Annotated in this window: 166 protein-coding genes, 1 pseudogene and 1 riboswitch (1 of these 168 cut by a window edge); of the genes and pseudogenes, 58 read left to right on the top strand and 109 right to left on the bottom strand. The window is 67.9% G+C overall.

Translation table 11 applies throughout. From position 1 onward, the window contains the following. The 3 genes from LVY72_RS06105 to LVY72_RS06095 form a co-directional block, all read right to left on the bottom strand. Positions 1–1,932: penicillin-binding transpeptidase domain-containing protein (locus LVY72_RS06105; protein ID WP_237818738.1), on the bottom strand; the 1,932-nt coding region annotated here is incomplete at its 3' end. 108 nt (positions 1,933–2,040) lie between these two features. Beyond that, positions 2,041–2,508 (bottom strand): DUF4383 domain-containing protein, encoded by a 468-nt coding sequence (locus LVY72_RS06100; RefSeq protein WP_237818736.1) that lies wholly within the window; start codon positions 2,506–2,508, stop codon positions 2,041–2,043. Positions 2,509–2,653: 145 nt separating this feature from the next. Next, positions 2,654–2,878, bottom strand: coding sequence for a hypothetical protein (locus tag LVY72_RS06095; RefSeq protein WP_237818734.1), 225 nt, complete (start codon positions 2,876–2,878; stop codon positions 2,654–2,656). A 406-nt stretch (positions 2,879–3,284) separates the two neighbouring features. Between LVY72_RS06095 and LVY72_RS06090 the strand changes: the two genes are divergently transcribed. Continuing rightward, positions 3,285–4,100: an amino acid ABC transporter substrate-binding protein gene (locus LVY72_RS06090; protein ID WP_237818732.1), complete on the top strand. Its 816-nt coding sequence runs from the start codon at positions 3,285–3,287 to the stop codon at positions 4,098–4,100. Positions 4,101–4,141: 41 nt separating this feature from the next. On the opposite strand, the gene LVY72_RS06085 is transcribed toward LVY72_RS06090, so the two are convergent. The 4 genes from LVY72_RS06085 to LVY72_RS06070 all read right to left on the bottom strand — a co-directional run bounded on the left by LVY72_RS06085 (position 4,142) and on the right by LVY72_RS06070 (position 8,179). Next, positions 4,142–4,438 (bottom strand): putative quinol monooxygenase, encoded by a 297-nt coding sequence (locus LVY72_RS06085; RefSeq protein WP_237818730.1) that lies wholly within the window; start codon positions 4,436–4,438, stop codon positions 4,142–4,144. Between the two features lie 96 nt (positions 4,439–4,534). Next, the gene (locus LVY72_RS06080; protein ID WP_237818728.1) at positions 4,535–5,728 is read right to left on the bottom strand and encodes a M20 metallopeptidase family protein; all 1,194 of its coding nucleotides are present in this window, start codon (positions 5,726–5,728) and stop codon (positions 4,535–4,537) included. Further along, positions 5,728–6,882, bottom strand: a complete 1,155-nt coding sequence (locus tag LVY72_RS06075; protein WP_237818726.1) for an amidohydrolase family protein — start codon at positions 6,880–6,882, stop codon at positions 5,728–5,730. Before LVY72_RS06075 ends, LVY72_RS06080 begins: the two co-directional genes overlap by 1 nt. Further along, on the bottom strand, positions 6,872–8,179 hold the full coding sequence (locus tag LVY72_RS06070; protein WP_237818724.1) for a type I glutamate--ammonia ligase: 1,308 nt from the start codon (positions 8,177–8,179) through the stop codon (positions 6,872–6,874). The genes LVY72_RS06075 and LVY72_RS06070 overlap by 11 nt, the downstream gene beginning before the upstream one ends. 126 nt (positions 8,180–8,305) lie before the next feature. Between LVY72_RS06070 and LVY72_RS06065 the strand changes: the two genes are divergently transcribed. The 7 genes from LVY72_RS06065 (at position 8,306) to LVY72_RS06035 (ending at position 15,904) form a co-directional block, all read left to right on the top strand. Further along, positions 8,306–8,971: an amino acid ABC transporter permease gene (locus LVY72_RS06065; RefSeq protein WP_237818722.1), complete on the top strand. Its 666-nt coding sequence runs from the start codon at positions 8,306–8,308 to the stop codon at positions 8,969–8,971. Beyond that, the gene (locus LVY72_RS06060; RefSeq protein ID WP_269092200.1) at positions 8,958–9,770 is read left to right on the top strand and encodes an amino acid ABC transporter ATP-binding protein; all 813 of its coding nucleotides are present in this window, start codon (positions 8,958–8,960) and stop codon (positions 9,768–9,770) included. Before LVY72_RS06065 ends, LVY72_RS06060 begins: the two co-directional genes overlap by 14 nt. Positions 9,771–9,780: 10 nt before the next feature. Further along, complete coding sequence (locus tag LVY72_RS06055) at positions 9,781–10,485, top strand: MgtC/SapB family protein (protein ID WP_237818720.1); 705 nt, start codon at positions 9,781–9,783, stop codon at positions 10,483–10,485. A 141-nt stretch (positions 10,486–10,626) separates the two neighbouring features. Continuing rightward, a complete protein-coding gene (locus LVY72_RS06050; protein ID WP_237818718.1) occupies positions 10,627–12,018 on the top strand; it encodes a DUF2252 domain-containing protein in 1,392 nt (463 codons plus the stop codon). 13 nt (positions 12,019–12,031) lie between these two features. Further along, positions 12,032–13,426 (top strand): DUF2252 domain-containing protein, encoded by a 1,395-nt coding sequence (locus LVY72_RS06045; RefSeq protein WP_237818716.1) that lies wholly within the window; start codon positions 12,032–12,034, stop codon positions 13,424–13,426. Positions 13,427–13,574: 148 nt separating this feature from the next. Further along, positions 13,575–15,119 carry an MDR family MFS transporter gene (locus LVY72_RS06040; RefSeq protein WP_237818714.1) on the top strand — a complete coding sequence of 515 codons (1,545 nt, stop codon included), beginning with the start codon at positions 13,575–13,577 and terminating at the stop codon, positions 15,117–15,119. A 152-nt stretch (positions 15,120–15,271) separates the two neighbouring features. Beyond that, a complete protein-coding gene (locus tag LVY72_RS06035; RefSeq protein WP_237818712.1) occupies positions 15,272–15,904 on the top strand; it encodes a cyclodeaminase/cyclohydrolase family protein in 633 nt (210 codons plus the stop codon). Positions 15,905–15,946: 42 nt separating this feature from the next. Here the strand turns inward: LVY72_RS06035 and LVY72_RS06030 are convergent, their stop codons facing one another. Continuing rightward, entirely contained in the window at positions 15,947–16,762 is an 816-nt protein-coding gene (locus LVY72_RS06030) for a family 1 encapsulin nanocompartment shell protein (protein WP_237818710.1), read from the bottom strand. Then, positions 16,759–17,148, bottom strand: coding sequence for a ferritin family protein (locus LVY72_RS06025; protein WP_237818708.1), 390 nt, complete (start codon positions 17,146–17,148; stop codon positions 16,759–16,761). Before LVY72_RS06025 ends, LVY72_RS06030 begins: the two co-directional genes overlap by 4 nt. Positions 17,149–17,373: 225 nt before the next feature. On the opposite strand from LVY72_RS06025, the gene LVY72_RS06020 reads away from it, so the two are divergent. Beyond that, the gene (locus tag LVY72_RS06020; RefSeq protein ID WP_237818706.1) at positions 17,374–17,979 is read left to right on the top strand and encodes a TMEM175 family protein; all 606 of its coding nucleotides are present in this window, start codon (positions 17,374–17,376) and stop codon (positions 17,977–17,979) included. Positions 17,980–17,982: 3 nt separating this feature from the next. Here the strand turns inward: LVY72_RS06020 and LVY72_RS06015 are convergent, their stop codons facing one another. Continuing rightward, positions 17,983–18,927: an aldo/keto reductase gene (locus LVY72_RS06015; protein WP_237818703.1), complete on the bottom strand. Its 945-nt coding sequence runs from the start codon at positions 18,925–18,927 to the stop codon at positions 17,983–17,985. A 78-nt stretch (positions 18,928–19,005) separates the two neighbouring features. Between LVY72_RS06015 and LVY72_RS06010 the strand changes: the two genes are divergently transcribed. Continuing rightward, positions 19,006–20,274 (top strand): MFS transporter, encoded by a 1,269-nt coding sequence (locus LVY72_RS06010; protein ID WP_237818701.1) that lies wholly within the window; start codon positions 19,006–19,008, stop codon positions 20,272–20,274. A 9-nt stretch (positions 20,275–20,283) separates the two neighbouring features. Here LVY72_RS06010 and LVY72_RS06005 read toward each other — a convergent pair whose 3' ends face one another. Next, the gene (locus LVY72_RS06005; RefSeq protein ID WP_237818699.1) at positions 20,284–21,207 is read right to left on the bottom strand and encodes a zinc metalloprotease; all 924 of its coding nucleotides are present in this window, start codon (positions 21,205–21,207) and stop codon (positions 20,284–20,286) included. A gap of 189 nt (positions 21,208–21,396) precedes the next feature. Then, a riboswitch (SAM riboswitch) is annotated at positions 21,397–21,512 on the top strand. A 59-nt stretch (positions 21,513–21,571) separates the two neighbouring features. On the opposite strand from LVY72_RS06005, the gene LVY72_RS06000 reads away from it, so the two are divergent. From LVY72_RS06000 to LVY72_RS05985, 4 genes are all read left to right on the top strand, one after another. After that, positions 21,572–22,078, top strand: coding sequence for a flavin reductase family protein (locus tag LVY72_RS06000; protein ID WP_237818697.1), 507 nt, complete (start codon positions 21,572–21,574; stop codon positions 22,076–22,078). A 163-nt stretch (positions 22,079–22,241) separates the two neighbouring features. Then, the gene (locus LVY72_RS05995; RefSeq protein ID WP_237818695.1) at positions 22,242–23,291 is read left to right on the top strand and encodes a methionine ABC transporter ATP-binding protein; all 1,050 of its coding nucleotides are present in this window, start codon (positions 22,242–22,244) and stop codon (positions 23,289–23,291) included. Then, a complete protein-coding gene (locus tag LVY72_RS05990; protein WP_237818693.1) occupies positions 23,288–24,001 on the top strand; it encodes a methionine ABC transporter permease in 714 nt (237 codons plus the stop codon). The genes LVY72_RS05995 and LVY72_RS05990 overlap by 4 nt, the downstream gene beginning before the upstream one ends. Positions 24,002–24,032: 31 nt before the next feature. Next, the gene (locus tag LVY72_RS05985; protein ID WP_237818692.1) at positions 24,033–24,947 is read left to right on the top strand and encodes a MetQ/NlpA family ABC transporter substrate-binding protein; all 915 of its coding nucleotides are present in this window, start codon (positions 24,033–24,035) and stop codon (positions 24,945–24,947) included. 106 nt (positions 24,948–25,053) lie between these two features. On the opposite strand, the gene LVY72_RS05980 is transcribed toward LVY72_RS05985, so the two are convergent. After that, the gene (locus tag LVY72_RS05980) at positions 25,054–25,656 is read right to left on the bottom strand and encodes a TetR family transcriptional regulator (protein ID WP_237818690.1); all 603 of its coding nucleotides are present in this window, start codon (positions 25,654–25,656) and stop codon (positions 25,054–25,056) included. A gap of 55 nt (positions 25,657–25,711) precedes the next feature. Between LVY72_RS05980 and bioB the strand changes: the two genes are divergently transcribed. Genes bioB through bioD form a run of 5 tightly spaced genes read left to right on the top strand, consistent with a single transcriptional unit; the run spans position 25,712 to position 31,156 of the window. Further along, positions 25,712–26,809, top strand: a complete 1,098-nt coding sequence (gene bioB / locus LVY72_RS05975) for a biotin synthase BioB (protein ID WP_237818688.1) — start codon at positions 25,712–25,714, stop codon at positions 26,807–26,809. After that, positions 26,802–28,196 (top strand): adenosylmethionine--8-amino-7-oxononanoate transaminase, encoded by a 1,395-nt coding sequence (locus tag LVY72_RS05970; RefSeq protein ID WP_237818686.1) that lies wholly within the window; start codon positions 26,802–26,804, stop codon positions 28,194–28,196. The genes bioB and LVY72_RS05970 overlap by 8 nt, the downstream gene beginning before the upstream one ends. Next, positions 28,196–29,335 carry an 8-amino-7-oxononanoate synthase gene (locus LVY72_RS05965; protein ID WP_372463672.1) on the top strand — a complete coding sequence of 380 codons (1,140 nt, stop codon included), beginning with the start codon at positions 28,196–28,198 and terminating at the stop codon, positions 29,333–29,335. Before LVY72_RS05970 ends, LVY72_RS05965 begins: the two co-directional genes overlap by 1 nt. Further along, positions 29,332–30,402: a cytochrome P450 gene (locus LVY72_RS05960; RefSeq protein WP_237818684.1), complete on the top strand. Its 1,071-nt coding sequence runs from the start codon at positions 29,332–29,334 to the stop codon at positions 30,400–30,402. The genes LVY72_RS05965 and LVY72_RS05960 overlap by 4 nt, the downstream gene beginning before the upstream one ends. Next, positions 30,392–31,156 (top strand): dethiobiotin synthase, encoded by a 765-nt coding sequence (gene bioD, locus LVY72_RS05955; protein ID WP_237818682.1) that lies wholly within the window; start codon positions 30,392–30,394, stop codon positions 31,154–31,156. The genes LVY72_RS05960 and bioD overlap by 11 nt, the downstream gene beginning before the upstream one ends. Here bioD and xdhC read toward each other — a convergent pair. Genes xdhC through LVY72_RS05940 form a run of 3 tightly spaced genes read right to left on the bottom strand, consistent with a single transcriptional unit; the run spans position 31,104 to position 35,838 of the window. Next, entirely contained in the window at positions 31,104–31,910 is an 807-nt protein-coding gene (xdhC, locus tag LVY72_RS05950; RefSeq protein ID WP_237818680.1) for a xanthine dehydrogenase accessory protein XdhC, read from the bottom strand. The two genes, bioD and xdhC, sit on opposite strands and share 53 nt — an antisense overlap. A 1-nt stretch (position 31,911) precedes the next feature. Next, positions 31,912–34,323, bottom strand: coding sequence for a xanthine dehydrogenase molybdopterin binding subunit (gene xdhB, locus LVY72_RS05945; RefSeq protein WP_237818677.1), 2,412 nt, complete (start codon positions 34,321–34,323; stop codon positions 31,912–31,914). Beyond that, entirely contained in the window at positions 34,324–35,838 is a 1,515-nt protein-coding gene (locus LVY72_RS05940) for a xanthine dehydrogenase small subunit (protein WP_237818675.1), read from the bottom strand. Between the two features lie 254 nt (positions 35,839–36,092). On the opposite strand from LVY72_RS05940, the gene LVY72_RS05935 reads away from it, so the two are divergent. Then, a complete protein-coding gene (locus tag LVY72_RS05935) occupies positions 36,093–36,257 on the top strand; it encodes a hypothetical protein (RefSeq protein WP_237818674.1) in 165 nt (54 codons plus the stop codon). 142 nt (positions 36,258–36,399) lie between these two features. Here the strand turns inward: LVY72_RS05935 and LVY72_RS05930 are convergent, their stop codons facing one another. From LVY72_RS05930 to LVY72_RS05915, 4 genes are read right to left on the bottom strand one after another with little or no spacing between them, the layout of a single operon-like run. Next, positions 36,400–36,705 (bottom strand): EthD family reductase, encoded by a 306-nt coding sequence (locus LVY72_RS05930; protein WP_237818672.1) that lies wholly within the window; start codon positions 36,703–36,705, stop codon positions 36,400–36,402. A 10-nt stretch (positions 36,706–36,715) separates the two neighbouring features. Next, positions 36,716–38,029: an MFS transporter gene (locus LVY72_RS05925; RefSeq protein ID WP_237818671.1), complete on the bottom strand. Its 1,314-nt coding sequence runs from the start codon at positions 38,027–38,029 to the stop codon at positions 36,716–36,718. 28 nt (positions 38,030–38,057) lie between these two features. Next, positions 38,058–38,954 carry an NAD(P)-dependent oxidoreductase gene (locus LVY72_RS05920; RefSeq protein ID WP_237818668.1) on the bottom strand — a complete coding sequence of 299 codons (897 nt, stop codon included), beginning with the start codon at positions 38,952–38,954 and terminating at the stop codon, positions 38,058–38,060. Beyond that, on the bottom strand, positions 38,947–39,345 hold the full coding sequence (locus tag LVY72_RS05915) for a carboxymuconolactone decarboxylase family protein (RefSeq protein WP_237818666.1): 399 nt from the start codon (positions 39,343–39,345) through the stop codon (positions 38,947–38,949). The genes LVY72_RS05920 and LVY72_RS05915 overlap by 8 nt, the downstream gene beginning before the upstream one ends. Positions 39,346–39,618: 273 nt before the next feature. On the opposite strand from LVY72_RS05915, the gene LVY72_RS05910 reads away from it, so the two are divergent. Continuing rightward, entirely contained in the window at positions 39,619–40,581 is a 963-nt protein-coding gene (locus LVY72_RS05910) for an AraC-like ligand-binding domain-containing protein (RefSeq protein WP_237818664.1), read from the top strand. Between the two features lie 29 nt (positions 40,582–40,610). Here LVY72_RS05910 and LVY72_RS05905 read toward each other — a convergent pair whose 3' ends face one another. Then, the gene (locus tag LVY72_RS05905; protein WP_237818662.1) at positions 40,611–40,991 is read right to left on the bottom strand and encodes a winged helix-turn-helix transcriptional regulator; all 381 of its coding nucleotides are present in this window, start codon (positions 40,989–40,991) and stop codon (positions 40,611–40,613) included. Between the two features lie 91 nt (positions 40,992–41,082). On the opposite strand from LVY72_RS05905, the gene LVY72_RS05900 reads away from it, so the two are divergent. Further along, the gene (locus LVY72_RS05900) at positions 41,083–41,685 is read left to right on the top strand and encodes an NAD(P)-dependent oxidoreductase (protein ID WP_237818660.1); all 603 of its coding nucleotides are present in this window, start codon (positions 41,083–41,085) and stop codon (positions 41,683–41,685) included. Between the two features lie 67 nt (positions 41,686–41,752). On the opposite strand, the gene LVY72_RS05895 is transcribed toward LVY72_RS05900, so the two are convergent. Further along, positions 41,753–42,148, bottom strand: coding sequence for a nuclear transport factor 2 family protein (locus LVY72_RS05895; protein WP_237818658.1), 396 nt, complete (start codon positions 42,146–42,148; stop codon positions 41,753–41,755). Between the two features lie 138 nt (positions 42,149–42,286). Here LVY72_RS05895 and LVY72_RS05890 point away from each other — a divergent pair, with 138 nt between their 5' ends. Together LVY72_RS05890 and LVY72_RS05885 are read left to right on the top strand one after the other, a co-directional pair. Then, complete coding sequence (locus LVY72_RS05890) at positions 42,287–43,141, top strand: fumarylacetoacetate hydrolase family protein (protein WP_237818655.1); 855 nt, start codon at positions 42,287–42,289, stop codon at positions 43,139–43,141. A 34-nt stretch (positions 43,142–43,175) separates the two neighbouring features. Further along, positions 43,176–44,735 carry an FAD-dependent oxidoreductase gene (locus LVY72_RS05885; protein WP_237818654.1) on the top strand — a complete coding sequence of 520 codons (1,560 nt, stop codon included), beginning with the start codon at positions 43,176–43,178 and terminating at the stop codon, positions 44,733–44,735. Between the two features lie 431 nt (positions 44,736–45,166). Here LVY72_RS05885 and LVY72_RS05880 read toward each other — a convergent pair whose 3' ends face one another. The 5 genes from LVY72_RS05880 to LVY72_RS05860 form a co-directional block, all read right to left on the bottom strand. Continuing rightward, positions 45,167–46,315 carry a flavin reductase gene (locus tag LVY72_RS05880; RefSeq protein WP_237818652.1) on the bottom strand — a complete coding sequence of 383 codons (1,149 nt, stop codon included), beginning with the start codon at positions 46,313–46,315 and terminating at the stop codon, positions 45,167–45,169. A 9-nt stretch (positions 46,316–46,324) separates the two neighbouring features. Further along, on the bottom strand, positions 46,325–47,731 hold the full coding sequence (locus LVY72_RS05875; protein WP_237818650.1) for an MmgE/PrpD family protein: 1,407 nt from the start codon (positions 47,729–47,731) through the stop codon (positions 46,325–46,327). Between the two features lie 9 nt (positions 47,732–47,740). Beyond that, the gene (locus tag LVY72_RS24585) at positions 47,741–49,240 is read right to left on the bottom strand and encodes a 4-hydroxyphenylacetate 3-hydroxylase N-terminal domain-containing protein (RefSeq protein ID WP_237818648.1); all 1,500 of its coding nucleotides are present in this window, start codon (positions 49,238–49,240) and stop codon (positions 47,741–47,743) included. 260 nt (positions 49,241–49,500) lie between these two features. Continuing rightward, positions 49,501–50,997 (bottom strand): carboxylesterase family protein, encoded by a 1,497-nt coding sequence (locus tag LVY72_RS05865; protein ID WP_237818646.1) that lies wholly within the window; start codon positions 50,995–50,997, stop codon positions 49,501–49,503. Then, entirely contained in the window at positions 50,994–52,976 is a 1,983-nt protein-coding gene (locus tag LVY72_RS05860) for a flavin-containing monooxygenase (RefSeq protein WP_237818644.1), read from the bottom strand. Before LVY72_RS05860 ends, LVY72_RS05865 begins: the two co-directional genes overlap by 4 nt. Before the next feature lie 158 nt (positions 52,977–53,134). On the opposite strand from LVY72_RS05860, the gene LVY72_RS05855 reads away from it, so the two are divergent. Then, a complete protein-coding gene (locus LVY72_RS05855; RefSeq protein WP_237818642.1) occupies positions 53,135–53,845 on the top strand; it encodes a GntR family transcriptional regulator in 711 nt (236 codons plus the stop codon). 78 nt (positions 53,846–53,923) lie between these two features. On the opposite strand, the gene LVY72_RS05850 is transcribed toward LVY72_RS05855, so the two are convergent. From LVY72_RS05850 to LVY72_RS05785, 14 genes are all read right to left on the bottom strand, one after another. Further along, positions 53,924–54,637 (bottom strand): SDR family oxidoreductase, encoded by a 714-nt coding sequence (locus tag LVY72_RS05850; protein ID WP_237818640.1) that lies wholly within the window; start codon positions 54,635–54,637, stop codon positions 53,924–53,926. After that, positions 54,634–55,275, bottom strand: coding sequence for a TetR/AcrR family transcriptional regulator (locus LVY72_RS05845; RefSeq protein ID WP_237818638.1), 642 nt, complete (start codon positions 55,273–55,275; stop codon positions 54,634–54,636). Before LVY72_RS05845 ends, LVY72_RS05850 begins: the two co-directional genes overlap by 4 nt. A 103-nt stretch (positions 55,276–55,378) precedes the next feature. Next, a complete protein-coding gene (locus LVY72_RS05840; RefSeq protein WP_237818636.1) occupies positions 55,379–57,358 on the bottom strand; it encodes a flavin-containing monooxygenase in 1,980 nt (659 codons plus the stop codon). Continuing rightward, positions 57,355–58,194, bottom strand: coding sequence for an ABC transporter ATP-binding protein (locus LVY72_RS05835; protein WP_237818634.1), 840 nt, complete (start codon positions 58,192–58,194; stop codon positions 57,355–57,357). Before LVY72_RS05835 ends, LVY72_RS05840 begins: the two co-directional genes overlap by 4 nt. Then, positions 58,187–58,957, bottom strand: coding sequence for an ABC transporter permease (locus LVY72_RS05830; RefSeq protein ID WP_237818632.1), 771 nt, complete (start codon positions 58,955–58,957; stop codon positions 58,187–58,189). The genes LVY72_RS05835 and LVY72_RS05830 overlap by 8 nt, the downstream gene beginning before the upstream one ends. Then, on the bottom strand, positions 58,954–59,697 hold the full coding sequence (locus tag LVY72_RS05825) for an ABC transporter permease (RefSeq protein WP_237818630.1): 744 nt from the start codon (positions 59,695–59,697) through the stop codon (positions 58,954–58,956). The genes LVY72_RS05830 and LVY72_RS05825 overlap by 4 nt, the downstream gene beginning before the upstream one ends. Before the next feature lie 171 nt (positions 59,698–59,868). After that, positions 59,869–60,870, bottom strand: a complete 1,002-nt coding sequence (locus tag LVY72_RS05820; protein WP_237818628.1) for an ABC transporter substrate-binding protein — start codon at positions 60,868–60,870, stop codon at positions 59,869–59,871. Positions 60,871–60,990: 120 nt separating this feature from the next. Next, entirely contained in the window at positions 60,991–62,649 is a 1,659-nt protein-coding gene (locus LVY72_RS05815) for a bifunctional 3-(3-hydroxy-phenyl)propionate/3-hydroxycinnamic acid hydroxylase (RefSeq protein ID WP_237818626.1), read from the bottom strand. Further along, positions 62,646–63,392, bottom strand: a complete 747-nt coding sequence (locus LVY72_RS05810) for an HpcH/HpaI aldolase family protein (protein ID WP_237818623.1) — start codon at positions 63,390–63,392, stop codon at positions 62,646–62,648. Before LVY72_RS05810 ends, LVY72_RS05815 begins: the two co-directional genes overlap by 4 nt. Further along, on the bottom strand, positions 63,389–63,841 hold the full coding sequence (locus LVY72_RS05805) for a nuclear transport factor 2 family protein (RefSeq protein WP_237818621.1): 453 nt from the start codon (positions 63,839–63,841) through the stop codon (positions 63,389–63,391). The genes LVY72_RS05810 and LVY72_RS05805 overlap by 4 nt, the downstream gene beginning before the upstream one ends. Then, entirely contained in the window at positions 63,841–64,629 is a 789-nt protein-coding gene (locus LVY72_RS05800; protein ID WP_237818619.1) for a 2-keto-4-pentenoate hydratase, read from the bottom strand. Before LVY72_RS05800 ends, LVY72_RS05805 begins: the two co-directional genes overlap by 1 nt. Before the next feature lie 5 nt (positions 64,630–64,634). Beyond that, positions 64,635–65,501, bottom strand: a complete 867-nt coding sequence (locus LVY72_RS05795; protein ID WP_237818617.1) for an alpha/beta fold hydrolase — start codon at positions 65,499–65,501, stop codon at positions 64,635–64,637. Beyond that, entirely contained in the window at positions 65,498–66,442 is a 945-nt protein-coding gene (locus LVY72_RS05790; RefSeq protein ID WP_237818615.1) for a 3-carboxyethylcatechol 2,3-dioxygenase, read from the bottom strand. The genes LVY72_RS05795 and LVY72_RS05790 overlap by 4 nt, the downstream gene beginning before the upstream one ends. 981 nt (positions 66,443–67,423) lie before the next feature. Next, the gene (locus tag LVY72_RS05785) at positions 67,424–68,992 is read right to left on the bottom strand and encodes an FAD-binding oxidoreductase (protein ID WP_237818754.1); all 1,569 of its coding nucleotides are present in this window, start codon (positions 68,990–68,992) and stop codon (positions 67,424–67,426) included. A 143-nt stretch (positions 68,993–69,135) separates the two neighbouring features. Between LVY72_RS05785 and LVY72_RS05780 the strand changes: the two genes are divergently transcribed. After that, entirely contained in the window at positions 69,136–70,080 is a 945-nt protein-coding gene (locus tag LVY72_RS05780) for a LysR family transcriptional regulator (RefSeq protein ID WP_237818613.1), read from the top strand. 82 nt (positions 70,081–70,162) lie between these two features. On the opposite strand, the gene LVY72_RS05775 is transcribed toward LVY72_RS05780, so the two are convergent. From LVY72_RS05775 to LVY72_RS05735, 9 genes are all read right to left on the bottom strand, one after another. Continuing rightward, on the bottom strand, positions 70,163–71,500 hold the full coding sequence (locus tag LVY72_RS05775; protein ID WP_237818610.1) for an LLM class flavin-dependent oxidoreductase: 1,338 nt from the start codon (positions 71,498–71,500) through the stop codon (positions 70,163–70,165). Between the two features lie 219 nt (positions 71,501–71,719). Further along, positions 71,720–72,997, bottom strand: a complete 1,278-nt coding sequence (locus LVY72_RS05770) for an MFS transporter (protein ID WP_237818608.1) — start codon at positions 72,995–72,997, stop codon at positions 71,720–71,722. A gap of 431 nt (positions 72,998–73,428) precedes the next feature. Then, a complete protein-coding gene (locus LVY72_RS05765) occupies positions 73,429–74,322 on the bottom strand; it encodes a VOC family protein (protein WP_237818606.1) in 894 nt (297 codons plus the stop codon). A 302-nt stretch (positions 74,323–74,624) separates the two neighbouring features. Continuing rightward, complete coding sequence (locus LVY72_RS05760; RefSeq protein WP_237818604.1) at positions 74,625–75,809, bottom strand: RtcB family protein; 1,185 nt, start codon at positions 75,807–75,809, stop codon at positions 74,625–74,627. Between the two features lie 328 nt (positions 75,810–76,137). Then, positions 76,138–76,503 carry a YciI family protein gene (locus LVY72_RS05755; RefSeq protein WP_237818602.1) on the bottom strand — a complete coding sequence of 122 codons (366 nt, stop codon included), beginning with the start codon at positions 76,501–76,503 and terminating at the stop codon, positions 76,138–76,140. Between the two features lie 30 nt (positions 76,504–76,533). Beyond that, the gene (locus LVY72_RS05750; protein WP_237818600.1) at positions 76,534–76,833 is read right to left on the bottom strand and encodes a dihydrofolate reductase family protein; all 300 of its coding nucleotides are present in this window, start codon (positions 76,831–76,833) and stop codon (positions 76,534–76,536) included. 215 nt (positions 76,834–77,048) lie between these two features. Then, complete coding sequence (locus tag LVY72_RS24235; RefSeq protein ID WP_269092198.1) at positions 77,049–78,140, bottom strand: YhaZ family DNA alkylation repair protein; 1,092 nt, start codon at positions 78,138–78,140, stop codon at positions 77,049–77,051. Positions 78,141–78,288: 148 nt separating this feature from the next. Further along, positions 78,289–79,113, bottom strand: a complete 825-nt coding sequence (locus LVY72_RS05740; RefSeq protein WP_237818598.1) for a DUF4097 family beta strand repeat-containing protein — start codon at positions 79,111–79,113, stop codon at positions 78,289–78,291. Between the two features lie 219 nt (positions 79,114–79,332). Then, on the bottom strand, positions 79,333–79,824 hold the full coding sequence (locus LVY72_RS05735) for a hypothetical protein (RefSeq protein WP_237818596.1): 492 nt from the start codon (positions 79,822–79,824) through the stop codon (positions 79,333–79,335). A gap of 131 nt (positions 79,825–79,955) precedes the next feature. Between LVY72_RS05735 and LVY72_RS05730 the strand changes: the two genes are divergently transcribed. Further along, the gene (locus tag LVY72_RS05730; RefSeq protein ID WP_237818594.1) at positions 79,956–80,240 is read left to right on the top strand and encodes a cupin domain-containing protein; all 285 of its coding nucleotides are present in this window, start codon (positions 79,956–79,958) and stop codon (positions 80,238–80,240) included. 46 nt (positions 80,241–80,286) lie between these two features. Here LVY72_RS05730 and LVY72_RS05725 read toward each other — a convergent pair whose 3' ends face one another. The 4 genes from LVY72_RS05725 to LVY72_RS05710 form a co-directional block, all read right to left on the bottom strand. After that, the gene (locus tag LVY72_RS05725; protein WP_237818592.1) at positions 80,287–80,607 is read right to left on the bottom strand and encodes a DUF6804 family protein; all 321 of its coding nucleotides are present in this window, start codon (positions 80,605–80,607) and stop codon (positions 80,287–80,289) included. Continuing rightward, entirely contained in the window at positions 80,604–80,879 is a 276-nt protein-coding gene (locus tag LVY72_RS05720) for a hypothetical protein (RefSeq protein WP_237818590.1), read from the bottom strand. Before LVY72_RS05720 ends, LVY72_RS05725 begins: the two co-directional genes overlap by 4 nt. A gap of 80 nt (positions 80,880–80,959) precedes the next feature. After that, positions 80,960–81,739: a TM2 domain-containing protein gene (locus LVY72_RS05715; protein WP_237818588.1), complete on the bottom strand. Its 780-nt coding sequence runs from the start codon at positions 81,737–81,739 to the stop codon at positions 80,960–80,962. 141 nt (positions 81,740–81,880) lie between these two features. Then, a complete protein-coding gene (locus LVY72_RS05710) occupies positions 81,881–82,555 on the bottom strand; it encodes an Rv1352/Rv1906c domain-containing protein (RefSeq protein ID WP_237818586.1) in 675 nt (224 codons plus the stop codon). A gap of 259 nt (positions 82,556–82,814) precedes the next feature. Here LVY72_RS05710 and LVY72_RS05705 point away from each other — a divergent pair, with 259 nt between their 5' ends. Beyond that, positions 82,815–84,248 (top strand): Rv1352/Rv1906c domain-containing protein, encoded by a 1,434-nt coding sequence (locus tag LVY72_RS05705; protein WP_237818584.1) that lies wholly within the window; start codon positions 82,815–82,817, stop codon positions 84,246–84,248. A gap of 57 nt (positions 84,249–84,305) precedes the next feature. On the opposite strand, the gene LVY72_RS05700 is transcribed toward LVY72_RS05705, so the two are convergent. Continuing rightward, the gene (locus tag LVY72_RS05700) at positions 84,306–84,929 is read right to left on the bottom strand and encodes a CG0192-related protein (protein ID WP_237818582.1); all 624 of its coding nucleotides are present in this window, start codon (positions 84,927–84,929) and stop codon (positions 84,306–84,308) included. Positions 84,930–85,039: 110 nt separating this feature from the next. Between LVY72_RS05700 and LVY72_RS24580 the strand changes: the two are divergent. Beyond that, positions 85,040–85,506 (top strand): annotated as a pseudogene (locus LVY72_RS24580) (DUF1016 N-terminal domain-containing protein); the annotation flags it as partial. A 90-nt stretch (positions 85,507–85,596) separates the two neighbouring features. After that, complete coding sequence (locus LVY72_RS05690) at positions 85,597–86,157, top strand: PDDEXK nuclease domain-containing protein (protein WP_372463676.1); 561 nt, start codon at positions 85,597–85,599, stop codon at positions 86,155–86,157. 54 nt (positions 86,158–86,211) lie between these two features. Here LVY72_RS05690 and LVY72_RS05685 read toward each other — a convergent pair whose 3' ends face one another. The 13 genes from LVY72_RS05685 to LVY72_RS05625 form a co-directional block, all read right to left on the bottom strand. Continuing rightward, a complete protein-coding gene (locus tag LVY72_RS05685; RefSeq protein WP_237818578.1) occupies positions 86,212–87,051 on the bottom strand; it encodes a fumarylacetoacetate hydrolase family protein in 840 nt (279 codons plus the stop codon). A gap of 44 nt (positions 87,052–87,095) precedes the next feature. Next, positions 87,096–89,420: an arylsulfatase gene (locus LVY72_RS05680; protein WP_237818576.1), complete on the bottom strand. Its 2,325-nt coding sequence runs from the start codon at positions 89,418–89,420 to the stop codon at positions 87,096–87,098. A gap of 27 nt (positions 89,421–89,447) precedes the next feature. After that, positions 89,448–90,884 carry an MFS transporter gene (locus tag LVY72_RS05675; RefSeq protein WP_237818574.1) on the bottom strand — a complete coding sequence of 479 codons (1,437 nt, stop codon included), beginning with the start codon at positions 90,882–90,884 and terminating at the stop codon, positions 89,448–89,450. 385 nt (positions 90,885–91,269) lie between these two features. Continuing rightward, positions 91,270–91,833 (bottom strand): flavin reductase family protein, encoded by a 564-nt coding sequence (locus LVY72_RS05670; protein ID WP_237818572.1) that lies wholly within the window; start codon positions 91,831–91,833, stop codon positions 91,270–91,272. A gap of 36 nt (positions 91,834–91,869) precedes the next feature. Further along, positions 91,870–93,327: a purine-cytosine permease family protein gene (locus LVY72_RS05665; protein WP_237818570.1), complete on the bottom strand. Its 1,458-nt coding sequence runs from the start codon at positions 93,325–93,327 to the stop codon at positions 91,870–91,872. Between the two features lie 87 nt (positions 93,328–93,414). Next, positions 93,415–93,837 (bottom strand): RidA family protein, encoded by a 423-nt coding sequence (locus LVY72_RS05660; protein WP_237818568.1) that lies wholly within the window; start codon positions 93,835–93,837, stop codon positions 93,415–93,417. Positions 93,838–93,847: 10 nt separating this feature from the next. Then, positions 93,848–95,398: an aldehyde dehydrogenase family protein gene (locus tag LVY72_RS05655; RefSeq protein WP_237818566.1), complete on the bottom strand. Its 1,551-nt coding sequence runs from the start codon at positions 95,396–95,398 to the stop codon at positions 93,848–93,850. A 53-nt stretch (positions 95,399–95,451) separates the two neighbouring features. Beyond that, positions 95,452–95,874, bottom strand: a complete 423-nt coding sequence (locus tag LVY72_RS05650) for a cupin domain-containing protein (RefSeq protein WP_237818565.1) — start codon at positions 95,872–95,874, stop codon at positions 95,452–95,454. Continuing rightward, positions 95,874–96,632, bottom strand: a complete 759-nt coding sequence (locus tag LVY72_RS05645; protein ID WP_237818562.1) for a ribonuclease activity regulator RraA — start codon at positions 96,630–96,632, stop codon at positions 95,874–95,876. Before LVY72_RS05645 ends, LVY72_RS05650 begins: the two co-directional genes overlap by 1 nt. Continuing rightward, a complete protein-coding gene (locus LVY72_RS05640) occupies positions 96,629–97,564 on the bottom strand; it encodes a VOC family protein (RefSeq protein ID WP_237818560.1) in 936 nt (311 codons plus the stop codon). The genes LVY72_RS05645 and LVY72_RS05640 overlap by 4 nt, the downstream gene beginning before the upstream one ends. A gap of 30 nt (positions 97,565–97,594) precedes the next feature. Beyond that, on the bottom strand, positions 97,595–99,160 hold the full coding sequence (locus LVY72_RS05635) for a 4-hydroxyphenylacetate 3-hydroxylase N-terminal domain-containing protein (RefSeq protein ID WP_237818557.1): 1,566 nt from the start codon (positions 99,158–99,160) through the stop codon (positions 97,595–97,597). Between the two features lie 358 nt (positions 99,161–99,518). Further along, the gene (locus tag LVY72_RS05630) at positions 99,519–100,424 is read right to left on the bottom strand and encodes a LysR family transcriptional regulator (protein ID WP_237818555.1); all 906 of its coding nucleotides are present in this window, start codon (positions 100,422–100,424) and stop codon (positions 99,519–99,521) included. Between the two features lie 18 nt (positions 100,425–100,442). Further along, on the bottom strand, positions 100,443–100,595 hold the full coding sequence (locus tag LVY72_RS05625) for a hypothetical protein (RefSeq protein WP_237818553.1): 153 nt from the start codon (positions 100,593–100,595) through the stop codon (positions 100,443–100,445). A gap of 360 nt (positions 100,596–100,955) precedes the next feature. Here LVY72_RS05625 and solA point away from each other — a divergent pair, with 360 nt between their 5' ends. The 3 genes from solA to LVY72_RS05610 all read left to right on the top strand — a co-directional run bounded on the left by solA (position 100,956) and on the right by LVY72_RS05610 (position 105,009). Beyond that, entirely contained in the window at positions 100,956–102,128 is a 1,173-nt protein-coding gene (gene solA / locus LVY72_RS05620) for an N-methyl-L-tryptophan oxidase (protein WP_237818551.1), read from the top strand. A 112-nt stretch (positions 102,129–102,240) separates the two neighbouring features. Continuing rightward, complete coding sequence (locus LVY72_RS05615; RefSeq protein ID WP_237818549.1) at positions 102,241–103,467, top strand: M20 family metallopeptidase; 1,227 nt, start codon at positions 102,241–102,243, stop codon at positions 103,465–103,467. A gap of 12 nt (positions 103,468–103,479) precedes the next feature. Continuing rightward, entirely contained in the window at positions 103,480–105,009 is a 1,530-nt protein-coding gene (locus LVY72_RS05610) for an MFS transporter (protein WP_237818547.1), read from the top strand. Between the two features lie 17 nt (positions 105,010–105,026). Here the strand turns inward: LVY72_RS05610 and LVY72_RS24575 are convergent, their stop codons facing one another. The 6 genes from LVY72_RS24575 to LVY72_RS05580 form a co-directional block, all read right to left on the bottom strand. After that, a complete protein-coding gene (locus LVY72_RS24575; protein ID WP_237818545.1) occupies positions 105,027–106,715 on the bottom strand; it encodes a plasmid pRiA4b ORF-3 family protein in 1,689 nt (562 codons plus the stop codon). Positions 106,716–107,234: 519 nt separating this feature from the next. Then, positions 107,235–108,614 (bottom strand): NAD(P)(+) transhydrogenase (Re/Si-specific) subunit beta, encoded by a 1,380-nt coding sequence (locus LVY72_RS05600; RefSeq protein WP_237818543.1) that lies wholly within the window; start codon positions 108,612–108,614, stop codon positions 107,235–107,237. Next, on the bottom strand, positions 108,611–108,958 hold the full coding sequence (locus LVY72_RS05595) for an NAD(P) transhydrogenase subunit alpha part 2 (protein WP_237818541.1): 348 nt from the start codon (positions 108,956–108,958) through the stop codon (positions 108,611–108,613). The genes LVY72_RS05600 and LVY72_RS05595 overlap by 4 nt, the downstream gene beginning before the upstream one ends. Next, positions 108,955–110,103, bottom strand: coding sequence for an NAD(P) transhydrogenase subunit alpha (locus LVY72_RS05590; protein WP_237818539.1), 1,149 nt, complete (start codon positions 110,101–110,103; stop codon positions 108,955–108,957). Before LVY72_RS05590 ends, LVY72_RS05595 begins: the two co-directional genes overlap by 4 nt. Positions 110,104–110,239: 136 nt before the next feature. Further along, positions 110,240–110,512: a hypothetical protein gene (locus LVY72_RS05585; protein WP_237818537.1), complete on the bottom strand. Its 273-nt coding sequence runs from the start codon at positions 110,510–110,512 to the stop codon at positions 110,240–110,242. A gap of 183 nt (positions 110,513–110,695) precedes the next feature. After that, entirely contained in the window at positions 110,696–111,178 is a 483-nt protein-coding gene (locus LVY72_RS05580; protein WP_237818535.1) for a TspO/MBR family protein, read from the bottom strand. A 225-nt stretch (positions 111,179–111,403) separates the two neighbouring features. Here LVY72_RS05580 and LVY72_RS05575 point away from each other — a divergent pair, with 225 nt between their 5' ends. From LVY72_RS05575 to LVY72_RS05565, 3 genes are all read left to right on the top strand, one after another. Continuing rightward, positions 111,404–113,176 carry an MDR family MFS transporter gene (locus tag LVY72_RS05575; protein WP_443627200.1) on the top strand — a complete coding sequence of 591 codons (1,773 nt, stop codon included), beginning with the start codon at positions 111,404–111,406 and terminating at the stop codon, positions 113,174–113,176. Position 113,177: 1 nt separating this feature from the next. Further along, entirely contained in the window at positions 113,178–113,651 is a 474-nt protein-coding gene (locus LVY72_RS05570) for a MarR family winged helix-turn-helix transcriptional regulator (RefSeq protein ID WP_237818533.1), read from the top strand. Positions 113,652–113,759: 108 nt separating this feature from the next. Beyond that, on the top strand, positions 113,760–114,452 hold the full coding sequence (locus tag LVY72_RS05565) for an endonuclease/exonuclease/phosphatase family protein (RefSeq protein ID WP_237818531.1): 693 nt from the start codon (positions 113,760–113,762) through the stop codon (positions 114,450–114,452). Positions 114,453–114,523: 71 nt separating this feature from the next. Here the strand turns inward: LVY72_RS05565 and LVY72_RS05560 are convergent, their stop codons facing one another. The 6 genes from LVY72_RS05560 to LVY72_RS05535 are packed head-to-tail and all read right to left on the bottom strand — an operon-like array spanning position 114,524 to position 121,280. Next, positions 114,524–116,116: a sulfatase-like hydrolase/transferase gene (locus LVY72_RS05560; protein WP_237818529.1), complete on the bottom strand. Its 1,593-nt coding sequence runs from the start codon at positions 116,114–116,116 to the stop codon at positions 114,524–114,526. Then, positions 116,113–116,925 carry an ABC transporter ATP-binding protein gene (locus LVY72_RS05555; protein WP_237818527.1) on the bottom strand — a complete coding sequence of 271 codons (813 nt, stop codon included), beginning with the start codon at positions 116,923–116,925 and terminating at the stop codon, positions 116,113–116,115. Before LVY72_RS05555 ends, LVY72_RS05560 begins: the two co-directional genes overlap by 4 nt. A gap of 44 nt (positions 116,926–116,969) precedes the next feature. Next, positions 116,970–117,743 (bottom strand): ABC transporter permease, encoded by a 774-nt coding sequence (locus tag LVY72_RS05550; protein ID WP_237818525.1) that lies wholly within the window; start codon positions 117,741–117,743, stop codon positions 116,970–116,972. Beyond that, on the bottom strand, positions 117,740–118,513 hold the full coding sequence (locus LVY72_RS05545; RefSeq protein WP_237818523.1) for an ABC transporter permease: 774 nt from the start codon (positions 118,511–118,513) through the stop codon (positions 117,740–117,742). Before LVY72_RS05545 ends, LVY72_RS05550 begins: the two co-directional genes overlap by 4 nt. A gap of 31 nt (positions 118,514–118,544) precedes the next feature. After that, positions 118,545–119,540, bottom strand: a complete 996-nt coding sequence (locus LVY72_RS05540; RefSeq protein ID WP_237818521.1) for an ABC transporter substrate-binding protein — start codon at positions 119,538–119,540, stop codon at positions 118,545–118,547. 45 nt (positions 119,541–119,585) lie between these two features. Continuing rightward, positions 119,586–121,280 carry an amidohydrolase gene (locus tag LVY72_RS05535; protein WP_237818519.1) on the bottom strand — a complete coding sequence of 565 codons (1,695 nt, stop codon included), beginning with the start codon at positions 121,278–121,280 and terminating at the stop codon, positions 119,586–119,588. Positions 121,281–121,521: 241 nt separating this feature from the next. On the opposite strand from LVY72_RS05535, the gene LVY72_RS05530 reads away from it, so the two are divergent. Continuing rightward, on the top strand, positions 121,522–122,160 hold the full coding sequence (locus LVY72_RS05530) for a TetR/AcrR family transcriptional regulator (RefSeq protein ID WP_237818517.1): 639 nt from the start codon (positions 121,522–121,524) through the stop codon (positions 122,158–122,160). 16 nt (positions 122,161–122,176) lie between these two features. Here LVY72_RS05530 and LVY72_RS05525 read toward each other — a convergent pair whose 3' ends face one another. Beyond that, positions 122,177–123,115 (bottom strand): formylglycine-generating enzyme family protein, encoded by a 939-nt coding sequence (locus LVY72_RS05525; RefSeq protein WP_237818515.1) that lies wholly within the window; start codon positions 123,113–123,115, stop codon positions 122,177–122,179. Positions 123,116–123,235: 120 nt separating this feature from the next. On the opposite strand from LVY72_RS05525, the gene LVY72_RS05520 reads away from it, so the two are divergent. Further along, complete coding sequence (locus tag LVY72_RS05520; RefSeq protein WP_237818513.1) at positions 123,236–124,231, top strand: adenosine deaminase; 996 nt, start codon at positions 123,236–123,238, stop codon at positions 124,229–124,231. A 41-nt stretch (positions 124,232–124,272) separates the two neighbouring features. On the opposite strand, the gene LVY72_RS05515 is transcribed toward LVY72_RS05520, so the two are convergent. From LVY72_RS05515 to LVY72_RS05505, 3 genes are all read right to left on the bottom strand, one after another. Further along, positions 124,273–124,764: a DUF6010 family protein gene (locus LVY72_RS05515; protein ID WP_237818511.1), complete on the bottom strand. Its 492-nt coding sequence runs from the start codon at positions 124,762–124,764 to the stop codon at positions 124,273–124,275. A 67-nt stretch (positions 124,765–124,831) separates the two neighbouring features. Then, positions 124,832–125,947, bottom strand: coding sequence for a PLL family lectin (locus tag LVY72_RS05510; RefSeq protein ID WP_237818509.1), 1,116 nt, complete (start codon positions 125,945–125,947; stop codon positions 124,832–124,834). 124 nt (positions 125,948–126,071) lie between these two features. Then, positions 126,072–127,061, bottom strand: coding sequence for a D-2-hydroxyacid dehydrogenase (locus LVY72_RS05505; RefSeq protein WP_237818507.1), 990 nt, complete (start codon positions 127,059–127,061; stop codon positions 126,072–126,074). A 65-nt stretch (positions 127,062–127,126) separates the two neighbouring features. On the opposite strand from LVY72_RS05505, the gene LVY72_RS05500 reads away from it, so the two are divergent. Beyond that, the gene (locus LVY72_RS05500; RefSeq protein WP_237818506.1) at positions 127,127–130,090 is read left to right on the top strand and encodes an FAD-binding and (Fe-S)-binding domain-containing protein; all 2,964 of its coding nucleotides are present in this window, start codon (positions 127,127–127,129) and stop codon (positions 130,088–130,090) included. Positions 130,091–130,442: 352 nt separating this feature from the next. Continuing rightward, positions 130,443–131,363 (top strand): hypothetical protein, encoded by a 921-nt coding sequence (locus tag LVY72_RS05495; RefSeq protein ID WP_237818504.1) that lies wholly within the window; start codon positions 130,443–130,445, stop codon positions 131,361–131,363. 44 nt (positions 131,364–131,407) lie between these two features. Here LVY72_RS05495 and LVY72_RS05490 read toward each other — a convergent pair whose 3' ends face one another. Further along, the gene (locus LVY72_RS05490) at positions 131,408–132,457 is read right to left on the bottom strand and encodes an alpha/beta hydrolase (RefSeq protein WP_237818502.1); all 1,050 of its coding nucleotides are present in this window, start codon (positions 132,455–132,457) and stop codon (positions 131,408–131,410) included. Positions 132,458–132,644: 187 nt separating this feature from the next. Beyond that, positions 132,645–133,655: a type I glyceraldehyde-3-phosphate dehydrogenase gene (gap, locus tag LVY72_RS05485; protein ID WP_237818500.1), complete on the bottom strand. Its 1,011-nt coding sequence runs from the start codon at positions 133,653–133,655 to the stop codon at positions 132,645–132,647. A 123-nt stretch (positions 133,656–133,778) separates the two neighbouring features. Between gap and LVY72_RS05480 the strand changes: the two genes are divergently transcribed. Further along, complete coding sequence (locus LVY72_RS05480; RefSeq protein WP_237818498.1) at positions 133,779–134,975, top strand: ROK family transcriptional regulator; 1,197 nt, start codon at positions 133,779–133,781, stop codon at positions 134,973–134,975. 112 nt (positions 134,976–135,087) lie between these two features. On the opposite strand, the gene LVY72_RS05475 is transcribed toward LVY72_RS05480, so the two are convergent. Further along, positions 135,088–135,276, bottom strand: a complete 189-nt coding sequence (locus tag LVY72_RS05475; protein WP_237818496.1) for a DUF1918 domain-containing protein — start codon at positions 135,274–135,276, stop codon at positions 135,088–135,090. A gap of 169 nt (positions 135,277–135,445) precedes the next feature. Here LVY72_RS05475 and LVY72_RS05470 point away from each other — a divergent pair, with 169 nt between their 5' ends. After that, positions 135,446–135,973, top strand: coding sequence for a MarR family winged helix-turn-helix transcriptional regulator (locus LVY72_RS05470; protein WP_237818494.1), 528 nt, complete (start codon positions 135,446–135,448; stop codon positions 135,971–135,973). Between the two features lie 143 nt (positions 135,974–136,116). On the opposite strand, the gene LVY72_RS05465 is transcribed toward LVY72_RS05470, so the two are convergent. The 3 genes from LVY72_RS05465 to LVY72_RS05455 form a co-directional block, all read right to left on the bottom strand. After that, the gene (locus tag LVY72_RS05465; RefSeq protein WP_237818492.1) at positions 136,117–136,257 is read right to left on the bottom strand and encodes a hypothetical protein; all 141 of its coding nucleotides are present in this window, start codon (positions 136,255–136,257) and stop codon (positions 136,117–136,119) included. 363 nt (positions 136,258–136,620) lie between these two features. After that, complete coding sequence (locus LVY72_RS05460) at positions 136,621–137,913, bottom strand: MFS transporter (RefSeq protein WP_237818490.1); 1,293 nt, start codon at positions 137,911–137,913, stop codon at positions 136,621–136,623. Positions 137,914–138,014: 101 nt separating this feature from the next. Continuing rightward, a complete protein-coding gene (locus LVY72_RS05455; protein WP_237818488.1) occupies positions 138,015–138,818 on the bottom strand; it encodes a VOC family protein in 804 nt (267 codons plus the stop codon). 231 nt (positions 138,819–139,049) lie between these two features. Between LVY72_RS05455 and LVY72_RS05450 the strand changes: the two genes are divergently transcribed. Beyond that, positions 139,050–140,450, top strand: a complete 1,401-nt coding sequence (locus LVY72_RS05450) for an NAD-dependent succinate-semialdehyde dehydrogenase (RefSeq protein ID WP_237818486.1) — start codon at positions 139,050–139,052, stop codon at positions 140,448–140,450. Positions 140,451–140,550: 100 nt separating this feature from the next. Here LVY72_RS05450 and LVY72_RS05445 read toward each other — a convergent pair whose 3' ends face one another. The 5 genes from LVY72_RS05445 to LVY72_RS05425 all read right to left on the bottom strand — a co-directional run bounded on the left by LVY72_RS05445 (position 140,551) and on the right by LVY72_RS05425 (position 145,271). Beyond that, positions 140,551–141,414 carry an MIP/aquaporin family protein gene (locus LVY72_RS05445; RefSeq protein ID WP_237818484.1) on the bottom strand — a complete coding sequence of 288 codons (864 nt, stop codon included), beginning with the start codon at positions 141,412–141,414 and terminating at the stop codon, positions 140,551–140,553. 63 nt (positions 141,415–141,477) lie between these two features. Continuing rightward, positions 141,478–142,734 (bottom strand): NAD(P)/FAD-dependent oxidoreductase, encoded by a 1,257-nt coding sequence (locus LVY72_RS05440; RefSeq protein WP_237818482.1) that lies wholly within the window; start codon positions 142,732–142,734, stop codon positions 141,478–141,480. 2 nt (positions 142,735–142,736) lie between these two features. Continuing rightward, the gene (locus LVY72_RS05435) at positions 142,737–143,051 is read right to left on the bottom strand and encodes a 2Fe-2S iron-sulfur cluster-binding protein (RefSeq protein ID WP_237818480.1); all 315 of its coding nucleotides are present in this window, start codon (positions 143,049–143,051) and stop codon (positions 142,737–142,739) included. Between the two features lie 35 nt (positions 143,052–143,086). Next, the gene (locus LVY72_RS05430) at positions 143,087–144,295 is read right to left on the bottom strand and encodes a cytochrome P450 (RefSeq protein ID WP_237818478.1); all 1,209 of its coding nucleotides are present in this window, start codon (positions 144,293–144,295) and stop codon (positions 143,087–143,089) included. A 10-nt stretch (positions 144,296–144,305) separates the two neighbouring features. Then, positions 144,306–145,271 (bottom strand): ABC transporter substrate-binding protein, encoded by a 966-nt coding sequence (locus LVY72_RS05425; protein ID WP_237818476.1) that lies wholly within the window; start codon positions 145,269–145,271, stop codon positions 144,306–144,308. A 126-nt stretch (positions 145,272–145,397) separates the two neighbouring features. Between LVY72_RS05425 and LVY72_RS05420 the strand changes: the two genes are divergently transcribed. From LVY72_RS05420 to LVY72_RS05405, 4 genes are all read left to right on the top strand, one after another. Beyond that, entirely contained in the window at positions 145,398–146,303 is a 906-nt protein-coding gene (locus LVY72_RS05420; RefSeq protein WP_237818474.1) for an IclR family transcriptional regulator, read from the top strand. After that, the gene (locus tag LVY72_RS05415) at positions 146,300–146,692 is read left to right on the top strand and encodes an RNA-binding S4 domain-containing protein (RefSeq protein ID WP_237818472.1); all 393 of its coding nucleotides are present in this window, start codon (positions 146,300–146,302) and stop codon (positions 146,690–146,692) included. The genes LVY72_RS05420 and LVY72_RS05415 overlap by 4 nt, the downstream gene beginning before the upstream one ends. Positions 146,693–146,854: 162 nt before the next feature. Next, positions 146,855–147,490 (top strand): uracil-DNA glycosylase family protein, encoded by a 636-nt coding sequence (locus tag LVY72_RS05410; protein WP_237818470.1) that lies wholly within the window; start codon positions 146,855–146,857, stop codon positions 147,488–147,490. Between the two features lie 90 nt (positions 147,491–147,580). Continuing rightward, positions 147,581–147,901, top strand: a complete 321-nt coding sequence (locus LVY72_RS05405) for a hypothetical protein (protein WP_237818468.1) — start codon at positions 147,581–147,583, stop codon at positions 147,899–147,901. Here LVY72_RS05405 and LVY72_RS05400 read toward each other — a convergent pair. The 14 genes from LVY72_RS05400 to LVY72_RS05335 all read right to left on the bottom strand — a co-directional run bounded on the left by LVY72_RS05400 (position 147,884) and on the right by LVY72_RS05335 (position 162,280). Beyond that, positions 147,884–149,179 (bottom strand): MFS transporter, encoded by a 1,296-nt coding sequence (locus LVY72_RS05400; protein WP_237818466.1) that lies wholly within the window; start codon positions 149,177–149,179, stop codon positions 147,884–147,886. The two genes, LVY72_RS05405 and LVY72_RS05400, sit on opposite strands and share 18 nt — an antisense overlap. 101 nt (positions 149,180–149,280) lie before the next feature. Further along, a complete protein-coding gene (locus tag LVY72_RS05395) occupies positions 149,281–150,012 on the bottom strand; it encodes an IclR family transcriptional regulator (RefSeq protein ID WP_237818464.1) in 732 nt (243 codons plus the stop codon). Between the two features lie 240 nt (positions 150,013–150,252). After that, positions 150,253–150,918, bottom strand: a complete 666-nt coding sequence (locus tag LVY72_RS05390; protein WP_237818462.1) for an RraA family protein — start codon at positions 150,916–150,918, stop codon at positions 150,253–150,255. Continuing rightward, positions 150,915–151,577 carry an RraA family protein gene (locus LVY72_RS05385; RefSeq protein WP_237818460.1) on the bottom strand — a complete coding sequence of 221 codons (663 nt, stop codon included), beginning with the start codon at positions 151,575–151,577 and terminating at the stop codon, positions 150,915–150,917. Before LVY72_RS05385 ends, LVY72_RS05390 begins: the two co-directional genes overlap by 4 nt. A gap of 4 nt (positions 151,578–151,581) precedes the next feature. Further along, complete coding sequence (locus LVY72_RS05380; RefSeq protein ID WP_237818458.1) at positions 151,582–151,974, bottom strand: RidA family protein; 393 nt, start codon at positions 151,972–151,974, stop codon at positions 151,582–151,584. Beyond that, a complete protein-coding gene (locus LVY72_RS05375; protein WP_237818456.1) occupies positions 151,971–152,624 on the bottom strand; it encodes a 4-carboxy-4-hydroxy-2-oxoadipate aldolase/oxaloacetate decarboxylase in 654 nt (217 codons plus the stop codon). The genes LVY72_RS05380 and LVY72_RS05375 overlap by 4 nt, the downstream gene beginning before the upstream one ends. Beyond that, a complete protein-coding gene (locus LVY72_RS05370) occupies positions 152,621–153,700 on the bottom strand; it encodes an amidohydrolase family protein (RefSeq protein WP_237818446.1) in 1,080 nt (359 codons plus the stop codon). The genes LVY72_RS05375 and LVY72_RS05370 overlap by 4 nt, the downstream gene beginning before the upstream one ends. Positions 153,701–153,736: 36 nt before the next feature. Further along, positions 153,737–154,744: a DODA-type extradiol aromatic ring-opening family dioxygenase gene (locus LVY72_RS05365; protein WP_237818445.1), complete on the bottom strand. Its 1,008-nt coding sequence runs from the start codon at positions 154,742–154,744 to the stop codon at positions 153,737–153,739. A gap of 66 nt (positions 154,745–154,810) precedes the next feature. After that, positions 154,811–155,779, bottom strand: a complete 969-nt coding sequence (locus LVY72_RS05360; RefSeq protein ID WP_237818444.1) for a PDR/VanB family oxidoreductase — start codon at positions 155,777–155,779, stop codon at positions 154,811–154,813. Continuing rightward, the gene (locus LVY72_RS05355; RefSeq protein WP_237818443.1) at positions 155,772–156,953 is read right to left on the bottom strand and encodes a Gfo/Idh/MocA family protein; all 1,182 of its coding nucleotides are present in this window, start codon (positions 156,951–156,953) and stop codon (positions 155,772–155,774) included. The genes LVY72_RS05360 and LVY72_RS05355 overlap by 8 nt, the downstream gene beginning before the upstream one ends. A 10-nt stretch (positions 156,954–156,963) precedes the next feature. Then, positions 156,964–158,313, bottom strand: a complete 1,350-nt coding sequence (locus tag LVY72_RS05350; RefSeq protein ID WP_237818442.1) for a Rieske 2Fe-2S domain-containing protein — start codon at positions 158,311–158,313, stop codon at positions 156,964–156,966. Between the two features lie 39 nt (positions 158,314–158,352). Further along, complete coding sequence (locus LVY72_RS05345) at positions 158,353–159,135, bottom strand: citryl-CoA lyase (protein ID WP_237818441.1); 783 nt, start codon at positions 159,133–159,135, stop codon at positions 158,353–158,355. Next, positions 159,132–161,267: an acetate--CoA ligase family protein gene (locus tag LVY72_RS05340; RefSeq protein WP_237818440.1), complete on the bottom strand. Its 2,136-nt coding sequence runs from the start codon at positions 161,265–161,267 to the stop codon at positions 159,132–159,134. Before LVY72_RS05340 ends, LVY72_RS05345 begins: the two co-directional genes overlap by 4 nt. A gap of 215 nt (positions 161,268–161,482) precedes the next feature. Beyond that, on the bottom strand, positions 161,483–162,280 hold the full coding sequence (locus LVY72_RS05335) for an SDR family NAD(P)-dependent oxidoreductase (protein WP_237818748.1): 798 nt from the start codon (positions 162,278–162,280) through the stop codon (positions 161,483–161,485). A 342-nt stretch (positions 162,281–162,622) separates the two neighbouring features. Here LVY72_RS05335 and LVY72_RS05330 point away from each other — a divergent pair, with 342 nt between their 5' ends. From LVY72_RS05330 to LVY72_RS05280, 11 genes are all read left to right on the top strand, one after another. Next, positions 162,623–163,642, top strand: coding sequence for an MBL fold metallo-hydrolase (locus tag LVY72_RS05330; RefSeq protein WP_237818439.1), 1,020 nt, complete (start codon positions 162,623–162,625; stop codon positions 163,640–163,642). A gap of 149 nt (positions 163,643–163,791) precedes the next feature. Then, positions 163,792–165,405: a carboxyl transferase domain-containing protein gene (locus tag LVY72_RS05325; RefSeq protein WP_237818438.1), complete on the top strand. Its 1,614-nt coding sequence runs from the start codon at positions 163,792–163,794 to the stop codon at positions 165,403–165,405. A gap of 26 nt (positions 165,406–165,431) precedes the next feature. After that, entirely contained in the window at positions 165,432–167,525 is a 2,094-nt protein-coding gene (locus tag LVY72_RS05320) for an acetyl/propionyl/methylcrotonyl-CoA carboxylase subunit alpha (RefSeq protein ID WP_237818437.1), read from the top strand. After that, positions 167,525–168,673, top strand: coding sequence for an acyl-CoA dehydrogenase family protein (locus LVY72_RS05315; protein ID WP_237818436.1), 1,149 nt, complete (start codon positions 167,525–167,527; stop codon positions 168,671–168,673). Before LVY72_RS05320 ends, LVY72_RS05315 begins: the two co-directional genes overlap by 1 nt. Further along, on the top strand, positions 168,670–169,191 hold the full coding sequence (locus LVY72_RS05310) for a MaoC family dehydratase (RefSeq protein WP_237818435.1): 522 nt from the start codon (positions 168,670–168,672) through the stop codon (positions 169,189–169,191). The genes LVY72_RS05315 and LVY72_RS05310 overlap by 4 nt, the downstream gene beginning before the upstream one ends. Next, complete coding sequence (locus LVY72_RS05305; RefSeq protein WP_237818434.1) at positions 169,188–170,024, top strand: HpcH/HpaI aldolase/citrate lyase family protein; 837 nt, start codon at positions 169,188–169,190, stop codon at positions 170,022–170,024. Before LVY72_RS05310 ends, LVY72_RS05305 begins: the two co-directional genes overlap by 4 nt. Positions 170,025–170,198: 174 nt before the next feature. Next, positions 170,199–171,380 (top strand): acyl-CoA dehydrogenase family protein, encoded by a 1,182-nt coding sequence (locus LVY72_RS05300; RefSeq protein WP_237818433.1) that lies wholly within the window; start codon positions 170,199–170,201, stop codon positions 171,378–171,380. Positions 171,381–171,405: 25 nt separating this feature from the next. Beyond that, positions 171,406–171,627, top strand: a complete 222-nt coding sequence (locus tag LVY72_RS05295) for a hypothetical protein (RefSeq protein WP_237818432.1) — start codon at positions 171,406–171,408, stop codon at positions 171,625–171,627. 129 nt (positions 171,628–171,756) lie between these two features. After that, complete coding sequence (locus tag LVY72_RS05290) at positions 171,757–172,608, top strand: IclR family transcriptional regulator (RefSeq protein WP_308190684.1); 852 nt, start codon at positions 171,757–171,759, stop codon at positions 172,606–172,608. 275 nt (positions 172,609–172,883) lie between these two features. Further along, the gene (locus LVY72_RS05285; RefSeq protein WP_237818430.1) at positions 172,884–173,675 is read left to right on the top strand and encodes an SDR family NAD(P)-dependent oxidoreductase; all 792 of its coding nucleotides are present in this window, start codon (positions 172,884–172,886) and stop codon (positions 173,673–173,675) included. A gap of 165 nt (positions 173,676–173,840) precedes the next feature. Continuing rightward, positions 173,841–175,112 carry an MFS transporter gene (locus LVY72_RS05280; RefSeq protein WP_237818429.1) on the top strand — a complete coding sequence of 424 codons (1,272 nt, stop codon included), beginning with the start codon at positions 173,841–173,843 and terminating at the stop codon, positions 175,110–175,112. A gap of 219 nt (positions 175,113–175,331) precedes the next feature. Here LVY72_RS05280 and LVY72_RS05275 read toward each other — a convergent pair whose 3' ends face one another. After that, on the bottom strand, positions 175,332–175,482 hold the 3' portion of the coding sequence (locus tag LVY72_RS05275; protein ID WP_237818428.1) for a zinc-binding dehydrogenase. 938 nt of this gene lie beyond the right edge of the window; the window shows 151 of its 1,089 coding nt (coding positions 939–1,089); its start codon lies beyond the right edge, outside the window; the stop codon is at positions 175,332–175,334.

Here is a 175,482-nt window from a genome sequence, read left to right as displayed (position 1 = left end):
GCCCTGGAAGAATTTCTTGGCCATCGGGGCTCCGGTGACCGCCCCGAGATCGCCGTCCTCGACAAACACGGCGATGGCCAGGTCGCCCTGCGCGGCAATCACCCAGGAGTGCGTCTTCAGCGGCTTGTCCGAACCGTATTCAGCGGTGCCGGTCTTGCCGATCACCGGTCCGCCGGGCAGGTCGGTCAGGCTGGCCAGGTAGCCGTCCGTCACCGCCGCCCGCATCATCGTGCGCAGCTGCCCGGCCTCCGCCGCCGTCAGCTTCGGCACGTCCGGCAGCTTGGCACCGGCGTCGTGGCCCTCGACCAGCTGCGGCACCACGGCCTGCCCCTTGACCACCGATGCCATCAGCGCGGCCATCGCCAGGGGCGAAACCTGCACGGTCCCCTGGCCGATCATCGCGGCCGCATGGGCGGTACTGGTCTCGTCCGGATTGATCTTGCCGAGGAAGGCATCCAGCCCGAGGTCCGCCTTCATGCCGATGCCCAGCGCGCCGGCGGCGTCGGCGAGCTTGCGCTGCGGGAGGTTCCCGAACTCCGACACGAAGGCGGTGTTGCAGGAGTGGGCCACCGCCTCGGTCAAGGTAATGGCGCCGGTGTAGGCCGCCGGGTAGCCGTCCGCGTTCTCGAACTTCTGGCCGTCGGCGGAGAACTGCGGATCGCAGGTCACCGTGGACTTGGGCGTCATGCCTTGGCGCAGCAGCCCGAGCGACGTCGCAATCTTGAAGGTGGAGCCGGGCGCGTACTGGCCGAGGAAGGCCGTGTTGTAGCCGCCGCTGTCCGGGCCGTTGGCCGCCGCGAGGATCTCGCCGGTGGAGGGACGGATGGCCACGATGGAGCTCGGGGAGGTGATGTCCGCCAGGACCTTCTCCGCGGCAGTCTGCAGCCGGGGCACCAGTGACGTCTTCACGTCGCGGCCGTCCACCGGCTCGGTGGCGTAGAGTTCGCGCGACGGCGCCTGGGCGCCTTCCGCCGCGGGCTTGCCGACGGCGCTGATGGTCAGCCCGGGCGTGCCGGCCAGTTCGTCGTTGAAGGAGGCCTGCAGGCCTCCGGCGCCGACTGTCTCGCCCGCGACGATCTTTCCGCCGGACTTCTCGATGTCCTCGGCGGTCGCTTCGCGGACGGAGCCGAGGACGGCGGAAGCGAATCCTCGGGTGGGCGCCAGCGGCAGGGCCCCGGCCTGGGCGGCCGCTCCCTTGATCGACTCCAGTTCCGCCTGGCCCAGCTTCCTGTAGGCAGCCTGGCGCAGGGTGATGGCCTGGACGAAGGCATCGGGACCGGAGCCGGCCACCGTCGCTGCGTACTGACCCGCATCGATGCCGACGAGGCCGGCCAGTGCCCGGGCCGACGACTCGGCCTGGGCGTCGGACAGACCCTTCTTGTCGATGCCGACCACCTGCACCGGCCGGTCCTTCACGATGGCCTTGCCGGCAGCGTCGAGAATGGCGCCGCGCTTCGGCTGCGCGGTGTGGACGCTGAGCTTCTCCCCCGCCTGCAGCGACGGTTCGACGGCGGCCGGAGACCATTGGATATCCCAGGGCTTTTCGGCATCGTCGGTGCGCTGCAGCTGCGCTGCCGCCTGGTAGGTCCAGTCCTTGTCCGTGTCCGGCAGGTCCCAGGTGTAGTTGAGCGTGGCCCGGGCGGTATCCTCGCCGGTCTGGCTGACGTCTCCCACCGTAACCTTGGGCTTAAGCGGGGCCATGCCCTTGGTGATTCCGGACAGTTCGGTCTGGACATCCGCCGCCGGCGTGGTGAACGCGAGCTTCTCCACCTTGCCGTCGGACAGCGCCGCGGCCAGCGCCTGGGCGGTGGAACGACCGTCGTCCTTCGGGGCACAGGCGGTGCCCGACAGCACCAGCGCCAAAGCCAGCAACGTACCTGCAGTGCGCCGTAGCATGATCCTCCCAAGCGTGTCCAAGTTCTTCTCCACCATCTAGTCTGCACCACGCTGAAACCTGCAATCGCCCCACACACAGGCAGTGGCGGCACCGTACGGCGCCGCCACTGCCTGTGGACTGGGCTCAGGTCTCCGTCATGCGGGTCAGGTATGCGGAACCTCCCCGCGGTTTCGGGTCAGCAGCAGGCCGAGCGCGATCATGCCCGCGCCGAGGACGAAGTGGAGCCAGTTGTCTGCGGTATTGACCGGAACGAAGTTGGCCACCGAGTCATGTCCGATCAGCAGACCGTACAGCCAGAGGACCAGGTAGACGACGCCGCCCCAGATCAGGAAGTTGCGGGCACCTGTCGCGCTGCGTGCCAGGACCAGCCCGACCACCCCGAAGAGCAGATGCACGATGTTGTGCAGGATCGACACCTGGAACACACCGAGCAGCAGGGCGTCCGATTCGTGACCGGCGAAGGAAATCGCCACATAGTTCGCGGTGATCCCGGGAATGAAGCCCAGGATGCCAACCACCAGGAAGACCACGCCCGCAGCCAGCGCCGCCTTCTGGGCATTCGTGTACACATGCCCGGGAGCATGAGCATAATTCGGTGATGATGCGGTCATTGCATTCCTCCATTCGAAGGCTGCCGCCCATCAGGACGGCAGGGGTACATCTGCGGAGCCGTGCCCATGTAACTATAATAAGTGAGCTTATGGATTTCCGTTATGGAGAATTTCCGCCTATCGGCCCGGCCGGGCGGCGGGAACCCTAGCCGAAAATACCGGGGACGGGCGGGGTTTGAAGCAAATGGATCCGCCGCTCCAGCTCCGGCAGGGTCAGGTTCGCTACGGCGCCAATGCTTTCCGGCGATCCTCCGGCGGCCAGCGCTTCCGCCATCGCACAGCTCAGGGCCGCCTGTGCCTGATCCATTTCAGCCTGCAGCGACTCCACACAGGCAGAGGCTGCCCAGACTTGCCTGATTTTCTCGTTCACGTCGTTCCCTTCAGTCGAGTGGCACGGCGTGCGACCAGCCGGTAATGCCAGCCTACAGGCGAGACAGACAGTTCTGTCTACCCCTTGGCCCGGAACCGGCGGCCGGAGATGGTTTTCCAGCTGCGGCGTTGCTCGATGAGCATCCTGCAGCCCTGCCACGGGGCATCGGAGCCAGCGGAGGTGGCCGTGCGGGCCAACCCTCCCGGCGGCGCAGCAAGACAGACCTGTCTTTCCATTCGCCGGGCAGCTGCGTAAACTGGGACCAGCAACAACGCCGAGCGTCGGTCCCCCCAACGAGGCGCCGCGTTGGGCCCCCGGAATTCCCCCAAGTTCCCGGGGGCTGCTTCATGTCAGCGAGGCCATGCCGCATCTGCATCAGTTTCCAGCACCCGCGAGGAGCCCCATCATGAAGTTCCGCCTGTCCGCGCTGCTAGGCACGACTGCCGCACTCTGCCTCACCGTCGCCGCCTGCGGTTCCCCGTCCGCGGAAACCCCGTCGGCCGGAACGGCGTCGGGCACTACCCTTCAGCAGGTCAAGGACGCCGGCGTCCTGACCGTGGGCACCGAAGGAACCTACAAGCCGTTTTCCTTCCACCAGGGCGGCAACGGCCCGCTGACCGGCTATGACGTCGAAGTCGTTACCGCCGTCGCGGACAAGCTCGGCGTGAAGCCCAAGTTCGAGGAAACCCAGTGGGACGCCATCTTCGCCGGCCTTGACGCGGGCCGCTTCGATGTCATTGCCAACCAGGTGAGCATCAACGACGAGCGCAAGGCCAAGTATGATTTCTCGAAGCCCTACACGGTCAGCCGCGGGGTCATCGTCACCCAGGCGGACAACAACGACATCAGCTCATTCGAGGATCTGAAGGGCAAGACCACCGCGCAGTCGCTGACCAGCAACTGGTATCAGCTGGCCAAGGATTCCGGGGCGCAGGTCCAGGCCGTCGAGGGCTGGGCCCAGTCCGTCGCGCTGCTGGAGCAGGGCCGGGTGGATGCCACCATCAACGACAACCTGACGTACCTGGACTACCAGGCCACCAACCACAACGACAAGATCAAGATCGCCGCCAAGACGTCCGATACGTCGGAGAGCGCACTGGCCTTCCGCAAGGGCAGCACCGACCTGGTGGCCGCCGTGGACAAGGCGCTGGATGAACTGCGCCAGGACGGCACCCTGGCCAGGATCTCCGAGAAGTACTTCGGCGAGGACGTCACGAAATAGCGTCCGCCAGCCGGCGGACGGGCTGTCCGCCTGCCGGCGGCCTACTTCACGGCGATCAGCTCGATCAGCTGGATCTGGGGGTCTTTGGCCAGCAGTTCGGTTCCGTGCTCGGCGAGAGCGGCAGGAATGGCGCCGTCCAAGTGGGCCCGGCGTGCTTCCTCGGTCTCGAAGGTGTCAAAGATGCCGAAGGTGTTTTCGCTGGCCCGGAAGGCATACCAGGTCCTGGTCCCGGGCTCGGCAGCGGCGATGTCCCGGCTGGCCTGCAGGAAATCCCAAACCTCCTGTTCCTTCCCGGGCCTGGCTTCCACCAGGGCGAGCAGTCCATATTGCAGTGCCATCGCAACCTCCTCGAGCGGCGGCCCGAAGACCGGCCGGCAGACATTTCCGAGCGTAGAGACTTCCCGGATCCCCGACAAGGGATCGGCTTCCGGCGCTCATGGTTCCGTGACGGCACCAAGCTGGCAGGCCGCCCCCACGTACAGCGCCGCCATGGCCCGGGCTGCGTGCTCCACCGCGTCGTCGGAGGGCAGGAAGGAGCTAGAATGCAGCGCCGGCGGATCCTCGTCCGCGGGACCGCCCACGCCCAGGAAGGCCATCAGCCCGGACACCCGCTGGGTGTAGAAGGCGAAGTCGTCCGAGCCGCAGGTGCGCAGCGGCGGCACGAGCTGCAGCCCGGCCCGGGCCAGCCAGGCGGAGGTATGCCCGGCGAGCGCGGGGTCGTTGACCAGCACGGGCTCGCCGTGCGTTATCCTCACCTCCGCCCTGGCGCCCGCGGCCCGGGCCAGGTAGTGCGCGGACTGGCGCAGTCCGCGGTGCAGCCGCTGCTGGTCCGCGATGCTCATGGCCCGCACCGTGCCGCGCAGCCGGGCGGTGTCCGGAATGACATTCGCCGCGGATCCTGCCTCGAGCTGGCCGATGCTCAGGGTCGCCGCCTCGAGCGGGTTGACGTGGCTGCGCACCAGGTCGTAGAGGGCCAAGGCGATCCTGGCGGCCACCGGCACCGGGTCGAGGGCCGTGTGCGGGTAGGCCCCGTGGCCGCCGCGGCCGCGGACCGTGATCTCGAATTCGTCGTTGGACGCGTTGACAGCCCCGCCGGTGATGCTGACCGATCCGGCCGGCAGCCCGGGGTGGACATGCACGCCCAGGACCGCCTCGATGCCGGCGGCTTCCAGCACCCCGCCGGCGACGATCTCGGACGCCCCGGAGGCAGCGATCTCTTCCCTGGGCTGCGCAATGGGCGCCAGCGCTACCGGGATCGGCACGGCAGCTGCCGCCCGGGTGAACGCCACCAAGGCAGCCTGGTGCACGTCGTGCCCGCAGGCGTGCATCGCACCGTTCACCGCGGCCCACGGCACACCTGTGGTTTCGTGGATGGGCAGTGCATCCAGTTCGGCCCGCAATCCGACCGCCGGCCCGGCCGGCGGCCCCACCCGGGTAATGAACCCGGTCCCGGCCAGTGGCTGTACGGGCATGCCCAGCTCCGCCGCCAGCAGTGCGGCGGCCGGGCCCTCGTAGCCGGAGAGGCACGGATTGCGGTGCAGTTCGCGGCGCAGTCCGACGGCGGCGGCCAGTTCGGGTTCGAGCGCGGCGATCAGTTCGTCGAGGAGCCCGCTGGCGCTCCAGCCCATCAGGACTCCAGCCCGTAGACCCGTGCCGCATTCCGGCAGCCGATGAGGGACGCGACCCGCCGGGCGTCCTGGACGGACCAGTCGCCGCCGTCGACCCAGCGCTCCGCCGCCTGGCCGAAGCCGCGCCGGAACAGCGCGGCACCCAGGTAATGCAGCTCGGGCAGCCCGATCGCGTCGGTGGAAAACAGCGCCTTGTGGAAGGGGGTCAGTTCCAGCAGTTCGGCGATCACCGCCGGCGAACGGCTGCCGGTGTGGTTCACGGCCAGCCCGACGTCGACGTAGACGTGCGGAAAAACCTGCGCCAGGTAGCCGGCTTCCCGGTGGTAGGGATAGCAGTGCAGCAGCATCATCGGCACCCCCGCGGCACGGGTGGCCCGCAGCCAGCCGGTCAGGAGCAGCGGATTGCACCGGTGCAGGTCCAGCTCGGCGTCCCCGTAGCCGGTATGGAACTGGATGGGCTTGCCCAGTTCCAGCGCGGTCCAGAGCAGATGCCGCAGCAGGACCGGGTCCGCCAGCCGCGGCACTGCCCCGGCGGAACCCGGCCGGCCCAGCCAGCGCGCGGCGGCACGCTCCAGCTCGCGTGCCGGCGGCGGCGACGGGTCGAAGTCCAGCCCGCAGCGGTAGGCGGCGACGGATTTGAACCCCGCGGCGTCCCGGGCCGCCAGGCCGAGGGCCTGGGCGAAGTCCGCGCCGAACGACGACGGCGTGGTTTCGGCGGCGACCTGCTCGGCGACATGCTCGAGCCTGACGATTTCCCGCCCGATGCCGCCGGCCAGGGCCGCGGTCTGGGCAGGCGAGGTCAGTTCCCCCGCCCGGTAGCCGGTGTCCACCAGCAGGGTGCCGAGCCCGGCGGCGCCGAGCAGGCGCCGGTTGACGGCGTCGGGCCCCAGTTCCAGCCGGCGGGCCAGATAGTCCTCCGCGGCCGCATGCGGTTCCAGGTCCAGCAGCGGCGCGCACCACCGGCGGATGGCAAAGCCCAGCTGGCTGTCGAACATGCTGGTTCCGGCCGGTCCGGGCCAGTTGGACTCGGTGGCCAGGGCCTCGAACCCGTCCCGGTCCAGGGCGGTGCCGACCACCCCGTGGCAGTGGTGGTCGGTCAGCGGCAGCCCGTCCATGACGGTGCCGGCCGCCGGGTCGGCCGGATCAGTAGACACTGGCGTAGCTCCGGCATTTTCCGGCGTCGTCCAGCCCCTCGAGCCGGCGCAGTTCGTCCAGTTTGAGCGCCCGGTGCACCTGCAGCAATTCGGGCGCGAACCAGCCGGACACCACCGGGTCCTCCTGCAGCGCCACCAGCGCCTCCGGCAGCGAACCGGGCAACCGGGCAATGCCTGTGCGGTGCCGCTCCTCCTCCCCCACCGCCTCGATCGGGCGGTCCAGCAGCACCGGTGCCGGCAGCTGCGCCCGGATGCCTTCCAGCCCGGCACGGATCAACACGCCCAGTACCAGCCAGGGGTTGCCGGTCGCGTCCCCGGCCCGGAACTCCAGGTTCAGCTGGCCGGCCGGGCCCCGGCCGGGCAGCTCGAACGTGGGACACAGCCGGAGCATGGACTCACGGTTGCGCTCGCCCAAAAAGGCATGGGTGGCCGACCACCGGTGGGGCGCCAGCCGCAGGTAGGACACCTCGCTGGCCGCGGTGAAGGCCAGCAGCGCCCGGGCATGGCGGATGATCCCCGCCGCAAAGGAACCGGCGGCCGCCGAGAGCCCGCCCGGCCGGGCGGCGTCGTACATCGCCGGTACGCCGGCGGCGTCCCGGAGGCTGAAGTGCACGTGCACGCCGTTGCCGACGGCGTCGGGCTCGAGCAGCGGCGCAAAGCTCGCCTGCTGTCCGCGGGCATGGGCCAGGTTCCGCACGATGTCGCGCAGCAGCACCGCGCGGTCCGCGGCGGTGAGGGCGTCGGCGGCGGCGACGGTAATCTCGCACTGGTGGCGGCCGTATTCGGCCAGCCAGTTTTCCGGCTCCAGTCCGGCCTCAGCCAGGATGCCCACCAGCTCGGTGCCCAGCGGCTCGGCCCGGAGCATGGCCTGCAGCGACATCGGCGGCGGGGCCGGGGCATCTGTGACCAGCATGAACTCGTGTTCGAACGCGGCCAGGAGCTGCAGCCCGGCTTCCTGCTCCAGGTCGGCCGCGGCCCGGCGGAGGAAGGTCCGCGGGCAGCACGCCCAGGGGGTACCGTCCGTGTGCGTGATGTCGGCCAGCAGCACGGTCAGCGGCGGCCGGCCGGGAACGCCGTCGATGCGGGTCAGGGACCGCGGATCCGGCAGCAGGCGCAGGTCGCCGGTGGCATCGAAAGGGCTGCCCTCGACAATGCTCCCGAACGCGCCGACACCGAGATTGGCCGGCACCCAGCCGCAGCCGGCCTCCGGATCGAGCCGGGCCAGAGGCATGGCCCGGCCCCGGGTGATGGCGCACAGGTCATTGGTGGCGACGAACGCGAGTTCATGCTCAGTCATCCGGTCCTCCTGGGCTGGATCCCTCCATGCCTGCTGCGCCGATTCAATCATCTTGCGCAGGCTACGGGAAGGCCCGGGCGGGCCGGCACCGCTGCCCTCCGGGCGGGGATGTACTAGCGTAGCCCCATGGATGTGGACTGGGGGCTCTTCTGGAGTTCGCTCTGGCCCATCACGAGGGCGGGCCTGCTGGGAACCATCCCCCTGGCCCTGATCTCGTTCGCCCTCGGCCTGTTGATCGCGCTGGCGGTGGCGCTGATGCGGATCAGCGGCAACCGGGTCCTGGCCGGGGCGGCACGCGCGTACGTTTCGGTCATCCGCGGCACGCCGCTGCTGGTGCAGTTGTTCGTGATCTTCTACGGGCTGCCCTCCGTCGGCCTGGTCATCGACCCGTGGCCCAGTGCCATCATCGCCTTCTCGCTGAACGTCGGCGGCTACGCCGCGGAGGTGATCCGCGCGTCGATCCTCTCGGTGCCGAAGGGCCAATGGGAAGCCGGCCACACCATCGGCATGTCCCGCGGCAAGACGCTGCAGCGGATCATCCTGCCGCAGGCCGCCCGGGTGTCGGTGCCGCCGCTGTCCAACACCTTTATCTCGCTGGTCAAGGACACCTCGCTGGCGTCGCTGATCCTGGTCACCGAGCTGTTCCGGAAGGCGCAGGAGATTGCCGCGTTCAGCCAGGAATTCATGCTGCTGTACCTGGAGGCGGCACTGGTGTACTGGGTCTTCTGCCTGGTCCTCTCCAGCGGCCAGTCCCACCTGGAAAGGAGGCTGGGCCGGCATGTCGCCCACTGACCCGACCCCTCCCCGCAGCGGCGATGACGGACGCGGCGCATCCGGCGGGCGTGTGCTGACCGTCAGCGGCCTGCGCAAGTCCTTCGGCGGCAACCAGGTGCTCAAGTCCATCGACCTGGCCGTGGACCAGGGCCAGGTACTGACGCTGATCGGACCGTCCGGCTCCGGTAAAACCACCGTGCTGCGCTGCCTGAACGGGCTGGAGGTTCCCGACGCCGGCACCGTGGCCTTCCGCGGCGGCCCCACCGTGGACTTCGGCGGGCAGGTGAAGCGCCGGCAGCTGATGGCGCTGCGGGACCGCAGCGCCATGGTCTTCCAGCACTACAACCTGTTTCCGCACATGACCGTGCTGCAGAACATCATCGAAGGGCCCGTCCAGGTGCAGAAACGGCCCAAGGCCGAGGTCGTGCACGAGGCGGAGGAGCTGCTGGCCAGGATGGGCCTGGCCGGCAAGCGCAACGACTACCCGGCACAGCTGTCCGGCGGCCAGCAGCAGCGGGTAGGCATCGTCCGTGCGCTGGCGCTCCGGCCATCCCTGCTGCTGTTCGACGAACCGACCTCGGCGCTGGATCCGGAGCTGGTGGGAGAGGTACTGACCGCGATCAAGGAACTGGCCGAGGAAGGCTGGACCATGGTGATGGTCACCCACGAACTGGCGTTCGCCCGGGAAGTGGCCAGCGAGGTGGTGTTCATGGACGGCGGCGTCGTGGTGGAGCGCGGCCACCCGGACGTGGTCCTGCGCAATCCGCGCCAGGAGCGCACGCGGCAGTTCGTGCACCGGTTGCTGAACCCGTTCTAGGAGGACACCGATGCTGCAGATCGACTTCCTGCCCGCCACGGCCGCCACCCAGGTGGCCCAGCTGCTGCTGGCCTTCGTCCTCTCCGGAATTGTCGGCATCGAACGCGAACGCAACCTCAAGAGTGCCGGGCTGCGGACCCACATCCTGGTGGGGATGGGCGCGGCCCTGTTCACGCTGGTCTCCGCCTACGGCTTCACTGCCGTGACCGGAGACAATGTCGTGCTGGACCCCGCGCGCATCGCGGCGCAGGTCGTCTCCGGCATCGGCTTCCTCGGCGCCGGAGTCATCTTCGTCCGGCGGAACGCCGTCACCGGGCTGACCACCGCGGCCTCCATCTGGATGACCGCGGCTATCGGCATGGCCTGCGCCGCCGGGATGCCGCTCATCGCGGTGCTGGCCACGCTGCTCGAGGTCGTGACGGTCGGCCTGCTCAAGGTTGTCAGCCGGTTCATCTCGTCCGGCGGCCGCGAACACGGTTTCCTCGTCAGGTACCAGGACCGCGCCGGTGTGCTGAAGGAAGTGCTGGCGCGCTCTGCGGAGCTTGGTTTCGCCGCCTCCCTCACCCAGCTGCGCAAGGCGGAACCGTCCGGGGGCCTGACCGAGGCTGAACTCCATCTGGAGCGCGGAGGCCGGGCGGTCGAAGACCTCGCCGAGGGCCTCGCCGGGATCGACGGCGTCGTCTCGATCCGCCTCACCGACCCGGAGAACTCCTAGTGTTCCCTGCTGGGTTTCTGCGGGAGACGTGCCGCCTCCGCGCGGCTATGCTGTTGTTACCGTCACACGCCCCGAGGAATCAACACCCGGCAGGCCGTTCGAACGGTCTGCCGGTCCGCCCTTGGCTACGGAGGCTGACATATGGACGACCACGGCCAGAACCCCATCTCGCTGCAGCGGGCCGCCGGCAAGGCAGCGCGGCAGACGACGCCTTGGAGCGCCCAGGCGGAGTTCAGCCCGCCCGAGCGGGACTCGGTGCACATTATCGAGGAGCAAAATGCGGACCGGGTTCCCGACCTGGTGCCCGTGCGCCTCGGCAGGATGCTGCAAAGCCCCTTCGCCTTCTACCGCGGTGCGGCAGCGGTGATGGCCCGGGACCTCTCCGCCGGCCCCGTCACCGGCCACCGGGTCATGGCCTGCGGGGACGCCCATCTGGCCAATTTCGGGCTCTATGCTTCGCCGGAACGCCGGCTGGTATTCGACCTGAACGACTTCGATGAGTCCTTTCCCGCCCCGTGGGAGTGGGATGTCAAGCGCTTGGCGGCCAGCGTCTGGCTGATGGGACGGAACAACTCCCATTCCGAGGACGACTGCCGCTCCGCCACGGCGGCCGCCGTCCAGACCTACCGCGAGACCCTGCGCCAGCTCTACAAGATGACTGCGTCCGAGCGCTACTTCTACCAGGTGGAAGCGGATGAGCTTACCGTAGAGGATGCCAAGGACTCGCGCATCATCGGCGCCACGACGGCCAAGGCTCGGCGGCGCACCTCCGAACAACTGCTGTCCGAACTCACGGTGTCCACCGTCAACGGGGAACCAGCCATCGCCGACCAGCCGCCGATCGTCCGCCACCCGGAGACGAAGGATCTGGACGGCGTCAAGGATCTCTATTTCCGGGAGTACCGGGACACCCTGCGTGCCGACACCGGCCTGCTCCTGGAGCAGTACAGGCTGGTCGATTACGCTTGGCGGATCGTCGGCGTCGGCAGCGTGGGCACCCGCTGCTGGATCCTGCTGCTGCTGGGCCCGGCCGCCGAGCCGCTCTTCCTCCAGGCGAAAGAGGCCGGTCCCTCGGTCCTCGAAACCTACGGCGCGATCACCGGCACCCGCCCGGGCGTGCTTGAGGCCATCGCCTCGCGGGGACAAGGCTACCGAGTGGTCAGCGCCCAGCGGATCCTCCAGGCCCAGTCTGATCCCTTCCTTGGCTGGGTGGCCGATGCCACCGGCCTCGACGGCAGGAAACGGGACTTCTATGTGCGGCAGTTCCGGGATATGAAGGGCTCCTTCAAACTGGAGCAGTTCACCCCGCCCCAGTCGGCCAGGTATGCCCGGCTGTGCGGCCGGCTGCTGGCCCGCGGACATTCCCAAAGCCCGGGCAGCTCGTACATCGCCGGATACTTGGGAAAATCGGATGGCTTCGACCAGGCCATCTGCGACTGGGCCCGCCGGTACGCGGACCAGGCCGAACGGGACCACCAGGCCCTGGCCCTCGCTGTCCGGTCCGGCAAGCTGGCTGCGGAGGCCGGGGTCTAGGATGGATTGACCTATGCCGGCTGCCCCGAACACTATTGCGCTGGACCGCGCTGCGGGCAAGGCGGCCCGGCAGATGCTGCCCCGGACCGCGCACGCCGAGTTCAGGGTGCCGGAGCGCGACGCCGTCGGCGTTATCGAGGAACAGGACACCGCGCGGGAGGCGGAGCTGGTGCCGGTGCGCATCGGCAGGATGCTGCAAAGCCCGTTCGCTTTCTACCGCGGCTCGGCCGCAGTGATGGCCGGGGACCTCGCCGCCGCGCCGGTCACCGGGCACCGGGTGGTGACCTGCGGGGACGCGCACGTGGCCAATTTTGGATTCTACGCCTCACCCGAACGCCAACTGGTCTTCGACCTGAACGACTTCGACGAGGCCTTCCCCGCGCCGTGGGAATGGGACATAAAACGGCTGGCGGCCAGTGCCTGGCTGAACGGACGGAACAATTCGCATTCCGAGGACCAGTGCCGCACCGCCACGGCAGCGGCGGTGCAGGCCTACCGGGAAAACCTGCGGCGCCTCTACGAGATGACCGCGACCGAACGCTACTTCCACCAAGTGGAGGTGGAGCCGGCCACCATCGCCGCGCTGGACGCCCATACCGCGCGCATCGTGGCAAGGACGGTGGCCAAGGCCCGGCAGCGCACCTCGGAGCAACTGCTCGGCAAGCTCACGGTGACCACCATCGAAGGCGAAACACGCATCGTGGACCAGCCACCGGTCATCCGCCACGCCGACGCATGGGATCTTGAGCAGGTCGAAAGCCTCTACGTCCGGCGGTACCGGGACACCCTGCGTGCCGATACCGCCGTGCTGCTGGACCAGTACCGGCTGGTCGACTACGCACTGCGGATCGTCGGCGTCGGCAGCGTGGGAACCCGCTGCTGGATCCTGCTGCTGCTGGGCCCTGCGGGCGAACCGCTCTTCCTGCAGGCCAAGGAGGCCGGCCACTCGGTGCTCGAGACGCACGGGAAAGTCACCGGCACGCCCCGGCCCGTGCTCGAAGCCCTGACGACACGGGGCCAGGGCTTCCGGGTCGTCAGCGCCCAGCGCATCCTCCAGGCCCAGTCGGACCCGTTCCTGGGCTGGGTCGCGGACGTGACCGGTACGGACGGCAGGAAGAGGGACTTCTACATCCGGCAGTTCCGCGACATGAAAGGAGCCTTCCAGCTGGAGGAACTCACTGCCGGAGATACCGCCAGGTATGCCAGCCTGTGCGGCCGACTGCTGGCCCGCGCCCATGCCCAAAGCCCCGGCAGCGCCTATATTTCCGGATACCTGGGCAGCTCGGATGCCTTCGACCAGGCAGTTGCCACCTGGGCTGGCCGCTATGCGGACCAGACGGAGAAGGACTACGAGGCGCTGGGCCTCGCGGTGCGGTCCGGCCGCCTGGCGGCAGAAACCGGGGTCTAGCCTGGCGGAACGGCAGCGGGCCGCCCGGAATGCGCCGGCCGGCGGATGCGTTCCATCATGAGGCTGGAGCCGGCCGGCCTGCGCTGCCGGCCACGGCGGGCCCGAGGCAGCCGGCCGGTATTGTGCACGTCCTATGTGGAGGAGCCGCATGAAAAGGACACCAGAGGAAACGGCCGCCGCGGCCGGCACTGTCCGACCGCGGCAACACACCAACCTTGTCTTCCTCGGCCTGATGATGGCCGTCCTGCTCGCCGCGCTGGACCAGACCATCGTCTCCACCGCGCTGCCGACCATCGTCGGGGACCTGCACGGGCTGGAGCACATCTCCTGGGTGATCACCGCATACATCCTCGCCGCCACCATCGGCCTGCCCATCTACGGCAAGCTCGGCGACCTCTTTGGGCGCAAGAGCATCTTTGTCTTTGCGATCGCGGTCTTCCTGGCCGGCTCTGTGCTCTCCGGCACGGCCCAGAACATGGCCCAGCTGATCATTTTCCGGGCCATCCAGGGCGTGGGCGGCGGCGGGCTGATGATCGGCGCCCAGGCGATCATCGGCGACCTGGTCTCCCCGCGCGAACGCGGCAGGTACATGGGGCTGATCGGCGGGGCGTTCGGCCTGGCTTCGATCAGCGGACCGCTGCTCGGCGGGTTCATCACGGACTACTTCAGCTGGCGCTGGATCTTCTACATCAACGTGCCGCTGGGAGCGGCGGCGCTGGCCGTGATCATCCCGTCGCTGCAGCTGCCCAAGCCGGACGGCCCGCGGCCGAGGCTGGACTATGCCGGCGCGGTGCTGCTGACGGTGGCGAGCACCGCGGTCGTCATGCTCACCAGCTGGGCCGGCACCACCTACGCCTGGAACAGCCCGGTGATCATCGGCCTCGGCGCCACCGTGCTGCTCGCAGCGCTCCTGTTTGCCGCCGTCGAACGCCGCGCCGCCGAGCCGGTGCTGCCGCTGGGGCTGTTCCGGACCCGGAACTATGCCCTGCCCACGTTGATGGGCATCGCCGTCGGCATCGCCATGTTCTCCACGATCGCGTACATGCCCACCTTCCTGCAGATGGTCAACGGGGCCACCGCCGTCCAGTCCGGGCTGATGATGCTCCCGCTGGTGGCCGGCATGCTCACCGCCACGATCGGCAGCGGCCAGCTCATCTCGCGTACCGGCCGGTACAAGATCTACCCGGTGCTCGGCACCGTGCTGATGATCGCCGGGCTGGTGCTGCTGTCCCGGATTTCCGATGCCACGCCGTACGCCTTCACCGCCGCCGGGCTGGTGGTGCTGGGCGTGGGGCTGGGCTGCATCATGCAGAACCTGGTGCTGATCGTGCAGAACAGCGTGCCCCGGCGCACCATGGGGGCGGCGATCTCCACCACCAACTACTTCCGCCAGATCGGGGCCAGCTTCGGCATTGCGCTGTTCGGCTCCATCTTCATCAACCGGCTGGCGGAGCAGCTCGCCGGCGCCCCCGCGGGCGTACCCGACGTCGGCACGGCAGGCTTTGGCTCGCTGAGCCCGGCGGTGCTGCGCGCCCTGCCGGCCCCGGCACATGAGGCGATCGTCTATGCCTTTGGCCAGGCGCTGCCGCCGATTTTCCTGTTCGCGGTGCCGATCATCGGGGTGGCCTTCGTGCTGTCGCTGTTCATCCGCGAGACTCCGCTCTCGGAGACCGTGGGCGGCAGCGCCGAATAAGGCAGCCGGTGTTCCGCTGCACCGGCTTTAATACTAAGTTTGCTTAGTGAATGGTCCTACGTGGAAGGACAGGAGCATGGAAATGACCGATATGGTGGCGGCTGGCACGGGTTCGGGCCGGCCGGTGCACGAAGCGGACGGCAGGTAGGCCGATGATCAGCCAGGAAACGATTGAAGGATTCCTGGACCGGCTCGCGTCCGGCCAGCCCACGCCGGGCGGCGGGGCGGCGGCGGCCCTGCAGGCGGCGCAGGGCGCGGCGCTGCTGTCCAAGGCGGCCAGCTTCACCACCGGCCCGCGCTTCGCCGAGCACGAGGCGGCGGCCCGCCGCCTGGCCGCAAAGGCCCGGGACCTGATCCCCCAGGCCCTGGCCCTGGCCGACGATGACGAGCAGGCCTTCGACCGCGTAGCCACCGCCTACAGGCTGCCGAAGGATTCCGAGGCGGAACGCACGGCCCGCAGCGGCGCGGTCCAGGATGCGCTGCGGGAGGCGGTCCGGCCGCCCAAGAAGCTGATCATGCTGACCAAAACCCTGCTGGGCCTGGGCGAGGAGCTGGCCGGTTTCGCGAATCCGGATTTGCGCAGCGACCTCGCCGCGGGCTTGGAGGCGATACGCGCCGCGGCCGCCGGGGCCAGGGCCATCCTGGCCGCGGACCGGAAGGACATCACCGACAGCGGCATCGCGGACACCCTCCAGGTACCGGCCTCGAATGCGGCGGATATCGCCGAGGCCTGCGCCAGATTGTCCGAACAGCTCAGGATGCAGATCCGCGCAGCCCACCGTTGACCGGCGTTCCGTTGCTGCGCTGTTCGGCCGCCGATCCGGCGCCTACTGCTCCCCGCTGCCGCGCAGGTGGATGGCTGCCTCGGGGGTGGCCACCTGGAAGCTGAAGGACTGCTCCAGGTAGAGCTGCACGGTATCGGCGTCGTGGTGGCTGTAGCCGATCGAGAGGTCCTGGCCGGATTCGAAGAGGAAGTCCCCGCCGCGCAGGCTCATGACAATGGCGCCGCGTACTCCCGGCGCCCAGACAATCGGACCATGCAGGATCCGCTGCAGGTGCTCCGAAAGCAGGTAGCCGCCCCGCTCCGTACTCTCCATCACCGCGTTGTAGTGCCCCGGCCCCAAGGCCAGGCCGAAGGGCTCGCCGATGCCTGCCTGCAGCAGGACCGTGACCGCCTTGGCCACCCGCTTGGGGTAGTCCACGAAATCCTCCACCCGGGGCACGGGCTCGTGCGGCGAGGCCTCGGTGACGCCCCGGATGCCCGCCTCCGCCCAGCCGTGCAGCACGGCGACGTTTTCGGCGCTGGCGATCCGCAGGGCGGCCTCGTCCAGGTCATCCAGATCCGTGTAGGTGGCACCCCGGTCATAGGCCTCGAGCTCACGCCGGGAAACCGTGAACTCCGCGCGCACCTCCACCAGCGGCAGGACGCGGCGCTGGGCGACCACCAGGCCGTCGTTCAGCGGAAGCTGCTCGGTCCGGCCCAGGTTCGTGGCCGAATATTCCCAGCCGTGGGGGCCGCTGAAGTCAACGAGTTTACGTGCGCCGAGCGCCACGGACAGGCGCTGCCGGGCCTCCTGGTCCAGCAGCTGCCAGCCGGCATCGGAGATCGGCGCGAGTTCGCGCAGGAGATGGTTCGCGGTCACTGGTTCTGCTCCTTCAGGCTGCCGATGCCAAGCGACGCTCCGGGGCTGGCCGGCTGCTCGCTCTCTGTCCCGCTGGCCGCGGCGCTTTCGGCCGCCTCCCCGTTGGCCACGATGTCGCCGTCCTGGAACAGGATCCCGCGGGCGATTTCCCGCCACTGGGGCTTGGCGCGGAAGAGGTACTCCAGTTCCATACTGAAGTGCTTGTACTCCTCGGCCAGCGAATCCAGCATGATGGCCCGGGCGGCGGGATCCCGCTCCAGCGAGATGCGCTGCTCGTACCAGCCGATCGCCTCGGCTTCCTCGGTCAGGTTGGCGCACATCCGGGCGAAGGTCCGCGTCTCTGCGGAGAGTTCTCCCGCCGGCTCGTGGTATTGCTCAAAGCCCATCTGAAATCCTCCGATGGCATGGCCCGGAATTCGGAAATACCTGCAGCCAGCGTATAGCGCTGCTCCGGTGAAGGCCACCGTTCCGGACGGCTGCGCGGCAGCCGGGCCCGCCAGTCCGCGGAACCGTCCCGGTGCCGTCACCTGCGGGTGTGCAGAAAAGTGCGGATCATGCCGGCTTCCCCTTGGCGGACCAATCCGCCATGATGCCTGCATGGGAACCACACCATGAACAAGAACCGGCTCGAAGCGTTCAGCGACGGCGTGCTGGCCATCATCATCACCATCATGGTGCTGGAACTCAGGGTGCCGGAGGAGCCCACCTGGCACGGCCTGCTGGCGGTAGCCCCGACGTTCCTGAGCTACCTGCTCAGCTTCATCTATGTCGGCATCTACTGGGCCAACCACCACCATATGCTCCAGCTCGCCGGCAAGGTCAGCGGCGGGGTGCTCTGGGCCAACCTGCACCTGCTGTTCTGGCTCTCGCTGTTCCCCTTCACCACCCGCTGGATGGACGAAACCGGCTTCGTCCAGGTCCCGGTTTTGGTCTACGGATTGAACCTGCTGCTGGCCGCCATTGCCTACTACATCCTCGAAACCGCCCTGATCCGCCAGCAGGGCCGGGACGGGGCACTGGCCAGGGCGGTGGGGCGGGACTGGAAAGGCAAAGTCTCCCCCGCCATTTACCTGCTGGGCCTGGCGCTGACCTTCCTGCACCCGCTGGCGGGGCTGGCCGCCTACACGGTGGTGGCCCTGATCTGGCTGGTCCCGGACCGCCGGCTCGAACGCTTCGTGGCCCGCACGGCCTCCAGCCCGCCGGGGCAGGAAACGTAAAGGCTAGGCGAAGCTGGCGGACGCCGCGTCCAGGGCTGCGGTTTCCTCCGGCGTCAGGACCGTTTCCGCCGCGGCGATCAGGTCCGGCAACTGCTCCACCGTCCGGGCGCTGGCCAGGGCGGCGGTAATCCCGGGCCTGGCCAGCAGCCAGGCGAGCGCCGCCGTCGTGATTGAGATGCCGCGGGCAGCGGCCACGGAGTCCAGTGCGGCAATGACGCCGAAGCCCTCCTCGGTGAAGTACTTCGCGGCAGCGGCGCCGCGTACGCTCGCCCCGGCGTCGGCCGCCGAACGGTACTTGCCGGTCAGGAAGCCCGAGGCCATGGACCAGAACGGGAAGACGGCCCAGCCGTGGGCGCGGGCCAGGGGCGCCAGTGCCTGCTCGAAATCGCGCCGTGCCACCAGATTGTAGTGCGGCTGCAGCGCCACCGGCTGCGTGAACCCGTTCTCCTCGGCTACCCGGACCCATTCGGCCAGGCGTTCGGGCGAGTAGTTCGACACTCCGATGTGGCGGATCTTGCCGGCCGTTCGCAGGTCCTCGAACGCCGTCAGGGTGTCCACCAGCGGCACCGTCGGGTCGTCGAAATGGGCGTAGTACAGGTCGATGTAGTCCGTCTTCAGCCGTTGCAGCGAGGCATCGGCCGCCGCCGCGACGGTGGCCGGGGCGAGGCCCTGGTACTGCGGGTGCGTGCCGGCCTTGGTGGCGACAACCATGGAGCCGCGGTTGCCCCGGGACTGCAGCCAGCCGCCGATAATGGTCTCGGATTCCCCGCCGGCGTTGCCCGGCGCCCAGGCCGAGTAGCCGTCCGCGGTGTCGATGAAGTTGCCCCCGGCGGCGGCATAGGCATCCAGCACCATTTCCGACGCGGCCCGGTCCGAGGTCCAGCCGAAGGTGTTCCCGCCCAGGGCGATGGGGAAGGTCCTGAGGTCCGAGTTGCCGACGGCGCGCACGGAAATCCTTTCGTGGGGGCTGCGTACGGCATCCACTCTAGTTCCCCGCACCCGGAACGGGACGGGTAGGCTCGAAGCATGAGGCAGCCCGCCGGCGCTCCCGTTGCCGCGTCCAATCTGCGCGCGCCGCTCGGCCCGTGGCGCGCGATCACCGCGTTCGGCCTCGTAAGTCTGGCCGCCGACATGGTCTACGAGGGCGCACGCTCGGTCGCCGGACCGCTGCTGGCCAGCCTGGGCGCCACGGCCCTCGTCGTCGGGCTGGCCACCGGCGCCGGGGAGGGCATCGCCCTGGCCTTCCGGCTGCTGTTCGGACCGCTGGCCGACCGCACCCGCAAATACTGGACGCTGACCATCGCCGGCTATGCCATGACCGCCGTCTGCGTGCCACTGCTCGCGGTAGCGCCGTTCGCCGGGAGCGCCGGCCTGGCCCTGGCCGTGGCGCTGATCTGGGCCGAACGTGCCGGCAAGGCCGTGCGCTCGCCGGCCAAGTCCGCGCTGCTCTCCTATGCGGCAGGCGCGGTGGGCCGGGGCAAGGGCATGGCGGTGCACAAGCTGCTGGACCAGCTCGGCGCGTTCGCCGGGCCGCTGCTGGTCGCGGCGGCCGTTGGAACCACCGCGGCCATCTGGCCTGCCATGGCCCTGCTCGCCGTCCCCGGGGCGGCCTCGATCGCCCTGCTGCTCTGGCTTCGCCGCCGGGTACCGGACATGGGTGTCTACGAACCGGCGGACACGACGGCGGCAGCGGCGGACTCCGCCGCCGCACCTGCCGCCGAACGCACCCGGCTGCACCGCGCCTTCTACCTGTTCGCCGCCGCAGCTGGAGCCACCACCGCCGGGCTGGTCACGTTCGGGGTGATTGCTTTCCACCTCACCGAATCCGGCATGCTGCCGGTGGTTGCCGTGCCGCTGGTCTATGCCGGCGCGATGCTGGCCGAAGCCGCCGCAGCCCTGGCCACCGGCTGGGTGTACGACCGGCGCGGGGCCGGCGTGCTGCTGGTCCTGCCGGCCCTGGTCGCGCTGGTGCCGGGACTGGCCTTCGCCCCGGGCCTGGGGGCGGTACTGGCCGGCATCCTCATCTGGGGCATCGCCACCGGCATCCAGGATTCCACGGTCAAGGCGCTGGTGGCGGACCTGGTTCCCGCGGAACGGCGGGCCACTGCCTACGGTGTCTTCGCGGCCGTCCAAGGCGGCGCCGCGCTGGCCGGCGGCGCCCTGGCCGGCGGGCTCTACGGCCATACACCGGTGCTCGTAGCGGTGGTAGCTGCCCTCCAGCTTGCGGCGCTGGTGCTGCTGGCCGCGGCGCTGCGTGCGCGGCCGGTCCGCCGCCGGCCCGGCACGGCTGCCTAGCCCGGATCCTCAGATCCGCGGCGCGCAGGGGCCGGTCCCCAGCGCAGCCAGGCCGATCAGGTCCCCGGCCCCGAAATCGGTCTGGCCGCTGCTGGTCTCCGCCATGAGCTGCGAATTGTCCGAGGTGTGGCCCAGCCCGACAATGTGCGCCAGCTCGTGCTGGACGGTGGCCTGCACCGCGGCAGCGCCGCCGGGCTCGCGCAACCTGGCCCCCAGCGCCGTGGCGTTGAGCCTCACCTGCCCGGTCACCAGGACCTCCGGGGATTCCGCTCCGGAGACCGGCAGCGCCCGGGCGTCGCCCAGCCGGGTGGAGCCTCCCGGAGCGTCGGCCAGCCCAAACTCCGGCACTTCGGCGGTGGTCACCCAGTCGATCAGCACCGGCACCCAGCGGTCGCCATAGCGTTCGGGCTGGAACGGGTCGCGGTTGGACGAGGAACGCTCCGGCGTCGTGCCGTCGGCAATGAACCGCAGGCCGGTGGCGGCGGAAACGCGTGCCACCGCGGCGCTGACCAGCTCGGCACCGCCCGGCGGCTGGTGGCGGGTGTTCACCACGTAGTGGATGGGGCGGCACGGGCTGAAGGCGATGAACTGCTGGCCGCCCGCCCCGGCGTAGTTGAAGATGTAGGAGCCGCTCGCGGCCGCGGGGGAACTCGGCGCCCCCAGCGGCCGGTCCGCTTCCTCGTAGCCGGGCACCGGGTGGTCCCGCAGGGCCGGCGGCGTCAGCAGGTCCACCGGAACGAACCGGTTCCACAGGTCCCCGCCCACCACCAGCGTCAGCACCACGGCCACGGCCATCATGCCGCCGGTGGAATAGCTGCGCATCCGCCTCGCCCGGGCAGGGCGCAGCCGCCGGCGCGGCCGGAAGGCCGCAGTGCCGCCCGGTGCGGCGTAATTCCGGAGCTCCCCGGCTCCTGTTCCCCCGTGATTGGTCATCCCCCAATGGCCTTTCAGCAATATTCACGATGTCGGGGGCGCCCAAGGCACGAGACCGCGCTCCCCCGCTGGATTATGCCGCACGGCACGGACACGGGGAAGGGCCCGCAGGAAACCTACCGCTGCGAACTTTACGAACTGTTGCCAAAAGTTGACCGCGGAAGCACCCGCCTTCTAGCTTTGTAGGTGAATCAAGAGCGCCAACGTCAAGCCCTGGCTTGTTGGCCGGCAACCCTCCCGCAGTAGCGGGGTGCTCCAGGTGAAGATTCGGCCCGCCGGAACATCCGGTACGGCAAGTACCGCGCTTCGGCCGGCTGTGCAGAGGCACGTCCGGCCGATCGCCTAACGGCAAAGGAACACCACCATGGCCCTCAGCGATGACCTGCAGCCTGAGGCACTCCGCAACGCATTCGGCCGCTTCCCGTCCGGCGTGGCAGCGCTCTGCTCCCTGATCGACGGCGCCCCGCAGGGCATCGTCGCCTCCTCGTTCACGGTGGGCGTTTCGATGGAACCGCCGCTGGTGATGTTCGCGGTCCAGAACACCTCCCGCACCTGGCCCATCGTCCGCCAGTCCGGACGGATCGGGGTCTCCATCCTGGGCTCCGGGCACGACGGCGTCTGCCGCCAGATCGCCTCCAAGACCGGGGACCGCTTTGCCGGCCTGCGCCTGCACGCCACCGACGGCGGCGCCGTGCTGCTGGAAGAGGCGGCACTGTGGCTGGAGTGTTCGGTGGAACAGGAAATCCCGGCGGGCGACCACCATGTGGTGCTGCTGCGGGTCCATCAGCATGCCACCCATGAGGATGCGCACGAACCGCTGATCTTCCATGCTTCGGGCTTCAAGAAGCTGGAGCAGCCAGCTTTCGTGTAGCGGCATACCGCCGGTCTGATCCCCAGGCGACCGCCGCCTGGCCTCCACGCTGTCCCAGCGGCCCTTGGCCGGTCACCGGGCGCGCTTTTACCTCTTCCCTACCCCAGCTCTTTTGCCATGCCCTTTGCCATGCCCGCTGCGGGCACTAGAGAAAAGAACCATCATGATCCGTATCGATCAGCTGACCAAGGCTTACGGCCACGGCCCGGACGCCGTCACGGTCCTGGATAAGCTGGACTTCGCCGTCGACCGCGGCGAGATCTTCGCCGTCGTCGGCCCCAGTGGGGCAGGCAAGAGCACCCTGACCCAGTGCATCAACCTGCTGGAGCGGCCCACCTCCGGCTCCATCGTCGTCAACGGCCAGGAACTGAGCAGCCTGCCCGAACGGCAGCTGCGCGAGGCCCGCCGCCGCATCGGCACCGTCTTCCAGTCCGCGAGCCTGTTCAGCCGCCGCACCGCGGCGCAGAACATCGCCATGCCGCTGGAATACCTCGGCGTCGAACCGCGGGAAACCAAGGCCCGGGTCGCCGAGCTGCTCGAGCGGGTCGGACTGGGCCACCGGGCCGGCCACTACCCGCACCAGCTCTCCGGGGGCCAGCGCCAACGGGTCGGCATCGCCCGCGCCCTGGCCCTGCGCCCCTCGGTACTGCTCTCGGACGAGGCGACCTCCGGGCTGGACCCGGAGACCACCCGCTCGGTGGTAGCCCTGCTGCGCGAACTGCGGGACGATCTGGACCTGGCGGTCGTGTTCATCACCCATGAGATGGACACCGTGCTGCAGGTCGCCGATTCGGTGGCCAAGCTCGAGCACGGCCGGATTGTCGAGTCCGGCCGGCTGGTGGACCTGCTCACCGACCATGGTTCGGCACTGGGCCGGGCGCTGCAGCCGCAACTGGACCCGGCCCCGCCCGCCGACGGCGCCCGGCCCTGGCAGGTCACCTACGATTCCCGGAATGTCCCGCAGGACTGGCTCCAGCGGGTTTCGCAGGAGCTGGGCGAACCGGCCGCGCTCCTGGCAGCCACCATCCAAAACGTCAACGGCGTCAGCACCGGCAAGGCAACTGTCGGGCTGCACGCAGCCTCCCCCGACCTCGTCCGGGATACCTTCGCCCGGCTCGGCCTGCGCGCCGAACCCGGCAGCGGCCGGCCCGACGCCGGCGCGCAGGACACCGCGCGCGAGGACGCCCCCGCAACCTTGGAGCACGCACTATGAGCATTCCCGCAGTCATCGCCGTCGCCATCCCCCGCACCGGCGAAACCGCCCTGGCCGACCTGCCCTCCCTGCTGGTGCCGGCCTACGGCGAGACGCTGACCATGGTCGGCATCGTGATGTCCATCGTGGTGCTCGTCGGTACGCCGCTGGGCGTGGCGCTGCACAACATGGCCTCCGGCGGACTGTTCGAGAACCGCGCCGTCTACGGCGTGCTCAGCTGGATCGTGAATATCGGCAGGTCGCTGCCGTTCCTGATCCTGATGGCCGCAATCGTGCCGTTCACCCGGCTGATCACCGGCACCAACATCGGCATCCCCGCCGCCATCGTGCCGATGTCGCTGGCGGGCATCCCGTTCTTCGCCCGGCTGGTGGAGAACTGCCTGCGGGATGTGCCGCGCTCGGTGACCCAGGCCGCCCGGGCCTCGGGGGCCTCCCCGCTGCAGATCATCCGGACCGCCCAGCTGGGCGAGGCGGTGCCGGCCATCATCGGCGGCCTGACCATCAATACCATCGCCATGATCGAGTACTCCGCGATTGCCGGCACCATCGGCGCCGGCGGCGTGGGCTACGTGGCCGTGACCTACGGCTACCAGCGCTTCGACCACACGGTCATGCTCGCCACCATCGTCATCCTGATCCTCACCGTCACCCTGGTGCAGCTGCTCGGGGACCGGCTCGTCCGGTTCACCACCCCGGCCCTGCGCCACTGATCCCCCCACCCTGTTCGAAAGGCCATCCGTCATGACCATCACCGAAAACCAGAACTCCCCGTCACCGCAGGACCATGGCTTTACCGTGCGCAAGCGCCGCAAACTGCCCTGGGTCCTCGGCGCCGGCGCCGCCGTCGTCGCTGCCGGCTCGCTGGCAGCCGCCAGCCTGTTCGGCGGCGCCAAGTCCCCCAACGAGGTGCCCGGCGCCACGCTCACCGTGGTGACCGCCGAAGGCAACCAGGCCGAGCAGTCCCTGGTGAACTTCGTGGCCAAGGAAGTGGCTCCCAAGTACGGCATCAAGGTGGCGTTCAAGGGCCTGAGCGACAGCAACACGCTCAACCGCGCGGTCAGCACCGGCGAGGTGGCCGCGACCGTCTACCAGCACAAGCTCTGGCTCTCCCAGGTCCTCGAGGCCAACCCGGACTTCAAGGAAACCGCCGCCACGCCGGTATTCCGCTGGGGCTTCGGCGTCTGGTCCGCCAAGTACAAGTCCATCGACGAGCTGCCCGACGGCGCGGTCGTCTCGCTGTACTCGGATCCGGCCAACGAGGCCCAGGGCCTGTGGCTGCTCGAGCGTGCCGGCCTGATCAAGCTCAAGGACGGCATCAACAAGTGGCAGGCCACGCAGAAGGACATCGTCGAGAACCCGAAGAACATCCAGTTCAAGCTGCTGGACTTCGCCGCCCAGTCCCGCGCCCTGCCTGACCTGGACGCCGCCGTCGGCTACACCGAGTACTACACCGCGGCCAAGGTCCCGCTCGAGCAGCAGATCTACGCCCCGCCGGCCCCGGACGAGTTCGCCGGCCAGCTGACCATCGGCTCGGATTATGCCAACACCGAGAACATCAAGAGCCTGGTCAAGGCCTTCAAGGACCCGGAGGTCCAGGACTTCCTGCGGACCGACCCGTCGGTCAAGGGACTGCTGCTGCCGGTGGACGCCAAGTAAGTCCGCAGCCACATAAATCGCACCGAGTGTGCGTGAGGCCCACGTTCCAAGGCTGGAACGTGGGCCTCACGCACACTCGGTGGCGGTTCGTGGGTCCGGCGCACAGTCATGAAGCGGGGCGGGAGCCTCCGACGGGCCCGGGCAGCAGCCCGGCCAGCACGGTATCGACGCCGAACAGGAACGCTTCGCCGTCGTCCTTCCCGGCCGGCAGCAGGCCTGCCTGCGCCAGTTCGGCGTGGGTCTGTTCCTCCGCCACCGTGCCCAGGATGTAGTGGATCAACGTCCGGGCACCCCAGCGCGCCTGCTGTCCGGTGAGCGGCCCGGCCGCCAGCATGGCTTCGAGGTCGCGCAGCGGCAGCAGCAGTTCCGGCCTGAGCACCTGTGCCAGGGCGACGACGTCGGCCGCCCCGGGCACGGCCAGCAGCGCGGCCCGGATGTCCTGCGCGGCCTGCCGCGCGCCGGCCCGCAGGTCCGGCCCCCCGGCCACGGTGACCGGGGCAAGGATGCGCTCGGCCAGCACGGTGAGCAGTTCCTGCTTGTTCTTCACATGCCAGTACAGCGCGCCCGGCTGGACCTCCAGTTCCTTGGCCAGCCGCCGCATGGACAGGTCCGCGAGACCGTAGCTGGTCAGGATCGACAGCGCAGCGTCGACGATCTGCTCGCGCGTTAGGGCCACCGCCGCCTCCCCTTCCTCTCCGGACTCCATCATGCAACATCCGGGCAACATCATTGACAACCGGCATCGCGCCACGCACGATTGAACAGTGTTCAATTCCTTCCATAACCTGGCCGACCGGCAGCTGGCCGGCGGCATCCTGACCCGCGAGGACGCCCAGGCCATCCTCGCCTCCGCCGACGACGAACTGCTGGAGCTGGTGGCCGCGGCCGCGAAGCTGCGCCGCGCCCACTTCGCCGACACCGTCAAGGTGAACTACCTCGTCAACCTCAAGTCCGGCCTGTGCCCGGAGGACTGCACCTACTGCTCGCAGCGCCTGGGCTCGGCCGCCGAAATCCTCAAGTACACCTGGCTCAAGCCGGAAGAGGCCGCCGAGCAGGCCGCCAGCGGCATCCGCGCCGGCGCCTCCCGGGTCTGCCTGGTGGCCAGCGGCAAGGGCCCCACCGACCGGGACGTGGACCGGGTGGCCACCATGGTCCAGGGGCTCAAGGACGAGCACCCGCACGTGGAGGTCTGTGCCTGCCTGGGCATCCTCAAGGACGGTCAGGCGGACAGGCTCAAGGCCGCGGGGGTGGATGCCTACAACCACAACCTCAACACCAGCGAATCCAACTACGCCGACATCTGCACCACCCACGACTACGCGGACCGGGTGCGCACCGTGGGCAAGGCCAAGGACGCCGGCCTCTCCCCCTGCTCGGGCCTGATCGTGGGCATGGGCGAGAGCAACGAGGAGCTGATCGATGCGGTCTTCGCCCTGCGCGAGCTGGGCAGCGACTCGATCCCGGTCAACTTCCTGATGCCCTTCGACGGCACCCCGCTGGAAGGCACCTGGCTGCTGACCCCGGCGCACTGCCTGCGGATCCTGGCGCTGGTGCGCTTCGCCTGCCCGGACACCGAGCTGCGGATGGCCGGCGGGCGGGAAATGCACCTGCGTTCGCTGCAGCCGCTGGCCCTGCACGTGGCCAACTCGCTGTTCCTCGGCGACTACCTGACCAGCGAGGGCCAAGCCGCCCAGGCGGACCTGGACATGATTGCCGACGCCGGCTTCACCGTGCTGGCCCCCGCGGGCGCGGCAGTTCCCGCCGCGGCCGGCGGGACGGACGACGACAGCGCGGCGGCCGGCACCGTCGAACCTGCGATCCGGCGCCGCGGCGCCGGAACCGGGCTTGCCCCCAATGCCTGAGGCGGCAGCGCCCGGCATTTCGCTGCCTAATGCGGCGCTGCCGGCCGGCGCTTCGCTGGTCGACCGCGGCTCGTTGATCGACCGCGACCGCGGCCTGCTCTGGCACCCGTACGCCCCGCTGGACGGGCCCGCACCCTACGCCGTCACCGGTGCGGACGGGGTCCGGCTGCGGCTTCAGGCAGCGGATGGGGCCCGCTTCGAGGCGGTGGACGCGATGAGTTCCTGGTGGTCCGCCATCCACGGCTACCGGCATCCGGTGCTCGACGACGCGCTCCGGGAGCAGGCCGGGAAGTTCAGCCATGTCATGTTCGGCGGGCTCACGCACGAGCCGGCGGTCCGGCTGGCCGAGCAACTGGTGGCGCTGGCCCCGGACCCGCTGCGGCATGTGTTCTTCGCCGATTCCGGCTCGGTCTCCGTGGAGGTGGCGCTGAAGCTGGCCGTGCAGTACCAGGCGGCCGCCGGGCGGCCGGGGCGGCACGCGTTCCTGGCCCTGCGCGGCGGCTACCACGGGGATACCTTCGGCGCGATGAGCGTGTGCGACCCGGTCGATGGCATGCATTCGGCCTTCCCCTCACTGCCCGCGCAGCATTTCCTGCCCCGGCCGCCGGCCGCGCGGCTGTCCGGCGATCCGTCCGACGGCGTGCTGCGCTCCGATCCCACTGACGTGGCGGCGTGGGTGGCGGAGCTGGAAGCCGCCGTCGGGCTGCACGGGCACGAGCTGGCCGGGATCATCGTGGAGCCGGTGCTGCAGGGCGCCGGCGGCATGCACGTCTACGCGCCCGAGTGCCTGCAGGCGCTGCGCCGGGTGGCCGACGAGCACGGGCTGCTGCTGATCTTCGACGAGATCGCCACCGGCTTCGGCCGCACCGGCAGGCTCTTCGCCGGTGAGTGGGCCGGGGTGGTGCCCGATGTCATGTGCGTGGGCAAGGCCCTGACCGGCGGCTACCTGACGCTGGCCGCCGTGCTGTGCTCGGCCGGCGTCGCCGCGGTCATCACGGCGTCCGAATTCCGGGCCCTGCTGCACGGGCCCACCTTCATGGCCAACCCGCTGGCCTGCGCCGTGGCCTCCGCTTCGCTGGACCTGCTGGCGGACGCCGGCTGGCAGGACCAGGTCCTGCGGGTGCAGCAGGGGCTGCGCGCCTCGCTGGCCCCGGCGGCCGGACTGCCGGCGGTCCGGGACGTGCGCGTCGTCGGTGCGGTCGGCGTCGTCGAACTCGACCGGCCGGTGAACGTCCCGGCCGTCACCCGGGCCGCGCTGGAGCGCGGCGTCTGGGTGCGGCCGTTCCGCAACCTCGTCTACACGATGCCGCCGTACCTCTGCTCCGCCGGGGACGTGGCGGCGATCGGCGCCGCCATCACCGCCGCCATCCAGGCGGTGCACCGCTGATGGGCGCCATGCAGGAATGGCTGGCCGGCCAGGCCCGGGTCCGCGCCCGGCGCGGCATCGTCCGGCACACGACGCCGCGCACCGGCTGGGGCGCGGCCCCGCTGGACCTGGCGTCCAACGACTATCTGGGCCTGGCTGCGGACCCGCGGCTGCAGGCCGCCGGCATCGCCGCCGTCGGCAGCTACGGCACCGGCGCCCGCTCGTCCCGGGTGGTCACCGGAACCCATCCCGTGCACGCAGAGCTCGAGTCCGAACTCTGCGCGCTCACCGGCCAGCCCGCGGCGCTGGCATTCTCCAGCGGCTACACCGCGAACCTGGGCATCCTCACCGCCCTCGGCGGGCCGGGCACGCTGATCCTGCGGGACGAACACGCCCATGCGTCCCTGATCGACGGCGCGCGGCTCGCCCGCTCCCCCCTCGCGGCCTTCGGGCACCAGGACCTGGACTCGCTGCGCCGGCTGCTGGCGCAGCGGACCCAGCCGCGCGCCGTCGTCGTCGTCGAATCCATCTATTCGGTACTCGGGGACGCCGCCGACCTGCCGGCCACCGCCCGGCTCTGCGCCGAGCACGACGCGCTGCTGGTGGTGGACGAGGCACACGGGATCGGCGTCGCCGGGAACGGGCGCGGCGCCGTGCACGCAGCCGGGCTGGCCGGGGCGGAGCACGTGGTGCTGACGGCCACCCTGTCCAAGGCCCTCGGGGCCCAGGGTGGAGCCGTGCTGGGCCCGCCCGCACTGCGCGAACATCTGGTCAACACCGCGCGCAGCTTCATCTTCGACACCGGCCTGGCCCCGGCCGCCGCCGCTGCCGCCGCCGAGGCCTGCCGGGTCATCGCCGCCGAGCCGGACCGGGTGGCTGCCGTCGGGCGCAACGCCGCGCTGATCGCCGCCGGCCTGGGGATCGAGCAGGCCGCCGGTGCCGTGCAGTCCGTTCCGGCCGGGACCCCGGACCGCGCCGCCGGGCTGGCCATCCGGCTCGAGGACTCCGGCGTGCTGGTCGGCTGCTTCCGCCCGCCGAGCGTGCCCGACGGCGTGTCCCGCCTGCGCCTGACCGCCCGCGCGGACCTGGCCCCGGAGCAGCTGCGGACCGCTACCGGCCTGATTAACAGCCTGCTGGCCGCAACGGAGGTACCGGCATGAACTACCACGTCGTCCAGGATCCGGAGCAGGTCCGCGAGGTGCTGCGCCGGGTGGAGGACTTCCTGCCGACCAACGCGCTGACCTCGGTGGTGCCGCTAAGCCCGGCGGCGCTGCGGGTCCTGAGCCGTTCCCGCTTCGCCCTGCCGCCGGTGCTGGCCTCGGCCACCGGCGACCTGCACCGGAAAGTCCGCTCCGTCGTGGCCGGCTTCTTCAGCCCCGCCAAGGTGGCCGCCGTCGGCCCGCGGGTGCGCGAACTGACACGGAAACACGCCGCGGCTGCGGCCGCCGACCTGGCTGCCGGGCCGGTGGACCTGGCCGACGCCATCGCCCGGCACATCCCCCCGGTGATCATGCAGGAGCTGACCGGCTTCGCGCTGCCCGAGCCGGAGGTGCTCAAGCGCTGGAGCCGGGACTCGCTGGAGCTGTTCTGGGGCTGGCCGGAGCCGGACCGGCAGCTTGAGCTCGCCGCGACGGCCGCGGAATTTTACACCTGGCTGCGCGCGTCGGTGCTGGCCAGCCGCGGGGACGATTCGCTCTTCGGCGCCCTGCACGCGGCCGGGTTGTCCACCGCCGAGGTCTGCTCGCTGGGCTATTTCCTGCTGATCGCCGGGCAGGAGACCACTGCCCTGCTGATCGGCACCGTGCTCTACCGGGCGCTGCAGGACTCGGAGGGCTGGCGCCGGCTCGCCGCCGGCGGCTCCGGCACACCGCTGGTGCGCTCGGTCCTGGCCACCGAGCCGTCCGTGCACACCTGGCGCCGGGCCTGCCCGCAGGACACCGTCCTCGGCGGGACCAAGTTGCCCGCAGGTGCCGAAATTGTGCTGGAACTGGCCGGCCACCATCCCGAGGACGCCGGCCCCAGCGCCTATTCGCTGTCCTTCGGCTACGGCCTGCACCGCTGCCTCGGCGCCAGGCTCGCCGAACTCGAAACGGTCCTGGCGGTGGAGGAAACCGCCCGGACCCTGCCGGAGCTGCGGCTGGCCGGCTCGGAGCCTCAGTGGCTGCGGCTGCTCTCCTTCCAGGCCCCGCTGACCGTCACCGTTGCATTGGAGCCGCATGAATCCTGACCTCGCTTCGCTGCCGCCCCTGCTGTTCGTCACCGGCACGGACACCGGCGTCGGCAAGACCCTCACGACGGCGGCGCTGGCCGCCGTGCTGTCGCGGCCCGGGCCGGAGGACGGCCGGAGCCCGCGCACGGTCGCCGTCTACAAGCCCACGCAGACCGGGGTCCTCGGGCACGAACCGGGGGACATGGACGAGGTGCGGCAGCTGGCCGGGATTCCCGCAGCCTTCGAGGGCATCCGACTGAAAGCCCCGATGGCGCCGCCGCCGGCCGCAGCCCTGGAGGGCGCCGTGCTGCCCACCCTGGCGGAGCACGTGGCCCGGATCGGAGAGCTGGCCCGGGACTACGACCAGGTGCTCGTCGAGGGTGCCGGCGGGCTGCTGGTGGAACTGGATGCCGGCGGACACACCCTGGCCGACCTAGCGGTTGCCTTCCCGGGGCGGTCCGGCACCGTGCTGGTCTGCCGCAGCGGCCTCGGCACCCTCAACCACACCCAGCTGACGCTGGAGGCCCTCGGCCGCCGGGGGCTGGCGGTGGCCGGACTGGTCATCGGTTCCTGGCCGGCGGAACCGGACGAAGTGGAGCTGTCCAACCTGGAATACCTGCGCGGGCTCGGCGTGCCGTTCCTGGGCCTGCTGCCCGCCGGGGCCGCTTCACTGTCCCCGGCCGGATTCCTTGCCGGGGCCCGGGGATGGCTCGGCGCCGTTACCCGGCCCGCTGCTTTGCCAGCGTCAGGAGCAGGTTCGCCGCGACGCTGACGGCGATGACGGCCGGATCCTTGCCGGTGAGATCCGGCAGCCCGATGGGGCAGCTGATGCTGCCGATCGCGGCGTCGTCATACCCCTCGGCACGCAGGTTGCGCTGGAAACGGGACCACTTCGCCGCCGAGCCGATCAGCCCGACCGAGCCCAGGCCGCCCCGGCGCAGCACCGCGTCGCAGAGCAGGAAGTCCTCGGCGTGGTCATGGGTCATGATGAACACGTGCGAGCCCGGCGGCAGTTCGCCCACGATCGACTCCGGAACCGGGCTGTGGCGCACGACGACGTCGGCCGGCCCGTCCAGGACATCGGCGAGCCGCGCGGCGGCCAGCTGGCCGGCCCTGCTGTCCACGAGGACCAGCCGGACCGGCAGCCGGGACAGGATCCGGGCCAGCTCGTACCCGACGTGTCCCAGCCCGAAGACAGCGACCGTGGGACGGGCCGGGAACGGCTCGAGGAGGACGCTGACCACGCCCCCGCAGCACTGCCGCCCGTGCTCATTGGCTGCATGGTCGTTGAGCGGGAAGACCAGGCTTTCGGGACCCGCGGTGCCGGCCGCGAGCAGGGCCCGCGCCCGGTCGATGGCCGTTGCCTCCAGGTTGCCGCCGCCGATGCTGCCCCAGGTGGACCCGGCGCCGACCAGCATCTTCGCCCCGGCCTCCCGTGGGGCATGGCCGCGCACCTCGGTGACCGTCACCAGGACACCTGGCAAACCGTCTGAGCGCAACCGCTGGAGCGCCTGCAGCCAGTCCATCTCAATGGCCCGGGGTGGAGGCCCGCGACGGCGCCGAACCGGTCTCCGGGCGTGCTGCGGCGCCGTCGGCCGGCGAAGCCGTGGCGTTGGCCCGGACATCCTGGACCGCCCAGAAGACGGCCTCCGGAGTCGCCGGGCTCGCCAGCTGGACCTCGCGGCCGCCGGGGCCGAAGGCGGCTACCGCCTGCCGCAAGGCCTCCCGGACGCTGAAGGCGAGCATCAAGGGTGGTTCGCCTACCGCCTTGGACCCGTAGACCACGCCGCTTTCAGTGGCCTGTTCGAAGAGGTGGACATTGAACTCCTCGGGCATCTCCGAGAAGCTGGGCAGCTTATAGGTGCTGGCAGACTGGGTGGCCAGCCGCCCGCGGTGCGGACCGGCGGACACGTCCCAGCGCAGGTCCTCCAACGTCAGCCAGCCGGTGCCCTGGACGAAGCCGCCCTCGATCTGCCCCCGGTCGATGAGCGGGGAGAGGCTGTCGCCGACGTCGTGGATGATGTCGGTGCGCAGCAGGCGGTAGGCGCCGCTGAACCCATCCACCTCGACCTCGGAAACCGCTGCCCCGTAAGAGAAATACTTGAACGGTTCGCCCTGCATCCGGGCGCCGTCCCAGTGCAGCCCTTCGGTGCGGTAGTAGCCGGCGGCCCAGAGCGGGACGCGCTGGAAGTAGGCGTCGTGGACCAGGTCGGCGAAGGCGATATCGCGGTCGTGGAAGCCGATCCCGGTCACCGTGCCGTTGGCGAACCGCACGTCGTCGGGGTGGATGTTCAGCCGGCGGGCCGCGACCTCGGCCAGGCGCGCGCTGATCTGTTCGCAGGCATCCTTGACCGCCCCGCCGTTCAGGTCGGCGCCCGAACTGGCCGCCGTCGCCGAGGTATTGGGCACCTTGTCGGTGCGGGTCGGGGCGAGCCGGATGACGTCCAGCGGCACCCCGAGGGCGGTGGCGGCCACCTGGCGCATCTTGGTGTGCAGCCCCTGGCCCATCTCCGTGCCGCCGTGGTTGACCAGGACCGAGCCGTCCTTGTAGACGTGCACGAGCGCCCCGGCCTGGTTGAACGCCGTGAGGTTGAAGGAAATGCCGAACTTCACCGGGGTGGCGGCCAGGGCACGGCGGGTGTGCGGGTGCGCGGCGTTGAAGGCGGCAATCTGCTCCCGGCGGTGCTCGACGTCGGCGCGTTCGAACAACTGCCGCCAGATGGTGTGCAGCCGCTCGGCATGACGGACAGGCTGGCCGTAGGGCGTGGCCTGCCCGGGCCGGTAGAAGTTGCGCCGGCGCAGTTCAGCGGGGTCCAGGCCCAGGCGTGGAGCGCACCGGCCCAGGAGGTCCTCGATCACCAGCATGCCCTGCGGCCCGCCGAAGCCGCGGAAAGCGGTCTGGGAGGTCTTGTGCGTCCTGGCGATCCGGCCGTCGATCCGCACGTTGGGGATCCAGTAGGCGTTGTCGACGTGGCACAGGGCACGGGCCAGGACCGGTTCGGACAAATCCAGGCTCCAGCCGCCGTCGCTGGTCAGCACGGCTTTCAACGCCTGCAGGCGGCCGTCTTCGTCAAAGCCGGCCTCCCAGCGGGCGTGGAACGGATGGCGTTTTCCGGTCAGCGTGATGTCCTGGCTGCGGTTCAGCCGCAGCCGCACCGGCCGGCCGGTCAGAACGGCGCCCAGGGCGGCGATGGCGGCGAAGCCGTGCGGCTGCATCTCCTTACCGCCGAACCCGCCGCCCATCCGCAGGCACTGCACGGTCACCTCATGGCTGCGCAGGCCCAGGACCTGGGCCACAATCTCCTGCGTCTCCGAGGGGTGCTGGGTGCTGCACTGGACGAACACCTGCCCGCCCTCGTCGACGTAGGCCAGCGAAGCCTGGGTCTCCAGGTAGAAATGCTCCTGCCCGCCGAACTCGATCTCGCCGGCGAACCGGTGGGCCGCGCTGCCCAGGGCCGCGTCGGCGTCGCCCCGGCTGACGGTCGGCTGGTGGCCCTGGAAGCTCCCGGCCTCGATCGCCTCGGTGAGGGTCAGCAGCGACGGCAGCGGTTCATAGCCGACCTGAACCGCCCCGGCCCCCAGACGCGCGGACTCAAGCGTCTCCCCCAGCACCCAGCACACGGCCTGGCCGTGGAACATGACCTCGGCGGGGAACAGCGGCTCATCGCCCTTGGTGCCCGAGTCATTGAGGCCGGGCACGTCCGCCGCGGTCAGAACCCGGACCACACCCGGGACCCGAAGCGCCGGCGTGCCGTCCAGCGAAACCACGCGGGCGTGCGTATGCGGAGCCTGGACCGGCCAGGCGTGCAGCACGCTGCGGTTCCGGGCCGGCAGGTCATCGGTGTACAGCGCGGCGCCCGTGACGTGGAGGGTGGCGCTCTCGTGCGCGACTTCCAGTCCGACGACGGGACTGACGGGACGATCGGCCAGCGATTTCACTTACCCCACCTCCGGTCCGGCCTGCGTTTCCGCATAGAACCTGAGCATCGACTGTTCGAGCATGGCCGAGCGGTACCGCGCGCTGGCGCGAAGGTCGTCAATGGGGGTGCCTTCGGCTGCCATCACGGCGGCCGCGTCCACGGCAACCTCCTCACTCCAGGGCCGCCCGGCCAGGGCCTGCTCGGTGCGCAGCGCCCGGATCGGCGTGGCGGCCACTCCACCCAGGCCGATCCGCACGGCGGAGACTCTCCTGCCATCGGGGCGGTCGTCGAACTTTACGGCGAACGCAGCGGCCACGCTGGAGATGTCGTCGAAGCGCCGCTTGGCGATCTTGTAGAAGGCGCTGTGCCCGGCCAACGGCAGCGGAATGCGGATGGCGCGGAGGACTTCGCCGGGTTCCCTGACGCTCTGCCGGTAGCCGGTGAAGAACTCCGCGAGCGCCACCTCCCGCTCGCCGCCGGCGGAGGCCAGCACGACGGCGGCGTTCAGGGCCAGCAGCGCCGGAGCCGAATCGCCGATCGGCGAACCGGTGGCGAGGTTGCCGCCCAAGGTGGCGGCATTGCGGATCAGCCGCGAGGCAAACTGGGGGAAGAGCCGGTCCAGCAGCGGCACCCGCCCGGCCAGCCCGCGTTCGATCTCGGTCAGGGCCAGGGCGGCCCCGATCTCGATCCGGTCCGGGCCGACGTCGAGCACCCGCAGCGCCTCGAGCCGGTCGATGGCCAGGGTCAGCGGCGGCCGCTCATACCGGAGGTTGACCTCGACGCCGAGGTCGGTGGCACCGGCCACCAGCCTGGCCCGCGGATCATGTTCGAGCCGGTCGAAGAGTTCTTCCAGGGTCGCCGGCCTGACGAACTGCGCCCCGCCGGCCGCCACCCGGGTGGGCCGGGCAGCGGGCGCCGATTGGCCCTGCCGTCGGAATAAGGGGTCGGTTCCCTCCGGGACGCCGAGCGCGTACGCCGCGTCCCGGATCGGCCGGTAGCCGGTACACCGGCAGAGGTTGCCGCTCAGGGCATGCAGGTCGAAGCCGTTCGGGCCGGTTTCCCGGTCGGCGGCGTGCTCCTCCCCCACTACCGCAGGCCCGGTCTCCACCCGGCGCCCGGAGCCGGCGGCGTCCCGCTCGGGACGGTAGTACTCGGCGGCCATGGCGCAGACGAAGCCCGGAGTGCAGTAGCCGCATTGCGATCCGCCCCGGTCCGCCAGCTGGCGCTGGACCGGGTGCAGGTCCTCTTCGGCGCAGGGGCCCGGCGCGGTGCCCAGACCCTCTGCGGTAATGATTTCCTGGCCGTCGAAAGCCAGCGCCGCAGGCAGGCAGGCATTCACCGCGGTCCAGCGGCTGCGGCCGGGCCCGTCCGGGCGGGCCACCAGCACGGCGCAGGCACCGCACTCGCCCTCCGCGCAGCCTTCCTTGGCCCCGGTCAGCCCTTCGGCCCGCAGCCAGTCCAGCAACCGGGTATGCGGGCCCGCCCCGTCGCAGCCGCGGACCTGCCCGTTGACGGTGATCTGGACGTCATCCATGCCCCACCTCCTCAGGTCTCCCGGGACGGTCTGCCACGAAGTCACCGGCCCAAGCCACGGCATTGCTGTCGGCCCGGTACGGGTACTCGGCCACCCATACCGGAACCGGCCACTTACATCTGATCCACGTCTTATCACGGTACTGCGCGCCACGGTACCGCCGGCAGCCTGTCACGGCACTGCGGCCGTGAGGAGCCGGAGATCCCGGCCTCGGCATTAGTTGCTTCAGAACCCGACCCCAAGGTTATTCCAAGGTGGCGATCGAAGACTTGGACACCTTGGTGCTGACTCCCCCTCGGTACCGGCGGGACACGCCAGGAAAATTCTCGTTGGCCTTTGACGCAGACGGGAATCCTGTCAACGAATTCGGCCTGAACGGCCCGGGCAAAGTCACCGACGTCTGCGCGGCACTTTCCTAGCTACGACACCGTCCCAGCGCCCTGCAGCCTCGCCGCTGGCGCTGAATTCCTACCCGATTGAATTCACACTCACGAACGACGGCGGCACCCTGGCAAGCCTTTCAGCCTGCCTGGTTGCCGCCGTCGTTCGTGCGGAAGAGAGTCAGCCGATGAGCGGCTCCACCGGGTAGTCCACCACCACGGCACCCTGGGGCGCATAGTTGGGCACGTCAGCCTCGACGGCTTGGCCTTCCGGGGAGGACATGGCCGCAACCAGGTCCGCGTGGCTGTCGAACTCCGCCTCGAACACGGCGAAGTACGGGGTTTCGGCACCGGCTACGCCGAAGGAGTAGCGGGAGGCGCGCAGACCCGGCAGCTTGGCGGCCAGCGGCAGGTGCTTGTTGACGTAGTAGTCCTGGAAGGCGCCGCGGTCGGCAGGTTCGGGGTAAAGGACGAGGAGCTTGTGCATGGGTTTCCTTTCAGACGGTGCGGGTGGCGAAGGAGTTCGGGATCTTCCGCAGGGCCGCGATTGAGATGAAACTGATGACGCTGAAGGCGATCATAAAGGCGGAGACGGCGTAGACCGTGCCGGTGGCTCCGAACAGGGCGGTGGCGATCAGCGGGGAGAACCCGCCGCCGAGGCAGGCGCCCACCGCGTAGGCGAGCGAGACGCCGCTGGCGCGCACCCGGTCCGGGAACAGCTCGGCGAATAGCGCAGCCTGCGGTCCGTAGGTGGCGGCCAGGCCGAAGGTCAGCACCACCACAGCCAGCAGGATGAGCCCGACATTGGCGGTGTTGAACAGGGCGAAGAAGGGGATGGCCCAGACGGCCAGGACGCCGTAGCCCAGGAAGTACACCTTGTGCCGTCCGATCCGGTCGCTGAGGCGGGCGAAGTAGATCATCGAGGCGAACCAGGTCACGCAGCCTGCCAGCATCACGTTGAGCATGGTGTTGCGGGCCAGGCCCAGGGCGGTGGTTCCGTAGGCCGTCATGAAGGCCAGGAAGATATAGCCCACGGCGTTGTTGCCGATAAAGGACAGCACGGCCAGGACCAGGCGCCCCTTGTGACGGCGCAGCAGTTCGGCGAAGGGGACCTTTTCCAGCGTCGAATTCTGTTGCAGCGTCTGGAAGACTGGGCTTTCGTCCACCTTCGCCCGGATGACGAAGCCGACGACGACCATCACCGCACTGAGCAGGAACGGAATGCGCCAGCCCCAGGCCTGGAACTGGTCATCGGCCAGCATGAAGGTGGCACCGAGAATGACGATGTTGGCCAGGAACATACCCGCCGGAGTGCCCAGCTGAACATAGTTGCCGAAGCGGCCGCGCTGCCCCTCCGGCGCATGTTCCACGGCCATCAGGGCGGCGCTGCCCCATTCGCCGCCGGCGCTGAGGCCCTGGAGCAGGCGCAGCACCACCAGCAGCAGCGGTGCGGCAATGCCAATCTGCTCGTAGGTGGGCAGCAGACCGATCAGCATGGTGGCCGCGCCCATCAGGGTCAGGGTGATCACCATGACCTTCTTGCGGCCGATCCTGTCGCCCAGGTGGCCGGCCAGGATGCCGCCGAGCGGGCGGGCGATGAAGCCGATGGCGAAGGTGGCGAAGGCCGCCATCGTCCCGGCCAGCGGCGAGATCTCCGGGAAGAAGAGCTTGCCGATCACCAGCGCCGAGGCGATGGAGTAGACGTGGTAGTCGTACCACTCCACGCTGGTGCCCACGGCGCTGGCCAGGGCGACGCGCTTCTTCTGGTTGTCGTCGATGGTGACGACGGCAGCGGTTGACTGCGTTTGCATGTTATTTCCTCACAGATAGGCGGGTAGCTCAGGCGCGAAGGCGTTCCCAGTAGGTCATCGCGAGTGTGTGGTCCACGTTGCCCAGCTCGGCGTAGGCATCGTCGAGGGCGGCGGAAACCGCGTGGCAGACCGGCGCCGGCTCGTCCATCGCCTCGGCCAGATGCTTGGCGATGCCCACGTCCTTGGCATAGAGCCCGAGCGCGAAGCCGGAGCCGAAGCTACGGCTGACCACGTGCTGGCCCAGGACGTTGCTGGTCACCCAGCTCTGCCCGGTGGAGGCGTTGAAAATATCCACCATGGTCTGCTGGTCCAGGCCGAACCGCTCCCCCGCGATCAGTGCCTCGCAGGCGGCCGTGGTGGCCGCCGCGGCGACAAAGTTGTTCAGTGCCTTCATCGCGTGTCCGGTGCCGAGCTTGCCGGTGCGGAAGATGACCGAGCCCATCGCCTCAATCACCGGCACCGCAGCGTTGATAGCGGCCTGGTCGTCGCCACCGAGCATAATGGCCAGCGTCCCGGCCTCGGCCTTGAGCACGCCGCCGGACACCGGGGCGTCCACCAGGGCGACGCCTTCAGCCGCCAGCCGCGCCCCGAGCTCCACGGTTTCGGTGGGATCGGAGGAGCTCATGTCGATCACAACGGTGCCTGGCTCCAGATGGGCGGGGATGCCGCCGTGCCAGTCCAGCAAGGCGGAGGCGACGATGCTGCTCGTCGGCAGCATGGTGACAATTGCCGCGACGCCGGCGAAGTCCGCAGGCGACTCGGCGGCAGTGCCGCCGATCTCCTCGGCAAGCCTCGCCCGGACGGAAGGATCGGCGTCGTACACCACCACGTCGTAACCACCCTTGGCCAGGTTTCGCACCATCGGTGCGCCCATGTTCCCCAGGCCGATGAACCCAACCTGCTGCCCGCGTGCCGGCTCAGACATCGGCCAGCTCCGCTGCCTGCACCTCGGCCAGGATCTCCTCGGCGGCGCGGAAGCCCTCCATCGCCGCCGGGATGCCGCAGTAGAGGAAGGAGTGCAGCATCAGTTCACGGATCTCCTCTTCAGTCAGTCCGTTGGCCAGGCCGCCGCGCAGATGGATGCGTATTTCGTGGGCCTTTCCGGTGGCCACCAGCATCGCCAGGGTGATGAGGCTGCGGGTCCTTTTGTCCAGGCCCTCGCGCTGCCAGATGTCCCCGAAACAGTAGCGGGTGACCACCTCCTGCATCTTGTCGTTGAACGCGGTGGTGTGCTCCACCTGGCCCTCGGCCCCGGCCGGGCCAAACATCGCCCGCCGCAGCTCAAGTCCGGCGTCGTACTGGCTGTCTTTGATCATGGTGCTTCCTTTGGTTCCTGATTCCTGCGGCCGGATCGAGCGACCGCCTCGTTGACCAGTATGGTGATGCGAACCACGGCCGGGCTTGCCCCAGCGCGCAGGGACTTTGCTCCGGACTGCAAGGCCGGAACCCTTCCTGCCTGCCAGCGCACGGCGTTTGTCCGGGAGCGCAATAACGCCCGCGGCGACCGACTGTACCTGCGGAGGTGGCTAAGCTGGAGGGCGATTATGATCCACATCACAGGCGCATGCCGCGCCTGGCAAGGAGTGCCCGTGGCAACCGAAACACTGAAAGTTTCCACCCTCGGCGGGGCCAATGTCTTTGAGGCCAACACTTTCGAAGAGTGGCAGGAACGGATGTCCAACCGCTTCGTCCGGCTGCAGGTGAGCACCAGCCGGCCGGACAACTTCCACGCACTGCTGCACGGGCGCAGTTTCGACGACATCTCGCTCTCGCGCATCGAGGCCGACGCCCATCAGGTGGACCGGCTCCAGGACTTCATCTGCCAGGGCGAGGCCCGGTACTTCAAGCTGAGCATGCTGCTCGGCGGCGCGGGCCTGATTGTCCAGGACGGCCGGGAAGCCGTGCTCGGACCCGGGGACATGGCCATCTACGACACCAGCCGCCCCTACAGCGCCGTCTTCGAGGACGGCGCTGACAGCCTGGTGATGGTCTTCCCGCAGGACGCCCTGAGCGTCTCGGTCGAGAGTGTCGCCCGGCTGACCGCCACCACGCTCTCCAGCACCACCGGCATGGGGCGGCTGGTCGGCCCGTTCCTGCGCGAACTGGCCGGCAGCCTGGAGAGCCTTTCCGGCCGTGGCGGCATCATGCTCGCACACAACACGCTGGATTTGATCAACACCCTGGTCTACACCGAGCTCGGGCTGGGGGCCCAGCGGCCGGATCCACGCACCGATGCGCTCGCCGAGGTCAAGGAGTACATCGAACGGAACCTGGCCAGCAGCACGCTGGGCCCAGCCGGCATCGCGGCGGCGCACTACATGTCCACCCGGCGCCTGCACTACCTCTTCGAGGGGGCCGGCACCACGGTGGCCAGCTGGATCAAGATGCGCCGGCTGGACCGCTGCCGCAGGGACCTGGCGGACCCGGCACTGGGCGCGGCAACCATCACGCGCATTGCCACCCGCTGGGGATTTACGGATTCGGCGCACTTCAGCCGGGCGTTCAAGGCTGCCTTCGGGGCGACGCCGAGCGAGTACCGCAGGGCCCACTGAGGACTGCCGCGCCGGGCAGCCGGCCGCCTTTATTTCGGAGAAGCTGCCTCGTCATAGTCCTCGCGGGCCTGCAGGATCTTGGCCGCGTGTTCTTCGGCCCAGACCCGTACCGCATCCAGCGGCTCCAGCAGCGTCCGGCCCAGCGGCGTCAGTGCATACTCGACCCGCGGCGGAATCTCCTGGTAGACCTCCCGGCTGACCAACCCGTCACGCTCCAGGGTGCGCAGGGTCTGGGTCAGCACCTTGGGGGTGATGCCCTGGACCGCGTCGCGGATCACCGAAAACCGCTGCGGCCCGTCCTTCAGGACCTGGAAAACCAGCGAGGTCCACTTATCGCCAATGCGCTGCAGCACCACCCGCGACGGGCAGCCTGCGTACATCACGTCAAAGCCGGGAACGGAAGTAACCATGAGGTAACTGTATTACTTTGAGGTACTCAGTATCCAATTGATACTTTAGGTCCAGGCCGGAATACGCCGGCAAACGTTCGAAGGGAAACCAATGAAGATTGCTGTTTACGGGGCAACCGGCATGGTCGGATCCGAAATCACGGCCGAGGCGCTGCGCCGCGGCCACGACGTCACGGCGGTGACCCGCAGCGGATCCGCCATCGAAGGAACCGCCGCGCGGACCGCGGAGCTGTCCGACCTGGAGGCCTTCCAGGACCTCGCCGCCACGCACGACGCCGTCGTCGTCTCCGTGTCGCCGGACCGCACCGGTGGCCCGCACGAACCGATCCTGGCCGCGCACCGCGCCATCGCCGGAGCGTCGGTCCCCGCACGCGTGTTCATCGTCGGCGGCGCCGGGGCACTGGAGGTCGACGGCGTGCGGCTGAAGGACCTGCCCGGCTTCCCCGAGGCCTACCTGGCCGAGGCCACGACCTTCGCCGAGGTCCTGGATACTTACCGTGCCGCCGCCGGCCTGGACTGGACCATGCTGGCCCCTGCCCCGATGATCGCTCCCGGCGAGCGCACCGGCTCCTACCAGCTGGGCCTGGATTCCCCGGTCGGGGACTCGATCTCCAGCCAGGACTTCGCCGTTGCGGCGCTGGACGAACTGGAGGAGCCCAAGCACCGCGGGCAGCGGTTCACCGTAGCGAACTGACGTCCACTGCCTGGCTCTCGCTTCACCGCCGGAAGGGCCGCCCGCTTCTTGCGGGCGGCGCTTCCGCCTATCCGGCCCGAGCGGTGGTGTGGAAAGCCAGCAGCTTCCACTCCCGGCTGGACCGGATCCAGACGGACGTGGTCAGCGTGTCCAGCTGCCGCTCCTGCCCCCGGGAGGTAATCTCGGCGCGCATCCGTCCGGAAACCCAAGCGGCATCGCCAACCCGCACCACCGCGTCAAGATCATGCTCGATCCGGTAGTAGCGGACCGTCCCGCTGCACAGGGATTCCAGCAAGGATTCCTTGCTGTCCCGCCGACCAACCGAATGGGTGTACACCAGCCGGTCATCGCACAGCTGGCCGAAGGTGTCCCAGTCCCCTTCGACCAGCGCCCGCACCCGGCGCGCCTCCGCCGCCCGGAGACTCCTTTCGGAATCCCCCAGGTGCCCCGCCGCCACCTCCATCCAGATTCCCCTCTTCAGATCACTCCCGACACGTTAATGAGATTATATATTATTAATTGACAAATGCACTTTTTGCTCCCTACGCTGTGACGAGTTGCACACGGATGGCGGTTCGCCGCCGCGGAAGGAAACTCGATCATGAAGTACTCATCTTTTGTTGCCGCCGATGGCTCCGCCACCTGGGGAATCGTCGACGACGGCACAGCCTACGATCTCGGCCCGACCGGCAAGAACCTGGCCACCACGCTGCGTGCCGCCGTCGAACAGGGTATCTTCGGCACCGTCACCGCGGACCAGTACCAGGAAGCCCCGTCCCGTCCCGAGACAGACATCGAGTTCCTGCCGGCCATTACCGACCCGGGCAAGATCATCTGCATCGGCGTGAACTACAAGGCGCACCAGGAGGAGTCGGGCAAGACCGGCCAGACGGCCCCGACGGTCTTCACCCGCTTTGCCGATACCCAGATGGGCCATCTGGCACCGGCGGTTATGCCGCGCAGCACCACGAAGTTCGACTACGAGGGCGAGATGGCCCTGGTGATCGGCAAGGAAGCCTGGCACGTGGCCGAAGAGGACGCCTGGGATTACATCGCCGGCTACGGCGCCTACAACGATTTCTCTGTCCGTGACTGGCAGAAGGCCGCCTCGCAGTGGATCCCGGGTAAGAACTTCCCCGGCACCGGCGGCTTCGGCCCCTACCTGGTCCCGGCCGAGGACCTGGGCAGCACCGACGCGCTGACGCTGGAGACCCGGGTCAACGGCGAAACCCGGCAAAAGGCCTCCGTGGCGGACCTGTACTTCACCATCCCGCAGCTGATCAGCTACGTCACCGGCTTCACCCGGCTCTCCCCCGGCGACGTGATCGTCACCGGCACCCCCGGCGGCGTCGGCCTGTTCTGGGGCGAGGGCGGCCTGCTCTCCGCAGGCGACGTCGTCGAGGTCGAAATCACCGGCCTCGGCACCCTGCGCAACACCGTCGAACTGGAACAGTAAGCACGGGCCGGAAGAAATCAGGAAGGACGGGTAGATGGACAACATCATCGAGACCGACGTTCTGGTGGTCGGAGCCGGGCCCATCGGCCTGGCTGCGGCCTGCCTGCTGGCCGACCAGGGCGTGCGGGTGACCTTGCTGGAGAAGCGCGCCGGCACCTCCGACGAGCCCCGGGCGATCAGCATCACGGACGAATCGCTCAGGATCCTGCAGCAGATCGGCATTCTGGACCGGTTCACCGAGGATGTCCTGCTGGACACCGGTGCCCGCTACTACGGGCGCCGGGGCCAGCTGCTGGCCCAGGTGCGTCCGGGTGGCCAGCGGCTGGGCCAGCCCGCCAAGTCCCAGTTCGACCAGCCCGTCCTGGAATCCCTGCTGCTGGAGGCCGCGCGGGAACGGGAGCTGATCGACATCCGCTTCAAGACCGAGGCCTTCGGGATCAGCGATGGGCCGGACCACGCGGACACGGTGGTGATCGACGAGGCCGGCAAGCACGTGGTCCGCGCCAAGTGGGTCCTCGCCTGCGACGGCGGGCGCAGCCCGGTGCGTGCCCAGCTGGGCATTCCGATGGAAGGCTCCACGCAGGTGCAGAAGTGGATCGTCGTCGACATCGTCAACACACCGGGCGAGCCGGAGAAGTTCGCAGAGTTCCACTGCAACGGCACCCGGCCCGCGGTGGTGGTACCCGGAGTCAAGGGCCGGCGCCGCTATGAATTCATGCTGCTGCCCGGCGAGGATGCCCGGACGGTCACGGCACCGGAGTCGATCATGGCGATGATCGCCCCGTTCCAGAGGATTTCGGCCGCGGACATCCGGCGGTCCGCGGTCTACGTGGCCCACCAGCGGGTGGCGTTGAACTACCGGACGGGGCATGTGCTGCTGGCCGGGGACGCCGCACACATGATGCCGCCCTTCGCAGGGCAGGCGCTGAACGCAGGTCTGCGTGACGTGGCCAACCTGGCCTGGAAGGTCGCCGCACATGTCCGAGGCCACGGCACCGACGCGCTGGTGAACACCTATCAGAGCGAGCGGCGTCCTCATGCGGCGGACATGGTGCGCCTGTCCCAGCGGATCGGCATGGTGGTCATGGGCCTGAACCCGGTCTTGAACACACTGCGCGACAGCGCCGTCACGGCGCTGGGCATTGCGCCGGCGGCCAAGAACTGGCTGACCGGCATGAAGTTCCTCAAACAGCCGCATTTCACGGACGGCTGTGTGCTGGCGCCCGCGTCGAATGTGGCAAAGCCGGCAGCCGGACTGGTGGGACGCTCGCTGTCCCAGCCGCCGGTGCAGCTGGCCAGCGGGGACGTGGTGCCGCTGGACACCCTGCTCGGCCAGGGCTGGGCGGTCCTGCGCTTCCGCGGCGGTTCCGCCGTCGAGATCCAGCGGTTCGACGACGCCGGCGCGGCCTCCCCCCTGCGGGTGACCGACGTCGGCGGAGCCTTCGCGCCGCTGTACGGCACCGGCACGGTGCTCATCGTGCGCCCGGACCGCTACGTGGCCGCGGCGACCGACGAAGCCGGCGAACGCGCTGCGCTGGCGGGCCTGGCCCAGTGGGTGCCGAACCTCGGAGTCCAGCCGGCGGCTGCCCCGTAGGGCAGCAGCCGCTGACCGTCCTGCCAGCAGAAGACCCGGACCGCCTCCCGCGGCCCGGGTCTTCTGCTGTCCCGGGCAGGCCTCGCCTTTCCCCCGTGAGGCAGCCGCTCCCGAAGGCTATGTTTTCCCGGCCCGGCGTCCTGGCGAGAGCTGCCGCACGTTCTTCAGCGATGCTTCATGCACCCAAATCAGGCCGTAGTTCACGTCCGACGTGGAGCCCTGAGGCTCTAACCATCCGGCACCGTTTCCTCGGCTGTCCCCGGTGCGTGGCAAGACACCGGATTCCTGACGCTTCGCAACCACAGCAGCGGGCCCGGTGCCCAAGGTGCTGTGAGGCCTGCCCAGCCACAAAAAAGGGGCCGCACCGGGTCTCGATAAGGCCGCAGAGCGACCTTACCCGACCAACGGTGCGGCCCCTTCCGGAACCGTTACTAGACCTCCCCGCCGTGGCGGTCAATGACCTCGCGGGCCAACTGCTTGCCGAATTCCGTATGGGCCAGGATGGCCGCCTTGGCATCCTCCGGATCGCGGGCCCGCAGCGCCTCGGTCAGGTCCACGATGTGGCTGTGGTCCATCTGCCGCGCCCATTCGTCCCCGCTGAGCGCCTGGCGCCACACGGTGCCGATGCCCAGCCGGCGGAAGGCATCCGCCAACTGGGCCGAGCCGGCCACGCTGACCAGCCGGTCGTGGAACTTGACGTTGAGCTTGAGGAACTCGTCCAGCCCGTCCTGGCCGCGCTCGCGCAGCCGGCCAAGCTCGGCAGCGAGGCTTCCGAGCTCGGCGACGACCTCGCCGGTGAACTTGCCGAAGTGGCTGGCGAAGACGCCGAGCTCGATGGTGGCGCGCCCGTCGTAGACGCTCTCGATCAGTTCGTGGGTGATCGGCGTGGGCAGGAAGCCGCCGTTGTCGGCACGGCTGACCAGCGATTCGGCGGTCAGTTTCACGAGCGCGTTGTGGACATGGTCCGCATCGGCCTTCAGCGCCGCGGCGATCTGGGCCGGGTCAAGCTCTTCACCGAGCGGGGTCCGCCGGTGCAGCACCCAATCGCGCACAGCGTCGTAGGCGGCCAGTTCCTTGACCCGCTCCAGGCGTCCGAAGGTGCCGCGGTAGTAGGCCAGGGGTTCGGCTCCCTCCCGGGCGCCGGCCTCGGCAACCAAACCCAGGAACACGGTGTGGGTGCCCCCGGTGGGGGTTTCCTCGACCTTGCAGACAATCTGGGCCAGCGCGCCGTCGAGCAGCGGCACGCCGCCGTGCTGCGACCGGGTAACGGACACGCCGTCGAACTTGTCCGCCCCCTTGCGCCCGAACTTCATGGCCAGGTCGCTCTGGTCCTCGGCCAGGATGTTGATGCCGAACCAGCCGGCCTTGACCACGGCATCGTGAGTGGAGCTGGAGCGGTTCAGGCAGGCCAGCATCATCGGCGGCTCCATGGACAGCGAGGACACGGCCGAGGCGGTGGTGCCGAATAGCTCGCCGTCGACGACGGTGGTGATGACGGTGACGCCGGAGGCGAAGTGCCCGACGACGTTGCGGAAGACCAGCTGGTCCACGCCGAAGTCGATGGTGGGGTTGGTGCTCATTGTTTCCTCCTAAGATTGTCCCGGGGCGAACAGCCGCACGAGGGCGGAGATGTCCTCGACGGACTCCAGGTTGTTGACGATGTCGATGGCTTCGGTAGCCGCCGCGTGTCCGATGCGGCCGCCGAATGCGACGTTGGCGTAGTACTTGTCCAGGATCTCGGCCTCGGACAGCGGGGCCGTGTAGATGTCCCCGCGGGGTGCGTCCACCCGGGAGCGCAGCGGCGGGCCGTCCCGCCGCAGCAGCTCCACCTCGGCGGTGAGGGACTCGTGCGGCGGCAGGGAGTCGATCAAGGTGATCTTCTCCAGCAGGGCCTGCAGCCGAGGGTCCTGCATGTGCGCGAGGTGCAGGTGTTCCGGGCGGACCGTTCCGCACATCAGCGCCGTCGCCGCGGTGAACCGGATGCTGAAGGCTCCGGAAACTTCCGGGCAGGCACCGGGCTCGAAGGGCTGCCCCACGAAGCCGGCCAGGGTACGGGGCGTAACGTGGATGCGCACCGACTCGACCGCGTCCAGGTCCACGGTGTTTTCCGTGACCAGCCGGACGCAGGCATCCAGCGAGGGGTGGCTGGCCCGGCAGGCGGACCAGGGCTTGATGACGCAGTCCCCGTAGAACTCCTCCCCGAGCCGGTGGGTGATCCGGTCCGGCACCGGCTGGGCGCAGTACATGTCCAGGAAGCCGTGGCGGCCACCGATCGCATCGGCCGGACCGGTGAACCCCAGCTGGGCCAGTTCCGCCGAGACGATGGAATTCCGGGCAGCGAAGGCCATGGGCAGCTTGAACGCCAGGGTCTGGTCGAAGATGTTCGCCACCGTACCGGAGAGCTGGTTCACGGCGATGCCAAGCGCATGGCGCAGCTGTGCCTCGTCCAAGTCCAGGAGCTTGCCCGCGGCGGCGGTCCCGCCCAACCCGTTGACGGTGCCGGTGTTGTCCTGTCCGCTGTAGACGTCGAAGCCGGAGGCAGCGGCCAACCGCGACGCCAGGTCGTCGCCGAGGACCAGGGCGGTGAGCAGCTGCCGGCCCGTGGACCGTTGCCGCTCGGCCACCGCGAGCGCCACCGGAACGGTGGTGCCGGAGATGTGCGCGGCCACCTGCATCCGGTCCGGCCCTTCGGCACCGATGGCCTCGAAATCGTAGGAGCGCATCATCACGGCGTTGGCCATCGCCGCGGTCTGGGCCGGGACGCGCAGTCCGTGCACCAGCACGGTCGCCTCCGGCGTCCCGCCCCAGCGGCCGGCCAACTGCAGGACGGCGTCGTTGCCCTGGGCTCGGTGCCCGGCCGCGATGTTGCCCAGCGAGTCGATCAGGCGCACCTTGGCGCGGGCCAGGGTGCGTACGTCGATCGCCTCGAACTCCATCCCGGCCAGATGCCGGGCCACCTGGCCGGTGATAGTGGTGGTTTCGGCTGTTGCCGTCATGGCCAGCGCCTAGTGCCGGGCGGCGACGGGCTGGCCGGGAACGACGACGTCGTCCAGCTGCGGGACCGGGGGCACGGCGGCCTCGTCGAACATCGCCCGGTAGGCTCCGGTCTCACCCTTGGCCTGGGCCTTGCGGTGGTCCAGTGCCCGGGCGCGGCCTACACTGCCCAGGTAGAAGCGCTCGTAGAGTTCGATCCGGCTGCCGAGCGCGGATCCGGCGAAGTCCCAGGCGGTGCGGAAGATCCGTGCGCGTTCTTCGGCCGGGATGCCGTTGGCCCCGGGCAGATACTTCTGCAGCAGCGGGCCGAGGCGGGCATCGTCGAAGGCGGCCCGCGTCGGGGTCGCCAGCAGGTTGTGCGAGCCCATGGACTTGATGATGTCGTTGACCCGGGCCATCCAGACCGGCATTACGGTGCGCAGCGAGCTGATGTCGTCGTGGCAGAAAAACGCCCCGCCGCCCCAGTCGGAAGCGTTGACCTCGGCGGAATGGACCACTGAGCGGGCAATGCGCAGGTAGGAGTAGATCTCCCCGAGCATCGAGGCCACGTCCGGCTTGGACTCGGTGCCGGTCACCTTGGCCATCTGTACACACAGGTCGTAGGCGAACTCAAGCTTCACCGAGGCGCGGATGGCGGTCTGCTGCTGCGTGTTGCCCGTAGCGGTGCCCGAATTGAGGGAGTTGTAGACATCCAGATTGCCATCGATGAAGACCCGGTGCCAGGGGACCAGCACGTCATCGAAAATGATGACCGCGTCCTGCTCGTCGAAGCGGGAGGAGAAAGGCTTGTCCGCCACGTCGGCGTCGATCCCGTAGTGGTCGCGGCAGACCGCCACCACGCCTTCGGTAGCCACCGGGATGGCGAAGGACAGCGCGTATTCCTCAAAGCCGGGCTGGATTGGCGTTGCCGGGTAGACATACAGCTCGTCGGCGATCGGGCCCAGCGTGGCCAGCATCTTGGCACCGCGGACAATCAGCCCTTCATCGGTGCGCCGGACCACGCGCAAGGTCAGGTCCTCGTTGATCCCCTGCAGCTCCCCGACGCTCTTGTCGATGGCCGCATGCACGATGGTGTGGGTCAGGGCCAGGTCCTTCTCGATGACCTCGCGGTGGTAAGCGGCCAGCCGCTGGTGGAAGACCGGGTCGCCGGAGCGGTCGAAGATATCCTTGCGCGAGACATGGCCGGCCAGCACCACGTTCACGTAGTCCGGGGTACGGCCAAGCATGCCGTTGGAATAGCGGGCCAGGCGGTCGAAGGCCCGGTGGCGGGTGGCGATGTCCCCGGCGTTCTTCGGCAGCATCAGGCTGACATTCATCTGTCCGCCGGTGGCCGGATCCATGGTGAGGCAGTCGGCGGCATACTTGTGCTGGTAGTCGAAGTAGCCAGCCATGCCTTCGATGGATCCACGGAAGGCCGGATGCTCGAGCACGTTGATGCGCTCGGCTCCCAGCCATACCTCGCGCCCGTCGGCCAGGCCTGCCTTGTACTCTGCTCCGGTGCGTGCAGTCACAATTACTCCTTATGCTTGGACGCGGCCTCCGGGACCCGCCGTCTTATGCAACATAATCGAATGAAAAATATATTCTGTGTCTGATTCTATTTAACTTGCTTGTGATTGGCAACACTTTGCTGCCGGGATTTCGACGGCCCCGCAGACCGGCGCGTGGGACTGACCACCGGCAGCAGCAAAGGGCGGCCCCTGCCTTTTGGCAGGAACCGCCCTTTGCTTCACCGTGCTTTCCCTGTCCGACCGCCCGCGAACAGCCGGTCTCAGCGCCGCGGCCGCAGGCCCCGCTCGGCCTGCACGTAGCGCGCAGCCCCGCCGTCGACCAGGTACACCCGCGGATCCGCCGGATCGAACGCCGCCACGGCGGCGCCGTCGTGCGTCCGCGGGGTGCCGTCGGCTACGAAGCCCAGCAGCAGCGAGCGCAGCCCGGCGCCGGCCCGCTCGAACGTATCCTCGCAGACCCCCTGAAGGGCCGGGGCGTCCGCCCAGTTGCCCCGGATGCCGAACAGGAACGGGAGCTCAAAGCAGTGTGCGCTGCCGGCGCCTTCCAGCGGGCTGGCGACGCCGAAGCGGGCCACCACTGCGGGGACTCCGACGGTGGCCGCCTGTCCCGCGAGCTCGTCGGCGGCCAGCCGCAGCTGGTGCAGTGTCATGGCCTCGACCAGCTTGGCGTGCCGGGTGGCGCCGGGCAGCTTTGCGTCCAGCCAGGCCAGGGTGGCCGGCATGTCCTCGAAGTGCGCGCCGATGAACCCGGCGAGCACCTGGTCGGTGACAGCCTCCACCGGCACTGCCTTCAGAAAGGCCGCGGACTCGTCCTGGGTGGTGTTCAGCAGCAGTCGGTCCACGTGGAGGCGTCCGGCGGCCGCGGCGAAATCGAACAGGTCCGCCGGCACCACCTCGTCCGCGGCCGGCATCAGGCCCAGCCCGCGGCCGGCATACGCCTTGCCGACCTCCCGCTGTGCCCGCAGCAGCTCCGCTGCCTGCACCTGGGCCAGGTCAGCGTCCGGCCCCAGCGCCTCGGCCAGTAGCCGGTAGCGCTCGGCGTATTCGGCAGGGGCGAGCGGAGGCTGCCAGGCCAGGCTCAGCAGGGCGGTGCGCCGGAACAGGCCCTCGGCCTGCGGCAACTGGCTGAGCAGGTAGGCGTAGAAGGCCCCGGCGGACTGGCCCGCCAGGGTCACCTGGTCCGGATCGCCGCCGAAGGCGCCGATGTTCGCGCGCACCCAGCGCAGCGCCTGCAGCAGGTCCCCCACGGCCAGGTTCGACGGCGTCCGCTCATCGCCCATCAGCCCCAGCGCGCCCAGACGGTAGTTCACGGTGACGACGACGGCGCCGCCGTCGCGCGCCAGCCGCTCGCCGTCGTACCAGCGCACGGTGCCGGCACCGCTGATGAACGCGCCGCCGGGAATATAGACCAGTACGGGGGCACCTTGCGCACCCTCAGGCGCCCAGACGTTGAGCTGGAATGCATCCTCATGCTGCGGCAGTTCCGCCAGCGCCGGGCCCTGCAGCCAGTCCAGGGCGCCCGGAGACTGCGGAAAGGCCGCAGGTGCGGACTGGACCAGTCCCGGGGACGGCTCCCCCACCGGACTGAAGCGGGCGGCCGGATCCAGCCGGGCACCGTAGTGCAGGCCGAGGGCGCCCACCACGCCGCCTGAAACCTGCGTGGCCACACCCGGCAGGCCCTGGTTCCGGCCCGTGGCGGCCGGTCCGGCACCGGGACCGGTGCCGGGGCTGGCCGCCAGTGACGCGGTCCCGCTCATGCCAGCTTCTCGTAGTCGTCGAGCCTGACTTCGCGGGTAATCTTCCAGAAGTCCAGCACCGGGTAGGGCCAGATCTGGGAAACGCGGCCGAACTTGTTCTTGTACCAGGTCTGCACGCTCGGATGACCCCAGGCCTTGGTGGCGTTGGCCGCATCCAGGCCAGCCACGAACTTGTCCAGGGCCTCCTGCTTGAGGTCCAGGCCGGTCAGATCCTGTTCGAGGATGATGCGCAGGGCCTCGAGGATGTACTCGACGCCGTACTCGATCATCGAATACAGGCTGCCGTTGACCACGTGCCCGGTATTCGGGCCGGAGACGATGAACAGGTTCGGGAAGTTCGGCACCGTGGTGCCGGCGAACGCCTTGGCATCGCCGCCCCAGTATTCGTGCAGGTCCGTGCCGCGGCGGCCGGTGACCTTGACAGGTTCGAGGAACTCGGAGGCCTGGAAGCCGGTGGCATAGACGATGATGTCCACCTCGTGGAGCACGCCGTCCCGGGTGACGATGCCCTCCGGGACCATCCGCTCCATCGGTTCGGTGACCAGGGTGGTGTGCGGCTTCTTCAGGGACGCAGCCCAGACCCCGTTGTCGCGCAGCATGCGCTTGCCGCCGACGATGTAGTCGGGAGTGACCTTGGCAAGCAGGTCCGGGCGGTCTTCGTACTGCTTGGCCAGGACCTCGGTCAGGCCCCGGCGCCAGTACTCGTTCACGGCGGACACACTGCCGGGTTTGTCCCAGCCCGGGTCGGCCACGATGGTGTGCTGGCGGCCTTCGACGCCGAGCCAGTGCTGCCAGAAGCGCAGCCACTGGCCGTAGTGCGGCAACTTGCGGACCAGCCACTGGACCGAGTCCGGCATGTCGTCGTAGTAGCCCTGGGTCGGCAGCATCCAGGGCGAGCTGCGCTGGATCACCGTCAGCGCGCTGACCTGGTCCACGATCGCCGGAACGATCTGGTAGGCGCTGGCTCCGGTGCCGATCACCGCCACCCGCTTGCCGGTCAGGTCCACGCTGTGGTCCCACTCGGCCGAGTGCATCTGGACGCCGGCGAAATCGCCACGGCCGGGAACGTCCGGGTATTTGGGCCGGTCCAGCTGGCCGACAGCGGAGATCACGGCATTGAACCGGTGGGTCTGGACATTCCCGTCCCGGTCCACGGTCCGGACGTCCCACTGCCCGGAGGCTTCGTCATAGGTGGCGGCGGTGACCTCGGTGTGGAATTCGATATCGTCCACGATGCCGCCGCGCCGGGCCACTTCGCAGGTGTACTGATAGATTTCCGGCCCGCGGGAGAACTGCTGCGGCCAGTCGTCGCGCTGGGCGAAGGAGAAGCTGTAGGCGTAGTTGGGAGTGTCCAGCCGCACGCCGGGGTAGGTGTTCTTCCACCAGGTGCCGCCGATCGTGTGGCCCTTCTCGAACACGGTGTACGGGATGCCCGCCTGCTTCAGCCGGTAGGCGGTGGCCATGCCGGCCACCCCGGAGCCGATTACCGCGACGCGGAAACCGCGCCCGGCGGCGACGTCGGCGAAGTTCCACGCCGGTTTGCCGCTGCGGGCCGGGACCAGGGCCATGTCGTGCATGAGCATCGGATGATATTCGGGATCGGCCGCGTTCGTCAGCCAGGTCAGGATGTCCCGGGCCTGCTCCTCAGTGAGCAGCCCCACGCTGCTCAGCTGTTCATCGCGGACCCGCTTCAGGGCCGCGAAGGCGAGTTCCCGGGCGGCGGCCCGGGCTTCGGGCCCCATTCCGCCGTGCGGCTCGCCGACGATATCGGCCGGCGGCTGCGGAGGGCGCAGATCCTCGCGCAGCAGCGAAAAATCGCCGGTCACTGCCGCCAGTGCCACCAGCAGGGCCGGCAGGTCGGTAGTATCCACGATCCGGCGCAAAAAGACGTCGTCTTCGGTCACTGGCTCGTAGTCGTCCCGCCAGTACAGGTCGTCGACTGCGCCTTCGATGCGCGCCTCAATAAGGGAGTCGGTCACGGGTTTCTCCTTGGGTTGCGGACAGATTGCCGGGAGGAAAAGGAGCACTTCTGTGATCCACGTCTCCCGGAAAGCTGCATCCAGTTTAGCGTGATGATTGCATAAGTCAATTGATAATGCATAATCCTTGCATTATGAGGAGAATGTAGAATCATCGCATGGCAAAGCGCACCGACTCCGAGACCCTGAGCAAGCACATCCGGGATGCCTTGCGCCGGGACATTCTCGCCGGCCGCTGGTCACCGGGCGAAAAGCTCCAACTCGCCGCGCTCTCGGAGTATTACCAAACCAGCAGCACGGTGATCCGGGAGGCGCTGACCCGGCTGGTGGGAGACCGTTTGGTCCAGCTCAAGCCGAACCGCGGCTTCTTCGTGCCGCCCATTTCCCTGGCCGAGCTGGAGGATATTACGGAACTGCGCTGCGTCAATGAGGAGTTTGCCATCACCTTGGCGATCAAGCGCGGGGATCTGCACTGGGAATCGGAGTTGATCGCCGCCCACCATACCCTCGAACGCACGCCCCGCCGCCAGACCGACGACCCGGACCAACACACGCAGGAATGGAACGATGCCCATCAGGCGTTCCACGCCAAACTGCTCGAGGCCTGCGGCGTGCCGGTGCTGATCGACCTGACCTCCACGCTCTCGGACATCGTCCAGCTCTACGGACGGTGGGCCGGCATGGCCACGCGTGACGCCCAGCGCGACATCGAGCAGGAGCACCGGAACATCCTGGACGCTGCCCTGAAGCGGGACGCACCCCGGGCGGCCCGGCTCCTACGGGAACACTACGAGACCACCATGGACGCGGTCCGCAACGCCGGAGAGGTGGGGCTCGAAAAAACCGCCGAGCCCGCCGCCGGGCCCTGAGCCAAGGGGCCTGCCCCGCGGGTCCGCACGGTGCGGCACTCCGGCCCGGCACCCGTTGGAGGCACCGGTTCGCCCACCTCAGACGGCCCGCGTCACGCCGCCGTCGACGCGGATGTTCTGGCCCGTGATGTAACTCGACTCGTCGCTGGCGAGAAACCGTACGACCTTGGCAATTTCGTCGGCACTCGCCGCCCGACGCAGCGGAATCCGCTGCGTCCACTCGAGCGGTACCGTGCTGGGATCCTCCTTGGTGAACCCCGGCAGCACGTTGTTCATGCGGATCCCCACCGGCCCGTACTCGTCCGCATACAGTTTGGTGAACGAGGCCAGCGCCGCACGGAAAGTCGCGGACACCGGGTAGCGCGGATTCGGTTCGAACGGCGAACTCGTCGAAATATTGATGATCGACCCGCCTCCCGCAGCCTCAAAGTGCGGCGTGATAATCCGGGACATGCGGACCACGTTCATCAGGTAGGCATTCATGCCGTCTTCCCAATCCGCATCCGCCAACTCAAGCACCGGGCCGGAGGCCGCGTGCCCGGAACCGTTGACGACCGTATCGACGCGGCCGAATTCGGACAGTGCCAGATCGACAATCGCCTGCAGGTCCTTGGCCGAACGGTTCGAGCCATCCAGGCCCACGCCGCCGTACTCCTGAGCGAGCGCCCGGGCACTGCCGGAGGGCGAGAGCGCCGCGAGCCGGTAACCGTCCGCAGCCAGTTCCCGCACGACCGCGGCACCGATGCCTGAGCCGCCCGCAATGACCACGGCCACCTTTTGCCTTCCCGTCATTTCTCCACCTCCCCCTCGGCCATCGCTGCCCGGCGCGCGATGAGTGCCTCCACCGCAGACGCGGACAGGTCTGCGAATTCCATGAAGTCGATGTCGTCACCGGCGGACGCGGCGATATAGAAACCGTCGGTCAAGGCGCGCCCGAGGACCACCATCTTCCGCCCGAAATCCGGGTCGGCTGCCAGGACGGAGCCGGGGATCTGGGGTTCGACACGCTGGACCATGAGCTCGAACATCTGCCTGCGGACATCCAGGTACTTCTTGCGGGCCGCGTTGTCGGCCAGGCGCTTCTCCAGCGCGAAGAGCAGCGCCAGGATCCAGAACGCCTCCGCCTTATTCTCCGGATCGGTTGATCCGCCCGCAGAGCCCGCGATGCTCCGGCGGAGCAGGTCCCGGTTCGTGGGACCGGTGTGGTCCTCTTTCCACTTCCCGAAGCAGTACTCGATAAGTTCGGCGAAGAGCTGTTCCTTGTTGTTGAAATGCCAGTAGACGGAGCCAGTAGGCAGCCCGGACAGGCGCGCCACCTCTGCCATCGTGGTGCCCTCGTAGCCCGCCGTGACAGCGAGCGTCAACGCGGCCTCCAGGATGGCACGCTCATTCTCCGGAGTGCTTTGATGAACACGGCTTCTCTTCGTCACGGGTGGTTTTTCCTTCATATCGCTAACGTCCGTATACGCCGACGATACGCCACCCACTGATGGTGAATCTGTGCAGGGACAGCCGCCGGCCACCAAATGCCGCTCAGGGGAGGAAGTCATAGTCCTCCGGCCTTACTGACTCGGTGACGTTCCAGTACTCGACGTTGGTGAACGGCCAGATCTGCGAGACACGGCCGCAGCCGTTCTGGTACCAGGTACGCACATACGGCTGCCCCCAGGCCATCCTCCGGTTCTCCTGGTCGACCCATTCCACGAACCGGTCCAATGCGGCCGGTTTGACGTCCAGCGCTGTCACCCGGCGCTCAAGGACCTCGCGGACCGCCTTGAGCGAGTATTCGCTGGCCCGCTCCAGCATGAAGTGAAGACTCCCCGCGACCACGCCGCCAACGTTGGGCCCGTAGACCATGAAGAAGTTCGGAAACCCCGGGACGGTGACGCCGTTATAGGCGCGCGCGTCCCCTTGCCAAAAGTCGTGGATCTCCCGTCCCTCGCGGCCGACGATCGTGATGCCCTCGAGGTACTCCGAGGGCCGGAACCCGGTGGCATAAATGACGATGTCGACGTTGTGTTCAGTTCCGTCCTCGGTCACGATGCCACCCGGGGTGAACTCCCGGATCGGGGAGGTTTCGAGCTGCGTTTGTTCCGCCGTGAGTGCTCTGGCCCAGACCCCGTTGTCCCGCAGCATCCGCTTGGCGCCCGGCGGGTAGCCGGGGACCGCGTGCCTGAGCAGCTCCGGGTGCCCTGCGAACTGCTCGGCGAGGCGGTAGACCAGCTCGTCGCGGACCTCCTGGTTCTTCTGCGACACGCTCAGCGGCGCCGCCGGCCAGTCTTCCTCCGCGCGGACGGTGTGGAAGCGCCCGGGGATCCCCAGGAGAGTCACCCAGAGCCGGAACCATTGGGCGTAGTGCGGCACCTTGCGCACGAGCCAGGCGAACGTATCGGTCATCCCCTCGTGATAGGCCGGTGCCGGGAGCATCCAGGGCGCGCTCCGCTGGAAGACCACCATGCTTTCGACATCGTCGACGATGGCCGGGACGATCTGGTAGGCGCTGGCGCCGGTGCCGATGACAGCCACCCGCTTTCCCCGCCAGTCGACGGACTCATCCCAGTTTTGCGAATGCATCGCTACGCCGGTGAACGAGTCCCGGCCCGGGAAATCCGGGATGTTGGGGATATCGAGTTGGCCGGTGGCGCTGACGACGGCGTTGAACCGCCGGGTCCGCTCGGCGCCGTCCCGGGTGCGGGTGGTTGCTACCCACATGCCGGCGGCCTCGTCCCACTCGGCGCGGACCAGACGGCTGCCGAACTCGATCCGCTCGCTGAGGCCGGCCTTGCGGGCGACCGTCTCCAAGTACTCGCGGATCTCGTGTCCTTCGGCAAATTGGTGCGGCCAGTCCGGGCGCTGCGCGAATGAGTAGGAGTAGCCGAAGGTCGGCGTATCGAGGCGCACCCCCGGGTAGCGGTTCTTCTGCCAGGTGCCGCCCAGGCACTCGCCGGCCTCGATGATCGTGAACGGGACGCCCGCCTGGGCGAACCGGTAGGCGGCGGCGATCCCGGCCACCCCCGAGCCGACGATCAGGACGGAGAAGGGCCTGTCCGGGGCGACGTCGTCATATTGCCACCCGGGAGCGCCGCCTTTGTCCGGTGCCAGATCGAGCTCGTGCTTGAGCATGCCGATCCAGTCGCGGTGGCCGTTGGCGAGGTACTCCAGGATGGAAGTGACGACGGCGCCGGGCAGGGTGTCGACGCTGGTGATCCGTTCATCGCGCAGTCGGCGCAAACCCGCCAACGCCAGCTGCCTGCCACGATCCTGCTGGTCTTCGCTCATGCCGCCGTGCGGGTGGTTGACCGTGTCCACGGGCGTCAGCGGCGGCCGCAGCTCCGGGGACAGGGCGCTGGTGTCGCCGGTGGCCGCAGCGAGGGCGGCGAGGAGCGCAGGAAGGTCCGCCCCCTCGACGATCCGCAACAGCTCGGCGTCGGTCTCGGTGACCGGCTCATAGTTGTCCTGCCAGAACAGATCGTCCTGGGGGACCCGCAGTACGTCGACACCGGTGGTGCTCATGCGTGGGCCTCCGTGAATCGGGCCGGCTCAACCACGGCGTGGATATTGGTCTTGGCGAACTGCACCCGCTCATAGACCTCGGCCCGCAGTTCGGCGAAGCGGGCCGCGGACCGTGTGACGAGCTGGTCGCGCTCCTGCGGCAGATCGATCTCGATGTCGTTCTGGATGACCGTCGGCGAACTGGAAAGTACGAGCACGCGTTCGGCCAGGTAGACGGACTCGTCGATGTCGTGGGTGACAAACAGGATGGTCATGTTGTGCTTCCGCCAGATCCTGCGCACCAGGTCCTCGAGGTCGGCGCGCGTTTGGGCGTCGACGGCCGCGAACGGCTCGTCCATGAGCAGCACGCTCGGCTGCGAAGCCACCGCCCGGGCGATGGCCACGCGCTGTTGCATGCCCCCGGAAAGCTGCCAGGGATACTTCGCCCCGGCCTTGTCCAGCCCCACGGATTCCAGGGCATCGCGGACGCGCTCGGCCCGCTCCATTTTGGGGACCCCACTGGTCTTCAGCGGCAGGTCCACGTTGGCCTCGACCGTCATCCAGGGAAACAGGCTGCGCCCGTACTCCTGGAAGACAACCGCCATCCCCTTGGCCGGACCGTTGACGCTCTGCCCGTCCAGCACGACCTCGCCTGAGGTGGTGCGCATGAGACCGGCGATGCACTTCAGCAGCGTGGTCTTTCCGCTTCCCGAGGGGCCGACGAGGCAGGCGAATTCGCCGTCGTGCAGATCGAACGTCAGGGACCTGACCGCCTCGAATTCGGTGCCGGCTCCTGTCTGGTAGATCTTCTGCACCTGGTCGACCTTGAGCCGTACCGGCTTCTGAGCCCTAGTCATTTTCCTTCTCCTTCAATCCTTCGTACCAAGCGAGAATCCGCTTCTGAAACCACTGGAAGACCACTGACAAAGTCACGCCGATGATTCCGAGCAGCAGGATGCCGCTCCACATCTCCGCAATGGCCACCCGGTTCTGGAAGTTGATGGTCCAGTGGCCGATGCCGTCGGTGGACGCGAACATCTCGGACACCACCATCAGGATGAGCGCGACGGCCAGGCTTTGCCGGATACCGGCCATGATCTGGGGTGAGGCTGCCGGGAGCACAAGATAGCGCATCCGGTCGAACTTGGTCAGCCCGATCACCTTGGCTGTGTTCTGCAGGACTTCGTCGATGGAAGTCACCCCGGCGACCGTGTTGAGCAGGATCGGCCAGACGCAGCTGAAGACGATCAGCGTGATCTTCATCGAGTCGTTGATACCGATCAGCAGCAGCAGCACCGGGATGAGGATCGTCGACGGGATCGCCCTGATGAACTCGAAGAGCGGCTCGAACAGCCACCGGATCCACCGCACGTAACCGATGACCGCCCCGACGGCGATGCCGATCACGATGGACAACCCGAGGCCCGCCAGGAGGCGGCTGAGGCTTGGCAGCACGTCGGAGACGAAGCGTTCGGAAAACCAGATCTTGAAGAACCGGTCCATCAGCTTCGCAGGCTCCGGTATGAAGAAGTTCGTCGCGGTTGATGTATAGACGGTCCACGCAGCCAGCAGGAGCAGCGGGATTCCCAGGAAGTACCCGGTTTTCTTCAGTAGGGTCACGCTGCTTTCCCTCCGCGTACCGATTCGTGCCAGAACAAGGTCTTGCGCTCCACAAACCGCATGAGGCTGTTGATCGCGATGCCGAGCAGGCCGCTGGTGATGATGAGTGCGTAGATCGCCGGAGCCGAGCCGTTGATCTGCGCGAACGCGACCTCCTGGCCAAGCCCGGGGGTGCCCACGATCAGCTCAACGCTGATGGCGAGAATAAGGGCGACCGTCGCCGCCAGCCGCAGGCCGGTCATGAGGAACGGCAGCAGCGTCGGGAAGATGACGTACCGGACGCGCTGGGGAAAATCCATCCGCAGGGTCCGCGCCGTGTCGAGGGCGACCTTATCCAGGTCGGCAATGCCGTAGAGCACCTGGATGAGGATGATCCAAAAGCACGCATAGATGATGATCATGAGCTCGGATCCGATGCGCGGGCCGAAAAGCAAGGCGGCAATGGGAATCAGCGCCACGGCTGGAATCGGCCGCAGGAACTCGATGGTCGAATGTGTGGCACGGACCAGGACCCGGCTCGATCCGATGATGACGCCCACGACCAGCCCTGCCGCCGTCGAAATCAGCACCCCGAGGAGCCAGGCTCGCAGAGTGTGGCCCGTCGCCACCCAGAAGTCGGTGTAGGCGAAGTTGGCGGCGAACCGCTCGAAAACCGCAGCCGGCGGCGGCATGTGCCGGGGATCGACGATCCCGAACGTCGACACCATCTGCCAGAGGCCGAGGAATCCGAGGAATCCCAAGGTCCCGAGCGCAGCCGGTCCCGTCTTGAGCCACAAGCTGTACCGTCGGGCGGCTGGTGACGCTGATATTGCTGGGTTGGCCATCTTGACCAGTCCCCCTTTCAAGTCTCACGGTTGGGCCGGAACTGTGGAGTGCGGCGCCCGCTCGGCAAACGCCGCACTCCGACACCGCTACTTGGCCCAGACCGTGTTATTGACGTTGGGGCGGGTCTCAAGGACACCGTGCTTGACCATGAGGTCCGCAAACTGGTTGAGGGCGCCGACGTCGAGCTTGGCGTTCCACTCGATGAAGTCCGTCTTGGCCGCGGCCTCGGGCGAGGTGCCAAGAACCGCCGGCAGCAGATCACGCACCTCGTCCTGATGCTTTTCGGCATAGCTGAGGGTCTTGTCGAGCCCGTCGACAAAATTCTCCACCAACTCCGGGTCGCTCTTGGTCAAGGAACCGCTGGAAGCGATAACCAGCTCGGCACCGCCGAGCCCGGTTTTCTGGATGAAGTCGCTGACGACGGCACCCCCGTCTGCGACAATCTGCTGCATGAACGGCGGGCCGGCCATGCCGGCGTCGATCGCGCCGCTCTCCAGCTGGGCCGCGACCTCGTTGAAACCGAGTTGCACGAAGGTCACCTTGTCGGGATCGCCGCCGTCGCGCGCCACGGCCTCCCGGATACCGATCTCGCCGATGCTGCCCAGCGCGTTAATCGAAACGGTCTTGCCCTCCAGGTCTTTGGCACGGTGGATGTCCGAGCCGGGGCCGACCAGGACGGCCACGGAGTCCTCCACCATGTCCGGGCGGTTGCGGGCGTACCCTGACACAATCTTGACGTCGAGCCCTTGGGCAGCCGCCACGAGCGGCGTCGTCGGGCTGGCCAGCATGAATTCGAGGTTGCCGGAACTCAGCGCCGGCAGCTGGGCGGCGCTGCCCTGCCCGAGGAGCATCTTGAGGTTGATGCCTTCCTCCTTGAAGTAGCCCTTGTTGATTCCGAGCTGGATCGCGCCCACAGCCGACGAGGGGAACAGTCCGATCGTGACGTCGCGGAGGTCCGAGTTGGTCGAACCGCCGCTCGGCGCTGCCTCGGCTTTCCCTCCCGAGATCGAGCCGGAGGCGCAGCCGGACAGCATCAAGGCAGCGACGAGTGCGCCTGCGGACAGCAGGTGGGTGGTCTTGGTTTTCATGGGTGTTCTCTCTTCCTTGAGTGAACGAAGCGTAAGGAGCGCACGGAGAAGAGCAGGGGCCGGTGGCATCACTGCACCCCGCATTACGCATTCGTAAGATGAAAATGAGCTATTTGGTCTTCACTGTGCAGCCAGGGCGGCACCGGCGGCCGCCGGCAGCAGGTAGGCGCTGGCAAACACTTCCCGGACTTTGCGGTCGAGGTCCTGGACCAGGCACTCGGCGGCAATGACATGGTCCGGACGGACGACGACGGCTGAAACGGGACGGGCATGGAACCAGGACTTCAGCGCACCGGACCGGTCCCCGATGGCGCGGACACCGGATGACGCATTGTCCGCGGCCCAGCGCAATTGGGCCGAGGGCACCAGCTGGACCAGCGTTGCGTCCAGGGAATCCAGCTGTGCACGCACCTGAGCGGAGAGGAAGTTCACCGGATCGTTGTTCCAGACGAAGATCCGCCACCCGGTGCCCGTGGCGTCGTCCAGCAGGACGTCGCCGTTATCGACCGTCTGGACGCGCGGCTGCGGGAAGAGTGTGCCCGCGCTCGGCTGGATGCCGTCCTCGATGGGTACGGATTTCGATTCCGGCCACCGGCTTGGCACAACCACGCCGCGAGTGTACTTCGGCATCGGTTTGAATCCCTGTCCGGAGACGTACGACTTGAGCTTCGGCAGGTGATCGATGACCGCCGCGGCAGCATCACGCACGGCCGAGGTGACCTTGCTGCGGTTCGTGACCACCTTGGCCATGCCGACCGAGAGCTCCACCATCGCCTTGACGTGGTCCCTCCGCTCTTCGGCATAGGTGTCGAGGAGCCGGTCGCTTGCCACGCCGCGTACCACGGCCGGCAGCTTCCAGCCCAGGTTCAGGGCATCCCGGATGCAGGAATTCCATCCCTGTCCTGCCACAACCGGCATGACATGTGCTGCGTCTCCGGCCAGCAGGACCCGCCCCACACGGAACCGCTCCGCAATCCGTGCGTGATGCGCGTAGACACGGCGGCGGATCACATCCAGCGAGGCAGGATCGGCGACATGGTCCTTGAGCAACTGGTGGAGGAACTCGTCGCTGTTGGCGAGTTCGTCGCTCTCCCCCTCCAGAAGCATGAACTCCCAACGGCGGATGCCATGCGGCAGACTCAGCGTGGCATAACCGCGGGTCGGATCACCGCCGAAGACGGCATGCGGCGTACCCAGCGGGTCATTGGCGACATCGATCACAAGGCCGCGCTGCTGCCGGGTCCGCCCGGTGAAAGGGATCCCGAGCTTCTGCCTCGTGAACGACCGGCCGCCCTCGCAACCAACCACGTAGGCGGCCCGGATTGACGCGTCCTGGTGCTGGGAACGAACGGTGACGGTCACGCCGTCGTTATCCTGAACCAAATCCATGGCTTCGACACCGAGCCGGACATCGACGCAATCGAAACGGCGGGCACCATCCAGCAGGATCTGGTCCACGAGGGGCTGCACGAACCCGTTGCGGCGCGGCCATCCGAACTCCCGGGTGGTTGGATTGATCTCGGCGATCACCTTGCCCACACCGTTGACAACGCGGATCTGCTGGTCCGGCACCGTGTGCTCGAGCACTTCCTCGACCAGGCCGATCGACTGCATCGCCCGCAGGGACTCGTCATCGATGCCTACGGCACGCGGGTAGTCGATCAGTTTCGTCCTCGCCTCGACGAGAATCGTCCGGATACCGTTCTGGCCCAGCAGGTTGGCCAGTGTGAGCCCGGTCGGCCCCGCCCCGATGATGAGAATGTCGGTCTGCTCCATCATGACGCCCCCTTCAACGCCGCGACGGTTGCGCGGGCGTGCCTTCCGATGAACATCAGGTCGATGCCCAGCCCCACGTAGTCCAGCCCTGCCCGGAGCACCTGCCCCGCCGCGAAGGCAGGGTCGCTGCAGTACAGACCAAACGTCACCCCGTGCGCCCGGGCCCGTTCGGCGAGATGGACGACGGCGTCGGCAACCGGACCGCTGGTCCAGTCCGGCCGTCCCGGCAATCCGTAGGAGACCGCCAGATCGGCGGGCCCGACGTAGACCGAATCGACTCCGTCAACGCCGAGGATTTCATCGGCGGCCTCGACGCCGGCAGCGGATTCGATCTGCACAACCGTCGCCACTGCGGCGTTGCCGGCTGCGCAGTAGTCCTCACCCCCGTACAGCGCCGGACGGCTCGGGCCGAGGCTGCGCCCGCCGAGCGGCGGGTACTTCGTTGCCGAGACCACCGCGCGCGCCTGGCCGGCAGTCTCGACAGTGGGAGCGACGATACCCCGGGCGCCGCTGTCAAGCAGCCGCCCGATGGCCCCGAAATCGATGCTGGCCACCCGGGCGAAGGCATAGGCGTTGCCGCGCGGGATGGCGCGCAGCATCCTGCACGCTGCGTCGAGCCCAACCTCGCCGTGTTGCAGGTCGATGACGACGCCGTCGTACCCTGCATCCAGCGCGCTTTCGACGACCGCCATGGACGGCGTCGTGACGTGCAGCAGGGCCGGCACCAGAGCCTCCTGGGCGCTCATTCGCCACCTCCTGCAGCGACGCGCTTCGCATGGGCGGCGGCGTTGTTCCCGCCGAAGACCGGAACGATCTCGCGGCGCTGGATCAGCCACCTGCCGTCGATCCGCACGTACTGCTCGCGGAATTCGCCCACGCTGGCCGGATGGAGCGGATCTGGCTGGCTGCCCCGGAAGGTCATGTAGTAGGTGGTGCCGCACAGGACGCCGTTCTCGAAGCCCAAGCGCGTTCCACCCGAAAAGTGGCGGACCACGCCGGCGTTGATCTTCACGCGGCGCTCGCCCCAGGACTTGATGGCTTCACGGCCGACCATGGTGCCCAGCGGGCCGACGGAGACCGCGTCCTCTGCATAGAGGGTGTGGAGCCTGTCGGCCTGGCCGTGGTCGAGCAGCCAGTGATGCTCGGCGACGAGCTGTTCGATCTCGACGCGGATATCATTCGTAACTTCAGGCATTAGCGGCCTCCTTCGAGCCTGGCCGACACGCATCCGAATCCATGCGAGTACTCAGCGGTGTAGGTGATGTCTGTGTCCCAGTCGACGATCATCCCGATGGATCCGGAGAGCAGGATCTCGCCGGCCCGCAGCGGCTTGCCCACGCGTAATGAGGTTTCCGCGAGCCACTGGATCGCATTGATCGGCCCTTTCAGGACGTTCCTGCCGATGCCCCGGGTGACCTCCTCATCGCCGCGGTAAAGCACCATCTCCACCTCGTCAAGATCGACCTCCGCATAGGCCTTGCGAACCGTGCCGGTGACCAGTCCCTCGCACGCGGCATTGTCGGCCACGGTGTCGAGGATGCTCATGCCGTAGTTGTGGTACCGGCAGTCGACGAGCTCAATGGCCGGAGTGACGTAGTCGATCGCGGCCTTGATCGACTCGAGGTCTGCGCTGAGCACATCCTGCTTGAGGACGAAGGCGAGCTCGGCTTCGATTTTCGGCTTAATGAAGGCGGACCGGGGGCGGACGATGCCGTCGGAGAAGACCATGTCCTCAAGGACGATCCCGTAGTCGGGTTGGTCCACGCCGGCCTTCCTCTGGACCATCGGGTTGGTCAGGCCCACCTTGCGGCCCACGCGCCTGAGCCCCTGTTCCTGCACCCGGCGCTGCGTGTTGATCTCAGAGATCGTGTACGCGGCATCGAGATCGCCGTCCGATAGTTGATGCCGGATGTGGTCGATTGGAGTGAGGGTCCGACGCGCCTCGTAGAGGTCATCGGCGAGCTTCTGGATGATCTGGGACACCTCGATCAGCCCTTCCGTGCTAGAAAATCGACGGCCCGCTCGTTGAAGACACATGGGTCCTCCCATTGCGGCCAGTGGGCAGCGTTCCGGATGACGAGCAATTCACCGTCGGGAATAACGGCCGCAAACCGTTCGCCCGTTTCGATCCCGCCGGACGGCTCATGATCGGTCCAGACGAGCAGCGTTGGCACCTTCAGTGCCGCGTAGTCTTCCTCGGTCACGCGGTTGCGGAAACGGATATCGGGCTTCTGCAAAGCCATAATGTGACCCATCGACCGGGCAAATCCCTCCCGGCTGTAGATGGCCTGGCGTATGCGCACGAGTTCGTCGGTGATGAGATCCGGATCGTGGATGACGACCTGCAGCCGTCCTTTGACGTTCTCGAACGTCGGGTCCTCGACTGCGTTGCGGCTGACAGAGCGCGCCTTGTCCATGGCCTGCTGGCCGATGACCTGTCCGCCCGGGGCGCTCAGTATGAGCGTCTTCACACGTTCCGCATGTGACTGGGCGAACTTCAGCGCGATCCACCCGCCAAGCGACTCGCCGCACAGATGCACCCGGTCGAGGCCCAGAGCGTCCAGCAGCCCGACCAGGTGCTCCTCGTAGTCCGAAATCTCCAGATCGGCCTCGGCCAATGTCGAAAAACCATGCCCAGGGTAGTCGTAGGCGACGACCCGGTGCGTCTGAGCCAACGCCCGGATGTTCTGGGTGAAGGCCTCGATGTGGCCGCTGGTACCGGCCATCAGTACGACCGTGTCCTCGCCCTCACCCACGGAGAGCACCCGCGTACGCCAGACTCCGACCCCGACGTAGCTCACCTTGTGGGGCAGGTCGCCGATCTCCTGCCAAAACGTCGCGGGCTCTGGCCTCATGCGGCACCATCCGTGATGGCCGCGACGACGCCGAAACCGGCTCCCCAAGTCTCGACCGGCCAGTACCGGTCGACCACCAAGCTGTAACTGCCCTCCGTCGCCAGCGCGCTGAAGGCCGCAATCCAGGTCCGTACCTCATGGGCGCCGCTGCCGCCCTCGCGGCCGAACCACTCGTTGGTCCAGGAGTCGACGACGGTCAGGTCGCCGCCGCGGAATGTATCGAGGATCTCGGTGTCCCACGCAGCGTTGAGCGGTTGCGTCGTGGCCTTCCCCTCGGCGAACTTCCGGATGTTTTCGATCATGGTGGATTCACGGACTTCGCGCTGCTCCGGGGTCATCTCCGAGTGCACGAGCCTTTCCTTCACCTCGTCCGGCGCAGAGTCCCACACCGGTATCGGCGGGTTGTGCGAGAGCCCGCCCGAGGCGAGGATCAGCACCCTCTTGTCGAGCTTTCCCGCCGCACGACCCACGGCCTCTCCGAACAGACGGACACGGTTCATAGGCGTCAGGGGCAGACCCACGGAGTTCACGAAAATCGGCACGATTGGATTGGTGAACCCGTGGCCGTAGATGAACTCAAGCGGCTGCAGCACACCGTGGTCGACCTGCAGGCGCTCGGAACGGGCGACGTCGATGCCGTCCTCGAGAATGATCCGGTGCAGTTCCCGGGCAACTTCTCCGTCGACGGGCAACGGGCCAGCAGCGGTGCCCCAGTCCCCGACCCCGTTGGCCTGGGCGCCGACGCAGAACGGCGGCATCATCTCGTACATCACACCGTTGAAGTGATCCGGCCCCAGCGCGATCGTGACATCGGGAGCGTACTCCTCCACGAAGGTGCGGACGTCGTTGATCGCGGTATTGATCTCATCGAAGATCCCCCCGCCCGGATCCACGTTCCCAAACGAGGGAGCGTGGGACATTGCAGCCACTGCAAGCGTCATTGCTTCATTTCCCTTCAGGCCCGTCGGGCCTCGTGGTCTTTGCCGTCCAAGCTGGACTAGATTGAAGTTTCTAGAATCTAGATTCTAGTGATTAGGTTCACTTTAGTCTAGGGGTGTCCCGGAGCCGCGAAATTTCGCCATGACGGCCCTGCCGTCCCTCAGCCATTTCCGCCGGCAACTCAGGAAGGCGCCGCGGTTCCTCACCAAAAACCATGGCGGCTTCCGGTGAGCTTCAGGGATGGCCGCTCCCGTTCACGTCTGGAGCGTTGGTTCTTCCGAGGACTTGGTCGACGATGTTCCGGCTATTCCGGGTCCTGCTGGCTTCCAGAAAGTTTGGCGGGACCGCGCATGGGTATCAATGAGCACTTGTTTTGACAGGGCACAGGAATCGTCCTGAATTTCGCAGGTGGGCGCGGTGGCGCACCAGCGGGGAGGAACTGGGTGTCGCTTGCCGGCAGGACGAATGCGCTGCTCTTCTATCGGCATATCCGGCGCACACCGGTCCGCCGGTGCCGCTTCGGGCCAGCTTGACCAGGAATCTGTTCCAGTCCGCATCGCGACCTCCAGCCGGGCATAACCCGGCCTTTAGCGGACGGCAGTTGATTACTGCCCAGCCAAGGCCGGCCCGCAGCCAACCGGCGTCCAACGATGCTCAAACGGGGCATTCAAATGATCCCGAACCGGTTCGACCGGCACGCCGAGCCGGAGGTACACGGCGCCTAGGAGGCGAATGTAGCCGGCCTAGGCGAAGCCCGGCATCCCGATCCGCTGCGCCCAGGTCCGCCGCCCCGCCTTACGATGCCCAGCACCTTCATAGGAGAGGAGACAGCCGGCAGGGCGCAGGCCTCGTTGAAAACGAGGCCTGCGCCACTGGCGAACAGTTCGATGCCCTGTGCCTTCAGGAGGGGCAGGGACGGCGCTGTTACACATGTCCTGCGGTGCCATGAGTACAACAGCCGCGTTTGTTTTCGTGCGGCAGGGCTAGCGGGTCACGGACCCCAGGTCCGGGGCTTCCTGCCGTAGCCGGGCCGGCCAGACGCCCTGCTTGCCCGGGGAGAGGATGCCGGCCGGATCCAGCGCATCCTTGATCTTCTGCTGCAGCCGGCGAGCGGCGTGGTTGTTGAAGTCGAAGCCGTCAGCGATCGTGTCCATATAGTCCACATGGCTGCGGTACGGTGCATAGCCGCGGCGCCGGGCTGCGGCCAGCAGCTTGGCGTAGAGCCCGCGGGCACGCGCCAACTGCTCCTCGTTGCCGTTCTCGAAGAAGATCATGGTCACATGCACCATGTGCCGGGGGTACAGGTGGTAGCCGATGTAGATGTCGAAGCCGTATTCGCGGTAGAGCTCCTTGGCTTCCTGATAGAAGTCCCAGACCTCCTGGCCGCGGGCCGGGATGATCGGGGCTGCATCGATGTGCCCGCCATTTTCGGCTGCCCAGGCCACCGTCTCCAGCGGCTTCATGGTCGGCACGCCGGCCATGTGGGCACGGTCCTGCGGAGCGATGTCCTCGTAGGCGACCTGCGCTCCATCCCGGCCCTCATAGATGCGGGTCCTGACCTCGAAGCCGTCCAGCTGCGCGAAGCGTTCTTTGATGATCTCCATCCGGCGCTGCACCAGGTGCTTGTCGCCGTAAAGGGCGAACTTGGCGTTCCACTGGCCGATGCCCATCTCCTGGCGCATTTCCTCGAGCCGCTCGTCCGGGATCGATCCCTCGCCGGTGTACCAACGCGAGCGCGGGCCGTTCATGGTGGCGGCGCGGACCACGTTCCCGCAGAGAGCATTGTTCTGGATCACGTCCTGGCGCCGCAGCTCGGTGAGGATGTCGATCAGCTTCGGCATGTCCTCCTCGCGCTCCACCAGCACTTCCCCGGAGGCGAACACATCCGGCCAGGGCATCAGCCAGAGTCCAATCTTGGTCACCACGCCCAGGTTGGACTGGGTGAACAGCCCGTCCAGCGTCGGGCCGAAGCCGCCTTGGAAGATGGGGCCGAGGTCGGTGCCCTCCATGGCACCCATCCCGGTACGGACCAGCTCCCCGTCCGGCAGGACTACTTCCATGCCGCACAGGGACTTCACATGGTCCCCGTTCGGGGTCATGCCGTAGCCGCGGTCCAAGGTGTTGCCCAGCACCGAGCCCCAGCCCAGCGCCGGCACGGACATCCAGACCCTCAGCCCGTGCTCCTGGATGTACTCGAACAGGTCGAAGAAGGTCACCCCGGGTTCGACCACGGCGTAGCAAAGCTTGTCATCCACCTCCAGGATCCGGTTCATCCGGCCCAGGTCCATAGCCACCATGGCCTGCGTGCGCGGCTCCGGACCGCCGTAGCCGAGGTTCTTCCCCCGGGAGAAGGTCCACAGCGGCACGCCGGTTTCATTGGCCAGCCGGACCAGCGCCTGCACTTCCTCGACGGAGCCCGGGCGCACCCCCGGCCATGCGCTCCGTCCGGCGTTGAGCGGATACGGGTCGATGTAGCCCGCCTCGGCACGCACCACATTCTCCTCGCCGACAATGGCGGCGGCCTGGTCGAGGAACAGCTCCCGGGTATCCATCACGTACTTCGCACCTTCCACACAGTTCCGCCGCCGGGGCGGCGGCCGGCCAGGCCGTCGCGGCCCGCCCCTCCATCATGGCAACCTCAATGCCTCAAGTAAATTGTCAATATTAGGATTGTTTTGTCAGTAGAATTGACAATATGAACCTGGAGAGCCATCCCGCCATCACCCTGCGCCAGATCTGGCACTTCGTCGTCGCCGCGGAGACCGGCACGATGAGCGAGGCGGCCCGCCGGCTGCACATGGCGCCGTCGGCCATCTCGATGTCCATCGCCGAACTCGAACGCATTATCGGCGCCGAGCTGTGCATCAAGCGCAAGTCCAAGGGCCTGACGCTCACCTCCACGGGCCGGGCCGTCTTCCTGCAGGCCCGCGAGCTGCTGGATCTGGCGGACGAGATCGCCTCGCTGTCCAAGGGCGACCGCCCGAACGTGCGCGGGCCGCTGACCGTGGGCTGCTACATGACCCTGGGCCCGACCATCATTCCACCCATGCTCTCCGACTTCGCCGCACAGTGCCCGCACGTGGACGTCGACTTCGTGGAGGGCTACCACGAGGACCTGCAGGAGCGCCTGCTGGACGGATCGATCGACGCGGCCTTCCTCTATGACATGAACATTTCCCCGGCCGTCAGGACCGCTCCCCTGCTCACGGCAGATCCGTACATCCTGCTGCCGGCCAGCCATCCGCTGCAGGCCGCAGCCGAAATCAGCCTGAAGGATATCGCTGCCGAGCCGCTGATCTTCTTCGATGCCCCGCCCATTTCCACCCGCATCCTGGAGATGTACCGCGAGTCCGATATCACCCCACACGTACTGCACCGCTCCCGCAGCTACGCCACGGTCAGGTCGCTGGTGGCCACCGGCCGCGGGGTGGCCGTGCTGTTCCAGCGGCCCCGGCTCGAGGCCCCCTACGAGGAACTGCGGGTGGCGCTCAAGCCGCTGGCCCAGCCGCGCTCGGCCATCCGGCAGCAGGCCACCGTGTGCCTGGCCTGGCCGCGCAGCACCCGCCTCAATGCCCGCGCCCAGGCGTGGGTGGACGTCGCCACCGAACGCTTCAGCGCCAATCCGCCCGACGTCGTCTGAGCCGGCCGCGCGACCGGCAGAAAACGCACGACGCCGGCAGGAGGCTCCCGCCGGCGTCGTACTTTCCCTGCCGCTGCCGCGCTTAGCCGAGCACGGCGTAGTCCGCGACGGCGGCCGGGCGCGGCAGCCCGAGGTTATCGCGCAGCGTGGTCCCCTCGTACTCACTGCGGAAGTAGCCCCGGTCCTGCAATTCGGGGACCAGCTTGTCGCAGATCAGGGCGAAGCCGCCGGGGTTGAACGGCGAGTTCAGGTTGAAGCCGTCGCAGGCCTTGGACTCGAACCAGTCCACCATCCGGTCCGCGACCTGGCTGGCGGTGCCGGCCATCCACTGGTGCCCGGTGGAGCGGGCCAGGTCCACGATCAGCTCGCGCAGCGTCATGCCCAGCTCCACGCTCTTCTTGCGGTAGATCTGGTAGCGGCTGCCCAGGCGCGGATCATCGGAGAACCACTCGGCCGGGATGCGCTCGTTGTAGTCCAGCTCGCTCAGGTCCATCTTCAGGTCGGCCCCCACCTGGATCCGGCCGTTTTCGAGGTGGACGTGGTTGGCCAGCTCGTCCGCCAGATGCTGCGCTTCCTTCTCGGTGTCGCCGAGGATGGGCAGGATGCCCGGGATGATCTTGACCTCGTCCGGGTTGCGGCCCTTGTCCGCAGCCAGCTGCTTGAACTTGGCGTAGAACTCGATGGAGGGTGCCTTGAACGGCTGGGCGGTGTAGATCCCGTCCGCCACCGAGGACCCCAGCTCCATGCCCGGGCCGGAGGAGCCTGCCTGGACGAGCACCGGGCGGCCCTGCGGGGAACGCGGCATGTTGATCGGGCCGGCGACTTCGAAGAACTCGCCCTTGTGGTTGAGCGGGCGGAGCTTGTCCGCGTCCACGTACCAGCCGGACTCCCGGTCGTTGATCACCGCGTCATCCGCCCAGCTGTCCCAGAGTCGCTGGACGACGTTGACGAATTCGGTGGCGCGCCGGTAGCGGGTCGCCGGGTCCGGGGCTTCCTGCATCCCGAAGTTTTGGAAGCCGTCGGAGGAGGTGACGATGTTCCAGCCGGCGCGGCCGCCGGACATGTGGTCCAAGCCGCACATCTGGCGGGCGACGTTATACGGCTCGGCGAAGGAAGTGGAGACCGTCCCAATCAGGCCGATGTTCTTCGTGCGGGCGGCCAGCGCTGCGAGCACCGTCATCGGCTCGTAGAAGCCGTTCATCTTGATGTCCCCGCGCAGCACGGTGTTCGCATGGACGATGTCCCCGAAGAACACCGCATCCAGCTTGGCCTTCTCGGCCATCAGCGTCAGGTCCGCCACGAAGTCCAGATTGGCCAGCTCCTCGGAACGGCTGCCCTCCATCCGCCAGCTGTCCTTATGGTAGCCGGCCGGCAGCATGAACGTGGTGAGCACCATGTGCTTCTTCGGCTTCAAGCTCATTGCTTGGGTTCCTTTCGTGATCCGCGCCACCTGCGCGGCGTCTGCTCCATCCATAATCACAGCCCGGCATAATTACGTAAATATGTAAGTTTCTGCCGTAGCTTTTCAATAATTCTGATGAATCAAGCTTGGGCAGGATGCGTCTTCGTCTGCCACCTCCAGGAATCACAAAGGCCCGCCCCGGTCCGTGCAGGGACCGGGGCGGGCCTGGGGAAATTGTCAGGCGTGCTGCTTTTGCTTCAACTCCGCGCCCTCGCGGCTCATCCGCACCGCAACCAGGCCGACCGCCAGAACGGCGATCCAAAAGGCACCCACCAGCGCATAGCCGCCGCTCCCGGCGGCCACCAAGGCGGTGGCGATCATCGGGGTGAAGCCGGCGCCGAGCGTCGAGGAGCCCTGATAGGCCAGAGACGCCCCGGTGTAGCGGACCTCCGCGGGGAACTGCTCGGAGATGTAGGCACCGATCGGCCCGGCCAGGATGCCCTGGATGACGCCGTTGCCGACGATCACGGCCAGCGCGAATCCCCATGCCGTGCCGTTGTGCATCAACTGCAGGGCCGGGAAGGCCCACAGGATGCCGGCGATGCCGCCGACGGTCAGCACTGCGCGGCGTCCGAAGCGGTCGCTCATGCGTGCTGCGGCAAAGCAGACAACCACGGTGAACACGGCGGCGACACCCTTGATGTTCAGCACGGCCGAGCGGTCCACACCCTCGGCCACCGCCACCGAGACACCCCAGGTGGTGAGGATCCCCTGCATGGTGTAAAAGCCCAGAGATGCCACCAGTGTCACGATAACCACCCGGGGAAAACGGCGCAGGACCTGTCCCAGCGGGGCCTTCCGGCCCTTCTGGCGCTCGGCGGCTTTGGCCTCCAAAGCCTTGAAGACCGGACTCTCGGCGACCTTGAGCCGGATGAGCATGCCGATCAGGATCAGCACGGCGGAGAGGATGAAGGGGATGCGCCAGCCCCAGACGAGGAACTGGTCCCCCGTGGCGGCGGACACGCCGGAGACGACGAAGGTGGCGAGCAGGCCGCCGGCCGGACCGCCGGCGTTGGCGAACGCAGCGGCAAAGCCCCGCTTATTGGCCGGAGCGTGTTCGAGCGCCATCAGCGTGGCCCCGCCCCATTCGCCGCCGACCGAAATGCCCTGGATAAAGCGCAGGGTAACCAGGATGACTGGGGCCGCGATGCCGATCGCGGCGGTGGTGGGCAGCAGGCCGATCGCCACCGTGGCGCCGCCCATCATGAGCATCGACAGCACCAGCATCTTCTTGCGCCCGATTCTGTCGCCGAAGTGGCCGAAGATGATCCCGCCCAGCGGCCGCGCGACGTAACCAACGGCGAGCGTGCCGAAGGAGGCGAAGAGCGCGACCGCTGGGCTGAGATTGGAGAAGAAGACCTTGTCGAAGATCAGCGAGGCGGCGGTCGCATACAGGATGAAGTCGTAGTACTCAATAATGCTGCCCATCAGGCTGGACCCAAGGACCCGCCGCATGTCCCTGGTATTGAGGGACTCCCCCGCCGGGCCCGTGGAGGCTTCGCGGTGGTGGAGCTCCTGTGGCTCGCTGTCTGTCTGAACGTTTTTTGGCTGCGACATAGGCTCTTTCACTTCGTGGAGAACGGTGGGGCTTCGGCTTCCACAGGTCAGCCGGAGGCACCGAGGATTTTACGAAACCGGGGTGCAGGCCGGTGCCGGCCTGCCGTGAGTCCCGTCACTCGTTGACTGCTTAAAGCATGGCGGAAGTCACAGCAGATGGCCAGAGTTTTACGCATTTTTATTTAAATAATGTTTTTCTTGACATGTATTGCATCATTGCTCTAGGCGCGCATATCGGTACATCCGCAATGCAGAGAGCCGCGTGCCCGGACCGTCCGGGCACGCGGCTCTGCCGCCGCACTGATACCTAACTGCCTAACACTGCATCCCTAGCGGAGCACCGCCATACGCGTCGGCGACTCCACCGGCGCCAGCCCGAAGTTGCGGAAATCCATGGGGCGGTAGCTGCTCCACATGTTCCACCAGTTCTCATCCTCGCCCCAGACCACCGGTGGGCGCGAGTCGTCGTAGATCTGCTCCAGATCCGTGTAGAGCTCGACGACGGCCCCGGACGTCTCCACGAAGTAGGCGGCGATGTTGTGGCCGGCGCCGTGGCGTACCGGCCCCCAGATCAGGTCCCGACCCAGCTTGTTCAGGCGGTCGCCGAGCTTGCCCAGGTCGACGATGCTCTGCGCCTGCCAGGCGTGGTGGTGCAGCGTCCCCTGGCCCCGGACCAGGGCAATGCCGTGGTGGTCCGGATTACAGCGCATGAAGTATGCAAAGTCGTCGCCAATCACGTCCGAGAGCCGGAAGTCGAGCACGCGCTGCAGGAACGTCATCATCCCGGTCACGTCGCGCGGGTGGAAGTTGAAGTGCCCATAACGGTCCGGGCCGAAGGAGAGCTGTGACGCCTGGTTTTCCTGCATGCCCACATAGACTTCGAAGACGAAGCCCTCGGGCCCCACAAAGGAGAAGCCATCCTCGATGCCGGCGCCGCGCGGCTTCTCACTGACGATCGGCAGGTTCTCCTGCTCGACCCGGCGGCGGATCTCGCGCAGCGCGTCGCCGTCGCGGGCGACGAAGCCGAAGCTGTCCACGCCGTCGACGTCGGACTCGATGTAGACGAGTTCGTGGTGCACATTGCCTGCGGCCAGGTACACGGCGTCGGAAGTCCGCTCGGTCTCGCGCAGTCCGAGGATCTGCGTCGCGTCAAAGACGGACTCCTCGAGCTTGGTCGTCTGAATGCCGACGTGCCCCATGGCCGTGATCAATCCCCAAGACATCCCTGTCTCCTATTCTGCTTGACTCTTCCAAAACCAGCATGTCGCTGCAATCTCATTGCAGAAAATAATATCTGACTAAGAATCGATTATCTAGGCTGTTTCGAGTGGGACTTGCCGGAGGCAGGCCCTAGGCTGGTTCCGGTTCAAGGCAGCGCTCCCGATGGCAGCGATGGAGGGACCGAGCCAACACCGAGGAAGCTCCGGCCGCCGGACTCCTGTCCGGATGCGCTTCGGGAGAGGCCGGCGCGGTTCCGTCGTCCCATGCCCGGGAGGCGACCGAAGCCTTCCTTGAGAAGCCCGCGTCAGCCCTTGACGCACAGCACCGTGCGCAGATGCTGGACAACGTCGACGAGGTCCTTTTGCGCGTCGATGACCGCGTACAGGTCCTTGTACGCCTCCGGAATTTCATCCACGATGCCCTGGTCCTTGCGGGATTCCACGCCGGCGGTCTGCGCAGCCAGGTCGGCGACCGTATAGGTCCTCAACGCAGCGTGGCGCGACATCCGCCGGCCGGCCCCATGGGACGCGGATTGGAAGGACGCCTCGTTGCCCCGGCCTCGGACCACATAGGAACCTGTTCCCATCGAACCGGGGATCAGGGCCAGTTCGCTCTTGCCCGCCCGGATGGCGCCCTTGCGCGTGACCAGCATCCTGCGGCCGTCGATCATCTCCTCGGCCACATAGTTGTGGTGGATGTTGATGCTCTGGCCGTACGCGACGTTCGCCGAAGCGAAGTGCCGGGAGACCTGCTCCTTGACCAGGCCCATCATGACCGCCCTGGACCGGGCAGCGTATTCCTGGGCCCACCACAGGTCATGCCGGTACGCGTCCATCTGAGGGGTGTCCGCCAGGAACACCGCCAGGTCGCGGTCCGCCAGCGCCTGGTTGTGCGGCAGCCTGCGGGCGATCTCGATGTGCCGCTCGGCCAGTTCCTTGCCGATGTTCCGGGAGCCGGAATGCAGGGTCAGCCACACGAAGCCGGCCTCGTCCACGCATACCTCGATGAAATGGTTCCCGCTGCCGAGCGTGCCCAACTGCCCGAGGGCGCGCGGCCTGAGCTTCTGCACACCGGCGTGCAGGTCCTTGAACCCCTCCCAGAAGGTCTTCATTCCGGACTCCAGCCCGAGACGCTTCAAGTCCACTTCCCTGCGGTGGCTGTTGGAACCCACAGGGACGGCGGACTCGATGGCGCGCCGCAGCGCGTGCAGGCCGTAGAGATCGCGTTCGGTCAGGGAGGTCTTGACGCCAACGACGCCGCACCCCAGGTCCACTCCGACGGCCGCCGGCGAGACAGCCCCGGGCATGGCAATGACCGAACCGATGGTGGCGCCCTTGCCGAGGTGGACATCGGGCATCACTCGGACCCCGTAGACCCAGGGCAGCGAGCCGATGTTCCTCAGCTGCTGCAGGGCAGCCGGCTCAACCTCGCGCTCAGCGGCCCACATCAGGACCGGATGCTTCGTACCCGGAAGCTCGACTGGAAACATGCGTGGCACCTCTTTAGTCCCCCTCCTCCAGTATCCCGCAGTCGACGGTAACGGAACCTCCGGCCACCCGATCAGCGGAGGGCGGCGGGCGCGGGACTCGAGGTAGCGCCGTTCGGGAAGGCTCAAGGTGCCGCGGGCGGCCCGGCCAAAATTGCGCACCTGGATGGACACCTTCGATGGACCGATCGGCTCCGAGGTGCGTGACCTTGACCCTTGCCATGGGCGGGGACGGCGCATTCCTGGCCGCGACGGGCCTGCAACCGTAAGGTGCACGAGGAAAGTGCAACGGCGGCGGGCATCCGACGTCGTACTTTGAGCGGTACCAGCCTCAGGTCATTTGGCCGCTCAGGTCAAGCACCGGACGGACTTCGACGTGGGCGAACCGCGCATCCGGGATCCGGGACGCGATTTCGACGGCACGCTCCCGGCTGGCGCAGTCGAGCAGGTAGAAGCCTGCCACCTGCTCCTGGTCCGCGAAGGACCCGTCCGCCGCCGTCACCTTTCCCTGCCGTACGGTCACGCTGGTGGTGTAGGACTGGTCCAGGGCCTCGGCCATGACCAGTTCGCCGGAGGCGGCCAATTCCGCGTTCAGACCGGCGAAGTCGCCGAAGCCCTCGGTGCGTTCGGCGTCCGAGAGCCCGGCCCAGGTCCGCTGCGACTCGGGATTGCTGTAGATCAGGATCAGGAACTTCATCGCGCCTCCTCAGGGATCCCCCGTTATCCATCATGTCGGTTTTCGGCGGAAGCGACAGTCCGGCACACGGCTCCGCCCGGGATCCCGCACGGCATACCGGGTGGCCAGCAGGTCCGGCGCCAGCTGTGCGGCGTCCAGCAGGGTGAACCGGGCATCGGCTGAGGCGTGCAGACAGGCCGGGAGCCCGGCGCCGATGACCTTCGGCACAACATGCAGCTGCAACTCGCCGACCAGTCCCGCACGGAACAGCAGCTCGGTCAGCTGCAGGCTGCCCCCGACGATGACGTTGCCGGGTTCCGGTTCCCCGAGGCCGCGGATTTCCGCAGCCACATTGCCGCGGATGATCCATGCCTCCCCGCCGTGGCCCCACGGTGCCTCGCCAGGGTCGAGGACACCACGTACTTGGGCAGCCGGTTGATCGGCTCGGCCACGGCTTCCTCAAGCAGGTCCGCCGCCGGCCAGTAGGCGTCGAACATCTTGACGATCTACTGGACCAGCAGCTTTCCCATGGGGTTGCGCTCCTGCTCGGTTGCGAACCAGCCTGACTATGCGATGACATTGAAGCCGGTGCGGTCCGAGCGCACACCGTTGACCTGCACCTGCAGTTCGTGTCGGCCCGGATAGTGCACCCGGGTGGTCATCTGCCGGAAGGCGTGGGACTTGCGGAACCGCCGGGTCTGCCCCGGCCCGAGCTCCGCAACGGCGAGCTTGAAGACCTTCGGGGCGAGGGTGCCGTTGGCCTTAAGGTAGTGGACCAGATAGTCCACGGCCACCCGGGCGGTGTCCGCGGACCCGTTCGTGACCTCCACTTCGAAGACCAGTTCCCCCGGCAGGCCGACCGTGTCCCGGTCCACCTGCGGAGCCGACACCGAGACCGCCGCCGGGGCGAAGCCGAGCAGTGCCAGCGCGTCCGGATGAGCCTTCTTGACCAGCGTGCGCAGTCCGTGCCGGACGACCCAGCCGCTGCCGGGCTCCGCGTTCCACCGCGCCGCCGCCGCGACCACGTCGTCCGGGGCATGGCGGGCGGCGTCGTTCAGGTGGTTGGCCACCGAACGCCGGACCGTTTGGCTGGGATCGGTGTGCAGGGCGTCCAGGATCCGGAAGGTGGACTGCGGCCGGGCAATGATCCCGGGAACGCGGATGGCCCAGGGCAGGTAGGGGCGCGTGCCTTCGCTGGCCAGCCGCCGCACATGCTCATCCGGATGCCCGGTCCGGTCCTGGATCAACCCCAGTGCCCGCTCCAGGTCCCGGATCAGCAGGCGCCGGATGGCAAACTCGCTGGTGAGCCGGGGCGTCAGTTCGAAGAGCAGGGCCAGGGCGTTGTCGAACGCGCGGGTGCTGCCATCCTGGAGCGCAAGGGTCACCGCCGCCTCGCCGGCCGGCCAGATCATCCAGCCGGTGAACGCCGCATCGTCCAGGGCCGCGCGGAACACCGCCGCCGCGCCGTCGTAATCCTGCCCGAGGTCGGCCACCAGGGCCGCCGCCAGCACGTCGGAGCGGGCCCGCAGGGCGAGCGGCTCCAGCCGTTCTTCCGCTGCGGCGAGCGCGGGCCAGGCCGGGCGGCCGGCGGCCTGCGACAGGGACGCCCGCAGGCCCTGCACCGCCGACGGGCCGAGCAGGTCATTCATCACACCCATGGATTCCTCCGGTTCCGCCGTCCCGTGCCGTCCGCCTTTCAGACGGCACGACGGCGTGTCCCCGCCGCGCCGCGGCGGCCCGGCGTCCAAATCCGGACACGAGGGAACGGCACGCATCCACCCTATCGGCCGGCCGGCAGTGCTCCGGCTAGTTCGCCACCTCGATATCACCGGCCGTCGCGCTGAACGTGTACGTCCGGGCGGCGTCCGGTGTGCTGGTGGCGTCGATCGAGACCGTGCCGATCGTGGCCTCGGTCTGGATCCGGTAGCTGCCCTTGGGCAGGGTGGTCGTCTGGTTGCCTGCGGTCGTCTCTACCGCCAGGCCAGCCGGCAGGCTGCCGAAGTCGAGCGTGGCATTGCCGGCGGTGGTGTGCACGAGGGCGCGCCCAGTGACGTGGTAGTCGATGGCGGAGATATTGCCCGCCGTGGCCGCCAACGTCACATCGCGGGCCGACCCGGTGACGGTGAGGTTCCCCGCGGTGCTGTTGAGCCCGGCATCGCCGAATGTCCCGTCCAGCGACAGGTTGCCGGCGCTGGTGCTGAGGTTCACCGCGATGGGATTGGCCTCCATGTCGCGCGGCAGGAGCACCTCGAGCCGGGGCGAGGACCCGCCCCAGATATCCCACGACCACCAGCGGGGATTGTGCTGGGTGAGGCGCACCTGAGCCGTGCCGCCGGCGTTATCGCTGTCGACGGTGAGCTCGTAGCTGCGCCTGGCATTGCCCTGGTCGAAGCGCACTTCGGCTTCCGCGACATCCGCGTAGGCAACGCTGACGCCGCTCGCCTCTGCCTGCACGTCGAGGGCCGTGAACGGTCCCGCGATCGGATAGACCCCGGAGGCGTCCTTGCGGGACATCGACGCCGATACCTCAAGGACCAGTGCCACCAGGCCGATCGCCAGCAGCAGGACACCGACCATCAGCAGGACATGCGGCCGGCGGCGCGGACGGGTGGGCAGGACCTGTGCGGACATGATGGTTCCTTACTTGTTCGGTCGGGGCACGCTGAAGGCACAGACAATCCACCCTGCACCGTGGAGAACGTGGATGACTTGGCGGCCGTAGTGGCCGCCCCTTGCCACGATAGGACCCGGCCGCGGCCATTGCCGTCACTCTTGCGGGCTATCTTGGACCGGCTTTGGTAGTCCCCAAGGAGGACGGTGCGGCTCGTCGCGCCACGGCCGGCCCCGGCATCAGCGCAGGATCTCCACGAGGGCGACCCAGGAAAATAGCACTGCACCGACGATGGCCAGGATGCTGCCGGCCGCCACCCAGACATACCCGGTATCCGCCCCGGCAACCAGCAGCACCGCACCGACGCTGAACAGCGCCGGCGGCAGCGCGCCCACCAGCACCTTCCCGGACCGGCCGGCCCCGTGCCGGCCCTCTTCGCGCAGGATTGCCCGGACGGCGAACGCCTCGAGCAGCCAGACGAGCCCCACCCCGGCCAGCACTTCGAGACCCAACAGCCACAGCGGCTGGCCCGGAATCAACGCCAGGCAAGCGGCGGCCACCGCCAGCACCAGCGCGCCGATCGACGAGCCGGCCCGGGCCGGCAGGGTTTCCGTCTTCAGGATCTCCGCGATATTGACCGACATCGCGACGATGAGCAGGCCGGCCAGGGCCGCCCCGGCACCCGCGACGGCGACATTGAAGTCGGACCAGCCCGGCAGCGCGGTTTCCATGGCGGCACTCTACTGGGCCGCCCGGCCAGTGGCGAGCACGGCGGACCAGGCCCGGCCCGGGCAATTCTGTAGGCTCACTCTGGTCAGGATGTGAAGCGCTCCTGCCAGCGCGCCCAGTATCGGAGGATCCCTTGTCCCAGCCGGCCCAGCCCACGGTCCAGATCGACGACGAACACTTCCGGGTGACCGAATGGCGCTTCCCGCCGGGCAGCGAAACCGGCTGGCACCACCACGAACTGGACTACGTGGTGGTACCCATGACCACCGGCAAGCTGCTGCTGCAGACCCCCGACGGCGAGTCCATCACCAGTCAGTTGACAGCCGGGCAGTCATACTCCCGGCGGGCCGGCAACGAGCACAATGTCATCAACCCCGGCGAACATGACTTCGTCTTCGTGGAGATTGAAGCCAAGTAGCTGGTATGCGCGAGCCGCCGCGCTCGCAGGTACAGGGGCAGTCTGCCTACAACTCCTGTCCGGTTTCCTGACGCCTGATCTGGCTCCCCGCAATGGCAAGCACGCCGGCGGCCATAATGTCGAGGACAAACCAGATTGGCCTTGTCAGGTAGACCGGCGCGATGGGGTTGAACAAGATGGCGACCGGAATCAAGGCGTAGAGCCACGCGGCCTGACCAGCGCGGGAGGCGATGACGCACATGGCGATGGCGGCAATCATGACGCCCCACCGGAGGAATGTGTAATATCCCAACGGCATTGGTGCGATGGCGACGACCAGCAACAGGACCGCGATCCCCGCGGCGGGCAGTGCGGGCCGGGGCGTCATCGAACTTCGCTCCGCAGATATGCAGCTACTGCTCCGGTGGCGGTCTCGGTCGCACCGACATACCGGCTAATGGCGCGGGCGCACTGAATTAACCCGAAAACCACGGCGCCCCAGAAGATGATGTAGCTGCCACCGTGCCCCATTGACTCCAGTCCCGGCAGGCTCAGCAGCAAGCCCGCAATGCAGATTGCGCCGTGTATCAGCGCGGAAATCAGGGCCTTTCGCCGAATCTTGTCGGCGACTTCCTGAATCAGTGTCTCGATATGTTCCATTTCTCCCCCACTTGGCAGGGACAAAGTGATGGAGCGGCCGCCTGCGCAGGCTGCCGCTCCATCACTTCACCCGATTTCGGCTACTTCTTTTCCTCGATGGTGACCTTCCACGAATCGATGTTCGCGGCCCGGACGTCGAGGAAGTAGCTACCGGCGGACTTATGGATGGCCGTCTCGCCCTTGTCCGGCTTGTCCAGCATGAGCAGCGGAATGCCGCCGTCCTTGTTCAGGTCGGTGCCCTCCTCTTCCAGGTAGGCGGCGACGACGACGAAGTCCTGGCTGCCCTTGAAGTTGTAGACCAGGCGCGTCTCGCCGCCGGACAGCTCAAAGGTCTGGCTGGCCGCGTTGGCGCTGCCGTCCAGCGTCACAACCTTGGTCCACTTCGCCTCAGCCACCGGCTCGGCCTTCGGTTCCGCCGCGGCTTCCTGCGCCGCGACGACACCGGTCCCTGCACCGGAATCGGCGCTGCCTGCTTCAGTGGCGCCGCGCGCCCCGTTGGAAATGGCGCTAACAACGATCACTACGGCGGTCACGACCAGTGCCAAGACCTTGTGTTTGTCGTAGCCCTCCAGCAGATAGCCGCGCTTGTCGCGCTGCTTGCCCGCCAGGGTGATGATCAGGTCGACCAGCCACCAGATGCCCGCGCCGCCGAAGGTGAACAGCTTCAGGAGGCCGGTGCCGACCTTGCCGAGATAGAAGCGGTCAACACCAAAAAATCCAACCAGCAGGGAAAGCAGCCAGGTGACGAGAAAGGACTTCTGGCCGATTGCCGGCGGCATCGGGTATTGCGGCATCGGCTGGTACATATGCGGCGGCGTGGGCTGCGGCGCCGGGGCGCCGTCCTTGATGAACTGGGACATGGTTGTTCCTTTCGCGGGCTGCCCGCGGGCAGCCCTGATTACCTTCAAGATGGTGCGGTGATGAATCGGCAGCGCGGCTGATGCTGCACGAGGTGAAGTGACGAGGCTGACGCTATTGGCCGGTACCGACAGTTTCCGGCGCTACTGCTTCGTCCAGGTCCCGCAGCGGGTCGTGTTGAAGTCCTGGCCCTTGGACAGGGTGACTGTCGGCCGGCCGCCGCCGGGGATGTCGTTGGCGATGATGTCGTCCCCGTTGGTGCCGCTGGTGTAGATCCCCCAGTAACAATCGGAATCGACAGCATCGGTGGTGCGGTAGGTGCCGGCGGCAATATCCACGCCGACGGTCCACGTACCTTCGTGGATCGTGTTGGCGGCCTTTTCCTTCTCGGCCCCGGTGACGGCCTTTTCCCGCTTCTTCACTGCGGCTTCGGCTTCCTTCAGTTCGGCCTCGCCCTTCTCCAAGTCCGCCGCGCGTTCCTCGACCGCGGCCTCGCGGTCCTCGATTCCGGCGTCCAGTGCGTCATAGTCGGCGTTGAGCGTGTCGTAGTCCGATTGCAGTCCGTCCCGCGCAGACTCCACGGAAGCTTTCTCGGCCGCGAGCGCGGCGTACTCCTCGCTCGCGGTCGGATCTTCAAGCGCCATGCCGCTGGCGATCCCGCCGCCGAAGAGTACGACGGCGGAAATCGCCATGGCGATCCGCCTGCCCTTGCCCGGTTTGCCGATTTTGGACGCCTTTTTCGGCTTGGCCGGCAAATCCGGCGCACCGGCGTTGCCCGTCTCGCTCGCTGAAATTTCCGGCAGAGTTTCTGTGGACATAGTTCCCCCTGTTTCTATCCGGAATTACTTATCGGCAAGTTCGCCGACAATGTTCAGGCCGTCGTCCGGGTGGTAGCCCCAAAGCAGCGGCCACTCTCCATACCAGTGCTCGGGTCGATCGGCCAACGATAAACATTGCCGCCATCTCGGAAGGTGAAGTGGCGTTTGTCTTTGCACTGTATAAATGAAGCTGGTCTGCTCCTAGCCAGGGCAGACAGACAACCGAATATGCCGGAAACGGCAAGAAATGTTGGGGGACATGAAGAAATACATTCCAGGCTGGCGAGAAACCGGCCTGTCGATCATGACTGCCTCGGCGCTGTTGCTTGGCGGGCTGGCTGCGGCACCCGCCGCAGCGGCCACGACGTCGAACGTGCCAAGCAGCATCGCGATTCAAACTGCGGTCACCACGCCGAAGATTACCGGGGAGGTCAAGGTAGGGTCGCGGATCAGCATCGACCTCGGCGACGCTGCCAACATCGATTGGGCCTACCTCGTACTGTATCTGGACGGCGAGTGGGAGGACATGCTGGACCCGGTGGGCGGGACCTTCCACTACACCATTCCGGCACATGCCGCCGGCAAGAGACTGACCTTTGAGGTGTCGACCTGGAGCGAGGGAGAACCGGAGGAATTCACTCTCGACGCCGGCATGGTCACCGGCGGCACCATCAAGCCTTTCAAGTCCCTGAAGATCACCGGAACCGCGCGGTACGGCTCAACGCTCAAGGTCAGCGCCGGCTGGCCGTCCGGGTCAAAGCCCAGCTACCAGTGGTATCGGGGATCGGCCAAGATCAACAACGCCACCAAGTCCAGCTACAAGCTGACCCCCAAGGACATCGGCAAGACCATCCAGGTCAAGGCCATGGTCACCAAGCCGGGCTTCAACAGCTACAGCGGAACGGCCAAGTCCGCCAAGGTCGGCCAGGGGGCCTTCTCTACCAAGACCGCGCCGAAGATCTCCGGCACCAAGAAGGCCGGCCATACGCTCAAGGTGAGCAAAGGCAGCTACGCGGCCAAGCCGTCGTCGTACAGTTACCGGTGGTACCGCGGCTCGAGCAGGATCAAGGGCGCTACCAAGTCCAGCTACCGCCTGACCGCTTCCGATGTCGGCAAGAAGATCACGGCCAAGGTGACCATCAAGCGCGCCTACTACTCCACCAGGACGGTTGCGAGCCGTTCCGTGAGCATCCCCCGGCCGCCCAAGCCGCCGCGGGTTGTCATCAGCCATGACGGCACGTACCGGGTCGGATCCGGGATCAAGCCGGGACTGTACAAGGCCACCGGCGGCGACACTTGCTACTGGGCGACTCTGGACGGTTTCTCCGGTTCGTTTAGCGACATCAACAACAACTACTTGGGCACTGGCAACACCTACGTGCGCATCACCTCGTCGGACCGGGGCTTCGAAACCAGGGGCTGCGGCAACTGGAAGACCGTCTCTAGCTCCGGCGCCAGGGCCAGCAAGATCACCCGGGACGGCACCTACCGCGTCGGCATCGACATCAAGGCAGGCACCTATGTGGCCAAGCGCTCGGGCAATGCCTGCTACTGGGCAACGGTGAACGATTTCACCAGCGACTTTGCCGATCTGGAAGACAATTACTTTGGACCCGCCCGGACGATCGTGGAGATTCCATCTGGCACTGTGGGCTTCGAAGTCAGGGGCTGCGGGACGCTGGTGCGGCAGTAGCAGTCCGGGACCTGCCACAGGAAGTGGCCGGGTATTACCCGGCCACTTACTCTTTCCCTAAAGGAACGCCAGCAATTCGGGCTCGTCCTGGCCGAGCCAGGTGCCGCGCAGCTGATGCGGTCCGCCGGGGTCCTTGGCTTGGCCCAGCACCCGGACCACAGTCAGCGCCGGGCCGTCGGTGTCGATGGTGGTGACGGGACCGGACGACGCCGGCCGTGCGGTTCCGGTTGACGTCACCGGAGTGCCGGAGGTGCCGCTGCCACGGACATGGACGAAGGTCTCCAGCGGTTCCAGCTGCCCGTCTTTATCGACGAACTGCTCAGCGGCCTCGGCCCCGGTCAGGATGGTCGAAGCCAGTGCAGCCGCATAGACCGGGTCGGCGCAGGCGTCGTACACCCAGCGATCGCCGAGCACCGAATGCTCCATGGTGCACACCAGCCACTGGTCCGCGTCATGCAGTGGGGCGCCCCGGTAGCTCAACGGCACCTGCATCACCGGCCCGGCCCCGAAGCGCACCAGGTGCGTCTCCAGGCCGACTTCGCCGGCCGGGTCATCGAACCGGTAGGCGCCCACGTGTTCCAGCGTGGTGCCTGACCCGATATACCAGCCCTGCTGAGGGACCCAGGTTTCCAGTAGTTCCTGTTTGGTAGGGCGCAGTTCAGCCCGGTAGAGGATCGCCATGGCCCCACCATAGGCCATGCACTGCCGGCCGTGGACGATCACCAAGGTGTCCGAGGCGGCCAGTAACGTGCAGGGACAGGAGCAGCACGTCCAAGAGGAGTCCGTAGCCAATGGCGACGAAGGACGGGAGCAAGCCCGAACGGGCAGCCCGGGACATGGAACCTCCGGCGAGTTTCCCTCCGACACCGGCCAGGAGCACGATGCCGGAGTGGTACCCGGAGCTACTGGAATCTGTAACGCAACGCATCTCACTGGGCCGCCTCAGCGCAACAGCTGCAATGAACCGCGAGCTCATCGCAACAAACTGGGCAATCGGCCGGGCCATTCTCGAGCGCCAGAATCACGAGGGCTGGGGTACTCGTGTCATTGATCGGCTCGCGGCTGATCTCAAGAATGCTTTCCCGGCTCCAAAGGATTTTCACCCCGAAATCTCAAGTACATGCGGACATTTGCCGAAGCATGGCCGGACTTCGCAATTGTGCAACGCGTTGCACAATTGCCTTGGCGCCATCACATTGCACTGATCGAAAAACTCGATGACGCCGGCGCCCGTCTATGGTACGCCGCCGCTACAGTCGAAAGCGGCTGGTCGCGCAACGTCCTGGTCCACCACATCGACACTCGGCTTCGCGAGCGATCCGGCAAGGCGATCAGCAACTTCGCTGCTATGCTCCCGCCCTCAGACTCGGACTTGGCACAGCAGGCGACCAGGGATCCGTACGTCTTCGACTTCGTGGCAATGACGAACCGACACAATGAACGCGAGCTTGAGTCCCATCTGGTCACGCATGTGCAGAAATTCCTGCTGGAACTCGGCCAGGGCTTCGCGTTCGTCGGCGAGCAGGTGCGGCTGCAGATCGGCGATGAGGAGTTCTTCGCGGATCTGTTGTTCTACAACTTCAAGCTTCGTTGCTTTGTGGTTATCGAACTGAAAGCCGTGAAATTCGATCCGTCCTATTTGGGGCAGCTGGGTATGTACATGGCCGCCCTGGCCGATCTGCTGGCCCACCCGGAGGACAGGCCGACCATTGGTCTGCTGCTGTGCAAGACCAGGAACGATGTGGCGGTCGAGTACGCGCTGGGCGGTTACAGCACGCCGATCGGGGTAGCCGTGTGGAAGAGCGCCCTCGAGGAATCCCTGCCGGAGGAGTTCACCGCCAGCCTGCCGAGCATCGAGGACATCGAGGCCGAACTGGCCGGCGGAGGCGAAGACGCTCCGGAAAGCTGAGGCGGGCAGGACGGGCAGGAACCCGCACTGCCCGCCTCCGCGGTTCCTGCGTCCTTAAGCCGGCAGGTGTGCCGGTTCGGTGATCGGGGTGGACAGGACGCCGATGCCGTCCACGCTCACCTCGACCCGGTCCCCCGCCTTCAGGTACAGCTCGGGGGTGCGCGCCCGGCCCACGCCGCCGGGGGTGCCGGTGAGGATCAGGTCGCCGGGTCGCAGCGGCAGGATCGTGGACAGGTAGGCCACCAGCTGGTTCGGCTTGAACAGCAGGTCCGAGATCGGGTGCTCCTGCATGACGGCGCCGTTGACGGTGGTCCGCAGCGTTGAGGCGGCCGGGTCGAACTCGTCAGAGGTGACCATGACCGGACCCACCGGGGTGGAACGGGCCCAGATTTTACCCTGCAGCCATTCGATGGAGCGGAACTGCCAGCCGCGCATCGAGATATCGTTGGCCGCTGTATAGCCGGCGATGTAATCCCCGGCTTCCGCTTCGCCCACCCGGTAGGCGGTCCGTCCGATGACGATGGCCAGCTCGCCTTCCCAGTCCAGCTCCGGGTCCTCCGCCACGGCCTCCACCGGATCGGCCGGGCCGGTCAGGGTATCGGCGAACTTCGCGAACACGGTGGGGTGGGTGGGCAGTTCCCGGCCCATCTCCTGGATGTGGCTCTTGTAGTTGAGCCCCACGCACAGCACCTTGGACGGGTTCGGCACCACCGTGGCCAGTTCGGCCTCCGCCGCCGGATGCTCCGGCCCGGCTGCGCCGCGGGCAATCTCCTGCCAGTTCTCCTCGGCCAGCAGGGCGCCGAGGTCCGGGTACCCGGCGATCTCGGTATAAACGTCCCCGTCCAGACGGGCGGCGGCCGTGCCCCCGGTGGTGCGCAGGGTTGCGAGCTTCATAGTGTGCAGGTCCTCTTTCTTGTTATCGATGTGTTCTTGGGATGTCAGTCGGCCCGGCGCTGTGCCTCGACCTCGATCTTTTCCCGCAGAGCCGAAATCGGCCGCTGCTTCCCGGGTTCGTAGACGACCTCCCGCAGCAGGCCGGTCCAGGGGAAGGTTCCCCTCCGGTTCCGCAGCTCGCGGAGGACAGGACCGCGCGGGTCGCGCCCGACGGCGATTCCCGTCCACGGCACCATGCCGGTCATCAGCGGCACCGTATCCATTGCGGTCAGGGCCGGGCCGTCGCCGATCCGCACGCGGAACGTCCACTGCAAGGGGTCCACAACCTCGGCCTCCAGGACCAGGGACCTGATCCCGTCCGCCCACGGCGCCACCCGGGCCAGCAGCGGCTCGCCGTAGCAGTTGTAGCCGAACCACAGGTCCCCGTCCTCGACGTACAGCAGATAACCGCCCTGGACATCACCATGGGAGATCAGGACTCCTTCATCGGAGGCGGCCGAACCTCCCAGCAGGATCCGTACCCGGAAATCGCGGTACTGGATCAGTTCCAGGGACCGGTACCGTTCCATCACCGGGGTGCCCGGCAGGATCCGCACCGGGTCCACCAGGTACTGGTCCGCGGGCCGCCGCCCGGGCAGCACACGGGCCCCCGGTCCGCTGCCCTCGATAAGCGGGAACACGGAGTTCCGCCAGCCCTCCCGGTCCCAGAGTGCGGCGAACTTCCGTACCAGGTCAGGATGCTGCGAGGCCAGGTCGTGCAGCTCGGTGGGATCGTTGCGCATGTCGAAGAGCTGCCACTTGGGCTCGTCCACCGGGCCCTTCTTGTCATACAGCGACAGCAGCTTCCAGCCGTCACAGTACAGCCCGCGGTGGCCCGAGATCTCCGAATACTGCACCGTGTGGGCGGAGTCGGCCTCCGGGCTGGCCCAGACATCGGCCACCGACATGCCGTCGGGAGCAGTCAGCCCGCCACCGGAGGCAGTACCCGGATGCCCGATCCCCACCAGGTCCAGGATCGTGGGCACCACATCGGTCACATAGGAGTACTGGTCCCGCACGCCCGCCATCTTCGCCGGTGCCCCGGGCCAGGACGCCAGGAACGGCACCCGCACCCCTCCTGCGAAGGTCTGTCCCTTGTAGTAGCGGAACGGGGTGTTGGAGGTCTGGGCCCAGCCGCGCGGGTAGTGGGCGGCCGAGTCGCGTCCGCCGATGAGGTCTTCATCAAGCGGGGTATCACCCTGCCAGCCGAACTCGGCCAGTGAGTGCGGGAACATCCGATAGTAGGACCTCGTGCCCTCGGCCCCGCCTTCGGCCGAGGCGCCGTTGTCCGAGGTGAAGACGATGAGCGTGTTGTCCAGTTCGCCCAGATCCTCGAGGAGGGTCACCAGCCGGCCCACGGACCGGTCGATGGTCACCACCATCGCCGCATAGGCCTCCATGTACTTGGCGAAGCGCTCCTGCTCTTCCCTGCTCAGCTCGTCCCAGGGGCCGACGTCGTATCCGGGGGTGTCGTTCCGGGGGGCCTGCTCCACGTCGGGGCCGAACAGCCCCAGCTCGCGCTGCCGGCGGAACCGTTCCTCCCGCAGGGCATCCCAGCCCCGGGCGTACTTCCCGCGCTGTTCGGCCAGGACATCTGCCGGTACCTGCAGCGGCGCGTGGACGGCCATATGGGCGAAATAGCAGAAGAACGGCTTGTCCGGATGGGAACTGCGCAGGGACAGGATCTGAGAAACGGCCCGGTCGGTCAGGTCGTCGGTCACGTAGTAGTCGTCCGGCCACTCCTCGTTGTTGAGCACCGTGTTGTCGACAACAAGCTGGTTCGGCTCGAAGAAGGAGTTGAGGCCTTCAAGCGACCCGTAGTAGTGGTCGAATCCCTGCTGGCACGGCCAGGATTCCTTGGAGGCACCCTCATGCATGTTGGCTTCCCGCACCAGGTGCCACTTGCCGAACGCCATCGTGGCGTACCCGTGGCCTCGCAGGATCTTCGGCAGGGTCGCGATGTCCTCGCCGAACTCGATCCGCATGCCGGGGAAGCCCGGGTCGACGTTGGAAACGAACCCAAACCCGGCCCGGTGGGGGTTTACCCCGGTCAGGAGCGAGGCACGCGCCGGGGAGCACATGGGAGCCGTGTGGTAGTTCGTCATGCTGACGCCGTGGTCCGCGAGCCGCTGCAGGTTCGGCGTCGGAATCTCAGAGCCGTAGGGGCTGATATCGCTGTAGCCGAGGTCGTCGGCCACGATCACGATGACGTTGGGGGCCCCCTTGGGCGGCGTGGCCTCCGCCGGCCAGGACGGCTGCGACGACGCCGTCGTCCTGCCGATCCGGCCCTCGTAGCCTTCGTAGCCCCGGGCATACTCGGGAATGGTCATGCGCGTTTCCTTTCGCTGGGCGGAGAACTAGGCAGCGCCGCCGGTAGCGGGCTTGTTGCCGTGCCGCAGCGTCAGGGTGACGATGATGGCCAGCAGCGCCACGGCCGCGTAGATACCGTATGCCAGGTGGAATCCGCCCATGTCATAGGAGATCGGCCCGGCCCCGCCGGGGGTGCTGATGATCGCGGCCGCGACGACCGCACCGATGATGGCGTTGCCGAAGGCTCCGAACAGCTGCTCGGAGGTTGCCTTCAGGGAGGCACCGACGCCCTGGGTGGTCGCGGGGACCGCCTCGATCACCAGGTTGGACGCCGAGGCGTGGTAGGAGCCGTTGCCCAGGCCGAAGATGAAGGCCACCAGCAGCAGCATGCCCGAAGAACCGACCAGTCCGAGCGCAATCAGCATGGCACCGGCGAACCAGCACAGGGCGCTGAAGATCATCGGGTACTTCGGCCCGATCCGCTTGGCCAGGTATCCGGCGCCCAGACCGGAAGCAGATCCCAGCAGGCCCAGCGGCAGGGCATAGGTCAACGAGAACTCAACGGGCGAGAGGCCGAGGCCGGAGTCAACGCCGGACACCGGGGCGGACTGGGCCATCTGGGAAATGATGGCCACGTTGGAGTTGAAAATGAAGCCCAGCAGCGAGGAGATCAGCAGGGTGGCCCAGACCTTGCGCTGGCGCATCAGCGTCAGCGGCATCAGCGGTTCGGCGGCCCGGCGCTCCACCAGGATGAACGCCACCAGCAGCAGGGCACCGGCCACGGCCGAGACAGCCTGGTAGGGGGACTTGACGGTGGCGTAGCACAGCAGGGCCGCACCACCGCCCAGCAGCAGCGCGCCGAGGAAGTCGATCTTATGGCGGGCCCGCACCGGCGTCTCGGGAACGACGACGGCCACGAGGAGGACGGTGACGATGATGTAGACGGTCAGGAAGACGAAGACGCTCTTGTAGCCGTAGTTCTGCGTGAGGAACCCGCCGAGGGTCGGACCGAGGACCCCGGACACTCCCACGCCCGCACCGATGCCGCCGATGGCCACCGGAACCCACTTCTTGGGCAGCAGGTCCCGGATCAGTCCGTAGGTGAGCACCAGGCCCACCATGCCGAAGGCCTGCATCCCGCGGCCGGCCAGGAAGATGCTGTACACGGGGGCGATTGAGCAGATCAGGGTGCCCACGGCCATGGCGCCCGCGCCGAGCAGCAGAACTTTCTTCTTGCCGATCACGTCACCGAGCTTGCCTAGGATCGGCAGCAGCATGGCACCGCAGATCAAAAGTACCGTGAACACCAGGCCTGGCTGGGTCGTCCCGAAGCTGGTGGCGATATTGGGCAGGGCCGGGCTCACCATGTTGTATTCGAACGATGCGACTTCGCTCAGCAGCACGATCGAGAGGACGATCATGAGCGAGGAACGGCCCGAACGGGATTCTGCGTCGGTAGCCCGGCGCGAAATGAGTGTTGCCATTGATTCCAAGGTCCTTTAACTGTTGGAGGAAAACACCCGCCCCAGGCAGAACAACGTCGTTCTGCCTTCGGCGGTGCAGTGCCGGCGCGGTTTAGGGGTGGCGCGACGGCGGAAGAAACAGTGGGGCGCGCCGGTCCGGCATGGTTCGCACACGCATCGGTCGTGCGCCCTGAAGGAAAGCGTCTGGTTAGGTCCCGGGCGGCCGCAAGCCGGATCCGGCCGGGCGGTGTCACGGCCCCTTCCCCCGCCCGGGGTGGGGGAAGGGGCCAAAAGAGCTCTTTATCTTAGACGGCTGCAGGGGTGCGGCGAGCTTTTGGCCGCAATGTTGAGTCACGGTGTGCGATAGATCGGGACACCGGACGCCGCCGTCACTGGCCGGCAGTCTTTACCGGCCGCTGCTGGCCAGCTCGCCCCACTGGCCGCGGTGGAACAGCAGTGGCCGGCCGTCGTCCTGCTGGCCGAAGGACTCCACCCGGGCCAGCAGCAGGACGTGGTCCCCGCCGTCGTACGCCGCCCACGGGGTGCACTGGAAGTGCGCCAGGGAACCGCTGATGCGCGGGGCGGATTCGTCCAGCACCCAGTCGATCGTCAGATCGTCCTGCGGCTTGCCGGCGAACTGCAGCGCAGTGCCGAGCTGATCATCGCCCATCACGTTGATCGCGAACGGGCGCTCCATAAGGTAGGACAGCGCCTGCGAGCTGCGCATGAGCGAGACCAGCACCAGCGGCGGTTCCAGGGAGACCGAGGTGAACGAGTTCACGGTCATCCCGTAGTTGCTGCCGGCGGATTCGTAGGTCAGGACGGTGACGCCGGTGGCGAAGTTGCCCAGCGTGTTGCGCAGCTGGCGCGGGTCGAAGGCGGGGGCTTCGCTGCCGGCGTTCCGGTCGCCGGACAGGAAGCTGGCGCCGGCACGGTTCTGGATCACGGGTGCGGAGAGGACTTCAGTCATCGTTTCTACCTCCTGGGATAGCGGGGTGAAAGGGGTTCAGTGGGCTTCGGCCAGGGCTTCGGCTTCGGCCACGAAGGAAGTGGCGGTGCCTTCCGGCATCCGGCTGCGCAGCAGCGGGTAGAGCCCGATGGCCAACACGAACGAGACCAGGAAGCCGAGGGCGAAGATGCCGGTGGCCATCAGGATGATGCCGACGGCGGCGGAGACCACCAGCGTGACCACGCCGGCCCAGTTCCACTTCTCCACCTTGTGGGTGGCGGCGTCGTACCGGCCGTGCCGGATGATGTAGTAGTCGGCGATCATCACGCCGCACATGCCCAGCGTCATGCAGCCGAGGTAGGCAAGGTAGGCGGCGAACTGCCCGAGGATGCCGCCGGCGATCATCAGCAGGGCGATGAAATTGCCGACGACGACCATCACCGCGCGGCCCGGCTTCCAGCCGGTCAGGGAGTCGACCAGGTTCACCAGGGACAGCGAGCCGGAGTAGGCGTTGATGGCCTGGGCCTTGGCCTGGGCGGCATAGATGGTGATGAACCCGATCCAGCCGGCGAAGACCACGAAGAAGGCGCCGGTGTTCTGCATGACGAACAGGCTGGCGGCCTCGGCTGCGGCCTGCGGGCTCATGCCGGCATTGCGGGCCATCAGGTAGTCGATCACCTTGGGCATGCCGCCGATGACGATGAGGGCACCGAGGACGGTCATGATGATGTTCTGCGTGACCGGCCCGGCCACGGCCAGGATGCTCACGTCGCGGTTGGTGCGGCAGTAGCGGGCGAAGTCGGTGGTGACCAGGGCGATGGTGCCGGCGGTGGCGCCCATGACGCCGATCGCGGCCTCGAACTTGGGCCAGGCCCCGCCGGGGACAACGCCCTGGTAGGTGAACACGTCCATCGGGTTGGCGCCCTGGACGGCGTAGATCTGGATGACCATGAAGACCGCGACCAGGATGGTGATCAGCGTCAGGACGCCGGTGGCGCGCAGCGCGAGCTTGAGGCCGAAGATGGCCAGGCCGATCCACAGCAGTGTCATCAGCCCGTAGAGGAGGATCCGCACCGGCCAGGTGTCGTCCAGGCCGAACATCAGCAGGGTGCCCTCGTACAGCAGGGCGGACTCCATGGCGAGGAAGCCCAGGATCATGAAGGTGAAGATGATCGAGCCGATCGAGGAGCCTTTCAGCCCGAACCCGAAGAAGCGGGAGGTGATGGTGCTGGACATGCCGGTGTTGAACGCCATCCGGCCCAGGCTCCTGCCAAGGAACACGCCGAAGACCGCCACGAGGATGCCGGCAATCATGCCCACGGTGAAGCCGGCCAGCACCACCGTGAAACCGCCGATGGCGAAGATGACCAGGGCCGTGGCAACGCTGACCGGGCTGAGGGAGAGCTGGAAGCCGCTCTTGCGGTCCCCCATCGGCACGCTGGCCAGGGCGTGGTCTTCGGCGGCGACGGCCAGCGAGGAATCAATCGATTCCGGGGAGTTCGAATGTGCAGACATGATTGTCCTTAAGTGGGAAGAGAGGACCCGGGCGGGGCGTTGTGCAGTGCCGCGCAACGCCCCGCCCGGCATCAGGCTGGCCGGGGATTAGTTGGCGCTGCAGCCGGCGACTGCGAGGGCCTCGATCTCCACGAGGATCTCGGGCTTGGCCAGGGCGGAAACCTCGACCAGGGTGCAGGCGGGGAAATCGCCGGTGAAGAACTCCTTGCGGGCCTTCCAGACCTCGGAGTTGTTGGCCATGTTGGTCACGAAGATCGTCATCTTCACGACGTCGTCCATCGCTGCGCCGGCGGCCTCCACCAGGTCCTTGATCTTCTGGAAGATGACCTTGGCCTGCTCGTATTCCCCATCGCCCTGGATGGTCTGCCCGTCGAGACCGCGGGCCGTCAGGCCGGAGACCGTGATCAGGTCCCCGATCCGCAGGCAGTTGGACCACATGCCCTCGGCGGGTTCGCCGACGGCGTCGGAATAAAACCGCTGCTTCTTCAGTGCCTTTGTTTCTACCGTCATGGTTGTCTCCTTAGAGGTTGATCCGGTTGTCCCAGGCGCTCTTGCCGCCCCAGTTCACGCACACGCTCTGGCGGCGCATGAAGCCCTTCCAGGCATCGGAACCGGCCGTGCGTCCGCCGCCGGTCTCCTTCTCTCCGCCGAACGCGGAGCCGACGTCGGCGCCGGTGGTGCCCATGTTGATGCGCACAATGCCGCAGTCGCTGCCGCGGGCGGAGAGGAAGGTCTCGATGTTGGTCAGGTTGGTGCTGTGCATGCCCGAGGCCAGGCCCTGGGCGACGCCGTTGTGGATCTCGATGGCCTCGTCGAGGGTCTCGTAGGTCAGCACGGAGACGATCGGTGCGAAGGTCTCCTCCTGGGCGATCTCGAAGTGCGGCTGGACCCCGGTCACGATGGTCGGTTCCACGTACAGGCCCGGGCGGTCCAGGACGTTGCCGCCGTAGGCGACGGTGGCGCCGTCGCGCTGCGCGCCGGCGAGGATGTTCTTGTAGTCCTCGACAGCGGGAGCGTCGATCAGCGGGCCGACGACGGTGTCCGGGTCGCGCGGATCGCCGATGGTGATCTGGTCGAAGGACTTCTTCATCAGCTCGACCAACTCGTCGGCGATGCTCGAGTGGGCGATTACGCGGCGGGTGCTGGTGCAGCGCTGGCCGGTGGTGCCGACGACGCCGAAGGTGAGGGCCTTGGCCGCGAGCTCAAGGTCGGCAGTCTCGTCCACGATGCAGCCGTTGTTGCCGGAGCACTCCAGCTGGTAGCGGCGGCCGAGCGTGGAGCCGACGATGTTGGCGACCTTCTTGCCCACGGAAGTGGAACCGGTGAAGGAGACCATCGCGATGCGGGTGTCGGTGACCAGCTTCTCGGCGACGTCGTTCTGGGCGGGGATGAAGAGCGAGAACACGCCTTCGCAGCCCATTTCCTTGGCCGCCCGGTTGACCAGGGTTTGGATGGCGATGGCGGTCAGCGGGACCTTCGGGCTGGGCTTCCAGACCACCGTGTTGCCGGCGATCGCGGACAGGAAGCCGTTCTGCGCCCAGACGGCGGCCGGGAAGTTGTAGGCGCTGATGATGCCGACAACGCCCAGCGGCAGCCACTGATCGTACATACGGTGCTCGGGACGCTGGGACTGCTGGGTGAAGCCGTACATCATCCGCGCCTGGCCGGCGGCCAGCGTGGCCATGTCGATGCATTCGCGCAGCTCGCCCTTGGCCTCCATGGTCGACTTGCCGGTGTCCAGGCAGTCGATCGCGGCCAAGGCGTCGAGGTTTTCCTCGATCAACTGGCCGATGCGGCGCACGAACTCGCCGCGGCGCGGTGCCGGCACCATGCGCCACTTCTTCTGCGTGTCGACGGATGCGGTGAGGATCTTCTCGAAGTCGCCGGCGTCCGAGGCCGCGACGCGGCCGACGATCTCGCCGTCGGCCGGGTACTGCGCTTCGATGACCGGGCGCCCCTCGACGGCGCCCCAGCCGAAGGAGTCCGAGTAGGTGCCGGAGTGCACCTTATCCAGCCCGAAGGCGGCCAGCGCTTCTTCGGTGTCGAACAGGGCTTGTGTGGTGGTAAGCAAAGTCTCTTCCATTCGTTTCGTCAGGTCGGTGGCAACGAGGCCGGGCTGCCGCTTCAGTCCTTGGCGAGGAACCCGCCGATGGTCTCGTCGGTGTGGTACTCGGGCTTCTCGTAGTAGTGCGGACCGTCGTAGATCTCGATCAGCAGGCTGCGCTCATGGGCCACGGTGGGTCCGTGCGGGTGGTCCTTCGGATTCATGTAGAAGGAGCCCGGCTTCAGCCGCAGGCCCGAGTCCGTATACTCGTAGTCGCCTTCGAGGCAGTACATGAACTGGTTGGACGCATGCGTGTGCTTGGTCGGGATGGTCCCGCCCTTCTCGTAGTCCAGCAGCGCGATGCTGGCCCCGGTCTCCGGGTTCTTGAACAGGAAGTACTGCCGGAACCCGTAGTCGGGGTAGTCGATCCACTCCTCCTCCTTCAGGTCCCCCTGGTGGATGAGGATTTCCAGCGACTTGAGCAGTTCGGGGTTGACGTTCACTATGACTCCACTTCCGGGCGGCCCGCGGCCACCCATTCGTCGTATTCGGCGCGGCTTTGGGGCGTGGCCGGGAAGAGCCCGAAGATGGACCGGCCATTCGCGATATGCCGGGCGGCGAACTCCTCGTACTCGACGGCGTCGAGCGCCTCGTCCGCCACTTCCGTGGCCAGGTGCCACGGGATGACCACGACGCCGTCGCTGTCGCCGACGATCACATCGCCCGGGTAGACAGCGACGCCGGCGCAGCCGACCGGCTCGTCCAGGGCCACCGGGTGCAGGGCGATCGGGGTGGCCGGCGGCGCGTTGCGCACCTGGTAGCAGGGCAGGCCCGTCCCGCGGATGGCCGCCGCGTCGCGGTAGCCGCCGTCGGTCACCACGCCGCTGACGCCGCGGTACTTCAGGCGGGCGGCCATCATGTCCCCCATGGACGACGCCGCCAGCGAACCACCGGCGTCGATCACCAGGACGGAACCGGCCGGGCACTCCTCGATCGCGCGGCGGTGCTTGTTGTCCCCGCGGCCGTAATTGGCCATCGAGTCCAGGTCCTCGCGCGCCGGGATGAACCGGAGCGTGTAGGCCGGTCCCACCAACTGCGGCTGGTCCGCGGACAGCGGAGCCACACCCAGCATCATGACGTTCCGGAAGCCGCGCTTGAGCAGGACGTTGGCAACGTTGGCCGAGCCGACCTTCAGCAGCTTCTCCCGGACCGCCGGATCCAGCCCGGTGGCGGCCAGCGGCTCTGTGATGGCGGCGCTCACTGGAAGAACTCCAGCGGCGGCCGGTTGCCCCACTGCGTGGTTTCGCTGGCAGTGCCGTTGAACTTGCCGGGCTGGTGGCTGGCGTCCACGACGTCGCCGTCGGTGTAGTGCTCGATCCGGAAGCCGAACGGGTCCTTCCAGTAGTCGAACACCTGGCTGCCCAGCAGGTGCCGGCCCACGCCTACATCCGGCGTATAGCCTTCCTGGAGCAGGAAGTCGTGGGACGACATCACCGCATCCAGGTCGGTGACCTCGTAGGCAGCGTGGTGCACGCCCACCCAGTCCGACTGCAGGACCAGCATGAAATGGTGGTCGACCAGTTGCTCGCCCAGATCCAGTCGGAGGAAGGTACCGACAATCGGGCCCTCCTCGCCCGGGGGCAGGAAGTAGTCGGAGTCCAGGAAGTTGAAGCGCGCTTTCAACCACGCCAGCGTCGCATCGTGATCACTGACATGCAGCACGAAGTGCCCCAGGCGGGCGATCGTGCAGGGGGCAACGCCCTGGCGGACCGTGCCGTTGACGCGGTTCTTGTCCCTGATGTTATTGAAAGCGAACGGCTCGCGATCCTTGAGGGGCTCGGGCTTCTCCCGGCCCCAGATCGCCTTGATCTCGATGCCGTCGGGGGTGTGCATGACGACCTCCAAGCCGCCGCCCGGCTCAACGGCCTCACGAACAGGCGACGATCCGGGCATCGCGGCCAGCTCGTCGAGATCCTTCCGGGCGGCGACCTCGATGGACGCACCGATGAAGCGCTGCTTGGCTGCCTTGCGGGTCGTGTGGATGTGGTGCTGGGTGCCGGTTCCCCGCATGTACAGGGTGTTCTCGTCGCTGCCTTCCACCTTGGTCATGCCGAAGGCGGTCAGGAATTTCTCCATGAGCTCGAGGTCCGGTGCTTCGTAGGTGACCTGGGCGGCGTCGATTGCTGTAGCCATGAGTCCTCCTGTGGCTGGATCGAAAGTGAGTTAGGACTTCAGAACGCTGACGTCTTCCGGGCCCACCAGGTCCGGAACGGTCCAGCCGTCCAGGTTGTATTCGTCCATCGCGCTCTGCGCGAAGCCCTTGCAGTAGTCCAGGACGCCGTTGCCCATCGCGCCGAACAGGTTGGTCTGGCGGGTGACGTCGTTGCTGCCGATGTAGTTGATCTCGTACAGCTCGTGGCGGGAGCCGAACTCGGTGCCGATCGCGTCCCAGAGCATCTTCATGACCTTGACGCGTTCTTCGGCGTCGATGCCGCCGGTACCGCGGACGTAGGTGTCCAGGTAGCCGCGGATCTCGGAGGCCTTGAAGTCATTCACGTGCGAGTTCAGGTAGATCAGGCCCGAGGCCACCACCTGCTCGATGATGTTCTTGATCTTGGGCATGGCCAGCTGGTTCATCACCCGGTAGGCGCCGGCGAACTGCGGATCGGGCTGGATCATCCCGTTCTTCCACGGGACCTCGCTCTTGGCCATGGCGTCGGAGAGCGCCCAGAAGGTGTTGCGCCAGGCGATGACCTCGCCGAGCTGGGACTTGACGCCGTGGAACTCGCGGGCGCCGGTGACCTCGAGGGCGCGGGTCAGCATGCCGACGAGGAAGTCCATCTTGACCGCGAAGCGGGTGCAGCCGTGCAGCGAGGCGCGCTCGAGGTAGCCGGAGTGGATGTTGTACCGGTTCGCCTGCTCCAGGTCGTTGTGGATAAAAACGTTCTCCCAGGGGACGAACACGTTGTCCATGACCAGGATCGCGTCATTCTCGTCCAGCCGACTGGAGAGCGGGTAGTCGAACGGGCTGCCCAGCACGGCCGCGCGGTACTCGTTCGAGGTGCGGCAGATCAGCTTGATGCCCGGGGCATTGGTGGGGGTGATGAAGACCGGCGAGAACGCCGGGTCCTGGACTGCCACCTGGCCGACGTGGCCGACGAAGGTGTAGTGGGTCAGGGCCGAGCCGGTGGCCACCACCTTGGCGCCGGTGACGTAAATGCCCTCATCGGTTTCCTTGGTGACCCGGACGAAGACGTCCTTGCCGGCATTTTCGCCCATGCCGCGGTCCACCGGCGGGTTCATGATGGCATGGTTGACGTACCAGGTCTTTTCCTGAGCCTTGCGGTACCAGTTGCGCGCGTTGTCCTCGAAACCGCGGTAGAACTCGGCGTTGGCGCCCAGCGTGCCCAGGAAGCAGCCCTTGTAGTCGGGCGAACGGCCCATCCAGCCCCAGGCGATCTTCTGCCACTCGGCGATGGCGTCGCGCTGGGCCAACTGTTCCTCGGCCGAGCCGGGGGCGCGGTAGAAGCGGTGGGTGAAGCCGCCCCACTCGGTGGGGATGGTCAGGATGTCCTTGCGCGCCGGATCGTGGAGCGCGTCGTACATGCGGGCGATCATCCGGGCCGAGTTCCGGAAGGCCGGGTGCTCGGTGATGTTTTCCACCCGCTCCCCGTAGATCCACACCTCGCGGCCGTCGTTGAGGCTGTCGAGGTATTCCTGGCCGGTGAAGGGGATGTAGTCCTTGTTCGCCACGGTGTCTTCTGACCGCTCCGCGCTCATCACGCTCATTGCTGGAGATCCTTTCTTCGCTGCCGGCGTCGTGCTGGCTCCGGCTGCCGATGACATTTACACAGGGGTGTGACCCAGGCAACTGGTCGACAGGGCAAGAGGGATCTCACATCGGTCCGGGCGGGCCGGGACCATAAATTGAAGCCCACCCAGAGGCTTCACGGAAGGGCGAAAAAGACAGGCTGGCTAGGCGTTATATCCGAAATCGGGCGGCCTTCCACACCCTCAGATATGACCCGTTTTATGTGATGTATATCACAATTAAAAGCGTCCACTATTTGAGATTTGGTTTGACGTCTTTCAGGCTTTGCTATATTCGCCGAGATTAAAGGGGGAAAAGTTTTCTATATGGCTCTGGTCACATTTCCTGCGCCTGGCGGCGCGCTCCGACCTTCCGGGTGACGTCCAGCCACCGTTGCATTACCGGGGTGATTTCGGCTCCCCGCCGCCAGAGCAGCGTCGCCTGCATCGGTTCCAGCCATTGGGGCGCATCCACGAGCGCCACCGCTTCATACTTCTCCGCGATGCGCTGCGTTACCGGCGCGACGCCAAGGCCGGCCGCCACGAAGGGCAGGGCGGTCTGCGGCGTGGAGACTTCGAGGACCTCGAAGGATTTGTCATCGGACAGGGCCCCCTCCACCGCTTCCGGCATGCCTTGGAATGCTGCCAGCCGGTACGGCAGAATCCACCGACCCCAGCCCCGGCCGCCCGGGTGGTATTCCCGGGCCCGCCAGCGGGGAACCGCGAGCTTCACATCGATTTTCACGATGGTCTGCCATTCGCAGATATCGGACACGAAATCGGCGAACTCATCCGGCCTGAACGGGACGCAGGCCATATCCAGCTCGCCGACCCGGAGCCCGCGCAGGATGGCATCGGGGGCGGCGTCGGTCAGGCTCACGCGCACGCGCGGCGTCTGCTCGATAAACTCGGCCAGGACATCAGCGACCACCTCGTTGACCACCATCGGCTCGACGCCGATGCGCAGGTCGCCGACCACGCCCTCACCCATCATGGACAGCGTGCCCACCAGCCGGTCCCGATCGGCCACCAGCCGGCCGCCGTTGGCCAGCAGGTACAGGCCCGCATTCGTGGGATGGACGCCCTTCGCGGTCCGGTCCAGCAGCCGGACGCCCAGCTCGCGTTCCAGCTTCGCAATCGCGAGGCTCACGGGCGGCTGGGTCATGCTGAGGTTCTTCGCAGCCTGCGAGACCGATCCGGCCTCGACCACGGCTTTAAAGTACTCAAGTTGGCGGAAATCCATGTCGGCAGTCCTTCGGAGCTAATGGGTAACGATGATCTCGTCGTACTTTACGGGGACCATCGCCCCGGTTGATCTCCATGCGGCACAGCAGCCGTGGGCCTGCCCCGGAAGTACGGCGACGCACCCAGGCTCAGCCAGGACGGCGAACAGCGCCGCGAACTCGGGTCCCATGCCCCGGCTCCTCGGAGGAGGGTTTCCTATAGCAACTCCGCCGGCGAACATGACCGCCGAAATGACCTGGGCCACCCCCGGGAAGCGATGGCTGGTCACCAGCACACCGATGCCGGGGCGAACCGTCCTATCCGGATGATTCAGCGCAAGTGATCAAGAGTGTGCATCAGGTATTTGATGAGACTACTTTGCCGGACATCGACGTGATCTTCCTCGGCCCTGGCACGCTCAAGGAAGATGGAGCACCGGCACCAAAGACGGTGCACCGCCGTCGACGATGTTTCCGGTTGCTGCTGCCTAGGTTTCGGCTGGCACCCGATGCCGCGACAATGGATGGACCACATCGACCGGAGGAGTCCCATGCCCCGCGGCTATTCGCACATTGTCATCGGCGCCGGAGCCATCGGCTCGGCCGCCGCGTACTGGCTGGCCGCCCGGGGTGCCGAGCGCGTGCTGATGCTGGAGCAATACGACCTGGTCAACACCCTCGGCTCGTCCGGGGACCACTCGCGGATCATCCGGCATGCGTACCACAGCACCGCCTACACGAAGCTGACGCGTGCCATGTTCGAGGTGTGGAAGCAGGTCGAGTCCGAGTCCGGGCTGAAGCTGGTGACCACCACCGGCGGGCTGGACCTGGCCACCCCGGGCAAGGGTGCGGCCGAGCTGGCCGGCTACCAGGCGGCGATGGACGCCGTCGGCATCCCCTACGAGAGGCTGACCGCGGAGCAGATCCGCGAGGCGTGGCCGCAGTGGCGGATCGACGACGACGTAACCGGCATGTTCCAGGCCGAGGGCGGCCTGCTGGACATCCGCAAGTCGGTCTCGGCCCATACTTCGCTGGCGCTGGCCCGCGGCGTCGATTTCCTGCCGCGCACCAAGGTGGAGTCGGTGTCGCTCGGCGAGGGCACCGTGGAAGTCGCGACGTCGGCCGGCCGTTTCACCGCCGACCATTTGGTTGTCGCCGCGGCCTCCTGGCTGGGCGAGCTGATGCTGGACCTGGGTCTGGACTTCAACTTGACGCTGTCCCAGGAGCAGGTCAGCTATTTCGCCTCGCGCCGGCTGGCCGAGTTCACCCCGGAGAAGTTCCCGATCTGGATCTACCACGATACCGAGGTGCTCTACGGCTTCCCGGTGTATGGAGAGGCCGGCGTGAAGCTGGCCCGGGACATGCGCGGGCGGTTCATCGCCAGCGAGGACCGGGTGTTCGACGGCGACGAGACCGAGGCGGCGGTCCTGCGAGGCTTCCTGGAGCGGCACCTGCCGGGGGCCGCCGGGCCCGCGCTGGCGAACAAGACCTGTGTCTACGACATGGCCGCGGACCGCGAGTTCGTGCTGGACACCCTGCCGGAGCACCCGAATGTGGCGGTGTTCAACGGGGCCGGGCATGCGGGCAAGTTCGCCAGCCTGATCGGGCAGATCCTCGCGGACCTGATGCTGACGGGCAGCACGGAGCACGACATTGAGCCGTTCAGCCTACTGCGTCCTGCGATCACGGATCCGGACTTCGTCCCGGTGTTCCGGCTGGGCTGACGGCCAAAACGTAGACGCCGCGCGGCCGGAAGCCTACCGTGGGACTAGACCGTGCCTCCGGAAGCCGCGCGCACCGTGCCTTCCGCGTGCGACGCAGCTGGAAGGCCTGACTATGGCGAATGCGAAGAGCGTCCTTGGCAGCCTGGACCAGGAACTGGTCTGGCAGCGCGAACTGTACAAGGACCTACACCGGCATCCCGAACTGAGCCTGCAGGAGGAGCGCACCGCCGGGCGCATCGAACAGGAGCTGTCCGGCTTCGGCTACAACGTGCAGCGCATCGGCGGCACCGGCGTCGTCGGCGTGCTGGCCAACGGGCCCGGCAGCACTGTGCTGGCGCGGGCGGATACCGATGCCCTGCCGGTCACGGAGGCCACCGGACTCGACTATGCCTCCACGGTGGAGGGCGTCATGCATGCCTGCGGCCACGACATGCACATCGTCTCCCTGCTGGGTGCCGCGAAGCTGATGGCCGGCGGCCGGGACGCCTGGTCCGGCACCTACGTGGCGCTGTTCCAGCCGGCCGAAGAGACGGCGGCCGGCTCCCGGGCGATGGTCGACGACGGGCTGGCGGACAAGGTGCCGCGCCCGGACGTGGCCTTCGCCCAGCACGTCATGCCGAAGGAAGCCGGCATGATCGGCACCACGGCGGGGCCCGTGCTCTCCGCGGGGGATTCGCTCAAGATCACCGTTTTCGGCCGCGGCGCCCACGGCTCGATGCCGCACCTTGCGGTGGACCCGGTGGTGCTGGCCGCCTCGATCGTGCTGCGGCTGCAGACGATCGTCTCGCGCGAGACCCAGCCGGGTGAATTCGCCGTCGTCACCGTCGGCGCCTCCAACGCCGGGACGAAGTCGAACATCATCCCGGACCGGGCGGAACTGCTGCTGAACCTGCGCACCTACGACGAGGCGCTGCGGAAACGGATCATGGCGTCCATCGAGCGGATCGTGAAGGGCGAATGTGCGGCCGCTGGTTCGCCCCGGGAACCCGAGTTCGAGTACTACGACCAGTTCCCGCTCACCAGCAACGACGCGGACACCACGCAGCGGGTCACGGCGGCGTTCACGGAGCATTTCGGGGCGGATGCAGTGTTCCACGCGGACCCGGTCACCGCCTCGGAGGACTTCAGCCGGATCCCGGCGGCCTTCGGAGTCCCGTACACCTACTGGATCGTGGGGTCGGTCCCGCCCGAGGCCTACCGCCGCGCCGTCGAAAACGGCACCGTGTCGCAGGACATTCCGGCCAACCACTCGCCGTTCTTCGCGCCGGCCATCGACCCGACGCTTGGGACGGCCACCCAGGCACAGGTCGTGGCGGCACTGTCTTATCTCTCCAAGTAAGGAGTTGGGTCCGTGGCTACGCAGGTCCCGGCCAGCATCAAGGCCGATTGGAAACCGAACGACAAGTGGCTGCTGGGCATTGTCCTGGCCGTCATCAACTTCTGGCTCTTCGCCCAGACCTTGCTCAATGTGATCCCCGGCATCCAGGGCGAGCTCGGCGTCGAGCGGACGCTGGGCAACCTGGCCGTGTCGCTCACCTCGCTGTTCTCCGGCATCTTCATTGTTGTTGCCGGCGGCCTGGCCGACCGGATCGGCCGGGTCAAGATCATGTATGCCGGCATCTACCTGAGCATTCTGGGCTCGCTGCTGATCGCGCTCACCCCGGAGAACCTTGGCTGGGTGACCGATGCCATGCTGCTCGGCGGCCGCATCGTCCAGGGCCTGTCCGCCGCGTGCATCATGCCCTCCACCATGGCATTGGTGAAAACCTACTACGAGGGCAAGGACCGGCAGCGGGCGCTGTCGTTCTGGTCCATCGGTTCGTGGGGCGGGTCCGGTTTCTGCTCGCTGTTCGGCGGCCTGATGGCGTCCTCCTTCCTCGGCTGGCGGTCCATCTTCTGGATCTCGATCGTGCTGTCCGTGCTGGCCCTGTTCCTGCTCCGCGGCACCCCGGAGTCGCGGGCCGATGCCGATCCGCAGGCCGCGGCGCACCACTTCGACTGGGCGGGACTGATCTGCTTCATCATCATGCTGGTGGCGATCAACATCTACATCTCGCAGGGCCCGATCATCGGCTGGGTGAGCTGGACCGGGATCGTGCTGGTCGCCCTGTTCGTGGTGTTCCTGCTGGTCTTCCTGCAGATCGAAACGAGCCGCAGCGGCGCCTTCGTCGACCTGAAGCTGTTCCGCAACGGCACCTTCACCGGCGCCACGCTGTCCAATTTCATGCTCAACGGCGCCGCCGGCACCCTCATCGTGTCGCTCGGGCTGGTTCAGATCGCGGCCGGGATGAATTCGCTGCAGTCCGGGCTGCTCACCCTCGGCTATCTGATCGCCATCCTGGCCACCATCAGGGTGGGCGAGAAGCTGCTGCAACGCTTCGGCCCGAAGAAGCCGATGATCTGGGGGAGCATCATCACCGCAGTGGGCATCCTGATGTGCTCGATGACCTTCCTGCTGATCGGCCAGTACATCGTGGTCAGCTTCATCGGCTTCACGCTGTTCGGCATCGGCCTGGGCTTCTATGCCACGCCATCCACGGATGCGGCGCTGTCCAACGTGCCGCAGGCGCAGGTCGGCGCGGCGGCCGGCATTTACAAGATGGCCTCGTCGCTGGGCAACGCGATCGGCGTGGCCATCTCCGCCGCGCTCTTCGTGGCCGCCCAGGCCGTGGACCCCCAACTGATCCAGTCCTGGGGGATTTTCCTCGGCCGCCAGGACAATGTGGCGCTGCGCTTCGGCGGGGCCGTCGGCCTGCTGTTCAACGTGTTCATGGTCCTGATCGCCATCGCGTCGATCATCGTCGCTGTGCCGGCGCACCGGCCGAAAGAGGAAGAGGAGGCGAAGCCCGAAATCGTCGCTCCTCCCCCCATCGGCAACTGAGTCCGGCGATGTGCTGCTCAGCGCAGTGCATCGAGGGCGGCGTCCGTCTCCTCAACGGCGAACTTCTTCGGGTCCAGCGTTTCGCCCGGCGCTAGGCCCAGCCACTCGCGCAGTTCCTCGTGGCGCTCGTCGGCGGGGTTGTTCACGGCCTCCACTAGGTCCATCCAGCCCCACACGCCGCCGCTGTCCTCGGCCGGAGCCGCACCCCGGCCGCCGGTGCAGCGCGGCAGCGGGCCGCCGTCGGGCGCCAGGATCTTTTCCAGGGTGATGATGTGCTCCCAGTCGTCGCCGAAGTCGTAGGTGTAGGCGAGCTTGCCCCCTTCGCCGGTGAGAACTTCGCCGATCGGGACTCTGTCCTCGTTGACCGGCGGCTCGCCGAGGAGTCTCTCCTGGCCTGCCGGCCCGTATTCGGTCCCGGGCCAACCACCGGTCCGGAAACTGTGCAGGTGATAGTCCTCCCAGCCGAAGACCAGCTGGATGACCTGGTGCAGGGTCCCAAGGCGCATGTTGGAGCCGACGAGCACCCGCCGCCAGACGGGTGGTTTGGAACCTTTGAGCATGATCTTGAGCTGGAAGACCGACGACGGCGCCGCTGCCGCGCGCTGTCCGGTGCTGTCCGGGTAGGTGACATCGAGATCGAATTCGTCCTCGAAGGCCCCGGCCACGCACTGGATGACCACCGCCGGGACGCGGACGTGATCGTCCAGGACCAGCAGGCCGAGTCCGGCCAACTCTTCCAGCTGCCCGGGGAGCATCAGCGTGGCCAGCATGGCCACCGTCCGCTCCTCCTCCGGCACATTGTCGGCAAGGTGCAGGACGCGATCCAGCAGCGGCGGCTCGGGCGAGGCGGCCGCCACGATCACGCTGACCAGGACCGTAGCCGCGGCCTGGTCCCAGGCCTCGATCAGGCCACGGGCATGCACCGCCTGGCGCAGGAACCACGTAGTGACATAGCGGCATTGCTCCAGTTGCTCTGCCGGACTTCCGGCCAGAAAGCGCCGGGCTCCCTCGCCGGGAACCACCTTGGTGGAACGGACCTCGAGTATGCCGGCGGCCTCGAGCGCCGTCCACAGCGGGTAGAGCAAAGGCACCTCCCGCATCGACTGTGCCAGGATGGTGTCGCCGGCCGCGTCCAGAACCTCGGCGCTGCGCTTGCGGATCCCGCGGGCCGCCACGCCGATGCTCGCGGCGGCTGCCTCGATGTCCTTCAGCTGCAGCACACCGGTGCTGGTGACGGGCCTGCCGGCGCCGATCCAGTCCAGCAGGGCCCGAGCATGGGCGATCAGCGGCAAGGCGGCGAATCCCTGCACTTCCCGCTCATCGTCCAGCTGCGGAATTTCGATCACCGGAAGCCCGGGGCCTGCCTGCCCCAGCAGGAAAGCATGGACTTCTTCATAATCCTCGTCCGTGCCGGTCCAGCGGCCGGTCTCGTGCAGGAAGTCGATGTACAGGTGGAACATTTCGACCACCACGTCCACCATGCCAGGGTCGACGTCGTCGATCTGCTGGAACATGTCCGCCAGGAGCCCGGCCTGGAAAGCCGTGACATCCGTGGTTCCGGCCTCCTCCTGATAATCCACGGAGATGGCCTGGACCAGCCCGAGGCAGGTAAGTGCGTCCTCGGCCGGCCCGATGTCCTCCTCGAACCAGCGCACGAAGTCCGGGGTCAACGCCTCGATGGCCCGGGCAACACGGTAGTCGTTCACGGACACTGCCTGCCGATCCGCAGCCTGCCGGTCGCCACGGTGACCGGGTCCCCGCGTGCCCCGGTGCGGGCGCCCCTTGCTGCTCTTCTTTGCCACCCGTATTCCGATCGTCAGTGTGCGTGCTTGGACCAAGCTACCGGGTGCACGCGGCCGCCTTCAATGTCCAAAGTCCGGACGGCCGCGGCCCATCCAGCGCAGGCTGCTGGATACCCGGCCGGGCCGCTGCCGGACACACTCTGGGCGGAAACTAAAGTAAACACGGATGTACTGAAGTAGATGGATTCCGGCCGATGATGCAGTCCGGCGGGGACTACTGAAAAGCCAGACAGTTCCGGCAGGTTGCCAATGACGCCCGACTGCTGGCCAAAGAAGGCGAGGACGCCGTCGTCACGCTGCATGTACATGCAGGCATCGCGGCATCGGACGCCTTTAGTGCAATGACTCTGGGAGAGCATGCAAAAGGCGAGTGCCACCCAGCGCTCGGTGGCTGCACTCATGGCAGTGGCGCAGCGATGACGCTCACAGCGCCTTGACCGCGCTGAGCAGCTTGTCCATGGTCTCCTTCGCATCGCCGAAGAGCAGCGTCGTCTTCGGGTCGTACAGCAGCTCGTTCTCGATCCCGGCGAAGCCCGGACGCATGGACCGCTTCATGAAGACGACCTGCTTGGCCTCGTCCACCTTCAGGATCGGCATGCCGTAGATCGGGGCACCCGGAGTGGTCTTCGCGGCCGGGTTCACCACGTCGTTGGCGCCGACCACCAGCACCACGTCGCTGTGCTTGAACCTCGGGTTGATGTCATCCATCTCGACCAGCTGCTCGTACGGGACCTGGGCCTCGGCCAGCAGGACGTTCATGTGCCCGGGCATCCGTCCGGCCACCGGGTGGATCGCGTAGTCCACCTCGATGCCCCGTTCGGTCAGCACGTCCACCAGTTCGCGCAGGGCGTGCTGGGCCTGCGCCACGGCCAGGCCGTAGCCCGGGACGATGATGACGCGGCTGGCATAGCCGAGCATGATGGCGATGTCCTGCGCGGTGGCCGAGCGTACCGGCCGGTCGCTCGCCGTGCCGGCGCCGAGCGTGGAGCCGCCCCGGAGCGCGCCGAAGAGCGTGCTGGTCACGGACCGGCCCATGCCCCGGGCCATCATCACGGTCAGCAGCGTGCCGGAGGCACCGACCAAGGTGCCGGCGATCAGCAGCAGGACATTGCCCAGGACGTAGCCGCCGGCCGCGACGGTCAGTCCGGTGAACGCGTTCAGCAGCGAGATGACGATCGGCACGTCCGCTCCCCCGACGGGCAGCACCAGCAGCACGCCGGCCAGCAGCCCCAGCACGGCCAGCGCGATCGCCGGTATCAGGCCCGGATCCACCGCCGCGATCACGATGGCGGCAATGGCCGTGAGGATGGTGGCCGCGAACAGCACCGGCAGGCCGGGGAACACCACCGGCCGGGTGGTCATCAGTCCCTGCAGTTTGGCGAAGGTCACCAGCGAGCCTGCGAAGCTGACCGCGCCGACGACGACGGTGAAGGCTGCCGCCGTCGTCGTCACCGCGGAGGGCGCCGGTTCCCGGTCGAAGCCGTGCAGTTCCGCGACCGCGACGATGGCGGCAGCGCCGCCGCCGACGCCGTTGAACAGCGCCACCAGCTGGGGCATCTGGGTCATCTGCACGCGCCGTGCCCCGACGGCGCCGAGTACCGCGCCGAGGCCGACGGCGATGAGGATGGGGACGATGTTGCCGAGGGGGCGTTCGAAGAAGACGACGGCGGTAGCCACCAGCGCGCCGGCGGCGCCGATCAGGTTCCCGCGCCGTGCCGTCTTCGGTGAGGACAGGCCCTTGAGCGCGAGGATGAAGCAGACCGCGGCGACCAGGTAGACCACCTGCACCCAGACCGGGATCACGGTGCCTTGTCCTTCCCGGTGGGTTCCTTCCCGGGCGCTTCCTGCAGTCTCTTCGGTGGTGCCTTGCGACGGGCGGTGAACATCTTGAGCATCCGGTCGGTGACCACGAAGCCGCCCACCAGGTTGACCGCCGCAAGCACCGTGGCCACCAGGCCCAGCACCAGTACCGGCGCGGAGTCCGCCGTCCCGGCCACGGAGATGGCGCCGATCAGGATGATGCCGTGGATGGCGTTGGTGCCGGACATCAGGGGCGTGTGCAGGGTGGAGGAGACCTTCGAAATGACTTCGAGACCCACGAAGATGCTCAGGACCAGGATGGTCAGCCAGACCACTGCATCGTTCATCCGGCGGGTCTTTCGGCGTCCAACGGTCCCTGCAGCAGGGCCCGGGTGGCTTCGTGGCGGACCTGCCCGCCGTAGGTGACGCAGGTGCCGGCGACGATCTCGTCCGCGAAGTCGGCGTGGAACCCTGCCTCGGCATCGGTGATCAGGCCGATCAGGTTCACGATGTTCTGGGCCAGCAACCGGCTGGCCGGGCCGGGCAGCTGGCCGGGGACGTTCCGGCCGCCCCAGACCCGGGCCTGGCCGATCCGGACGATCTCCCCGGGCACCGAACCCTCCACATTGCCGCCGGATTCAGCCGCGAGATCCACCACGATGGCGCCTGCCTTCATCTGCCGGACGGCCTGGGCGGTGACCAGCTGCGGGGCCTGCCGGCCGGGCACCGCCGCAGTGGTGATCAGCGCGTCGGCGGCGGCGACGTAGGGCATCAGCAGTTCCTGCTGCCGCCGGGCCCGCTCCGCTGTCATCTCGCGGGCGTACCCGCCGGCACCGTCCAGGGTCTCCAGCTTGAGCTCGACGGGCTTGCCGCCGACCGAGCGGATCTCCTCGGCCGCGGCCGTCCGCACGTCGTAGGCCTGCACGACGGCGCCCAGGCGCCGGCAGGTGGCGATGGCCTGGAGGCCGGCGACGCCGGCACCCAGGACCAGCACCTGCGCCGGCTGCAAGGTGCCGGCGGCGGTCATGTTCAGCGGGAACATCCGCGGCAGCAGGTCCGCGGCCACGATGGCGCAGCGGTAGCCTGCCACCAGGGCCTGCGAGGAGAGGGCATCCATCGACTGCGCCCGGGAAATCCGCGGCACCAGCTCCAGCGCGAAGGAGGCGATGCCGCCGCCGGCCAGCTGGCGGACCAGGTCAAGGGACTGGGCCGCCGGCAGGAAGGACATGGTGGCCGCACCGCGGCGCAGCCGGGCCACGGTTTCGCCAGCCGGCGGCCGTACCGACACGGCAAGGTCGGCGCGCTCCGGGCCGTCCGTGGCTATTTCGGCACCGGCCTGCAGGTATTCCGCATCGCCGAAATCCGACCGTGCCCCCGCACCGGATTCCAGCAGTACCCGGTGCCCGGCAGCCGCCAGTTTCGCCACGGCGTCCGGTACGAGGCCAACCCGGGTCTCCTCCGGTGCGCGCTCGCGCAGCAGTGATATCAGCACCGTGCGACCCCTCTCCAACCAGGCGGCCGGGACCACTTGAACTCAAAGTAGCCTGCTGCGGCGTGCTGGTCGAGTGCCCAGGGGCAACTATTCAGTGCGGGCCGGCGTCGGCGGCGGATCGCTCCTTGCGGTCAGGTCAGGCGACGCCTTTCAGGGCCTTGGAGTCTTTGTCCAGCGCCAGCAGGCGCCGGGCCTCGTCCAGAGCCGCCTGGGAGTCCTTTTTGCCCAGCTGGGCGAGCGTCAGCAGATTCGCAATCCGCTGCTCGCGCCGGAGGCCGGATACTTCGTCGGCAAACTCAATCGTGGCGATGACGCGCGCATGGGCACGCCGGCCCCGCGCATCGGTGCTGGCGTCTTCGGCATCGATATCCCCGAGGATGGCTAAGGCTTCGTGCAGCCGATGGTTCATGATCCCCCTCCAACACCCCAATGTTGTGGCGGCGTTATGTCGAAATTCACACTAGTTGCGTCATCGAACCATATGCCGTTCCTGCGGAGTTGGGAATAGCTGAAACGAATAACGACACCATGTGACGGCCGGAAAACCGCCATACCCCGCCCCGGCGCAGACGCCGGCGTCGACATCGGGTGGTCAGCGTCCCGGATTGCGCCGCGCAATCGCCGTCGTGAGCACGGTCGCAAAGCCGCACCACAGCGCGTACGGCGCCAGTGCGGCGCCCGCTGCCGGCGAGATCCGGCCGGTACGCCGGACCAGGTCGGCGCTGCTGACGGCCAGCACCGCGCATTCCGCGGCAGCCAGCCACGGGCTGCGGGCACGCCAGAACAGCCAGCTCCAGGCGCCGTTGAGCAGCAGGTTCGCGGCCAGCGCACGCCGGTAGCGGCGGCGTTCTGCCGGCTGGTTCCGGTCCGCCAGTCCGTCCAGCGCCTTGGCTCCGGTCAGGGCAATATCCGCGTAGAGGGCCGTCCAGACGATGGGGAAGACGGCGGAGGGCGGCTGGAAGGGTGGCTTGCGCAGGCTGAGGTACCAGCTGCCGGAGGGTTCGGTGGCGACCGAGCCGGCCGCTGCCGCAGCGGTGGTCGCGAGGGCGGTCTTGGCGAGGGTAGAGGCACGCATCGGTTCGCTCCTTTGGGGGTGCGGGACAGCCTTGACCGAAAGGCTAGCATTCGCTGCCTGCCCCGCGCGCTTCGCGCACGGGGACCCCGGGCAGCTCACTTCCCGGACGGTGGCGGCGCCAATGCCCCGGCCGGCGCGGGCGATGACAATTGGTTGCGTAAATCAACCAACTTGCTTATGGTTGACAAAAGACAACCATTTTCGCCAGCCCGCAGGAGTACCACTGTGTCTTCGCCGCCCCCTTCGCCCCCGGCCGGGGAACACCGTGCCCCCGCCGCCATGTCGCACCGGCAGGTATTGCAGTCCCTGACCGGCCTGCTGATGGGCATGTTTGTCTCCATCCTGGCCGGCACCGTGGTCAGCACCTCGCTGCCGGTCATCGTCTCGGACCTGCACGGCGACCAGACCGCCTACACCTGGGTGGTCACCGCCACGCTGCTGGCCACCACCATCTCCACCCCGATCTGGGGCAAGCTGGCGGACCTCTTCGACCGCAAGCTGCTGCTGCAGCTGGCCCTGGCCGTATTCGTGTTGTCCTCAGCCATCGCCGGGTTCTCCCAGGACACCACGATGCTGATCACCATGCGCGTGTTCCAGGGCCTGGGCGGCGGCGGCATGGCCGCACTGAGCCAGATCGTCATGGCAGACATCATCAGCCCGCGGGACCGCGGCAAGTACATGGGCCTGTTCGGCGCCGTGATGGCGCTGGGCACCGTGGGCGGGCCGCTGGTGGGCGGCTTCATTACCGACACGATCAACTGGCGCTGGAACTTCTTCATCGCGCTGCCGTTCGCCGTCGTCGCCATTTTCCTGATCCAGCGGACGCTGCACCTGCCCAGGCTGGAGCCGCGCCGGGTCAGGATCGACTACCCCGGCATCGTCCTGCTCTCGGCCGGCGTGTCCCTGCTGCTGATCTGGGTCTCGCTGGCCGGCAACAGCTTCGACTGGGCCAGTGCCACCACTGCGTGGATGGTCGGCGGCGCCGTGGCCGCCCTCGCCGCCTTCACCGCCGTCGAGCTCAGGGCGCCCGAGCCGCTGATCAACCTCCAGCTCTTCCGCAACGCCACCTTCACGCTCAGCGTCATCGCGTCCATCTCGGTAGGCGTGTCCATGTTCGGCACCGCTGTGTTCCTGGCCCAGTACATGCAGCTGGCCCGCGGCGCGAACGCCACCCAGTCGGGACTGATGACCATTCCGATGATGGCCGGCCTGCTGATCGTCTCCACCATCGCCGGCGCGCTGATCAGCAAGCGCGGCAAGTGGAAGGCCTTCGTGGTCACCGGAGCGGCGCTGCAGACCGCGGGCCTGTTCCTGCTCGGCACCATCCACTACGACACCAATTTCCTGCTCGTCTCGGCCTACATGTTCCTGCTCGGCGCCGGCGTCGGCATGGTGATGCAGAACCTGGTGCTGGTGGTGCAGAACGCGGTGCCGCAGCGCGAGCTCGGGGTGGCCAGCTCCGCCGTCACCTTCTTCCGCAGCCTCGGCGGCACCGTCGGCGTCGCCGCCCTCGGGGCGTTGCTGGCCGCCAGGATCCCGGAGCTGTTCGCCGAGCGTGCGGACCGGATCGGCACGGCCATCGCCTCGCTGGGTATCCGGGGGGCCGAGATCGCGCAGGGCTTTGCCAGCGGCACCGTGCCGGTGGTCCACGAACTGCCCGAACCGCTGCGCGGGATCATCGAGGGCATCTATGGCGACGCCGTGGCCAGGGTATTCCTGGTCGCTGCTCCGCTGGGGCTGCTCACCCTCCTGGCCGTGGCGTTCCTGCCGAACCTGCCGCTGAGCACCAAGACCCGGCATGAGCGCGTCACGGAGGAGAAAGCTGCCTCCGCCGGGGCAACCGCGGGGCTGGCCACCACCGCCGTCGTCGAACCGGAAAGGGCGGCGGAAGCCGGAGCCGGGCTGGAGGAGGCCCTGGCGGTCCGGCCGCACGCGGACGGGCCGGAACCGGGCCGCCGGCGGCCGTCCGCCGGCCCCGGGGAAGGCAGCGGTGGGTAGAATGGCCGGACTGCCCGATCCGCCGGGCCCGGAGGCAGCCGGCGGGGACAAATCCGCGCTGATCGCCGACGTCGAACACGAGTTCTCCCGGCTGGTCATCGGCGCGCGCAACTGGATCCGCAGCCGGGCCGCGGCCATCGACCCGGCGCTGCTGCCCTTCGACTACAAGATCCTCGCGGTGCTCGACCGCAGCGGGACCCTGCAGCAGGGCAGACTGGCCGAACTGCTGGCCACGGACAAGTCGATGGTCAGCCGCTCGGCCAAGCGGCTCGTCGGTCTTGGCCTGGCCGCCCGGAAGCCGGACCCGGACGACCGGCGGGCCTTCCTGCTCGGGCTGACCGACGAGGGATCGCGGCGTTTCCAGGCGGCCAGCCGGGAGGAACGCGAGGTCTTCACCGGCAAGCTCATGGCCTGGGAGCCGGAGGAACTGCGCCGGCTGGCGGACCTGCTGGGGAAGCTAAACGGCCCGGCCTGAGCCGCCGGACGATCCTCGTGCCGGAATTTTGGGGGCCTGTGCACTAGATGGGCACCGGAGTCTGTGGCACGGTGGTGTAGTGATCCACACGGAAGAGGTGCTCCGCGGATGAAAGTCATCAGTTACAACCTTCGCGAGCACAGTGCGAGCGGCGAACTGATCGACCTGGCCCGGAATTTCGATGCCGATGTCATGTGCCTGCAGGAATGCGACACCGATGACCTGCCCCACACCGTGGGTCCCCTGCATTTGGCCGATTCCACCAAGGGAAACCGGCTGGGCCTGGCCATCTACTACCGCCAGTCCCGCTTTACGGTCCTGGAAACAAACGCCTTCGCGTTAAAAAAGTCCATGCATGACCGGGTGCTCGCCCCGGCACACGAGCGGCTGGTCGGGGTGCGGCTGATCGACAACGAGACACAGCACGGACTGGTGATCGGTTCATTCCACGCGGCCCCGCTGTCCGCTTCCAATTCGCTGCGGCGGCATCAGATCCGGGCCGCCCACCAGGAACTGGTCAAGATGGGCGGGGAATCCATGCACCTGATGGTGGGCGATTTCAACTACCCCTTCTTCATCAAGAACCTCGCCGCCCGGGCGAAGAAGGCCGGCTACGACCTGACGCTGAGCAACCGCAGGACCTACACGCGCTATGCCGTCTTCAAGGGCCACTTCGACTTTGCTACCTCGCTCGGGCTGAAGATCGAGAGTATCGAGACGCTGCCGCGCGGACTGTCGGATCATCTGCCCATTCTGGTGTCGGCCGAATACGCGGCCGAGCCTCCCGCACCAGCCGGCTAACGCCGCCCGGGCCGACGGCGGTGCCCGGGTTCCCTTAGGCGGGAACCCGAGCACCGCCGTCGCACCTTTGCCTATGCCGCCGCCGTCGGGGCGGTCCCTTCGTCGGCCAGCGCGGCCATCCCCTCGAGCATGGCCGCAGTCAGCGAGTCCTGCAGCTCCTTGAACTTCGGCTCGCCCGCCACATTGTCCAGCTCTTCCCGGTCCACCGAGTGGTCGTACAACTCGGTGATGTCCGTGCCGAAGTAACGGGTCAGCCGTCCCTCCCGAGTCAGCACCGAGCGGGTACGGACCGGGCCGGGCAGGCCGGGCAGGCCGAACGGCTGGTCCTCTTCGATGATCAGCGCCTCCCGGATCGAACCGGCCACCCCCTCCAGCAGGGGCACGAGGGACCTGCCCTGGATGCCGCGGTAGGTCCGGGTGCCGGTGAGTTCCAGCAGTGTGGGGGCCAGATCCGCGGTGGCTACCAGCGCGTCGCTGGTGCCGGCCGGCCTGCCCGGGACCTTGATGCTCAGCGGAACGTTGGTCACCGCCCGGTAGTGGCTGAAATGCTTGAGCATCAGCCCGTGATCCCCGAACAAGTCCCCATGGTCGCTGGTAAAGACCACGATGGTGTCCTCGGCCAGTCCGTTCTCCTCGAGCGCAGCGAGGACCCGGCCGATCTGCTCGTCCATCAGGGTGATCAGCCCGTACTGGGCGGCGGCTGCCCGGCGGAACTGCTCCTCGTCCGCGGCGAAGGTCATGGTCGGGTCCTCGTTGGGCACCCCGCGGTTCCCGACCATGTGCCGGATGTGCGGCGGGGATTTGGCATGGTCCTGGTAGAAACCTACCGGCAGCTGAACCTCCTCCGGCGAATACAGGTCCGCGTACCCCTCCGGCGGGGAGAAGGGGTGGTGCGGGTCCGGGAAGGAAACGAACAGGAAGAACGGCTCACCGGTGCCGGCAAGCCCGGCCAGGCGTTCGACGGCGCGCTCCCCCACGTAGGCGCTGGGGTGCAGGTCCGCCGGGATGGCGGTTTCGTAGACCTGGTCCCAGCTGTCCAGCCGGCGCGGGGCGTTGCCGGGCCCGCCCACGGCCAGCGGGTCCACGCCGCGCTCGCGCGCCCAGTGCACGTAATGCCCGCCGGGCCGGTCCCCGTGCCCGATCACCAGGTCCACATGCCGGTAGCCGTAGTAGTCATCGGGCAGCGGGATGAACCGCTCGTCGTGGGCGGCCTTGTCCTCCCACTTGTCCCAGCCCGCCGGGCGCGGCCGGGTCCTGGCGTCGGCGGCGTCGGGATCGGCCAGCAGCGGGTCGGTGGCCAGGATCTCGGCCAGCTGGGGCGGTTCGAAGTCCCAGCCCATGTTCTGGTGGTGCAGTTTGCCGACGGCGGCGGTCAGGTACCCACCGCAGGACAGGCTGCGCACCATATTGCCGGCGTCCGGGTCCAGGGGAATCCCGTTGCACCGGGTGCCGTGCGCGGAGGGCCAGCGCCCGGTGAGCAGGCTGGCCCGGTTGGGCATGCAGGTGGGGTTGGTGACGGTAGCCTCGGTGAAAACCATGCTGTCGGCGGCCAACTTGTCCAGGTTCGGGGTCCGGACCATGGTGTTGCCGGCGAAGCCCAGATGGTCGGCCCGCAGCTGGTCAGCGATGAAGACCAGCACATTGGGCCGCTTCGCGCCGGTCATGCCGGCTTCCGGATCATCGACAGCACGGTGGTGCGCTGCTCGGCGAATTCAGGCAGGGAACGGGTGGAAATCTGGTCGCGCGGGGCAGGCAAATCGATGCCGATGACGTCGAGCACCCGGGCCGGTTTGGCGCCGAGTACGACAACCCGGTCGGACAGGTAGACGGCCTCGTCGATGTCGTGGGTGACCACCAGGATGGTCATGCCAAAGTCGTCCCGGATCTTCAGGCACAGGTCCTCAAGTTCGAACCGGGTCTGGGCGTCCACTGAGGCGAAGGGCTCGTCCATGATCAGGATCTCCGGCCGGTAGGCCAGCGCGCGGGCAATGGCCACGCGCTGCTGCATGCCGCCGGAGAGCTGCCACGGGTACTTGCCGTCCGACCCGTCCAGGCCCACGGCCCGCAGAGCGTCGTCGATGCGCTGGTTCATTTCCTGGGCCGGCAGCCGCAGGTGGCGCAGCGGCAGGCGCACGTTCTTGCGCACGGTCAGCCACGGCATCAGCGAGCGGCTGTAGTCCTGGAAGACCAGCGCCATTTCCGGCGGCGGGCCGTCGATCCTGCGCCCGTCGATCGCGGCGGTGCCGGAGGTGGCTGGCTGCAGACCGGCCAGGCACTTGAGCAAGGTGGTCTTGCCGACGCCTGACGGGCCGACGATGCAGACCACCTCGCCGGTGGTGACGGTGAAGGTCAGGTCCTCGATCACGCACTTGGCGTTCGGACCGGACCCGTAGGTCTTGGACAGTGCGGTGACTTCCAGCCGGGGCCGGGCCGCGGCGGTGCCGAGGGCCACCGGGTTCTCTTGTAGTTCCATTGAATTCTCCATGCCGGGGTGGTGGTGCGTGGCCAGAGTGCGGGTCATGAGCGAGCCAGCCGCTTCGAGCCCACATACCAGGCCAGGACTTTGTTCTTGATGACTTCGAAGACCAGGTTGGCGCCGAAGCCGATGACGCCCAGCAGCAGGATCCCGGCCCACATGTCCGAGGTCATGAAGCTCTGCTGCGCCAGCAGGGTCATGGCGCCGATGCCCTGGGAGGAGCCGAGCATCTCGGAGGCGATCATCACGATGAACGCCACCTGCAGGCTGACCTGCATGCCGGAGGCGATCTGCGGCCCGGCCGCCGGCAGGTAGACCTGGGCCAGCTTCTCGCCGCGGCTGAGCCGGTAGACGGCGCTGACGTCCTTGAGCGTGGAGTCCACGCTGCGGATGCCGTCCACGGTGGCGATCAGCGTGGGGAAGACCGCCGCGAGCGTGATGCTGACCAGGCGCATCTCGAGGCCGAAGCCAATCAGGGAAATGAAGATCGGCACCAGCGCCACCGGCGGGATACCGCGCAGGAAGTGGATCAGCGGGTCCAGCGCCCAGCGGGCCACCGGCACCAGCGCGGTGGCGAAGCCGAGTCCGACGCCGATCACGGTGGCCAGCGCGTAGCCGATGACCAGGTTCCGCAGGCTGAGCATCACGTCCGAGCCGAAGTGGTCGAAGAGCCAAAGCGCCTGGAAGCGTTCCAGGGTCGCGCTCAGCGGCGGGAAGAAGGTGTTGGTCGAGTTCTCCGACAGCACCCACCAGGCGGTGACCAGCAACAGGGGCGTGCCGACGCCGAGGGTCCAGTTGATCAGTCTGCGGTTCATGGGGTCAGCACCTCACGGTAGGACGCGTGCCAGTGGAGCAAACGGCGCTCGGCCAGGGCGCTGGCACCTTGGAAGGCCAGGCCGAGCACGCCCAGGACGACGACGTAGGCGTACAGCACCGGGTAGTCGCCGCTGGCCTGGGCCTGGTAGATGCTCCGGCCCAGGCCGGGCCCGCCGCCGAGCAGTCCGGCCACCACGGTGATGATCAGGGCGGCCGGGGCGGCCACCCGCATCGCCGTGCCAATGAACGGCATGGCACTGGGCAGGGTGACCCGGGCCAGGATTTCCACCCGGCCCAGCCCGTAGGAGCGTGCCGTGTCCAGGGTGACCGGATCGGCGTCGTGCACGCCGGCCACCGTCTGCATAATGATCGGCAGCACGCAGCCGAAGAACACCAGGAACCAGGACATCGGCGTGGTCGGACCGAAGATCAGCACCACCAGCGGCAGGATGACGATCGGCGGGATCGGCTTAAGGAATTCCAGCACCGCGGCGGTGGCGTACCGGACAGGCTCGAAGCTGCCGATCAGCACGCCCGTGACGACGCCGGCAGCGGCCGCCGCGGCCAGGCCGGCCAGGGCGATGACCAGGGTGTCGGCCAGCGCGGCCCAGAAGGCCCCACCGGCCAGCAGCCCGGCCAGTTCGGCGAAGGTGTCGGCCACGGTGGGCAGCGGGCCGCCGGCCATCGGTCCGGTAGCAATGAGCTGCCACAGGGCCAGGGCGGCCGCCACGCCGCCGGCACTGACCGGCAGCCTCAGTTTTCTGTTCATGGACTCTTCTCCAAAAGGGACTTGCGCGGGCCTATTTCGCGCCGAGAACCAGGCTGTCGTCCACGGGAACTTCCTTGGCCAGGAAGCCCAGCTCCGCCAACTGCTGGTTGACCCGTTGGATTTCCTCCAGCTTCACCTCGGTGGGCCAGTACGTCTCGGCGCCCTTCTGGATGGTGGCCAGCGGCACGCCCGTCAGCTGGGCCGAAACCTTCTGGGCTTCGTCCTTGTGCTTGTTCGCGTAATCGTTGGCCTTGTAGATGGCCCGGGCGAACGCCGCCAGCTGGTCCTGCTTGCTGTCCACGGTCCTGGCTCCGGCCACCCAGAGGCCCACCGCACCTTCCTGGAAGAACTCGACGCCGGGCGAGGCCAGGCGCTCGTGGCCCTTGGACTCGGCCTGGGACGTGAACGGGGCGATCAGCGTGGCGGCGTCGACGCGCTGGGAATCCAGCGACTGCAGCGCCGAGGCCGGGTCCAGCACCATCCAGTTGACCTTGGCCGGATCCCCGCCGGCATCCTTGACCGCCTTGGCGACGGTCACCTCCATCTGGGCCTTGCGGGCCGGTACTGAAACAGACTTGCCCTCCAGGTCCTTTGGGCTGGTGATGCTGCTGCCGTTGGGGATGAACAGACCGGTGTCGTCGACCTGGGCCAGGTCCTCGGGCTGCTGGTCCTTGGGCGCATAACCGTCCGCGGCGGCGACAATCTTCAGCGGCACGTTCTGGCTCATCGCGTTCAGCATCGGGATCGACGGTGAGTACGTCAGGTCCAGCTGTCCGCTCTGGGCGGCGGCGACGCCGGCGGGCGGGTTGGCCACTACGCTGGTCTCCACGTTCAGGCCCTCTTCCTTGAAGTACCCCTTGTCGATCGCCAGCTTGAGCGCGGCGTCCGAGCCGATGCCGATGGTGCCCACCTTCAGCGTGGCAGCGCCGCCGGAGGCCTCCGGCCCGCTGGAGCCGGCGCTGCTGCCGCCGCAGCCGGCCAGGGCAAGGGCTGCCGCGGCGGCCAGGGCGACGGAGAGTTTCTTCATTCGCATAGTTCTTCCTTCAGCTCAGGTATGGGTGGAACGGAAAGGTCAGGACCGGCCCCGGCCCGCAGCGGCCCAGCCGGGTTCGTGGACGATGCTGCCGGCGGCGATGGTCCAAGCGACCTTGCGCTCGGCCAATTCGTCGATGTCGGTATCCGGCCAGGCGCCGTCGAGCACGCAGAGATCCGCGGCCATCCCCGGGACCAGCCGGCCCTTGAACGTTTCCGCGTGGTCCTGCCAGGCGGGCAGGGCGGTCATGGCCAGCAGCGCCTGGGTGGTGGAGATCCGCTCCGGATCGTCCGGGCGCCCGGGTTCGTGCACGGTGTCGCGGGTGACCGCCGCCGCCACCGTGCGCCGCCAGTCCGTGTCGGTCACCGGCGAGTCGGAGGCGATGTTCAGCTTGACCCCGGCGCGCAGGGCCGACAGCAGCGGCTGGTGGCGGCCGTAGCGCTCCTCGCCGAGCAGACGCTTCAGCAGGTCGCCGGCAGCGGCACGGATGGCCGGGTTGGTGCTGTAGCCGATCTGGTTGGCGGCGAGCCGGGCCAGCGACTCATTGCTGCGGAACGCCCCGTGGATGATGTAGTGCCGGCCGGCAGGCCCATCTGCCTGGGCGGCAATGATGGCGTCGACGGCGGACTCGGTGGCCGCGTCGCCGGTGGCGTGGATGCCCGCCTGCAGGCCCGCGCCGTGGATCAGCCGGATGATTTCATGCAGCTCGGCGACCCGCTCGGCATCCGAGGCGCCGGCGACCACCAGGGACCCGTGGTTGCACTCGCCGCCGTAGGGTTCGCTCATCCAGGCGGTGCCGCTGCGCGGCGTGCCGTCGGCGAAGACCTTGACGCCGGCGATGCGCAGCAGCCGCGGGTCGATGCCCCGGTCGGCATAAAGGTGCTGCAGGCCGGAGGCCAGCCCGGCGCCGACCGCCTCGGCGGAGACTCCGCCGGTGCCGGCGAAGAGCAGGAGCGTATTGATGCGCACGGTGAGCTCGCCGCCGGCGGCCAGGTCCCCGAGCAGTTCCAGCGCATCGGTGGTGCAGGCCCCGCCGATGAGCGCCTTGCCGCCGGGGCCGAGCCCGGGTTCGGTCAGCGAGGTAATGCCTTGGGCATGCAGCAGACGCTGGAAGTTCAGCGCCGCAGCACGCAGATCCTGGCGCGGGACCGGAGGCAGGGCCTCGGTGATCATCTCCATGGCGGCGTCCACGAACAGGCCGCTGGGCTCTCCGGATGCGGTACGGCCGATGACACCGCCGGCGGGCACCGCTGGAGACCGTCCGATACCCGCGGCCGTCATGGCTGCCTGGTTGGCCAGCAGTTGGTGGCCGGTCTGGTCGAAGACCACCACCGGGGTGTCAGGGCGCAGGCCGCGAAGTACGTCCGCGCCGCCGGGACCGAGGACCACCTCGTCCCAGCCGTGGGCGCGGATCCAGCCGTCCGCTCCGGGCGAGGCGCCCCGCAGCAGGGCGGCGACCTGCAGCCAGCTCGAGGCCGCCGTGGCGCCGACATTGAAGTAGCCGAACTTCGCCATCGCCGACGCGATGAAATGCAGGTGGCCATCGTTGATCCCCGGCAGTACGGCACCGCCCTCGGCGTCGATCACCCGGGTGCCCGGATCCACCAGCGACAGCACCTCGTCCCCGCCGACGGCGAGGATCCTGCCCCCGCCCACCGCGACGTTGACGCTGCCTGCCATCTCCGGCAGCTTGCTGTTGATGATGACCAGCCCGGCTGCATTCGGTAGCTCCATGGACGGCCTTTCTGTGATGTGCGTTACTGGCTCGAACAAGTATGTCGCATGACTTGGTCACTTGACCATCTTTTTTCGATAAAATCTTTGTTCGAGACATTTCCGCACCACTGCGCTGGAGCGGGACAGGCTCAAGACTGCATGCAAGAGCGGGGCAGCCGGGCCCCAGCGTGGCGCGCCGGCGACACGATAGGGCCTGTCCCGCTCGATAGGATGGACTGCATACCCGGAGGTGAATCCATTGGCCCGTGTCCCTACTGCCGAACGGCGGCTGCAGTTCGTCCGTGCAGCTGCCCGGGTCATTGCCCATGACGGGCTGGCTGCGGCCACCACGCGGCGCATCGCCGCGGAGGCCGACGCACCGCTGGCCTCACTGCACTACTGCTTCCGCAGCAAGGACGAACTGCTGCAGGAGGTCTACTACTACCTCAGCCGCGACTACGCCCAGGCCCTGCCGCCGGTGCCGGACGGCGGTGCCGGCCTTGGCTCCGTCGTCCGCGCGCATGCGCAGCGGGTCTGGGAACGCATGCTCGCCGAACCGCACGAACAGGTGACCACGTTCGAACTGCTGCTGCGCAGGTTCCGGGTCACGGCGGACGAGGAACCTCAGGCGCTGGCGATGAACCGGTCCATGTATGCCGGCTGGGTCAAGTCCACCAGCGAACTGTTCGAATCCGCCGCCGTCGGCGCCGGGGAGCCGGTCCCGGAGAACCTGGAACTGGCCGCACGGCTGTTCATTTCCGGGATCGACGGGATCAGCATGCAGCATCTGGCCGACCCGGACCCGGAGCGCTCGGCCGCGCTGGTCCGGATGCTGGCCGACGCCGTTGCCGGATCCTTCAGTTACGCCGAGGACACCCGGACGGCCACTGCCCGCTGACGGGCCGTCCCGGGACTCAGGCTGCGGTGCGGAAGCCGCAGTTGCTGCTGGCCGAGTCCGGGGAGTTGGAGCTGCGGGCGGCTACCCGGTAGCGGTTGCAGTAGGAGTCGTGGCAGAGGAAGGACCCGCCGCGCATCACCTTCCCGCGGCCGATGGTCGGCCCCTGCGGATTCTCCGGCGGCGCGTTGCGGTAGTACTTGGGCAGGAACCAGTCGCTGCACCATTCCCAGACGTTGCCGCTGACCTCGTACAGCCCGAAGCCGTTGGGCGGGAAGCTGCGCACCGGGGCGGTGGCCAGGAAGCCGTCCTCGACCGTGTTGACGCCTGGGAACTCGCCCTGCCAGATGTTGCACAGGTGCTGCCCCGCTTCCCCATACAGCTCATCGCCCCAGGCGTAGCGCTTGCCTTCAAGTCCGCCGCGGGCGGCGTACTCCCACTCCGCCTCGGCGGGCAGGCGCCGGCCGGCCCAGCGGCAGTAGGCCACGGCGTCGTGCCAGGACACCTGCACCACCGGGTGGTCCGGTATCTCCTCCCAGTGCGAGAGCGGTCCGGCCGGATGGGCCCAGTCCGCGCCGCGGACGGTCAGCCACCACGGCGCCGCCTGCACCGGGCCGAAAATGTCCTCCGGCGCCGCCTGAACCTGCAACTGGAAGACCGCCGAGGAGCCGAAGCGCTCGGACTCGGTGCGATAGCCGGTGGCCGCCACGAACCGGGCGAACTGGCGGTTGGTCACCGCGGTGGCATCCATGCGGAAGGCGGGCAGGACCACATCGTGCACGGGCACCTCCCCGTCCTCCGGATACCCCTCGCCGAAGTGGTCGCCCATCCGGAACCTGCCGCCCGGCAGCAGCACATCCTCGTGCAGCGCTCCGGCACTTCCCCGTCCGGCCCCCAACGGCTCCGGCTGCCCGCCCGGTTCCGCGGCGGGACGGGACGGGGTACCGCAACAGGACATGCTTTCTCCTCAACACTTCGGCGATCCAAGTATCCAGGCCTCCCACCAACCGTCCCGGTGGCGTTTCTACCTGTTACCGCCTACTTTAGAGCTGCACTGCACCAAACCGAATGAGGCCCCATGCTCCAGCTTCCCAGCGCCGAACTCCACCTGCACATCGAAGGCACGCTCGAGCCCGAGCTGATTTTCGAACTCGCGGAACGCAACGGCATCGCCCTGCCCTACGCGGACCTGGCCGATCTCAGGGACCGCTACGAGTTCACCGACCTGCAGTCCTTCCTGGACCTCTACTACAGCAACATGGACGTGCTGCGCACGGAAGCGGATTTCGCGGACATAACCCGGGCCTACCTGCGGCGTGCGGCGGCCGCCGGGGTGCGGCACGCGGAGATCATGATGGACCCGCAGGCCCATCTGGTCCGCGGCGTCGCGCTGGAGACCTGCGTCAATGGCGTCGCCTCGGCCCTGGCCGGCAGCGAGGCCGAGTTCGGGGTCAGCACGGGGCTGATTGCCGCCTTCCTGCGCGACCGCCCGGCCGGCGAGGCGCTGCAGGTGCTGGAGGAGCTGCTGGCCATGGACGCGCCGATCATCGGCATCGGGCTGGATTCGGCCGAGGTCGGCCATCCGCCCAGCGGCTTCGTGGCGGTGTACGAGCGGGCCCGCGCCGCGGGGCTCCGGCGCATCGCCCATGCCGGCGAGGAAGGTCCGCCGGAATACGTGTGGGAAGCGCTGGACCTGCTGGGGGTCGAGCGGATCGACCACGGCATCCGCTGCCTGGAGGACGATGCGCTGGTCGAGCGGCTGGCCGCGGAGCAGGTGCCGCTGACGGTCTGCCCGCTGTCCAATGTCCGGCTGCGCGCGGTCGATACGCTGAAGGACCATCCGCTGCCGGCCATGCTGGCGCGGGGACTGAATGTCTGCGTGAACTCGGACGATCCCGCCTACTTCGGCGGCTATGTGGACGACAACTTCGGCCAGCTGCGCGAGACCTTCGGGCTGTCGGCGGACGAGCTGGCCACGCTCGCGGCCAACTCGGTGCGCTCGGCCTTCGTCGCCCAGCAGCGCCGCGAGGCGCTGCTGGGCGAGATCGAGGATTGGCGGCTGGCCCAAGGCTGACGGCCGGCGACGGCGGCCCGGTGCCGCCGTCGCCGGCCGGCTCAGGCCGCGGCTTCGGCCTTGGCCTTGGGCGCTCCCTGGCGGAAGCCGAACCGGCTCTGCCCGCCGGGCCGGTAGGCCACCACGATGTAGAGGGCCACGACCCAGTCCCAGGTCAGGCAGGAGATGGCATAGGCGGCCGGGGCGAATTCCTGTCCGGGACCGAACAGGTGCAGCGGAATATCCCAGAAGGGGTGCAGCGCCCACCCGGCGGCCAGCCAGTACGGGGACCGGCGCATGCCCAGCACCGCCAGAACGCCCAGGACCAGGACCTGGGCCAGCTCGAGCAGCATCCAGCCGGTACCGGCCTGCGCCCCGGCGGCGAAGACGAGGTACATGGCGCCGGCCACGCACAGGAAGAAGGCCAGGACGAACCGGCCCCAGGCGTCCCGGACGAAGCGCGACAACAGGAAGGCGGCGGCCAGCATGGGCAGGGAGTTGACCGCCCCGCCGACCAGGTAGTTGCTGATGAAGGTTGGGGTCAAAGTTTCCATGTCCAAAGGCTACGAACGGCGGACGCCGCTCACACCGGCAAAATGGCCGGGTTAACACCGGCAGGTTTTACGGCGCCTTCCATGAGAGCTCGATGATGTGGTGGTCCGAGGAGTTGTAGTAGACGTGCTGGGTGGCATCGTCCACCTCGACGAAACCCGCCGGGCTGCTGATCGCCAGCGGTGCATGGGCAGCGGTGGTGAGGTCGTGGTGGTGCCAGCCGGTGGAATTCCACCAGAGCTCGTGGATCCGGCTGTCCACGCCCAGGTAGACCACGTGCTGGGTCGGATCCGGCTGCAGTGTCTGCGCCTCGAAGGCGTAGCCGGACGGACGGCTGCCCGGGGCGGCCTTGGGGGCACCGGTAACGGCGGACAGACTGGAATGGTGCCAGCCGTTGGCGTCCCACCAGAGTTCGTGGATGTGGCCGTCGGTGCCGCGGTAGTCCACGTGCTGGGTGCCCTGTCCGCGGAACACGTAGCCTGACGGCTGGTCGCTGGCCGGCGGTGCCTGGGCCGCAGCGGAGAGGTCATTGTGGTGCCAGCCGGTGGCGTCCCACCACAGTTCGTGGAGGCGGCCGTCCGTGCCGTGGTAGTCGACATGCTGGGTGCCTTGGGCGTCAAACATGTAGGCCCCCGGGGCACTGCCGGCCCGCGGTGCCCCGGTCGCGGCGGACAGGTCGCCGTGGTGCCAGGTGCCGTTCTGCCACCACAGCTCATGGATATGGCCGTCCCGGCCCTGGTAGACGGCGTGCTGGGTGTTCTGCGCGTAGAAGATGTACCCCTCGGCGGTTCCGTTGGCCGGGGGCGCCCCGGTGGCTGCGGTGAGGTCGTGGTGGTGCTGGCCGTCTTCGTCCCACCAGATTTCGTGGACGCGGCCGTCGTCGCCGCCGCCTGCCTGCTGGCCCTGGTACAGCACATGCTGGTTGCCCTGGTTGGGAAATATGTAGGCGGACGGCTGGCCGGTGGCGAGCGGGGCGCCGGCGTCGTCGGTCAGGTCCTCGTAACGCCATTCGTTGTTGCCCGGGGTCCAGTAAAGCTCGTAGAGGTGGCCGGTGGATCCCTGCGTCGCAGTGAAGCCGTGGAAAATGGCATGGCGGGTGAACTGGGCGAAGAGATAGGCCGCCGGCCCGAAGGTCGCCTGCGGCGTGCCGGCCAGGGTGGTCAGGTCGGAAAATTTCCATCCCATGATGCAGATCCGTCCGTAGAATACGTCCGCCACTGGAGCGGCACTGACACTTCACGGTAGGCCCGCACCGTTACAGGTCATCGGCTCCGGCGCCGCCGGCCCGGACCAAAGACCGAGCCATTTGTCAGGAGGAGGGGAGGTAGCCGAGGGCCTTGTCCACCACGTTGGCCAGCGGCGCACCGGCGACGTAGCGGTCCAGGTTGGCCCGGAACTGGTCCGCCAGCGCGTCGCGCCAGCCGGCCACGTCCCCGGACAGGTGCGCGGAGACGTGCACGTTCTCCAGCTGCCAGAACGGGTGCCCGGCCGGCAGCGGCTCCTGCTCGAACACGTCCAGCGAAGCGGCGGCGATCCGGCCGCTCCGCAGCGCCTCCAGCAGCGCCGCCTCGTCCAGCAAGGCCCCGCGGCCGACATTGACCAGGTGCGCGGCCGGCTGCATGGCCGCCAGCACGCGGGCGTCGACCAGATGGTGCGTCTGGGCGGTCAGCGGCGCGGCCAGCACCAAATGGTCCGCCCAGCCGGCGTGCGCCGCCAGCTCGGCGCTGGGCACCACGGTGCCGAAATCCTGGTCCTGCCCGCGGGCGGTGCGGCCGGCGCCGCGGACCTGCAGCCCGACGGCGCGCAGCAGCCGGGCGGTGGCCCGCCCGATGCCGCCGGTGCCGACCACGAGCGCGCGCGAGCCGGCGGTCCGGGTGGGCTCGCGGTGCCGCCACTGCCCCTGCCGCTGCAGGCTCTTGCTCAGGTGCAGCTGCTTGTCGTGCGCCAGGATCGAGGCCAGCACGAATTCGGCGATGGGCGCGTCGAAGACCCCGTGCGCATTGGTGAGGACCACCGGCGAGCCGCGCAGTTCCTCGAACAGCACCGCATCCACGCCGGCCGCGGCCACGTGGACCCAGCGCAAGGCGCCCGCCTGCGGCCAGGCCGCGCGCAGGGCCGGGGAGAAGAAGTCCCAGAGGAACAGCACGTCGGCCCCGGGCAGGACGGCCGGCAGGCCGGCCGCGTCGGCGAGGACCACGTCGGCACGCGCCCGAAGCTCGGCCAGGTTCCGGGGCGGCTCCTGTCCCCCGGCGGCAAGGATCACGACGCGGGGACGGCGGGGCGGTGCGGCAGCTCTCACCCCACCACGGTACGCGCGCCCCGGGAAGCTTGCCGCCGGCCGGATCCGGCCGCACGATAGTGGTCATGACCAGCCCGCGCTCCGCCAACGTCCGGCCACCGGTGCTGGCCCGCCTCGCCGCGGCAGGGCTGGCCGCCGATGACTCGCCCCGCCGACTCGCCGAATACTCCTACGATGCCTCCAACTACCGGGTGCCGCCGCTGGCGGTGGTGTTCCCGCGCAGCATCGACGACGTCGTGGCCGCCGTTGCCGCCTGCCGGGACTCCGGCACGCCGCTGGTCAGCCGGGGCGGCGGCACCTCGATAGCCGGCAATGCGGTAGGCCCGGGCGTGGTGCTGGACTTCTCCCGGCACCTGAACCGGATCCACCGCATCGACGAGGCCGCCGGCACGGTGTCCGTGGAACCGGGCGCGGTGCTGGCGGAACTCACCCGGGAGGTGGAGCGGGCCACCGGGGGCCGGGCCAGCTTCGCCCCGGACCCGTCCTCGCGCAGCCGGGCCACGGTCGGCGGCGCGGTGGGCAACGACGCCTGCGGCAACCATTCGGTGCGCTACGGACGGACCTCGGACCACGTGCTGGAGCTCGACGTCGTCACCTCCGACGGCGCCCGGCTCACCGCGTCCGCCGGGCAGCTGCGCGCCACGGACCCGGCGGATGCCGTCTCGGCCGCCCGGGCCGCCGGGCTCACCGCGGGGCTGCAGGACCTGGCCCGGCAGCACCTGGCGGCGTTCCGCACCGAGCTGGGCCGGATCCAGCGCCAGGTCTCCGGCTACCAGCTGGGCCACCTGCTGCCCGAGCGGGGCTTCGACGTGGCCCGCTCGCTGGTGGGCTCCGAGGGCACCTGCGCCGTGGTGGTCGGCGCCCGGATGAAGATCGTGCCGAAACCGGCCAACGCCCTGCTGGTCTGCCTGGGCTATGCGGATGTGGTGCAGGCGGCCCGGGATATTCCGGACATCCTGGCCTTCTCCCCCGCCGCCGTGGAAGGCAGCGACGAGGCGATCGCGGACACGATGCGCTTCCGCCGGGGTCCGGATGCCGTCCGCGGCCTGCCCGGCGGCCGGGCCTGGCTATACGTGGAGCTGGACGGCGACGAGCCGGCCGCGGTGGCCGCCAAGGCGCAGCGGCTGCTGGCCCGGCTGCGGCAGAACGGCCGCCTGCTGGATGGACGCGCCGTCCCGGACCCGGCCGAACGGGCATCGCTCTGGCGGGTGCGCGAAGACGGCGCCGGGCTGTCCTCCCGGCTGTCCACCGGCGGTGAGTCCTGGCCCGGCTGGGAGGATGCCGCCGTCGCGCCCGAAAAGCTGGCGGACTACCTGGACGACTTCCGCGGCCTGCTGGCCCGGCACGGGCTAACCGGCGTGATGTACGGGCACTTCGGCGCCGGCTGCGTCCACATCCGGATCACCTACGACCTGCGCAGCGAGGCCGGCCGGACCGTCTTCCGGGCGTTTTCGCAGGAGGCGGCCGAGCTGGTGGTCCGCCACGGCGGCTCGCTCTCGGGCGAACATGGGGACGGACGCGCCCGCTCGGAACTGCTGCCGGTGATGTATTCGCCGACACTGCTGGCCGCGTTCGCCGCGTACCGGCGGCTCTGGGACCCGGCGGGGATCCTGAACCCCGGCCTGCTCACCGACCCGGACCCGATCGACGCCCAACTGGCGCTGGCCGGCGTGCCGGCGCGGCAGTGGCGCACCAGCTTCGACCTGCGCCCGCTGGGGGCCGGGACGGAGGATCCCGCCGCCGGCAGCGCCGTGGACCCGTGGGTGCACGCGGTCCAGGGCTGCATCGGTGTGGGCCGCTGCCGCGCCCCGGCCGGCGGCGTCATGTGCCCCAGCTACCGCGCGACCCGGGACGAGAAGGACTCCACCCGCGGCCGCGCCCGGGTCCTGCAGGAAATGGTCCGCGGCGCCGCGACGGAAGCTACGGGCTGGAAATCCAAGGCGGTCCGCGAAGTGCTGGACCTGTGCCTGTCCTGCAAGGCCTGCGCCAGCGACTGCCCGACCGGCGTGGACATGGCCACCTACAAGGCCGAATTCTTCGACCATTACTACCGGGGCCGGCTGCGGCCGGTTTCGCACTACTCGCTCGGCTGGCTGCCGCGCTGGCTGAAGCTCGCCGGTGCCGCCGCGCCGGCGGTCAATGCCATGCTGGGCACGCCGCTGGGCAGGGCGGCCGCAGGCCTGGGCGGGCTCAGCCCCGGGCGCACGCTGCCGCACTTCGCCGCCGCCGGGGCCTGGCGCCGGGAACTGGCGGCCGCCGGGATCCCGCCGGCCGGGCGGGGCGGCGCCCAGCCGCCGGACGGCGTCGTGCTGTTCGCGGACACCTTCACCCGCGGCTTCCGGCCCGAGGTGGCCGGTGCCGCAGCCCGCGTGCTGGCGGCCGCCGGCGAGCGCGCCGAATGCGCCGCGGAGGCCTGCTGCGGGCTGACCTGGATCTCCACCGGGCAGCTAGGCACCGCGCGGAAGCTGCTGGGCCGGGCCGCAGCGGCGCTCGACGACGGCACCGAGCGGCCGATCGTCGTCGTCGAACCCAGCTGCGCGGCGGCGCTGCGCAAAGACCTGCCGGAGCTGGTGCCCACCGACCAGGCCCGCCGGGTGGCGGCCCGGGTGCGCAGCTTCGCCGCCCATGTCCGCCAGCTGGCCCAGGCGGGCTGGCAGCCGGCACCGGCGCGGCCGCTGCCGGACCGGGTGGTGCTGCAGACGCACTGCCACGAGTACTCCGTCTTCGGTGCCGGCACCCAGCGGCAGGCGCTCGCCGCCGTTGGCATCGCCGAAGTGGTGGACGCCGCCGGCTGCTGCGGGGTGGCCGGCAACTTCGGCTTCGAGCGGGAGCACTTCGCGGTGAGCATGCAGGTAGCCGGACACGCCCTGGCCCCGGCGCTGCGGCGGACCGGCCAGGACACGGCCGTGCTGACCGACGGCTTCTCCTGCTCCCTGCAGGTCAGGCAGCTGGCACCGGACCGGCCGGGGCTGCATCTGGCCCAGCTGCTGGATCCCGGGCCGTCCGCCGGATCCGGTTCCGGCCGGTGAGGCCGCCGGTGCGCCCCTTGTCCCGGCGCGCACCGGCCACTACGTTGTTGGCAAGCCGCCGGCAACTGGGCGTGGCGTGCCACGCGGATGAGGAGGCGCGGTGGATAGTGGCAGCGGGGAGCTCTTCTCCCCCGCCGAATTCGCGGCACGGCTGGCCGCGGTCCGGCACCAAGACTGTCAGCCTGTCCAAGGGCAAGGCCAGCCACACCTTCAAGAAGTCCGCGGAGGCTACGTACCGGGTGGTCCTCCGCAGACCTCCACGGTTACGGCCGCAACGTCCACATCTGTCAGGAAATAGGCCTGACCCGCAGCTTCCGGAACGGGCCGGCGCCAATGGTCCTAGGCTGATGGCATGGAGCTGGAGGGTGCGGCGCGGGAACTGTATTCGTTGCTGCCCGGGGAGTTCACCGCGGCACGCAACGCCAAGGCCAAGGCCTCGGCGCAGGAGGGAAACAAGGAGCTGGCCGGGCAGCTCAAGGCGCTGCCGAAGCCCTCGGCCGCGGCCTGGCTGGTGAACATGCTGGCGCTGCACCGCCGGGACACGGTCGATGCCGTCGTCCAGCTCGGCCGGGAGCTGAGCGAGGCACAGGAACAGCGGGATCCGCAGCGGCTGCAGCAGCTGGGCGGGCAGCGCCGCGGACTGCTGGCCGCCGCGGCCGAGCAGGCCCGTGCCTTGGCGCAGGAGCTGGGCCACCCGGTGGGTGCGGCCGTACTCCCGGAGGTGGAGCAAACGCTGCACGCCGCGATGGCCGATCCGCAGGCCGCGGCTGCGGCGGCCAGTGGCCTGCTGACTGCTTCGCTTTCGTCCAATGGCATTGATCCGGTCGACCTGGCGGGCCGGCTCGCCGTTCCCGGCGCCGCTGGCGCCCCCGCCTCCCCCGGTCCGGGGCCGGGCCTGCCGACGGTGGCCGGGACGATCCGTCGCCCGGCCAAGGCTGCCGGGCAGACGGTGCCCCGCGGGAAAGATGAAGCCGCACGGCGCCGCCGGCGGGCGGAGGCCGAGCTGGACCGGGCGGAAGAGCGGCTGGGCCGGGCCGAAGAACGACAGCAGCGGCTCCAGGTCCGGTTGGACGAACTGGCGGACCGGCGCGGGGAACTCGAAGACCAGATTGCCGGGCTCAAGCGCCGGATCACCGCGCTGGAACGCGAGGTCTCCGGCGTCGAACAGGAAGAGGCCGCGGCCGAAGAGCAGTTCGAAGCTGCGGCAGCGGCCACGATCCGGGCCGAAACAGCGGCCCGGCTGGCCCGGAACCAGCTTCAGGCCGGGTCCTGAAGCCGTCCTGGCGCCCGCGGCGTGCGTCCCCGTCCCGGCCAGGCTCAGTCGGTGTGGCGGCGCAGGAACTCGATGCTGCGGGTCAACGCGGTCCAGGCCGCTTCCTCTTCCAGATGGAACTGGAACTCATGCGGCAGGCCGCGTTCGCTGCGGGGGAAGAACGTGTCCGTTTCCACCCCGGCGGCGGCCAGAACGTCGGCGAACCCGACCGAGTGCGCCAGCATCGGATCCGCGTTGCCGGCGGCAACGAACGACGGCGGAAAGTCCCTGCCCACATGCCGGCTCACGGAGGCCAGCCCGATATAGGGCAGTTCCGAGTAGTTCCGGAACCCGGTGTAGGACCAGAGCACCGAATGCTCGTACCTGCGCCGGGCGGCACCGGCGGCGTTGATCAGCGACAGGTCGTACGCCCCGCAATACAGCAGCGCGGCGCGCAGCCGGTCCCGGGCAATGGGGGCGGCGATGCCCAGCCGCTCCGCGTAGGCCGGGTCCGAGACCACCAGCGCCAGTTGGGAGGCGATCTGCGCGCCGGCGGAATCCCCGGCCAGCACGAACCGGTCCGGGTCCACATGCAGCCGCTCCGCATTCTCCTGCAGGTACTGCAGGGCCGCGGCCGTCTGGCGGACCGGTTCCGGGTACCGGTATTCGTGGGCCAGCGAATAGCCGACCCCGACGACGGTGAACCCGGAGGAGGCCAGGACCCGCAGGTAGTTGGCGACGTCGCTCTTGCTGCCCGCGATCCAGGCGCCGCCGTGCACCCAGACGATGGTCGGCAGCCGCTGCGCCTGGTGCTGCACTCCGGACGGAAAAAAGACGTCCAGGTACGTCAGTTGATGGTCGGCCAGGTACTGCAGGTCCAGCACCTCGCTGACGCCGTCGGGCACGTGCCTGGCCATGGCCTGCGCCAGCCGCCGGGTGCCTGCGCTGCCCAGCCGCCGGATGAGCCAGGTGGCCGGCCGGGGACTGTTCAGGAACCACAGCACCGTGGACGCGGCCAGCGTGGCGGCAACGGCGCCGGCAGCCGCGGCGGGGGCAATGCGTGCTGGCTCCGGGCTGCCGGTGAAGGCTTGGCCGCCCGGTAAGACTTGTGCCATTACCCAAGCGTAAGTCCGGAACGGCGTCTGCGGGAGGCCCCAATCCTGCAACTTGGGCGGGATAGATGCTGTTATTGCGCCCCAGAACAGCATCTATCCCGCCCAAGTTTGCAGGAGGAGGGGGGTGGGGAACGACGGCGGGAGGGGCTGTGCTTGCCGGCCTCCCGCCGCCGTGATCAGGGAGAGGTCAGGACAGTTTGTCCGCGACCAGTTCGGCCAGGTCCACCAGCCGGTTGGAGTAGCCCCACTCGTTGTCATACCAAGAGACCACCTTGACCTGGTTGCCGATGGCCCGGGTCAGGCCGGAGTCGAAGATGGACGACGCGGGATCGGTGACAATGTCGGAGGAGACGATCGGGTCCTCGGTGTAGGCCAGGATGCCGGACCACTGCGGAACCGCGGCGGCGGCCTTGTACACGGCGTTGACTTCCTCGGCGGTGACTTCCCGGGAAACGGTGACGGTCAGGTCCGTGGCGGAGCCGGTGGGCACCGGCACGCGCAGGGCGAAGCCGTCCAGCTTGCCCTTCAGTTCCGGCAGCACCAGGCCGATGGCCTTGGCCGCCCCGGTGGAGGTCGGCACGATGTTCAGCGCCGCGGCGCGGGCCCGGCGCAGGTCCTTGTGCGGGCCGTCCTGCAGGTTCTGGTCCGCCGTGTAGGCGTGCACAGTGGTCATCAGGCCGTGCTCGATGCCGAAGTTGTCGTTGAGTACCTTCGCCAGCGGGGCCAGGCAGTTGGTGGTGCACGAGGCGTTGGAGATGATCCGGTGCGCGGCGTCGTCGTACAGATGGTCGTTGACGCCCATCACGATGGTGATGTCCTCGCCCTTGGCCGGGGCGGAAATCAGCACCTTCTTCGCACCGGCCACCAGGTGCTTCTCGGCCGCGGCGGCATCGGTGAAGAAACCGGTGGACTCGATCACGATGTCCACGCCCAGGGCCTTCCACGGCAGGTTGCCCGGATCCCGCTCCGCCAGCACCTTGATGGGCCGGCCGCCGACCACCAGGTCGCCGCCGTCGACCTGCACGTCGGCGCCCAGCCGGCCGGTGACGCTGTCGTACTTGAGCAGGTGGGCCAGGGTTTCCGGGTCGGTCAGGTCGTTGACGGCCACGATCTCCAGATCGGCGCCCTGGGCCAGGGCGGCCCGGAAGAAGTTGCGGCCGATCCGGCCGAATCCGTTGATGCCAACGCGAACAGTCATGTGAATCCGTTTCCTTGTATTGCCTGGTCTGGCAGGTTAGTGCAGAACTTTTATTTATTGTCTAAATTTATGTTCCATTAGTATTATGTGGAACACAGCCACGGAACGTCAAGGGGTGATTTTGTGGACAGGACGGCAACCACGCCGCAGGTGCTGCGCCGGACCAATCTCACCGCAGTGCTCGGCGTCATGCGGGAATCCGCCGCTCTGACCGGAACGGACTTGATCGAGGCCACCGGACTGACCCGGGCAACGGTGATTGCCGTCTGCGACGACCTAATCCGCCGTGGCTGGGTGCGGGAACTGAACGCGCCCAAGGGCCCGGGGCCGCAAAAGGGCCGGCCCGCCCGCTACTTCGAATTCAACGAATCCGCCGGCTGCGTGCTGGGGCTCGATGTCGGCATGGCCACCACCACGGTGCTGGTGGCAGACCTGAAGGGCCGCATCCTGGCGAGGAGTTCGGAACGGTTCAGCAAGAACGCAAGCGCCGACGCACGCCGCGGCACCATCTCCCGGGCCGCCGACACTGCCCTGGCAGCGGCCGGGCTGGGCCCCTCGGCGGTTCTGGCGGCAGGCATCGGCGTGGCGACGGCGGTCGACCGGCACGGCAACGTGGTCCAGGGCCGGCCGCTGTCGGCAAGTTTCGACCTCGGCCTGCAGACGGAAGTCTGGCAGCAGCACGGCTGGCCGGTCCTGCTGGAAAACGATGCCAAGCTCGCGGCCCTGGCCGAACGCTGGTGCGGCGTCGGCACCGGCGTCGACGACTTGGCCGCGATGCTGGCCGGCGAACGCATCGCCACCGGCCTGATCGAATCCGGGCGGCTGCTGCACGGCAGCAACGGCGGAGCGGGCGAGGTTGGCAGCCTGGAACTGGTCGACGGCGTGGGCAGCCACGACGGTATCGCGAAGCTGGCACGGGTCTGGGGTACCGAACTGCTGGCGTCCGGGGCGGAGACCAGGATCCGGGAACTGGTGGGACCGGGCACCACGCGGGTGTCTGCCCGGTTCGTCTTCGAGGCCGCGGCCGGCGGGGATGCCGCTGCACAGCAGATCCTGGAGCGGATTGCCCGGCGGATGGCGCGGGTGATCTCGCTGCTGGCCACACTCCTCAACCCGGAGCTGGTGGTCATCGGCGGCGCGGTGGCCGCCTCGGCCGCGATGCTGCTGCCGACCATCGCCGCCGAGCTCCCCCGGCTGACCGGGACCCCGCCCCGGGTGGCCGTTTCGCCGCTGGGCGCCGCCATTGTGGCAACGGGTGCGGTACGGCTGGCGTTGGATTACGTCGAGCAGAACGCGTTGGGGCTCACCCCGGCCGGGTGACCGAGTTCTCCAGCATCCCCGAACTTGGGCGGGATAGATGCTGTTATGGAGCCTGAAAACAGCATCTATCCCGCCCAAAATGCGTTGGTATCATACCTTCGGGCCGATCCGGTCAGGAACCGGTCTTCTCGACGACGAAGTCCCCGCCGGGGAATACGACAGACTCGTGCCCGTCGTCGAAACGGACGAAATACGGGGGTGCCCCGTCTTCGCCCCTGACTTCGAGGATTTCCCCGTGCCGGTCCGCGGACTCCACTGTCCTGCCCCGGATGACGATCCGGTCGCCTTGCGCTGCATTCATGGCCTATCACCTCCTATGCCTAGGGTACGGATCGGCAGCGCCGCGGGGAACAGGCCGGACCCGCTGCGGTACCCCCGGCCGCCGGATGCCTCTGTCCCGGTAAAGTAAGTGGTATTTTCCGGTAGATGAGACAGCCGCAGCCTGGGGCTGAGGCCAGGAGGAGCCCGCGATGTCCAGCACCACCCCTGAAGCCGGGAGTGGCTCGGACTTCATTGACAATGTCCGCCAGCAGTGGGCTCACCTCTTCCCCACCGTGGACACGGAACCGATGGCCATCGTCGGCCGGATCAACCGCATTGCCCACATCATCCAACTGCGCAGCGATACGGTGCTGGCGGCCGCCGGAATCACCCGGGCCGAATTCGACATGCTCTCGCTGCTGGCCCGGACCGGGCGGCCGATGACCCCGACCGAACTGGCCAGCGAATTGCTCATCTCCGGCGCCGGCGCCACCAAACGGCTCAAGAAGCTCCAGGAAGCCGGGCTGATCCGGCGGGAAACCAACCCGCAGGACGGCCGCGGCGCCCTGATCCACATGACGGACAAGGCGGACGGGCTGCTGCGGCCGATCATGGAATCAGTACTGGAATTCGAGGCCGGGCTGCTCGCCGGGCTGTCCGCGTCCACGGCCCGGGGGCTGGCACGCGACCTGCGCACACTGCTGGCCGGCCTGGAACCGCACCGCGGCGGCTCCTGAGGGCGGCGGGACCCCATATTCGTCTGGCGGCCCGTGGCCGGCCACCGCATGCTCCGCCCCGCCATACACCAGGACGGCACCCGGGCTGCTTTCAATCAGTCCGGATGCCGCCGTCCAAGGACCCTTCCGGGTCCGGGCAGGCCTCAGCGCTTCTTCATGTGCGCCACGGGGTCGGCGGGTGCGCCCGCCGCGCCTTTGGCGCGCTTTTCCGCCCGTTTCTGCTTGATCGTTGCGCCCTTGGCCTGCTTCTTCGGCTCGTGCTGATGAGGCGATTTGTCTGGCATAACATGCTCCCTAACCGCGGGGCCGGATGGTCCGGATTCCCTACGCTGTCCCCCATTCCGTACGATACGCCCGTTGCGTCCGGACGCAAGAGGACGACAGCGTTCACGGTCCGGCCGGGGCATGCCGGGTCGGGTGCTTTCCGGTTCGTTGCGCCGTTCACTGTGCAGCAGACCCACGTTTCGGAGCTCAGATGCGGGTTTGGCGCACACTCAGTGATCCGAACGGAGGATTCGAGCACAGTCAATGTACGGGTGGGGGCGGGGTGCGGGCGAGCGGAGTGTGAGCAGGGCGGGGTTACGGCTGCGGGCAGACGGGCACGACGACGGCGGGAGCCGGCAGCGGACGTCCGGCCGCCGTTCCGCTCAGGCCGCCGCGTCCGGTACGAGCTCGCGTTCCTGGACCGGAGCCCGCCGGAGCCACAGCAGCGACAGTGCCGCCAGCCCGCACAGGGCCGCCGCGGTGATCCAGGCCGGCAGGTAGCTGCCGGTGCTCTCGCGGATCCAGCCGGCGGCGGCCGCCGAAATGCCGGCACCGACCATGTGGGAGGCAAAGACCCAGCCAAACACGATGCCCGCCCGCTCGATGCCGAAGTGGATCCGGCACAGCGCCGCGGTCGGCGGGACGGTGGCCACCCAGTCCAGCCCGTAGAAGACAATGAAGAACCACAAGGGCGGCGCGATGTCCGGCCCGAGCACGGTGTTGACGAAGACCAGCGACATCCCGCGCAGCGCGTAATACGCCACCAACAGCACCGCGGGGTTGAAGCGGTCCGTCAGCCAGCCGGAGGCCACCGTGCCGACGACGTCGAACACGCCGATCAGGGCCAGCAGTCCGGCCGCCGTGGTGGCCGGCATCCCATGGTCATGCGCGGCCGGAATGAAATGCGTCTGGATGAGCCCGTTAGTGGACCAGCCGCAGACCCAGAAGGTGAAGACCAGGATCCAGAAGGCGCGCGACCGCAGGCTGTCGCGGAGCACGGCCAGCGCCAGCCGTCCGGCGGGTACCGCCGGGCGCTGCGGCTCGGGTGCCGGGTGCGCCGGGTCCTCTCCGAACGGGCGCCGGCCGATGGCCTGCGGACGGTCGGCGAAGAACAGCGCCACGAGGGGAATAATCGCTGCGGCCACCAACGCCGTGGCCAGCGTGGCCGCACGCCAGCCGGGATGATGTGCCAGCGCCACGATCAGCGGCAGGAAGACCAGCTGTCCGCAGGCATTGGCGCCGGAAAACAGGCCCATGACCAGGCCGCGGTGCCGGACGAACCAGCGGTTGGCCACGATCGAGCCGAATACCAGCGCCATGACACCGGTACCCACCCCGACGAACAGGCCCCAGAGCACCCACAGCTGCCACAGCTGTGTCAGCACCACCGTCAGGCCGCTGCCCAGCGCGGTTAGGGCCAGCCCGGCCAGGACGACCCGCTTGACCCCCAGCCGCTCCATCGCTGCAGCAGCGAACGGCGCCGTCAGGCCATAGACGATCAGGTTCAGCGTCACGGCACCGCTGGTGCCGGTGCGGGTCCAGCCGAACTCGGTCTCCAGCGGCTCGAAGAGCGCCCCGGTCGTGGACCGGAAGGCGGCGCCGGCCACGAGCGCCAGCAGGGTCAGCGCGGCGACGATCCACGCCGGGTGGACGGTTCTCAGCTTCCGGGCAATCACCCACCGATCTTAAACCAGGCTGCTCATAGTCCAGGCCTCGCCCCGGCGGCGCCCGCGGCCGGACCGGGGTGTGGGCACTCGCGGCAGCGCCGGCGCGCTGCTCAGCCGGCCGCGCCGCCGGCGTCGGGCATCTGCGGGGCAATCACGGCGAACACTTCGCCCTGGGCGCCGGCGAAAATGGACATCCGTCCATACGGGCTGTCGGTCGGCGGAAACAGGACCTGCGCCCCCTGTTCCTGCGCCTGGGCGGCCGTGGCATCCACATCCTCCACCGCGAACCAGGCCAGCCAGTAGTTCGGCGCTCCCTCGGAAATCGACCGGTCATGGTGGAAGCCGCCGGCCGTTTCGCCGGCCGCGGGCTTGAACTGGGTGTAGCGGAACTCGTCGGTGTCGCCAAGGTCCTCATAGGTGTAGCCAAAGACCTTGGCATAGAACGCCCGCGCGGCCCAATAGTCCCGGGTGTGCAGCTCGCTCCAGACCAGTGTGCCCGGCTCGCCGACGCGGCCGATGCCTTTGTGGGCCTTGGCCTGCCACAGGCCGAAGACCGCGCCGCCGCTGTCCGCGGCCACGGTCATGCGGCCGATATCCAGCACATCGAAGGGCGGCATCATCACGCTGCCGCCGGCTTCGGTGACTGCCCCGGCCGTGGCATCCGCGTCGTCGGTGGCGAGGTAGGTGGTCCAGACGCTCGGCATCGGGCCCAGGTTCTGCGGCTTGGGGCCGATGCCGGCCACCGGCTGGCCGCCGAGCGTGGCCATCAGGTAGCCGCCGGCCTCCGGCGGGGCATCGCGGATGTCCCAGCCGAAGAGACCGGCATAGAAGGCGCGGGCGGCTTGGACATCGTCGACCTGGCAGTCGACCCAGCAGGGGGCCCCGGCGGGCCAGGACTCGTTGCGGACTGGCATGGCTGCGCTCCTGGAACTGGTTCGGGGACGGCCGGCGGCCGCCGAAGGGCCGTTGCATCCGTGAATCTAGCAGCCGGATACGACATTGGGAACAGCCATTCCCAAACGCCCGGCAACCAGATACATTTATGAATGTTATTCATTTCACATTTCCGGACTTCCGCGAAATGATGGCATCAGGGCGGCCCTCCTTGACCGGCCGCGCCTTGAGACCAGATAGGAGCCTTGGCAGTGACAACCACTTCCCAGTCGACCGCAACGGCATACCGTGTACTGAATCCGGCCACCGGCGAGGTGGTGGAGGAATTCCCCACCGCCACCGACGCGCAGGTCCAGGAGGCCCTGGCCGCAGCCGAACAGGCGTACCGGTCCTGGCGCGACGTGCCCATCGCCGAACGCGCCAAGGTGGCAGCCCGGATCGGCGAACTGTTCACCGAGCGGGCGGACGAACTGGCCGCGATCATCACCGAGGAAATGGGCAAGCCGCTCTCCCAGTCCAAGGGCGAGGCAGAGTTCTGCACCGACATCTTCAACTACTTCGCCACCGAGGGCCCGGCCCTGGCCGCGGACCAGCCGATCACACCCATCGGCGGCGGCAAGGCCGTGATCCAGAAGCGCCCGGTCGGCGCGCTGCTGGGCATCATGCCGTGGAACTACCCCTACTACCAGGTGGCCCGCTTCGCCGCCCCCAACCTGGTGCTGGGCAACACCATCATCCTCAAGCACGCCGAGACCTGCCCGCGCTCGGCGCTGGCGATCCAGCAGATCATGGACGACGCCGGGGTCCCGGCCGGCGCCTACCTCAACGTCTTCGCGTCCCATGACCAGGTCGCCGACATCATCGCGGACCCGCGGATCCAGGGCGTCTCGCTCACCGGCTCCGAACGCGCCGGGGCCATCATCGGCGAGATCGCCGGGAAGAACCTGAAGAAGGCCGTGCTGGAGCTCGGCGGCTCGGACCCCTACGTGGTGCTCGACTCGGCGGATGTCAAGGCCTCCGCGGCCGCGGCCTGGGAAACCCGGATGGAGAACACCGGACAGGCCTGCAACTCCAATAAGCGCCTGATCGTCATGGAGGACATCTACGACGAATTCGTCGCCGAACTCACCAACCAGGCCAAGGGCCTCGCCCCCGGCAACCCGGCCGAGGAGGCGCCGGGCACCTTCGCCCCGCTCTCCTCCCGCACCGCCGCCGAGGCCCTGGCCGAACAGCTGCGCGACGCGGTGAACAAGGGCGCCACCCTGCACGCCGGCGGCCGGCTGCTGGACGGACCGGCCGCCTACCTCGAACCGGCCGTGCTCACCGGCGTCACCAAGGACATGCGCGCCTGGACCGAGGAGCTCTTCGGCCCGGTGGCCGTGGTCTACAAGGTCTCCTCCGACGAGGAAGCCCTGGCCTTGGCCAACGACACCCCCTACGGTCTGGGCGGCGCCGTCTTCAGCACCGACACGGACCGCGCCCGGAAGATCGCCGAACGGCTGGACACCGGCATGACCAACGTCAACGCCGCCGCCGGCGAAGGCGCAGACATGCCCTTCGGCGGGGTCAAGCGCTCGGGCTTCGGCCGCGAACTCGGCCCCCTGGGCATGGACGAATTCGTCAACAAACGCCTGCTCTACATCGCTGACTGACCGCCCGAAACGGCCACGGCGGCGGGGTCCCGCACCGGCGGGCCCCTGCCGCCGTCGTCGTCCGGGCAGAACCGCGGCAGCGCGCAGGCGGTGCCCGCGCCTACGGCTGCTCCCTGGCCGTTTCGGTGAAGAGGGCTCCCTGCGCGGCTCCGGACCCCGCCTTGCCGCCGCCCGCGCCGCGCAGGACGAAGGCGATGCCGACGGCGACTACCGCCCCGGTCAGCGGGCCGGCGACGTACACCCAGTAGTCGCTGAAGTTCGTGCCGACCAGGTCGGGGCCGAACGTCCTGGCCGGGTTCATCGAGGTGCCCGAGATCGGGCTGCCCCACAGGCCGGCCAAGGCAATATAGCCGCCGACCCCGAAGGCGCCAAGCAGCCCGACGTTCTGCGCCCCCGATGCGGTTCCGAGGATGACACTGACCAGCCCCAGCGTCAGCAGCGCCTCCATCCAGTACGCGGCACCCGCCGAATAGTCCGCCGCCGGATAGTTCGACCCGTAGCTGGCCGGCACCCCGATCACGGCCTGCAGCAGCAGGCAGGCCAACGTCGCCCCGATCAGCTGGACGAGGATGTAGCCCGGCACGCGGCGCCACTGGAAGTCACCGCGGAGCGCGAAGGCGATGCTGACTGCAGGGTTCAGGTGAGCCCCGGACACCTTGCCCATGAACAGGATGATGCCCATCACCATCAGGCCCGGGGCGATCACGGCGGCGGTTCGGCTGATCGTTCCGGGGAAGGCCTGGCTCATCATCCCGCCGCCGGCAGCAACGACCACGAGCAGGAACGTCCCGTACAGTTCGGAGTACAGGCGCCGCCATTCCTGGCGCGGGTCGTCGAAATCCGAGACGCGCCGCAGGAGGCTCTGTTCCAGGGCCCCGAGCTCGCTTGCCAGATTGTGCCGCCGCAGCCGGTCCGCAGGTGCGCCTTCGCGAACATTTCCGTCAGTGCCCGGGTTCTCCGCCATGGCTTACTTCGCCTCCGCCGGTAATGGCCCCGCCACCCAATGTACCGCTGGCAGGAACCGGTGTCACCGCACGGCGGGTTCGGCAATGAGCTGCCTGAGCCGGACGCCGGGGTCGGCTGCTGCATCGGCCGGGATGTCCCGGTCCTTGGCCAGCGCCGTCTTGACGGCCATGAAGTCGGCCGGCGAGTTGATGCAGTCCGCAGCGATGATCCGGCCGGCACGGTAGTAGAGCAGCGAGAACTTGTCCGCATCGGGGTCGCCCCGCAGCACTGTCTGGTCGTACCCGGCGGAAAGGCCGGCGATCTGGAGCTTGATGTCGGCTTGGTCGGACCAGAACCACGGCATCATGCGATAGGGGGCGCGGCGGCCGAGCAGCGCAGCGGCCGCCGTCCTGGCGTGTTCGATCGCGTGCGGCACCGACTCCAGCCGCAGGCGGCCGCCGTCTCCGCGGACATAGGGATTAGGCAGGTTGGCACAGTCTCCGGCCGCCACCGTCATGCCGTCGGAGCACAGGCCGAATTCGTCCACGACGATGCCATTGTCCACTGCCAGTCCGAGCTGGCCGGCCAGCTCGGTGCGTGGCAGCACCCCGACGCCGATCAGTACGACGTCGGCAGCCACGTGGGTGCCATCGCCCAGTTCCACCCCGGTCACCTTCCCGCCGGAGCCGGTGAGGCGGCTGATCTTCGCCTGCAGGACTACCTCGGTCCCGCGCCGCAGATGCGCGGCCCGGAAATACTCGCTGGTCTGCTCCGCAACCGCCCGGCCGACCAGCCGCGGTGCTGCCTCAAGTACGGTGACCTGCTTGCCCGCCGCGCGGGCGCCGGCAGCGACTTCGAGCCCGATGAATCCGCCGCCGACGACGGCCACCTTCCGGGCAGCGGCGAGACCGGCCGCCAGACGGTCGGCCTCCGCGGCATCACGCAGGTAGTGCACGCCGTCCAGCTCCGTGCCCTCCAGTTGCAGCCGGCGCACTGCGGCGCCGGTGGCCAGCGCAAGCCGCGCGAAGCGGAACCGGCGCCCTCCGGCGGAAACCGCCACGCCGCCGTCGTCATTCCGCTCCAGGCGCACGATCTGTTCCCCGGTCACGAGGTCGATGTCCTGGCGCCCGTACCAGTCCGCCGTGCGGAACGCGAGCGCTGCCGCATCGACGGTTCCGCCGTGCAGGTCCTTGGAGAGCGGCGGGCGCTGGTACGGTGCGTGCGGCTCCGCCCCCACCAAGGTGATCGGGGAGCAGTCGCCGAGTTCGCGCAGGCTCGCGGCCAGCTGCACTCCGGCCTGGCAGGCGCCCACGATCAGTGTGCCGGAATCAGCAGCCATGTTCAGACCTGCGCTTCCGGAATCCGCACGGCGATGTCCGATTCGATGTTCAGCTGGCAGGAGAGCCTGCTGTTGGCGCAGCGCGCCGAGGCGGTACAGTCGAGCATCTCGTCCTCGACCTCGCTGACCTCGGGCAATCCGTCGAGGTAAGCGTCTTCGACGTAGACGTGGCAGGTGGCGCACATCGCAGAACCACCGCATTCGGCCACGATGCCGGGCACACCGTTGGCAGCGGCCGTGCGCATCACGCTGGTACCGGTGTCGGCCTCCAGCACGGTCTGCATGCCGTCCGGCTGGATGAAGGTTACTTTGGGCATTGTCGGATCCTTCCAGATGTTGCTCAGGCGGGTGCTCAGGCGGCGGTAAGCCGCAGCGGCAGGCTGTCCAGCCCGCGCAGGGTGTTGTTCAACTGCTGCACCGGCTCGCCGGCCAGCTCGATTCCGGCCACGTTCCGGGCCAGCGCGGACAGGAAGCATTCGCCTTCCAGCCGCGCCAGCATCTGGCCCAGGCAGGCGTGGACACCGAATCCGAAACCGACGTGCCCTGCCGCCTTGCGCCGAATATCGAAGCGCTCCGGGTTCTCCCACCGGCGCGGGTCGCGGTTCGCCGCCGCCAGGAACATCAGAACCTTCGATCCTTCGGGAAGCGGAACACCTGACAGTTCGGTGTCCTTGCTGGTGGTCCGGAAGAACGTCTGCACCGGCGAGGAATAGCGCACGGTTTCCTCGAAGGCCGCCCGCGCCAGCGAGGGGTCCTTGCGCAGGGCCGCGAACTGTTCCGGGTTGTCGGCCAGGCACTGCAGCGCGTTGCCTATTCCATGCACCGTGGTGTCAACGCCGGCGGACAGAAAGGAGCGCAGCAGTTTGGCCTGGTCTTCGGCGCTGTAGCCGGCGTCGGCCGCGGCCGCGTGGATCTTCGCGCCCAGCCCGTCCGGTGCCGGTGCTCCCGGCCGGCACTGCTCCATGATCCAGCCTTGGGCCTTGGCGCCGCGCTCCAAGGCCCGTTCGAAATGGCTATTCCGCGGTCCGAAGGTATTGAAGACCATGGACCCGTAGGGCAGCAGGTTCTCGCGGCCGTCCTTCGGCAGGCCGATGAAGTCCGGGAAGACTTCCAACGGGTAGGCCTCGGCCAGGTCGGCGACGCCGTCGATCTCGCCGCCACGGGACGCCACGCGGGCAATCAGTTCGTCGGCGCGCTGCTGGAAGCCGTCCTTGAGCGAGCGCAGCAGCTTCGGCGTCATGATCTGGGTGACCACGTGGCGGGCCTTGGTATGGTGCGGCGGATCCGCCTCGAGCAACAGGCTCGGCGGACGCCACGGCTTCTCTTTGGCGAAATCGGAGATGCCGACGCCCCGGGACGACACGAATGTTTCATGCGCGGCCAAGACCCGGGAGACCTCGTCGTACCGGGCCACGCCCCACACCCCGTAGCGTTCCAGCCGGAACACCGGCCCGGTTTCGCGCATTTGCTCGTGCGCCGGATAGGGCGTGGTCAGGAATTCGTCGCTAAATGGGTCCAGATCCAGTTCCGGCACCGCGGCGGTGGCAGGTTGTGCAGTCATTGCTCGGCTCCTACTTGGCCAGCGCGGACGCAACGTCCAGGTTTGCGCTGGTGATCTCGTACTTCTTCATCAAATCGGCGGTCTTCTGCAGCTGTGCGGTATCCAACCCGCCGTCGAACCGGGGCATTTCCACTGCCTTGACGACGTCAGCCGGAACCTTGGTGTACGTGGGCACCAGCTCGACCAGCCGGTCCCGGTTGCCTTCCAGTTCCTTGGCGGACTCGGAGATGGAGGCTTGGAAGGCCTCGACCGCCTCGGGGTGTTCCTTGGCGAACTGTTCGGTGGTCACCCAGCCGGCCACGGGAATGTCCGCTACCGGACCGGTGAACAGGTCTCCGATCTTGACCAGGCCGCCGGCCTTGGCGCTGGCTTGGAACGGCTCCACCTGCCAGATGGCATCCACCGCGCCGCGTTCAAGGGCCGCCTGCATGTCCGGATACGGCATCTCGACGAGCTTGACGTCGCCGGCGGACAACCCGGCGTCCTCCAGCAGGGCCTTGATGGCTACGGTGCCGATATTCTGCAGGTTGTTCACCGCGAAGGTCTTGCCCTTCAGGTCGGCTACCGTTGAGATGCCCGAATCGGCCGCCACGAAGATGCCATGGTCGGTGCTGCCGACGTCGTTGCCCGACACCAGGCGGATGGGCAGCCCCTTCTCCACCGCCAGCAGGGCGGAGGTGTAGTTGGTGTAGGTGAAGTCCACGCTGCCGGACACCAAGGCCGGGATCGCTGCGGCGCCGCCCTGGGTCGGCACCAGTTCCACCTCCAGCCCGTTCCTGGTGAAAATCCCGGCTGCTTCGGCATTGACCGCCGTAGCGGTGTGCACCAGAGGGAAATAGCCCACCTGAAGGGTCTGCGCCGAACCTGCATCCGTTCCGGCAGCGGCGCCTCCGCTGCTGCAGGCGCTCAGTGCGAGCACCGCCGATGCAAGCACCGCGACGGTTGCGGCTGCGGTGATGTTTCCCCGTCGAATCATCTCTGTCCTCCCCTGGCGGGGCGCTGGCCCCGACTCCGTCCTTCCCGGCACACCGCCGGCACACCCCAAACTATGAGCCGTGCCACAATAGGGAACCAGCCGGTTTTCACATGAAAGGAAAAAGTTGTGGCAAGGTCGTCCGATGGCCGCTCCTCGCTGAGCCGCATCATGCAGATCTTCGCCGCGTTCGATGTGGATGCGGTCTTCCTGACCATCTCGCAGCTCTCCGCCCGCAGCGGCCTGGCCTTGGCCACCACCCACCGGCTGGTCGCTGAGATGGAACAGTTTGGGCTGCTCGAACGCCAGCCGGACAAGACCTACCGCCTCGGCGTACGGTTATGGGAAATCGCCTGCCGGACGCCCGGCGCCCTGGGCCTGCGCGAAATCGCCATGCCCCATCTGCAGGAAGTCCAAGCCCGGATCCGCCAGCACACCCAGCTCGGGATACTCGAAGGCCAGGAGGTCCTGTTCCTGGAGCGCCTGTCGGCACGCGAGGCGGTGGTCAATGTGACACTCGTGGGCGGGCGCCTGCCGCTTCATGCCTCCAGCAGCGGCCTGGTGCTGCTGGCCTATGCCGATCGGCCGGTGCAGGAAGAAGTGCTCTCCGGAGGCCTGTTCCGCTATACGCCGGACACCATCCAGAACTCCGGGGAACTGCGGACCGTCCTGCGGAAGATCCGGCAGGATGGCTTCGTGTGCGCCAACGGCTACATCCATCCCGATGCCCGGGGGATCGCGGTCCCGATCCGCGGCGTCAATAACGTCGTGGTGGCGGCTATCAGCGTGGTGGTTCCTAACGACGACGCCGCCACGGCACCTTTCGTCCGACTGCTGCAGGCCGCTTCGCAAGCCATCAGCCAGGACCTGCACGCCGCCTACGCGCCGGCAGCCGATCCCTCGGCGACACCGGGCGGCCGCTACCGCCCGCTGGTGAGCTCCTCCCTGGATTCAATGCAGTACCTGCCCCGCGCGCCCCGGCCGGCCGTCCGGCAGCGAGCACCACGCAACGTACTAGACTCGTTCGGACCATGAGCACTCCCGGCAGCACCTCCAATTCACCGGCCACCGTCCGCGTGGACGCCTGGCTGTGGGCCATCCGCGCCTATAAGACCCGCTCCGCGGCAACGGCCGCCTGCCGGGCCGGCCATGTGCGGCTGAACGGCAACCCGGTCAAGGCCTCCCAGCCGGTGGTGCCTGGAGACACCCTCCGGGTCCGGCAGCCCGGCTACGAGCGCATCCTGGAGGTCCGGCGCCTGATCGCCAAGCGGGTCGGGGCCGAGGCTGCTTCCCATTGCTTCACCGACCACACCCCGGAACGCCCGCCCATGCCGGCCCTGGGCCTGCCGCAGCGGGACCGCGGCACCGGCCGGCCCACCAAGAAGGACCGCCGCGAGATGGAACGCCTGCGCGGCCAGCACTGACCGCGGCGGCCGGCAGCGCTTGCTACACTTGTACGACCCGTTCCGGCGGCCGGCCCGAGCCGAAAGGCTCCCGCAGCTGCCGCCCCACAGCACCTTCCCGACCGCAGCATGTCCGCGGCTCAGGATCGTGCCCGCAACACCCCGCAGGAGACACACCACTATATGCACGGCTTGGCTACTGAACCCGTCCACGAACAGCTCAACGACCAACGGTTCGACGACCACATCGCCGACATCAACCGCCTCTGTGATTCTTTCAGGGACCTCAAGCCGGGCACCGAGGTGTCCTACGTGGACCCGATCCACAACGCCGAGGAAACCCGTGTGGTGAGCCTCTTTTCCAATATCGGCAGCGCTCCCGGTTCCGGCTTCATCGAGGCCGGGGACCAGGAGGCGGTCACGCGCATGCTGGGCATCCAGTGGCAGCTGGGGCTCCGGCCGGAATACGTGATGCCGTGGAACGTCCACCCGTGGTACACCCCGGGACAGCCCAATGGCAAGCTGGCGCCCGAGCAGATCGCGGCCGGCCTCAAGCCCCTGCTGCGCATGCTCGCGCTGGTCCCCCGCGCCTCAGCGCTGGTGGCGCACGGCACCGAGGCCCACAAGCTCGCCGCCCTGCTGCTGAAGACGGAGAACCCGCTGCTCTGGCGCCGCGGCTTCAAGGTCTACAAGGTCCGTTCGCTCAGCGGCCGTAGCTTCGCCGGGTCCCCGGCCAGGCAGGCGCAGTGGCTGGACGATATGCAGCAGGCCTACGCGGACGCGATGGCACGCTGCGGGCTGCCGCGGCGCGGACAGTAATACCCACGACGGCGGGGGCGGGCGTTGGTGCCTGCCCCCGCCGTCGCCGTTAACGCTAGGCTGGGGGCGTCCCGAACCGTAGGAGATGCCATGAGTTCCCTTCTGACCCCCCTCGTCACCAGCGTCGGGCTGATCGGCGGTTTCCAGACCGCCCGCGCCACCGGCAACCGGCCGCTGGGCGGCGCGGTGCTCGCCGCCGCCGGAGGAGCCGCCTTCAGCCTGTGGAAGCGCGACGCCGGGACCGGGACGGCCGCGGCGCTGACCGGCGTCTATCTGGCTGCCTTCGGCCTGTCCCACCCGCTGGCCAAGAAGATCGGCGCCTGGCCCTCGGTCTACACGGTCACCGCCGCCACTGCCCTGGCTTCGCTGGTCTTCGGTCGCCGGCGGCAGCAGCTACCGGCAGCCTCCTGATCCGGCCACAGCATCCACCGGCCGGTTGTCGGGCTCGGGGGCTGCGGTGTCCTCGATGTAGCGCCGGCGATTGATCATCACAGCCCCGGCCAGCATGACCAGCACGCAGGCCCCGAGCAGGGCGAAGGACGCGCCCCAGCCGCCTGCCGCTTGGTGGACGATACCAAACAGCAGCGGGGCGATGCCGGCCCCGGCGTAGCCGATGCCCTGGCTGAAACCGGAGAGCACCGAGGCGCCGTGGGTGGTGCGCGAGCGCAGGTTCACCATCAGCAGCGCGGTGGCGAACGTGCCCTGGCCCAGGCCTGCCAGGGTCGTCCACCACATGGTCCCGGCCACCGGCGACAGGTAGAGCCCCAGATGTCCGCCGACCCAGCAGGCGGTGAAGACCAGGATGGCGACGATGGGGTTGCGCATGCGCGGCACGATCAGCGGAACCAGCAGGCTCACGGGCAAGCCCAGGATCGCGAAGTAGGCCAGCATGGAGCCGGCTGTGGACTCGTCCATGCCCTGGCTGACAAGGTAGGGCGGCAGCCAGGCGAAGTACACGTAGGTCTGTGCCGAGTTCCCGGCCAGGAAGATCGCCAGCCCCCAGGCCATCGGTGAACGCCACGGATTCAGCTGCTGCACCGGCCGGGCAGCGGCCGGTGCAGCCATCCCGTCACCAGGCATCCCGGTGCGGCCGGCCTCGGCTTGTTTGGCCCGGCGGTCCCGCAGCAGCTGCATCAGCCAGGGCACCAGCACCAGGGCGCTCATCAGTGACCAGACGGCGATCGAAGCGCGCCAGCCCGCCACCCTGTCCAGCGGCACAGCCAGCTGCGGACTGGCGGCGGTACCCACCGCCAGCAGCGTGACGTACCCTGCCGTGACCAGACCCAGGCGGTCCGGGAAATACTTCTTCACCAGCGGCGGCAGCACCACATTGCCCAGGCCGTAGCCGGCCATGACCACTGCGGACAGCAGCAGGAACGGCCACACGCTGCCAACCGCAGCACGCGCCAACTGCCCCGCTACGGCCAGCACCACGGCGGTCACCAGCACGGATTCAAGCCCCAGCCGGCGGATCAGCGTCGGCGTTCCCAGCCCGGCCGCGGCAAAGACCAGCGGAGGCAGCATCGCCAGCACTCCGATGGTCACCGGGTCGAACCCCAGTTCCGGGCCCATGACGCCCAGCAGCGGCGAGACCACGGACACTGCCGGACGGAGGCTGACCGCCATCACCAGGATGCCGAGCAGGGCGCCGATGCGCCCCCGCCACGGTTTGCGTTCGAAATAACTCACCGACCAACCCTAGCCAACAACGGTGCCCGGCTCCGAAGCGGAGCCGGGCACCACGCCGGGCTCGCGCCGCTAAGTGCCGGCGGACGGGCGCAGGTCAGCCGCTATTGTGCGTTCTCGAAGACCGTGCTGCGAACGTCCAGGATCAGTTTGCGGTACTCATCGAGGTTCTCGGCGACCCGCTCCGTGGGACCAACAATGCATAGCGCCACAGCTTCGTCTCCAACCTTGCCCGAAACGGCCAGGCTGCCCATGCCAGCTCCGCCTTCGTTGATGGTCTGGTACCAACCCAGCTCGCGGTGCTGGCGCACTTCGTCCTCGATCTGCCGGGGATCCACTTTGGTTCCCTCGGCCAGCCGGGACAGCGGCTTGAGCCGCAGGGTACGGGCCATGTCCTCATCATCGAGCTGGCCCAGGATCGCTTTGCCGAGGGCTGAAGCATGCAAATCGAAGGTGTCGCCGATTTCGATGACAATACGCAGCCGGTAGTTCCCCTCGGTCACGGCAACGATCCGGATAGCGTTTCCGTCCCGGATGGCGAACGCTGCGGTCTCCCCGGTCCGGTCAGCCAGCAAACCGGTCGCCTCAACCCCGAACGGTGTCAGGACGTCATTCTCGGCAATGGATCTGGCGGTGCTGAGCAACCGGCCAGTCGGATAGAAACGGCGGGTCGTAGCGGTCCGGCTCAGGTATCCGAGGCCGTGGAGGGTGTTCAGCAGGTCGGAGCTGCTGCTCTCGGGTAGATCCAGCAGCCGGGCCACTTCGGATTTTGTCAGTTCCCGCTTTTCTCGCGCGAAAATCTCAAACAGCGCCATGGTCCGGGCGGCAGCAGGCACGGTAGGTCCCGAGGACGCCGCACCGCCCGTCTTCTGGCTCCTGCGCGCCGGCGCACCCGTACTCGCAGCTTCAGCTACGCGTGCCATAGTCATCCACCATCGTTTCAGTTCTCATTACCAACTAGTCATCAGCACCATACATCCATGTTGCTTCCGGCAGAACCGAAGAGTCGGGTCAAACTGCGCTATGCCGAGGCTGCCGGACACAGAATCCCCTGCCCGGCAGCCTCGGCGGCCGAGCTAACGGGCCGTCTGGAGCGTGTGGTAGCCGTAATCGGCCCGGGCCTGGCGCAGCGACTTCCCTGCCTCGACCGCCTGCCTGATGTGCTCTTCGGCGTCACGGATCTCCTGTGCGGCGGCAAGGACTTCGTGGATCCGTGCCACCGGGATGTTGACGATACCGTCGCCGTCGCCCAGCAGCCAGTCCCCCGGTTCTATCCGGACGCCGCCGATGGAAACCGGTGCCCCGACTGCCTCCACGCGGACGCGGTCCTTGCCGGTGCGCATCCAATTGCCGCGCGAATAGATCGGGTACTGCATGCTCAGGGCCCGATCGACGTCGCGGCAGACCCCGTCAATGACCGTGCCTGCCACGGCGTTGCGGGACGCAGTCGAGGTCAGCAGGTCGCCCCACACGGTCGCGTCCAAACGGCCCTGGTTGTCGAGCACCACCACCTGGGACGGGCCAAGCTCGTCGATGTAGTCTCCGACAGTGCCGGGATCCTCCCCCACCGGTCCATAGCGCAGCGTCCAGGCCTGCCCCACAATCCGGAAGGAGCGGTCCAGCGGCATAATGCCAAGGCACTGCCCGTTGATGCCGAGCCGGTCCAATGCATCGCTGACATCGGTGCAGCTCAATTCCGTCAGGACCTGCTCGATTGCTGCAGTCTCCGGTGTGGTGCTCATGCGTGCTCCTTCAGCATCGTCTCGTAACGTGCACCCATCACTTCGGATACAGGCACGCCATTCTTTACCTGTGCTGCCATAGCCTGCTCCCGTTCCCAGATGGCCTCCGCGGCGGCGATAATCTCCTCGGCGTGTGCGGCCGGTAGGAACACTACGCCGCTGCCATCGGCAATGACGTAGCTGTCCGGCGCCACCTCGATGCCGCACAGCTGGACCGGAACGTTCCAGTCCTGTTCCACCACGCGCCCACGGGCGGTGAGCGGAACAGCATTCCGGGCGAAGATCGGCAGGCCAAGCTCCCGGCTTTCATCGACATCGCGGCAGGCGCCGTCCACAATGACGCCCTGGACGCAGCGCTGGACGGCTGCCAGGGACAGGATCCCTCCCCAGCCCGACACATTGGTGCGACCTCCCTGGTCGACGACGATGACGTTGTCCGGCCCGGAGGCCTCCACCGCCGCGGTCCCCAAATGGCGCGCGCTCGGCACGCCTTCCTCCGCCGGAACGAGCCGGACCGTGGTCGCCCGTCCGCTGATCCGCCGGTCCGCCGTTAACGGCTGCAGCCCCAGGGCCACGCCTTCCAGCCCCAGCCGGTCCATGGCGTCGGAGACCGCGCAGGCATCCAGCCGGCGCAGACGTTCGATAAGCCGATCCGTCATCGGATCACTCCCCTTCCGTGATGTAAGCCATTGCTTCGAGCTGGACCAGCATTCCGCCGGGCAGGTCCTGGCGCAGCAGGTGCCTGGCCGGACGGGACGCTACGTCGGGAAACATGGCAACCCATTCCTCGTTCAGTACCGGTCTCAGACCCTCCGCCGCGGCGAAGACAGTGACGTGAACAATGTCCTCGGCCCTTCCGCCGCCTTCCTCGATGATGGTGCGCAGGTTCACGAAGGCGAGCCGGACCTGGTCCTCGGCTGCCGGAGGGAGCTGGCCGGTGGCGGTGTCCACCCCGCGCACCCCGCCGGTGGCCAGCAGCGGTCCGAGGCGGCTGGCTGCCGGCACCGGGTTGCTGCCGTGCTCCAGCCCCGGCACGGTCACGCTGCGGCGTTTCACCGGTCCCGCCTCTTCGGCAGGGAGTAGATATCGAGGCTGCACTCGCCGGCTGCCAGCCGGGCGAGGATGTCCTGTTCGTCCGCCTCGCGCTGCACTGACTTCTCGATGACCGCGGCCGCCTGGTCCGCGGGCACAACAACGACGCCGTCGGCATCACCGACCACCAGATCGCCCCGGCGGATTTCCACGCCGCCGATGCGGACCGGTTCGCCGATCGCTCCCGCACCATACGGGTCCTTGGCCGTGCCGCGGATGGATATCGAGGCAGAGAAGACGGGAAAGCCGCGCTGCAGCAACTGGTCGCCGTCGCGCACCCCGCCGTTGATGACCAGGCCGGCGATGCCGCGCTTCTGCGCGGCCACGGCCAGGACTTCGCCCCAGTGCCCGTGTTCCATGGCCTCTCCGACGTCGACGACGAGGACCTCGCCGGGATCGGCTTCGTAGACGGCACGGTGCAGCCAGAGGTTGTCGCCCGGTGGGCATAGCACCGGCAGGGCCGTGCCGGCAAGCCGCATGCCGGGCCGGACCGGCTTGATCGCCGCCGGCAGCGCACCGATCTTGCCGCCGGCTTCGTGCAGCGTAGCGGTCGGCAGCACGCCGGCTGCCTCCACTAAGTCCTGCCCGGAGGCCAGCAGCTTGTCCATGCTCATACGTCCAGCCTCGGGAACACCTTGCGCACGTTGTGCTCGTAGATCAGCCCGCGGTCCTGGTCGGTCAGGAAGTCGATGCGGTCAATGGTGTACTTGAAGTCCTCAAAGGACCTCCCGGTCTTGGGGTTGATCGCGCCGCCGCTGCCCGGCCGTTCTGTGCCGAACAGGCAGCGGTCCGCGCCCACGGTGCGGAACAGCAGTTCCAGTGCATTGGCATCGTGCACGTCCGTGTCGAACCACAGCATCCGCAGCGCATCATCGAAGCTGGTCAGGTCCGACGGCGCCTCGGGCAGCGGCTCTCCGTTCCTGCCGGCGTGCTCCAGATCGCGGAAGTATTGGCCGATGTGCTTCTTCTTGGTGGCCAGGTCCAGCCACCAATGGGCCCGCCAGCGGCCGATCTGGTAGGGGATGGCGCCGCCGCCGTGGCTGATCATGACGTTCAGGTCCGGGAACTTGTCGAAGACCTCCGAATGAACCAGCGAGGTCACGGCCAGGCTTTCCTCGGTGGCGAAATGCTCGTCGTAGGTTTCCCGGCCGGTGCAGCCGGCGCTGTGGATATGGGCCGGGATACCCAATTCCACCAGTTTGGCCCAGAGCGGATACCAGTACGGGTCCGACAGCCGCGGGGACTTGCCCCCGCCCTCGTCCGGATCCGGGTTCAGCAGTACCCCGATGAAGCCAAGCTCGCCGACGGCGCGCTCCAGTTCGCCGAAGACCCGTTCGATGGGCTCGCCGGAGACCTGGGGCAGGCCGGCGACGCCGCGGTAACGGTCCGGGTGGGCCGTGACGGCACGGTGGATCAGGTCGTTCTGCAGCCCGATCCACAGGTCCACGTCCTTGGCCACCGGGTGCGAGTGCCAGAGCACGAACGGCCGGGGCGAGAGGAACTGGACGTCGGTGCCGACCTGGTCCATCAGGGTGACGCCGCGCTTGGCAGCGGCGGCGAGTTCGTCATCGTCGACGTACCTGTCGATGTACCAATCCTTGGAGTGGTGGCCGTTGGAGGCCTGCAGGACCGTGCGGATCCCGAAGACCGAGGCGGGGGTTATGAGATGGCCGTGGGCATCAATAATCATCGGTGAAGTCCTAGGAAGTCGTAGTCGGGTGCCCGGTCAGGCCTGGGCCGATTGCCAGGTCAGGAAAGCGAGGCCGATACCGGTGCCGGCAGGAGTGCGGTGCACGGGGATGTACTCGGACTCCGTGACCGTCAGGTCCGTCAGGGCGCCGGCGGCCATGATCCAGTTCAGGATCTCGGAATTGCCCGACCGCAGACCCAGCGGCGGCAACGAACGCAGCTTGTCGACGTCGCCAGCGGCCAGGGCGCTGATCACGGTCGTGTCGAGCTCCTCGTCGACGGCGAAATGGGTCAGGCCGCCGGAGGCGACAATGCCGATCCGCTCGCTGCCGGGCAGGGCGTTCAGCGTCTTGGCAATGGCCTGGCCGATGTCGTAGCAGCGGCTGGGGCGCGGAACGTTGGGCGGGAAGTAGGTGTTGAGCATCACCGGCAGGATGGGGATCTCCCGCTCGCCGCACAGCCGGTCGATCACAAAGCCATAGGCGTGGCCGAACCCCGCGCTGTGCGGGTTAGTGACCTCGCTGGCGACGGCGATGTCGACGCCGGCCTCGATCAGCCCGTCGATCAGCGCGGAAGCCAGTTCCGGGGCGGCCGGGTGACGGTGGACTGCGTCCATCTTGTAGCCCTTGTTGGCCTCCTGGTACCAGCCGGGCAGGTTCGGGTTGACCTCGTTCTTCGGGTGGGTGACCACCTCGGCGCCGTTGTAGATGGCCATGGCCGGCATGTGTGCCTTGGTGAAGAGCTCCTCCTGGTCGTCACCGATGACCACCAGGGCGTCCAGGTCTGCCTCCGCAATCGTCGCCGCGAGCCGGTCCAGCGCCTGCTGGGCCTGCAGCGCCTGCTTCTCGAAGTTCCCCGGCACGGCCTTGTCCGCGTAGCGGCCCTGGACTTCCTGGTTGAGTTCGTCGTAGGTCACCACCCGGCCGTCGGCAAGGTAGAGCTCCTTCTTGCGGAGGTCGTCCTGTGCGCGTTCGGCCCACAGCCCGGGCTCGATAGCCAGCAGCGGGCTGTGCGATGTTCCAATTCCCAATACGATCTGTGCCATTGTTTCCTCCTCAGTCCGGCGGCCGCCGGCAGCGGCCGTCAGTAGTGTGGTGCCTGTGATGTGCTGTCAGCGATCCAGAACGAGCTTCGGGCCCTTGCTGCCCGAGCAGCAGATCATGATGATGTCGTTCGCTTCCTTTTCCTGATCGGTCAGGACCAGGTCGCGGTGGTCCGGGGTCCCGGCCAGCACCCGTGTTTCGCAGGTGCCGCAGATCCCTTCGCCGCAGGAGTAGGAGACGTCGATGCCGGCTTCCTGCATCGTGTCGAGAATGGTGCGGCCGGGTTCGATGGTCAGGGTCCTGCCGGACTGGGCGAGTTCGACTTCGAAGCCGCCCTCCAGCGCGGGGGCATCCTTGGCGGCGAAGTACTCCACATGCCGCTGTGCCGAGGGGAGTTCGACCGCGGCCTTCTCGAATCCTTCCAGCATCGGCAGCGGTCCGCAGCAATACATGTGCGTGCCCTCCGGGGCCGCGTCAACGACGGCGGCCAGGTCCAGCACGGCGCCGTCGTGTTCGGCATCGACGTGCAATTGCAGCCGCTCGGGGTGGCTGGCCGCCAGCGTGGCGAGTTCATCACCGAAGGCCGTCAGGGACCGCTCCCGGACGCAGTAGTACAGGGTCCAGTTCCGGCCGAGCGTTTCCAGCCTCCGGACCATGCTCAGCATCGGGGTGATCCCGATGCCGCCGGCGAACAGGATGGTCTGTTCGGCGTCCTCGGCCAACGGGAAGTTATTCAGCGGGGCGGAGACCGGGAGCAGCTGCCCGACCCGCAGGCTGTCGTGGATGTACGTGGAGCCACCGCGGCTCTTGGCGTCCCGGCTCACCCCCACGACGTAGCGGTGCCGTTCGCGTTGGTCATTGGAGAGGGAGTAGCTGCGCGTGATCCCGTTGGGCAGTACCAGGTCGATGTGGGCGCCGGCGGTGAATTCCGGCAGCTCGGCCGAGTTGGGGTCGCGCAGGTCCACCGACAGGACGGTCTCGGCCTCCCACTGCATCGCGTGGACGCGAAGCGTCATGGTTTCGAATCCTTCAGACATAGCTGTCCGCCTCCCTTTCAATAAGCTCCAGCCCGCGGTGCTCTGCCGCCGACTGTTTGATGGCCAGGCAGACGCGCAGCGTCTCCCGGCCGAAGTGTCCGTCATGGACCAAGGGCCGGCTGTCGGTCAGGTAACCGGCCAGTTCCTCGAGCACGTCCCCGCGCCCGGGCCGCCACGGCCGGGCCGGTATGGGCACCCGTTCCACACCCGCCTCGGTGTAGACGACGACGTCGTCGGCTCCGCACCGGATGTCTGCCTTGGCGCAGGAGACGATGAGTTCGCCGAAATGCGGCTGGTGCGGCGGCAGTTCCGCCGACCAGTTCCCGTAGCCGAAGTTCTCGGTCCGGGCCTGGCGCTCGGCTTCCCCCTCCTGCTGGCGCAGGGCACGCCGGGCGCTGCCGTGGGAGGGGTTTTTGGGACCGCCGCCTTCGGCGATCCAGCCGTGCAGTTCGTCGGTGTCGTAGTGGTCGTAGCCGCTGTAGACCATGCTGGCCGACACATTGTCCTCGAACTCAAGGATGGCCGTGCAGGACCCTTCGGTGGGCCGCTGCGGGTCCAGCACCGCCGTAGTGGCGCGGACCGAACGAACCGGGCGGGCCGCGATGGTCCTGGCGATCTCGACCTGATGGGGGATCTGGTTGTACAGGATTCCCCCGCCCCGCGCCGTGTCCAGTTCCTCGGGCCGGCGCGGACGGTAGAGGAAGTTGGTGTAGTTCCACTGCGCGATCATCGACAACGTGCCGTAGGCGCCCGAGGCCACCAGCTCGCGGATCAGCATCACGGCCGGGTCGAACCCGTGGGTATGGCCCACCACCAGGGCCACGCCGGCCCGGTCGGCCGCCTCGATCATTTGGTCGCATTCATCCAACGCCAAGGCCATCGGCTTTTCGACGACGATGTGCTTGCCTGCCCTCGCCGCGGCGAGCGCCTGCTGGTGGTGGAACTGGTGGGGCGAGGCGAGGTAGACGGCGTCGACGGCGGGGTCAGCCAGCAACGTATCCAGATCCGCGTACGCCGGCAGCCCCTCCCCTGCCTCGAACCGGGCGCGCAGCGCCTGGTTCGGGTCGGCGGCCGCCACCAGCCGGACGCCGGGATGGGTGCCGACGGCCGCGACCATGGCACCGCCGGCCATTCCCAGCCCGACTACCCCCAGGCCTACCGTGGAATTTCGCATGACCGGGTTCTCACTCGTCCACGAGGGCCGGCTGAAGGTTGCCAGCGAGCAGGTCGTTGCCGTAGGTCTCCATGAACTCGTCGAAGCTCTCGATCGGAGTCAGCTTGCTGATGGCGCGGACCCCGAACTTCTCCGGCGACTGCACTACGGCCGGCTCGTTACCCTTGGCCATAGCGTCGGCCAGGTTGATCAGCTGCCGGCGTGCAGCCACTACGGCCCGGTCGGAGCTGACCAAATGCTCCCCGGAGCGGTCGACGATGCCCGGATCGGTGCCGCCGATGCTCTTGGAGTTTTCCGCCAGCGCGCGGTCCTGGTCATGCACGCCCCAGATGCCGGTGAAGTTGGTGTTCCGCTGCATCTCGCGGTCCACCAGGTAATCGTTCTCCTTCGAGGCCACCGGCAGCCAGGTATCGATGATGCCGCCGTCGGGCAGTTCGTACCGGCCCTGTTCCATCCGGGGCGGAAAGAGCGCGCCGCTGAGGTAGTACTCGTTGAGCTCGTCTTCCCCGATGGGGTGGTCGACCCGGTAGCCGAAAGTGAAGACGGTGGTGGTGTTGTCGTCGATCGGCACCCAGGCGCGGCCGCCGCCCTGGACGAACTCGCCCGGCCCGCGCGGGATGAGGCTGAACATCGGCAGGATGAACTGGGTCACCCGCCACAGGTACTGGCCCTCGTGGGAGCGGCGGGCGCCGTAGACCAGCCCGTAGTCGGTCTGGCGCAACTCGATGTGCGGCGCTGCGTCGTCGGTCATCTGGGCGCCGGTGGACTTCTGCTTGGTGGTGTTCTTGTCGAAGTCGCGGTGCAGCCAGCTGATGTGGGAGCTGTCGATTTCGCCTTCCAGACCCTGGGACCAGTTGGTGCGCTGCAGCCAGCGGGCGGCAAAGGCGTGTCCGTCGGGAACATGGGCAAATTCCAGGGCCGGGAAGCCGGGCTGGAACTCCTTGGGGCCCATGTATATCCAGACCACGCCGCCGCTTTCCGTTGTCGGGTAGGCGGTAATGCCGACATTCCTGCGGATATCCGGGGCCGTGGAGGGCACGTTCGGGGTTTCCAGGCAGTTGCCGTCGACGTCGAACTTCCAGCCGTGGTAGGCGCAGCGGATGCCGCAATCCTCGTTGCGGCCGAAGAACAACGGTGCCAGCCGGTGCGAGCAATGAGCGGCGACGATGCCGACCCGTCCGCGGGTATCGCGGAAGGCGACCAGGTCTTCACCCAGGATCCGCAGCCGGATCGGCGGGCAGTCCGGCTCCTCGACCTCGCGGCTCAGGACGGCGGGAAGCCAGAACCGGCGGAACAGCTCTCCCATGGGCGTCCCGCGGCCGATCCGCGAAATGGTCTCGTTGGCATCAGCACGTAGCATTGGTCCTCCTCGGGGGGTGCAGCAAGGTGTTTTCCGCGTTCATCGCTTCGGCTCCGGCAGTTTGTTGCGCTCGTCCTGACGCAGGACCAGGTCCCAGAGCTCCTGGCCGGTGGGTGATTCCTCTTCCTCGATGATGTGGCCAAGCAGCCCGGCACAGCGGCCGACCAGGGCCAGACCCCGGGCCAGATGGACCGGCAGGTCCATGCTCAGGATCATGGCTCCGACGGCGCCGGCGGTATTGGCCGGCAGGCGGCGGGAGTAGATGCTGCCGGAGACATCGTCCATCGCCAGCAGCAGCTTCCAGTACAGGCCGTAGTAGCCGTTGCGCTCGGTGACCGCTTTCAGGGCCGGGATCCGCGGATCCCCGTCGATGTGGATATTGTGTCCGAGCCCGTACAAGGGCTGGCGGCTGGCACGGCGTCCGGAGACGAACGCCCTGGCCGCCTTCTCGATTTCCTCGTCACTGGAGCTGTCCGTGAGGTCCCCGGCGGCGTCCTTGAGCATGATGGCCGCGTCCTGCATGGCCCCCAGGAAGACGCTCCCAGCGCCAAGCAGGCCGGCAGCAACGGCCGCCTGCGGCGCCTCCGGCGCGCCCATGTAGGTCAGGCGTGCGGCCAGGGCGCTCGGGGTCAGGCCGTGGTCGGTGACCGTGACCAGGATGGTGTTGAGCATGTCCTTCTCATTGCCCTGGCATTTCCGACCGACGGTGACCAGCATGAGCATGTCGATGAAATCAATCCGGCCGATCAGCTCGGTTGCCAGATCGTAGCCGCGAACCGTGATGCGGTCAGTGGTGGTCTGGCCGATTTCGGTCTTGATCACAGTGCGTCTCCATTCGTTTCGTTCATCACCAGCACGGCGTCCAGGGCAATGACCCCCTGGCCTGCGGGCAGGACGCGCACCGGGTTAAGTTCCAGTTCCTCGATCCGGCCGCTGTTCGTCTCGACGAACCGGGAGACGGCGACCATCAGGTCGGCCAGGGCCTCCACATCGGCCGGACCGGAACCGCGGAGTCCGCGCAAGAGGGCAGCGCATTTGGGTTCGTCAATCAGCGAACGGGCCTGCGCCGGGGTCAGCGGCAGCATGCGGCGGGAGACATCGTTGAACAGCTCCACGAAGATGCCGCCCAGGCCGAAGGTCATGACCGGACCGAAGACGGGGTCCGCAGTCACGCCCACCAGCACATCGATGCCGGCCGGGGCCATGGATTCGACCAGGACCTCGTCGGTGGTGACCCCGGCGGCCACGGCCGCCGCGGCGATACGGTCAAAGGCCAGCCGGACGTCCGCCGCACTGCGCAGGTTTACTTCCACACCGCCCATATCGCTCTTGTGCGTGATCTGCGAGTTCACGATCTTCATCACGACGGGATAGCCGAGATTCTCCGCCACGTCCACGGCCTTGTCTGCCGTGTCCGCCCGGCCCGACGGCGGCACCGTGACGCCGTGGGAAGCCAGGAAGGACTTCACGGCCGGCTCGGTGAAGGTGACCAGGTCGCCTCCCGTGCGCCCGGCCGGCAGCGGGCTCCAATCCGGGTCCACGGACCAGCGGCCGCGCTCGATCCAGCGGCTCAGTGCCTTGGTGCCGCGCTTGATGCTGCGCACCGGCACAAGGCCGCCCTTCACCAGGGCGTCATAGCCTTCGCCGAGGCGGTCGCTCATCCAGATCGGCACAATGGGGGTGTCGGTTTCGCGCTGGACCTGGGCGATGGACTCGCCGATCTGGCCGGTGAGCTCGCCGTAGTCGCAGGGGAAGGGGTAGAGGACGACGCCGGCTCCCGGATCCTCGGCTACCTGCTTGAGGCTTTCGTGGCCGATCTCCGGGCGGGCAAGGATGTCGGAGGTGGCATCGACCGGATTGGTGATGGCCGCGTAGTCCGGCAGCACCGAGCCAATAGCGGCCAGGGTCTGCTCGGAGAAGGCGGTTAGTTCCAGCCCGGCTTCGCCCACGGCGTCGGCGGTCAGGGCGCAGCCGCCCCCGGAGAAGCCGTAGATGGCCACCCGTTCGCCGCCGGTGGGACGCTTCCGGGCGAAAAGCGCCGCGGTGTCGATCAGTTCATCCATATCGTCGACTTCAACGACGCCGGCCTGGCGCAGCACCGCGCTGTTGACCTCTGCGGCTCCGGAGAGGGAACCGGTGTGGGAAGCGACGGCGCGGGCCCCATACTCGGAGCGGCCGACCTTCAGTGCCACCACAGGTTTGCCCCGCTCGGCGGCGTAGAGCGCGGCCTCAACGAACTTCGGACCGTCCTTGATCCCCTCCATCGTGGTGGCGATGACCTCAATATCATCGGCATCGGCCATGTACCGCATGAAGTCCGCGACCGTGAGGTCGACTTCATTGCCGGTGGAGGCCCAGAGGCCCACGCCCACACCACGCTCCATGGCCTGCAGGAAGCAGCGGCCGATGCCGCCACCCTGGGTGGCCAGGCCGATGGGCCCCGGCAGCTGGTCAATCTGGAAGGACGGGGAGAACATCATGCCCAGGCGCTTGTTGAGGTTGCACAGGCCCGGGGAGTTCGGTCCGTAGATCCGCATGCCCGACTCCCGGCCGATCCGCGCCATTTCCTGTTCGGCGCGTTTTCCCTCCTCGCCCATTTCGCCGAAACCGGAGGTGAAGACGATGGCGTACCGGACCCCGCGGCCGGCGCAATCCTCGAGCACCTGCAGGGTCTGGGCGGCCGGGACCACGAGCATGGCTACATCCGGGGCTTCCGGCAGGTCGGTGACGCTCTGGTAGCAGTCCAGGCCATGGATGGACTGCTTTGTCCGGCTGATCAGGTACGGAGTGCCCTGGAAATCGGAGTGGTCCAGCAGGTTGGCCACCGAGCGGGCGCCCAGGCTGTTGGGCCGGTCAGAGGCGCCGATCACGGCGATCGACCGCGGGTCGACCAACCGGGACAGGTCCAAGGTTTCAGTCTGCACATTCGTTGACAGTGCTACAGGCGTTGCCATTCAGACCCCTACTCAAATCATCGCTGATATTTCGCATGAGTCTACGATATATCGTAGGAGTCCGCAATACCCCGTGGTTTTCTCCGCCATTTCGTTGACGGAGGATTCCCGCGCGCACTGTGAGGCAGCCTACACTGCGGCCACCATTTTCCTTCTGCTCGGGAAAATATGGCGAAAAATGCCTGCGAGGAGGAAAGCCGGCAACACGCGTGTGCTCAATACACCTGGTTCGTGGGGCGGATCATGATCTCATTGACGGCGACACCGCGCGGCTGACACACCATGTAGGAAATCGAACTGGCGATATGGGCTGCCTGCAGCCGTTCGACGCCGGCCGTTCGCGACGCAGACTGCTCCCGGACCTCCGGGCGCACATGAGTGATCAATTCCGTCGTCGTTGCCCCTGGCTCGATGACCGATACCCGGACGAATTCCGGCGCCAGTTCCTGGCGCAGGGCCTCGCTGAAGGCGCCGACCCCCCACTTCGTCAGGTTGTACACGGCGGTTCCCACGCGGGCCGTACGGCCGGCAATCGAGCTGACATTGACCAGATCCGCCACTTGCCGCGGGCCGGAGCGGGCGGCCTCAACCAGGTACTCAACGGAGGCATGGGTCACCGCCAGCAGGCCGCGGACATTGATGTCAACCATCCGCCGCCACTCCTCGCGCGGGGCTCCGCGCACCGGGCCCAGCAGCATGACGCCGGCGTTGTTAACCACGGTATCGAGGCGCCCGCACTGCCGGACGACCTCCTCCACCGCCTCCCGGGCCCGGTCTTCGTCGGCAACATCAGCGACCACAACGACGGCACGGCCGCCGGCGTCGAGGATTTCATCGGCCAACTCCTTGAGCCGGTCGGCCCGGCGGGCGACGAGCGCCACCGTGGCCCCCTGCGCACTCAGCGCCTGCGCCGTCGCCCGGCCGATTCCGCTGCTGGCTCCGGTCACCAGCGCGACCGTACCCTCAAGGGTCCCGCCGCCGGTATGCCCCAGAGCCGTATCCAATGCATTCATGGCATTCACGCCCAGTACCCTTCCTCATCAGCCCGGCGCTTCCGCGCCGGACTGGGCTGTAATCCGCGGCGACACCGCGACCTTCCAGTCCCGCTTCGCCGCCCGCTGCCGCGATTCGCGAAAACCACTATCACGGAATCCCTGTATCGGTATATCATCACAATCAACGATATTTCGGAATAGCTTCCCCTGCTGCATCTCCTGCCGGGGACAACAGCGGAGACAGCGGGTATCCGGCAGCACCGGATACCCGCCGCACGAAAGGCGGCAGCCGGCAATGACCCCACGGTCGACAGTTCCATCCCCAACGATTCCCTGCCCGGACTGTCGGAGGGCTGGCTAATGGCGGCTGCTACGGGCGCCTGGCACGAGTCCGGCTGCTACCAGGTCTCCGAAGGGGTGTACCGGATCCCGCTGCCGCTCCCCCATGACAGCCTCAAGGCCATCAACGTCTACGCGGTCATCGAACCGGACGGCCTGGTCCTGATCGATTCCGGATGGGACATCCCGGAAGCCCGCACTGCGCTCGAGGAGGCCTTGGATTCGCTGGGATTCTCCGTCGCAGACATCCGCACGTTCCTCGTCACCCATGTCCACCGGGACCACTACACCCAGGCCATCCAGATCCGGCGCGAGTACGGCACCCAGATTGCCCTCGGGGTGCACGAAAAACCGTCCCTCGAACATCTGGTAAAACCGGACCGCAAGCCCTTGGACAGCCAGATCCGCAGCCTCTACGCCCATGGTGCCCCGGAACTGGCAGCGCGCCTGGCCGAATTCGCCGGCCGGGATGCCAAGGAAGAGTGGGAGATGCCCTGCCAGTGGCTGAATCACGCCGAGACCGTTTCCTTGGGCAGCCGGGCCCTCGAAGTCCTGGCCACTCCGGGACACACGCAGGGGCACGTCGTGTTCCACGACATCGACGCGGCCCTGCTCTTCTCCGGCGACCATATCCTTCCCTCGATCACACCGTCGATCGGCTTCGAACAGGTCCTCTCCCCCGACCCGCTGGCCAACTATATGGACTCGCTTCAACTGATACTCTCCCGGACAGATGCGGTGCTGCTGCCGGCCCACGGGGATGTCTGGGACAGCGCGCACCGCCGCGCGAAGGAACTGCTGGACCATCATGGCGAACGGCTGGACCAGACGCTGCGGCCGGTGCTCCACGGCGCCGGCACCGCCACCGAGATCGCCGCCCAACTTGACTGGACACGGCGAAAAAAGCACCTCTCGGAGCTGGATCCGTTCAATCAGATGCTCGCGATTGCGGAGACTGCGGCCCACCTGTCCGTGCTGGCCACGCTGGGACAGGTGTCCGCGTCCGAGGTCGACGGCGTCACCTGCTACAGCCCGGCCTGAACCGCATCGCTGACCGACCCCAAGAACTCATAGACAGAGCCCAGGCGAACAGCTACAGTCGATTTCAGTTAATGAGCACTAACTGAAACAACTCAAATCGACCGGATCTTGTTGCCGGGGCAGACCTGATTCCAAGGATGTGAAAGCGGATGACTACATCCACCCAAACCGGCCCGGCCGCACCCGTACTGGACGCGGCCATATCGAACCGCGAAGCACATGCGGTACTGCTGGGCGACCTGCGCGGGCGGCTGGAGCGCGTCGCCCAGGGCGGCGGCGAAACCGCCCGCCGGCGGCATCTGGACCGTGGCAAGCTGCTGCCCCGCCAGCGCATCGAGACGCTGCTGGACGAGGGCAGCACGTTCCTCGAGATTGCCCCCCTGGCCGCGGAAGACATGTACGGCGGCCGGGTTCCGGCCGCCGGGATCATCGCCGGGATCGGTCGGGTCGCCGGGCGCGAGTGCATGATCGTCGCCAATGACGCGACCGTGAGCGGCGGCACCTACTATCCCATGACGGTGAAGAAGCACCTGCGCGGGCAGGAAATCGCGCTGCAGAACCGCCTGCCCTGCATCTACCTGGTCGATTCCGGCGGTGCCATGCTGCTGCAGCAGGACGAAGTCTTCCCCGACCGGGACCATTTTGGGCGCATCTTCTACAACCAGGCCATCATGAGCGCGAAGGGCATCCCGCAGATCGCCGCCGTGCTGGGGTCCTGCACCGCCGGCGGCGCCTACGTGCCGGCGATGAGCGACGAAGCGGTCATCGTGCGCAACCAGGGCACTATCTTCCTGGCCGGCCCGCCGCTGGTGAAGGCGGCCACGGGCGAGGTGGTCACCGCTGAGGAACTCGGCGGCGGCGACCTGCACAGCCGCACCTCCGGTGTCACGGACCACCTCGCGGACGACGACGTCGACGCGCTGATGCGGGTCCGAAAGATCGTGGCAACGCTGCCTCCGGCCGAACCGGCCCCCTGGGAAGTCGCCCCGGCTCTGGAGGCGGCCGCCGGCCAGGAGGAGCTGTACGACATCGTTCCCACGGACCCGCGCAAGCCCTACGACGTCCGCCGGGTCATCCGTACCATCGTCGACGGCGGCGAGTTCACCGAGTTCAAGGCCGAGTATGGCACCAGCCTGGTCACCGCCTTTGCCCGGATCCACGGCCATCCGGTGGGCATCATCGCCAACAACGGCGTGCTGTTCAGCGAGTCGGCCCTGAAGGGTGCGCACTTCATCGAACTGTGCGACCGGCGCAAGATCCCGCTGGTCTTCCTGCAAAACATCACCGGCTTTATGGTGGGCCGCCAGTACGAGGCCGGTGGCATCGCCAAGAACGGCGCCAAGATGGTCACCGCCGTGGCCTGCGCGCGGGTGCCGAAGTTCACCATCATCATCGGCGGCTCCTACGGGGCCGGCAATTATTCGATGTGCGGCCGGGCCTATTCCCCGCGCTTCTTGTGGATGTGGCCCAACGCGAGGATCTCCGTCATGGGCGGTCCCCAGGCCGCGGATGTGCTCGGCTCGGTGCGTCAGGGGCAGTCCGAGAAGTCCGGTGCGGCCTGGCTGCCGGAGGACGAGGAAGCCTTTAAGGCTCCGATCCGCGATCAGTTCGACCGGCAGTCGACCGCCTACTACTCCACGGCCCGGCTCTGGGACGACGGCGTGATTGACCCGGCAGATACCCGTACCGTGCTCGGTCTGGCACTGGCGGTGGCTGCGAATGCCCCGCTGGAGCCGGTCAACTACGGCGTCTTCAGGATGTGAGTACCCAACCAATGACTGGAATTATCATGGACACAACCGGCCGCACCAGCATCGGCACCGTGCTGATCGCCAACCGCGGCGAGATCGCCGTGCGCGTCATCCGCACGTTGCGGCAGATGGGCATCCGGGCGGTCGCGGTCTATTCCGACGCCGACGCCGGCGCCGCCCACGTGCGCGAGGCCGACGAGGCCGTCCGGCTCGGCCCGGCCCCGGCGGCGGACAGCTACCTGGACATCGGCAAGGTCCTGGCCGCGGCCAAGGCCACGGGTGCCGATGCCATCCACCCCGGCTACGGTTTCCTCTCCGAAAATGCCGGATTTGCGGAGGCCTGCGCACAGGAAGGACTGATCTTCCTCGGGCCGCCTGTCGCGGCGATCCGGACCATGGGCGACAAGATTTCCGCCAAGGCCGCCGTCGCCGCGCGCAATGTCCCCACCGTTCCGGGCATCTCCCGCCCCGGCCTGACCGACGAAGAGCTCAGCCGCGGGGCTGGCGAGGTCGGCTACCCGGTACTGATCAAGCCCTCCGCCGGCGGCGGCGGCAAGGGCATGCGCCGCGTGGAAGATCCTGCCGGACTGCAGGCCGCCTTGGAGTCAGCGCGCCGCGAGGCCGCTTCCTCCTTCGGCGACGACACCCTGTTCCTGGAACGCTTCGTCGATACCCCGCGGCATATCGAGGTGCAGATCGTCGCCGACCGGCAGGGAAACGTGATCCACCTCGGCGAACGGGAATGCTCACTGCAGCGCCGCCACCAGAAGGTGATCGAAGAAGCCCCCTCGCCGCTGCTGGACGAGGCAACCCGTTCGCGCATCGGCGAGGCGGCCTGCAATGCCGCCCGCAGCGTCGGCTACGTCGGCGTCGGCACGGTGGAGTTCATTGTCTCCGCGCACCGGCCGGAGGAGTTCTTCTTTATGGAGATGAACACCCGCCTGCAGGTCGAGCACCCGGTGACCGAGCTGGTCACCGGCATCGACCTGGTCCAGCTGCAGGTGCTCATCGCTGCCGGCGAACCGCTGCCGCTGGCCCAGGACGACGTGGTGCTGCGCGGCCACGCCGTCGAAGCCCGGGTCTACGCCGAGGATCCCGGGCGGGGCTTCCTGCCCACCGGCGGCACGGTCCTGGCCTTGCGGGAGCCGGCGTCCACCCCGGACCAGCACCGCGGCCACACCGTCCGTACGGACTCCGGCCTGCGCACCGGCACCGTCGTGGGCGGCAACTATGATCCGATGTTGAGCAAGGTCATCGCCCACGGCGCCACCCGGGCAGAGGCCCTGCGGCATCTGGACCGTGCGCTGCAGGAAACGGTGGTGCTGGGGGTGCGCACCAACATCGACTTCTGCCGCTTCCTGCTCCGCCATCCGCAGGTCGCGGCCGGCCACCTGGACACTGGTTTGCTGGACCGCTCCGTGGCCGGCTATGCTCCACCGGCGGTGCCCGACGAAGCGCTGCTCGCCGTCGCCATGCACCGGCTGCTTGACCGCACCGGCCACGACCCCGCAGGCGGTGCCGCCGCGCGCAGCCTGTGGGACGTCCCCTCCGGCTGGCGCCTCGGCGCGAGGTCCGCCTTCCGGACCAGACTGGACACCGGCGACGGCACCGTCTCGGTGGCCCTGACCGGAGGCGCAGCTGCCGCGGAAGCCGTGGTGGGGACCTGCGAAGACGAACCGGCCCCGGAGCGACGTTACGCGGTGTCCGCCAAGGCCGATGCCGGTCAGCTGCTGCTGGCCGTGGACGGCCGTCAGTCCCGCTGGACGGTCCGTGAGGCGGCCGGAACGTATTGGATCGCAGGCCGAGGGGGCATCTGGGATCTCCGGCTCGCCCCGATGGCGAGCGTCCGCACGCATGACGACGGCGGTGCCTCCGCTGAAATCACCAGTCCGATGCCCGGGACCGTGATCGCGGTACTGGCCGCGGACGGAGAGTACGTCGAGGCTGGCACCCCGGTGCTGATCGTCGAGGCCATGAAGATGGAACACTCCCTCACCGCCCCGGTGGCCGGCGAGGTCAATCTCAAAGTGGGTGTGGGCGACCAGGTCGTCGTCGATCAGGTCCTGGCCTACCTCGCCGAGGCCCCCGGGACCGCCGAAGAATCCGACAATGCAACGAAGGAAGACATCTGATGCTTGAGCTTTCCGAAGACTACGAGGACCTGCGCCGCAGCGTGCAGGACTTCGCCCAGACGGCGGTCGCCCCGGTGTCCGCCAAGCACGACGAGGAGCACAGCTTCCCGTACGAGATCGTGCAGCAGATGGGTGAGATGGGCCTGTTCGGGCTGCCCTTCCCGGAGGAATACGGCGGCATGGGCGGGGACTACTTCGCCCTGGCCCTGGCCCTGGAAGAACTGGGCAAGGTGGATCAGTCGGTCGCCATCACCCTCGAAGCCGGCGTCGGTCTGGGCGCCATGCCTATCTACCACTTCGGCACCGAGGAACAGAAGGCCAAGTGGCTGCCCGACCTTGCCGAAGGGCGGGCGTTGGCAGGCTTCGGCCTGACCGAGCCGGGCGTGGGCAGCGATGCCGGCGGTACCGCCGCTACCGCGCGGCTGGAGGACGGCTACTGGGTGATCAACGGGTCCAAGCAGTTCATCACCAACTCCGGCACGGACATCACTTCCCTGGTCACGGTCACCGCCGTCACCGGAATGCGGGAAAACGGGAAGAAGGAGATCTCCACCATCATCGTGCCTTCGGGAACCGAAGGCTTCACCGTCGAGCCGGCCTACAACAAAGTGGGCTGGAACGCGTCCGATACGCACCCGTTGTCCTTCGCCGACGTCCGCGTCCCGGAAGAAAACCTGCTGGGCCAGCGCGGCCGCGGTTACGCGAACTTCCTCTCCATCCTCGACGAGGGCCGGGTGGCGATCGCTGCCCTGGCCACCGGCGCCGCCCAGGGCTGCGTGGACGAAAGCGTGAAGTACGCCAAGGAACGTACCGCCTTCGGCCGGAACATCGGCTCCTACCAGGCCATCTCGTTCAAAATCGCCCGGATGGAGGCCCGTGCCCACGCGGCCAGGGCAGCCTACTACGCCGCAGCCCAGAAGATGCTCGCCGGCAAGCCGTTCAAGAAGGAGGCGGCCATCGCCAAGCTGGTCGCCTCCGAGGCCGCCATGGACAATGCCCGGGACGCGACCCAGATCCACGGCGGCTACGGCTTCATGAACGAGTACCCGGTGGCCCGGCACTACCGCGACTCCAAGATCCTTGAAGTCGGCGAAGGCACCACTGAAGTGCAGCTGATGCTCATCGCCCGGGAACTGGGGCTGGCATGAGCGCTCCGGCGGGGGAGGCCGTGCGGCCGGGGCAGGACGAACAGCGGAAAGTCGTCCAGCGCGGCCTGTGGTTCGAGGAGTTCGAGGAGGGGGTCGTCTATCTCCACCGGCCCGGCCGAACGGTCACGGAGGCGGACAACGTCCTGTTCACCACCCTGACCATGAACGCCCAGGCCCTGCATCTGGATGCAGCCTGGTCCTCCACCCAACATTTCGGCCAGCGTCTGGTGAATTCCATGTTCACGCTCTCGACGCTGGTAGGGCTGTCGGTTACCCAGCTGACCCTGGGCACGATCGTGGGCAACCTCGGGTTCACCGAGGTGTCCTTCCCCAAGCCGCTCTTCCACGGCGACACGCTGTATGCCGAGTCGGTCTGCGTACAGAAACGCGAATCCCGCAGCCGCCCCGGCGAGGGCATCGTGACGCTGGAGCATATCGGCCGCAACCAGCATGGCGACATCGTCGCCCGGGCACTGCGCAACACCCTGGTCTACAAATCCCCCGAGGCCCGGGCATGAGTGCGCCGCAGCAGGCGGCCTGGCTGCCGCCCGGGCCGGCCCTGCTGTTCTGCCCCGCGGACCGGCCGGAACGGTTCGCCAAGGCAGCGGCCCGGGCCGACGTGGCCATCCTGGATCTCGAGGACGGCTGTGCCCCCGAACGCCGGGAACAGGCGCGGAAGGACCTGACCAAAGCCGGACTTGACCCGGAACGCGCCATTGTCCGGATCAATCCCGCGGGTGCCCCGGACCACGCCGCCGATCTGGACGCCGTGGCGGCCACCGCCTGCAGCACCGTTATGCTGGCCAAGACCGAGAGCGCAGCCCAAGTCGAATCGGTCGGCTTCAACGTCCTGGCACTGGTTGAGACACCGCTGGGCGCAGTCCGTGCCACGGAGATTGCCCAGGCCGCCAATTGCGTCGGGCTGATGTGGGGCGCCGAGGATCTGGTGGCCGCGATGGGCGGCAGCTCGAGCAGGTTTGCCGACGCGGGTTACCGCGATGTCGCCCGGCATGTGCGCTCATCGGTCATACTGGCGGCCGCCGCCTTCGGGAAGTTCGCCGTCGATGCCGTCCATGTGGATATCGCCGACCACGAGGGCCTGCGCGCCGAGGCTGCCGACGCCGCTGCCCTGGGCCTTGCTGCAACTGCCTGCATCCACCCGTCCCAAGTCGACATCATCAGGGCGGCCTATGCGCCGACCGAGGAGCAGGTTGCCTGGGCGAAACGTGTCCTGGAGGCGGCGGCCGGAAACGCCGGTGCCTCGCAGCTGGACGGACGGATGGTGGACGCCCCGCTGTTCCGCCAGGCCGAAGCAATCATGCGCCGCGCAGGCTCGGCGGCTGTGCTGTAGGCGTGGACCGGCAATTAACCGGAGCAGGGGCGCAGGGATGACTATGGACATCCCCGCACCCCTGTCGTAGCCTGTAACGAGATTTCGCACAAAAGCATGAAGTACCGAGGTGGCCGGGAGCACGCCCGCAGCGAGGCGGAGCCAGTGCCTCGAACGAATTCGAGGAGTACGCACATGAGCATTGAGACACCGGTAGACCGGGAGGGCATCAGCCAAGGGCTGCTGCACCACAGCCCCTTCACCGAGGAGGAAGACGAGTTCCGCGAACTCGTCCGAACGTTCCTGGACCGTGAGATCGAGCCGATCTACCAGGGCTTGGCCACGGACTCGGAGTCCCGGCACAAGGTGTGGAAGCAAGCCGGTGAAGCCGGAATCCTCGGTGCCACTGTTCCCGAGACATACGACGGGCTGGGCATGAGCCCGATCGTCAATATGATCCTGTCCCAGGAGATGGCCCGGTCACACTGCTACGGGACGGTCGGCAGCCTGTTCTGCACCGACCTGGCCACGGGCATCCTGCTCGACGGCGGTTCCCCGGAATTGATCAGGGAGTGGGCGCCGAAGATCATGGCCGGTGAGGCGATCCAGGCGATGGCGGCCACCGAGCCCGAGGCGGGCAGCGACCTGCTGGCAATGCGCACCACGGCCACACCTGACGGGGACGATTTCATCATCTCCGGCGAAAAAACCTTCATCACCAACGGTGATATCGCGGACATCGTATACGTGGTGGCCAAGACCGATCCGGCCGCACGCGGCAAGAGCATGACCATGTTCCTGGTGGACCCCAATGCCCCCGGCGTGACGCGGGGCAAGCTCAAGACCATGGGCTTTCCCGCAGGCAACACCGCGGAATTGCATTTCGACAATGTCCGTGTGCCCGCATCCCACGTCCTGGGCGGCCTGGGCGGCGCGATGCGCCTGTTGATGCACTCCCTGGCCTTCGACCGGCTGCAGATCAGCGCCCGCGCCCTAGGCCAGGCGGAACTGGCCTTCGACATGACCCTGCAGTACGCCAAGGACCGTCGCCTGTTCGGCCAGAACCTGTTCGACTTCCAAAACACCAAGTTCCAGCTCGCCTCCCTGAAGACGGAAATCGAAGTCGGCCGGGCCTTCCTGCACGAAATGGTCCGAAAGGTCCGAAGTGGGACCAACACGGATACCGAGGCCGCCATGACCAAGCTCTGGGTCTGCGAAATGTCCGGCCGCGTCCTGGATGGATGCATCCAGCTCTTTGGCGGCATGGGCTTCAGTGATGAGATGCCGATTTCGCGCATCTATACGTCCAACCGGGTGTTGCGGATCTACGGCGGCACTTCGGAAACCATGAAACAGTCGATCGCCCGCGCGCTGTAGGGCGGGAGGCAGGATGGAGGCCACCATGACTATCGACAGCCAGTCCATGCCGGATGTGCTGCCCAGTTGCGAACACTGCCGCACCGTGACCTGGGCCGGAATGCCCGCCTGCGAGTGCGAATTCGGCCGCCGGTCCGTCGACGAACAAGCCACCGCGTCATTGAGCCGGCAGCTGGCGCCGGACACGGAGATCGAGGCCCCGATGTTCCGCACCCCCAGCGCATTCCAAGCCATCAGCCGATCCTGACATCCCCACGCCGGTCTTCACCGGAAGGCGACACCGAACGTATTACTACGATATGCCGGATATCACTACGTCATATCGTTATCCATACTATTTTTCGTGGGAGAATGTTACCTATCAGTATTTAGCGAAATGACGGTGAAGACCATGCCCAAGAGCGCCGGACAGGCAGCTCCAGCCAGACCTGCGCCCAAAACGCAGCGAAGTTCCGGAAAGCCCACCGGCGGAACTACCGTGCCGGCGGCGGCGCGGACGATGGCGCTGTTTGAGATCTTTGCGCGGGAGAAGCGGGAACTAACCAAGTCGGAGGTGGCCCGGCTGCTGGATCTGCCCGAGAGCAGCAGTTCGGACCTGCTCAACACCCTGCACGGATTGGGCTACCTCAGCCGCACGGCGACCACACGGCGCTTCTATCCGACCGGGCGGCTGCTGAGCATGGCGCAGGCGGCCGAGGAGAACAACGCGCTCACCGCATTCGGGATCGAGGCGACCGCACTGCTGGCCGACCGCTCCGGGGAGACCGCAGCAGCTGCGGTGCTGGATGGGAGCGGGATCAAGATCATCGCAGTCACCGCGGGCAAGCACCGCCTGCGCTACGTCCTGGAGGTCGGAGACAGCTTTACGCTCCACGGCACGGCATTGGGCAAAGCCCTGCTGGGGGCACTGGATGACGGCGAATTGGCGCGGCTCCTGCGCCTGCACCCCCTGCCCCGCCGGACGGATGCCACCAAAGTCGATCCCCGGCAGGTCGAGGATGAGGTGCACAAACACCGCACCCTGGGGTGGTACCAGACGGTCAACGAAGGCAGCCTGGGGGTCAGCGGCATCGCCATCTCGGGCCCGGTCGGCGACCAGTTGGTGGGCCTCGGCCTACTCGGCCCCACCGAGCGCCTGACCCTCGAGGCCGAAGAACACCGCCGGCTCCTGCTGGAGGTACGCGACAACGTCTTCGGCGACGCCCTCGGCGGGGCGTTCGCAAGCTAAGGGGCGCCCTGCCGGCCTGCACGGCGGTTTTCACGGACCCCTCCCGCATGCCCTCCTGTGTACTGCCCAGCGGCCAAGGCCCGCACGCACGCCAAGCAGATGCAGGCGAAAACCCTTGACCAGTTTTCACGACATTATGTAGTGTTATACGAAATACCGTGCTCATGCACCGTTTTTTCAGTCCCACTGCGCAGGATCAGCCATCCGTATCGCACTGGCCAGGATGCTGCGCACCGGCCCTTTCGCCAGTACCCGTATGAATCCCAGGAGGAATCGTGACCCCAACCGAAGAGGCTCAGTACTTTAGTGGGTGGCCGGTAGCGGGAGGACCGCCACCGCCAGGAAGCCTGGCGTGGGTGGTCGGCGTCGGCTCGATCCAAGGAACCGGCGGAGCCATCTGCCGGCGGCTGGCCGAAGAAGGCCTGCACGTGCTGGTCACCGGACGCACCAAAGAGAAGATCGACGCCGTCGTCGAACACATCCAGAGCAAAGGTGGGCTGGCCACCGCCGTCGTTGCGGACGCAGGCACCGAGGCCGGCCTCGCGGACGCGCTGGCCAAGCTGGACGAGCTCGGCCCGCCGCTGGTGACCGTCTACAACGCCGGCGGCTCGCAGTGGCGCTCGAGCATCCTCGAGATGGACTCCGAGTTCTTTGAACAGGTGTGGCGCACCAACTGCTTCGGCAGCTTCATTGTTGGGCGCGAGTCAGCGCGGCGGATGACCGAGCGCGGCGGCGGCGCCATCCTGTTCACCGGTTCCATTTCGGGCACCATCGGCCGGCCGAAACTGGCGGCGTACTCTTCGGCAAAGTTCGGCCAGCGCGCAGTCGCCCAGGCCCTTGCCCGGGAATTCGGCCCGCAGAACATCCACGTCGCCAACGTCATCGTGCACGGCCCGATCGACGGCGACCGGCTGAACACCGCCTTCCCAACGGCCAAGGAACGCCGCCCGGTCGACGGCATGGTCGACATTGACGCCATCGCCGAGACTTTCTGGCAGGTGATCCGCCAGCCGCGGACCGCCTGGACCCACGAGACGGACATCCGTCCGTACTGCGAGCCGTTCTAGGCCGGCATTGTCCCGGAACGTCACATCCACAGCGAGACCGAACCGACAGGGGGCTTGGGAATTGATTTCCCAAGCCCCCTGTCGGTCCTACGGCCAGGAGAAAGCGTCGATGAACCCCACCCCGGATCGAAGCGCCGGCTGCGGCCGGGTCACGGGTGGGCATCCATGACCCGTACCGGCCCCATAGAGGAACCGCTCGAGGAACCCCTCGAGGAACGGCTTGATGAATCGGTCAGCGGCCGGTCCTCCACACAGTTGCTCTTCAACTCGGTCTTCGCCCCCTTCTTCTGGGGCCTCAGCCTGGCCACGGTAGGCATTTGGGTGCACAGCATGGTCGCCGCCATCGTAGCCTTCCAGGTTTCCGGATCCGCCTTGGTGGTCGGCGCCGTCACCGTGGCCCAATGGCTGCCGCAGTTCCTGATCGCGCCGCTGAGCGGGTCGCTGGCCGACCGGGGCGACCGGCGGCGGCAGGCCTTCACCGGACGACTGGTCTGCGTAGCCGGATCCGCCGGCATCGCCGTCTGGGTCCTGCTGGTCGGAGCCGATGATCCTTCGACCCTCCCGGTGCTCCTGCTCTCGGCCTTCACCGTGGGCTTCGGCTTCGCCTGGGGCGGGCCGGCCATGACGTCAATGGTGCCAGCGCTGGTACGGCCCGAGGAACTCCCCCAAGCCGTGAGCCTCTATAACATCCCTGGAATTCTGGCCCGCGCCCTCGGACCCATCCTGGGTGCCGTCCTGGCCGTTTGGGTCGGTTCGGGCGAGGCATTCGCTTTCGCGGCAGTGTCACATCTGGTGTTTGCCCTGGCCCTGCTGCGCACTCCCAGAGACCAGCGGCCGGCGGCGGAGGCCGGTACGGACTATTCCGTCCGCAGCGGCCTCCGCTATGTCCGCGGCAACCGACCCGTCCTGGTGCTGCTGCTGAGCACTGCGGCCATCTCCGTCGCCTCCGACCCGGCCATGACCCTGGCCCCACTCCTGGCCGCGGAACTCGGCGCCGGGGCCGGGTTCGCCGGTGTGCTCTCGACCTGCTTCGGGGCCGGTGCGATGTTCGGTTTCGTGATCCTCGCCCCGCTGCGGAAGATGCTCGGCCCGGCCAGGATGAGGCAAGCCGGTGGAATCCTGCTGGCCGGCGGTGTCCTGTCGCTGGCCGTCACCGGGACCCCTTGGCTGGCCTGTGCCGTCCTGGTCCTGGCCGGGCTCGGCCTGACCATGGCCCAAACCAGCTATATGACCGAGCTATACCGGCGCGTACCCGATGCCTTCCGCGGACGTATCATGGCCCTGTGGTCCATGTCCCTGCTGGGGTCGCGCAGCATCGCCGGTGCGCTGAATGGTGTGCTGGCCGAATACCTTTCGGTGGCGGCTGCGCTGGCGGCCGGCTCTGCGGCCCTGCTGTATCTGGTCTGGCTCCACAGCAGGCTGGACCAGCGGAGCTGACCCAAACTGCCCCAAACTGCCCCAAACATCGAACGGCCGGCCCCGCCACGACGGCAGGACCGGCCCGTGTTCCGGCGTAGTTCGGCCAGGGCCGGCCAGGCCCCGGCGGCGGTTCACCCGCAGCCCGCTGATCCGCCGCCACCGGTGGGGGACGTGAAGACCTCCGGGCAGGCGTGATGGCTGTCGCCAGCACCACCTCGCCCGGAGGTCTTCTTCCGCTCAGAACCGCGTGATCACCACACGGGCGGTGGAGCCGTCCTCAAGCGCGGCGTAGCCGTCGTTGACCTCACTGAGGGATATCTCCTTGGACAGCAAACCGTCGAGGTTGAAACGACCGGCCAGATACAGGTCCGCGTACAGGGCGATGTCC

The organism is Arthrobacter hankyongi (assembly GCF_022012395.1).
GTDB lineage: Bacteria > Actinomycetota > Actinomycetes > Actinomycetales > Micrococcaceae > Crystallibacter > Crystallibacter hankyongi.
The sequence above is the reverse complement of the archived record's forward strand: the minus strand, read 5'-3'. Positions and strand labels throughout refer to the sequence as shown.

Bases quoted from the DNA above. Each gene is read 5' to 3' on its own strand.
- LVY72_RS06100 (WP_237818736.1), bottom strand. From the start codon at position 2,508: ATGACCGCATCATCACCGAATTATGCTCATGCTCCCGGGCATGTGTAC.
- LVY72_RS06090 (WP_237818732.1), top strand. From the start codon at position 3,285: ATGAAGTTCCGCCTGTCCGCGCTGCTAGGCACGACTGCCGCACTCTGC.
- LVY72_RS06085 (WP_237818730.1), bottom strand. From the start codon at position 4,438: ATGGCACTGCAATATGGACTGCTCGCCCTGGTGGAAGCCAGGCCCGGG.
- LVY72_RS06080 (WP_237818728.1), bottom strand. From the start codon at position 5,728: ATGGGCTGGAGCGCCAGCGGGCTCCTCGACGAACTGATCGCCGCGCTC.
- LVY72_RS06070 (WP_237818724.1), bottom strand. From the start codon at position 8,179: ATGACTGAGCATGAACTCGCGTTCGTCGCCACCAATGACCTGTGCGCC.
- LVY72_RS06065 (WP_237818722.1), top strand. From the start codon at position 8,306: ATGGATGTGGACTGGGGGCTCTTCTGGAGTTCGCTCTGGCCCATCACG.
- LVY72_RS06060 (WP_269092200.1), top strand. From the start codon at position 8,958: ATGTCGCCCACTGACCCGACCCCTCCCCGCAGCGGCGATGACGGACGC.
- LVY72_RS06055 (WP_237818720.1), top strand. From the start codon at position 9,781: ATGCTGCAGATCGACTTCCTGCCCGCCACGGCCGCCACCCAGGTGGCC.
- LVY72_RS06050 (WP_237818718.1), top strand. From the start codon at position 10,627: ATGGACGACCACGGCCAGAACCCCATCTCGCTGCAGCGGGCCGCCGGC.
- LVY72_RS06045 (WP_237818716.1), top strand. From the start codon at position 12,032: ATGCCGGCTGCCCCGAACACTATTGCGCTGGACCGCGCTGCGGGCAAG.
- LVY72_RS06040 (WP_237818714.1), top strand. From the start codon at position 13,575: ATGAAAAGGACACCAGAGGAAACGGCCGCCGCGGCCGGCACTGTCCGA.
- LVY72_RS06035 (WP_237818712.1), top strand. From the start codon at position 15,272: ATGATCAGCCAGGAAACGATTGAAGGATTCCTGGACCGGCTCGCGTCC.
- LVY72_RS06025 (WP_237818708.1), bottom strand. From the start codon at position 17,148: ATGGGCTTTGAGCAATACCACGAGCCGGCGGGAGAACTCTCCGCAGAG.
- LVY72_RS06020 (WP_237818706.1), top strand. From the start codon at position 17,374: ATGAACAAGAACCGGCTCGAAGCGTTCAGCGACGGCGTGCTGGCCATC.
- LVY72_RS06010 (WP_237818701.1), top strand. From the start codon at position 19,006: ATGAGGCAGCCCGCCGGCGCTCCCGTTGCCGCGTCCAATCTGCGCGCG.
- LVY72_RS06005 (WP_237818699.1), bottom strand. From the start codon at position 21,207: ATGACCAATCACGGGGGAACAGGAGCCGGGGAGCTCCGGAATTACGCC.
- LVY72_RS06000 (WP_237818697.1), top strand. From the start codon at position 21,572: ATGGCCCTCAGCGATGACCTGCAGCCTGAGGCACTCCGCAACGCATTC.
- LVY72_RS05995 (WP_237818695.1), top strand. From the start codon at position 22,242: ATGATCCGTATCGATCAGCTGACCAAGGCTTACGGCCACGGCCCGGAC.
- LVY72_RS05990 (WP_237818693.1), top strand. From the start codon at position 23,288: ATGAGCATTCCCGCAGTCATCGCCGTCGCCATCCCCCGCACCGGCGAA.
- LVY72_RS05985 (WP_237818692.1), top strand. From the start codon at position 24,033: ATGACCATCACCGAAAACCAGAACTCCCCGTCACCGCAGGACCATGGC.
- LVY72_RS05980 (WP_237818690.1), bottom strand. From the start codon at position 25,656: ATGATGGAGTCCGGAGAGGAAGGGGAGGCGGCGGTGGCCCTAACGCGC.
- LVY72_RS05970 (WP_237818686.1), top strand. From the start codon at position 26,802: ATGCCTGAGGCGGCAGCGCCCGGCATTTCGCTGCCTAATGCGGCGCTG.
- LVY72_RS05965 (WP_372463672.1), top strand. From the start codon at position 28,196: ATGGGCGCCATGCAGGAATGGCTGGCCGGCCAGGCCCGGGTCCGCGCC.
- LVY72_RS05960 (WP_237818684.1), top strand. From the start codon at position 29,332: ATGAACTACCACGTCGTCCAGGATCCGGAGCAGGTCCGCGAGGTGCTG.
- bioD (WP_237818682.1), top strand. From the start codon at position 30,392: ATGAATCCTGACCTCGCTTCGCTGCCGCCCCTGCTGTTCGTCACCGGC.
- xdhC (WP_237818680.1), bottom strand. From the start codon at position 31,910: ATGGACTGGCTGCAGGCGCTCCAGCGGTTGCGCTCAGACGGTTTGCCA.
- LVY72_RS05940 (WP_237818675.1), bottom strand. From the start codon at position 35,838: ATGGATGACGTCCAGATCACCGTCAACGGGCAGGTCCGCGGCTGCGAC.
- LVY72_RS05930 (WP_237818672.1), bottom strand. From the start codon at position 36,705: ATGCACAAGCTCCTCGTCCTTTACCCCGAACCTGCCGACCGCGGCGCC.
- LVY72_RS05925 (WP_237818671.1), bottom strand. From the start codon at position 38,029: ATGCAAACGCAGTCAACCGCTGCCGTCGTCACCATCGACGACAACCAG.
- LVY72_RS05920 (WP_237818668.1), bottom strand. From the start codon at position 38,954: ATGTCTGAGCCGGCACGCGGGCAGCAGGTTGGGTTCATCGGCCTGGGG.
- LVY72_RS05915 (WP_237818666.1), bottom strand. From the start codon at position 39,345: ATGATCAAAGACAGCCAGTACGACGCCGGACTTGAGCTGCGGCGGGCG.
- LVY72_RS05905 (WP_237818662.1), bottom strand. From the start codon at position 40,991: ATGGTTACTTCCGTTCCCGGCTTTGACGTGATGTACGCAGGCTGCCCG.
- LVY72_RS05900 (WP_237818660.1), top strand. From the start codon at position 41,083: ATGAAGATTGCTGTTTACGGGGCAACCGGCATGGTCGGATCCGAAATC.
- LVY72_RS05895 (WP_237818658.1), bottom strand. From the start codon at position 42,148: ATGGAGGTGGCGGCGGGGCACCTGGGGGATTCCGAAAGGAGTCTCCGG.
- LVY72_RS05890 (WP_237818655.1), top strand. From the start codon at position 42,287: ATGAAGTACTCATCTTTTGTTGCCGCCGATGGCTCCGCCACCTGGGGA.
- LVY72_RS05885 (WP_237818654.1), top strand. From the start codon at position 43,176: ATGGACAACATCATCGAGACCGACGTTCTGGTGGTCGGAGCCGGGCCC.
- LVY72_RS05880 (WP_237818652.1), bottom strand. From the start codon at position 46,315: ATGAGCACCAACCCCACCATCGACTTCGGCGTGGACCAGCTGGTCTTC.
- LVY72_RS05875 (WP_237818650.1), bottom strand. From the start codon at position 47,731: ATGACGGCAACAGCCGAAACCACCACTATCACCGGCCAGGTGGCCCGG.
- LVY72_RS05865 (WP_237818646.1), bottom strand. From the start codon at position 50,997: ATGAGCGGGACCGCGTCACTGGCGGCCAGCCCCGGCACCGGTCCCGGT.
- LVY72_RS05855 (WP_237818642.1), top strand. From the start codon at position 53,135: ATGGCAAAGCGCACCGACTCCGAGACCCTGAGCAAGCACATCCGGGAT.
- LVY72_RS05850 (WP_237818640.1), bottom strand. From the start codon at position 54,637: ATGACGGGAAGGCAAAAGGTGGCCGTGGTCATTGCGGGCGGCTCAGGC.
- LVY72_RS05840 (WP_237818636.1), bottom strand. From the start codon at position 57,358: ATGAGCACCACCGGTGTCGACGTACTGCGGGTCCCCCAGGACGATCTG.
- LVY72_RS05835 (WP_237818634.1), bottom strand. From the start codon at position 58,194: ATGACTAGGGCTCAGAAGCCGGTACGGCTCAAGGTCGACCAGGTGCAG.
- LVY72_RS05820 (WP_237818628.1), bottom strand. From the start codon at position 60,870: ATGAAAACCAAGACCACCCACCTGCTGTCCGCAGGCGCACTCGTCGCT.
- LVY72_RS05815 (WP_237818626.1), bottom strand. From the start codon at position 62,649: ATGATGGAGCAGACCGACATTCTCATCATCGGGGCGGGGCCGACCGGG.
- LVY72_RS05810 (WP_237818623.1), bottom strand. From the start codon at position 63,392: ATGAGCGCCCAGGAGGCTCTGGTGCCGGCCCTGCTGCACGTCACGACG.
- LVY72_RS05805 (WP_237818621.1), bottom strand. From the start codon at position 63,841: ATGCCTGAAGTTACGAATGATATCCGCGTCGAGATCGAACAGCTCGTC.
- LVY72_RS05795 (WP_237818617.1), bottom strand. From the start codon at position 65,501: ATGAGGCCAGAGCCCGCGACGTTTTGGCAGGAGATCGGCGACCTGCCC.
- LVY72_RS05790 (WP_237818615.1), bottom strand. From the start codon at position 66,442: ATGACGCTTGCAGTGGCTGCAATGTCCCACGCTCCCTCGTTTGGGAAC.
- LVY72_RS05785 (WP_237818754.1), bottom strand. From the start codon at position 68,992: ATGGATACCCGGGAGCTGTTCCTCGACCAGGCCGCCGCCATTGTCGGC.
- LVY72_RS05780 (WP_237818613.1), top strand. From the start codon at position 69,136: ATGAACCTGGAGAGCCATCCCGCCATCACCCTGCGCCAGATCTGGCAC.
- LVY72_RS05775 (WP_237818610.1), bottom strand. From the start codon at position 71,500: ATGAGCTTGAAGCCGAAGAAGCACATGGTGCTCACCACGTTCATGCTG.
- LVY72_RS05770 (WP_237818608.1), bottom strand. From the start codon at position 72,997: ATGCGGCGGGTCCTTGGGTCCAGCCTGATGGGCAGCATTATTGAGTAC.
- LVY72_RS05765 (WP_237818606.1), bottom strand. From the start codon at position 74,322: ATGTCTTGGGGATTGATCACGGCCATGGGGCACGTCGGCATTCAGACG.
- LVY72_RS05760 (WP_237818604.1), bottom strand. From the start codon at position 75,809: ATGTTTCCAGTCGAGCTTCCGGGTACGAAGCATCCGGTCCTGATGTGG.
- LVY72_RS05755 (WP_237818602.1), bottom strand. From the start codon at position 76,503: ATGAAGTTCCTGATCCTGATCTACAGCAATCCCGAGTCGCAGCGGACC.
- LVY72_RS24235 (WP_269092198.1), bottom strand. From the start codon at position 78,140: ATGGGTGTGATGAATGACCTGCTCGGCCCGTCGGCGGTGCAGGGCCTG.
- LVY72_RS05740 (WP_237818598.1), bottom strand. From the start codon at position 79,113: ATGTCCGCACAGGTCCTGCCCACCCGTCCGCGCCGCCGGCCGCATGTC.
- LVY72_RS05735 (WP_237818596.1), bottom strand. From the start codon at position 79,824: ATGGAAACCGCGCTGCCGGGCTGGTCCGACTTCAATGTCGCCGTCGCG.
- LVY72_RS05725 (WP_237818592.1), bottom strand. From the start codon at position 80,607: ATGACGCCCCGGCCCGCACTGCCCGCCGCGGGGATCGCGGTCCTGTTG.
- LVY72_RS05720 (WP_237818590.1), bottom strand. From the start codon at position 80,879: ATGGAACATATCGAGACACTGATTCAGGAAGTCGCCGACAAGATTCGG.
- LVY72_RS05715 (WP_237818588.1), bottom strand. From the start codon at position 81,739: ATGTCCCAGTTCATCAAGGACGGCGCCCCGGCGCCGCAGCCCACGCCG.
- LVY72_RS05710 (WP_237818586.1), bottom strand. From the start codon at position 82,555: ATGTCCACAGAAACTCTGCCGGAAATTTCAGCGAGCGAGACGGGCAAC.
- LVY72_RS05705 (WP_237818584.1), top strand. From the start codon at position 82,815: ATGAAGAAATACATTCCAGGCTGGCGAGAAACCGGCCTGTCGATCATG.
- LVY72_RS05700 (WP_237818582.1), bottom strand. From the start codon at position 84,929: ATGGCGATCCTCTACCGGGCTGAACTGCGCCCTACCAAACAGGAACTA.
- LVY72_RS05690 (WP_372463676.1), top strand. From the start codon at position 85,597: ATGCTCCCGCCCTCAGACTCGGACTTGGCACAGCAGGCGACCAGGGAT.
- LVY72_RS05685 (WP_237818578.1), bottom strand. From the start codon at position 87,051: ATGAAGCTCGCAACCCTGCGCACCACCGGGGGCACGGCCGCCGCCCGT.
- LVY72_RS05680 (WP_237818576.1), bottom strand. From the start codon at position 89,420: ATGACCATTCCCGAGTATGCCCGGGGCTACGAAGGCTACGAGGGCCGG.
- LVY72_RS05675 (WP_237818574.1), bottom strand. From the start codon at position 90,884: ATGGCAACACTCATTTCGCGCCGGGCTACCGACGCAGAATCCCGTTCG.
- LVY72_RS05670 (WP_237818572.1), bottom strand. From the start codon at position 91,833: ATGACTGAAGTCCTCTCCGCACCCGTGATCCAGAACCGTGCCGGCGCC.
- LVY72_RS05665 (WP_237818570.1), bottom strand. From the start codon at position 93,327: ATGTCTGCACATTCGAACTCCCCGGAATCGATTGATTCCTCGCTGGCC.
- LVY72_RS05660 (WP_237818568.1), bottom strand. From the start codon at position 93,837: ATGACGGTAGAAACAAAGGCACTGAAGAAGCAGCGGTTTTATTCCGAC.
- LVY72_RS05640 (WP_237818560.1), bottom strand. From the start codon at position 97,564: ATGGCTACAGCAATCGACGCCGCCCAGGTCACCTACGAAGCACCGGAC.
- LVY72_RS05635 (WP_237818557.1), bottom strand. From the start codon at position 99,160: ATGAGCGTGATGAGCGCGGAGCGGTCAGAAGACACCGTGGCGAACAAG.
- LVY72_RS05630 (WP_237818555.1), bottom strand. From the start codon at position 100,424: ATGGATTTCCGCCAACTTGAGTACTTTAAAGCCGTGGTCGAGGCCGGA.
- LVY72_RS05625 (WP_237818553.1), bottom strand. From the start codon at position 100,595: ATGGGACCCGAGTTCGCGGCGCTGTTCGCCGTCCTGGCTGAGCCTGGG.
- solA (WP_237818551.1), top strand. From the start codon at position 100,956: ATGCCCCGCGGCTATTCGCACATTGTCATCGGCGCCGGAGCCATCGGC.
- LVY72_RS05615 (WP_237818549.1), top strand. From the start codon at position 102,241: ATGGCGAATGCGAAGAGCGTCCTTGGCAGCCTGGACCAGGAACTGGTC.
- LVY72_RS05595 (WP_237818541.1), bottom strand. From the start codon at position 108,958: ATGAACGATGCAGTGGTCTGGCTGACCATCCTGGTCCTGAGCATCTTC.
- LVY72_RS05585 (WP_237818537.1), bottom strand. From the start codon at position 110,512: ATGAACCATCGGCTGCACGAAGCCTTAGCCATCCTCGGGGATATCGAT.
- LVY72_RS05580 (WP_237818535.1), bottom strand. From the start codon at position 111,178: ATGCGTGCCTCTACCCTCGCCAAGACCGCCCTCGCGACCACCGCTGCG.
- LVY72_RS05570 (WP_237818533.1), top strand. From the start codon at position 113,178: ATGGCCGGACTGCCCGATCCGCCGGGCCCGGAGGCAGCCGGCGGGGAC.
- LVY72_RS05565 (WP_237818531.1), top strand. From the start codon at position 113,760: ATGAAAGTCATCAGTTACAACCTTCGCGAGCACAGTGCGAGCGGCGAA.
- LVY72_RS05560 (WP_237818529.1), bottom strand. From the start codon at position 116,116: ATGACCGGCGCGAAGCGGCCCAATGTGCTGGTCTTCATCGCTGACCAG.
- LVY72_RS05555 (WP_237818527.1), bottom strand. From the start codon at position 116,925: ATGGAACTACAAGAGAACCCGGTGGCCCTCGGCACCGCCGCGGCCCGG.
- LVY72_RS05550 (WP_237818525.1), bottom strand. From the start codon at position 117,743: ATGAACCGCAGACTGATCAACTGGACCCTCGGCGTCGGCACGCCCCTG.
- LVY72_RS05545 (WP_237818523.1), bottom strand. From the start codon at position 118,513: ATGAACAGAAAACTGAGGCTGCCGGTCAGTGCCGGCGGCGTGGCGGCC.
- LVY72_RS05540 (WP_237818521.1), bottom strand. From the start codon at position 119,540: ATGAAGAAACTCTCCGTCGCCCTGGCCGCCGCGGCAGCCCTTGCCCTG.
- LVY72_RS05535 (WP_237818519.1), bottom strand. From the start codon at position 121,280: ATGGAGCTACCGAATGCAGCCGGGCTGGTCATCATCAACAGCAAGCTG.
- LVY72_RS05525 (WP_237818515.1), bottom strand. From the start codon at position 123,115: ATGTCCTGTTGCGGTACCCCGTCCCGTCCCGCCGCGGAACCGGGCGGG.
- LVY72_RS05520 (WP_237818513.1), top strand. From the start codon at position 123,236: ATGCTCCAGCTTCCCAGCGCCGAACTCCACCTGCACATCGAAGGCACG.
- LVY72_RS05515 (WP_237818511.1), bottom strand. From the start codon at position 124,764: ATGGAAACTTTGACCCCAACCTTCATCAGCAACTACCTGGTCGGCGGG.
- LVY72_RS05510 (WP_237818509.1), bottom strand. From the start codon at position 125,947: ATGGGATGGAAATTTTCCGACCTGACCACCCTGGCCGGCACGCCGCAG.
- LVY72_RS05500 (WP_237818506.1), top strand. From the start codon at position 127,127: ATGACCAGCCCGCGCTCCGCCAACGTCCGGCCACCGGTGCTGGCCCGC.
- LVY72_RS05495 (WP_237818504.1), top strand. From the start codon at position 130,443: ATGGAGCTGGAGGGTGCGGCGCGGGAACTGTATTCGTTGCTGCCCGGG.
- LVY72_RS05490 (WP_237818502.1), bottom strand. From the start codon at position 132,457: ATGGCACAAGTCTTACCGGGCGGCCAAGCCTTCACCGGCAGCCCGGAG.
- gap (WP_237818500.1), bottom strand. From the start codon at position 133,655: ATGACTGTTCGCGTTGGCATCAACGGATTCGGCCGGATCGGCCGCAAC.
- LVY72_RS05475 (WP_237818496.1), bottom strand. From the start codon at position 135,276: ATGAATGCAGCGCAAGGCGACCGGATCGTCATCCGGGGCAGGACAGTG.
- LVY72_RS05470 (WP_237818494.1), top strand. From the start codon at position 135,446: ATGTCCAGCACCACCCCTGAAGCCGGGAGTGGCTCGGACTTCATTGAC.
- LVY72_RS05465 (WP_237818492.1), bottom strand. From the start codon at position 136,257: ATGCCAGACAAATCGCCTCATCAGCACGAGCCGAAGAAGCAGGCCAAG.
- LVY72_RS05455 (WP_237818488.1), bottom strand. From the start codon at position 138,818: ATGCCAGTCCGCAACGAGTCCTGGCCCGCCGGGGCCCCCTGCTGGGTC.
- LVY72_RS05445 (WP_237818484.1), bottom strand. From the start codon at position 141,414: ATGGCGGAGAACCCGGGCACTGACGGAAATGTTCGCGAAGGCGCACCT.
- LVY72_RS05440 (WP_237818482.1), bottom strand. From the start codon at position 142,734: ATGGCTGCTGATTCCGGCACACTGATCGTGGGCGCCTGCCAGGCCGGA.
- LVY72_RS05435 (WP_237818480.1), bottom strand. From the start codon at position 143,051: ATGCCCAAAGTAACCTTCATCCAGCCGGACGGCATGCAGACCGTGCTG.
- LVY72_RS05430 (WP_237818478.1), bottom strand. From the start codon at position 144,295: ATGACTGCACAACCTGCCACCGCCGCGGTGCCGGAACTGGATCTGGAC.
- LVY72_RS05425 (WP_237818476.1), bottom strand. From the start codon at position 145,271: ATGATTCGACGGGGAAACATCACCGCAGCCGCAACCGTCGCGGTGCTT.
- LVY72_RS05415 (WP_237818472.1), top strand. From the start codon at position 146,300: ATGAGCACTCCCGGCAGCACCTCCAATTCACCGGCCACCGTCCGCGTG.
- LVY72_RS05410 (WP_237818470.1), top strand. From the start codon at position 146,855: ATGCACGGCTTGGCTACTGAACCCGTCCACGAACAGCTCAACGACCAA.
- LVY72_RS05405 (WP_237818468.1), top strand. From the start codon at position 147,581: ATGAGTTCCCTTCTGACCCCCCTCGTCACCAGCGTCGGGCTGATCGGC.
- LVY72_RS05390 (WP_237818462.1), bottom strand. From the start codon at position 150,918: ATGAGCACCACACCGGAGACTGCAGCAATCGAGCAGGTCCTGACGGAA.
- LVY72_RS05385 (WP_237818460.1), bottom strand. From the start codon at position 151,577: ATGACGGATCGGCTTATCGAACGTCTGCGCCGGCTGGATGCCTGCGCG.
- LVY72_RS05375 (WP_237818456.1), bottom strand. From the start codon at position 152,624: ATGAGCATGGACAAGCTGCTGGCCTCCGGGCAGGACTTAGTGGAGGCA.
- LVY72_RS05370 (WP_237818446.1), bottom strand. From the start codon at position 153,700: ATGATTATTGATGCCCACGGCCATCTCATAACCCCCGCCTCGGTCTTC.
- LVY72_RS05365 (WP_237818445.1), bottom strand. From the start codon at position 154,744: ATGGCACAGATCGTATTGGGAATTGGAACATCGCACAGCCCGCTGCTG.
- LVY72_RS05360 (WP_237818444.1), bottom strand. From the start codon at position 155,779: ATGTCTGAAGGATTCGAAACCATGACGCTTCGCGTCCACGCGATGCAG.
- LVY72_RS05355 (WP_237818443.1), bottom strand. From the start codon at position 156,953: ATGCGAAATTCCACGGTAGGCCTGGGGGTAGTCGGGCTGGGAATGGCC.
- LVY72_RS05350 (WP_237818442.1), bottom strand. From the start codon at position 158,313: ATGCTACGTGCTGATGCCAACGAGACCATTTCGCGGATCGGCCGCGGG.
- LVY72_RS05340 (WP_237818440.1), bottom strand. From the start codon at position 161,267: ATGGCAACGCCTGTAGCACTGTCAACGAATGTGCAGACTGAAACCTTG.
- LVY72_RS05335 (WP_237818748.1), bottom strand. From the start codon at position 162,280: ATGAATGCATTGGATACGGCTCTGGGGCATACCGGCGGCGGGACCCTT.
- LVY72_RS05330 (WP_237818439.1), top strand. From the start codon at position 162,623: ATGGCGGCTGCTACGGGCGCCTGGCACGAGTCCGGCTGCTACCAGGTC.
- LVY72_RS05325 (WP_237818438.1), top strand. From the start codon at position 163,792: ATGACTACATCCACCCAAACCGGCCCGGCCGCACCCGTACTGGACGCG.
- LVY72_RS05320 (WP_237818437.1), top strand. From the start codon at position 165,432: ATGGACACAACCGGCCGCACCAGCATCGGCACCGTGCTGATCGCCAAC.
- LVY72_RS05315 (WP_237818436.1), top strand. From the start codon at position 167,525: ATGCTTGAGCTTTCCGAAGACTACGAGGACCTGCGCCGCAGCGTGCAG.
- LVY72_RS05310 (WP_237818435.1), top strand. From the start codon at position 168,670: ATGAGCGCTCCGGCGGGGGAGGCCGTGCGGCCGGGGCAGGACGAACAG.
- LVY72_RS05305 (WP_237818434.1), top strand. From the start codon at position 169,188: ATGAGTGCGCCGCAGCAGGCGGCCTGGCTGCCGCCCGGGCCGGCCCTG.
- LVY72_RS05300 (WP_237818433.1), top strand. From the start codon at position 170,199: ATGAGCATTGAGACACCGGTAGACCGGGAGGGCATCAGCCAAGGGCTG.
- LVY72_RS05295 (WP_237818432.1), top strand. From the start codon at position 171,406: ATGACTATCGACAGCCAGTCCATGCCGGATGTGCTGCCCAGTTGCGAA.
- LVY72_RS05290 (WP_308190684.1), top strand. From the start codon at position 171,757: ATGACGGTGAAGACCATGCCCAAGAGCGCCGGACAGGCAGCTCCAGCC.
- LVY72_RS05280 (WP_237818429.1), top strand. From the start codon at position 173,841: ATGACCCGTACCGGCCCCATAGAGGAACCGCTCGAGGAACCCCTCGAG.